Origin of the sequence: Pseudoduganella dura (genome assembly GCF_009727155.1) — a bacterium.
Classification (GTDB): domain Bacteria; phylum Pseudomonadota; class Gammaproteobacteria; order Burkholderiales; family Burkholderiaceae_D; genus Rugamonas; species Rugamonas dura.
In genome coordinates, this window is sequence record NZ_WNWM01000002.1 from 3,388,295 (window position 1) to 3,618,980 (window position 230,686).

A 230,686-nucleotide genomic window follows, 5' to 3' on the forward strand; every position below is an offset into this window, starting at 1 on the left:
CGCCCAGGTGGCTTCGCTGACCGCGGCCCAGATCAAGGCGCTGAAGTTCGCGTCCCCGGTGATCCTGGACCTGGACGGCAACGGCGTCGATACGCTGGCGCAGTCGGCGGGCGTGAAGTTCGACCTGCTGGCCAACGGCGAGCAGCTCAACACCGGCTGGGTGGGCGGCAACGACGGCCTGCTGGTCCTGGACCGCAACGGCGACGGCACCATCAACGATGGTTCGGAACTGTTCGGTGAAGGCACCACGCTGGCGAACGGCCAGAAAGCGGCCAACGGCTACCAGGCGATGGCCGAGCTGGATACGGATGGCGACGGTGCCCTGACGGCCGGCGACGCCGCCTTCAGCCAGCTGAAGGTGTGGGTGGACGGCGACGCCGACGGTGTCAGCGCTGCGAGCGAACTGAAATCGCTGGCCGAGCTGAGCATCACCAAGCTGAGCCTGGACTCGAAGGCTGCCGGCACGCTCAACAACGGCAACATCGTTGGCCTGACGTCCAGCTACGAGACGGCCGACGGCCAGACGCACGCAGCGGCCGACGTCTGGTTCGCGACGGGCAGCGCGGCCACCGGCACGAGCAGCCTGTCGGCGGCGATCGCTTCCTACGGCAACGCGGCAGCGGCTCCGGCCAGCGCGACGCCGAAACTGGAAGTGTCGGCAGCAACGAACCTGTCGGCCAGCGTGGCCAGCATGGCCGCGTCGCTGAAGTCCTTCGACGAAGCGACCAAGCTGCGCACCGGTGCCGAGTCGATGGCCTCGTCGGACGACACGCAGCGCCTGAAGGCCTTGCAGAACACCGCGAGCCACGGCTTCCTGGCCAGCCCGTCGAAATAAAAACCAACCCTGGCCGGCAACCCCGGCCAACGGCAACCGAAACGGCAAGACAGCAGTCTTGCCGTTTTTTTATCAATGGGTTTTACCCCGCTGTTCCGCGCTTTGAGTGGCGCCTGCTACAGCCGTGCGTGGGGTAGAATCCATTGGCGAAAACTTGCGTCCCAGCACATGCCCGATAACTTTGCCCATACCGCCATCCAGTGCCTGACCGCCGTCGCGCAACATCACGGGCTGCAGATCAATCCACAGCGCCTGATCGACGAGAATGCACTCGGTGCGGAGGAGCCCAATGACGGCGCATTGCTGCGTATCGCCGGCGATATCGGCCTGAAGGCAAAGGCCGACAAGCTCACCTGGCAACGCCTGCTGCACCAGCAGGGCGTGTATCCCCTGCTCGCCCGCCTCGACGAAGGCAACATGGTCATCATCGTCGGCGGCGAAGGCGAGGGCGCGGACGGCAAGGTGGCCGTGCTCAATCCCGTGGCCAACAACGGCCAGGTCGTGCTGGTGGGGCACGACGACTTCATGCGCCACTGGTCCGGCCAGGTGCTGTTCTTCAAGCGGCAGCACAAGCTCACCGACCCGTCGCAGCCGTTCGGGCTGAAATGGTTCATCCCCGAACTGATGAAGCAGAAAACGGCGTTCCGCGACATCCTGCTCGCCGCCATCGTCATGCAGCTGCTGGCATTGGCCTCGCCGATCTTCTTCCAGCTCGTGATCGACAAGGTGCTCACGCACCAGAGCTACAGCACGCTGTGGGTGCTGACCGCCGGCATCACGCTGGCCCTCGTCTTCGATGCGCTGTTCGGCTACCTGCGGCAGGTGCTGATCCTGGCCGCCTCGAACAAGATCGACATGCGGCTCACGCGCCGCACCTTCGCCCATCTGCTGTCGCTGCCAATCGATTATTTCGAGACCACCACGGCCGGCATCATCACGCAGCACATGCAGCAGCTCGAAAAGATCCGCAGCTTCCTGACGGGACGGCTGTTCTTCACGGGGCTCGACCTGCTGTCGCTGCTCGTGTTCCTGCCGATCCTGTTCTCCTATTCGTTCAAGCTGACGATGATCGTGCTGCTGTTCGCGGTACTGATCGCCGGCGTGGTCATGGCCATGATCCCCACGTTCCAGCGCCGGCTCAAGGCGCTGTACACGGCCGAGGGCATGCGCCAGGCGATGCTGGTGGAAACCATCCACGGCATGCGTACCGTGAAGGCGCTGGCGATCGAGCCTTCGCAGCGCCGCGACTGGGACCAGCGCTCGGCCGAGGCGATCACGATGCACTTCCGCGTGGGCCAGATCTCGATCACCGGCAACGCCGTGACGGATTTCCTCGGCAAGCTGCTGCCGGTGGTGCTGATCGTGATGGGCGCCCAGGGCGTGTTCGACGGCACGCTGACGATCGGCGCGCTGATCGCGTTCCAGATGCTGTCGCAGCGCGTCACGCAGCCGCTGATCTCGATCGTGGGCCTGGTCAACGAGTACCAGGAAACCGCGCTGTCCGTCAAGATGCTGGGCGAGGTGATGAACCGCGCGCCCGAAGGCCGCGCCGGCGCCGGTGGACTGCGCCCTGTGCTGCAGGGCGAGATCAAGTTCGAAGACGTGACGTTCCGTTACCCGGGCAGCCAGATCAACGCGCTGGACCACACCACCTTCACGATCACGCCCGGCACCGTGGTGGGCATCGTCGGCCGCAGCGGCTCCGGCAAGACCACGCTCACCAAGGTGATCCAGGGCCTGTACGCGGTGCAGGAAGGCATCGTGCGCTTCGACGGCTTCGATGCGCGCGAGATCGAACTGGCGCACCTGCGCCGGCAGATCGGCGTCGTGCTGCAGGAGAATTTCCTGTTCCGCGGGACGATCCGCGAAAACCTGCTGATCACCAAGCCCGATGCCACGTTCGAGGAAATCAGCGAAGCCGCGGCAGCGGCCGGCGCCGACGAATTCATCGAACGCATGCCGATGGGCTACGACACGATGCTGGAAGAGAATGCCTCGAACCTCTCCGGCGGCCAGAAGCAGCGGCTGTCGATCGCCCGCTCGCTGCTGGCCAAGCCGCGCATCCTTATCCTGGACGAAGCCGCTTCCGCACTCGATCCGGAAAGCGAGGCGATCTTCATCCGCAACCTGTCGAAGATCGCGGTCGGCCGCACGGTCGTGATGATCTCGCACCGCCTGTCCACGCTCGTCAACGCGGACTCCATTCTCGTCATGCAGCGCGGCCGCCTGGTCGACGCCGGCCGCCATGAAGAGCTGCTGACGCGCAGCGACACTTACCAGCATCTATGGAACCAGCAAACAAGCCACCTGTGATGGGCGAACGCCGCTCCGCCAAGCGCCGCATGGGCGAGGATACCGAAGTCGAATTCCTGCCCGATGCGGATGCGATCGAACGCACGCCGCTGCCGCGCTATGTGCGCATGACGCTGCACCTGCTCGTGCTGGCGTTCGTGCTGTTCGTGCTGTGGGCCAGCTTCTCGAAAATGGAAACCGTGGTCACCGCCCATGGCCGGCTGGTCAACCCCACGTCGAACATCGTCGTGCAGCCGCTGGAAACGTCGATCGTGCAGCGCGTTCACGTGCGGGCGGGGCAGGTGGTCAAGGCCGGCGAGCTGCTCGCCGAACTGGACCCCACGTTTACGCAGGCCGACGAACAGCAGTTGCGCAACCGGCTGGCCAGCCTGGATACCCAGGTGGCCAGCCTGCAGGCCGAACTGGCCGGCACGCGGCCGCCGGCCAGTTCCGGCGGCAGTGCCGCCGCGGGGGCCGACAATGCGCTGCAGGCGCAGCTGTCCGGCGAACGCCAGGCCAATTTCGAGGCACAGAAACGCAAGCTCGATGAAAACGTGCAAAGGCTGCGCGCTTCCATGGAAACGAACAAGCGCGACCAGGCGGTGCTGGCCGAGCGCCTGAAATCCCTGGCGCAGATCGAGGCGATGCAGCAGCAGCTGGTGGCGGAAAACTTTGGCGCCAAGCTGCAGCTGCTGGAAGCGCGCGACCGCCGGCTCGAAGTCGAGCGCAGCCTGATCAACGGCCGCAGCCGCGATCTCGAGCTGGCCAAGGAACTGGCCTCCGCCGAGGCCGAACGCGCCGCGCTGAACCGCGGCTGGCGGCAAAAGTCGCTGGAAGACCTGCTGGGCGTGACGCGCGAGCGCGACAGCATCAACGAGCAGCTGACCAAGGCCGACAAGCGGCGCCAGATGGTGCGCGTGGCGGCACCCGTAGACGCGGTCGTGCTGGAAGTGGGCAAGCTGTCGCAAGGCTCCATCGTGCGCGAGGCGGAGGCGATGTTCACGCTGGTGCCGCTGGGCGCCAAGCTGGAAGCGGAAGTGGAGATCGATTCGGCCGACATCGGCTATATCCAGCCGAATGCGCACGTGCACCTGAAGCTCGATGCCTTCCCGTTCCAGAAACACGGCGCGCTCGATGGCAAGCTGCGCACCGTGAGCTCGGACTCGTTCAAGCGCGAGCAGGTCGCGGCCGGCCAGGGCACGGATGCGTACTATCTTGCCCGGGTCGACTACGGCAATACGCAACTGCGCCGGATGGAACCCGGGGCGCGGCTGTTGCCGGGCATGACGGTCACCGCGGAAGTCGTCACCGGCGAGCGTACGATCATGTCGTACCTGCTATGGCCGTTGACGAAGGCAATGGATGAGTCGATCCGGGAACCTTGAGCCATCGCCCGGCCGACGCGGCGCCATCGGCGCGCGCCGGTCCGGCTGCCGGGCATCCCTGCCGCGGCACCCCTGCCGCGGCACCCCTGCTCAGGTATTGCGGAAATAATACTGGGTATCGTCGACGAAGTTCAGCAGGCGCTGGCGGTAGCTCATCTGCGCCGCGCGCGCCCGTTCCATCAGCTCGCCGCGCGAGCGCAGCGCACGTTCGAGCTCGGCCGGCGTTTCATCGAAGGCGAAGCCCCCGGCGCCCAGCTCGAACGCTTCGAGATCCGCCCGGCCCCAGGGCCTGCCGTTGTAGCTCATGTGCTTGACGATGACCGCCGCGCCGCACAGCACCGCTTCCACGTTGGTCAGGCTGACCGCATCGTACGAGTACAGGTAGCGGGTGCGCCGCAGCTGTTCGGCCAGTTCGTGGCGGGCGGCCGGCCACTGGTACGTGATATGCACCGCGCCCGGCGGCGGCTCGGTGCAGTACTGCGCGCACTTGCCCAGCCATAGCATGTCCTGCGTGCGTTCTTCGGCGCGGTTGTCGTTGAACAGCGCCAGGTCCGCGGCCAGGTAGAACAGCGTGTGCGCCGAGCCCGTGCGGTTGGTGATGAAGCTGCGCGAAAAATACACCTTGAACTCTTCGGGAGCGCTCGGCGCGCCTTCCAGCCCGAGGATGTAGCGCACGATGCGCTTGGCCCCGAACGGATTGCCAAGGATGCCATCGGCGCTGATGACGATCGATTCCTCGTTGATCCGCGGCCAGTCGTCGATCGATTCGTTGATGGTCGGCGTATGCCAGTGCGGATTGACCAGCGGGCCATCGCCCGACAGGTTCGAGGTCAGCAGCAGCCGGGCATCGAAGCCCAGCATGTTGAGCTCGTGGCACAGCGCATGCATGACGCGCACGCCGCCGCTGACGCAATAACTCGGCGTAAGGATGATATAGGGACGAGGTTTCATCGCGGTCTCCCGGCAGGCAAAAGGTTGGACGGGGCCGGCATCGTCATGCGGGCCGCGTCAACAGGATGTCGAGCGCGCTGCGCACGGCGGTCTGCACGCGCTCGGCCTCGATGGCGCCGCCCTTGATCTCGTCGTGCACCGACGTGAGGAACCACATGGCCGTCATCAGCTTGCCGGTCAACATGTCGTGCAGCGCCGCGCGGTCGGTCAGGAACTTGCCGTGCAGGTGGGCATCGCACAGCAGCTGCAGCCATTCCACGTTGGCCTCGATGCGCACGCGGTTGTTGCGCTGGTCCTGCCCGCCGTGCAGGCGGAAGTAGCTCAGCGGCTCCGGCAGGTAGACGGCATCGGCCTGGGTCATCACCTGCAGCCAGGTGGCCACGTCGGACAGCGTGGTGTACTGGCGGCCGAGGAAGACCCCGAACCGCCGGTCCAGCAGGCTGCGGCGGAACATGGCGGTGGTGGGCTCGCCCACCAGGTTGCTGCCGTTGCGCAGGATCAGTTCGGCAAACGAGGTGCCGCCGATGGCGGTCGGCTGCTCGAACAGGCGCTCGGTGCCCTTGATGGATGGCAGCGGATTGCCATCGGCATCGATCAGCATGCGGAACGACGTCACCAGGCCCACCTTCGGGCCGCTGGCCATCGCCGCCATCATCCGGGCGATCTTCTCCGGATGAAACAGGTCGTCATCCATCAGGTAGTTGACGAACTCGCCGTGCGAACTGTCATAGCAGTTGATGAAGTTTTCGAGCGCGCTGCAGCCGGGCGCGCGCAGGTAGCGGATACGCGGGTCGTTCGCTATCAGCGGAGCCAGCCGCTGCGCGGTGGCGTCGTCCTCGCTGTTGTCGCTGATGACGATTTCCAGGTTGGCATACGTTTGCGCCACCACCGACTGCACGGCCAGCTCGCAATAGTCGGGCCGGTTGTGCGTGGGGATCAGTACGGAAACCAGCGGCACCGGGGGGGCGCCGGCGGCGCCATCGGGCGCGGCGGCGGGGTGCCCGGCCGGGGTATCGGAAAACGGTGTGGACATGGGCAGGTTCAGGAGGTTGGCAACCCCGGCGCGCCGTGCTGCGCCGGGCCGGGTGATTCGATCGAAGGCACGGCCGCCCTACAGCGTGCGCGGCGTGGCCAGCCAGCGGTAGGTCTTGTCGACCGCCTCGTGCAGCGGGCAGGTGGCATGCACGCCCAGTTTCTGCATCGTGGCCGACAGGTCCGGATACAGGTCATCCTGCGTCTGGCGCTTGCCGGGCAGCGTGTTGGTCACCACGCGGCTGTGCGGCGACACGCGGCTGACGATCAGGCGCGCCAGGTCGGCATGGCTGACCGGTTCCGGGCTGCCCAGGTTGTACACCTCGCCATCGCCGCCCAGCGCCAGCGCCGCCAGCGTCCACCATGCGGCATCGCTGCCGTACAGGTAGCTGCGGCGCGCGCTGCCGTCGCCGTGGATGCGGATCTCGCTGCCCGTCAGCACGTCGCGCAGGAAGGTGTTGATGGCCCATGGGCGATCCAGTTCCTGGCCGGCGCCGGTCAGCGTGAAAGGGCGCACCGTGGTGACGGGCAGCCGGTACTGGCTCCGGTAGACGGCGGCGAGCATTTCGGCGGCCCGCTTGGCGTCGGCATACACGGTGTGCAGCTGGCCCGGCGCCACCGGGAAGCAGTCCTGCTCGGTCAGGGGGCCGGGGCGCTGCGGCGTGCCGGCCACCAGGCAGGAGCTCACATTGACGAAACGGCGCAGGCCGTCCAGCTGGGTGGCCGCTTCCAGCGCGTTGGCGATGCCGCCGACGGTGGTCTGGTGCACGCGCAGCGGATCGGAAGAGTGCACCCGGTTGTTCGGGATGCCGGCCGCGTGCACCACCAGCGTGGTGCCCTTGGCGAATTCGAACGAGGAGCGCACATCCTGCGAGTGCAGGCGGATATCGAGGCGCTTGGCCAGGTGCGGATAGCGCTGCGCCCAGTCGCCGGTATGGCGGGCATACAGGTCGAGCACGATGCCCGCGCCATACTCGTCGTTCAGCGCCGCCACCATGTTGGCGATCCAGCTGCCGAGGAAGCCGGTGCCGCCGGTAACGGCGATGTGCTGGCGCGCCAGCAACGCCCGCACGTCGGGCTGGTAGGCGCTGGCGGCCAGGCAGTCCTGGCGCATGTCGGCAAAACGTTGATCGCTCATGGTCAGCCTTTCTGCGCGGCGAGATCGCGCGCCACTTCGATGATCAGGCTCTCCTGGCCGGCCACCGCATTGCGTTTGCCCAGGGCGAAGAAGATGTCGCGGGGATCGACCTGGTATTCTTCGGCGGCGCGCGCCACCGGCTTGGCGAAGCCGGAAAACACCCCGGCCAGCCCGGACACGATGGACAGCGGCGAGATCGTCGGCGCCACCGGATTGAACGCCTTCTCGGCGATATCGGCGGCGTCGAGGATCTTGTACAGGTCGATGCCGGTCTCGACGCCCATTCGCTGGAATACGGCGACCAGCACTTCGAGCTGGGTATTGCCGGCGCCCGCGCCGAAGCCGCGGATGGTGCCGTCGATGATGCTGGCGCCTTCCTCCACCGCGGCCACCGAATTGATCACCGACATGCCCAGATTGTTATGGCCGTGGAAGCCGACCGGGATCGACAGGCCGTTCACCAGCGTGGCGATGCGCTCGCGCACGTCGTCGGGGAAGTAGGCGCCGGCCGAATCCATGATGACGATCGCTTCGGCGCCATACGATTCCATCTTCTTTGCTTCTTCCAGCAGCACGGCCGGCGAGGCCATGTGGCTCATCATCAGCACTCCCCACGCCTCCTTGCCCTGTGCGCGGGCGTAGGCGATATGGCGGTCGGTGATGTCGGCTTCGGTGCAGTGCGAGGCGACGCGGAACAGGTCGACTCCCAGTTCGACGGCGCGGCTCAGGTCTTTCTTGATGGTGCAGAAGCCGGGAATCACGTGGATCGCCAGGCGGGTCGTGCGCAGGTGCTCGCGGGCCACGGCCAGGATTTCCTCGTCCGTCAGGCTGGCTTCGCCCACCAGCAGCGACGAGGCGCCCAGGCCGTTGCCATGGCCCACCTCGACGATCGGCACGCCGGCGGCCTCGGCCGCCTTGCAATAGGCGGCGAACGCTTCGCGGCCGAGCTGGTGGCGCACGGCGTGGTTGCCGTCGCGCAGGGTAGGGTCGCTGATCAGTACTTGCTTAGCCATGCTTGGCCTCCTTCGGATCCTTGCTGATGGCCAGCATTTCGGCCACCGCGATTGCGGCGCAGTTGATGATGTCGAGATTGCCCGCGTACTGGGGCAGGTAGTCGCCGTTGCCCAGCACCTTGACGGTGGTGACCACGCGGCCGCCTTCCATGGTCGGCGGCACGATCAGCTGGAAGCCCGGCACGTAGGTCTTGAGCTGGGCCACCATCGCCTCCACGGCCGCGCGGATGGCCGGCAGGTCGGGATCGGTGATCTTGGCATAGATCGTGGTCTGCATGTCGATCGGCGGATTGGCCGGGTTCAGGATCAGGATCGCCTTGGCGCGCTTGGCGCCCGAGAAGCGCAGCAGCGCATCCTCGGTGGTCTCGATGTATTCGTCCAGGTTGGCGCGCGTGGCCGGGCCGGCGCTGCGCGAGGCGATGCTCGACGCCACCTCGATGTATTCGATGCTCTGGTGGATGCCGCCGATGGCGCTGGCGATCGGGATCGACGACTGGCCGCCGCAGGTGATCATGTTGATGTTGCGGGCACCCGAATCGAGACATTCGCGCGCATTGATGGCGGGAATGCAGAACTCGCCCAGCTTGGCCGGCGTCATGTCGACCACGGTCTTGCCCAGCTTTTCCAGGATGGCCCAGTGCTCGATGTGGGCATGGGCCGACGTGCAGTCGAACACCACGTCGCAGATCGACGGGTCGGCCACGATCGCTTCGATGCCCCGGTCCGAGATCGGCACGCCGAGCTGGCTGGCGCGTTTCATGCCCGCCGAGTTGAAGTTGCGGCCTGCGAACAGCGTGCAGGTCAGGTTCGGCGACCGCATGATCTTGACCAGCAGGTCGGTGCCGATATTGCCGGAACCGATGATGCCGATCCGGGTCTTGTTGGCCTGACTCATTCCAGATTCTCCTGAGGGGGTGCCGGGTGCCGGGCGGGGCGGCCAAGGATGGCGGCCGCTTCGCCCAGCACGGTGTCCAGCGAGGTGTATGCGGGCTGGTAGCCAAGGCTGGCCGCCAGGCGCTGGCGCGAATAATAGTGGGGTTTGGCGCCGGTCGCATTGAGCGGCGCGGCGGGCCCGGTTTCGTAACGCAGGCCGAACCGTTCGGCCATGGCCGCCAGCAGGGTGGCCTTGTCCACCGGCGCGGCGCTGTAGCAATCGAGCGCCCGGTTGCCCGCCGGGCCGCGCAGCACGCGGTCGACCAGCTGGAAGAAATCGTCCGGGTGCAGGAAATCGCGCACCATCGGATCCGGCGAGGTGCGCAGCACGCCGCCGTCGCGCACGGCGCGCAACAGGTCGGTGATGAAAAAGCGCGCGGCCAGGTCCTGGCTGCGGCTGAAGTAATTGAACACGCGCAGGTCCGTGATGGCGTGCTGCGGCAGCGCCCGGTGCCGGCACTCGGCGTGCAGCTTGGCCGCGCCATACCAGTCCTGCGGCGCCAGCGCGTTGAGCGGCACGACGGCCAGCGTGTGTTCGTCCACCGGCTGATGAAAGACGTGACCGTACGCGGCGCCGCTGGAAAGGAAGATATAGCGTCGCTCCGGCTGGCGCTCCAGCCCGCGCAGCGCCAGTTCGTCGTATTCGGCGGTGATGCCGAAGATGCCGTTGCCCAGCGCGGCGGCGCGCGCCGGATCGCCGACACCGACGAAGTTGATCACCGCGGCATGGTCCTGCTCGCCGTAGGCGCCGTAGGGCAGTACCTCGTGGCGGCCGGCCAGGCCGGCGCCGGCCAGCCAGCGCTGCACGGCCGCCGTATCGCGGGCATACAGCAGCGGCGTGTAGCCGCCGTGCCGCGCCATCGACTGCACCAGATCGCGCGCCAGCTGGCTGCTGGCGCCGAGAATGGCTACGGTGATCGGCGTCGGCTCGCGCATGGGTACCATTACAGCGATTTCGACTTCTCGTGCATGCCCTGCAACATGGCCCCCTCCAGGGTTTCGCGCGGCAGCAGCGGCGACAGGTCTTCCAGCGGCGGGGAAACCAGGCTGCCATCCGCGCGCGCGACCAGCGACAGCTTCGGCGAGAACAGCTGCTCCGGGTGCATGAACACTTCGCAGATCACCGGGCCGGTGGCGGCCTGCACCTGGGCCAGGGTACCGTCCACTTCATCCCAATGGCGGATCTGGAAGGCGGGAATGTCGAAGGCCTTGGCCAGCTTCGAAAAATCGGGGCACGAGATGCCGGACTTGCGGTCGGTGCCCACGTAGCCGCCCTTGAACAGCGCGTTCTGCGTGTGCTTGATCATCAGGTAGCCGTCGTTGTTGAAGATGAACAGCTTGATCGGCAGCTGGTGGTGCACCACGGTCTGCAGTTCCTGCAGGTTCATCATCATGCCGCCGTCGCAGTTCAGGCACATCACCTCGCCGCGTTCGTTGGCGAAGGAGACGCCCAGCGCCGCCGGCAGGCCGTAGCCCATCTCGCCCAGGCCGGTGGAGGTCATCAGGCGCTGGCCCGGCTTCAGGCGCAGCACCTGGTGGCCGCACAGCAGCGCCGTGCCCATGTCGGTGACCACCACCTGGTCATCCTTGAAGAAGCCGTTCAGGCGCTCCATGAAGCGGTAGGAGTTCATGAAGCCGCCCTTGTCGGCGTGTTCTTCGCCCACCCACGGGAACTGCTCGCGGTAGGCGTGGCAGCGCTCGATCCACGCCGCCTTGCGCGGCGCCGGCGCCGGCTGGCGCGCCAGCAGGCCGTCGATGAAGACGCCGGCGTCGCACACGATCTGCTGCTCGGTGCGGGTACCGAGCTTGCGCGCTTCGGCCGGGTCGATGTCGACCACGTCGATGCGCGCCATCCGCGCCAGTTCCGTCAGGTCGTAGCCGACCTGCGGGATCGCCAGCCGGGTGCCGATGGCCAGCACGTAGTCGCTGTTCTGCAGGATGAAGTTGGCGGCGCGCTGGCCATACACGCCGGCGCGGCCCATCACCAGCTCATGGTCGGAATCGAGCATGTCGATGCCGGCCCACGAGACCAGCACGGGCACGCCGAGGCGTTCCAGCAGCGGCAGCAGCTTTTCTTCCGCGTGCGCCAGGCGAATGCCGTTGCCGAGCCACAGCAGCGGGCGCTCGGCGGCCAGCAGCGCGGCCAGCGCGCTGTCGATCTGGCCGTCGATATCCGGCGTGGCCTGCTGCGGCTGCGCCGGCGGCGCGAACTGCGCCATCGCTTCGCGCTCGACGCGGCTGGACTGGATGTCCATGGGGATCTCGACCCACGTCGGGCCCGGGCGGCCTTCCAGCGCCACGTGCGTGGCCTGCTGCAGCGCGCGCAGCGTCTGGTGCGGCTGCGTCACGCGTTCGGTGTACTTGACGATGCGCTCCACCATCTGGCAGGAGTCGTAGCCCTGCACGCCCCACATGCGCAGCGGGTTGTCCGGGAAGCAGTACTTCGAATTCTCGTTGCCGGCGATGACCAGGCAGGGAATCGAATCGGCCCATGCCGAGGCCACGCCCGTCACGCCGTTGGTGGAGCCGGCGCCGGTGGTCAGCAGCACGGCGGCCAGGCGGCCGTTGGTGCGGTAATAGGTTTGCACCGCCATGCACGCGGCCTGCTCGTGGTGCACGCACACGATCTCGGTGTAGCCATGGTGCGCGATGGCTTCGAACAGGTGCACGTTGCCCGCGCCGATGATGCCGAACGCATGGCGGATGCCGAGCGCCTCGAGCTGCTCGGCCACCAGTTGCGCGACCTTGATTTTCTCTTGCGATGCCATCAGAAATTCACGCCGAAGAAGGTTTCCAGCTTGTCGACCACGTAGTCGAGCATCTCGCGCGACAGGCCGGGATAGACGCCGACCCAGAAGGTGTCGTTCATCACGCGGTCGGTATTGGTCAGGTCGCCGGAGACGCGGTAGTTACGGCCGATCATGTAGGGCTGGCGCGTCAGGTTGCCGGCGAACAGCAGGCGGGTACCGATCTTGTGCTGGTCCAGGTAGGTCAGCAGGTCGACCCGCGACGCGTTCGCTTCGGGCTTGAGCGTCATCGGGAAGCCGAACCAGGACGGATCGGACCCTTCGGTCGCTTCCGGCAGGATCAGGAATTCGGCGCACGTCTGCAGCCGTTCCTTCAGGTAGGCGAAGTTGTCCTTGCGGGCCTGGATGAAGCCGGCCGCGCGATCGATCTGGGCCAGGCCGCAGGCCGCCTGCATATCGGTGATCTTCAGGTTGTAGCCCAGGTGGCTGTACGTGTACTTGTGATCGTAGCCTTCCGGCAGCGTGCCCAGTTTCCAGCAGAAGCGCTTGCCGCAGGTGTTGTCCTTGCCGGGCGGGCAATAGCAGTCGCGGCCCCAGTCGCGGAACGATTCGGCGATCATCTTGAGCTCGGCGTTGTTGGTGAACACGGCGCCGCCTTCGCCCATCGTGATGTGGTGCGCCGGGTAGAACGACATGGTGCCGATGTCGCCGAACGTGCCCACCATCTTGCCGCGGTAGGTCGATCCCAGCGCGTCGCAGCAATCCTCGATCAGCCACAGCCGGTACTTCTTGCACAGCGCCGTGATCACGTCCAGGTTATAGGGATTGCCCAGCGTGTGCGCCAGCATGATGGCCTTGGTCTTCGGGCCGATCGCCGCTTCCAGCTTGGTGACGTCGATGTTGTAGGTGCCCAGTTCCACATCCACGAATACCGGTATCGCCCCGAACTGGATGATCGGGTTGACGGTCGTGGGGAAGCCGGCGGCGACACCGATCACTTCGTCTCCCGGAACGATGGCGCGCGGGCCCAGCTTCGGCGAGGTCAGCGTATTGAAGGCCACCAGGTTGGCCGAGGAGCCCGAGTTCACGGTGATCAGGTGCTGAACGCCGATCAGCTTGGCCAATTTGGCTTCGAACTGGTCGTTGAACCGCCCCGTGGTCAGCCACGCATCGAGCGAGGCTTCCACCATCAGCTCCATTTCCGGCGCGCCGACGACCTTGCCAGCCGGCGGAATGACCGTGACGCCCGGTTCGAAAGCGCGCGGCTGGCTGGCCAGCTCACCGTATTGGCGGACCAGCGCCGCGATCTGCTCGCGCAGTTGTTCTTTGCTTTGTTGTTCGCTCATGGTCAGCCTTCTTTGTATCCGGTATGTTGATAGATGTTGATCTGTTCCTGCGTGACGGCGCGCATGTCCTGGCCGGCGGCGTGCGCCCGGTGCCAGGCCACGATGTGATCGAGGGTTTCGCCGAGCGACCAGCGCGGCTGCCAGTCCAGTCGGCTGCGGGCCTTCGAACAGTCGAGTTTCAGGTAGGTTGCCTCATGCGGCTGCGGCGCGCCGTCCAGCTCCCAGGCGGCGCCGTCTCCCCAGCGCTGGCACAGGCGTTCGACGATCCATTGCACCGGGCGCGCATCGGTGTCGTGCGGGCCGAAATTGAAGCCTTCGGCGTACTGCGCGCCATCGCTCACCAGGTGTTCGGCCAGGGTCAGGTAGCCCGACAGTGGTTCCAGTACGTGCTGCCAGGGCCGGATCGCATGCGGGCTGCGGATCCGCACCGGCGTGCCGCGGCCGATGGCGCGGATCATGTCGGGGATCAGGCGGTCTTCCGCCCAGTCGCCGCCGCCGATCACATTGCCGGCGCGGCCGGAACCCAGCGCCACGCCATGCTCGGCATGGCTGGCCGGATTGAAGAACGACGAGCGGTAGGCGCCCGTTACCAGTTCGGCGCAGCCCTTGCTGTTGCTGTACGGGTCGTAGCCGCCCATTGCCTCGTTTTCGCGGTAGCCCCAAGGCCATTCGCGGTTCTCGTAGCACTTGTCGCTCGTGACATTGACGACCGCGGCCACGCCGGGGGTGGCGCGCACCGCTTCGAACAGGTGCACCAGCCCCATGACATTGGTCGAGTAGGTACCCACCGGGTCGACGTAGGAATGGCGGACCAGGGCCTGGGCCGCCATGTGGATGACGATCTCGGGTTGCGCATCCTGCATTGTGCGGCGCAGCGCTTCGGCATCGCGGATATCGCCGGTCAGCGACACCATGCCTTCGGCCACGCGGGCTGCGGCGAACAGGCTGGGCTCACTGGGGGCGGGCAGGGCAAAGCCGGTAACGTGCGCGCCGAGCGACTGCAACCACAGGCTGAGCCAGCTGCCCTTGAAGCCGGTATGGCCGGTCAAGAATACGCGCTTGCCGCGCCAGAACGCCGGGTTCATGGCCAGCGCTTCCAGGGCGCCTTGCCGGTTTGCCACAGCTCTTCGAGCAGGACCTTGTCGCGCAGCGTGTCCATCGGCTGCCAGAACCTGTCATGGAAGAACGCATCGATCTGCCCGTTCTGGGCCAGGCGTTCCATCGGTTCCTTTTCCCAGGTCGTAGCGTCGCCGTCGATCAGGTCGATCACCTTGGGCGACAGCACGAAGTAGCCGCCGTTGACCCAGTTGCCGTCGCCCTGCGGCTTTTCCTTGAAGCTCAGGATGCTGTTGCCATCGAGTTCGATGGCGCCGAAGCGGCCCGGCGGCTGCACGGCCGTCATCGTGGCCAGCTTGCCGTGCTGCTTGTGGAAGGCCACCGCCGCGCCGATATCCACGTCGGACAGGCCGTCGCCATAGGTGAAGCAGAAATCCTCGTCCGGGTTCAGGTACTTGCGCACGCGCTTGAGCCGGCCGCCCGTCATCGTGTTGTCGCCGGTATCGACGACGCTCACTTTCCACGGTTCCGCATTGCGCGCATGGACTTCCATCGTGTTGTACTGGATGTCGAAGGTCACATCCGACATGTGCAGGAAGTAGTTCGCGAAGAATTCCTTGATCACATAGCCCTTGTAGCCGCAGCAGATCACGAATTCGTTGATGCCGTGCGCGGAATAGCTCTTGAGGATATGCCACAGGATGGGCTTGCCTCCGATCTCGACCATTGGCTTGGGACGCGTGGAGGTTTCTTCGCTGATTCTCGTTCCCAGTCCGCCAGCGAGTATGACTGCTTTCATCTCGGTTCCTCGAGTGATGATTGTTATGCTCTCCGCGCCGCGAGAGATCGCTCTTATTGTGGAGCATTTGGCGGCATTCTAAACCGAAAATAAGAGGCGTAGCGCCCGCTAATTCAGGGTCTTTTCATCGGACGAATTGAAGGTTGTTGCACTGCCAATGACCGAATAACAAGACAGATGTCGATAAGATCATTCCAGTGCGACGCGCGGTCGCCGGTGCGCCGCGGCATGCGGTTTATCTTATCGTTACGGAGATATCGGCGCTGTCCTAGACGCGTCGGCGCAGCCGGTAGTGCAGCGACGCCATTGCAGCGCCGCTGCCCGGTGGGCAGCGATTGCGCCGGGCAGCCGTCTTGTGCGGCCACTTGGGCGCCGGCTTGCACCGTGGCGTGCGTGCCGGCTTATTTGCCGGTTTATGTGGTTTATTTGCCGGCTTATGTGGTGGAAGTCATGTCGCGATCGCCCGCAACAGGTACTGGTAAGGCAGCGCATCCTGTTCGGCCAGCGCCGGATCGGCGCCGGTACTGGCGGCGAGCTGGTGAATGGCCGCCAGTACCGCGGGCGGCGGCGGATTCGCATTCACCGCCGTCATCTCGGCGATGATGAAGCCGCATTCCTGCAGCAGCGCGGCCAGCGAGGTACGGGTGAACAGGTGCAGGCTGCGGCGGTCCGGCACGCCGCCCGGCTGGTAATGCAGCGCGCCCGACGCGAGCTGCGACTGGACCACCCAGTTCTGGGCATTGTTGACACAGATGACCAGTTCCACGCGGCCGATCGCATGGTGGCGCAGCTTGCGCAGGAACGCCCACGGATCGCGCAGCCGTTCCAGCGTTTCCGGGAACACCCAGCACTGGGTGGCCGACAGCAGCTGCCAGGTCCGTTCGCTCAACGCTTCGGGATCGGCGGCAACCGCGCGCGGGTTCGCGCTGCGCGGCGGCAGCGACGGATCGATCGCGGTGAAGTGCGAATTGGGCTGGCGCTCGCGCCATGCGCGCATCAGCGATGCGCCCCCCACCTCCACCACGCTGTGCATGCCCGGCTGCATCAGCGACAGCATGCTGCTCAGCTGGATGGTCAGTTCCGCCGGTGGCGGCAGGCCCGCTTCGTCGTGTGCCGGCCCGTCGCTGAGCGGTACCCCGGCGGGGCGCTTGACCACCGTTTCCAGCAGCGCTTCGTAATCGCGCACGAAGCGCGGCGTGTCGAACAGCGCGCTGGTGCCGATGTTGGCCGCCAGGCGCTGGCGCAGCGCCGCCGTGCGCGCCCGGTCGGTGGCCAGCGCCACGGCGGCGGCCTCGTAGTCGGCCAGCGTGTGCGTCACCAGTTCCGGCAGGCCCACGGCATGCAGCAGGCTGCCGGCCATGCGCGAGGAAAATGTGCGGCCCGACCAGGTGAGCACCGGCAGGCCGGCCCACAGCGCATCGCTGGCGGTGGTGCCCGCGTTGAACGGCGCCGTGTCGAGGAACAGGTCGGCCAGCTGGAAGCGGGCCAGGTAATCGGCCGGCATCACGCGGCCGGCGAACACGATCCGTTCCGGGCCGATGCCGTGCGCCTGCGCTTCGCGCTGCAGGTTCGCCACCGTTTCCTCCACATCGGCCACCAGCCACAGCACGCTGTCGGGCACCTGTTGCAGGATGCGCATCCAGGCCGCGAAGACCTCCGGCAGGATCTTGAAATTGCTGTTGAAGCAGCAGAAGACGAACGTATCCTCCGGCAGCCGGTTGTCGGCGCGCCGCGGCGGCGGCGCGATCTCGCGCTGCCGGTCGTTGATCTGGAACGTCTGCGGCATGCGCAGCGGCTTCTCCGTAAAGAACGGTTCCAGCTCGGGCGGCAGTACGAAATCGTCGGCGATCACGTAATCGACGCCGGGAATGGCGGTGGGGCCGGGGAAGCCCAGCCAGGTCAGCTGCACCGGCGCCGGGCGGTACGACAGGATGCCGACCCGCGCACCGGACGTGAGGCCATGCAGGTCGACCAGGATGTCGATCTCGTGCTCGCGGATGTGCTGCGCGGCCTGTTCGTCGCTCATGTGATCGATGCGGATGTAGTGGTCCATCGCGCCCACCACCCTGGCCCGCAGCGGCGAATTGTCTTCCCGGCTCCAGCTGAACGCATACACCTCGACCCGTTCGCGGTCGTGCAGCTCGTACAGTTCGGCCGTGAGGATCGACACCGCGTGCGAACACAGGTCCGATGACAGGTAGCCGACCCGCATGCGCTTGTGCGGATAGCCCTCCGGCGGGTGCAGCGGCGTCGGCTGCACGCCGCCGGGCACTTTTTCCTCGATATAGCGCTGCGACGCGGCAAGCTGCGCCGCCGGGTCGTGCGACGCGGCGAGCGTGGCCAGCGACGACGTGCACGCGAGCATCTGCTCCAGCGTGACGTTGCCGAACGGCTGGTAGACCGGCCAGCGGCACAGTTTCTGGCGCAGGTGGATCCAGTGCGTCAGCACCTTCGGCTGGTCCGGATCGCGTTCCAGGCTGCGGGACAGCCAGCTTTCCGCCTCGGTCAGCCGTTTCAGGTTTTCCAGCAGGCGGCCGATGTTGTTGATCGCCTGCAGCTTGAGCGCGGCGTTGTCGGGCGCATCGGGAATGTCGTCGAGGATCATGCGCCAGGTGTCGATCGCATCGTCCACCCGGCCGCGGCGTTCGCACAGCGTGCCCAGGTTCATGCGCGGCTCGATGAACGCCGGGTTCTGCAGGATCGCCTTCCGGTAGCTCAGCTCCGCCGCCGTATCGTCGCCGACATCGCCCTGCAGCACGCCGAGGTTGAACCAGGCGGCGAAGGCAAGCGGTGAGGGGGTATGTTCCAGCCAGATCTTGTACAGGGCAATCGCCTGCTGTGTCGCATTGGCTGCGCTCAGGGCTTGCGCAGCTTCGAACAGGGCGCCCAGCGGCATCACTCCCCGTTCGGCCTGGCGGATCACTTCAGGGCCGATGCCGGGAAGATTGGCGGTAACATTCATCGGATTGTCTGTGGCAGTCGGAGGAGTCCCGATCATACTCCGATGCCTCGACGCACTCCTAATTTTCGCCGCTCTGCGGGGCGCGCCGAAAGCCGGTACGATGGCAGGCAACCACGCTCCAGGCCGCCATGCTCAAGACTCCCGCCTCCTTCACGCCCTTGATTGATCCGTTGCTGGATTGCAACAATTCGCTCACGTTCATTTTTCACAATGGCAAGCTGCTGTTGCGCGGCCGGGAATTGACCGCACCCGAGACGGCGCTGCCGGACGATCCGGCCGCATTCGGCATCCCGACCGACCGGCTGCACCCGGTCGGCCTATGGAATGGCCGTTACTGCCAGGCCGCCTGGGCCGACAGCGATGCGTTGCCCGATGACGTTTACGCCTGGCAGAACCTGCGCGGCCTGTTCGGTATCACCGACGACGGTTTCCTGGGCCTGGCCGGCCGCGCCAGCCAGATCGCGGAATGGGCGCGCACGCACCGCCATTGCGGCGCCTGCGCGGCGCCCATGCGGCGCGCCACCGGCGAACGCGCCTACCGATGCCCGGAGTGCGGGCACACGGCCTATCCGCGGATCTGCCCGGCGATGATGGTGCTGATCCGCAAAGGCGACCAGGTGCTGCTGGCGCTGCACACCAATTCGCCGGTGCGCCGCTACACGGCATTGGCCGGGTTCCTCGAAGCGGGCGAATCGATCGAGGAAGCGGTGCACCGCGAGGTGTACGAGGAAGTGGGGCTGCGCGTCCACAGGCTGCAATACTTCGACAGCCAGTCGTGGCCGTTCCCGAACTCGCTGATGATCGCGTTTACCGCCGAGTACCTGGACGGCGAGATTCGCGTCGATCCGGCGGAAATCGAGGATGCCCGCTGGTTCGGGCCGGGCGACCCCTGGCCCGAGACGCCGCACGGCGTGTCGATCGCCAGCGCGCTGCTGGCGGCCAACCGCCCCGGCGATGGCCGGTGAAAGGAGACTATTTTGGGTATACTGAGCGATACCCTTTCATTTGAGCAGCATTCATCATGTCCAAAGACTCTTTTTCCGATCAAGACTGGCGCCGTTTCCTGACCTCGCTGGGCGAGGATCCGGACCGGCCAGGACTGGCGGAAACCCCGCACCGTGTGGCCAAGGCCTGGAAGCACTGGACGTCCGGCTATGACCAGGACCCGGTCGAGCTGCTGAAGGCGTTCGAGGATGGCGCGGAGGAATACAACGAGCTGATCGTCGTGCGCAACATTCCCGTCTACAGCCATTGCGAACACCACCTGGCGCCGTTCTTCGGCAAGGCCACCGTCGGTTATGTGCCGAATGGCAAGATTGTCGGGCTGTCGAAGCTGACCCGCCTGGTCGACTGCTTCTCCAAGCGGCTGCAGGTACAGGAGCGCATGACGGTGCAGATCGCCAACACGCTGATGGAAGTGCTGGAGCCCAAGGCCGTGGGCGTGGTGGTGAAATGCCGCCACATGTGCATGGAAAGCCGCGGCATCCGCACGCCGGGCGAAGAAACGATCACCTCGGCCATGCTGGGCGAGCTGCAACCGAACCTCGCGCTGCGCACCGAATTCCTGGCACTCGCCCGCGACTGATTCTCCCGCGGCGTGTAACCGAACAAAATCAGGGACAGACCTGTTTTAGAGGAAAAATCAGGGACGGACCCTGTTTTACAGGAAATTTCTTGTAAAACAGGGTCCGTCCCTATTTTTCGCCGGCCTCGGTGAAGGTGATCTTGTCGATTTCCGCCCGGAAATCGCCCACCTTCGTGCCGCCCACCGGTCCGCCCTCGGCAACGAGCGAGCAGGATTGCGTCTCCACGTGCCATACGTGGCTGCCGGCGCGCAGGCTCCAGCGGTTGTCGCCCTCGCTGAACAGTTCCACGGTGGTGTCTTCCAGCGGCAGCTCGGCCAGGTCGATGCGCCGCTGGCAGTCCGGCTGCCGCGTGGCCATCAGCACGAAGCGGCCTTCCTCGCTCCAGAAGTGATCCTGCTGGCGCCGCACGGTCAGCGTGTGTTCCCGAGTGCTGTCCGCATAGTAGGTGGCGGAGTCGTTGTAGCAGCCTGCCAGCAAGAGTGGCAGCAGCAGGGACGGCAGTATCGGCTTGCGCATGGAGAGTCCTGGCGGTGTTCGTCTGGACGATTATAGCCATGACCGCACGATTGCCCTAATGGACATCATTCGTTGCAATTAGGATAAACTTTACCTTTTACCGTCCAGTTAGCGCATATGCCTCAGTCCCGCATCGACGACCAGAGTTTTCGCCGTATTCTCTTCCGCAACATCACGCTGCCGCTGGCCGCGGGTGTCGTCAGCGCCGCCGTTTTCATTGCCGTGTTTGCCTACCTGCTCAATGCGTTGACGCTGGTCGAGCACTCCGAGCGGGTAATCGGCAATGCGCAGGAATTGCGCAAGCTGGCGGTGGACATGGAAACGGGCATGCGCGGCTACCTGCTGACGGGCGAGGAATCGTTCCTGGCGCCGTACAAGCTGGCCAGGCCGAAGATCGACACCGCGCTCAATACGCTGGGCGAACTGGTGGCGGACAACTCCACGCAGATCGACCGGCTGCGCAATATCCGCGCACAGCAGAAGCAGTGGGAGCGTGCCGCGGAAGAAATGATGCAATTGCGGAAAACCGGCGGCGACTACCTGTCGACGGTGCGGGCGCAGCGCGGCAAGATCGAGTTCGACGAGCTGCGTGCGCTGTTCCAGTCGTTCATCTCCACCGAGGAACGGCTGCGCATGGACCGCAACCGCGATGCCCGCAGCGTTACCTATGTCACCGTGGTGGGCTTCCTCACTATCAGCCTGATGCTGAGCGGCTTCCTGGCCTGGTTCGGCCGCAAGGAACTGATGCGCCTGTCCGAGGCCTACAACGCCGCGCTGAAGGAACAGGGCACGCACGCCGAGCGCGTGCAGCGGCAGTCGTGGATGCGTTCGGGCCAGAGCCAGATGGCCGAGCAGGGCATCGGCCAGCTGTCGACGGCGGCATTGTCGACCACGCTGCTGCATTTCCTGGCGCGCTACCTCGATGTGGTGGTGGGCGCGATGTACGTGCGCGAGCCGGACGGGCTGCTGCGCCGCACCGCCGCCTTCGGCTTCTCGGCCGACGACGAGGAGCGCGGCCGCGTCATCGGGCCGGACGAAGGCGTGGTCGGCCAGGCCGCGCAGATGCGCCGCCTGATCCACCTGGAAAACCTGCCGCCCGACTACCTGAAACTGTCGTCCGCGCTGGGCACCGCCACCCCGACGCAGGTGGTGGTGCTGCCGGTGGCCAGCGATGGCCGCGTCAACGGCGTGATCGAACTGGGCTTCCTGCATCCGGTGGGCGAGAAGGAAACCGAATTCCTGAACCTGGTGGCGGACAATATCGGCACCGCGATCGAGGCCACGCTGGCGCGCCAGCGCATGCAGGAACTGCTGGTGGAAACGCAGCAGCTGAACGAGGAACTGCAGGTGCAGCAGGAAGAACTGCGCACGGCGAACGAGGAACTGGAAGAACAGTCGCGCGTGCTGGAGGAATCGCAGGCCAGCCTGGAAAACCAGAAGGCGGAACTGGAACAGACCAACGAGCAGCTGGCCGAGCAGGCCCTGGCGCTGGACCAGAAGAACACCGCGCTGAACGACGCCCAGTTCCAGCTGGAGGAGCGCGCGCGCGACCTGGAGCGCGCCAGCCAGTACAAGTCGCAGTTCCTGGCGAACATGTCGCACGAGCTGCGCACGCCGCTGAACAGCTCGCTGATCCTGGCCAAGCTGCTGTCCGACAATTCGCAGGGCAACCTGAACGAGGAGCAGGTGCGCTTCGCGCAAACGATCTACTCGGCCGGCAACGACCTGCTCAACCTGATCAACGACATCCTCGACATCTCGAAGGTCGAGGCGGGCAAGCTGGAGCTGAACCCGGAAGAGCTGCGCCTGCAGCAGGTGATGGAAGGCCTGCGCCGCACGTTCGAACCGCTGGCGCAGCAGAAGAACCTGGCATTCTCCCTGGACATGGCGCCGGGCCTGCCGGACACGATCTTTACCGATTGCCAACGCCTGGAACAGATCCTCAAGAACCTGCTGTCGAACGCCCTGAAGTTCACCGACCAGGGCTCGGTCACGCTGCGCGTGGAACCCGGCGCGAACGGGCAACTCCGTTTCGCGGTGACCGATACCGGCATCGGCATCCGCGCCGACCAGCACGCCGCGATCTTCGGCGCGTTCCAGCAGGCCGACGGCACCACCAGCCGCAAGTACGGCGGCACGGGCCTGGGCCTGTCGATCTCGCGCGACCTGGCCGTGCTGCTGGGCGGCGCGATCACGCTGGACAGCACCGTGGGCCAGGGCAGCACGTTCGCGCTGACGCTGCCGGTGCAATGGTCGGCGCCGCCGCATCGCGGCGACACCACGCTGTCGTCCGTGCCGGTGCCGGTGCCGGCGGCCGCGTCGCCGTTCGCCCCGGCCCCCGTACCGTCCATCCCGCCCGCGGCGGCCCTGCGCGCGCCCGCGCCCGCGCCGGCATCGGCGCAAGTGCAGCGGGCCTTCGAGGACGACCGCGAGCAGCCAGCGCCGCCGGAACGCAGGCTCCTCGTCATCGAGGATGAGCCCGCGTTCGCCCGCATCCTGTACGACCTGGCGCATGAAATGGATTACCGTTGCCTGGTCGCGTTCGCGGCGGACGAAGGCCTGCAGATGGCCGAGCAATACCAGCCCACCGCGATCCTGCTCGATATCCGCCTGCCGGACCGTTCCGGCCTGTCGGTACTGCAGCTGCTGAAGGACAATCCACGCACCCGCCACATTCCGGTGCACGTGGTATCGGCCTCGGATGCGGGCGAGGCGGCGCTGCACATGGGCGCGATCGGCTTCGCGCTGAAACCCACCACGCGCGACGAACTGCAGGAAGTGTTCGCCCGCCTGGAACAGAAATTCACGCAGAAGATCAAGCGCATCCTGCTGGTCGAGGACGATGCCCGCCAGCGCGACAGCGTGGTGCAGCTGATCTCGGACGAGGATATCGAGATCAAGGCCGTGGCGTCCGGCGAGGAGGCGCTGGCGCTGCTGAAGGATACGATCTTCGACTGCATGATCATCGACCTGAAGCTGCCGGACATGCAGGGCAACGAGCTGCTGCAGCGCATGTCGCGCGAGGAGATCGCCTCGTTCCCGCCGGTGATCGTGTACACCGGCCGCAACCTCACGCGCGCCGAGGAAGCGGACCTGCACAAGTATTCGCGCTCGATCATCATCAAGGGCGCCCGCTCGCCGGAACGCCTGCTCGACGAGGTGACGCTGTTCCTGCACAAAGTGGAGTCGGAACTTTCCTCCGAGCGGCAGACAATGCTGAAAACGGTGCGCTCGCGCGACCGCGTGTTCGAAGGCCGCCGCATCCTGCTGGTGGACGACGACGTGCGCAACATCTTCGCGCTCACTTCCGCGCTGGAGCAGAAGGGCGCGATCGTGGAAATCGGCCGCAACGGTTTCGAGGCCCTGGAAAAACTGGACAAGGTGCAGGAGATCGACCTGGTGCTGATGGACGTGATGATGCCCGGCATGGACGGGCTGGAAGCCACGCGCCGCATCCGCGCGGACGGCCGCTGGAACCGCCTGCCGATCATCGCGATCACCGCCAAGGCGATGAAGGATGACCAGGAACAGTGCCTGGCCGCGGGCGCCAACGATTACCTGGCCAAGCCGATCGACCTGTCGCGCCTGTACTCGCTGCTGCGGGTGTGGATGCCTGCCCTGGACCGCATCTGATGGCACCGATCCGGCAAGTGCACAGCGATACCGACATCGAGCTGAAAATGCTGATGGAGGCGATCTACCTGAAGTACAGTTACGACTTCCGCGACTATACTGGTGCGTCGCAGAAGCGGCGCGTGATGCATTCCATGCGCGAGATGGGTTGCGAGACGATTTCACAGTTGCAGTCGCGCGTGCTGCACGAGCCCGCCGCGTTTTCCGAGCTGCTGCAGTACCTGACGATTCCGGTCACCGAGATGTTCCGCGACCCCACGTATTACGCCGCGCTGCGCGAGCACGTGATGCCCGTGCTGTCCACGTATCCGTCGCTGAAGATCTGGGTGGCGGGCTGCAGCACCGGCGAGGAGGTGTATTCGATGGCGATCCTGCTGAAGGAAGAAGGGCTGCTGGAACGCAGCATCATCTACGCTACCGACATCAATCCGCAGTCGCTGGAAAAGGCCAAGAAAGGCGTGTTCCCGCTGGAGAACATGCGGGCCTACACGGAAAACTACCAGGCATCGGGCGGGCGGCAGGCCTTCTCGGACTATTACACGGCAGCGTACAATGCCGCGTTGTTCGACCGCTCGCTGGCCGAGAACGTGACGTTCGCGGACCATAGCCTGGCCACCGACGCCGTGTTTGCGGAAACGCAGTTCATCAGCTGCCGCAACGTGATGATTTACTTTAACAAGAAACTGCAGGAGCGCGCGCTGGGGTTGTTCCACGAGTCGCTGTGCCACCGTGGTTTCCTGGGCCTGGGCAGCAAGGAGAGCATCGACTTCTCCCCCTATGGCCCGCTGTTCGAGCCGATCGTCAAGCGCGAACGGCTGTTCAGGAAGCTGTAATGGACGATGCTTCGCTCGCACTGGCCCTGGCGGGGCGCCGCATCTCCGCGGTCGTGATCGGCGCCTCCGCCGGCGGCGTGAACGCGCTGATCGAAATCCTGCCCGGGCTGCCGCGCGAGTTTCCGTACCCGGTCGTGACGGTGCTGCACGTGATGCGCAGCCGCCAGAACCAGCTGGTGGAAGTATTCCAGCAACGGGTGGCGCTGCGCGTCGAAGAAGCGGTGGACAAGGTGGAACCCAGGCCCGGCACGCTGTATTTCGCGCCGGCGGATTACCACCTGTCGATCGAGGAAGAAGGCGTTTTTTCGCTGAGCCTGGAACCGCCGGTGCACTTCGCCCGGCCGGCGATCGACATCACGATGGAAACGGCGGCCAATGTGTATGGTCCGGAGCTGGTGGGCATCCTGCTTACCGGCGCCAATCACGACGGGGCGGCGGGCATGGCCGCGATCGGTGCGGCGGGCGGCCTGACCGTGGTGCAGGACCCGGCCGAAGCGCAGGTGGGCGTCATGCCGAAAGAAGCGATCCGGCTGCGTGCGCCGGACCTGGTGCTGCCGCTGCGCGATATCCGCAGGCTGCTGCAACTGTCGATGGAGAACTTGCAATGAACAATGTGCCCAACAAGGAATGCGTCAAAGGATTGATCAGCGGTCCGGCGGGCAATGTGACGAAGCTGTTGATCGTCGACGACCTGCCGGAAAACCTGCGCGCGCTCAATGCCATCATCCGGGCCGAGGACCGGGCCGTGTACCAGGCGATGTCCGGCGAGGAGGCCCTGACGCTGCTGCTCGAACACGATTTCGCGCTGGCGATCCTGGACGTGCAGATGCCGGGCATGGACGGTTTCGAACTGGCCGAACTGATGCGCGGCACCGACAAGACACGCCATATTCCCATCGTGTTCGTCAGCGCGGCCGGCAAGGAACTCAATTACGCGTTCAAGGGCTATGAAACGGGCGCCGTCGATTTCCTCTACAAGCCGCTTGATCCCGATGCCGTGCGCAGCAAGGTCAGCGTGTTCGTCGACCTGCATTGCCAGCGCATGGAAATCCGCCGCCGCGTGGAGGAACAGCATGCGATGATGAACGAGCTGCGCGGCGCGCAGGAAGAACTGCACTACGCGCTGCGCATGCGCGACGAGTTCATGTCGATGGTGGCGCACGAGCTGCGCACGCCGCTGAACACGCTGTTCCTCGGCACCCAGATGCGCCGGATGCAGCTCGAACGGGGCAACCTGGAGGCGTTCGGCAAGGCCGCGCTGGAAAAGATGGTCGAAGGCGACGGCCGCCAGATCCAGTCGATGATCCGGCTGATCGACGACATGCTCGACGTGTCGCGCATCCGCAGCGGCGTGCTGTCGATCCGCCCGGGCTCGACCGAGCTGCAGGCCATGCTGCGCCGCCTCACGGACGATCTCGGGCGCCAGGCGCAGGATGCCGGCGTCACCTTCGAACTCGAGGCAACGGAGGCCGTGAGCGGCTGGTGGGACGAGTTCCGCATCGAACAGGTGATCGTCAACCTGCTGACCAACGCGCTGCGCTACGGCGGCGGCAAGCCGGTGCGGATCCGCCTGTCGGGCAGCGAAGCCGAAGCGCGCGTGGACGTGATCGACCAGGGCGCCGGGATCGACGACGCGATGCAGGCCCGCATCTTCCTGCCCTATGAACGTGGTGCCGGCAATGGCGTGCCTTCCGGGCTGGGCCTGGGGCTGTACATCTCGCGCCAGCTGGCCGAGGCGCACCGCGGCACGCTGTCGGTGGCCAGCAGGCCGGGGGAGGGATCGGTGTTCACGCTAGTACTGCCGCGGGAAGCCCCGCCGGCCTGACCCCGCATTCAATATAAAACGTCGTGCTTGCCGCCCGCGCCGCCTTTCGTACAATGGACAGGGGGAGGACGCACGGTGAAACGCGATTGGCCAACGGAAAACGGCAGGCGGGAATGGGTGGTGCAGCGCAACTGTTCGCTGACGCCGCGGCAGACCGTGCTCGTGTGGGCCGCATTGCTGGTGCTCTCGCTGGCGGTCGGGCTGTTTTTCACATGGCAGGGCGCCTGGTACGTGCTGGTGTTTTCCGTGCTGGAAATGGCGGCCATCACCGCCGCATTCGTCATCTACAGCCGCCATGCCACCGACTGCGACCGCATCGTCTACGAGGATGGCCTGCTGTGCGTGGAAAAAGTGCGCGGCGGCCGCACGCAGCTCACGCAGCTCGACCCGTACTGGCTGCGCATCGTGTCCCCGCGGCGGCGGCGCGACCCGATCCGGCTCGAAGCGCGCGGCGTCACCGTCGACGTCGGCCTCTGGCTGCCGGATGAACGGCGGCGCGCGCTGGCGCGCGAACTGCGCAAGGAACTGATCCGCTAGGCGAACTGGTGCCCTGGCAAGCCACCGGTTTTCGTCTCCGGCAGCCACGAAAAAAAACCTGCCGCCGGCGAACCGGGGGCAGGCAAAGGGCTTGGAGTTACCCAGGTTGAAACGCTGTGCCCGCTTCCTCAAAAACGGTAGCCCACGCCGATGCCGAACAACACCGGGTCGACCTCGACCTTGCTGGCCTTCACGCCGCCGATCAGTACATCGCTGCGGATCCGCACCTTCTTCACGTCCACGTTCAGCGACCAGTTCCGGTCCAGCCTGAAGTCGATGCCGGCCTGCGCGGCGAGGCCGAAGCTGTCGTGCTCCAGGCTGCCCTGGCCATTCAACAACTTGTTCTTCGAAAACGTGGTCCAGTTCAGGCCCAGGCCCACGTACGGGCTCACGGTCCGGTCCGGCATGAAGTGGTACTGCGCCAACAGGCTCGGCGGCAGGTGCCTGAAGGTGCCGATGGCCTGGCCGTCGAGATACACTTCGTGCTTCTGCGGGTACGTGAGCACGAGTTCGGCGGCGAAGTTCGGCGTGAAGAAATACGAGATGTCGACTTCGGGAATGGTTCTGTTCTCGACGCCGATGCGGTCCGATGCACCGCTGCCGCCGACCGGAGCGGATTTGTCGGCCGGGTCGATGTGCACCGCGCGGGCGCGCACCAGCCAGTTGCCGCCCTGATCGTGCGATTGTGCGGGAACCTGGCCGGCCAGCATGCCGGCGGTGATCGCGATGACTGCCAATACTGCTCGTTTCATGATGCTTCCTCTTCTCTGTTCACTGTGCAAGCGGGGCCAGTGTAGGGAAGCTCATCCGTAAAAACTTTGATACAAGTCAAAATTGCCGAAACGAATACAGATAGGTGAAAAACAAGTAAGATATTTGCGCTACGCACCCAAACTCTTCCGGAGACAGGCATGAAGCTGAACGTGAACGGACAGGTCCGCGAATTCCAGGCGGAAGACGATACCCCGCTGCTGTGGGTGCTGCGCGAGCAGCTGGGCCTGACCGGCACCAAGTACGGCTGCGGCATCGCGCAGTGCGGCGCCTGTACCGTGCACATCGACGGCGAAGCATCGCGCAGCTGCGTGCGACCCGTTTCCACGGTGACGGAGCAGATGAAGATCGTGACGATCGAAGGCCTGTCGCCCGATGGCTCGCACCCGGTGCAAAAGGCATGGACGGCGCTGGACGTGCCGCAGTGCGGCTTTTGCCAGTCCGGCATGATCATGGCCGCCACTGCGCTGCTGAAGGAAAAACCGAAACCCACCGACGCCGACATCGATGCGGCGATGACCAACATCTGCCGCTGTGGCACCTATAACCGGGTGCGCAAGGCGATCCACCTGGTGGCGCGCGGCGGCGATCCGAAGAGCGCCGGGCTGGCCATCGAACATCGTGACGGAGGCAAGGCATGAGCAACGTCATATCTCCCGCCCGCCGCCGCTTCCTCGGCCAGTCCGCCGGCCTGGTGGTTGCCTTTCACATTCCCTTCGCGGCGCAGGCACAGGGCACGCCGGCTCCCGAAATCAACGCCTGGGTGGTCGTGAAGCCGGACGACACGATCGTCATCCGCATCGCGCGTTCCGAGATGGGGCAGGGCACGCTGACGGGCCTGGCGCAGCTGGTGGCCGAAGAACTCGATGCCGACTGGAGCCGGGTCACCACCGAGTATCCGACGCCCGGCACGAACCTGGCGCGCAAGCGCGTATGGGGCAGCTACTCCACAGGCGGCAGCAATGGCGTGCGCGGCTCGCATGAATACGTGCGCAAGGGCGGTGCCGCCGCGCGCATGATGCTGGTGCAGGCCGCGGCAACGCAATGGGGCGTGCCGGTCACGGAATGCACTGCTGCCAACAGCGTGATCACGCACGTGCCCAGCGGCCGCACCGTCACCTATGGCAAGGTGGCCGATGCGGCGGGCAAGCTGGAAGCGCCCAAGGATGTAACGGTAAAAGACCCGAAGGCGTGGAAGATCGCCGGCAAGCGCCTGGCGCGACTCGACACCGTCGACAAGACCACCGGCAAGCAGGTCTACGGCATGGACCTGGCGATGCCCGGCATGCTGAACGCGGCGATCAAGGATTGCCCCGTCTTCGGCGGGAAGGTGAAAAGCTTCAACGCCGAGGCGATCAAGGACAAGCCGGGCGTAAAGAAGGTGCTGCAGGTGGGTGACTCGGCCGTGGCCGTTGTCGCCGATACGTGGTGGCGCGCCAAGACCGCGCTCGACGCGCTGCCGATCGAGTGGGACAAGGGCCCGAACGCCGGCCTTTCCAGCGCCGGCGTGGCGGCCATGCTGAAGGCCGGGCTGGACGCGCCGGAAGCGGCCGTGGGCAACGCGAACGGCGATGCGAAAGCGGCGCTGGCCGGTGCTGCGCGCCGCATCGAAGCCGTGTATTCCTACCCGCACCAGAACCACGCGACGATGGAAACGATGAACGCCACCGCGCGCTGGACGCCGGAGCGCTGCGAGGTATGGACGCCCACGCAGAACGGTGAAGCCGCGCTGGCCGCCGCATCGGAAGCGGCCGGCCTGCCGCAGGAAAAGTGCGACGTCTACAAGATCCACCTGGGCGGCGGCTTCGGCCGGCGCGGCGCCGTGCACGACTGGGTGCGCCAGACCGTGCAGATCGCGAAGGAAATGCCGGGCACGCCGGTAAAACTGATCTGGACCCGCGAAGAGGACATGCTGCACGGCCGCTACCACCCGGTCACGCAGTGCAAGCTCACGGCGGGGCTGGACAAGGCCGGCAACCTGACGGCGCTGCACATGCGCATCTCGGGCCAGTCGATCGTGGCGGCCCTGTTCCCCGGCAATATCAAGAACGGCAAGGATGGCGCCGTGTTCCAGGGCCTGAACGCGCCGGGTACGGATGCCTCGATCGGCTACACGGTGCCCAATCTGCTGGTCGACCACGCGATGCGCAACCCGCCGGTGCCGCCGGGCTTCTGGCGCGGCGTGAACCTGAACCAGAATGCCGTGTACCTCGAATGCTTCATCGACGAGATCGCGCATGCCACGAAGCAGGACCCGCTGGCGCTGCGCCGCAAGCTGATGAAGGACAGCCCGAAGCACCTGGCCGTGCTGGATGCGGTGGCCGAACGGGTGGGCTGGAACAGGAAGCCGAAGAAAGGCGTCTATCGCGGGCTGGCGCAGACGATGGGCTTCGGCAGCTACGTGGCCGCCTGCGCCGAAGTCTCGGTATCGAAGGATGGCAAGCTGAAGATCCACCGCATCGTGGCCGCCACCGATCCGGGCCACGCGGTGAACCCGCAGCAGATCGATGCGCAGGTGGAGGGCTCGTTCGTCTACGGCCTCTCTGCCGCGCTGTACGGCGAATGCACGGTGAAGGACGGTCAGATGGAACAGTCCAACTTCGACACTTACCAGGTGATGAAGATCGACGAAATGCCCGCCGTGGAGACGATCATCATTCCTTCCGGCGGCTTCTGGGGCGGCGTGGGCGAACCGACGATCGCCGTGGCGGCGCCCGCCGTGCTGAACGCGATCTTCGCCGCCACCGGCAAGCGCATCCGCGACCTGCCGCTGAAGAACCACAGCCTCAAGAAGGCGTAACGGCGATGCATCAGGGGACTGACCCCGTCGCCATTGGCCCGTCCCCCTGGCCGCTGACGTTGGCAAGGGGTCTGTCCCCGATATTGTTGGCCGCCGCGTCTTCTTTCGCCCAGGCCGACGGCATCGCCTCGCCGCTTCCCGGCGCCACGCCTGGCGACCCGCAACGCGGCCGCGCCATCGTCGCCGACCGCCACGTGGGCCTGTGCCGGCTGTGCCACACGGCGCCGATTCCGGAAGAACGTTTCCAGGGCGACCTGGCCCCGAACCTCGCCGGTGCCGGCGCGCGCTGGACAGTCCCGCAACTGCGCCTGCGCATCGCCGATTCCGCCCGCCTGAACCCAGCCACGATCATGCCGTCCTACTACCGCACTGCAGGCCTGCAGCGCGTGGCGCCGGCCCATGCAGGCAAGACGATCCTGAGCGCCCAGCAGATCGAGGATGTCGTGGCATACCTGGCGACATTGAAGGATGCGCCATGACCGTGCCGAACCGCCGCCGCCGGTTGCTGGCTGCCGGCACGCTGCTGGCGCTGGTGCGCCCGGCCACCGCCGCGCCGCAGGAAATGGCTGCCGCGATCGCCGCCTACACGGGTGGCAAGCCGCCGCAAACGGGCCGCGTGACATTCGACATCGCCCAGCTGATCGACAACGGCAACGCGGTGCCGGTCACGATCCGCGTCGACAGCCCCATGACGCCGCAGGACCACGTGCCCGGCATCGCGATCTTCAACGAGCGCAATCCGGAAACCGACGTGGTGAAATTCACGCTGGGCCCGCGCGCCGGCAAGGCGCAAGTGTCCACGCGCATCCGCCTGGCCACGTCGCAGAAGCTGGTGGCCGTGGCGAGGATGAGCGACGGCAGCTGCTGGCAGCAGGCCGTGGACGTGATCGTCACCCTTGCCGCCTGCATCGAAGGCGAGGCGATGTGATGGCACGCGCGCTGGTCCACATGCCCAAGACGGCGAAGCAGGGAGAGGTGATCGAAATCCGCGCATTGATCGCGCATCCGATGGAATCCGGCTACCGCCCCGGCGCGGACGGCAAGCCGCTGCCGCAGGACATCATCCGCCGCTTCGCCTGCCGGTACGATGGCGAGCAGGTGTTCGCCGCCGAGCTGCACCCGGCGATCTCCGCTAATCCGTACATCGCCTTCTTCACCGTCGCGACGAAGACGGGCATGCTGGAATTCAGCTGGGCCGGCGACAACGGTTTCTCGCAGACCGAGCGCATCGCGCTCACAGTCACGCCATGAACGCGGCGCCTTTCGCGCTGATGTTCGTGGCGCTGGCCGCAGTGGCGCAGGACGCGCGCAGGTCCGGGTCCGACTTCATGGGTGAATCCACCCGCGCGATGCAGCGCGACGATACCCAGAATCCCGCGATGCTATGGGTTGCGAACGGGGAGGCTGCCTGGAGCGCGGGGGGGGACAGGAGTTGCGCCGCGTGCCACGGCGATGCGAAAACCGGCATGCGCGGCGTGGCGGCGCGTTTTCCCGCGTTCGACAAGGGCAGCGGGCGCGTGATCACGCTGGGCCGGCGCATTGAGCAGTGCCGCGTCGGCAAGCAGGGAGCGCCGGCATCCCGGCCGGATTCGGATGAAGTGCTGGCGCTGCAGTCGTACATCGCATTGCAGTCGCGCGGCATGCCGGTCGCTCCACCGCGCGACGCCGGCACGCGGGCCGCGGCGGAGCGCGGCAGGCAACTGTTCAACCAGCGTATCGGCCAGCTGAACATGTCGTGCGCCCAGTGCCACGACGACAACTGGGGCCGCAAGCTGGCCGGCGCCACGATCCCGCAAGGGCACGCGAACGCGTACCCGATCTACCGGCTCGAATGGCAGGGCATGGGCAGCCTGCAGCGGCGGCTGCGCAACTGCATGACCGGCGTGCGCGCCGCGGTACCGCCGCCGGATGCCCAGGACCTGGTCGACCTGGAAGCCTGGCTGGCCGTGCGGTCTGAAGGCATGAAGATGGAATCCCCGGGAGTACGGCCATGAGGACGATGACGATGGCGATGACATTGCTGCTGCTGGCGTTGGCGTGTGCCCCGGCATTCGCGGCCCAACCGGTATCGGCCGGCGAGCGGCTGGCGGCCACCTGCACCGCCTGCCACGGCGCGCGTGTGAACGCGACGGAAAATGCCGTGCTGCCGCCGCTGGCCGGCCAGCCGAAGGAGACGCTGCTGGCGAGCCTGAAGGCGTTCAAGGAAGGCAGCCGGCCCGCCACGATCATGACCCAGCTGGCGAAGGGTTATACGGACGAACAGCTCGAACAGGTCGCCGCGTGGTTCGCCGCGCAGAAGGGAGACCGGCCATGAAGCGCCGCGAACTGCTGCAGGCCGCCGGCGCGGCGGTGGTGCTGTCCGGTTGCGCCGCCGTGGCGCCCCGCGCGAAGCCGCACGTGGTCGTCATCGGCGGCGGCTACGGCGGCGCGACGGCCGCGCGCTACGTGCGCATGTGGAGTGGTGGCGAAGTCGACGTCACGCTGGTGGAACCGAATGCGGCATTCGTTTCGTGCCCGTTGTCGAACCTGGTGCTGGGCGGTTCGCGCCGGATCGGCGACCTGACATACGGCTACGACGCGCTCGCGGCCCGTCATGGGGTGCGCATCGTGCGGGACAGCGTCACGAGTATCGATATCGACAAGCGCACGGTGGCGCTGGCGAGCGGCGGCCGGCTGGCCTACGACCGCCTGATCGTCTCGCCAGGCATCGAATTCCTGTTCGCTGAACTGCCGGGCATGGCAGCCGATGGCCCGATCCTCCATGCATGGAAAGCCGGCGCGCAGACGGTCGCGCTGCGCGCGCAGCTCGAAGCCATGCCCGATGGCGGCGTGTATGCGCTGACGGTGCCGCCGGCGCCGTACCGCTGCCCGCCCGGTCCGTACGAGCGAGCTTGCCAGGTGGCGCATTACTTCAGCCGCCACAAGCCGCGCTCGAAGGTGCTGCTGCTCGATGCGAACGAGGATGTGGTTTCGAAAGGGCCGCTGTTCAAGAAGATCTGGAAAGAACGCTATGGCGGCATCGTCGAATATCGGCCGGGCTTTCGTGCGGTGGAGATCGATGCGGCCGGCCGCACCGCCGTTTCCGAGCTGGGCGAAAAGGTGAAGGCGGACGTACTCAATGCGATACCGCCGCACCGCGCCGGCGCGATCGCTTCCGGTGCCGGGCTCGCGAACGTGAACGGGCGCTGGTGCGAAGTCGATTTCCTCACGTTCGCATCGGCGCGGGTACCGAACGTGCACGTGATCGGCGACGCGATCCAGACTGCGCCGCTGATGCCCAAGTCCGCCCACATGGCGAACCAGCATGCCAAGATATGCGCCGCGGCGGTCGTCGACCTGCTCGCCGGCCGTGCGCCGAACCCCGCGCCGGTGCTGACCAACACCTGCTACAGCTTCGTGTCCGACCAGGATGTGATCCACGTCGCTTCCGTGCACGCCTGGGATGCGGCCAGGAAAACGCTGCTCGTGGTGGCGGGGTCCGGCGGCGTGTCGAAGGAGGCGAACTCGCTGGAAGGGGCGTATGCGATGAACTGGGCCGCCAATATCCGGGCCGATACGCTGGGGTGAGCTGCGGCCCGCCCGGAGGCTTCGCCCGGTGACTCCGCTATAATCGCCGGCCGCTTTCCACCCTTTCCGTTTCATGCCCATCGACTGGTTCTCGCCGGCGCAATGCGTCGGCTACGTTGCGTTCGTGCTCGGCGTCGGCTCCTTCCTGCAGACCGACGACCGCCGCTTCAAATTGTTCATGGCCGGCGAATGCCTGGCGTACGTCGTGCACTTCGCGCTGCTCGGCAACCCGACGGCCGTGGCAAGTTCCACGATGTCGCTGCTGCGTTCGCTGCTGGCGCTGCGCACCCGCTCGGTCTGGGTGGCGCTGGCGGTCGTGGCGATCAACATCGCCCTCGGACTTTACCTGGCAAGGCAGCCCAGCGACTGGCTGCCGCTGACCGCATCGTGCCTGGGCACGCTGGCGCTGTTCCTGTTGCAGGGTATTCCGATGCGGCTGGTGATGCTGGTGGGGACGTTCTGCTGGATCGCCAACAACGTGATCGCCGGTTCGGTCGGCGGCACGGCGCTGGAAGTGGTGGTTGCCTTGGTCAATATCGTGACTATTGGGCGGATGGCGCGGCAACGGGCGGCGCTGGTCGCCTGATTGCCGGAGATGGAAAGTCTCTTGGTATTGTTTCCCGAAACAGCGAGTAAACAAGCTCCATGGCAATACAAACTCGAACTCAGGTTGGCGAATTTTCCCAATGACGGTTAAGACTGGTCAGTCCGGTTCCGCCCCAAGGAGACGTTTACCCATCAGTCCTGGAGTACACCCCAGGAGTCAGGTTTGCATTTTGAAGTGATGGCTGGCCGGAATGGGCCAATCATCGAGAGGCCATCGCCGCCGTGCGGGGTTTGGTGAACAGATTTTTTGCTGAGAAGATTAATTCAAGAACTAAGCTTGGTGACCCAATATCAGGTTCCGGTACCGGATTTTCCGAATATTGTGAGACTGGGCCAATTTGGTTATGTGCTAAATAGTAAGTAGATATATGACTATTTTATTGAAAATTAAACAATATCTTGCCACAAGACATTAAGTAAAAAATAAATCTGCTACGTTGCATTATTATCTTTAAAAGAAGATAATGAGCTGACTATGGTTTGGCAAGTATTCCTGCGGAGGATCGTAATGGTGGGCGGTGATAACACAAGTAACACCACCGGGAGGTGGGGTTACTGTGTAACGGCTACTTACTCAGAGATTTGTACTTTTTCGCGGTCGAAATGTAGTGCTTTGCCGTTGAACTGCAGAGTATATTTTAATCCCTCGATGTATTTGACCGGTACATCGTCAGCATCATTGCAATCCTCTGTAATAACTGTAACTCCGCTGTATATGGAAGAAAGGTTATCCGTGGTGTACGTTGTATGGAATTGAGTGGTTTCAGGAATCAGTATCCCGTCTTTGTCTGTTGGTTCGGGATAGTATTTTCCCATGGATTCCGTTGTCCATTTTCCATTATATCCATGATATACGACGCAAACATCGCTGCCGTCCTTCCGTCGCACCCTGATCATTCGATCACTCGTGGAGCTGGGGAGAGATACTGGTTTCAAAGTCTGGAAATTTGCTTCCCATCGACGTGGAATCGGGCTTTCAGCATAATCATAAATAACAGCGATGCCGGCTTTTCGATTGTAAGCAACCGTGCGTATCGCCTTGTTAAGAAGTGGCTGCCATTGGGGTGTTGCTTTATCGGTAAACTGACGATATGCATTGGTGGCATCACCCGTAGCGATTGACCAGGGTTTATCATCGTCATCTTTATGGTAATAATTAATCAACTTCCCACTCGCTTGCATTGAAAAAACGGGCAAATTTGGTTTGTCAGTATTGTAAGCCTGGCCGAGGCCATCATCGAATGTAATGGCATTTTTAAACCTTGTCGCACGTCGCGTTGCCTGATATACCTCGCCTCCATAGGAGGGATAAATCCCGCCAGAAATGAAGATATCTTCGCCTCTTGAGACAAATGTAAATGCATTATTGTCAGCATGATTATGGCTGAACGATCCGAGCTTGCTTGACCGGAAGTAAAGGCTCGATCGGAGAGGGTCGGAAGATATGGAATGCATTGCTACCGTTCCAGCGTCTTCGAATAGATAGGAAGCCGGCAGGATTGGCGTATTTCCCGGAGCTGAAATCTGCGAATCTATTCCATACATCAAGAAGGAGTAGATTGACTTAACTACAGTTGGCACTGTCTCAGTAGTCTCGGTGGCATACCATTGATCAATCTCGCGACGTGAAAGATGAGCAAACAGGCGATAAGTTGAGTGTGCATATGATAGATATGTTCCACGTTTTTCTGTTGCATCGCCAAACGCCCCCATCACTGAATCGAAAATCCGGTGACGTGGAGTGAATGCGATGAAATTATTCACTATGTTAGCGAACGGCGGCGTTTCATGCAGATTCGCACCTGCTATGATCCGATATGTTGCGAGCATGGGGGCATAAATTTCCATGGCCATCCAGCCATAGAAAGTGCCGTCGCCAAGGGCGCTGTCGGCACTGCCTCCCCAAGCGCCCATTGTAGTAACCATGCGCTCCCATGATTTTGCAAGTTGCTGGTAGTTTGCATCGATCTCGTAATTTTTTGTTTGTATTCCGGATGCATACATCAGTGTTTGGGTAACGTAATGTACTGCCGCGAGATTATGGGAGTCGAGAGGTTTTCTGGATAGGTTGGAGTAATAGCTGTCGCCATTTAGATTACCGTCGAGTTTGGTTGTGGTAATCTGTAATCGTTCGTTAATCGCAACAATCACTGTGTTAATTTGCGCTTCGGACATTTGGTTCTGCAACAGATCCAGGCCTAACGCCAGCGTGCTCATGATGACACGATTTGCTTGGTCATCAATATATTCGCTGGTAACACCGTCTAGCCCAGTTTTCCATGTTGCAGTGGCAACCATGCGGTCAATAGCCTTGGTGCGGTAACGGGCAATTGCCGTGGCGTCAAGGCTGGTATCCAAGTGCGATGCAAATGCTAGCCATTCCACTGCATTCATCTGTGCTTTTGCTACATTGAATGCTTGCTCTTTTGTTGCCGGCTCGGGTAAAACAACAGAGTTAGTGTAATCTTTATTGCCGATATCAACCTGTTTTGCTTGATAAAAATATTTGTCGAAAGCAGGCTTCTCCAGGCCCGCCGCGATTTTCTGCTGCAATATAGCGGCGGATATTGGCTGCTTGTTGGCATCGCGTGGTAAAACCCGCGGATGCGGACGTGCCATGACTGCTGCAATTACGGCACTTGCTGCAGGCATGTTCGCATATTTCATTTCGTTAAAAATGAAACGGCGTTCATTGCTTGTCTTTGCCTGGTTGTTTCTGTTGATGTATGATACCTTCCAAATATAAGAGCCGGGCGTCATAATATTTGACGGCAGGATAATACGTGGAGTGGTCGTGTTCGTCGTATAAACAACTTGTCTTGTGTTGTCGGAGTTTACGCGGCTCAGGGTGAAAGTCATATTAACCCCCGTTGCCATATCTGGTACTTGTGGCCAAACAAATATGGGCTGGGTTACTTTTACTTCTGTGCAATCGCGAGGTTCAATGCGTGGAACGAAATGATTCGTAAAAAAGTCCGCTGTGGTGAATGTGCAGCCGGGAACGTAAGCCTCTGTAATCCTTTCTCCATTAAGCATTTTCCCTGGTTGTGGCGTTATGGTTTTGGAGACGATGTTCCCGGCAATATCACTGACATCGAGCTTGTAACTCACTGCGCTGCTAGCTGCTGCCGATGGTATGACGACATTGGTCGAATTGCCAGTCACTGCAAGTCCGTTCAATATAATCCTAGTGGCACCCTCGACTTTCCAATACAAATTGATACTTTGCCCTGGGACGACATGGTTTGAATCGGAATAAAAATATTCGATTGTCGGAGCAGCCTGTGCTACTCCCATAAGAGAAATAGATAATGCAAGAAATTTGATCACGATGGACTCCGTTCAGGTCAGTATGAATACTCTTTGGCTTTACAGTCGAGAACGAGCAGAATGGAACTACCAAGTTACTAGTCTCTGAAAAATTTTTTGTAAAACCCATAAAATTATACGTGATAATTGCCTTATTTATAATAAAAACCGAATTATTTTCTAGACTTTGCTGATTTGATACAAAAATCTGTGAGAAGAGATAGCACGCGCTTGAAGCTGGGAGACTTGGTGCACTATCACGCATTGGGATTGCCGGAGCCGAGCAAGGCAGATGTGCGTCTCACCCGTACGTTAGTCCAGGCACTGAACTTTGTTGATATCCGTGTGGCGGACCACATTATTGTGGCCGAGACTCGACACACTCGTTCGCCGAACACCGTCAGGTATAAATTTTGAAGTGCTGACCGGCCGGATTGGGCCGATCATCGAGAGGCTATTACCGCGAGTCAGCTGCTGCTAATGCTGAACAAACTGTCCCTAAGTCTGTCGCCCCGGGCAATCAGGATGCGCAGACTGGAAATGGCAGCACGGCTGCTACCGCAGCACAGGACGCACAAGTTCAGGTGAACTGGCGCTCCATCGAGCGCGGCAATGCTCAGTGATCGGCAGCTTTAAGCCGTCACGACGGTAGTAGCCCTCACGGCTGCTTCGTTTGGACATGCCACTCAGCAGGTTGCAACTGCAACAGGGAAATGCAGTGTCGCGGTAGCTGCGTCCGTTCAGGCGAAAGTCGTCGTTAATAACTACTGTGACGAGACGACGGCTGCTACCGTAAGCAAACTAGGACCATAGCCGAGAAAACTGCAACGCGCATGCATCAGTTGGAAGCGGGTGAATTCCACCGTCGACCCATACGCCGATATCGCCAATAGCCATTTCGAAGATTTCTATTTTTTTTATCATCAGACACAATGTTGCTCGTTTTCAGTGCGCAATTATTGGTGCAAGCCAAGTGCTTCAATGACCGCTCCTGGCCGAAACCGGAAGTCAGCCGAAGCCTACTTTACCTTAGCTTGGCAGTGACGGCCAGCCAGCAGTGAGGCAGCGCGGCTCGTCTTCACAGCAACCTTATTAGTTCTTCTCGACTGTTGTTTTTCCTTTAATTCGCTACCGACTAGACTTTCGGGGGACTGCCAAACCGTCCAGCCGGTGTTATTTTTTTCACACCCAACGCAGCACCTAACTTCGAAAGGGCAATAAGTGAAAAACCTGAAACCGGTACGTAGTGTGATGTTCGCCGCCATCGCGGCATGCGCCATCGGCGGGGCCGCCAACGCGGCGGACCTGACCAAGACGATCACGCTGGCCGACGTGGCAAGCAATACGTATCTCAGCTGGGAAGGCAATACCATCGTGGAGGTGGACCTCGGTGCGCGCTCGCACCTGAACACATTCACCTGGGATGTCACGCTGACCGCCAACCAGGGCAGCATGATCAACGAGGCATATGTGCAGCTCAGCGACAGCCTGCAATGGAACCAGCTTTACTTCCTGCCCAGCTTCCTGGCCGATCCGAACGGAGGTTATCACGCAGGTACCGACCACTACACTGGCAGCGTGGATTTCCGCAACCTCGATACCGGTGCGGAGCACGGCGACTATAGCTTCAGCGTCGGCCAGGACGGCATCCTGCGCCTGGAGTTCGCGGAAAACATGGACGACCTGCCGGGTGCCGACGCCATCTGGAATTCGGCTACCTTCACGTTCGGCTATACCGTCGCCGCTGTGCCGGAACCGTCCACGTACGGCATGATGCTGTTGGGCCTGGGCGCAGTGGGCGTCGCGGCGCGTCGCCGCAAGAAGGCCAGTTAAAAGAAAAGGGGCCGCGAGGCCCCTTTTGAACGGCTAGCATAAAAACATCAAACGTCGATATTCCCCGCCCTCAGCGCATTCGTCTCGATAAAGTTCCTGCGCGGCTCCACATCGTCCCCCATCAGCGTCGTGAAGATCTGGTCGGCTGCGATGGCATCCTCGATCTGCACCTTCAGCAGGCGGCGCACGGTCGGGTCCATCGTGGTTTCCCACAGCTGTTCCGGATTCATCTCGCCCAGACCTTTATAGCGCTGCTTCGAAACGGTACGTTCCGCTTCGTCGCGCAGCCACTGCATCGCTTCGTGGAAGTCCCGCACGGTCGATTCCTTGGTGCGCTCGCCTTCACCGCGCCGGATGATGGCACCCTCGCCGATCAAACCGGTGAAGGTTGCGGCCGCATTCGACAGAACGCCATAATCGGCGCCGCTGACGAAGTCGGCGTCGATCGTCGACACGCGCACGTTACCGTGATGCATGCGTGCGATGCGCAGCATGTGCTTGTCGGACAGTTCATCCGAGCGCACCGACACGGTCACCGCCGGATCGTTGATGTTGTCGGCCAGCGCCTGGGCGGATGCCTGCGCCGCGTCGGTGGTCGACAGGTCGAGCTGTACGCCGGTCATGATGGCGGTCAGCGCGGCGCGGTCGATCACGCGGGTCAGGCGCAGCATCACGGCGTTGGCCAGGTTGTACTGGCGAGCCAGTTCGGTCAGCGGTTCGCCGGTGATCGGGTCGGCGCCGTCGCGCGGGGTCAGCACGGCGGTGTTCAGCGCCACCGTCATCATGTAGCTGGCTTCTTCCACGTCGTCCTTCAGGTAGCGCTCGTCGCGGCCGGCCTTCACCTTGTACAGCGGCGGCTGGGCGATGTAGATGTGGCCGCGTTCCACCAGCTGCGGCATCTGGCGGTAGAACAGCGTGAGCAGCAGCGTGCGGATGTGGGCGCCGTCGACGTCCGCGTCGGTCATGATGATGATGCGGTGGTAGCGCAGCTTCTCGACGTTGAACTCGTCCGGGCCGATCGACGTGCCCAGCGTGGCGATCAGCGTGGTGATCTGCTCGGAAGACAGCATCTTCTCGAAGCGCGCCTTTTCCACGTTCAGCACCTTGCCGCGCAGCGGCAGGATCGCCTGGAACTTGCGGTCGCGGCCCTGCTTGGCGGAGCCGCCTGCGGAATCACCCTCGACGATGTACAGTTCGGCCAGCGCCGGGTCGCGTTCCTGGCAGTCGGCCAGTTTCGACGACAGGCCCAGGCCATCCATCACGCCCTTGCGGCGCGTCAGGTCGCGGGCCTTGCGGGCCGCTTCGCGGGCGCGCGCCGCTTCGACGATCTTGCCGCAGATGATCTTGGCGTCGTGCGGTTTCTCCATCAGGAAGTCCGTCAGCGTCTTCGCCACGATCTCCTCGACCGGGCCGCGCACTTCGGAGGACACCAGCTTGTCTTTCGTCTGCGACGAGAACTTCGGCTCCGGCACCTTTACGGACAACACGCAGGTCAGGCCTTCGCGCATGTCGTCGCCGGAGATTTCCACTTTCGCCTTCTTGGCGAAGTCGTGCTCGTCGATGTACTTGTTGATCACGCGCGTCATCGCCGCGCGCAGGCCTGTCAGGTGGGTACCGCCGTCGCGCTGCGGGATGTTGTTCGTGAAGCAGAGTACCTGTTCATTGAAGGCATCGTTCCATTGCATCGACACATCCACGGAGATGTTCGTGTTCTGGTCCGACATGCGGTCGCCCGTGGCCTGGAACACGGTCGGATGCAGCACCGTCTTGGCCTTGTTGATGTACTCGACGAAGCCGCGGGTGCCGCCTTCGAACGCGAAGGTTTCATCCTTGCCGGTGCGCTGGTCGGACAGCTTGATGTTCACGCCGTTGTTCAGGAACGAGAGTTCGCGAATGCGCTTGGCCAGGATCTCGTAGTGGAATTCCACGTGGCTGAAGATTTCTTCGTCGGCCCAGAAGTGCACGTCGGTGCCGCGCTTATCGGTTTCGCCGATCACCTTGATCGGCGAAACGGCCACGCCGTCGCGGATCTCGATCTCGCGGTTCTGCGGCACGCCGCGCACGAATTCCATCTGGTGCACCTTGCCGTCGCGGCGCACGGTCACGCGCAGCAGCTTCGACAGCGCGTTGACGCACGAAACACCCACGCCGTGCAGGCCGCCGGACACCTTGTACGAGTTCTGGTCGAACTTGCCGCCCGCGTGCAGCTCGGTCAGCACGATCTCGGCGGCGGAGCGCTTCGGTTCGTGCTTGTCGTCCATCTTCAAACCGACCGGGATGCCGCGGCCGTTGTCGGTGATCGAGATCGAGTTGTCCGAATGGATCGTCACGTGGATCTCGGTGCAGTAGCCGGCCAGCGATTCGTCGATCGAGTTGTCCAGCACTTCGAATACCAGGTGGTGCAGACCGGTGCCGTCCGAGGTGTCACCGATATACATGCCGGGGCGCTTGCGAACTGCTTCCAGGCCTTCCAGGATCTGGATCGAGGAGGCGCCGTAATCTTCGGAGTTGACCTGCACTGGTACTAGGTTTGGGCGTTCGGACATGGACTACTTTCTCAATAAATTTCTGTTGATTCCAACTGTGCGAATGATCAGATCCGCATCGGCATCACGACATACTTGAAGTCGGGATTGTCCGGGATCGAGATCAGCGCGGACGAATTGCTGTCGCCCAGCGCCACGTTGACCTGGTCGCACTTCAGGTTGTTCAGCACGTCCAGCAGGTACGTGACGTTGAAACCGATGTCGAGGCTGTCGCCGCCGTAGTCGATTTCCAGTTCCTCGACCGCTTCTTCCTGGTCCGCGTTGGTGGACGAGATCTTCAGCGAACCCGGGCTGATGATGCAGCGCACGCCCTTGAACTTGTCGCTGGTCATGATGGCGGCGCGCTGCAGCGAGCGCAGCAGCTCATCGCGGCCGATCGTGAAGTCGTTCTTGTAGCCCTTCGGGATCACGCGCGTATAGTCGGGAAACTTGCCCTCGACCAGCTTGGAGATCAGTTCGATATCCGTGAAGCCCAGTTTCACCTGGTTGCCGGCGATATCCAGCTGTACGGGGTCGTCGTTTTCTTCCAGCAGGCGCTGCAGCTCGATGATCGTCTTGCGCGGAATGATCACTTCCTGGCGCGCGAACGCCTGTTCCGTCTTCACCTGGCAGAAGGCGAGGCGGTGGCCGTCGGTGGCGACCGCGATCACGTTCTCGCCGTCCAGCACCAGCAGCAGGCCGTTCAGGTAATAGCGGATGTCTTGCTGGGCCATCGAGAAATGCACCATGTTGAACAGGTGCTTCAGCGTTTTTTGCGGCAGCGTGAACGAGGCGTTGAAGGTTTCCGCCTGCTGTACGGTCGGAAATTCCTCGGCGGCCAGCGTCTGCAGCGCGAAACGCGATTTGCCGCTCTGCACCGTCAGGCGCTTGTTCACCAGCGTCAGCGACACGTCGCCCGATTCCGGCAGTGCGCGCAGGATGTCCAGCAGCTTGCGGGCGGCAACCGTGGTGCCGGCCACTTCCTCACCGGAGCCGATGCTGGCGTTGGTGGTGATCTGCACTTCCGTATCGGTGGACAGGAACGAGACCGCTTCGCCGTCCTTGCGGATGAGGATATTGGCCAGAATCGGCATCGTGTGCCGACGCTCGACAATACCGCTCACGATCTGCAGTGGCCGAAGAAGCGTATCTCGGGTGGTTTTGACCAGTTGCATAGATATCCTCGAAAAAAATTAATAACTCGATAAGTTGTAATGCTAATTGTTGCTGAGCTGGATGGCAAAGTGTTGAAGGAACGTCATTAACCCCAGAAGCAAACTTCCGGGGTCTGACCCGTCGGGGTCAGACCCCGGCAGCCGCTGTTGGGGTTAATGCAGCCATCAGCCTTTCAGCGTCTGCTCCAGCACGTGCAATTCATGGTTGCACTCCGGGTTCTTGGTGCGGTCCTGGGCGATCTTGCGCACGGCGTGCAGCACCGTGGTGTGATCGCGGCCGCCGAACAGCTCGCCGATTTCCGGCAGGCTCTTCTGCGTCAGCTCCTTGGCCAGGTACATCGCGATCTGGCGTGGCCGCGCGATGTTGGCAGGGCGGCGCTTGGAATACATGTCCGCGACCTTGATGTTGAAGAAGTCCGCCACCGTCTTCTGGATGTTTTCCACGCTGATCTGGCGGTTCTGCACGGAGAGCAGGTCTTTCAGCGCTTCCTTGACGATATCGATCGAAATGTCCTTGCCGTGGAAGCGCGAGTAAGCCAGGATCTTGCGCAGTGCGCCTTCCAGCTCGCGCACGTTCGAGCGCAGGTGCTTGGCCACGAAGAACGCCACGTCGTCGGACAGCGTCACGCCTTCCGACTTGGCTTTCTTCAGCAGGATCGCCACGCGCATTTCCAGCTCCGGCGGCTCGATCGCCACCGTGAGGCCGGAGTCAAAGCGCGAGATCAGGCGGTCGTCCATGCCCGTGATCTCTTTCGGATACGTGTCCGACGTGATGATGATCTGCTTCTTCGCGGCGATCAGCGCCTCGAACGCATAGAAGAACTCTTCCTGCGTGCGGCTCTTGCCGCCGAAGAACTGGATATCATCGATCAGCAGCATGTCCAGCGAGTGGTAGTAATGCTTGAAGTCGTCGAAGCCCTTGCGCTGATAGGCGGTGACCACGTCGCGCACATACTGCTCGGCGTGGATGTAGCGGATGCGCGCGCCCGGCTGGTCGGCCATCACCTGGTTGCCGATCGCATGGATCAGGTGGGTTTTACCCAGGCCCACGCCGCCGTAGAAGAACAGCGGGTTGTACGAAACGCCCGGGTTGTTGGCCACCTGGATCGCGGCGGCGCGCGCCAGCTGGTTGGCTTTACCCGTCACGAAACTGTCGAACGTGAGATCGGTGTTGATTTTGCTTTGCTCGCGGCCGCGCTGGTTCGCATACTCGTTGCCCGCCGGTGGCGTGACCGGATCGCCGGTGCGCACGTCCGCCGGATACATGGAGGGCGCGCCACCGCCGTTCGGCATGCCGCCGTTGTCGGTGTTCGTGCTGGCGCTCTCGGTCGGCTTGGGACGTGGCGGGTTCAGCGTTGGGTTCAACACGAACTGCACCTCGGTCGGCGCCTCCCAGTATTGCGATGCAAGGGCGGTGATGCGGCTGGCGAACTGGGATTTCACCCAGTCGAGCTTGAAGCGGTTGGGTGCCGCGATGCGCAGCTTGCCATTCTCATAATCGAGGGGCACCAGTGGCTTGATCCACGCGCTGAATTGTTGCGGAGTCAGCTCCAGTTCCAGTTGGGCGGAACAGGTCTGCCAGAAATTTTCCATGAATCGTCTATCTGCAAAAGCTTTGGGAGGGCAGCATGGGCCGGCTGCCAGATTGTTCAGGGGCGGCCCATATGCGCCACACGTAACACGCTATTCTACTCCCGAACCCCACAAGTTATCCACAGGGTTGTACCAGATTTTATCGAAAAATGGGGGCCAAAGGCCCGTCGCAGGCCGGTTCTGCTGTTGACAAGGCATGTCCGAATGCCGATAATTCAGGGTTCCCCGCCCGTACTCCGTGTTTTTTCAGTTTACGATCAGCGCGGATCCTTGCGGGCGATGAGATTGGCCAGCTTGTGCCGGACGTTGTGGGCATAAGTGCGCGAAATGTCATTGGCACCAATAACTGAAGGGATAACCTGGCGCCCGGCCTGACTCGTCAGCGGTGCGGCAGCCCGATTTTGCATTTTTTTGCTTCTTTAGCGAGACCAACATGAAACGTACTTACCAACCTTCCGTCGTGCGCCGCAAGCGCACCCACGGCTTCCGTGCACGTATGGCTACCCGTGGCGGCCGTCAGGTCCTGAACGCACGCCGTGCCAAGGGCCGCAAGCGCCTGGCTGTATAAGCCATCGCTTGTTCGCTGAGCGTGGACAGCAGTTCCAACGGCTCGACAGGCGAAGGTTCCCACGACTTCGCGCGCGCTCGGCGCATCGTTAAAACGGATGAATTTTCATCCGTTTTTCGTTTGCGCCCAGCCCAGAAAAGCGCGCACTTCGTGCTCTATACCCGCCCCAATCAGCTGCCAAATGCGCGGCTGGGCGTTGTCGTTGCCAAACGCCTGGCACCCCGCGCGGTCACGCGCAACACCATCAAGCGCGTAACGCGCGAGCTGTTTCGCACCACGGCCCTGCCGGCCATCGACTGTGTCGTGCGCCTGTCCAAGGCGGTCAACACCAAGGCCGGTCCGGCCACCAATGCGAAGCTGAAGGTCATGCTGCGCCTCGAACTGGTGCGCCTGTTCGAGGCCCAGGCGAAGGCGCGGCGATGAAATTGCTCGCGCTGCTGCTGCGTGGCTACCAGATCGCCATCAGTCCGCTGATGCCGCCCAGCTGCCGCTTCTTCCCAAGCTGCTCGAACTATGCGCTCGAAGCGCTGCGCGAGCACGGCGCGGCGAAGGGCGGCTGGCTGGCCGTGCGCCGCGTCTGCCGCTGCCATCCGTGGAACGCGGGCGGGTTTGATCCCGTACCGCCGAAGCATTCCCCAACCGCTTGCGGTTGCAACCACTCCTGATTTGACCCAATGGATCTCAATAAACGCACAATCCTGTGGATCGTCTTCGCTGTTTCACTGGTCGCCCTGTGGAATGAGTGGATGATCTCCACCGGCAGGCCATCCATGTTCGCGGCGCCGCCGCCGAAAACCGCACAGGCCGATGCCGGCAAAACCACGCCGGCCGGCACGCCAGCCGCCGTGGGCACCACGGCCGGCGCGGCCGCCGTGCCCGGCACCGCGGCACCGTTCCAGAGCCAGATCGTGACCATCACGACCGACGTGTTCAAGGTGGATATCGACACGCTGGGCGGCCAGATCAAGCGCCTCGAACTGCTCAAGTTCAAGGACAGCTTCGACAAGACCCGGAACCAGCAGCTGTTCCAGCAGACCGGCGATCGCGTGTACCTGGCTCAGACGGGCCTCGTGGGCGCGGCGAACCTGCCGAACCACAACACCGGCTTCACCGTTCGCCCGGGCCCGCGCGCGCTCGACAACGGCAACCAGGTGCAACTGGTGATGGATGCGGAACAGGGCGGCGTGCGCCTGACCAAGACGTTCACGTTCAAGCGTGGCGACTATGCGATCGACGTGCGTCACGATGTGACCAACACCGGCACGGCGCCGGTCAATCCTGAGCTGTACCTGCAGCTGGTCCACGACGGCAACAAGCCTGAAGGCTCTTCCTGGTTCAACCCGAGCTTCACCGGCCCGACGCTGTACACCGAAGCGGACCACTACAAGAAGCTGTCGTTCGAGAAGGTGGAGAAGGAAGACGCTTCGCGCCGCGAGAACGCGAACTTCGTGCCGGATCACCCGACCAAGGCCGACAACGGCTGGGTGGCGATCTCGCAGCACTTCTTCGTTTCCGCGCTGGTGCCGCAGGCCAAGCAGATGCACGACATCTTCACGCGTAAAGTCGGCCACAACACCTATTCGATCGGCGTGGTGCAGCCGCTGGGTACGCTGGCGCCGGGCGCCACCGTGTCGAACAACGCCAAGCTGTATTCCGGCCCGCAGGAAGAAACGGCGCTGGAACGCGTGTCGCCGGGCCTGGAACTGGTGAAGGACTACGGCATGCTGACGATCATCGCCAAGCCGATGTACTGGGTGATGGAAAAGATCCACAGTGCGCTGGGCAACTGGGGCTGGACGATCATCGCCTTCACGATCCTCATCAAGCTGATCTTCTTCCCGCTGTCCGCCGCCAGCTACCGCAGCATGGCGAAGATGAAGCTGGTCACGCCGAAGATGACGTCGATCCGCGAGCGCTTCAAGGGCGACCCGCAGAAGATGAACCAGGCGATGATGGAGCTGTACAAGACCGAGAAGATCAATCCGCTGGGCGGCTGCCTGCCGATCGTGGTGCAGATGCCGGTGTTCATCGCGCTGTACTGGGTGCTGAACTCGTCCGTCGAAATGCGCGGCGCGCCGTGGCTGGGCTGGATCACCGACCTGACCAAGCCGGATCCGTTCTTCATCCTGCCGGTGCTGTATGCGATCTCGATGTACGTAACGATGAAGCTGAACCCGCAGCCGGCCGATCCGATGCAGGCGAAGATGATGCTGTTCATGCCGCTGGCGTTCTCGGTGATGTTCCTGTTCTTCCCGTCCGGCCTCGTGCTGTACTGGGTCGTCAACAACCTGTTCTCGATCGCGCAGCAGTGGGTGATCACCAAGAAGATGATGCCGGACGCGGCGAAGTAACAGCTAACAGCCGAGCTTGTGTCAAGGGGCCTGACCCCATGACACGAACCCGGCAGTACCAGACAAAAACCCGTGCGCGACACGGGTTTTTTTTCGATCCATTAGAATTCCCTCATGAATCTCGATACTTTCCCCATCGCCGCCATCGCCACCGCTCCCGGCCGCGGCGGCATCGGCGTCGTCCGCGCATCCGGCAAGAACCTCGGCGGGCTGGCGCAGGCGCTGTTCAACGGCGCGGCCCTCAAGCCGCGCCACGCCACCTACCTGCCATTCACGCAGGCTGACGGCACCCTGATCGACCAGGGCATCGCGATCTGGTTCAAGGGCCCGCATTCGTACACGGGCGAGGACGTGCTGGAGCTGCAGGGCCACGGCGGCCCCGTGGTGCTGCAGATGCTGCTGCAGCGCGTGCTGGAAGCAGGCCACGATTTCGGCGTGCGCCTGGCCGAGCCGGGAGAATTCACGCGCCGCGCCTACATGAACGACAAGCTCGACCTGGCCCAGGCCGAGGCGGTGGCCGACCTGATCGACGCTTCCACCGAAGCGGCCGCGAAATCGGCCTCGCAATCGCTGTCCGGCGCGTTTTCCCAGGCGATCCACGCACTGGTCGGGCGCGTGACGCACCTGCGCATGCTGGTCGAGGCCACGCTGGATTTTCCGGAAGAAGAGATCGATTTCCTGGAAAAATCCGATGCGCGCGGCCAGCTGCGCGGCATCGTCGAAGCGCTGGACACGGTATTCCGCCAGGCTTCCCAAGGCGCGCTGCTGCGCGAGGGGCTGAACGTGGTGCTGGTGGGGCAGCCCAATGTGGGCAAGTCCTCGCTGCTGAACGCGCTGGCGGGGGCCGATGTGGCCATTGTTACCCCGATCGCGGGCACCACGCGCGACAAGGTCAGCGAAACGATCCAGATCGAAGGCATTCCGCTCAACATCATCGACACGGCCGGCATCCGCAGCCAGGACGAGGCGGTGGACCTCGTCGAGCGCATCGGCATCGAGCGCACCTGGGGCGAAGTGGGCAAGGCGGACGTGATCCTGCACATGCTCGACGCGAACCATGGCCCCACCCGCGCCGATGAATCGATCCTGGCCGGCTTCCCGGCGGGCGTGCCGGTGCTGCGCATCTGGAACAAGATCGACCTTTCCGGCCACAAGCCTTCGATCGACGCCAGCGACGATGCCACCCACATCTACCTGTCCGCCCACGATCATACCGGCATCGACCTGCTGCGAAAGGAGCTGCTGCGCATCGCCGGCTGGCAGCAGACCGGCGAATCGCTATACCTGGCCCGCGAGCGGCACCTGATCGCGCTGAAATCGGCCGCGCGCCACATGGACCTGGCCGGCCAGCATGCCGCGCAAAGCGACCAGTCGCTCGACCTGTTCGCCGAGGAGCTGCGGCTGGCGCAGGTGCAGCTGGCCACGATCACCGGGGCGTTCTCGTCGGACGACCTGCTGGGAGTGATCTTCAGCCGCTTCTGTATCGGCAAGTAAAACCGCGCGAAACATGGGAACGTACCGCATCGTTTGCGGACGCATCCCATGTTCGGGGTCACCGTAGCGAGGCAGCTGCAGCCGGCTCCCGGCCGGCACCCCGTTTCATCGAGTCGTCCAGGACGGGCAAGGCTGCCGGGCAGCTCGCAGAATCGCGTTGCGACCGTCGGCATGGCGTCGGCCATGCCCTGGCGTCGGACGATGAACTATCGCCACCGTCATTTCCATTAAAAAATTTTCTCTGACTATTCACATCGTAGCAACCACCGGATCATTGGCCCCATTGCGTGCGGTGGCGCACGAATCGGCCGCTGTTGACCTGATTTAATGCTGCTATGATTGATTTGAGCAACACAGTCTGTAGCGGCGAGCGGCAAGCTTTAGGGTGTTGATATTGGTCACGTTCGCATACTTCCACTGACGTAATCTTGCTAGCAGTTGATGTGTCTGGAGAGGGGAAGATCATGGAAGCGACCCAGGAACAGGCGGTGCCCGATGGTGTGGCGACGTTGATGCCGGTGATGGAAGCACCGCCGCGGCCACGGCACACATTGCCGCCGAAGGGATCGTGCTGGTATTGCGAGAAACCGCTCGACAGCGTCAAGCGGTTTTGCGGCAGGGACTGTGCGGCATCGTTCGACGAGGAATCCGAATATACCCGCTGATGTACGCGAGCGTTACCGGCGCCGCCGCATCCCTTCAGCGCGACGTCGTCAAGCGGGCGCGCTGCAGCGCCGTGAGCGCAGGTTCGAAGTCGTAATCCCGCGCCGCCGCCATGATGGCCTGCCAGGCGGCGGCACCCAGTGCTTTTTCGAGCACCGTCGCGTATTTTTCCAGCATGTCGATCGCCGTGGCGTTGCCTTCGTCGAGCAGCGTGCATACCTGGTCGAGCAATTCGGGAATGTTTCGTATCGCCGCCGGCATCGCGGCTGCGGCCGTTGAGGAGACGCCGGTATTTTCCGGCACCGGCACGGGCATGGCGGCATCGATGCGGGCCTGCACGCGCTGCAGGGCGCCTTCGAGATCGTCCAGCAACGCCTGCACCGGGTCGCCGCGCGACAGCGCCGTTTCCACCTCGGAGGCAATGGCCGCCACTTCGCCGGCGCCCAGCAGGCCGGCCGCGCCTTTCAGCGTGTGAATGGCAAGGTATGCGCCCGCCTCGTCGCCAGCGGCCAACTGCGCCGCCACCGTGCGCGGCGCCTGGAATTGCGCACTGAAGCGCTTCAATGCCTTGAAATAGATGCCGCTGTTGCCCATCAACCGCGCGATACCGCCATCGACATCGAGCACGGCTGGTTCGGTTGCCGCCCCGTCCGTCATTATTGCGTGGTGAATGACCAGTTGCGGGTGACGGCAACGCTGTCCACGGTACCGCGGAAAGAAACCTCGTAAGTGGTGCCGGCACTGAGCCGGGCGAGCGGCACGATGGCGGCCGCGGCTTCCGGCGTGTGCGAGTCCACCGCGGTTGCCAGCAGCCGCACGGGCAGCTCCGAACCGCCGCGCGGCTTGATCGTGAAGCTGGTCACGGTGAGCGTGGAGGAGATGTTCGCATGCACGCTGACCGGATAGCCCACCTCGTTCTGGTTCGGTACCGGGTCCGGCGATTCGCTGTCGCTCATGAAGTTGGCAGGCACCGCGGCCTGGCCATCGACCGGATACACCGCCACGCTGCCGCGTGCCAGGCCGGTTGCGTAACCGTTGCTGGCGGCAAAATTGGTGGTGAAGTAGGTGTAATTGGTGGCGCTGGACGCCCCCACGCCCATTTCGCGGAACACCGGTTCGAATACGAGAAAGCGGTGGTAGATCGCCGCGATGAGCTCTTCGGCATGGAAGAAGCCCGAGCGGTCGTTGGCGGCGGAGATCACTTCGCCATATGCCGATGGATTGACGATCCGGTAGCCGGCAGCGGTCAGGCGGTCGCCCGTCGTGACGCCGGTAAAGCCGGAATTGCCGCGCACCTGGTCGTGCGATACGGTATTGTTGAGCCGCAGGTAGTTCGAATGGCCCACGGCGGCGGTATCGATCAGCGTGTTGCGCGTCAGTGTCCCCAGGCCGACCTGGCTGCGGCGGTAATTGAACCATGCAAAACCATCGGCCGCCGTGTCGCCGGTGGCGATGGGGGCACCCGATTGCCCCGCAGGCGCAGCGGGTGTGGCAACGGGAGTGGCGGCCGTGGAAGGGGTGTCGTCACCACCGCCACCGCCGCAAGCGGCGAGCATCGCCGCCAGCAGCATGGCCGGCAACCCTGATTTCCATCGCAAATTACGCCCGTCCTTCAAATGCATGATCAGCTCCTGCTTTTTTCAAGGCCAACCCGGCCATTGCGCGATTCTATGCCAAATCGGCCGCTGCCGGGATACGGTTACCATTGTTACCATTGCACCAATCGGAACAGCGGACACGGGGCCGGCGTTACAATAAGGTTCATTCATTACGGGCCTGTCCATTGAAGAACACGCGCACAGGGCGCATGCAGCGCGCCAAATTCGCTTTGCCCAGCTTCGTCACGTTGCTGTCGATCGCCTGCGGTTTCGGCAGCATTGTGATTTCCGTGGACAATGCGCACGCCGGTTTTCCCGCCGATTACCGGCTCGCCGCGGCACTGCTGGTGTTGGCCGGCATCTTCGATGCGCTCGATGGCTTCGTGGCGCGTGCCACCGGCACCAGTTCAGAGTTCGGCGTGCAGCTCGATTCGATCGCGGACGTGATGAATTTCGGCGTCGGTCCCGCGATACTGCTGTATTGCTATGCGTTCGTGCAGATGGGGCCTGCCGATCCCGTCCTGCTGCGGGCCGGCGGACTGGCGGCCTTCTTCTTCGTGGCCTGCGGCGCGTTGCGGCTGGCCCGCTTCAACGTGAGCGTGGGGCGCACCGATCCGAAATATTTTGTCGGCATGCCGATCACCGCGGGCGCGGCGTGCGTGGCAGCGGTGGTGGTGGCATGGCCGTTTCCGCCGGAGACGAGCCTGCATGGCTGGCTGGTGGTGGTGCTGCTGTTCGCCGTGGGCAGCCTGATGGTTTCCACGATCCGCTTCCCCAGTTCGAAGCAGAAGAAGAGCGTGGCCGCACTGGTGCTGCTGCTGGTGAACGTGGGCCTGCTCGTCTGGCTGCGGTTCTATTACTTCGTGCTGTTCTTCGCGCTGTACATCGCCGCCACGCTGGCATTGAACCTGGCCTGGCGGAGCGGCTGGAAGGGCATTGCGCCGCCGCTCGTCTACGAGGAAGATTGACCGGGGCGATGAAACGGCAGTCGTCGGAGCGCGGCGGCCAGCTTGCCGCAACAGGCGACGGGGCACGGGGTGCCCCGTGCCATCAGGGTACTTCGTGCCCTTGCGCCGCGCGCAGGATCTCGAACCACTGGGTACGGCTCAGCGTGAAGTGCGTGGCGCGCACCGCTTCGGCAATCGCCTCGACGCGCCCGCTGCCCGTCAGCGGGATCGGCCTGGATGGCAATTGCATGATCCACGCGAACACCACGCTGCCGAACGATTGTTCCGTTTCACCGGCGATCCGGGCGATGGTGGCACGCAGCGGCCCGGTGGCGGCGTCGTCGCGGAACAGGCGGCCGCCGGCCAGCGGCGACCAGATCATCGGCGCCACGCGCCGATCCTGCAAGCCATCGAAGGTTTCATCGTACAGCGGCGCCGTATGCAGCGGCGAGAACTCCACCTGGTTCGTGGCGAGCGCAATGCGGCGGTGCAGGCTGTCGAACTGGTGGCGGGTGAAGTTCGATACGCCGAAATGCTTCACCTTGCCCGCCGCGCGCAGGTGTTCGAAGGTTTCGGCAATCTCGTCGAAATCCATCAGCGGATCGGGGCGATGGATCAGCAGCAGATCGAGGAAATCGGTGCGCAGCGCCCTGAGCGAGTTGTCGACCGACGCCGTGATATGGGCCGCCGACGTGTCGTACTGCTTGACCGTATGCTCGGAGCGCGCCGGCGACACCAGCTTGATGCCGCACTTGCTCACCAGCTGGATGCGTTCGCGCAGCGCCGGCCGCAAGGCGAGCGCTTCGCCGAACAGCGCCTCGACACCGTAATTGCCGTAGATGTCCGCATGGTCGAAGCTGGTGACGCCCAGTTCGATGCAGCCCTCGATCAACGCCAGGCGCTCCTGCGGCGACATCTTCCATTCCCCCATGCGCCACATGCCGGCAACGATGCGCGACAGCGCGAGACCATCTTCGGAAGTGCGGACGGCGGGGCAGGAAGAATGCTTCGTCATGGCGGGTAACTTTCTGATTGAGGGGAGCTCAAATTATAGAGCGCACAGGGAGCGCACGCGCACAAAAAAGCCCGCCGGCGGCGGGCTTTTTAATAGCTTGCTTCAGCAGCCTGCGCGGCTTATTTCAGCCACAGGCGCATCGAATCCCACGCGCGGCCGAAGATCGAAGCCTGTTCCACCGTTTCCAGCGCAACGACCGGCAGTTCGAGCAGCGGTTTGCCATCGACCATCATCTTCAGCTTGCCCACGTTGGCGCCTTCCGCCAGCGGAGCCACCAGCGGATCTTTCCGCTCCAGCACCGGCTTCATCTTGGCAGCGACACCCTTCGGCACGGTGACCATCACATCCTGGCGGAAGCCGATCTTCATGGTGCCCTTGGCGCCTTTCCAGATCTGCGGCGTGTCCACGGCCTGGCCCTTCGAATACAGCTTCACGGTGTCGAAGTTCTGGAAGCCCCAGTTCAGCAGCTTCTGGCTTTCGGCCGTGCGGGTAGCGTCGGAATTGGTGCCCATCACCACCGAGATCAGGCGGCGTTCCAGGTTGCCGTTCGGGCGCTTGGCCGAGGCCACCATGCAGTAGCCGGCCGATTCCGTGTGGCCGGTCTTCATGCCGTCCACGGTCGGGTCGAGCCACAGCAGGCGGTTGCGGTTCGGCTGCGTGATCTTGTTGTAGGTGAAGCTCTTGACCGAGTCGATCTTGTAATACTGGGGGAACTCCAAAATCACGTGCTTGGCCAGCACGGAAAGATCGCGCGCCGTGGTGTAGTTGTCCGGGCTGGGCAGGCCGTGCGGATTGGCGAAGCGCGTGTTGGTCATGCCCAGGCGTTGTGCCTCGCGGTTCATCAATGTGACGAAGGTGGCTTCGTCGCCGGCCACCGCTTCGGCCAGCGCCACGGCGGCATCGTTGCCCGACTGGACCATCAGGCCGTGCAGCAGGTCGTTGATCGACACGGGAACGGCCGGGTCGATGAACATCTTCGAGCTGGAAGAGTCCACTTTCCATGCGCGCACGGAGACGTTGACCTTCTGGTTGATATCGAGCTTCTTGTCGCGCAGCGCTTCGAAGGTAATGAACGCCGTCATGATCTTCGTCAGCGACGCCGGCTCGACACGCATGTTCGGGTCCTGCGCGGCGATCAGCTGGCCACTGGTGGCATCGAGCAGCAGCCAGGACTTGGCGGCAATCGTCGGGGCAGGGAGGGTTTGTGCTACGGCGGAGGAAAGTAACAGGACACTGGAAGCCAGTGCCGCGAGCAGTTTTTTCATGGATCTGGAATCTCTATGTGGAGCGCCTAAGAAAGCTTGAAGCGGGGACCATTTCATTCAACGAAAAAATGGCCCGGACATTATAGGCGCTCACGCGTCCTCGGTGTCGTCCCGTTGTTGCGCCCGGCCCAGCCACAATGCGGTCACCCAGCTCTTGATGTGATTGAGCTTGCGATGGAAGAAATGGTCCGCGCCGGGAATCACCAGCACCGGCACATCCTGGGGACGGGCCCAGTCGAACACCGCCTGCAGCGGGATCGTGTCGTCGTTCTCGCCATGGATCAGGATCGTGTTCGGCGCGATGTCGGCCATCTGCCACTTGCCGGCCGCAGCGCCCACCAGCACAAGGCCTTCGACCGGGGTGCCGGCGGCGGCAAGGCGCTGCGCCAGCTGCGACTGCACGTAGGTGCCGAACGAGAAGCCCGACAGCGCCACCGGCAGGTCGGGAAATTGCTCGACCATGTGGCGGTACAGCAGTTCCATGTCGTCCGTCTCGCCATGACCGCGGTCATGTTCGCCTTCGGACTGGCCCACGCCGCGGAAATTGATGCGCGCCACCGCATAGTCGAGCGCCACGAAGGCGCGCGCCAGCGTTTGCGCGACCTTGTTTTCCATCGTGCCGCCATACAGCGGGTGCGGGTGCGCCACCAGGGCGATGCCGCGCGGCTTCCTGCCGTCCAGCGGCAGGTCGATCAGGCCCTCCATCAGGCCGGCATTGCCCTGCATCGTGAAATGCTTGGTGTTCTTGTTCATCATTACTTGATCTTGAGCCTTTCCACCGGTTGGCCACCGACCAGGTGGCTGTCGATGATTTCATCGATGTCGGAGTTGTCCACGTAGGTGTACCACGTGCCTTCGGGATAAACGACGAGCACGGGGCCGTGTTCGCAGCGGTCCAGGCAGCCGGCCTGGTTGATCCGCACGCCGCCGGCGCCATTGATGTCCAGTTGCTTGCAGCGCTTCTTCGCGTGTTTCTGTGCCTGCTCGGCGCCGCGCGGGCCGCAGCTTTCGCGGCCGTCGTCCCGCGTGTTCATGCAGAAGAACACATGGTGTTTGAAGTAGGGAGTCTCGCTCATGCTTGCCTCGTTTTGCGTCAAGCCGTAATGATACCCGCGATCAGGGCTTATTGAGTTTATGGGATGGCAGCCACAGGAACCACAGCGCGCAGAAGGGCCACAGTAGCGACAGGAACTGCGCCGCGCCATTGAAATTCAGGAACTTCCCTTGCACCCATGCCTGCATGGTGGCGCTGAAATACGGGTTCACCGGCGTGCTGTTGACCACCACGATGCCCAGCAGGATGGTGGCGATCGCCAGCCGCCGCTGCGCCGCCAGCGGTGCGAATGCCAGGCCGGCGACCATGATGCCGCCGATCAGGAAGCCGCCTTGCGCACCGGGCGTGACCCAGGCATACGCATTGTCGGGCGTGAACAGCAGGGCCGAAGCCAGCGTCTTCGTCACCACGGCCGCTGCCAGCAGCGCCGCCGCCAGCAGCAGGCGCGGCGCTGGCCGGCGCATGAGGCACAGCAGTGTCAGCGCCGCGCCGACCATGCCGCAGGCGGTGATCATGGTTTCGGACAGCCAGTATTGTTCCACCGTCAGTTCCGGATCGGGGCGCACCCAGGCCAGCAGGTCGATGTCCATTTCCAGCAGGTCGCTGGCCCAGCCGGACAGCGTGGGCAGCACCTGCCCCTGGCCGAACAGGAACGAGGTGGGATAGATCTGCGCCAGCGGCCACAGCGCCACCAGTACCAGCCCCTGGCTGGCGTGCAGCGCGAACCAGCGCTGCCGCAGGCGGTACAGGTGGCTGGTATCGAGCAGCTTGCGCGCGGTGAGCACGCCGATCAGGCCGCCCAGCGCGCAGCCCGCCGCGTTGGTATAGAAGTCGAGGTTCGACGATACGCGGCTGGGCAGGTAGGTCTGCACCGCTTCCATCAGGCCCGACACGAAGGCGCCCAGGATGGCGGCGGCGATGAAGGCCAGGATGCCGCGCAGGGCGGGGTGCAGCGCATACGCGATCAGCATGCCGAACGGAACATAGCCGATCACGTTGATGATCGCATCGAACTTGGTCCAGTAGCGCGGCATCGCCGTATGCTCGAGGAAAATCGTCGGCGACAGCCCCTGGTTGTGCCAGCCGGTGAACGGGTACCAGCTGGCATAGATGATCAGCAGCAGGTAGGCGAGCAGGCTGGCACGGGCCACGGGCGAACCGCGCTGCGGCCTGGTCTCCGGCACCGGGCCAGGCGGCGCGGCAGGCGGCGGCGGGGCCGCCGCGGCGCCGGCGTGTTCGTCCCCGGTCATGTTCAGCGCGGCGGCTGCGTGGCCAGCCAGGCGAGAAGATCGGCCGCGATCGCATCCGACGTGGCGGCCAGCGCGCTGGCGCCGCCGGCCGCATCCGCGCTGGGCGCATCGGCCGAGCGGGTGAACGTGCGCTGGTCCACCAGCAGGTGGCCGCGGAACAGCGAAGCGCGCAACGAAATATTGGCGGTGCTTTGTGTGGCGCTGGCGAAGTTCTGCGAGAACTCGTCCATGTCCAGGCGCAATAGCGGTAGCCCGCCGGTGGCGTCGGTGGTGGACAGCACTTTCACGCCGCCCTGGGCGATGCGGGCCTTGAGCCGTTGCGACAGCAGCTGCAGCGGCGTGGCGGCCCAGCGGTTGTATGCATAGGGCAGCGCCTGCTGCGCATTGGCATACATCAGGCGGTAGAACATGCGGTCGGTGTCGAGCGTGGCGGGGCCGTTCACGTCCGCCACCACCAGCGCCGGAAAGCTGGCCGCGGCGGGCATTGCCGTCACCGGCGCGGCCACCGGGCCGAAATCGAAGCTGGTGGGCGCCGGGGCCTTGGTCGAGGCGCAGCCGGTCAGCAAGGCGGCACAGGCCACGGCGATCGTCGCGATCGTGGCGCCGGGCCGGGTGGGGGAGCGGAGCGGGGAGTGGGGCATGGTGTCGTTCATCGCGTGGTTTTCACTCCATTATTGCCTGGCCGGCGCAGCGAAGCCGGGTTCGCCCGGGCCGGGCGTGATATCGGGTGCGCCGAACAGGATGCTTTGCGGGCGGTCGTTCAGGGTGTTCATCGTGCGCCGCACGGCGCGCATCGACGAGCGGGTTTCGTCGGTCAGCGCCGTGATGCCCGGCAGCGTTTCCAGCTGCGCGCCGGTCGTCACCGCTTCCACGCCGTTGACGGCACGGTCGACGGAATCGCCGATGCGTGTCAGGGTGCCGTCCGGGCCATGCAGGCTTTGCGACAGCGCCGTCACGTCCCGCGCGAGCGTGTTGACCGAATCGATCGCCGTTTCCGCCTTCGTGGCCAGCGCCGGCAGCTTCTCGATGGTGGGCCCCAGCTGGTCCGGCAGCGCCTTGTAGCGGTTGACGGTTTCGCTCACGTCCGAGAATGCTGCCAGGATGGTCTTGCGGTTGTCGTCGCTCAGCAGGTCGTTCAGCTTTTCCGTCACCTTTTCCGCCTGCGACAGGATCGCGGTACCGCGCTTTTCCAGCTGGTCCAGCAGGCCGGGACGCAGCGGAATGCGGGCCGGATCGTCGGCATTCGTGGCCAGACGCGGCGAGCCCACCGATTCGTCGTCGAGCTGGATGTAGGCGATGCCGGTCACGCCCTGGTAGCCTAGCGTGGCATAGGTGGTTTTCGTGATCGGCGTGGCCGGATCGATCGCCAGGTGGACCAGGATCTGGCCTGCCCGCTGCGGATCGAAGTCGATGCCGTCGACCTTGCCCACCTCGAGGCCGCGGTAGCGCACGGCCGCCTGCGGGTTCAGGCCCGGCACGGCCAGCGTGGTGGCCAGCAGGTAGGGATCGTATTCCACGCGGTCGCGGTTGAACCAGATGCCGAACAGGACGGCGGCCACGAGCAGCGTCAGCGTGAAGATGCCGGTCATGAAGGCGTGCGATCGGTTTTCCATATGTGCTCCTTAATTGGTACAGGCCCGGTGCAGGCGCCTACTCAAGGGCTTCCAGGGCGCGCTTGCCGCGGTCGCCCAGGAAGAATTCCTTGATGAACGGGTGATCGAAGCGGATCACGTCGTGCGTCGGCCCCACCGCGATCACGTGTTTTTCAGCCAGCACCGCGATCCTCGTCGACAGTGCGAACAGCGTATCCAGGTCGTGCGTCACCATCACCACGGTCAGGCCCAGTTCGCGGTGCAGCGACTTGATCAGCGAAACAAAGCTTTCCGAGCGATCCGGGTCGAGGCCGGCAGTGGGCTCGTCCAGGAACAGCAGCTTCGGCTCCAGCGCCAGGGCACGGGCCAGGGCCACGCGCTTGACCATGCCGCCGGAAAGGTCGGAGGGCATCTTGTTCGCATGCTCCGGACCAAGGCCTACCATGTTCATCTTCAGCAGCACGGCGTCGCGCACCAGCGCGTCGGGCAGCACGCGCAATTCGCGCATCGGCTGGGCGACGTTCTCGAACACCGTGAGCGCCGAATACAGCGCGCCTTCCTGGAACAGCATGCCCCAGTGGTTGCGCAGCAGTTGCAGCTGGGCGGGCTTGGCTTGCGTGATGTCCTCGCCGAACACGCGCACGCAGCCTTGCGACGGGCGTTCGAGACCCAGCATCTGGCGCAGCAGCACGGTCTTGCCGGTGCCGGACCCGCCGACGATCGACATGATCTCGCCCGGCTCGATCGTCAGGTTCAGGTCGTTGTGAATGACGGTCTTGCCGAACTTCGTCTGCAAATGGGTGATCTCGACGACGGGCACGCTGCCGTCGAGCGTCAGTTCGCTCGGCTCTTCGGAGCAGCTGCGGCCGGCGTCGTCGATCTCGTCCATCAGAACCCCACCCCGTTGAAGACGATCGCGAACACGGCATCGGCCAGGATCACCACGGTGATCGCCGTGACGACGGACGTGGTGGTGCCGCGGCCGAGGCTCTCGGTATTGGGCTGGATGCGCAGGCCGAAGTGGCACGACACGAGCGCGATCAGCATGCCGAATACCGCGCCCTTGCCCAGGCCGATCATGTAGTTCGCCAGCGGCACGGCGTCCGGCAGCTTCTGGATGAAGTAGCGGGCCGAGAGATTCAGTTCCAGCTTGGCCGAGACCATGCCGCCGATCAGGGCCGCCGTGTCGGTCCAGATCACCAGCAGCGGCATCGAGATCGCGAGCGCTACCACTTTCGGCATCACCAGGCGGAAGCCGTGCGAGATGCCCATGACGAGCATCGCATCAAGTTCCTCGGTAACCCGCATCACGCCCAGCTGCGCCGTGATCGACGAGCCGGAGCGCCCCGCGACCAGGATCGCGGCCAGCAGCGGGCCCAGTTCGCGGATGATGCTCATGCCGAGCAGGTTGACCAGGTAGATATCGCCGCCGAAATTGCGCAGCTGCTGCGCGGACAGGTAAGACAGCACCACGCCGATCAGGAAGCCGACCAGCGCGGTGATGCCCAGGGCCTGGAAGCCGGCATGGAAGATGTTCGCGGAGATCTCCTTCCACGGCCCGCGTTGCGGCGCGGCGATGAAGCGCCACAGGTCCTGCACCACCTGCCCGATCAGCCGCACGAAGCCTTGCAGGTGCTCGGCGAAGTGCAGCACGCCGCCGCCCAGCGTGGCGATCCAGTTCATGCGGTGGGTGCGGTGGCGCGGCAGCTCGAGCTTGCCCGTGGCCTCCAGTCGCTTGAAGAATTCCTCCTGGCCGGGCGCGAGCTTCAAGGCGGCGGGCCGCTTGTAGTCCCAGGCCTGCCAGAACAGCTGCGCGCCGATGTGGTCCATGCTGTCGATCGCGGAGAGATCCCATTGCGCATCCGCGCTGGCTTTTGCCAGTTGCGCCGTGATGACCTTGATGGTCTTGCGGTGGGCCAGCGCGTGGACCTGCCATGTGCCATCGGCGGCCACCGTCGCTCCCGACGCGCCGCCGGGCTCAAAAGTTAGGGTTGGCTCTTGTGCAATGGGCATGTCGCCAGTGTAAGTGAGATTCGTTTCGTTCGCTACCGGGCCTGTCGGAAGAGTGTGTTCGAACGCACTTAGGCGGCCCTATGCCGCCAGGTGCCTGGCCTGGCGCTGCGGTGCCGCCATTCCTGGTACCGGTGCCGTCTTCTGTTTCACGCCATGGCCGTCGTTTGCCAGCAGGCCCGCCACGTCGGGCACGCCCCGCTGCTGCAGGTACTTGCCCACCAGGGAGGCCAGGCGGTCCAGTGCGATCCGGTGGGTGGCGTCCGTGTTCGCATACAGCCAATCGGAGAAAGCCATGAAATTCGCGAACGGTTGTGCGCCCAGCAGCACTGGCGTCATATGCGTGAAGCGGCCCGAATTGGCCACCAGGTCCCAGTAGCGGGCGAAGCGCACCAGGCGCTGCATGGTGGAGAAGTCGATATCCCTGTTCGCCAGGATCGTGTAAGGCGGGTACGGGTCGAATACCAGCCCGAACGCTTCCGTGTGACGGATGATCGGCGTGCCGCGCAGACGCTTCAGGATGCCGAACTGGATCTCGTGCGGGCCGAGGGCCCATAATTTGTCGAAGCCCTCGGCAAAGCTGTCGACTGTTTCGCCGGGCAGGCCGGCGATCAGGTCCACGTGCATGTGCACGTTCGAGTGCTCGCACAGCCAGCGGATGTTGGCTGCCGCCTTGTCGTTGTCCTGCTTGCGGGAGATATTGCCCTGTACCGCCGGATTGAAGCTCTGGATGCCGATCTCGAACTGCAGCGCACCAGGCGGGAATTTGGCGATGCCTTCCTTCAGGGCGTCCGGCAGGTGGTCGGGTACCAGTTCGAAGTGGGCGTATACCGGATCGTCCGGGGCGGCGGCCAGCTTGTCGAGAAAGAACTGCATGATCTTCAGGCTGGTCTTGATGTTCAGGTTGAACGTTCGGTCGACGAACTTGAAAACGCGCGCGCCGCGCGCGTGCAGTGCTTCCATCTCGGCCAGGAAAGTATCGATGTTGAACGGCCAGGCCGTCTTGTCGAGCGCTGAAAGGCAGAACTCGCACTTGAACGGGCAGCCGCGCGAGGCTTCCACGTACAGCGTGCGGTGGGCGATGTCGGCGTCGCTATACAAGGCATAGGGAAGGGCGATGTCGGCCATCGGCGGCTGCACGCCCGTATGGACTCTCATCAGCGGCTTCGGCCCCTGCAGGATATCGCGGCACAGCTTGGGAAAAGTGACATCGCCCCAGCCGGTGACCACGTAGTCCGCCAGCTGGACGATCGGCTGTTCGTTTGTTTCGTGCGAAACCTCCGGCCCGCCCAGCACGATCACGATATGCGGCGCCACGCGCTTGAGGGTGGCGACCAGCTTCGTGGTCTCCTCCACGTTCCATATATAGATACCGAAGCCGACGATCTTCGGATCGTGCGCAAGGATGCGCTCCACCATCTCGGTGGTCTTGGCGCCGATGACGAATTCCTGGATGGCGGTTTCATCGCGCAGGTCGCCCATGTTGGCAAGCAGGTAGCGCAGGCCCAGTGACGCATGGGTATAACGGGCGTTGAGGGTGCAAAGCAGGATCGTCATGGCAAGGCGGCAGTGAATCGCGAAACCACGCATTTTACTCTTGCGCGATAGTCGGCGTTTCGTTATAGTTCTGTCCCTCGCAGCGAACAACGACGCAGCGGGATGCTGAAGGCGCCCAGGCGCTGACAGCGAAGCGCCGCAGTGCGGTGCTGAACGAGGGGTTGACGAGCTGCACGAAACACCGCATAATCTCATCTCTCTGCTGCTGACAAACACAACGCTTTGTCGCCGGGTCTGAAAGATCCGCAGCAAGCCTTCAAGGGCAGAATTCTTTAACAATCAACAGTCGATAAGTGTGGGCGTTTGATGATGTGCCCGGGGCTTCGGTCCCGACAGCTCAAAATATAGCATCAAACGCTCATAAGAAATAAACGTAACTCTCGCAAGAGGGTTCGTCAGTATTTTGAATGGGCGACCAAGTCAGCAATGACTTTAAACAGAGATTAAACTGAAGAGTTTGATCCTGGCTCAGATTGAACGCTGGCGGCATGCTTTACACATGCAAGTCGAACGGTAACAGGGAGCTTGCTCCGCTGACGAGTGGCGAACGGGTGAGTAATATATCGGAACGTGCCCAAGAGTGGGGGATAACGTAGCGAAAGTTACGCTAATACCGCATACGATCTAAGGATGAAAGCAGGGGACCGCAAGGCCTTGTGCTCCTGGAGCGGCCGATATCTGATTAGCTAGTTGGTGAGGTAAAGGCTCACCAAGGCGACGATCAGTAGCTGGTCTGAGAGGACGACCAGCCACACTGGAACTGAGACACGGTCCAGACTCCTACGGGAGGCAGCAGTGGGGAATTTTGGACAATGGGGGCAACCCTGATCCAGCAATGCCGCGTGAGTGAAGAAGGCCTTCGGGTTGTAAAGCTCTTTTGTCAGGGAAGAAAAGGGTACGGCTAATATCCGTGCCTCATGACGGTACCTGAAGAATAAGCACCGGCTAACTACGTGCCAGCAGCCGCGGTAATACGTAGGGTGCAAGCGTTAATCGGAATTACTGGGCGTAAAGCGTGCGCAGGCGGTTTTGTAAGTCTGTTGTGAAATCCCCGGGCTTAACCTGGGAATGGCAATGGAGACTGCAAGGCTAGAGTTTGGCAGAGGGGGGTAGAATTCCACGTGTAGCAGTGAAATGCGTAGAGATGTGGAGGAACACCGATGGCGAAGGCAGCCCCCTGGGTCAAGACTGACGCTCATGCACGAAAGCGTGGGGAGCAAACAGGATTAGATACCCTGGTAGTCCACGCCCTAAACGATGTCTACTAGTTGTTGGGTCTTAATTGACTTAGTAACGCAGCTAACGCGTGAAGTAGACCGCCTGGGGAGTACGGTCGCAAGATTAAAACTCAAAGGAATTGACGGGGACCCGCACAAGCGGTGGATGATGTGGATTAATTCGATGCAACGCGAAAAACCTTACCTACCCTTGACATGTACGGAATCCCCAAGAGATTGGGGAGTGCTCGAAAGAGAACCGTAACACAGGTGCTGCATGGCTGTCGTCAGCTCGTGTCGTGAGATGTTGGGTTAAGTCCCGCAACGAGCGCAACCCTTGTCATTAGTTGCTACGAAAGAGCACTCTAATGAGACTGCCGGTGACAAACCGGAGGAAGGTGGGGATGACGTCAAGTCCTCATGGCCCTTATGGGTAGGGCTTCACACGTCATACAATGGTACATACAGAGGGCCGCCAACCCGCGAGGGGGAGCTAATCCCAGAAAGTGTATCGTAGTCCGGATTGTAGTCTGCAACTCGACTGCATGAAGTTGGAATCGCTAGTAATCGCGGATCAGCATGTCGCGGTGAATACGTTCCCGGGTCTTGTACACACCGCCCGTCACACCATGGGAGCGGGTTTTACCAGAAGTAGGTAGCTTAACCGCAAGGAGGGCGCTTACCACGGTAGGATTCGTGACTGGGGTGAAGTCGTAACAAGGTAGCCGTATCGGAAGGTGCGGCTGGATCACCTCCTTTCTAGAGTAGGCACGGTTCCTCGGGACCCTTGCTCACCAAACGTCCACACTTATCGACTGTCGAATGAAGAAGAAACAGTAGCACCGCTGGAAGTGTTGTCACTAAGCGCGGGTCTGTAGCTCAGCTGGTTAGAGCACCGTGTTGATAACGCGGGGGTCGTTGGTTCGAGCCCAACCAGACCCACCACGTAGTACCCCAGGGGGATTAGCTCAGCTGGGAGAGCACCTGCTTTGCAAGCAGGGGGTCGTCGGTTCGATCCCGTCATCCTCCACCACGTTTTCGAGATGTCAAATCTAAGTCCCGAGATTTAGATTTGATCTTTTAGAGATCACTGCTGTTTCGTTCTTTAACAATCTGGAAGAAGTAAAGTTTTATTGAATGTGCGAGACATCGCATGTTCAGGGTAGTAATAAAGCTCATCAGAAACACAGTAGTAAATGCTTGATACCGATAGCCGTCAAGGTTATAGGGACAAGTGAATAAGTGCACATGGTGGATGCCTTGGCGATTACAGGCGATGAAGGACGTAGAAGTCTGCGATAAGCTTCGGGGAGCTGACAAACGAGCATTGATCCGAAGATTTCCGAATGGGGAAACCCACCCTTTTAGGGTATCACTCACTGAATACATAGGTGTGTGAGGCGAACGCGGCGAACTGAAACATCTAAGTAGCTGCAGGAAAAGAAATCAACCGAGATTCCCAAAGTAGTGGCGAGCGAAATGGGATGAGCCTGCATATGATAGTCGGACTGGTAGTGGAAGCCTCTGGAAATAGGCGCCATAGTGGGTGATAGCCCCGTACGCGAAACCAGACCGGTGGTACTAAGTATGCGACAAGTAGGGCGGGACACGAGAAATCCTGTCTGAACATGGGGGGACCATCCTCCAAGGCTAAATACTCGTAATCGACCGATAGTGAACCAGTACCGTGAGGGAAAGGCGAAAAGAACCCCGGGAGGGGAGTGAAATAGATCCTGAAACCGTGTGCATACAAACAGTCGGAGCGGACTTGTTCCGTGACGGCGTACCTTTTGTATAATGGGTCAGCGACTTACATTCAGTAGCGAGGTTAACCGAATAGGGGAGCCGCAGAGAAATCGAGTCCGAACAGGGCGCTAGTTGCTGGGTGTAGACCCGAAACCAAGTGATCTATCCATGGCCAGGTTGAAGGTGCGGTAACACGCACTGGAGGACCGAACCCACTAATGTTGAAAAATTAGGGGATGAGCTGTGGATAGGGGTGAAAGGCTAAACAAACTTGGAAATAGCTGGTTCTCTCCGAAAACTATTTAGGTAGTGCCTCAAGTATCACCATCGGGGGTAGAGCACTGTTATGGCTAGGGGGTCATCGCGACTTACCAAACCATTGCAAACTCCGAATACCGATGAGTGCGAGCTTGGGAGACAGACATCGGGTGCTAACGTCCGGTGTCAAGAGGGAAACAACCCAGACCGCCAGCTAAGGTCCCAAAGATTGGCTAAGTGGAAAACGAAGTGGGAAGGCTAAAACAGTCAGGATGTTGGCTTAGAAGCAGCCATCATTTAAAGAAAGCGTAATAGCTCACTGATCGAGTCGTCCTGCGCGGAAGATGTAACGGGGCTAAGCCAGTCACCGAAGCTGCGGATATTTTTCTTGGTATTCATACCTTGATCGATATGGTAGGAGAGCGTTCTGTAAGCCTGCGAAGGTGTCTTGTAAAGGATGCTGGAGGTATCAGAAGTGCGAATGCTGACATGAGTAGCGATAATGCGGGTGAAAAGCCCGCACGCCGTAAGCCCAAGGTTTCCTGTTCAACGTTCATCGGAGCAGGGTGAGTCGGCCCCTAAGGCGAGGCAGAGATGCGTAGCTGATGGGAAGCAGGTTAATATTCCTGCACCGTCGTATGATGCGATGGGGGGACGGATCGCGGAAGGTTGTCTGACTGTTGGAATAGTCAGTTTCTGTTTCATAGAAGGTGCTTAGGCAAATCCGGGCACGTAATTCAAGGGAACGGGACGAGCGGCCAAGTGCTGCGAAGCAATCGGAAGTGGTTCCAAGAAAAGCCTCTAAGCTTCAGTCATACGAGACCGTACCGCAAACCGACACAGGTGGGCGAGATGAGTATTCTAAGGCGCTTGAGAGAACTCGGGAGAAGGAACTCGGCAAATTGGTACCGTAACTTCGGGAAAAGGTACGCCCCGGTAGCTTGAATGGTTTACTCCATGAGGGCGAAAGGGTTGCAATAAAATGGTGGCTGCGACTGTTTAATAAAAACACAGCACTCTGCAAACACGAAAGTGGACGTATAGGGTGTGACGCCTGCCCGGTGCTGGAAGATTAAATGATGGGGTGCAAGCTCTTGATTGAAGTCCCAGTAAACGGCGGCCGTAACTATAACGGTCCTAAGGTAGCGAAATTCCTTGTCGGGTAAGTTCCGACCTGCACGAATGGCGTAACGATGGCCACACTGTCTCCTCCCGAGACTCAGCGAAGTTGAAATGTTTGTGATGATGCAATCTACCCGCGGCTAGACGGAAAGACCCCATGAACCTTTACTGTAGCTTTGCATTGGACTTTGAATCAATCTGTGTAGGATAGGTGGGAGGCTTTGAAGCGGGGACGCCAGTTCTCGTGGAGCCAACCTTGAAATACCACCCTGGTTCATTTGAGGTTCTAACCTTGGTCCGTCATCCGGATCGGGGACAGTGCATGGTAGGCAGTTTGACTGGGGCGGTCTCCTCCTAAAGTGTAACGGAGGAGTTCGAAGGTACGCTAGGTACGGTCGGACATCGTGCTAATAGTGCAATGGCATAAGCGTGCTTAACTGCGAGACCGACAAGTCGAGCAGGTACGAAAGTAGGACATAGTGATCCGGTGGTTCTGTATGGAAGGGCCATCGCTCAACGGATAAAAGGTACTCTGGGGATAACAGGCTGATTCCTCCCAAGAGTTCATATCGACGGGGGAGTTTGGCACCTCGATGTCGGCTCATCACATCCTGGGGCTGTAGCCGGTCCCAAGGGTATGGCTGTTCGCCATTTAAAGTGGTACGTGAGCTGGGTTTAAAACGTCGTGAGACAGTTTGGTCCCTATCTGCCGTGGGCGTTGGAAATTTGAAGGGGGCTGCTCCTAGTACGAGAGGACCGGAGTGGACGAACCTCTGGTGTACCGGTTGTCACGCCAGTGGCATTGCCGGGTAGCTAAGTTCGGAAGAGATAACCGCTGAAAGCATCTAAGCGGGAAACTTGCCTTGAGATGAGATTTCCCAGAGCCTTGAGCTCTTTGAAGGGTCGTTCGAGACCAGGACGTTGATAGGTCAGGTGTGGAAGTGCAGTAATGCATTAAGCTAACTGATACTAATTGCCCGTAAGGCTTGTCCCTATAACCTTGACGGTTATGGAGCATTTGCCTGTGTTTGACGATGCAGCTTGAACTACCCTGACTTTACTTCTTCCAGATTAGTAGCTGCGCTGCCCGACAGGGAGCGACGCTACGTACAAGTCATGCCTGATGACCATAGCAAGTCGGTCCCACCCCTTCCCATCCCGAACAGGACCGTGAAACGACTTTGCGCCGATGATAGTGCTGCAACCAGTGTGAAAGTAGGTTATCGTCAGGCTGTTATATAGAAAAACCCCCGTCCAGTGATCTGGTCGGGGGTTTTTTGCTTTGGATGGTCGAAGCTTGGATGGTCGAAACGCATGGGAAAACCGGTCTCAGACACCTTTTTCTTTTAGAAAAAAGTGTCTGACACCGGCACTCAGGCACCGAGAAATGGCAAACCAGTAGACTCAACACGGCTGAAATACATACAAAAACCAGTGGCAGGCTCCGGTTTTTCGGATGTATTGCAAGTCAATCGCAGCCGCCCGCGATGTTGCAGTAACTTTCTGTCATCGCCACGTCACGCGGGCTCCGTAAACTGCGGCTCTTTCCATTCGAAGAGGTCCGCATGAAGCTCCCACGTTTATCCATGTTGTCGCTTGCCGTTGCATTGTCTGCTTGCGGCGGTGGCGACGATACGCCCGCTGTTACCGCCCCGGCCAAAACCCAGGTCAGTGGTGTGTTCCTGGATGGTGCAGTGGAAGGAATGGAATACGTGGCCGGCGCCGCGGCACGTGCGACGACGGGTAGCAAGGGCGAGTTCAGTTGCGCCGAAGGCGATATGGTCAGCTTTGCGATGGGCGGCATTTCGCTCGGTAGTGCGGCATGTGCAGCGACGGTCACGCCACTGCAGCTGGCGGGCACCACGGACGTAAAGGACCTAAAGGTCGTCAACCGCCTGCTCGCGCTGCAGCTGCTCGATGACGATAGCGACCCATCGAACGGCATCCGCATCACGGCAGGCACCCGCGCCGCCCTGGCCGGCAAGGCCCTCGACTTCAATGCTGCCACGAGCAATTTCAATCCGGCCTTGGCATCCGCGTTGGCTGTCGCCGGCAGCAGCTATGGCGCGCGAACGGTGGACGACACGCGCCGCATGCTGGTCCGCGAGCATTTTGAAAATACGCTGGCGTCCAGGCTCAACACGCCAGCCGTCGAAAAATTCACGCAGGGTGTAGTCGACGTCAGTGCCACCCGCTACCAGATCCAGGCGGACAGCAAGTTCTACATTCCCTACGAAGGCAGCAATGCCAAGGTCAGGGAAGACTTCCCGCTGGGCTTTTTGCCTTCGTATGGTTCCGGGCTGGCGTTCAAGGGCGTCAACGCCAGCGGCGACCTGGAGTTCTACGGCCTGACCGACCGCGGCCCGAACGGCGATGGCCCCAACGTGCCTTCGCTCAGCGGTTCCGGCACAACCGGCAGCAAGATTTTTCCGTCACCGGGTTTCACGCCGTCGATCGGCCTGATCACCGTCGGCAAGGCAGGAGCGGTGTTGAACGCCATCGTGCCGATCAAGGCTTCGGCCACCGCCAGCAGCACCGGCTTGCCAATTCCCGAAGGTTCGCTCGGCAACTCCGCCGAGGTACCGGTCATGGATGCGATGCGATACGACGCGGCCGGCAAGGCAGTCTTCAGCGCGAATGGGCTGGACAGCGAAGCGATCGTTTTCGACAGGAAGCGTAACGCGTTGTGGATCTCGGACGAATACGGCCCGTTCATCGTGAAGGTCGACGCGGCCACCGGCATCATCCAGAACAGATATGCGGCCGGCACCGGCCTGCCGAAGATTTTTGCCAAGCGCCGCGCGAACCGCGGCATGGAAGGCCTCACGCTGGATACCGCCGCGGACAAGCTGCACGGTTTCCTGCAAAGTCCGCTGGCGGATGGCAGCGCGTTCTATTCGACGACCGGCAAGAGCGAGCAGGTCGAACGCTTTGCCCGCTTCACGCGATGGATCGAGTTCGATCCCGCCAGCGGCGCCACGACGAAAATGTATGCCTATCCCATCAGCGCGGCTGATTACCAGGATGGCCGCACCGGCAATGCGAAGCTGGGCGACGTGGTCGCGCTGGGCAATGGCAAGTTCATCGTCATCGAGCAGGGCGCCGACCCGGCGGGGAAGGTGTTCAACAAGCTGATGCTGGTTGAAATCGGCGGTGCCACCGATATTTCCGCCGTGGCGTTCAACGCCGACACGGCCGATCTCGAAAAGAGCTCGATGGCTGGCGCGGCCGTCAACGGGGCGGACTGGTCGAAGGTGGTACCGCTGAAGAAGACACTGCTGCTCGACCTGAACGCCATCGGCTGGCTGGCAGAGAAGGCGGAAGGGCTGACGCTCGTCGACGCCAATACGCTCGCGATCGCCAATGACAACGACTTCGGCCTGAAGACCAAGGTATTCGCGCCTTCCGGCGAGGCGGTGGCGGATGCCGACGTTACCAAGTGCAATGCCGATGCCGCCGGCACGATCGTCACCGGTAGCGCGCCTGGTTGCAATGCAGTCAATACGATCCGCGTTGCGCGCGGCACGGATGCGGAACGGCCGAGCCGCCTGTGGCTCCTGAAGTTCGGCAAGGCGCTCAGCAGTTACTGAGGCTTCGCCGGTCATTGACCAAGGCAGTTGCTGATCGTGTGCGCCCCTCCTGCCGGATCGAAGATAATCCCGGCTGGATTGACGATCATCCGGCAGGAGGCCAGCATGGGGGCGGAGTACGACACGATGGAGGTGAAGGGCGGCCGTTCCGTCAAGATGTGGACGCGCGGCGTACCGGTGGAGCCGGAGGCGAAGGATCAGCTGGCGAACACGGCGAAGATGCCCTTCATTTACAGGCACATCGCCGTGATGCCCGACGTCCACCTGGGCAAGGGCTCGACGATCGGCAGCGTGATCCCCACGCTCGGTGCGGTGATCCCCGCAGCCGTGGGTGTGGACATCGGCTGCGGCATGATGGCCGCCAAGACGACATTGTCCGCCAACGACCTGCCCGATAACCTCGGTCCGCTGCGCAGCGCGATCGAAAAAGCCATCCCGCACGGCCTGTCGCCGAGGACGCGCGGCTTCAAGGGGCGTGATGCCGGTTCGTGGCAGGACCCGCCTTCCGCCGTCGACGCGGCCTGGTCGCAGCTGAAGAGCGAGTTCGATGTCATCTGCCTCAAGACGCCGAAACTGCGGCACACCAACAACTACAAGCACCTGGGCACGCTCGGTACCGGCAATCACTTCATCGAAGTCTGCCTCGACGAGGAAAAAGCCGTCTGGCTGATGCTCCACTCCGGCTCGCGCGGCGTGGGCAATGCGATCGGCACATACTTCATCGAACTGGCGCAGCAGGACATGCGCACGCACCTGGCCAACCTGCCGGATCGCGACCTGGCATACCTGAAGGAAGGCACGCAGCATTACGACGATTACATGGAAGCGGTGGGCTGGGCACAGAAGTTTGCCCGCATGAACCGCGAAGTGATGATGCAAAACCTGGTCAAGGCTGTCCGCACCGTCATCAGGAAGCCGTTCGAGACGCACGTGGAAGCCGTGAACTGCCATCACAACTACGTGCAGAAGGAGCGTCATTTCGGCCGGGATGTGCTGGTCACGCGCAAAGGCGCCGTGTCGGCAAAGGCAGGAGAGCTTGGCATCATTCCCGGCTCGATGGGCGCGCGCAGCTACATCGTGCGTGGCAAAGGCAACGAGGAAAGCTTCACCAGCTGCAGCCACGGCGCCGGCCGTGCGATGAGCCGCAGCGAGGCCAGGCGCCGTTTCACACGCGAAGACCAGGTGCGCGCCACGCAGGGCGTGGAATGCCGCAAGGACGACGGCGTGGTCGATGAAATCCCGATGGCCTACAAGGACATCGACGCCGTGATGCATGCACAGCGCGAGCTGGTCGAAGTAGTGCATACATTGAAGCAGGTCGTCTGTGTCAAAGGTTAACCTCGGGTGGCCGCGAGGCTGGCCGCGGAATCGAGAAAAGGGCTGATGCGATGATCGAGCTCGATGGCTCAACTGGAGAAGGCGGCGGGCAGATCCTGCGCTCGTCGCTGACGCTGTCGATGATCACGGGGCAGCCGTTCCGGATCCGGAACATCCGCGCCAACCGTGCGAAGCCAGGCTTGATGCGGCAGCACCTGATGGCCGTGCGGGCCGCGGCCGCGGTATGCGGCGCGGATGTTACCCACGCCGAGCTGGGCTCGACCGGGCTGACCTTCAACCCGCGCTGCATCAAGGGCGGCGTGTACGAATTCGACATCGGAACCGCCGGCAGCGCGACGCTCGTGCTGCAGACATTGATACCGGCGCTGCTCCATGCAGATGTGCCATCGGTGGTGAAGGTTGGCGGCGGTACGCACAACCCCAAGGCGCCACCCGCGCACTTCATCGAACATGCCTACGTGCGCATGTTAGAGGCGATGGGCGCGCAGGTCGACTTCGAGTTGAAGCGCTTCGGTTTTCATCCGAATGGCGGCGGGGAAGTATGCGCCGCCATCTGGCCGTGTGCCCGCCTGCGGCAGTTGCACCTGCCCGAACGGGGCGTGCTGCGCGAGGCGCGTGCCGAAGCCTTCGTGGCCGCGATTCCGCTGTCGGTTGCCCAGCGCGAGCTGGCGTGCATCGGCAAGGCGCTGCACTGGCGCGACGACCAGCTGTCTTCGCATCCGCTGTCGAACGACCAGGGGCCCGGCAACGCGGTGCTGATCGTGCTGGAGAGCGAACACGCGACGGAGGTATTTTCGTCGGTGGGCGAGAAGCGCCGGCGCGCCGAAGACGTGGCCGGCGACGCGGTGCTGGAGGCAAGGCGTTACCTGGTATCCGGTGCCGCGGTGGGCGAACACCTTGGCGACCAGCTGATGCTGCCGCTCGCACTGGCTGGCGGCGGCAGCTATACGGTCGATCACGTTTCGCAGCATGCGATCACGAATGCCCAGGTAATCGCGCAATTCCTGCCGGTGCACGTGACGTTCGAGGCGGGGGGGCGGTACAGCCTGTGCACGATTGCCGCCCGTGCCCGATGACGGCGTCGCCGCGCGGGCATTCATGATCGCCCGCGAATATCGTCCCAGGTCAGGTCATGGCGGGCCAGGTATTTCCTGAGCCGGTCCGCATCGTTCGGTTTCGCCTTCTCCGCGCGGGACACGGCAAAGAGCTTGCGTCCTGCGTCGGACAGGCTGTCGCATCCGGAACATGCCTGCACCACTGCCTGCAGTTGCACCTTGTCGAACAGGTCCAGCTGCGCGGCCCGCTCCGTGCCGAGCAGCGCATCGAGATCGACCGGAGCGCGATCCGGGGTGCCCGGCTCGCGCCAGAGATGACGCAGCCGGCCGATCTCGGCATCGGCCACCGGCGTGGTGATGCGGCCGGCTTCGGCCAGCGTGGCCATGCGCGTTATCGATGCATGGAGATCGCGGAAATTGCCTTTCCAGCGGGCGCCGGCCGATGTGGCGAAGCGCAGGAATGCTGCGCGCGACTCCTTGTTGAAGCGGGCCACGTAGCCGATTTCGCCACTGGCCTGCTCCAGCAGGTAATCGAGGTTCGGTTCGATGTCCTCCGGCCGTTCGGCCAGGCTGGGCAGGAAATAGGTCCACAGGTTGATGCGGGCGAACAGGTCTTCGCGGAAGCGCCCGGCCGTTACTTCGCGCGCCAGGTCGCGGTTGGTGCCGGCAATGAGCTGGAAATCGCTTTGCACTTCGAGATCGCCGCCCATCGGCAGGAAGCGTTTTTCCTCGACCGCCTTCAGCAGCATGGCCTGTTCGTCCAGCCCAAGCTCGCCTATTTCGTCGAGAAAGAGCAGACCCTTGTGCGCGGTGCGCAGCAATCCCGGCCGCTCGGCTGCCGCGCCGGTAAAGGCACCCTTCACGTGGCCGAACAGTGTCGACGCGGCGCCATCGCCGTGCAGGGTGGCACAGTTGATTTCCACGAAGCGGCCGTTCAACTGGTGGCGGGTCTTTTTCAGCTCGAAGATCCGCCGCGCCAGGAACGATTTGCCGGCGCCGGTCGGCCCCATCAACAGCATCGGCGCACGGGAACGCGCCGCCACATGTTCGATCTCTTCGATCATCAAATTGAAGCGCGCGTTGCGGGTGGCGATGCCGGACTTCAGCAGGGCCACGCCTTCGGTGCGGGCATGCGAGAAGCGCTGGGCGATCAGGTCGTAGCGCGACAGGTCAAGGTCGATCAGCGTGTAATTGCCCGGGCTGCCGTGACCCTGCCGGCGTGGCGGTGAGGACTGCAGCAGGCAACCGGGGAAGTAACGCGCCTCGGTCATCAGGAACAGGCAGATCTGGACCACGTGCGTGCCGGTGGTGATATGGATCCAGTAATCCTCGTTGTCCGTATCGAACGGGTACTCCCGGGCGAAATCGAACAGGCAGCCATACACATCCTCGAAATCCCATGCATCGCGCAGGGGCAGCTCATGCACGCGCACGGTGGTGTCCGGCGACACGGCGGCAATGTCTTCCTTCAACTGGCGTGCCAGCGCCTGCGCCGGTGAGCTGTACAGCAAATCGAACCGGTCGACGACCAGGTCTTCATGCTGGGCAAGCGCGACGCTGGGCCGCCACTTTTCCCAGCGCGCGCTGCCATGGCCGCCATCGAGTTGCGTTCCCAGGAAGCCGATGATGACGCGTTTTTTCATTTGGATAAATTTTTATATCAAAAGATAAATAGTAGCAATTTCGGTTCGGAGCGAAAATAAAAATCCGTATGAAAATCAGTTATTTGCTTGTTTTCTTGGTTCTGGCATGCCGATTGCTCAATAAGATCTGGAAGGCAGGCCGCCGTGGCTTGCCGCCAAGGGGAAATATCATGAGTTGGGTGATCAGTGTGACCAGCAGCAAGCTGGATCGGCAATCGCCCTGGCTGTCGTTAAACGGCCGGGGCATGAACGGCGGCGCATGGCGCTTCCATGCGCACGACCCGCGCCGGCAAGGGCAGGTGCTTGCCGAACTCTGTGCACCGAACGACCCCGCAAAACCACAGGACAAACAATGAAAAGCCAACAGTACGAACAGATGGATGTGGCGGGCGGCAGCCCGGTCAAGATGTGGACGCAAGGCGTGCCGGTGGAACAGGCGGCGCGCGAGCAGCTCGCCAACACCGCGAAAATGCCGTTCATCTACAAGCACATTGCCGTCATGCCGGACGTCCACCTGGGCAAGGGTTCGACGATCGGCAGCGTGGTGCCAACGCTCGGCGCGATCATTCCGGCCGCGGTCGGCGTCGACATCGGCTGCGGCATGATGGCGGCGAAGACCACGCTGAACGCCCGCGATCTGCCGGACAATCTGGGACCGCTGCGCAGCGCGATCGAGAAGGCCATCCCGCACGGCATGTCGCCAAAAACGCGCGGCTACCGCGGACGCGATGCCGGTTCCTGGCATGACGCGCCCTCGGCGGTCGATACGGCCTGGTTGCAGCTGAAGGATGAATTCGACGTGATCTGCCAGAAAACGCCAAGGCTGAAGAACACGAACAATCACCGCCACCTGGGAACGCTGGGCAGCGGCAATCACTTCATCGAGGTGTGCCTGGATGAAGAAGGCGCCGTCTGGTTCATGCTGCATTCCGGTTCGCGCGGCGTGGGAAATGCGATCGGCACGCACTTCATCGAACTGGCGCAGCAGGACATGCGCACGCACATGTCGAACCTGCCCGACAGCGATCTTGCCTACCTGCGCGAAGGTACCAGCCACTATGACGATTACGTGGAAGCGGTAGGCTGGGCGCAGAAGTTCGCCCGGATGAACCGCGAGGTGATGATGCATAACCTGATCGCCGCGGTACGCACGGTGATCGCGAAGCCGTTCGAAACGCACGTGGAAGCGGTCAACTGCCACCACAATTACGTGCAGAAGGAAACCCACTTCGGCAAGGAGGTGCTGGTAACGCGCAAAGGCGCCGTATCCGCGCGGGCGGGCGAACTCGGTATCATTCCGGGCTCGATGGGAGCGCGCAGCTTTATCGTAAGGGGCAAAGGCAACGAGGAGAGCTTCCACAGCTGCAGCCATGGTGCCGGCCGCACGATGAGCCGCAACGAAGCGAAGCGGCGCTTCACGCTGGCGGACCAGGAACAGGCCACCAAAGGCGTGGAATGCCGGAAGGACAGCGGCGTGATCGACGAGATCCCGATGGCATACAAGGATATCGATGCGGTGATGCGGGCGCAGAGCGAGCTCGTGGACGTGGTGCACACGCTGAAACAGGTTGTCTGTGTCAAAGGCTGACAGATCAAGGGATGGAGCGATGATTGAAATCGATGGTTCGCTGGGCGAAGGTGGCGGCCAGATCGTGCGCAGCGCACTGACGCTGTCCATGGTGACCGGGCAGCCGTTCCGGATCCGGAACATTCGTGCGGGCCGCCCGAAGCCCGGGTTGATGCGCCAGCATCTGGCGGCGGTCATTGCCGCCGCCGCGGTGTCCGGTGCCGAAACCGGCCCGGTCGCGGCAGGCGACAGCGAGCTGCAGTTCGTGCCCCGGCAGCTGCGCGGCGGCGATTATGAATTCGCGATCGGCAGCGCGGGAAGCAGCTCGCTCGTGCTGCAGACGCTGGTGCCGGCGCTGCTGCATGCAAACGCTCCGTCGAGCATCACGATCACCGGCGGTACCCACAATCCAATGGCGCCGCCGGTGGAATTCCTGCAGCGCGCCTATCGGCCGGTGCTGGAAAAGATGGGCGCGCGGTTCGATATCGAGTTGCGGCGGCACGGTTTCTATCCGGCCGGTGGCGGCGTGGTCGCTGCCCGGATACAGCCGGTTGGCACGTGGCAGGTGCTGGATCTGTTGAGCCGCGGCGATCGCACGGCCGGGTATGCGGAGAGCGTGATCGCCGGTGTCCACCGAAGCGTGCTGACGCGCGAGCTGGACTGTGTGCGCACCGCGATGGGATGGGCCGACGAACAGATGAAGGCCGTGTCCCTGCCGGACAGCCATGGCCCGGGCAATGTACTGCTGCTGACCGTCGAGCATGAACACGTCAGCGAAGTATTCATGGCCGTCGGCGAAAAAATGGTCCGCGCCGAGGCGGTGGCGAAGCGCGTCGTGCAGGATACGCGCCGCTATCTTGCTTCCGGCGCCGCGGTCGGCGAATACCTGGGCGACCAGCTGATGTTGCCGATGGCGCTTGCCGGCGGCGGCAGTTTCAGTGTCGAGCGGGTGTCGCAGCATGCCCGCACCAACGCGCAGGTCATCAGCCTGTTCCTGCCGGTCGCGTTCCGCTTCGAACAGCGCGACCGCCACGCCATCTGCATGGTGGAGCGGCGCACATGACGTGGCGCTGGTATCAGAACAGATACTGCGCGCTGAACCCCGCCTGCCAGTTGCGCCCGGGCGCGGCTTCATAGTAACGCTTGTTCGTGTCGCCAACGATCACCGAACCCACGTACGTCTTGTCGAGCAGGTTGTTCAGGCGAACGAACTCCTTCAGCCGCCAGCCGCCGATCGGCTGCATCGCGGTGAACCGCAGGTTGAGCAGGCCATATCCCGGCGCCGCCTTTTCCCGGTTCGTGTCTTCCGCATAGACCTTGCCGTTGGCGAGCGCCTCCAGCGCGGCGCCGTATCGGCCGCCGTCATCTTTCCACGCCACTTCGCCGTAAGCGGTGGCGCGTGCCACGCCGGGCAGCCGGCTGCCCTCGGCGACATTGCCGAAGGCCTGGTCATAAACGGCGCGCAAGCCGGTCAGCGCGGCGCGGGTCGTGACGCCACCCTTCCACGAGGAGTCGACCGATACCTCGATTCCCTGGCGCAGGGTCTTGCTGGCGTTGCGGTAGCTTGTGCGGCCGCCGCTGGACGCGTCGACCACCACTTCATCGCGCGTGCGCACTTCGAACAGCGCGGCATCCACGCGCGTGTTGCCGGCCAGCCGGATCTTCGTGCCCGCTTCCAGGTGGGTGCTGCGCGCGGGGCGCAGGTTGTAGTTGAAGCCGCCCGCCGTGCCGGAGTAGAACAATTCGTTCAGCGTCGGCGTTTCGAAGCCGCGTGCCGCGCTGACATAGATGTTCAGGTCGGGCGTCAGCTTGTACAGCGCGCCCAGCACCGGCGTGGTACGGGTGAAAGTCAGGTCGCCGCTGTCGTTGCCGTTAATGAGGAAGCGGTCGTCGACCTCGACCTTTATACGGCTGTGCCGCACGCCCGCGGTGAGACGCCAGGCACCGCTCTGCCATTCCGTCTGCACATAGGGATCGACGCTGGAAACCACATCTTCCTCGTCGCGCCGCAGCGCGCCTTTTACACCGAGCTGGGTACCGGCGAAGTTCTCGTAGCCTTTGCGATCATCTGTCGAGCTGTCGGCATCCAGGCCGACCGTGGTGCGCAGCACGCCGCCATCGAAGCGGCGCACATCCGTCCAGTTGATCGCCGCGCCGTAGAAGTCGCGGTCGAAGTCGATCACGCCGCCGGAATGCGTCGCAGGGGCCTGGAAGCCCCGCGAGAACGCCTGGTACTGCACCACTTCGCGATTGCCGCCGTAAGCCATCAGGTGCAGGCGGTTTTCGCCGAAATAAATATCGTAGCTGGCGCCGGCCTGCTGATGGTCGATGCTCTTGCGCGTGTTGTAGCGGTCCGCGTAGGTGCGCTTTGCCGCCTCCGTATCGGTGGGATCGGTCTCGCCGGCGCGCGGGTCGCGCTCGTAGGTGGCCCACTGTACGCCGAGCGGATCCTGCGTGTCCTTCTGGCGCAGGCTGCTGGCCACCAGGGTCAGCTTGCTGCGGGAGTCAGGGGCGACGGTCAATTTCGCAAACTGCTGGTCGCGGCGCGCTGCGCTGTGGTCGCGGTACCCATCGGTGTCGAAGCGTGAGATATCGACGACATAGCCGATCTTGCCGTCGCGGCCCTGCGTGCTCAGGTCCACCTTGCGCTGGCCATCGCTGCCTGCCATCACCGATGCCTCAACCGATGCCGGCTCCCGGCCTTCTTCGGTAAACAGCTGTACCACGCCACCGGAGTGGTTGCCGTATAGCGCGGAGAACGGGCCGCGCAGCACCTCGATGCGCTGGGCGCGGTCCAGGTTGAACGTGGCCGCCTGGCCCTGGCCATCCGGCATCGTTGCCGGAATGCCGTCGGCAATCAGGCGAACGCCGCGCACGCCGAAGGCGGAGCGGGCACCGAAACCTCGCGATGAAATCTGCAGGTCTTGCGCATAGTTCTGGCGGTTCTGCACCACCAGGCCCGGGACTGCAACAAGAGACTCGGACGCATTGACGCGCAGTTGCCCGTCGCGGATGCGGTCGGCATCGATCACGTCGATCGCAGCCGGCAATTCGAAACTGGCATGCTCGATACGGCTGGCGGTGATGACAACCACATCGGTCAACGGCTGGGCCGCAGTGGCGGTGGAATAGGCCGCGCAGAGAGCGGCGGCAATCTTCAATAAAGTGGGAGGGCGCATGGATGAGTTCGCAAAGGTTGGCAAATAATATACCTTGCCGATGAAAAATGCGTCGCTGGGCTTGTGGCGCGGTTCGCCGTTTGCTATAGTCTTGTCCCTGCCGCAACGCAGACGTGAAAACGAAACGATGCGACAGGCAAGTTTGGATCGCTGATGCAACATTGCGATACAAACCCAGGGGTTGACGAGCTGCACGAAACACCGCATAATCTCATCTCTCTGCTGCTGACAAACACAACGATTTGTCGCCGGGTCTGCAAGATCCGCAGCAAGCCTTCAAGGGCAGAATTCTTTAACAATCAACAGTCGATAAGTGTGGGCGTTTGATGATGTGCCCGGGACTTCGGTCCCGACAGCTCAAAATATAGCATCAAACGCTCATAAGAAATAAACGTAACCTTCGCAAGAGGGTTCGTCAGTATTTTGAATGGGCGACCAAGTCAGCAATGACTTTAAACAGAGATTAAACTGAAGAGTTTGATCCTGGCTCAGATTGAACGCTGGCGGCATGCTTTACACATGCAAGTCGAACGGTAACAGGGAGCTTGCTCCGCTGACGAGTGGCGAACGGGTGAGTAATATATCGGAACGTGCCCAAGAGTGGGGGATAACGTAGCGAAAGTTACGCTAATACCGCATACGATCTATGGATGAAAGCAGGGGACCGCAAGGCCTTGTGCTCCTGGAGCGGCCGATATCTGATTAGCTAGTTGGTGAGGTAAAGGCTCACCAAGGCGACGATCAGTAGCTGGTCTGAGAGGACGACCAGCCACACTGGAACTGAGACACGGTCCAGACTCCTACGGGAGGCAGCAGTGGGGAATTTTGGACAATGGGGGCAACCCTGATCCAGCAATGCCGCGTGAGTGAAGAAGGCCTTCGGGTTGTAAAGCTCTTTTGTCAGGGAAGAAAAGGGTACGGCTAATATCCGTGCCTCATGACGGTACCTGAAGAATAAGCACCGGCTAACTACGTGCCAGCAGCCGCGGTAATACGTAGGGTGCAAGCGTTAATCGGAATTACTGGGCGTAAAGCGTGCGCAGGCGGTTTTGTAAGTCTGTTGTGAAATCCCCGGGCTTAACCTGGGAATGGCAATGGAGACTGCAAGGCTAGAGTTTGGCAGAGGGGGGTAGAATTCCACGTGTAGCAGTGAAATGCGTAGAGATGTGGAGGAACACCGATGGCGAAGGCAGCCCCCTGGGTCAAGACTGACGCTCATGCACGAAAGCGTGGGGAGCAAACAGGATTAGATACCCTGGTAGTCCACGCCCTAAACGATGTCTACTAGTTGTTGGGTCTTAATTGACTTAGTAACGCAGCTAACGCGTGAAGTAGACCGCCTGGGGAGTACGGTCGCAAGATTAAAACTCAAAGGAATTGACGGGGACCCGCACAAGCGGTGGATGATGTGGATTAATTCGATGCAACGCGAAAAACCTTACCTACCCTTGACATGTACGGAATCCCGGAGAGATTTGGGAGTGCTCGAAAGAGAACCGTAACACAGGTGCTGCATGGCTGTCGTCAGCTCGTGTCGTGAGATGTTGGGTTAAGTCCCGCAACGAGCGCAACCCTTGTCATTAGTTGCTACGAAAGAGCACTCTAATGAGACTGCCGGTGACAAACCGGAGGAAGGTGGGGATGACGTCAAGTCCTCATGGCCCTTATGGGTAGGGCTTCACACGTCATACAATGGTACATACAGAGGGCCGCCAACCCGCGAGGGGGAGCTAATCCCAGAAAGTGTATCGTAGTCCGGATTGTAGTCTGCAACTCGACTGCATGAAGTTGGAATCGCTAGTAATCGCGGATCAGCATGTCGCGGTGAATACGTTCCCGGGTCTTGTACACACCGCCCGTCACACCATGGGAGCGGGTTTTACCAGAAGTAGGTAGCTTAACCGCAAGGAGGGCGCTTACCACGGTAGGATTCGTGACTGGGGTGAAGTCGTAACAAGGTAGCCGTATCGGAAGGTGCGGCTGGATCACCTCCTTTCTAGAGTAGGCACGGTTCTTCGGAATCCTTGCTCACCAAACGTCCACACTTATCGACTGTCGAATGAAGAAGAAACAGTAGTACCGCAATCGTGTTGTAGCGCGGGTCTGTAGCTCAGCTGGTTAGAGCACCGTGTTGATAACGCGGGGGTCGTTGGTTCGAGCCCAACCAGACCCACCACGTAGTACCCCCAGGGGGATTAGCTCAGCTGGGAGAGCACCTGCTTTGCAAGCAGGGGGTCGTCGGTTCGATCCCGTCATCCTCCACCAAAAGTTTAAACGTAAGTGCGTGTATATCGCCTTTAGGTTTAGTCTTTTAGAGACTACTGCTGTTTCGTTCTTTAACAATCTGGAAGAAGTAAAGTTTTATTGAACGTGCGAGACATCGCATGTTCAGGGTAGTAATAAAGCTCATCAAAAACACAGTAGTAAATGCTTGATACCGATAGCCGTCAAGGTTATAGGGACAAGTGAATAAGTGCACATGGTGGATGCCTTGGCGATTACAGGCGATGAAGGACGTAGAAGTCTGCGATAAGCTTCGGGGAGCTGACAAACGAGCATTGATCCGAAGATTTCCGAATGGGGAAACCCACCCTTTCAGGGTATCACTCACTGAATACATAGGTGTGTGAGGCGAACGCGGCGAACTGAAACATCTAAGTAGCTGCAGGAAAAGAAATCAACCGAGATTCCCAAAGTAGTGGCGAGCGAAATGGGATGAGCCTGCATATGATAGTCGGACTGGTAGTGGAAGCCTCTGGAAATAGGCGCCATAGTGGGTGATAGCCCCGTACGCGAAATCAGACCGGTGGTACTAAGTATGCGACAAGTAGGGCGGGACACGAGAAATCCTGTCTGAACATGGGGGGACCATCCTCCAAGGCTAAATACTCGTAATCGACCGATAGTGAACCAGTACCGTGAGGGAAAGGCGAAAAGAACCCCGGGAGGGGAGTGAAATAGATCCTGAAACCGTGTGCATACAAACAGTCGGAGCGGACTTGTTCCGTGACGGCGTACCTTTTGTATAATGGGTCAGCGACTTACATTCAGTAGCGAGGTTAACCGAATAGGGGAGCCGCAGAGAAATCGAGTCCGAACAGGGCGTTAGTTGCTGGGTGTAGACCCGAAACCAAGTGATCTATCCATGGCCAGGTTGAAGGTGCGGTAACACGCACTGGAGGACCGAACCCACTAATGTTGAAAAATTAGGGGATGAGCTGTGGATAGGGGTGAAAGGCTAAACAAACTTGGAAATAGCTGGTTCTCTCCGAAAACTATTTAGGTAGTGCCTCAAGTATCACCATCGGGGGTAGAGCACTGTTATGGCTAGGGGGTCATCGCGACTTACCAAACCATTGCAAACTCCGAATACCGATGAGTGCGAGCTTGGGAGACAGACATCGGGTGCTAACGTCCGGTGTCAAGAGGGAAACAACCCAGACCGCCAGCTAAGGTCCCAAAGATTGGCTAAGTGGAAAACGAAGTGGGAAGGCTAAAACAGTCAGGATGTTGGCTTAGAAGCAGCCATCATTTAAAGAAAGCGTAATAGCTCACTGATCGAGTCGTCCTGCGCGGAAGATGTAACGGGGCTAAGCCAGTCACCGAAGCTGCGGATATCCGCAAGGATATGGTAGGAGAGCGTTCTGTAAGCCTGCGAAGGTGTCTTGTAAAGGATGCTGGAGGTATCAGAAGTGCGAATGCTGACATGAGTAGCGATAATGCGGGTGAAAAGCCCGCACGCCGTAAGCCCAAGGTTTCCTGTTCAACGTTCATCGGAGCAGGGTGAGTCGGCCCCTAAGGCGAGGCAGAGATGCGTAGCTGATGGGAAGCAGGTTAATATTCCTGCACCGTCGTATGATGCGATGGGGGACGGATCGCGGAAGGTTGTCTGACTGTTGGAATAGTCAGTTTCTGTTTCATAGAAGGTGCTTAGGCAAATCCGGGCACATAATTCAAGGGAATGGGACGAGCGGCCATGTGCTGCGAAGCAATCGGAAGTGGTTCCAAGAAAAGCCTCTAAGCTTCAGTCATACGAGACCGTACCGCAAACCGACACAGGTGGGCGAGATGAGTATTCTAAGGCGCTTGAGAGAACTCGGGAGAAGGAACTCGGCAAATTGGTACCGTAACTTCGGGAAAAGGTACGCCCCGGTAGCTTGAATGGTTTACTCCATGAGGGTGAAAGGGTTGCAATAAAATGGTGGCTGCGACTGTTTAATAAAAACACAGCACTCTGCAAACACGAAAGTGGACGTATAGGGTGTGACGCCTGCCCGGTGCTGGAAGATTAAATGATGGGGTGCAAGCTCTTGATTGAAGTCCCAGTAAACGGCGGCCGTAACTATAACGGTCCTAAGGTAGCGAAATTCCTTGTCGGGTAAGTTCCGACCTGCACGAATGGCGTAACGATGGCCACACTGTCTCCTCCCGAGACTCAGCGAAGTTGAAATGTTTGTGATGATGCAATCTACCCGCGGCTAGACGGAAAGACCCCATGAACCTTTACTGTAGCTTTGCATTGGACTTTGAATCAATCTGTGTAGGATAGGTGGGAGGCTTTGAAGCGGGGACGCCAGTTCTCGTGGAGCCAACCTTGAAATACCACCCTGGTTCATTTGAGGTTCTAACCTTGGTCCGTTATCCGGATCGGGGACAGTGCATGGTAGGCAGTTTGACTGGGGCGGTCTCCTCCTAAAGTGTAACGGAGGAGTTCGAAGGTACGCTAGGTACGGTCGGACATCGTGCTAATAGTGCAATGGCATAAGCGTGCTTAACTGCGAGACCGACAAGTCGAGCAGGTACGAAAGTAGGACATAGTGATCCGGTGGTTCTGTATGGAAGGGCCATCGCTCAACGGATAAAAGGTACTCTGGGGATAACAGGCTGATTCCTCCCAAGAGTTCATATCGACGGGGGAGTTTGGCACCTCGATGTCGGCTCATCACATCCTGGGGCTGTAGCCGGTCCCAAGGGTATGGCTGTTCGCCATTTAAAGTGGTACGTGAGCTGGGTTTAAAACGTCGTGAGACAGTTTGGTCCCTATCTGCCGTGGGCGTTGGAAATTTGAAGGGGGCTGCTCCTAGTACGAGAGGACCGGAGTGGACGAACCTCTGGTGTACCGGTTGTCACGCCAGTGGCATTGCCGGGTAGCTAAGTTCGGAAGAGATAACCGCTGAAAGCATCTAAGCGGGAAACTTGCCTTGAGATGAGATTTCCCAGAGCCTTGAGCTCTTTGAAGGGTCGTTCGAGACCAGGACGTTGATAGGTCAGGTGTGGAAGTGCAGTAATGCATTAAGCTAACTGATACTAATTGCCCGTAAGGCTTGTCCCTATAACCTTGACGGTTATGGAGCATTTGCCTGTGTTTGACGATGCAGCTTGAACTACCCTAACTTTACTTCTTCCAGATTAGTAGCTGCGCTGCCCAGCAGGGAGCGACGCTACGTACAAGTCATGCCTGATGACCATAGCAAGTCGGTCCCACCCCTTCCCATCCCGAACAGGACCGTGAAACGACTTTGCGCCGATGATAGTGCTGCAACCAGTGTGAAAGTAGGTTATCGTCAGGCTGTTATATAGAGAAACCCCCACCAGATGAATCTGGTGGGGGTTTTTTGCTTTGGAGCGCTGCTTCAGCAGGGCGCTGCGGACTGGGCGCCAGGTCCCGAGCCGTCGTCACGCCGGCCATTGGCCGACGTGACACTTTGCGCCGATTGCTCCGTCTGGCATTGCCAGACGTCGCTACTGCAACCAGTGTGAAAGTGGGTTCAATCAGGCTGTTATATAGAAAAACCCCCGTCCAGTGATCTGGCGGGGTTTTTTTGCTTTGCGTGGCAGAAACGCATGGGAAAACCGGTGTCAGACACCTTTTTCCTGCAGAAAAAAGTGTCTGACACCAATGCTCAGCGGCCAGTGGTCAGCTTTGTAGTCGTGCTTTTCAATATGCCAGGGCGTGGTTAGCGTGTGCTGGTGTTTTTTTACTTTGGTGCGCGGCCTCAGCCAAGTACTGCCGGAAAACAAAAGCCCGCTCAAGGCGGGCTTTCAAGCGGAGCGTCCGGGGATCAGAACCGGTAAGCCAGCTTCACCACGCCGTAATCCACGCCGCTGTTCGGCTTCTTGATGCTGCCGTTCGAGAAATGCTGCATCTTCACCGCGACTTCCCAGTTCTTGTTGAACACATAGCCGATGCCGATGTGGTCGCCGAACTGGAACGCGGTCGACAGCCGGTCGTCGTTGTTGTTATAGGTTTCGGACATCAGGTGCGCACCGATGCCGATCTCGGCATACAAGCCCAGCTTGCTCTTGTTTTCAAAGCGGAACACCGGCGTGAAGCCGATATCGCCGATGTGCTGCTTGTCGCCCGGAACGTTGTTGTACTGGCGGCCTTGCCAGTAACCGACACTGGCATCCCAGTAACCGGTCAGGTGCGTGTTGCCCGAATCGAACCAGCTCCAGTTCGGATTCCAGTCCTTGGTGACGCCAACGCGGGCCATGCGGATTTTCGACGCCGTGGCAGCTTCGCCATAAACGCCATCCACCAGTTGGCCATCGGCCGCGAATGCGACCTGCGCCGCCATCAGTGCGGCCACGGCCGCGATCAATTTTTTCATGTTCCTGTTCTCTCAAGTGACATGCTGTATACATAAACGATACGGCAATCCGGCTATTGTAGCGGGCTCGGCAGATTTAAGCTGAAGGCTGTCCAACGGTAAAATCAGTGCCATAACAACATTACGGAGCGCAAACAAAGTGGGATTCTTGACGAAAATTACTTTTCTGGGTATCGGCTTGATGGGGGAGCCGATGGTTCGACGGCTGCTCGGCGCAGGCTTGCCCGTCCATGCGTGGAATCGTACGTTCAGCAAGGCGGAGCGCCTCGCGCCGCACGGTGCCATTGCGGTAGCCAATATCGAGGATGCCGTACGCGATGCGGATATTGTCATTTCGATGCTGGAAGCCGGTCCGGTGGTCGGCGCCGTCATCGATGCGGCGTTGCCATCGCTGCGGCAGGGTACCTTGTGGATCGACATGAGCTCCACCCGCCAATCGGAAGCCCAGGCATTCCACGCCCGGCTGCAGACCGCCGGCTGCCGCTTTGTCGACGCGCCGGTATCCGGCGGCGTCGGGGGCGCGCAAGCGGGAACGCTGGCGATCATGGCTGGAGGAAGCGAGGCCGATGTCGATGATGCCCGCCCCGTGTTCGAAGCGATGGGCCGTGTCACCCGTGTCGGCCCCGCCGGTGCCGGCCAGGTTGCCAAGCTGTGCAATCAGCTGATCGTCGGCGGCACGATCAATATCGTCGCGGAGGCGTTGCTGCTGGCCCAGGCCGCCGGTGCCGATCCCGCCGCCGTGCGCGCGGCGATCCGTGGCGGTTTTGCCGAAAGCCGCATCCTCGAGGTGCATGGCCAGCGCATGCTCGACAGGAATTTCCTGCCCGGCGGCCAGGTCGCGACGCAATTGAAGGACCAGCACAATATCCTGGCCGCCGCGGCTGCGGCAGGGGTCGCTTTGCCTGTCACCAGCCTGGTGACGGAGCGTTACGAGTCGATCGGGGATGTGTATCCGCAGGCCGATCACTCGGCCGCGCTGCTCGCACTGGAACAGATGAATCCGGGCCAGCGCGTGGGCGGGGCGCCGGACCAGTTGCCATAATCCGGTTATCGCAACGGCAGCGCCGTCTCCACCAGCTTCACCCAGAAGCTGGCACCGACCGGGAGCAGGCGGTCATTGAAATCATAGCTGCCGTTGTGCAGCACGCACGGCCCCATGCCGTGGCCGCCGGCGCGGTGGTCGCCGTCGCCGTTGCCGATGAAGATGTAGCAGCCGGGCTTCTCCTGCAGGAAGAAGGCGAAGTCCTCGGCACCCATCGTCGGCTCGATGTCGGCATCCACGTTGTCCTCGCCCACCACGGCTTTCATCACTTCGACGGCGAACCGCGTTTCCTTCTCGTGATTGACGAGCGGCGGATAGCTGCGCCTGAAATCGAAGTCGATTTCGGCCTCGAATGCGGCGGCGATGCCTTCGGCCAGTGCCTGCATGCGGCGCTCGATCATGTCCAGCACGGGCGTCGTGAACGTGCGCACCGTGCCAACCAGTTGCGCCGTGTCGGGAATCACGTTGGTTGCGCTGCCGGCGTGGATCTGCGTGATCGACAGCACGGCCGTGTCCAGCGGGCTCTTGTTGCGCGTGATGATCGTCTGCCATGCCTGGGCGATCTGCACCGCGATCATCACCGGATCGATGCCCTTGTGCGGCTGGGCGGCGTGCGCGCCCTTGCCGCGCACCGTCACGTAGAACTCGTTCGCCGACGCCATCATCGGCCCCGTGCACACGTTCAGCGTGCCCGCCGCGTAGCCGGGCCAGTTGTGCATGCCATAGATGGCTTCCATCGGAAAGCGTTCGAACAGGCCGTCTTCGATCATCTTGCCGGCGCCGGCGCCGCCTTCTTCGGCGGGCTGGAACACCAGGTACACCGTGCCGTCGAAATCGCGTTGCCGCGACAGGTGCCAGGCCGCGCCCAGCAGCATCGCCGTGTGGCCGTCGTGGCCGCAGGCGTGCATCTTGCCGGGGTGGCGCGAGGCATGCGGAAAGGTGTTCACTTCCTGCATCGGCAGCGCATCCATGTCGGCGCGCAGGCCGATCGCACGGTCCGACGAGCCGTTCCGGATGATGCCCACCAGGCCCGTCAAGCCGATGCCCCGCACCACGGGAATGCCCCATTCGGCAAGCCTGGCGGCAACCGCGTCCGCGGTGCGCACTTCCTCGTAGGAGAGCTCCGGATGCGCATGCAGATCGCGGCGGATCTCCTGCAGCTCGGATTGAAACGCAATGATCGGTTCTACAAGTTTCATCAGGCTCTCCAGGTTATTCACGACGCAACCGGGTGGGGCGCGTGCTGTCCGGGCCCCACCCGGGCAAAGATGGACACCAGGCGCCGGTGAGCGCCGGCAAGTGCCAACAAGCGTTTGGAGCATTGTAGCCGTTGTCACTGTTCCGGAGCCACCCCGCGCCACTCCCGCCCATTGTGCGCCAGATCGTTTACGATAGCGGATTGCTCTCCATTGTCTTCCCGCACTCCCATGACCACCACCCAAGTGCGTGCCGCCTGCCCGCACGACTGTCCCGATACCTGCGCCATTCTCGTCACCGTTGAAAACGGCATCGCCACCGAGATCAAGGGCGATCCCGACCATCCGACGACGGCCGGCGTGCTGTGCACCAAAGTGTCCCGCTACGCCGAGCGTACCTACTCGCCGGACCGCCTGCTGTACCCGCTGCGCCGCACCGGCGCGAAGGGCGAGGGCAAGTTCGAACGCATCAGCTGGAACGAGGCGCTGGACGAGATCGCCGCCCGGCTCAAGCCCCTGGCGGACACGGCGCCGGAAGCGATCCTGCCGTACAGCTACTGCGGCACGATGGGCCTGCTGCAGGGCGAGTCGATGTCGTCGCGCTTCTTCAACCAGCTGGGCGCCTCGCTGCTGGACCGCACGATCTGCGCGATGGCCGGTGCCACCGGCTACAAGTACACGGTCGGCGGATCGATCGGCACCGACCTGGAACAGTTCCAGGATGCCAAACTGATCCTGATCTGGGGCGGCAATCCGATCGCTTCCAACCTGCACTTCTGGATGCGCGCGCAGGAAGCCAAGCGACGCGGCGCGAAACTGGTGGCGATCGATCCCTACCGCTCGCTGACGGCCGAGAAATGCCACCTGCATATCGCGCCGATGCCGGGCACCGACGCCGCGCTGGCACTGGGCATGATGCACGTGCTGATCGCCGAGAACCTGGTCGACGACGACTACATCGCCCGATACACGCTGGGCTATGAACAGTTGAAGGAACGCGCGGCCGCATGGACGCCGGCACGCACCGCCGCCACCTGTGGCATCCCGGAAGAGCAGGTGCTGGAACTGGCACGCCTGTACGGGCAAACGGCGCGGGCCGGCGAGCCGGTTGCGATCCGCGTCAACTATGGCGTGCAGCGCGTGCGCGGCGGCGGCATGGCGGTCCGGAACATCGCCTGCCTGCCGGCGCTCGTCGGCGCGTGGCGGCACGCGGCCGGCGGCATCCAGCTGTCCACGTCCGGTTCCTTCCCGACCAACAAACCCGCGCTGCAGCGCCCGGACCTGCTGAAGAAGCTGCCGCGCACGATCAACATGACGACGATCGGCGACGACCTGTTGCGCCCCGCGTCGGCGGTGTTCGGCCCGCGCGTGGATGCCGTCATCGTCTACAACTCGAACCCGGTCGCGGTGGCGCCGGATTCGTCGAAAGTACAGGCGGGCTTCGCGCGCGAAGACCTGTTCACGGTGGTGCTGGAGCAGTTCCAGACCGATACCGTCGATTACGCGGACATCGTGCTGCCGGCCACCACGCAGCTGGAGCATGCCGATGCCCACCTGGCTTACGGCCACCTGTACATGATGGCCAATAACCCCGCCATCGCGCCGCTGGGCGAGGCAAAGCCCAACACTGAAATCTTCCGGTTGATGGCCGCGCGCATGGGCTTTACAGATCCTTGCTTCGCGGAGACCGATGATGAAATGGCAGCACAGGCGTTCCGCAAGGATGACGCAAGATCCGTTCACTTCGACTGGGATTCGTTGAAGCAGAAGGGCTGGCAAAAGCTGGACATGCCGGATGCGCCATTTGCCTATGGTAAATTTCCAACACCTTCAGGAAAATGTGAGTTCTTTTCCGAATCGATGCTGGCGGATGGCTTGGACCCCCTGCCGGACTACATCGAAAACTATGAATCCGCGGCATCTACCCCTGATCTCGCGGCAAAATACCCGCTCGCGATGATATCTCCGCCGGCGCGCAACTTCCTCAATTCCACCTTTGTCAATGTGCAAAGCCTGCGCGCCACGGAGGGTGAGCCGCAGCTCGACATCCACCCTGACGATGCGACAACACGTGCCATTAATCACGGCGATATGGTGCGCATCTTTAACGATCGTGGTTCGTTCGTGTGCAAGGCGCGGGTCACTGAAAAGGCCCGCAAGGGGCTCGTGGTGGGGCTGTCGATCTGGTGGAAAAAGCTCGCGCGCGATGGCAAGAATGCCAACGAGGTGACCAGCCAGCGCCTGACCGACATGGGCCGCGCCCCGACTTTTTACGATACACTCGTACAGGTTGAACGTGCCTCATGAGTAGGAAACATGCGCAAGATTGCCCGCCTAAAAATACGTGCCCGGTACCTCGTGGCCGGGCTTTCATGCGCCGCCCTGCTTGCCGGTTGCGCGCAGGTCAAGTACTACTTCCAGGCGGCGCAGGGGCAGTATTCGCTGTGGTCCGATTCGCGCGCGATCGACGACTGGCTGGGCGATCCGAACACCGAACCGAAACTGCGCGCCCGCCTGGAGAAGGCGGTCACGATCCGCAAGTTCGCTGTGCGCGAACTGGGCCTGCCTGATAACGCCAGCTACAAGCAATACGCGGCGCTGAACCGCCCGTTCGTGCTGTGGAACGTGGTGGCCACGCCGGAACTGTCGCTGCGGCCCATCCAGTGGTGCTTCCCGATCGCCGGCTGCGTGGCCTACCGCGGCTACTACAGCAAGGAAGACGCGATGGCCTATGCGGAGGAATTGCGCGCCGAGGGCGACGACGTGCAGGTCGGCGGCGTGCCCGCGTATTCCACGCTCGGCTGGTTCAGCGATCCGCTGCTGTCCACTTTCATCAATTACTCCGATGCGGAACTGGCACGCATGGTGTTCCACGAACTGGCCCATCAGGTCGTGTACATCCCCGGCGATTCTCGCTTCAACGAAGCATTCGCCTCGGCTGTCGAGGAAGCCGGTGTCGACCGCTGGCTCGAGCTGTACGGCAACGATGCGATGCGCGAAGCGTATGCCCGCTACAGCATGCGCCGCAAGGAATTCCTCGCGCTGCTGGTCCGGCATCGCCAGATGCTCTCCGAGCTGTATGCCGGCAAGGCCAGCGTGAAAAAGAAGCGCGAGGAAAAGGCGCGCATCTTCGCATCGCTGCACCGGGAATACGCGGTGCTGAAGGCGAACTGGGGCGGTTATGCCGGCTACGACCGCTTCTTCGCCGAGCAGCTGACCAATGCACACCTGGCGGCTGTCGCCACCTATAATGATCTCCTGCCCGGCTTCAAGGCATTGCTTGCCCAGGAAAAAACGTTCCCGCGCTTTTATGCTGCGGTGCAACGCATGAGCAACCTGCCCTCCGTCGAGCGAACCGAGCGGCTGGCCGAGCTTGCCCGTTCCGCGGCGCCCGCTACCATGACTGTCGTGGCGGAGAAGCAGGCCGAAACCGCCGGCGGGCACTGAAGTTCGCGTAACGTCCGCGTATTTCCGTGCCCGATGCTGCGTCGCCGCACGCGGCTTCGCCAGAGCGCGGTGTCGGTATCCGCAAAAAGCGCTTGCGTACGGCCCTGCCTGCCGATAGCATCTTGAATTAAGGATAGTACGAGCGTTCGTTTTTTTTGGATTCGACCCCGCGACAGCCTGCCAGCCCCGTGCCGCCGGCGGCCCATGACAGCAGGGCACTCCACTACAAGCAGCCCCGGCCATAAAAGACCAACTCCGGAGACAAGAGGCACACCATGGACAAGATCTGGTTGAAGTCGTACCCATCCGGCGTTCCTGCCGAGATCGATCCGAATCAGTACCGCAGCCTGGTACACCTGCTGGAGGAATCGTTCCAGAAATACGCGGACCGCAAGGCGTTCGTGTGCATGGACAAGTTCATTACCTACGGTGAACTCGACACGCATTCGAAACGCCTCGGCGCCTGGCTGCAAAGCCGCGGCATGAAGCCGGGTGCCCGCGTGGCGCTGATGATGCCCAACGTGCTGCAGTATCCGATCGCGCTGGCCGCGGTGCTGCGTGCCGGCTACACGGTCGTCAACGTCAACCCGCTGTATACGCCGCGCGAGCTGGAGCACCAGCTGGCCGACTCCGGCGCGGAAGCGATCGTCATCCTGGAAAACTTCGCCACCACGCTCGAGCAGGTGCTGGGCCGCACGGCCGTCAAGCACGTCATCGTGGCCTCGATGGGCGAGATGCTGGGCGTGGCGAAGGGCCTGGTGGTCGACTTCGTGGTGCGCAACGTGAAGAAGCTGGTACCGGCGTATTCGCTGCCGAACGCGGTGCGCTTCAAGGAGGCGCTGTCGCATGCCTCGGGCATGAAGCTCACGCCCGTGGAAGTCGATCACGGCGACGTCGCCTTCCTGCAGTACACCGGCGGCACCACCGGCGTCTCGAAGGGCGCCACGCTCACGCACGGGAACGTGATCGCCAACCTGCTGCAGGTGGAAGCCTGGTCGCAACCCGGCCTGCAGAAGGAACCGCGGGTCGACGAGCTGTCGATCGTCTGCGCGCTGCCGCTGTATCACATCTTCGCGCTGACGGCGTGCGCGATGTGGGGCATGCGCATGGGCGCGCTGAATATCCTGATCCCCAACCCGCGCGACATCGGCGGCTTCATCAAGGAGCTGGCCAAGTACAAGTTCAATATGCTGCCCGCGGTGAACACGCTGTACAACGCGCTGGTGAACCACCCCGATTTCCAGCATCTCGATTTCTCCGGCCTGAAGATCGCCAACGGCGGCGGCATGGCCGTGCAGCAGGCCGTCAACGACAAGTGGCTGAAGGCGACGGGCGTGGCGATCATCGAAGGTTATGGCCTGTCCGAAACGGCTCCCGTGGCCACCTGCAACCGCTCCGACAGCACCGCGTTTTCCGGCACGATCGGCTTGCCGATCCCGTCGACGGAAGTTGCGATCCTGGATGACGCGGGCAACGAGGTGCCGCTGGGCCAGCCGGGCGAGATCGCGATCCGCGGCCCGCAGGTGATGGCCGGCTACTGGAACCGGCCGGAAGAAACGGCCAAGGTGATGACGCCGGACGGGTACTTCAAATCCGGCGACGTGGGCGTGATGGACGAACGAGGTTATGTGAAGATCGTCGACCGCAAGAAGGACATGATCCTGGTTTCCGGCTTCAACGTCTACCCGAACGAGCTCGAAGCGGTGGTGTCCGCCCATCCCGGCGTGCTCGAGGTGGCCTGCATCGGCGTGCCGGACGAACACTCCGGCGAAGCGGTGAAGCTGTACGTCGTGCGCAAGGATCCCGAGCTGACCGCCGAAACCCTGATGGCGTATTGCAAGGACAACCTGACCGGCTACAAGAAGCCGAAATACATCGAGTTCCGTGACGAACTCCCGAAAACGAATGTCGGCAAGATCCTGCGGCGCGTGCTGCGCGACGAAGCAACCGCCGGCGCCAAGGAAGCTGCATGAGGTGTCCTCACAAGGGACTCCCGATCAACAAAACAAAGAGGCACTGCATGGAAAAAATCTGGTTGAAATCCTATCCCGAAGGCGTACCCGCCGAGATCGACGTCTCGCAGTACACCTCGGTGACGCATCTGCTGGAGGATTCGTTCCGCAAGTATGCCGATGAAAAGGCGTATGTCTGCATGGACAAGTTCCTCACCTATGCGCAGGTCGACCAGATGTCCCGCAAGTTCGGCGCCTGGCTGCAGGGCAAGGGCCTGCAAAAAGGCGCGCGCGTGGCGATCATGCTGCCGAACGTGCTGCAGTATCCGGTGGCGATGGCCGGCATCCTGCGCGCCGGCTACACGGTGGTCAACGTCAATCCGCTGTACACGCCGCGCGAGCTGGAGCACCAGCTGAAGGATTCCGGCGCCGAGGCGATCATCGTGCTGGAAAACTTCGCCAACACGGTGCAGCAGGTGCTGCAGGATTCACCGGTACAGCACGTGATCGTGGCCACGATGGGCGACCTGCTCGGTGGCGTGAAGGGGGCGATCGTCAACCTGGTGGTGCGCCACGTGAAGAAAATGGTGCCGGCGTTCACGCTGCCGCGCGCCGTGTCGTTCAAGCAGGTGCTGGCCGAAGGTGGCCGCATGACGCTGCACCCGGCAAAGATCGGCCACGACGACATCGCCTTCCTGCAATACACGGGCGGTACCACCGGCGTGTCGAAGGGCGCCGTGCTGCTGCACCGGAACGTGGTCGCCAACGTGCTGCAGAACGAAGCCTGGCTGCACATGGCGCCGCAGCAGGAGCAGGTGGTGTTCGTCTGCGCGCTGCCGCTGTACCACATCTATTCGCTGACGATTTCCGCATTCATGGGCATGCGCCTGGGCGGCCTGAACGTGCTGGTGCCGAACCCGCGCGACATTCCCGGCTTCGTCAAGGAACTGGCCAAATACCGCGTCACCGTGTTCCCGGCCGTGAACACGCTGTACAACGCGCTGCTGAACAATCCCGATTTTTCCAGGCTGGATTTCTCCAGCTACAAGGTATGCAACGGTGGTGGCATGGCCGTGCAGCAGGCCGTGGCGGACAAGTGGCTGAAGCTGACCGGCACGCCGATCATCGAAGGCTACGGCCTGTCCGAAACGTCGCCGGTGGCCACCGCGAACCGGGTCGACATCAAGGAATTCACCGGCACGATCGGCTTGCCGATCCCGTCCACCGACGTGGCCATCCTCGATGACGACGGCAACCCTGTGCCGCTGGGTACCGCCGGCGAGATCGCCATCCGCGGCCCGCAGGTGATGGCCGGTTACTGGCAGCGGCCCGACGAAACGGCCAAGTCGATGACGGTGGACGGATTCTTCAAGACCGGCGACGTGGGCATCATGGACGAGCGGGGCTACACGAAGATCGTCGACCGCAAGAAGGACATGATCATCGTCTCCGGCTTCAACGTGTACCCGAACGAGGTCGAAGGCGTGGTGGCCGCGCACCCGGGCGTGCTCGAATGCGCGTGCATCGGCGTGCCGGACAAGAACTCGGGCGAGGCCGTGAAACTGTTCGTGGTGCGCAAGGACCCGAACCTGACGGCCGAAACATTGATGGAATTCTGCAAGCACGAGCTGACTGCCTACAAGAAGCCGAAGTACATCGAGTTCCGCGACGATTTGCCGAAGACGAACGTGGGCAAGATTTTGAGAAGGCAGTTGCGGGACGAGAAACGCGCGGCTTGATCGCCTGCCGGGGCCTTTTTGGTCCCGGGGTGGCAGTCTTGAAAACTGCTGTCCAGTCACCTTGCTTTACGCGTTGGCCAGCCCCGCCTTGCCATCCTCCACCGCGAACCGGGCCAGTGTCTGAATGCCGCTGGCCTTGTCCCGCACGTCATCGAGCCCCTGGAACAGCACGGCAGTGCGCTCCGGCGAGATGTCGAACAGCATGTAGCCGCGCCGGTCGCTTCTCCCGTATTTGATGTGCGAATTCATCGCCACGTACTGCGCGGTGCGCTCCTGCGGCCGTGAACTGGACGTGATCGACGTGCCGCAGAATTCCGTCGCCACGACCGGGTTGCCGGCAGCGCGCGGGCGGGTCGGATCGCGGCGCAGTTCGGCCGCATAGAACGTGTGCACGTCGCCGGACAGGACCAGCGGATTGGCGGCGCCGCTGGTGCGCACCGTGTCCAGCAGCCGCTGGCGCGCGGCCGGATAGCCGTCCCAGCCGTCCGTCCAGAACCGGCCGTCGCCGACGCGGTGGATCTCCACCTGCGACGACTGCGCCATCAGCGTCTGCTGCGCCAGCACGTTCCAGCGCGCCCTGGAGCTTTTCAGTCCCTCCTGCAGCCAGGTCTCCTGCGCGGCACCCAGCATCGTGCGCCTGCCGTCCGCCAGCATGGCGCAGGCATTGCGATAGACGGAGTTCGAGCCGCCCCGGTTCGGCCGCGCGCAGGCCTGCGGAGAGCGGTACTGGCGGTTGTCCAGCACGTGGAAGCGCGCCAGCGATCCCCAGTCGTAGCGCTGGTACATGCGCACGCCGGCAAAGCCGCTGGCCGCGAAGCGCAACGGCTGGTGCTCGCAATAGGCCTGGTAGGCGGCCGCGCGGCGAGCCGCGAAGCCGGGCGTGAGCAGTTCGTCGCGCAGCGCGCCGTAGTCGTTCGCCACTTCGTGGTCGTCCCACGTCATGATCCACGGCGCCGCGTGATGCGCGGCCTGCAGGTCGCGGTCGCTCTTGTACTGCGCATAGCGGGCGCGGTACTCGTCCAGCGTGAAGCTCTCGTCGCGGCGCACGGCGCGCGTCGGATGCTCCAGCCGATACTGGCCCCATTCGTAGATGTAGTCGCCGAGGAAGGCGACCAGGTCCGGCGCCGCCCGTGCAAGGTGGCGCTGCGCCGCATAGTGGCCGAACTCCCAGTGCTGGCACGAGGCCACGGCCAGCTTCAGCGAGCGGGGCAGGGTGCCGGGCGCCGGCGCGGTGCGGGTGCGCGCAACGGGGCTGGCGGCATCGCCCAGCATGAACCGGTACCAGTACCAGCGGTCGGGCCGCAAGCCTTTCACGTCCACGTGCACGCTGTGCGCGAGGGCGGGATTGGCGGTGGCGGTGCCGCTGGCGGCAATGCGCCGGAAACCCTCGTCTTCCGCCACCTCCCAGCGTACCGCGAAGGCGACCGGCGGCGTGGAGCGCGCATCGAGCGGATCGAACAGGATGCGCGTCCACAGCACCACGCTGTCGGGCAGCGGCGAGCCCGAGGCGACGCCCAGCGTAAACGGATACGGCGCGTTGCGCGGCGCCGCCGCACACGTGAGCGCAGGGCCGAGCGCGGCCAGGCGCGCACCCGTCAGCAGCAACAGCCGGCGGCCGTGCTCCATCCGCTTATTTATGCATCAGCGATTCGATCGGCGGCACCGGGCGCGGCTTGCGATCCGACCCGGTGGCCACGTAGGTCAGCGTGGCTTCCGTCACCTTGACGATATCGGCCTGCAGGCGGTTGCGTTCCGCATACACCTCGACGTTGACGGTGATCGACGTGGTGCCAACCCGGACGATATCGGCATAGAACGACAGCAGGTCGCCGACGAACACGGGGTTCTTGAAGACAAAGGAATTGACTGCGATCGTGGCCACGCGGCCGTTGGCGCGCCGGGTGGCCGGCAGCGACCCGGCGATGTCGACCTGGGCCATGATCCAGCCGCCGAACACGTCGCCATACACGTTGGCATCGGCCGGAGCAGGCATTACCCGTAATTCCGGCATTTTTCCGGGAGGCAAGCGATTGGCGGCGGGTGCGGGAGCGGCGGAAGCGGGTGTAAGGTCGGGCGTGGTCATCATGAAAACTCGTTGGGGGCTACAATGGGTTCCGATTGTAAACCAGCCAGCAAGCCAGTCATGCGTCGCTCCGCCTATTCCTCCGAACTTCCGCCGCCAGCCCGCCCCGGCCGCAGCGATCTTGCCACCCTGAAAACACTGCTGCCTTACCTGTGGGTCTACAAGTGGCGCGTGCTGCTGGCCTTGCTGGCGCTGGTGGGCGCCAAGCTGGCCAATGTGGGCGTGCCGGTCGTACTGAAGCACCTAGTGGACGCGATGACGCTGAAACCCGGCGACCCGCGCGCGCTGCTGATCCTGCCGGTCGGGCTGCTGCTCGCCTATGGCGCGTTGCGGCTGTCCACCACCCTGTTCACCGAGTTGCGCGAATTCCTGTTTGCCCGCGTCACGCAGCGCGCCGTGCGCACCATCGCGCTGCAGGTGTTCCGGCACCTGCACGCGCTGTCGCTGCGCTTTCACCTGAACCGGCAAACCGGCGGCATGACGCGCGACATCGAACGCGGCACGCGCGGCGTCGGTTCGCTGATCTCGTACACGCTGTTCAATATCCTGCCCACGCTGGTCGAGATCACGCTGGTGCTGGGCTACCTGGTCATGCACTACGACGTCTGGTTCTCCGTGATCACGTTCAGCGCGCTGGTGCTGTATATCGCATTTACCGTGATCGTCACCAACTGGCGCACGCATTTCCGGCGCACGATGAACGACCTCGATTCGAAAGCCAACACGAAGGCGATCGACTCGCTGCTGAACTATGAAACCGTCAAGTATTTCGGCAACGAGGAATACGAGGCGAAGCGCTACGACGAAGGCCTGAAGCATTATGAATCGGCCGCGGTGCGCTCGCAAACGTCGCTGTCGCTGCTCAATACCGGCCAGTCGGCCATCATCGCCACCGCCGTCACGCTGATCCTGTGGCGCGCCACGGTCGGCGTGGTGGACGGCACGATGACGCTGGGCGACCTGGTGCTGGTGAACGCGTTCATGATCCAGCTGTATATCCCGCTGAACTTCCTGGGCGTGATCTACCGCGAGATCAAGCAAAGCCTGGCGGACATGGAGCGCCTGTTCTCGCTGCTCGATGAAAACCGCGAAGTGGCCGACGCGCCGGATGCGAAGCCGCTGGTCGCGCGCGGTGCGCAGGTCAGGTTCTCGCACGTGGAGTTCAGCTACGAGGCCAAGCGGCAGATCCTGTTCGACGTCGATTTCACGATCCCCGCCGGCACCACCACGGCGGTCGTCGGCCACAGCGGTTCCGGCAAGTCCACGCTGTCGCGGCTGCTGTTCCGCTTCTATGAAGTGAACGGCGGCGCGATCACGATCGACGGCCAGGACCTGCGGGCGGTCACCCAGGATTCGCTGCGCCACGCGATCGGCATCGTGCCGCAGGATACGGTGCTGTTCAACGACACGATCGAATACAACATCGCCTACGGCAAGCCGGGTGCCACGCACGACGAGATCGTGGCCGCCGCCCGGGCGGCATCGATCCACGACTTCATCGACAGCCTGCCGGACGGCTACCGCACGATGGTGGGCGAACGGGGGCTGAAACTCTCCGGCGGCGAGAAACAGCGCGTGGCCATCGCGCGCACGCTGCTGAAAGACCCGGCGATCCTGATCTTCGACGAAGCCACGTCCGCGCTCGATTCGAAAGCCGAACAGGCGATCCAGGCGCAGCTGAAGGATATCGCACGGAACCGCACGACGATGGTGATCGCCCACCGCCTTTCCACGGTGGCCGATGCGCACCAGATCCTGGTGCTCGATCACGGCCGGATCGTCGAGCGCGGCAATCATCCCGCGCTGCTGGCCGCTGGCGGCCTGTATGCACAGATGTGGGCGCGCCAGCAGGCCCGGGCGGATGCGCCCGATGAAGCGGCGGCATGACCGTCGGTACGGTTGACATCCTCGCTGTGTTCGTCAACGACTGAGCAGTAAGCGGTTGATTTAGAAGAAATTTATTTTCCTGGCCCGCAACTTGCCTCATGGGGAACACGGCCGCGATACCGCGCGGCCGGTACCGGGGAGGCGCCGTGCGATCCACACCTGTTGTTGCCCTTGCAGCGCTGCTGGCCTGCCTGCCGGCGCGGGCGGTGGACGTGATCGACCTGCACGATCTGCACCATGCCCGGGGACACGCCGCGCTGATGCGCGACTACATGCCCAGGCATATGCCCGGCCCTATCTCTGGTCATATTGCCGGCCACACTCCGGCCATCCTGTCCGGCTACCGTATCGACCGCGGTACCGGCAACCGCACCGACATCGGTATCGGCTACGGCATCGACAACGGTCCCGGTGACGATCCGGCCGGCTTTCCTGCCGAACTCGCCCCTGGTGTGCCGCTGCCCCCCGGCAGCTGGCCGGCCGGCCTGCATGCCGCCCCGGCACCGGTGCCGGAGCCGATGTCCGTGCTGATGCTGGCCTGCGGGCTGTTGCTGATCATGCCCGGTGCCTGGGCTGCGCGCTGGTCCCGCCTGGGCGATGACGAATCCCTGTTGCAACGGAGGCTTCCATGAGCGGATTGACTGCTGCCGCGCGCGCCGCGCTGGGCGCGCCTGGTATCGAGAATGTGGACGGGCAGCTCCACCTGCTGGTGCCCGTGGTGAACATGGGCGAGGCGGCGCTGTCCGGGCTCGAGGTGCACGCGGTCAAGCTGGGCGGCGCCGCGCGCCTCAGTCCTGCCGCGTTTCCCGTCGTGCTCGGCATGCTCGAAGCACGAAGCGCGGCCAGCTTCGCGGTGCGCTTCGCCGGCAAGGGGCTGGTGGCGGGCAAGCGCTACCTGCTGTCGCTGGTGGTCAACTACACGTTCGGCAACGTGGTGCACTGCCTGCAGCTGAACCGCCATGTGCGCATCCCCGCGCCGTCGCCGGTGGTGGTCGCGCCGCTGCATGCACGGGTCACGACCGTGCTGGCGCAAAATACCTGGCGCTACACGCTGCACAACGATGAAGCGCCCGATTCCGGGTTGTATGTTTCGTCGCTGGCGCTGATGATCTCCGCGCCCGTCATGATCACCGGCACACCGCCGGGCTGGCGCGGCGAGACCGATGGCATCAGCTATGTGTTCTGGCGTGCCGCCGACTATCTCCATCCGTACCCGAACCATGTGATGCCCGGCCAGGCGCTGGCGGGCTTCCGCCTCAACAGCCCGCATGCCGCATCACAGGCGTCGGCGGCGGCAATGTCGAGCTGGAACCACACCCTCGATGCGGCCGGCCCCGTGCTGACCGCGGATGCGCATGCCTGCTACGTGCTGACACCATACCGGTCATAACGCCTGCCACGCTGCGCGGCCATGGTTCCCCGGCCCCGCTCGCGCGGCCGCGGCGGCAAAAAAAAGGCCGGGCTGCGATGCCCGGCCTTGTCTCGTGGATCGGCTGCCGATCAGGTCAGCGGCTGCAGCGCCGGGTCCTGGTCCTTGTCGGCCGGGTGCGTCAGTTCGCCTTCCCACTTGGCCACCACGGCAGTGGCGATGCTGTTGCCGATCACGTTCGTGGCGGAACGCGCCATGTCCAGGAAGTGATCGATGGACAGCAGCAGTACCAGGCCCGCTTCCGGAATGTTGAACTGCGACAGCGTCGCGGCGATCACCACCAGCGAAGCGCGCGGCACGCCGGCCATGCCTTTCGAGGTCAGCATCAGCACGGCCATCATCGTCATCTGCGTGCCGAGCGACAGTTCGATGCCGTAGGCCTGGGCGATGAACACCGCGGCGAACGTGCAATACATCATCGAGCCATCGAGGTTGAACGAATACCCGATCGGCAGCACGAAGGCGGCGATGCGGTTGCGCACGCCGAAGCGTTCCAGGCCTTCCAGCGTTTTCGGGAACGCCGCTTCGGAAGAGGCGGTCGAGAATGCCAGGATCGTCGGGCCGCGCACTTCCACCAGCAGATCGAAGATGCGCTTGCCGAGGAATACGAAGCCGGCGGCGATCAGCAGGCCCCACAGCACGGCGATGCCGAAGTAGAACTCGGCCATGAATACGCCGTAGGTCTTCAGCACGATCAGGCCTTCCTTGGCGATGATGCCGGAAACGGCGGCGAACACGGCCAGCGGCGCGAACTGCATCACGTAGCCCGTCACCTTCAGCATCACGTGGGCAACGCCGTCGATCGCATCGATCATGGGTTCGGCCTTCTTGCCCACGGCGGCGGCGCCCAGGCCGAAGAACAGCGAGAACACCACGATCTGCAGGATCTCGTTCTTTGCCATGCCGTCCACGATCGAGGATGGGATCAGGTGGGTGACGAAGTCCTTCAGCGTCAGGCTGCTGGTGGCGAGATTGACCGCGGGACCGGCGGTGTTGGCCAGCGTGCCGGCCAGCGCGTCGCCGGGGCGGAACAGGTTGACCAGCACGAGGCCCAGCGCCAGCGACATCACCGAGGCGATGAAAAACCAGGCCAGCGTCTTGACGCCCACGCGCCCGACTTCGCCCGCATCGCCCATGCGCGCGATACCCACCACGAGCGTGGAGAACACCAGCGGCGCGATGATCATCTTGATCAGGCGCAGGAACATCGTCGTAATCAGCGTCATCGCCTCGGAATACGGCGCCGTCGATGTCATCGTCGTATTCAGGATGTAGCCGACCACGATCCCCAGTGCCAGTGCCACCAGGATCCAGGTAGTCAGGCGGTTCTTTTTCTCCATGAGCTGTGTCTCTCCAAGATGGGCCGCGCGGCGGCAGGTCGCGCACCGGAGCCCGGGTTTGCCGTAAAATGATTAATTATCAGGCAGTTAATTGACAAGTTCCGCGCAGTATCCGTGCGGCATACAACACTGTCAAGCAGGCCGTGAGCGCACCAATGACCATGATCGACATAAAAAACATCAACAAGTGGTATGGGCAGTTCCAGGTGCTCGCCGATTGCACCACACAAGTGGCGCGGGGCGATGTCATGGTGATCTGCGGGCCCTCCGGTTCGGGCAAATCCACGCTGATCAAGACCGTAAACGGGCTCGAACCGATCCAGGGCGGCGAGATCGTCGTCGATGGCACGCCGGTCCATGCGCCCGCCACGAACCTGCCGCAGCTGCGGGCCCGCATCGGCATGGTGTTCCAGAACTTCGAACTGTTTCCGCACCTGTCGGTGCGCGAAAACCTGGCGCTCGGGCAGGTCAAGGTGCTGAAACGGGGGCGCGACGAAGCCAACGAGCGGGGGCTCAAGTACCTCGATCGCGTGGGCCTGCTGGCGCAGCAGGACAAATACCCGGGCCAGCTGTCCGGCGGCCAGCAGCAGCGCGTGGCGATCGCCCGTGCGCTGTCGATGGACCCGATCGCCATGCTGTTCGACGAACCCACGTCCGCCCTCGATCCGGAAATGATCAACGAGGTGCTGGACGTGATGGTGGGCCTGGCGCAGGAAGGCATGACGATGATGGTCGTCACCCATGAAATGGGTTTTGCGCGCAAGGTGGCCAATCGCGTGGTGTTCATGGACAAGGGGCGCATCGTCGAGGATTGCGGCAAGGATGAATTCTTCGGCGCGCCGCGTTCCGAGCGGGCGCGCGACTTCCTGGCCAGGATCATCCACTGAGCATGTGCCGGCGCGTGCCGGGCATGCAACGGCGGGGAAAACAGCACCTTTTGACGCAACCTTTGGTGTAACCTCCGGTCTAACCGTCTGGCGTGTTTTCTCGAGGAGGAAATCATGGCATCGATCCGGCTGCTCGTCTTCACCGTCTTTTTCATGGCCCTGGCATTGCCGGGAACGCCGCATGCGCAGGCGCTGTCCGGCACGCTGGCCAAGGTCGGACGCGACGGCTACATCACGCTGGGCGTGCGCGAAGGCTCGGTACCGTTCTCGTACCTGGACGACAACGGGCGCTTCATCGGCTATTCGGTCGACCTGTGCATGAAGATCGTCGACGAGGTGCGCAAGCGCCTGAACCGGCAGGTGGAGGTCAGGATGACCCCCGTCTCCGCCAGCAACCGCATTCCGCTGATGGCGAACGGTACCATCGACCTCGAATGCGGCTCCACCACCAACAATGCGGAGCGGGCGCGCCAGGTGGCATTTTCTCCCACGATCTTCGTGATCGCCAACCGGCTGCTCACGCGCAAGGCGGCCAATATCCGCACACTGGCCGACATGAAGGGCAAGACGCTGGTCGCCACCGCCGGCACCACCACGCTCAAGCAGATGACGGCGCTGAACCGCGAACGCAATCTGGGCATGCGGATCGTGATCGGCAAGGACCACCCCGAGTCGTTCCTGATGCTGGAAACGAACCGGGCGAACGCCGCTGCCAACGACGACATCCTGCTGGCGGCCCAGGTGGCGGGCTCGAAGCAGCCGGCCGATTATGCGATCGGCGCCGAAGCCCTGTCGCTGGAGCCGTACGGCATCATGCTGCGCCGCGGCGACGCGCCGTTCAAGGCGGCGGTGGATGCGGCCATCCGCGCCGCGTTTGCATCGCCCGATTTCCCTCGGCTGTACGCGAAGTGGTTCACCAGCCCGATCCCGCCCAAGGGCATCAACCTGAACGTGCCGATGTCGCCGCAACTGAAGAAGGTGGTGGCCAGTCCCACCGATTCGCCCGATCCCGCCGCCTATCGCTGACTCGCCGGTTTCGCCGATTCGCCGGAGGCCGCGATGGACTACCACTGGAACTGGGCCGTGTTCGGCGAGCAGTCGCCGGATGGCGTGAACACGTATTGGCAAATGCTGGTGTCCGGCCTCGGCTGGACGTTGGCCGCGGCATTGGCCGGCTGGCTGATGGCGCTGGTGCTGGGCGCCCTGGCCGGCGTGGCGCGCACGCTGCCGCAGCGGCCGTTGCGCATGGCCGCCGGCGCCTACGTGGAACTGTTCCGCAACGTGCCGCTGCTGGTGCAGATGTTTTTATGGTTCTTCGTCGTGCCCGAGCTGCTGCCGCGCGCGGCGGGCGACTGGCTCAAGGCCTTGCCGCAGGCGCCGTTCGTCACCGCCGTGGTCTGCCTCGGCTTTTTCACGTCCGCCCGCGTGGCGGTGCAGGTCGCCGCCGGCATCGAAGCGCTGGCGGGCGGGCAGCTGCAGGCCGCGCTGGCGCTGGGCCTCGACCGGCCGCAGGCCTACCGGCACGTGCTGCTGCCGCTGGCGCTGCGCATCGTGCTGCCGCCGCTGACGAGCGAATTCCTGAACATCATCAAGAACAGCTCGGTGGCACTGACGATCGGGCTGATGGAGCTCACCGCCAGCGCCCGCGCGATCCAGGAGTTTTCGTTCCAGGTGTTCGAGGCCTATACCGCCGCCACCATGCTGTACGTGCTGGTCAATCTCGCCGTCACCGCCGGCATGCAGGCCGTCGAACGCAGGCTGGCGTTGCCGGGTACGCTGGGCACGCCGGGAGCGCGCTGATGGACTTCGACTTCGACGTGATCGCCCGCTCGTGGCGCACCGTGCTGCTGACCGGCATGGCGTTCACCTTGCAGCTGACGGTGCTGGCGATGGCGGGCGGGGTGGTGCTGGGCACGCTGCTGGCGCTGGCCCGGCTGTCCGGCTGGCGGCCGCTGGCATTGCTGGCCGCCGCCTACGTCAACCTGGTCCGCGCGGTGCCGCTGGTGCTGGTGATCTTCTGGTTTTATTTCCTGGTGCCGTACCTGGCCGCGTGGGCGATCGGTGCCGAGGAGCCGGTGCGCGTGGGGGCCTTCTGGTCGGCCCTCATCACCTTCACGCTGTTCCAGGCGGCGTACTACTGCGAGATCATGCGCGGCGGCATACAGTCGATCCCGCGCGGGCAGCTGCATGCGGCGCAGGCGCTGGGGTTGCGGTACTGGCAATGCATGGGCCACGTGGTGCTGCCGCAGGCATTGCGCAACATGCTGCCCGTGCTGCTGACGCAGACGATCGTGCTGTTCCAGGATGTCTCGCTGGTGTACGTGCTGTCGGTACCCGATTTCGTCGGCGCCGCGGCCCGCGTCGCCCAGCGCGACGGGCGCCTGGTGGAAATGTACAGCTTCGTGGCCGTGGTCTACTTCGCGATGTGCTGCGCACTCTCGATGCTGGTGCGGCGCCTGCGGCGTGCCCGGGGCCAGGGGTGAAAGAGTAAAATGGCGCATCCGTTTTCCGAGAGCGCTTCCGAGACTTGCCAATGTCCACCACCTTCGACACCCCATCTTCGCTGACCATCATCCGCCCGGACGACTGGCACCTGCACCTGCGCGACGGCGCCACCATGGCCAGCGTGCTGCCGCACAGCGCGCGCCAGTTCGGCCGCGCCATCGTGATGCCGAACCTGAAACCGCCCGTGACCACGGTCGCGCAGGCGGCCGCCTACCGCGACCGCATCCTGGCCGCGCTGCCGGCCGGCCTGGCGTTCGAGCCGCTGATGACGCTGTACCTGACCAACAACACGTCGCCGGACGAGATCCGCCGCGCGGCCGAGTCGGACTTCGTGCACGCCGTCAAGCTGTACCCGGCCGGCGCCACCACCAATTCCGATGCGGGCGTGACCGACCTGGTCAACTGCTTCCCCGTACTGGAAGTGATGCAGGAAACCGGGCTGCCGTTCCTCGTGCACGGCGAAGTGACCGATCCGGATGTGGACCTGTTCGACCGCGAAGCCGTGTTCATCGAACGCGTGATGCGCCCGCTGCGCAAGAATTTCCCGGCCCTGAACGTGGTGTTCGAGCACATCACCACCAAGGATGCGGCGCAGTACGTGGCCGAGGCCGAAGGCCCGATCGCCGCCACCATCACCGCGCACCACCTGCTGTACAACCGCAACGAGATCTTCAAGGGCGGCATCCGCCCCCATTACTACTGCCTGCCGGTGCTCAAGCGCGAGGAACACCGCCTGGCGCTGGTCACGGCGGCCACCAGCGGCGACGAGCGCTTCTTCCTCGGCACCGACTCGGCGCCGCACGCGCAGGGCGCGAAGGAAGCGGCCTGCGGCTGCGCCGGCTGCTATACCGCGCTGCACGCGATGGAACTGTATGCCGAGGCGTTCGAGCGCGCCGGCGCACTCGACAAGCTGGAAGCCTTCGCCAGCCTGAACGGCCCGGCGTTCTATGGCCTGCCGCCCAACGAAGGCACGATCACGCTGAACCGCCGGCAGTGGACGCTGCCGGAAACGCTGCCATTGGGCGAGCAGCAGGTCGTGCCGCTGAACGCCGGCGAAACCATCAACTGGCAGATGGCGTAAGCCGATGCTGCCCGCGGTGGACTGGGCCCGGCCCTGGTATGACGCCGTGCGCCCGGCGGCCGATGCCGCGCATGTGAGCGCCGATGCCGCGGCCGACGTCATCGCCAGGTTCAGCGCCCATGCCGCGGCGCTGAACCTGGTCAACCACGCGGGCCTGCCCATCCGCTTCGTGCCGCAGGCCGCGCTGCCCGACGGCACGGCCTACGAGGAGCATATCGGCGCGACCGGCTGCGTGCCCACGCGCGACAACCTGCACGATTTCTTCAACGGCCTCGTGTGGCTCAGTTTTCCCCTGGTCAAACGGGAACTGAACGCGTTGCAGGCGGCCCAGATCGCGCGCGACGGCATCCGCCCCGAGCGCGGCCCGGCCCGCGATGCCGCCACGCTGTTCGACGAGAACGCCGCACTGCTCGTCGTCACCGATGATGCGCAGGGCGGCGCATTGGCCGACGCGCTGCGCCAGCACCGCTGGCGTGAGGCGTTCGTCGATCGGGCCGATGCGTTCGGCAGGGTGGCCCAGGTCTGGCTGTTCGGCCACGCGCTGATGGAAAAACTGATGGCGCCGTACAAGGCCATCACCGCGCACACGCTGGTCGTGGCCGCGCCGGCCGGGTATTTCGCCTTGCCGCGTGCGGGGCAGGGCACGTGGCTCGACGCGCATGTGGCGGAAAGGTTGCGCGCCACGGGCTTGAGCAAGGCCGATTTCACCCCGCTGCCCGTGCTGGGCATTCCCGGCTGGTGCGAGCAGCAGGATGACGCTTTTTATGACGACACCACCGTGTTCCGCCCGCGGCGGAACGCACCCATCAAGGAGAACGCATGAACCAGCCAGTAAAAACGATTCGTTGGGGCATCCTCGGTACCGGCAAGATCGCCAAGGCCTTTGCCACCGCGCTGAAGGAGACCCCCGATGCCGTGCTCGCGGCCGTCGCGTCGAGGGGTGTTGATAGCGCTACCGCCTTCGCGTCCGAATATGGCGCGCATGAATTGACCAAGAGCCATGGCAGCTACCAGGCGTTGGCGGACGACCCGGATGTCGACGCGATTTACATCGCCACCCCGCATCCGATGCATCGCGAGAATGCGCTGATGTGCCTGAACGGGGGCAAGCATGTGCTGGTCGAGAAGGCATTCGCCGTCAACCGGCGCGAGGCGGAAGACATCGTGGCGCTGGCGCGCGCGAAAAAGCTGTTCGTGATGGAGGCGATGTGGACGCGTTTTCATCCGTCCGTGCTGGAAGCGAAGCGCATCGTGGCGAGCGGCGAAATAGGGCAGGTAGCGACAGTCCAGGGCGACCTGGGCTTTTATTCGGACGCCGGCCCGGAACATCGGCTGTTCAATCCGGCACTGGGCGGCGGCGCGCTGCTGGACCTGGGCATCTACCCGCTGTCGATCGCGGCCTATTTTCTTGGCCCGGTGGCATCGGTCAAGGCCGTCGGCCAACTGGGGCCGACAGGTGTGGACTTGCAGTGCACTTTCGTGCTGCAGCATGAGAACGGCGGCCTGGCTGCCTGCACGGCCAGCCTGGCCGCGCGCACGCCGGTCGAATTCACGGTCTGCGGCAGCAAGGGTTTTGTGCGCCTGCACAACCGTTTCCACAATACCGAAGAATTGACGGTGGAACTGAACGACGGCAGCCGCCGCACCCAGCGCGTGCCGCGCATCGGCAACGGCTATGCGCACGAGATCATCGAAGTGAATCGCTGCCTGCGCGAGGGATTGCTGGAAAGCCCGGTGATGCCGGCCGACGAAACGCTGGCGCTGATGGGCGTGCTGGACGAGATGCGACGGCAGATCGGCGTCGTCTACGACGCCGACCGCTGATCAGCGTACGACGTTATCGACGCGGCGCTTGCGGGGCAGCAACAGCACGCCGGCGCCGAACAGCAGCATCGACCAGTCCGACGCGCCGGATGCCGGCTCGGCCGGTGCGGCAGCCGGCCGCGGAGCGGGATGGGAACCGCTAGCAGAATCGGCAACAGCGGCTGGCGCCAGCGCATGCCGGTCGGCAGCCGGCGCCTGTTCGAGGAACGGCCGGGTCAGGGCGGCGCTGGAAGTGGCCACCAGCGTTGGTTGCGACAGGGCGGCGCTGGCGATCTCGATCACCTGGGTCGCCGCGGCGTTGGCAAAAGGCGTGGCCAACAAAATTGCTGTTGTAGCAAAGAGGGAATATTTTTTGATTTTATGCATCTAATTAAATTAAAGTCAATGAGCTGGACGCAATTCTAATGTTGCACTGCAGTGAAGACAACGATTTTATGCGGTAAAGCTTATGCGTTGGCTGCACTACACCATTTGTTACACTAGCGGTTTTGCCCGGGGTACCCCATGTCCGACGGCCAGCGCCTCCTCGACCTGAAAACGATCCTGCTCGCCACCGGCGTCGTGCTGACGCTGGCGATGGGCGTGCGCCATGGTTTCGGCTTCTGGATGCAGCCGATTTCGCAGGCCAACGGCTGGAGCCGCGAGACCTATTCGCTGGCGATGGCGATGCAGAACCTGCTGTGGGGCGCCTTCGGGCCGTTCGCCGGCATGGTGGCGGACCGCTGGGGCACGATGCGCGTGGTGCTGGCCGGCGCCTTCGCCTACATGGCGGGCCTGGTCTGGATGGCCACCGTCACCGAACCCACGCTGTTCATCGTCGGCTCCGGCGTGCTGATCGGCCTGGGCCTGGCCTGCACGGCGTTCGGCGCCGTCAGCGGCATCATCGGCCGCGCCGCGCCGCCGGAAAAGCGCTCGTGGGCGTTCGGCATCTCGGGCGCGGCCAGCTCGTTCGGCCAGTTCCTGCTGATGCCGGTCGAGCAGACGCTGATCTCCGGCGTGGGCTGGCAGAATGCGCTGTACCTGCTGGCCGCCATCGTCGTGTTCCTGATGGTGCCGATGGCGTTCCGGCTGCGCGAACCGGCGGCGCAGCAAGCTGCCGGCCACAGGCAGGGCATCGGCGAGGCGTTCAGGGAAGCGGCGGGCAACCGTTCGTTCCTGCTGCTGGTGGCGGGCTACTTCGTGTGCGGCTTCCAGCTGGTGTTCATCGGCGTGCACATGCCGTCCTACCTGAAGGACAAGGGCATCGCCGATCCGAAGGTGGCCGTCACGGCGCTGGCGCTGATCGGCCTGTTCAATATCTTCGGCTCGTACTGGGCAGGCAAGCTGGGCGGCCGGATGCCGAAGCGCTACCTGCTGTCGCTCATCTATTTCTCCCGCGCGGCCGTGATCGCGGTGTTCCTCGTGCTGCCGCTGTCGCCGCTGTCGGTGTACCTGTTCGCCGCCGCGATGGGCGTGCTGTGGCTGTCCACGGTGCCGCTGACGAACGGCATCATCGCCGGCGTGTTCGGGCTGTCGCACATGTCGATGCTCGCCGGCATGGTGTTCTTCTCGCACCAGATCGGCAGCTTCCTCGGCGTGTGGCTGGGCGGCTACCTGTTCGACCTGCGCGGCAGCTACGATCTCGTGTGGGGCATCTCGATCGGCCTCGGCGTGCTGGCCGGCCTGGCCAACCTGCCGATCGACGAGCGGGCGCTGGCGCGGCCGGCGCTGAAGGTGGCGTGAGATGAATGCCCGCTGGCGCCGGCTGCTCGGATGGTGCCTGGTCGCCATCGTGCTGGCGCTGTGCTTCGCTGCCTATTTCCGGCCCGGCTTCATGTTCGACATGGCGACGCGAGTTGCCATGTGCTTCTGATTCCGGTTTCCAGTTACACCTTCAGGAATTCCTCGCGCCCGCCCAGCCAGCGCTCCAGGTGTGCCTCCACCACCGGCTCGCTGGCCGGGTCGTGCAGCAGCGCATGGGCCACATCGCGCGCCTGGTCGACCAGCCAGCCGTCCGTTTCCAGGTCGGCAAAGCGCAGCATCGCCTGGCCGGACTGCCGGGCTCCCAGGAATTCGCCCGGCCCGCGGATTTCCAGGTCGCGCCGGGCGATTTCGAAGCCGTCGGTGGTTTCGCGCATCGTCGCCAGCCGCTGTTTGGCCACCTGGCCCAGCGGGGCCTGGTACAGCAGCAGGCACACGCTGGCGGCCGAACCCCGGCCCACGCGGCCGCGCAGCTGGTGCAGCTGCGACAGGCCGAAGCGTTCCGCATGCTCGATCACCATCAGCGACGCATTCGGCACGTCCACGCCCACCTCGATCACGGTGGTGGCCACCAGCACATGCACCTGGCCGGCGGTGAAGGCATCCATCACTTCCTGCTTTTCGGCCGGTTTCATGCGGCCGTGCACCAGGCCCACCTGCAGGTCGGGCAGCGCCCCGGCCAGCGTTTCGTAGGTTTCGGTGGCGGTCTGCAGCTGCAGCGCCTCCGATTCTTCAATGAGCGGGCAGACCCAGTAGACCTGGCGGCCGTCCAGCGCGGCCGCGTGCACGCGCTCGATGACTTCGTCGCGCCGGGCCTGGTCGATCACGCGCGTGACGATCGGCGTGCGGCCGGGCGGCAGCTCGTCGATCACGGAAACTTCCAGGTCGGCGTAATACGTCATCGCCAGCGTGCGCGGAATCGGCGTGGCCGACATCATCAGCTGGTGCGGCACCAGCCCGTCCGCCCCCTTGTTGCGCAGGGTGAGGCGCTGGCCTACGCCGAAGCGGTGCTGCTCGTCGACGATCACCAGGCCCAATTTTGCGAACTGCACCGTGTCCTGGATCAGCGCATGGGTGCCGATCACCAGCTGCGCCTCGCCGGACCCGGCCAGCGCCGAAGCGGTTTCCTTTTCCTTCTTTTTCAGGCTGCCCGTCAGCCACGCCACCTTCACGCCCAGCGGTTCCATCCACGCGGCGATCTTGCGGAAGTGCTGCTCGGCCAGGATCTCGGTGGGCGCCATCAGCGCGGCCTGGAAGCCGCTGTCGATCGCCTGCGTGGCGGCCAGCGCGGCGACCACGGTCTTGCCGCTGCCCACGTCGCCCTGCAGCAACCGCTGCATCGGGTAAGGCTGGCGCAGGTCGGCGCGCACTTCTTCCAGCACGCGCGCCTGCGCCTTCGTCAACTGGAACGGCAGGGCGGCCTGGAACGCGGCCGACAGCGTGCCGGTCGCCGCCAGCGGCGCGGCGCCTTTCTCGCGGCGGGCATTCTGCGCGCGCTTCAGCGACAGCTGCTGGGCCAGCAGCTCGTCGAACTTCATGCGGGTCCAGGCCGGGTGCGAGCGCTCGGCCAGCGCATGCTCGTCGATTTCATGCGGCGGATTGTGCAGCAGCCTGATCGCCGGCTCGAACGCGTGCAGCTGCATCCGCTGCACCAGTTGCAGCGGCAGCGTGTCGGTCCAGTCCACGCGCCCCATCGCGTCGGTGATCGCGCGGCGCAGCACGTATTGCGACAGGCCTTCGCCGGACGGATACACCGGTGTGAGCGAAGTCGGCAGGGGCGCGCCTTCGTTGATCACCTTGTAGGCGGGATGCACCATCTCCGCGCCGAAGAACCCGTGTTTCAGTTCGCCGCGCACCCGTACCCGCTTGCCTTCGGCGAGCAGCTGGGCCTGGCTGCCATAGAAATTCATGAAGCGCAGCATCAGCTCGCCCGTATCGTCGGCGATGTGGACGATCATCTGCTTGCGCGGCTTGTACGTGATCTCGTTCTTCGTGACGATGCCCTCGACCTGCGACGTGTGGCCGCCGCGCAGGCAGGCCTCGCGGATATCGATCACCTCGGTTTCGTCCTCGTAGCGCATCGGCAGGTGCAGCACCAGGTCCATGTCGGTGCGCAGCCCGAGCTTGGCCAGCTTGCTCGCGGCCGCGGCGGCCTTCGACACGGGGGCTTTCTTGACGGGGGGCTTGCTTTGCTTCGTTTCGGCCATGGTTGCGTGATGCTTTACTTGCTTGTTTCTTTACTGGACTGTAAAGCAGTAGCGTACAATATAAGGTTGCCCAACGGATTTTCAGCGGAATTGTGCACAGATCGTATGCATGACGTGGATGCATTGCATGTGCGCTACCGCATTTATACACAATGTATTCGCTTTCCGACTTCGATTTTAACTTGCCTCCCGAGCGCATTGCTCAGTTTCCGCTGCCGGATCGCAGCGCCTCGCGCCTGCTGCACGTGGACGGGAAGGCCCTGGTCGACCGCAAGTTCACCGATATCCTCGACCTGCTCCAGCCCGGCGACCTGCTGGTGATGAACGATACCCGCGTGCTGAAGGCGCGCTTCTTCGGCATCAAGGACAGCGGCGGCAAGGTCGAGGTGCTGGTCGAACGCGTGCTCGACACGCGCACGGTGCTGGCCCAGGTGCGCGCCTCCAAGTCGCCCGGCCCCGGCGTGAAGATCCGCCTGGCCGAGGCGTTCGACGTGACCGTCGGCGAGCGCGCCGGCGAATTCTTCACGCTCCGTTTCGAGGCCGACGTGTTCGACCTGATCGAACAGTACGGCCGCCTGCCGCTGCCGCCCTACATCGAGCACGCGCCGGGCGAAGTGGACGAAACCCGCTACCAGACGGTATTCAGCAAGGTGCCCGGCGCCGTGGCCGCGCCCACCGCCGGCCTGCACTTCGACGAAGCGCTGCTGCAAAAACTCAAGGACAAGGGCGTGGACTTCGCCTATGTCACCCTGCATGTGGGCGCCGGCACGTTCCAGCCGGTGCGCACCGAGAACCTGGCCGAGCACAAGATGCACACCGAGTGGTACACGATGCCGCAAGCCACCGTGGACGCCGTGAAGGCCGCGCGTGCCGCGGGCCGCGACGTGATCGCCGTCGGCACCACCAGCCTGCGCGCGCTGGAATCGGCGTCGCAGTCGGGTACGATCGAGGCGGGCAGCGCCGACACGGCGCTGTTCATCACGCCGGGCTACCGCTTCAAGTCCGTCACGCGCCTGATCACCAACTTCCACCTGCCGAAATCCACGCTGCTGATGCTGGTCTCGGCCTTCGCCGGTTTCGACGAGATCCGCGCCGCCTACGCGCATGCGATCGCCAACGAATACCGTTTCTTCAGCTATGGCGATGCCATGTTGCTGACCACGCCGAATCGGGCCTGACGCGGGCTGGCCCGCCGTTTTTACGGAAAAAACAACAATGCTGGAATTCAAACTGATCAAGACCGATACGACCGGTCAAACGAAAGCGCGCCGCGGTACCGTCAAGCTGAACCATGGCGAAGTGCAGACGCCGATCTTCATGCCCGTGGGCACCTATGGCTCGGTCAAGGCGATGTCGCCCGTCGAGCTCAAGGAGATCGGTGCCCAAATCATCCTGGGCAACACGTTCCACCTGTGGCTGCGCCCGGGCAATACCGTGATGGGCAAGTTCGGCGGCCTGCACAAGTTCATGGGCTGGGACAAGCCGATCCTCACGGATTCCGGCGGCTTCCAGGTGTTCTCGCTGGGCGAGATGCGCAAGATCACGGAAGAGGGCGTGCACTTCAACTCGCCGATCAACGGCGACAAGCTGTTCCTGTCGCCGGAGATCTCGATGCAGATCCAGCGCGTGCTCAATTCCGATATCGTGATGCAGTTCGACGAATGCACGCCGTATGAAATCGACGGCCGCCCCGCCACCGTGGAAGAAGCGGCCAAGTCGATGCGCATGTCGCTGCGCTGGGCGCAGCGCTCGATGAACGAGTTCAAGGCGGGCGAGAACCCGAACGCGCTGTTCGGCATCGTCCAGGGCGGCATGTTCGAATCGCTGCGCGACGAGTCGCTGGCGGGGCTGGAGGAGATCGATTTCCCCGGCCTGGCGATCGGCGGCCTTTCCGTCGGCGAGCCGAAGGAAGACATGATGCGCGTGCTCGAACACATCGGACCGCGCCTGCCGGCCAACAAGCCGCACTACCTGATGGGCGTGGGCACGCCGGAAGACCTGGTGGCCGGCGTGAGCAACGGCGTGGACATGTTCGACTGCGTGATGCCGACCCGGAACGCGCGCAACGGCTGGATCTTCACCCGCTTCGGCGACGTCAAGATCAAGAACGCCCGCTACAAGGAAGATGTCGAGCCGCTCGATGCCACCTGCTCGTGCTACGCCTGCCGCAATTTCAGCCGCGCCTACCTGCACCACCTGCACCGCGCGCAGGAAATCCTGGGCGCCCGGCTGAACACGATCCACAACCTGCACTACTACCTGGACATCATGCAGCAGATGCGCGATGCGCTGGACGAGGATCGTTTCCCGGAATGGGTCAGGCAGTTCCACGCGGATCGCGCCCGCGGCGTGTAACGTTGCTAACGTCGCGGCAGGATACTGAAATTAGTCTTGCAATAATGTAAAAGAGGCCCGATCTAACGGCCTTTGGCCAGTGCTAGAATACAGCGCTGTTTTTTTCAATCATACTGGAGTCACCCGTGTTCATTTCCAACGCATATGCTCAAACCGCCGGCGCTGCCGACGCGGGCCTGATGGGCAACCTGTCTACGTTCGTGCCGCTGATCTTGATGTTCGTGGTCATGTATTTCCTGATGATCCGTCCACAGCAGAAGCGTGCCAAGGAACAGAAGGCCATGATGGACGCGCTTGCCAAGGGCGACGAAGTCGTGACCGTCGGCGGCATCCTGGGCCGTGTATCCCGGGTGACCGATGCCTACGTCACGGTGGAAGTGGCGCCGAACACGGAGATCGTGGTGCAGAAAGCCTCGGTCACGACCTTGCTGCCGAAAGGCACGCTGAAGGGTCTGTAAGACCCCATGAAAGCGGGCGGCCATGACCGCCCGCTTCGTGCATTGGCCCAACCATTATTGATCCCGTTACTGGGTCAGGCAATGGTCCAACCATCGGTCCAACCAAGCTGAAGATTATGAACCGCTATCCTGTCTGGAAATACATCGTCATTGTCGTCGTCGTGCTGTTGGGGGCACTGTACTCGGCACCCAATTACTTCGGCGAATCGCCCGCACTGCAGATCACCAGCGGCAAGTCGACCGTGAAGGTGGACAGTGCCATCGCCGGCCGCGTCGAGCAGCTGCTGAGCGAGGCGAAGCTGCCCCATACCGGCGTCGAGTTCGACACCGGCGCGAGTCACTCGGTACGCGCCCGCTTCGGCGATACCGATACCCAGTTCAAGGCCAAGCTCGCCCTCGAGCGCGCCCTGAACGCGGATCCGGAAGACCCTACCTATATCGTCACCAACAACCTGCAGGCGAACACGCCGCAGTGGATGCAGAAGCTGGGCGCCAATCCGATGTTCCGGGGCCTCGACCTGCGCGGCGGCGTGCACTTCCTGATGCAGGTGGACACGAAGGCCGCGCTGAACAAGCGCATCCAGGGCTTCCAGGCGGCGATCCGCGGCGAACTGCGCGACAAGAACGTGCGCCACGCCGGCATCGATCGTTCGGGCGACACCATCGTCGTGACGTTCCGCGACGACGCCACCCGCCAGGCCGCGCGCAAGGCGCTGGGCGAGATGAACGAACTGCAGTTCGCCGACGGCACCAGCGGCGCCGACCTGACGCTGACCGCGTCGATGAAGCCGGCCGCGCTGAAGGCCACGCTCGATAACGGCGTCAAGCAGAACATCGCCACGCTGTCCAAGCGCGTCAACGAGCTGGGCGTGAGCGAACCGATCATCCAGCAGCAGGGCGCCGACCGCATCATCGTGCAGCTGCCGGGCGTGCAGGACGTGGCCCGTGCCAAGTCGATCATCGGCCGTACCGCCACGCTGGAAGTGCGCCTGGTTGACCAGACAGTTACCCGCGGTACCGAACTCTCCGCCGCGATCCCGTTCAATTCCGAGCTGTTCACCGTGGGCAAGAACGTGCCGGTCGTGCTGAAAAAGGATGTCATCATCTCGGGCGACTACATCTCGTCTGCCACGGCCAGCTTCGATGAAAACCAGCAGCCGGCCGTGTCGATCGACCTGAACGGCGACGGCGGCCGCCGCATGCGCGAAGCCACCCGCGACAACGTGGGCAAGGGCATGGCCATCGTGCTGTTCGAGAAGGGCAAGCCGGAAGTGCTGTCGGTCGCCACCATCCAGGACGAACTGGGCAGCCGCTTCCGCATTACCGGCATGGGCAGCATCGAGAACTCCACCGAACTGGCGCTGCTGCTGCGCGCCGGCGCGCTGTACGCGCCGATGCAGGTCATCGAGGAGCGCCTGATCGGCCCGCAGCTGGGTGCCGAAAACATCACGAAGGGCTTCAACTCCACGCTGTACGGCTTTGCCGCGATCGCCGTGTTCATGATCATCTACTACATGGTGTTCGGCTTCTTCTCCGTGCTGGCGCTGGCCATCAACCTGCTGCTGCTGGTGGCGATCCTGTCGGTCATGCAGATCACGCTGACCTTGCCGGGTATCGCCGCGATCGCGCTGGCGCTGGGCATGGCGATCGACGCGAACGTGCTGATCAACGAACGGGTACGCGAGGAACTGCGCTCCGGTGCGTCGCCGCAGGCCGCGATCTCGGCCGGCTTCGACCGCGCCTGGGCCACCATCTTCGACTCGAACGTGACCACGCTGATCGTGGCGCTGGCGCTGCTGGTGTTCGGTTCCGGCGCCATCCGCGGCTTCGCGATCGTGCACGCACTGGGTATCCTGACCTCGATGTTCTCCGCCGTCTTCGTGTCGCGCGGCGTGGTCAACCTGTGGTACGGCCGCAAGAAGAAACTGCAATCGCTGTCGATCGGTACCGTCTGGGTACCGGGCCAGGCCAAGTAACCGCCGAAGTAGCCATTCATATCAGAGGATTCCATGGAATTTTTCCGCATTCACAGAGACATCCCGTTCATGCGCTACGCGACGATCTTCAACGTCGTGTCGGCGTTGACGTTCGTGGCCGCCGTGTACTTCCTGGCCACCAAGGGCCTGCACCTGTCGATCGAGTTCAAGGGCGGCACCGTGGTCGAGGTGAAGTACCCGCACGCGGCCGACCTGGAACGGCTGCGCGGCACGCTGCGCGGCGCCGGCTTCGAGCATCCAGAGGCCAGCACGTTCGGCACCGCGAGCGACGTGATGATCCGCCTGCCGATCACGCCGGGCGCCAGCTCGGATGCCACGTCGGCCCGCGCCTTCGAGGCGCTGTGCCGCGCCGAGCAGGGCACGGCCCGCGTCCTTGACCAAGCAACCGCGCAGGCAACCCCGGCGCAGGCGTCGCAGCAGGGCGATCACCACGCCCGCACCGCCTGCATCGACAAGGCCGGCAAGGAAGTGATCTCGCTGCAGCGCGTCGAATTCGTCGGCCCGCAGGTGGGCGAGGAACTGGCGCAGAACGGCCTGAACGCGCTGATCATGGTGGTGGTCGGCGTGATGTTCTACCTGGCCGTACGCTTCGAGTGGAAGTACGCGGTGGCGGCGATCATCGCCAACCTGCACGACGTGGTCATCATCATGGGCTTCTTCGCGTTCTTCCAGTGGGAATTCTCGCTGACGGTGCTGGCGGCGATCCTGGCGGTGCTGGGTTACTCGGTCAACGAATCGGTGGTCATCTTCGACCGGATCCGCGAGAATTTCCGCAAGCAGCGCAAGATGACCGTGCACGAAGTGATCGACAACGCGATCACCAGCACGATGTCGCGCACGATCATCACCCACGGCTGCACGGAGATGATGGTGCTGTCGATGCTGTTCTTCGGCGGCCCCACGCTGCACTACTTCGCCGTCGCGCTGACGATCGGCATCCTGTTCGGCATCTACTCGTCGGTGTTCGTCGCCGCCGCCGTCGCCATGAAGCTGGGCGTGAAGCGCGAAGACCTGATCAAGCCGGTCAAGGAAAAGGACGAGACCGACGGCGCCGTCGTCTGAGCCGCTCCGCTCCCCGAAATGCCGCCTCTCCAGGCGGCATTTTTTTCGCCCCACAGCAATGTGTTGTAAAAAATCGGAAACTGTCCCCGATTTTTTACAACGGATTTTGTGGTGATTTTGCTACGTCAGGCGGGAAGCAGGATGGTGGCGCGCAGGCCGCCGGTGGGACGGTTGGCGAGGGTGATGTTGCCGCCGTGGGCCTCGATGCACGAGCGGGCGATGGCGAGGCCGAGGCCCACGCCACCCAGTTCCGGCTGCCGCGACTGGTCGAGCCGGTAGAACGGCTTGAACACGTCGTCCAGCCGGGCGGCGGGAATGCCCGGGCCTTCGTCGTCGATCGTGATGCGGATGGCGTTGCGCGTGCCGTCCATCCGGGCGGGTGAGATGTCGATGCGCGCGCGGTGGCCGTAGCGCACGGCGTTGTCGATCAGGTTGGTCAGCGCGCGCCGGATCGCCAGCGGGCGGCAGCGGCAGGGCAGGGCGGGCGGCGTGCCGGCGGCGGCGAGCGCCACGCTCAATGCCACATCATGCCCCTGCGCCGCCAGGTCGGCCGCGATCTCGCCGGCCATCGCGCCCACGTCGATGCCGATCGTCGGTTCATCGCTGGCGTCGTCCTTCGAGAAGCGCAGCGTTTCCTCGATCATCGAGGCCATGTCGCGCAGCGTGCGCTGCATGCCGGTGCGCACTTCGTCGTCGTCGACGAGTTCGGCGCGCAGCCGCAGCGACGTCACCATCGAGCGCAAATCGTGGCTGATCGAGGCCAGCATCCGCTTGTGGTCTTCCAGGTAGCGCGTCAGCCGCGCCTGCATGATGTTGAACGACGCCGTCACCTCGCGCGCCTCGCGCGGGCCGGACAGCGGCAGCGGGGCGCCATACTCGCCACGGCTTACCCGCTCGGCGCCTTGCGACAGCGCCTTGATGGGGCGCACGATGCGCCGCACGAACACGATGCCGATCACCAGCACCGGCAACGTGCTGACCGGGATCGAGAAGCGCAGCGGCTTCCACCACCACTGGTTGTTGGCGAGCGGCCGCTGCGTGCTGTTGAACCAGCCGGCTTGCGGCAACCGCAACGAAACGGCCAGCTCGGGATCCGCGTCCTCGCCGGCGCGCGGCGCCAGCGATACACGCACCGCCTGCGCCGGCAGATGCAGCGCGCGTTGCAGCTGGGCCTGGAGCGAGCGCTCTTCGGCACCCATCGCGGCATCGGCGGCGCCGAGCGGCCCGATGCGGTGCCGCGACGTTTCGGTATCCAGCGCCGCCAGCATCGCGTTGCCGGACGTCGCATCGCGCTGTACCAGCGCCAGCCGGTAAGCCGAGGTGACGTTCTCGATCACGTAGCGGCGCGACATCCGGTGCAGCGTATCGCCGCCGCCGCTGCCCGCGGTGGCCAGCAGCGCGATCAGGTGCGCCGCCAGCAGCCCGCCGAACAGCAGGCCGACCAGCTGGCCCGCCATCGTTCGCGGCAGCAGCCGCGCCAGCATCGGTCTCACGAAGCGGCCAGATGCGATGCCGCCAGCTGCGGCGTGGCCGGGCACGGCGTAACCGTTGCGGCGAACAGATAACCGTTGCCCCACACCGTCTTCAGCAGGCTGGGGCGGCGCGGATCGGTTTCCAGTTTCTTGCGCAGCCGGCTCACCTGGCTGTCGATGCTGCGGTCGAACGCCAGCGCGTCGCCGCCGCCGGTCAGGTCCATCAGCCGGTCGCGCGAGAGCACCGTGCCGGGATGGTCGACCAGCACGCGCAGCAGCCGATACTCGGCGCTGGACAGCGCTGCCGGCCGGCCGTCCGGATCGAACAGTTCATGCTTGCCGGTGTCGAGGAACCAGCCGTCGAATGCATAGCCGCCAGCGGGATTGACAGCTTTCGCGGCAGGCGCGGCAGGGCGGCGCCAGCGCCGCAGCACGGTGCGGATCCGCGCCACCAGTTCCGGCGGGTCGAAGGGTTTCACCACGTAATCGTCGGCGCCGCTGTTCAGGCCCGCCACCTTGTCGGCGGAGGTGTGCATCGCGGTCAGCAGGATCACCGGCGTGTCGAGCGTGCGCGCCACTCGCCGGCACAGCGACAGGCCGTCTTCACCCGGCATCATCACGTCCAGCACGATCAGGTCGAAGCGCTCCTTCAGCAGCAAGGCACTGGCCTGTGCGGCATCGACCGCGGTGGTCACTGCCAGTCCCTGCCGCCGCAGGTAGGCGGCCAGGGAACTGCGGATGTCGGGGTGGTCGTCGACGACGAGGATATGGTCGGCTGCTGTCATCGGGCTTTCTAGGAGATGCGGATGATTCTCATTTACAATCCATGATTGTAGCAGCGCCTCGCCACCGCCTGTGGGATCAGGCCAGCATCCAGGCCATGGCGCCCAGCAGCGCCACCGTCGGCGCCGTCCACCGCACCGGCCGGGGCGCATAGGTCATCTGCAGGCCGGTGGCGAGCGCAGCGAACGTAAGGAAGCCCAGCCAGGCCAGGATACCGACCGACGTGCCCCAGGCCGCGATCGCCGGTGCCAGCGACACCGCGAGCAGCACCCAGCCGCCCAGCCGCAGCGCCATGCCGGCGAACGGCCTGCCGGCCACCTGTTGCTGGTGCCGTTCCATCGACAGCGACACGGCCGCCATCGCCGCATAGCTCAGCGCAAACACGATCAATGCGTTCATGGCGTCACCTCCGTCAGTTCGGCCGGCGCGGCGCCCGGTGCTGCCTTGGCCAGGGGCCTGTCCTTGCGGATCAGGTGCCGCGCGATCCAGCCGAACAGCGCGGCGATCGCCAGCATCGCGAAGTCGAAGCCCACGATGCCCGCCTGGCCCAGCGCGATGCTCCTGTCGAGGCCATGGCCGCCGGTCAGCGGGTTGAGCACCGGCAGCAGCACGAACATCACGGCCACCGCGATGCACTGTTCCAGCCACGCGGCACGCGCCGGGCGCAGCGCCGCATGCACGAGCGCGGCCAGCCAGGCGAGGAAGAAGCCGTTGATTTCCCACGCGGCCCGTTCCGCCAGCTCCACCGGCAGCAGGCGGTTCAGCCAGAAGTAGGCGCCGGTCGCCAGCGCCAGGCCGGTGATGACGCCGGTATTGGTGACTTCCACCAGCCGGTGGCCGAACGGCGTGCGGCCCAGCTTCCTGCGCTCCGGCGCCCGCTTGACGACCCACAGCACGAGTCCCGTCGCCACCATTGCGGTGCCGACCACGCCGGACAGGAACAGCAGCCAGCGCACCGTCGGTCCGGCGAAGCGGCCCATGTGGGCGCTGGCGAACACGTTGCCGAACGCGCTGGCGGCCGATGGCGTCGGCAGCGGCGGGCGTTCCTTGATCTTGCCGGTGGCGGCATCGAAGACCAGCCGCGCGGAAGCGCCCCGCGTTGTCAGGCTGTCGCTGCCGTGCGCGCGCAGTTCGACCGTGGCGCCGGGCTTGTTCGGGCGGTTGACGGTGATGCGGCCCACTTCGTGGTTCGACCCGCCGTTTTTCCATTCGGTGCGCGCCTGCGCCAGCATCGGCCCGATCGCCGCCGCCAGGTCGACGGCTTCGCCGCCGCCATCGCGCGAACGGCCGCCACGGCCTTCGCGGCCGCCTTCACGGCCTTCCCGTCCGCCGGCGTTGCGCTGCTCGCCCTGGCCTTGCCCCTGTCCTTGGCCGCCGGGCGCCATGCCGCGCCGCTCCATGTTGTAGGCCTGCGCATTGCCGTCATAGGCCGCGTCGGCACCCCACGGCATCAGCGTCGCCATCAGCAGCAGCAGGCCGGAGAACGTGATCATGATGTGGAACGGCAGCGCCAGCACGGCCGTTGCATTGTGTGCGTCCAGCCACGAGCGCTGGCCTTTCTTCGGCCGGAACGTGAAGAATTCCGCGAAGATCTTCTTGTGCGTGATGACGCCGCTGATGATCGCCACGAACATGAACATCGTGGCGATGCCCACGATCCAGCGCCCGGTGGTGCGGTCCATCGCATGCAGTTCGAAGTGGAAGCGGTACAGGAAACTGCCGCCCCGCGTCTCGCGCGTGTCGATTTTCTCGCCCGTGGCGGCATCGAGTTCGGCGCGCTTGGTGCCGGCACGGCCGGCCGGCGCATTCCTGTCGCGCCAGGTGGCGGAAACGGTGGTCTGCCGTTCGTTCGGCAGTTCCAGCGTCCAGCTGTTCGCATCCGGCGCGAGTTTGCCCATGCCGGCCAGCGCCACCGCCGCGATCCGAGCGGCATCCGCGGCGGGTACCGAAGCATGCAGCTCCGGCTTCATCCACAGGTTCACTTCGTCGAGGAAGTAGCTGAGCGTGCCGGTGAAGAACACGGCGTACAACAGCCAGCCCGGCACGATGCCGGTCCACGTGTGCAGCCATGACATCGACTGGCGGATGCCTTCCGGCTTGCTGTCGGGCCTCATGCCGCACCCCCTGCGCCGGCCCCGGCCAGCCAGGTGCCCGCCGCCAGCAGGGCGGCAGGCAGCACGATGCCGATCCACGCACGTTGCGTGGTGCCCGCCGCGAACACCCAGATCGCGGCGCACAGGTGCACCACGAACGACGACATGGTGGCGGTGGTCACGGCATCGACACGGGCCATGCCGGTCTTCTGCAGCCACAGGCTCATGCAGGCGGCCCAGGCGGCGGCCAGCAGGTAGCCGCCGAAGATCGCCGCCACGCTGCGCGATGCCACCAGCCAGCGGTAGGCGGCGGGCAGCGAAGTTTTCTTGCTCACGATAGTTTCCTCTCGACGAAACCGCCCGCGCACGGTCGGTACGCGGGCGGGCAGGGGCGATATGTTTTTAGAACGAGGAAGTCAGGCTGACGAACAGCGAACGGCCCGCTTCGTTGTACGTGGCGGCGCCGGCACCGGAGCCGGTGCTTTCGCGGAACAGGCGTTCGTCGAACAGGTTGTTGATGCCGGCGCGCAGGCGCAGGTTCTTCGTGAACGCATAGCCGGCGCTCACGCCCCAGACGCTGTACGGGTCCAGCGTGTTCAATGCTTCGCCGGTGGCTTGCGCTCCCTGTGTGGTCAGATGGCGCGGCTCCTGCTTGCCGTACCAGGTGCCGGTGAACAGCAGCGAGACCTTGTCGTTCACCTGCCAGTCGAGCGACGTGTTCAGCGTGAACTCGGGAATCACGGACAGCGGCTCGCCGGTGGTCTTGTTCTCGTTCTCGATCATGTACGTGAGGTTGTTGATGAACTTCACGCCAGTTCCGAACGGCACCGTCACGTTGCCCTCGATCCCCTGCACGACCGCCTTCGGCGCGTTTTCCCACTGGAACAGGCGGCCGTTCGCCGACGTGTTGCCCAGCAGGCTGTCCATGCCGCCGACGATCTTGTTGCGGTAATCGTTATGGAAATAGGTCACGCTGGCGGAATGGCCGGCGTCGTTCCAGCCGATGCCGATTTCCTTGTTGACGCTGGTCTCGGCGTCGAGGTCGGCGTTGCCGCGCAGGTAGCAGCCGCCGCCCAGGTTCGGGTTGTTGACGGGGCAGCCGTTGCCGCGCGTGTAGTACAGGTAGTTCGGGTTCGACTGGTACAGGTTGGGCGCCTTGAAGGCGCGCGCCACGCCACCCTTGAGCGTGACCGTCGGCGTCAGCGCATACGAGGCGTTCAGGCTCGGGCTCCAGTTGGTGCCGAACTGGCTGTGCCTGTCGAACCGCACGCCGGGCGTCAGCACCAGGTTCGCGGACAGGCCGATATTGTCTTCCACGTACACCGCATAGGTTTCCGCATCGGCCTTGCCGTCGCGGCCGGTCGTGGCCAGGCCGGGGATCGCGGTGGCCGTCTGCGTCATCGAATACGGGTCGTTCAGCTTTTCCTGCCGCACGTCGAAGCCCACCGTCATCATCTGCGACAGCCCGAACAGCTTGCCCGGCAGGTTCACCTCGCCGTTCAGGATATGGTTTTCCAGCTCCGACGTCGACCACGAGGTGGCGTTCGAGATGCTGCCTTCCGGGCCGCCGGCCAGGCCTTCGTTCAGCCGCGTGTTGTCGGTGTTTTCCCATTGCAGCGACAGTTTCGACGTGCCGAAGCCCCATGTGCCGCAGTGCGTCAGCGAAGCGGTGCGGCGGATCATCACGTTGGTTTCGGCGCCGGCATTGGCCAGCTCGCCCAGCAGCGCGGTGCCGGTGGAATTTACCGCGCGGTCGCCGGCATAGATGTTGCCCTGGCGCGAGAATCCCGATTCCAGTTCCAGCACCTGGCCGGGCGCCAGGTCCCAGCGCAGCAGGCCGCCCACGTCGCGGTTGCGCACGCCTTCACGGCCGGCCGGCGGGATCGCGCCATCGGCCGTGTTTTCCGGCGTGGCGTTGATCGACAGGTCGTCGGCATCGGTCTTGTTGACGTTGCCGAACACGCGGAACGAGAACTTGCCGGCCAGCGGGCCGGACAGGTTGAAGCCCAGGCGCTTCGTCGAGCTTTCTTCGCCGTGTTCCGGCGCCAGCGCGTACGCGGTAACGGAACCGGACAGCCTGTCGCCCGGCGCCCTGGTGATGATGTTGACGACACCGCCGGCCGCGCCGGACCCGTAGCGCGCCGCGGCCGGGCCGCGCAGCACTTCGATGCGTTCGACCAGTTCGGCCGGCACCCAGTTGGTGTCGCCGCGCGAGTTGCGTTCGCCGCTGCGGCCCATCCGCACCGAGTTGCGCGAGGTGACCGGCTTGCCGTCGACCAGGATCAGCGTATTTTCCGGGCCCATGCCGCGCAGGTCGATCTGGCGGTTGTTGCCGTACTGGCCGGTGGAGCTGTTGCCGGTGAGGTTCACGCCAGGCATCGTGCGGATGATTTCCGAAAGGTCGTTGGCCGGCGGGCGCGCCTCGATGTCGGCGGCGGTAATCGTCGATACGCCCGGTGCCTGTTTCAGCGCCTCTTCGGCGGTACTGGTCACCTGCACTTCGGACATCTGCTGTTCGGTGGCGACTTGCGCGAAGGCGGGAGCGGCAATGGGGGTGGCCAATGCAGCCATGCAGAGGACGGCGGCGAGCGGGGTGCGTTGCAGAGTTTGATTCATCTTCCTGGTCCTGTTATCGAGACTTTTCCACGACCGCGACTGCCACCGAACAGGGCAGACCGGCCGCGCGTAACTGAGAATGATACTCATTTAATATTCAGAAAGTTTGTCAAAGTGTGGCAACCCATCGGTAAGAGGCGTGCACGAACTTGTTGACTTCGCAAAACAGCGTGATTACACTAAATGCACTTGTTAGCGCTATCAGCAGGGTGCGGTAAAAAATGAAAATCCCACCTGTACTGAGCAGTACAAAAAAAATGTTAGCGCTGCCACCGATATCAATGGGCTTGCCGGACAAGGCTTGATCCCGCGATACGACCCCGGCAGCACGATGCAGGAGGAGACGACCATGCTGCACACCATGCCACCCGACACGACAGGCGCCGCGCCGTCGCGCCGCGCGCCGCAGGGACAGCATGCCTGAAGGTCCGATGGGCGGACCGGGTTACACTTTCCCGGTTCGTTTTTTCTGTGCGGGGGGACAATCGGTCCACCCGCGCAGTTTTTTTTCATGCAGGCCTTCCGAATGAACACCGGTTCCACCAATCCTTCCGACCAGCGCATTGCCTTGCACAAGCGCCTGTCCTGGCGTGAAAAGATCAGCTACGGCATCGCCGACATGGGGTTCAATTTCTACTGGACCAATATCGCCACGTTCCTGCTGATCTTCTACACCGACGTCTTCGGCATCTCGGCGGCCGCGGCAGCGTCGATGATGTTCGCGGTCAAACTGGTCAACGCATTCACCGATCCGATGATCGGCGCGCTGGCCGACCGCACCACCACCCGCTACGGCAAATTCCGCCCGTACCTGGTATGGATGGCCGTGCCGCTCGGCTGCGCCGCCGTGCTCACCTACACGACGCCCGACCTGGATGGCGACGGCCGCCTGCTATGGGCCTATGGCACCTACCTGCTGATGATGGTCTGCTACACCGGCATCAACATTCCCTACAACGCGTTGTCCGGCGTGATGTCGGCCGATCCGCAGGAACGCTCCACGATCAACGGCCTGCGCTTCATCTGCGCATTCGGCGGCAGCATGCTGGTCACCGCGGCCACGCCGGCCATGGTGAAGGCGTTCGGCAACGGCAACGACAAGCTGGGCTGGCAACTGACGATGGCGGCATGGGCGGTGGCCGCGTCGGTGATGTTCGTGCTCACCTTTGCCAACACGCGCGAGCGCATCGCCCCGTCGCCGCAGCAGAAGAGCAACGTGATGGAAGACGTGCGCGACCTGTCGCGCAACGGCCCGTGGCTGGTGCTGTTCTTCCTGGCGCTGATCATCATGGTGACGATCACGCTGCGCACCACCACCGCCGCCTATTACTTCAAGTACGTGGTCGGCAGGCCGGAACTGATGGGCGCCTTCGTTTCCGTCTACATGTTCGCCGCCGCCGTCGGCGCCGCCGCATCGCCGCTGATGACGCGCTTCGTCGACAAGAAGAAGCTGATGATCATCCTGATGAGCGCCACGGCTGTGCTGTCCACCGCGTATTTCTTCGTGCCGCAGGACCAGGTGTGGCTGATGTTCGCGCTCCAGGCCGGCATGGGCCTGGTGCTGGGGCCGAAGTCGCCGCTGGCGTTCTCGATGTATGCCGACACGGCCGACTACAACGAGTGGCGTACCGGCCGCCGCGCCACGGCGATGACGTTCGCCGCTGCCACGTTCTCGCAGAAGCTGGGCACGGCGCTGGCGGTGGCCGTGATCGGCGCGCTGTTCACCACGCTGGGCTATGTGCCGAACGCCACGCAAAGCCCCGATTCCACGGCCGGCATCGTGTGGCTGATGTCGCTGATCCCCGCCGCCTTCGCGCTGCTCGCCGTCGGCGTGATGTGCTGTTACCGCCTGGATGCCGCCATGCTGCGCGGCATCCAGGCCGACCTCGCCGTTCGCAAACCCGCACCAGATGTTCGCAATACCGGAGAAGAACCAGATGACAGCCCGCATGCACTTCCCCCCGCTGCACCCATCCGCTGACGGCCACCGCTACGAGCTGCTGTCGCCCACGGCCATGCCGCGGGCGGCCGGGTTCCTGTGGAACCGCAAGATGATGATCCAGGTGAACTGCCGCGGCTACGCGGTGGCCCAGTTCATGCAACCGGAACCGGCCAAGTATGCGTATGCGCCGAACCTGGAAGCGCGCACGTTCATGCAGCCGGAGCAGGGGTACTACGCGCACCACCCGGGCCGCTTCTTCTACGTGAAGGACGAGGAAACGGGCGAGCTGTTCTCCGCGCCGTACGAACCGGTGCGCGCCGCGCCGGACCGTTTCGTGTTCTCGGCCGGGAAGAGCGACATGGCCTGGACCGTGGAAAACCTCGGCATCCGCATCGAACTGGCCATCGGCTTGCCGGTGGACGACGTGGCCGAGCTGTGGTCGCTGAAGGTGACGAACCTGTCGGGAAGGCCGCGCCGGCTGTCGGTGTACCCGTACTTCACGATCGGCTACATGAGCTGGATGAACCAGTCGGCCGAGTATCGCGCCGACCTGGGCGGGATCGTTGCCTCGTCCGTCACGCCGTACCAGAAGGTGGCGGACTACTTCAAGCAGAAGAACTTCAAGGACAGGACGTTCTTCCTGTGCGAGCGCACTCCCGATGCGTGGGAAGCCGCGCAGGAGGCGTTCGAAGGCGAGGGCGGCCTGCACGCGCCTTCTGCGCTGCGGGAGCCATCGCTTGCCGGCGGCGACGCGCGTTATGAAACGCCGGTGGGCGCCGTGCAATACCGCCTGGCGCTGGCCGCCGGCGGCAGCGAGCAATACCGCTTCCTGTTCGGCCCCGCGTTCGACGATGCCGAAATCGCCGCGCTGCGCGAACGTTACCTTTCCGCCGCCGGTTTCGCGGCGGCCCGCGAACAGTACGCCGCGTACATCGGTGCCGGCGCCGGTTGCGTCATGGTGGAGACGCCGGACGCGGAGTTCGACAACTTCGTCAACCACTGGCTGCCGCGCCAGGTGTATTACCACGGCGGCTCCAACCGCCTGACCACCGATCCGCAGACCCGCAACTACCTGCAGGACAACATGGGCATGAGCTTCGTGCACCCGCCCACCGCGCGCGGCGCGTTCCTGCACGCGCTGTCGCAGCAGGAAGCGACCGGCGCGATGCCGGACGGGATCCTGCTGGTCGAGGGCGCCGAACTGAAATACATCAACCAGGTGCCGCACACCGATCACTGCGTGTGGCTGCCCGTGTGCCTGAAGGCCTACCTGGACGAGACGGCCGACTGGGCGCTGCTTGACGAACCGGTGGCCGACAGCGAAGGGCGCAGCCAGACGGTGGCGCAGCGCATCGGCCGCGCGATGGACTGGCTGCTGGAGGAACGCGACGAGCGCGGCCTGTCGTACATCGCGCAGGGCGACTGGTGCGACCCGATGAACATGGTGGGCTACAAGGGCAAGGGCGTGTCCGGCTGGCTGACGGTGGCCGCCGCGTATGCACTGAACCTGTGGGCCGGCATGTGCGCGCAGCACGGGGATGAAGAAGGTGCGCGCCACTTCCGCGCCGGCGCGCAGGCGCTGAACGATGCCGCCAACGAGCACCTGTGGGACGGCCGCTGGTTCGCGCGCGGCATCACGGACGACGGCGTGGTGTTCGGCGTGGCCGACGACCCGGAGGGCCGCATCTGGCTCAACCCGCAGGCCTGGTCGATGCTGTCCGGCGCTGCCGGCGCGGAGCAGCGTGCGTCGATGGTCAGGGAAGTCGAACAGCAACTGCACACGCCTTACGGGGTGCAGATGTTCGCGCCGCCGTTTTCGAAGATGCGCGAGGATGTGGGGCGGGTCACGCAGAAGCATCCCGGCTCGGCGGAAAACGGCGCCGTCTATAACCATGCCGCCGCGTTCTACATCTTCAGCCTGTACGACGGGGCCGATGGCGAGCGCGCATGGGACCTGATGCGCAAGATGATTCCCGGGCCGGATGAGGCGGATTACCTGCGGCGTGGCCAGCTGCCCGTGTTCATCCCGAATTACTACCGCGGCGCCTGGCGCGAGTATCCGCGCACGGCGGGCCGTTCGAGCCACCTGTTCAATACGGGCACCGTATCGTGGATCTACCGCTGCGTCATCGAGGGCCTGTGCGGCCTGGTCGGCGATGCCGGGGGGCTGCGCATCGCGCCGCAGTTGCCGGCGGCGTGGAACGGCATGAAGGCGGTGCGCACGTTCCGCGGCGCGACCTTCGAGGTAGCGGTGCGGCGCGGCGACGTGGCGGAAGCGACGGTGCGTTGCGACGGCACGCTGCTGCCGGAAGCGCGCGTGACCGGCATCGAAGCCGGCCGCACGTACCGGCTGGAAGTGACGGTGCCGGCAGCGTGACGGGGCCGGTGCGATCGGGCAGCCTTGGGATCAGGCCGCTGGTTTGATCAGGCGGGCGGCGCGATGCGGCCGACCAGCTGCGGCACTTCCTCGCCGATGTCGAGCACGATGCCCGGTTCGTCCGGCTGCAGCGCTTCCAGCGCGGCGAACTGGCTGTCCAGCAGCGACAGCGGCATGTAGTGGCCGACACGGGCATCCATCCGCGCGGCGATCAGCTCGCGCGTGCCGTCCAGGTGGGCGAACCGCAGGCCCGGCGCGCCTTCGCGCAGCAGGTCGCGATAGCGGCGCTTGAGTGCCGAGCACGCGACCACGATGCCTTCGCCACGCTGCACCGAATCGCGGATCTCGCCCTGCAGGCTGGCCAGCCAGTGCAGCCGGTCGCCATCGGTCAGCGGCACGCCGGCGCTCATCTTCGCCACGTTTTCCGGCGAGTGATAGCGGTCGCCCTCGACGAACCGCACGCCCAGCTGTTCGGCCAGGGCGGTGCCTACCGAACTCTTGCCGCACCCGGCCACACCCATCACCACCCAGCGCGGGGCATCCAATTTACTCATCTTTACTTTCTGATAGCGCTAACAATGGTGTAGTTTACTGCACGCGGTGGCTTTGTTCAATACAGAAAAAACGGGTACCTGATACCCGCCCTCCTGAAACATGCCGGGAGACGGCCACCGTTCATTCAAGCCAGCCTCTGCCAGGGAACCGCTTGCGCAAGCGATGCATGGCATGTCTCAAGTGAACGGTATCAGGGTCTGACACCGTTTTCAGCGGTTTCCGTTCAGGCGCTTTCGCGCGCCATCAGCGTAAAACCGAGGTCGAGGTGCGCCTGCGCCGGCCGTTCGCCGCGGATCGTGGCGCGCAGCATCGTGGCGGCCTCGAAGCCGATCTTGTAGCGGGGCGTGCCGACCGTGGTCAGCGCCGGCTTCATCCAGGCCGATGCCGGCAGGTCGTTGAAGCCGCAGATCGCCAGCTGCTCCGGCACGGAAATGCCGCGCCGCTGGCACTGGTAGATGGCGCCGTGGGCCAGGTCGTCGTTGCAGCAGAAGATCGCGTCGCAGTCCGGCACCTGGGCCAGCATGCGGCCCAGCAGCTCGGCGCCCAGCGCGATGGTGGAAGGATCGGGCACCATCAGTTCGAGGCGCGCATCGGCCAGGCCCGCATCGGCCATCGCCTTGCGATAGCCTTCGGCGCGGCGCAGCGTGCGTTCGTCGAGCTGGGCGCCGATGAAGCCGATGCGCTTCTTGCCCTTGCCGAGCAGGTAGCGCGTCATTGCCTGGCCCGCTTCGACCTGCGAGAAGCCCACGCACAGCAGGTCCGGGTCGGACGACAGGTCCATCATCGATACCACCGGCACGCGCGATGTTTCCAGCATCTGCCGCACGCGCGCGCTGTGCGTGAGGCCGGACAGCAGGATACCGTCCGGATTCGACTGCATGTACACGTTCAGCAGCTTTTCCTCTTCGGCGTCGGAATAGCGGGTGTTGCCGATCAGGAGCTGGTAGTTGTCGGAGTCGAGCGCGTCCTGGATCCCCTGCAGGACGGCGGTAAACACGGTATTGGACAACGAGGGCACCAGCACCACGATGACGTTCGATTGCGCGGAAGCCAGCGCGCGCGCGGCACGGTTCGGCACGTAGCCGAGCTCCTGCACGGCCTGTTCCACGCGCTGGCGCAGCAGCGACGACACCAGGTCGGGTTGATTGATCGCGCGCGAGGCCGTCATCGGGGCCACGCCGGCACGGGCCGCCACGTCGCTCAGCGTGACACGTCCGCTGGCGCGGCTGCGGGAAGAAGGGGATTTGCTCATATTCTTGAAGGGGATTTGCAGCCCCTTGCTTTTGTACTTTGTTTATGGTGTTGTTGGGCTGGATTTATTCATACATCGCCGGCACTGTCAATCGCGGCTGCGCTGTCGATACCTGGGCAGTATGAGCAAAAGCGGAACAAAAGCGAGGTCGATCACGGCATTTGTAATGCCTTGCGACACATTGCCACCCGCTGCGCCTGCCATGGCCGCCATGCCGTAGAAACGTCTTTTGATGAATGTGCAAGTTGTGTGAACTGGCGCACAGAGTATGGCGGGGGCTTGCTAGTACTATGGAATCGTCTCTTTCAGGACATCCCTAGTTTTGGACTTGGCCCGCTTTCGAGCGGGCATTTTTTTGTCCATGCTTCCTTGTTCCACGCGCGATCGCGCCGGCCGTCCTTACTGCTCGCTGCCGGGCAGCGCCCAGCGCAGGCCCCGCGTGATGACCGCGGGGGCGACGGTCAGGTGATCTTCCTCGGGGATCACATCGGAAACGATTTTCAGGCTCGGGTAGTTGCGCGACTTCAGCGCGGCCTTGAAGGCGCGCATGTCGCGCACCATGTCCTCGCGCTTGTTATAGCGGGCGCCAGGCCGGATCGTTTCGTATTCCCCCACGGCCAGCAGCACGTTGGCACGGATATCCTTGCGGCTGGCGGCGATGCTCTTCTCGCGTTCGAACATCATGCGCCGGCCGAACCACAGCGAAGGGCTGCCCAGCACGTAATTCTCGAACATAGGGCGCTCGCCGAACAGCATCTCCAGGCCCAGCAGCGAACCGAACGAATGGCCGATGAAGGTCTTGCGGTTCATGTCGGCGCGGTAGTGCTTCGCCACGAACGGGAAAACGTCGCTGGCGATGAAGCGGGAAAACGCCGCCGCCTCGCCGAACTTCGGCTCGCGGCCGGGCATGTCGGACTGGATGCCGGACGCGGCATCGGCATCGTCCGGCGCTCCGGGCGTGTAATCGCGGCGGCGGCTGTATTCCGGCGTGTCGCCGTTGGCGTACGCCAGGCCCACGAGAATGAATTCGGCAATGTCGCGGCCCTTGCGGCCGGCGCGGCCGGCGATCGCGCGCGTGACCGGGAACGCATACGGCGCGTCGGTGACGAAGACCACGGGATAGCTGCGGCCGGACTTCGCATACAATGCCGGCAGGCTCACATAGATCTGGTAATCGCGTTGCAGTTCGCGGGCGCGCACGGTGCGCACCTCGGTTCCTTCCAGCACATACGGCGCACCTTCGAGCGCGATCGAGGCACCCTGGGCCAGCGCGCCGCCGGCCACGAAGCAGCACGCGGCGGCAAAGGCGCGGAGATGATTCTTCATGTTGTCGGCGAGGCAAAAGAAACGATTATCGCCGAAATGACGGATGGGGGTGGGTCGGCCGCCGCGGCGGCCGATGGAGGGCGGTGGGGCCGACGCGTCAGCAGAGCATGAGCGCCGCACGCAGCGACTGCACTTCGTGGCGCGACTCGTCGAGGATCGCCTGCAGCGTGCCGTCGCCGACCGCGAAATCGATCGTGCGGGCCGCCTGCGGCGTAGTGGCGCCGGGCCGCGCATGCATCGGCGATGCCACCTGTGCCAGGTCGTCCGCCAGCAGCAGCGTGTCGCCCAGCGTTTCCGGCGGCAGCGCGCGCATGCCGGTCCACATCGCCTCGATGGCGCGCACCACATGCTCCGGCACCATCAGCGCACCGAACACGCTCCTGCCGACCACGGTTTCGCCATGCTCCAGCCATTCGTCCCCCCGCCATCGAGCAGGCCGGGGAACTCGCCCGCGCGCGACAGCACATAGAACGCGCCAACCTCGTGCACGATGCCGGCAAACAGCGCGGTATCCGGATCCACGTGCGTGACGCGGCGCGCGATCACCTGGGCCAGCGCGGCCGTGTGAGCCGTGTGCTCCCACAGCTGTGCCACACTGGCACGCAGGCCGGCATCGGCCAGCGTGCTGCCCAGCTGGCGCACGATGAGCGCGGCCACCAGCGATTGCAGCGTGCGCACGCCGAGGCGCTGCACGGCCGCGCGCACGCTGGAGATGGGCGTGCCGGAACGGTTGAATGCAATGGAATTGGCGATGGCCACGGTACGCGCGGCCAGCAGCGGATCGGCGCCGATCAGGCGCGCGGCGAGGTCCACGTGGCACTCGGGATCGACGAGGGCCTGCTGGAGCTTGACGGAAGCTTCCACGCTGGCGGGAAATGCAAGCTCGCCGCGGCCGGCCTGGGCCGCGATCATGTTGAAGGCTTCGATTCTGTCCATCATGAAATTATACCCACGATATTGCCTTGTGGAAATAAAAAATCGACAGCAAATCGGCAGCGAAGCGTGATGGCGATGCGCGCGACGTTGCGCGGATGCCTCCGCGGCGCGGCTCACTCCTGCCGGAAGATGGCGTCGCAGCCTTCATGCGTGGTGCCGTCCATGTCCGCCAGCTCGTCCGTCAGTTCCAGGTCTTCCAGCTCCTCGACGGCGTTGGTGAAGCTGTTATGCTTGGTGGCGCCGATCAGGCGGTAGATGTCGCCATCCTCGTTGCGCACGCCGATCAGGAATTTCTGCGCGCGCACTTCATCCTCGGTGGCGGTTTCCAGCAGCAGGTTGGTGGCGATCTCTTTGTCGAAGGGGGCCGGCAAGAAGCCGTCGATCAGGGTAGTTTTCAGCATCGTTTGGGTCAGGATAGGGTTGATTCGGGAGAAGCGTCGATCACGGACTTCAGGCGCGACAGCACCCGTTCCAGTTCCTCGTAATCGGCCTCCGTGTAGTGGGTGAATACCGCGCCGCCGCGCGAGGTCACGCGTGGAAACACGTCATGGAACACCTGCTCGCCGCGGGGCGTGAGCCGGATGAACCAGCTGCGCGCGTCGAGCGTGCTGCGTTCGCGCGTTACCAGGCTTTTCTGCTCCAGGCGTTCGATCACGCCCGTCAGCGTGCCTTTCGTGATCAGCGTCCGCTCGCCGAGCTCCTTGTAGGACATGCCCGGCGTATTGCCCAGCGTGGCGATGATGTCGAACTGGGCATGTGTCAGGCCATTCTCGCGCACATGGCGGCCGGACAGGCGTTCGAATGCCTGCATGCATTCCGCCAGCAGCCGGATACTCTTCAGATAGCGTTCACCCATGGCGCGATTATAACGGGCGGCCGCCGCGGCGGGTGCCACCCCTGCCGCCGCGAGTGCGCACGTAGCTGGTACCATAACCGCACTTGTCAGCTTCGAATGGCCCTTTGCATGTCCGATGTCCTTCGCTAACCTCGCGCGGCCAGGCCGCGAACAGCCGCTGCGCATGCTGCTGGTGAACGCCGGCGATGCCGAGAGCCTCACCTGGTCCGGCCTCGCCCAGCCATTGCGGCTGGCGCAGCGCATGCTGGGCGCGGCGTTCGTGCTCGACGTGCGCACGCCGGCCGCCGTTGCCGTCGAGAGGACCGAAGACTGGCACGTGGCGCTGCTGGTGGCGGACGAGCAGCAGCGCCCGCCACCGCCCGCGCTGCTGCAGGCGGTGCTCGACCGCTGCCGCGGCGCGGCGTGCTGGGGCGGCGTCGGCGCGGCCGTGCTGTGGCTGGCCGGCGCCGGGCATGCCGCCGGCATCCGCATCGCGCTGCCGTGGGCCCTGTATGCCGATACCGAAGAGATCACCGAGCGCACGATCATGACGCCGCACCTGTTCGAGATCGATGGCCGCTACCTCACCTGCTGCGGCGGCGCGGCCAGCATCGACTTCGCGCTGACGCTGATCGAACACCTGTTCGGCAGCGCCATCGGCGCCGCCGTCAAGGAAGCGCTGTGCATCGACCGCGTGCGCGGCGCGGACGAACGCCAGCGGGTCGCCCTGCAGGCCCGCTTCGGCGCGCTGCAGCCGAAACTCTCCGAAGCGGTGACGTTAATGGAGGCCAACATCGAGGAACCGCTGTCGACCGACGACATTGCCAACCTCGTGGGCCTGTCGCGCCGCCAGCTCGAACGCCTGTTCAAGCAATACCTGGGCAGCCTGCCGTCGCGCTACTACCTCGAACTGCGGCTGCAGCGCGCACGCCAGCTGCTGCTGGAAACCAACCATTCGATCGTGCAGGTGGGGCTGATGTGCGGCTTTTCCTCCGGATCGCACTTTTCCACGGCGTTCGGGGCGTTGTTCGGGAATACGCCGCGGGAAGAGCGGCAGAGGAAGCTGGCCGCGGCTTAAAAACAGGGACGTACCCTGTTTTCTGAAAGTCTTTCCTGTAAAACAGGGTCTGTCCCTGAGCCTACCCCTCGAATTCCCAAGTGCGGACCATCGAAACGAGTTCGATAAATGCATATTTGATGGCCGATGGGGAGAGTCTGGGTCGACGATAGTCGTCGACCCAGTGCATTGCCAACGAGAAGATTGAAAGGCAGCTGCCTGCCTTGGGATGGCTGCCGTAGTGGACTTCATAGCCAGCCGCTCGTGCCGCTAAGCCGATCAGCCATAAGGCATAAGTGAGCAATGCACCGATTAGTAAAAGTGCCGCCAGACGAAGCAGGCTTGTAGTCTGGCTATGTCGCAGTGCCATTCCCCATTTGGCATTCTTCAGGTCGCGGAAAGTCTGCTCGATTTGCATGCGCCCAGAGTAAATTTTGATGATGTCGTCTGCACGAAGCTGTGCCAGTGCTGGCGAAACGGCGAGTAGCCAAGGCTCACATTGGGCAGCGCTGTTTTTCTTGCTGTGGTGCGCGCGCGCAGGTTGACCGGATTTCGTCAAGCAATGCCGTCCTTTCGATTTGGACTTGTACAGCACTAATCGGCAGTCGACAGGGTTGGAGCGGACATGAAAAAAATAGCCCAAATCGCGCGCTTTTGCGGTAGCTCTTGAGTACAAGCTTTTGCAGCCGAACCAGTCGTTGCCGTTCTGTTGGCACACCAAATCACGGTTGCGTATCCGTCCGACCCAGCCAAAGCCGAGCTGATTGAGCGTTTTAAACCACGTAGCACGAAATCCTGCATCGGTGATGATGATGGCGCGACAGTGCGCTGGCAGGATGGTTTTCAGGGTCTTCATGAAGCACTTATGGACCAAAGATGCCGCGAGCCTCTCCTGAGGGTGGACCTCCTCGTAGAGCGTAAAGGCGCGTCCTTCGATGATGGCTGCTGCACGCAGCAATTGAGCACTGCCATCTGCGCGAATTTCTGACCAATCTACTGCTACCTGCACGTATTGCCTGGATTGAAGAAGGCGTTGGCTCATTGCTCGGTATATCTGCACCCGCTCTTTGGCCAGATGGGGATTGCTCAGCAAACGGTCACAGCACTTGATGCGATGCCGAAGACTTGTTTGTGACCTGAGCTGCTTACCGATGCGTACAACGCCCAGCCCGGCACGAGCTGCAGCTTGCACAATTTGAGCTAGGCAAGCTCGGCGTTTAGCGTGAATTGATGGGCACTCCTGCCCCAACAATCGTTGTATGATTTGGCGTGCATGCATGGTCCGTGCCTTTCATTTGCAGTTTGGTCGCTACGAATGAAAGGGCTAACACGGCCATGCATGTGCCGTTTTTGGGATTGAAGTTAACAGCTTCCCATATGGTTTACAACAAAAATTTGAGGGGTAGGCTCAGGGTCTGTCCCTATTTTTTGCGGTGATGACTGGCACCGGTTTTAGGAAAATTCTTGTCGCTTCTTCAAAAGAGTTTTAGCATCCCCGCTTTTAAAATGCGTACGCACCGTGGATTTGACGCGGCCGTACCTCCGCAGCAATTTTCAACCCGATGAGGAATCCAATGAACGCCAAGCTTGATTCGACTGTTACCACTCGCCCTGTCACCAGGCAGACTTATGACGAAGTGCTCGTGCCGACTTACGCGCCGGCAGCGATGGTACCGGTGCGAGCAGCTGGCCTGGACCTGTGGGACCAGGAAGGCAAGCGTTACCTGGACTTCACTTCCGGCATCGCCGTCGCGGCGCTCGGTCATTGCAACCCGGTGGTGGTCGAGGCGCTGACCCGCCAGGCCAATACGGTATGGCACCTGGGCAACGGCTACACCAACGAGCCGGTGCTGCGCCTGGGCCTGGCCATCACGGAAGCCACGTTCGCCGACCGCGCGTTCTTCTGCAACTCCGGCGCCGAAGCCAACGAAGCGGCACTGAAGCTGGCGCGCAAGCATGCGCACACGAAATTCGGCCCGCACAAGTCGCGCATCGTGTCGTGCCTGAATTCGTTCCACGGCCGCACGCTGTTCACCGTGTCGGTCGGCGGCCAGCCGAAGTACACCGAAGGCTTCGAACCGCTGCCGCCGTCGCTCGACCATATTCCGTACAATGACATCGAAGCCGCGCGCGCCGCGATCGGCGACGATGTCTGCGCGGTGATCGTCGAGCCGGTGCAGGGCGAGGGCGGCGTGATGCCGGGCAACCCGGAATACCTGCAGGAGCTGCGCGCGCTGTGCGACAAGACCGGCGCGCTGCTGATCTTCGACGAAGTGCAGTGCGGCATGGGCCGTACCGGTTCGCTGTTCGCCTACATGGGCTACGGCGTGACGCCGGACGTGCTGACGTCCGCGAAGGCGCTGGGCAACGGCTACCCGGTCGCCGCGATGCTGACCACCGAAGAGCTGGCGCAGAGCCTGTCCGTCGGCACGCACGGCACCACCTACGGCGGCAACCCGCTGGCCGCCACCGTGGCGCTGACCGTGCTGGAAACCATCAACCAGCCGGCCTTCCTGGCGCGCGTGAAGGAAGCCAGCCTGTACCTGATCGACAAGCTCGAAGAGCTGACCCGCGACTACCCGCAGGTGTTCACCACCGTGCGCGGCGCCGGCCTGCTGCTGGGCATTGTCGTCAGCGACGAGTTCAAGGGCCGTTCGAAGGACATCCAGCGCGCTGTCGAAGCCGAAGGCCTGATGGTGCTGATCGCCGGCCCCGACGTGGTGCGCCTGGCCCCGGCGCTGATCGTGACCGATGCGCAGATCGACGAAGCCGTCGCACTGATGCGCAAGGGCCTGGACAAGCTGCTGGCAGCCAAATAAGCCGGGCGGGCGCGAGCCCGCCCCACACTGGCCACGCCCTCCATGCCGTTCCGCGCGGCGCCGTCTCCATGACGGCCCGCGCGGGCGTTCTCATTCAATACAGGAGTGCCTATGTACGTCGTCCGCCCGGTGGAAACCGCGGATATTCCCGCGCTCGAATCCTTGGCCGCGGTGACGATGCCCGGTGTGCATACGCTGCCGCGCAGCCGCGACAAGATCGTGATGGCCGTCGAGCGTTCGCTGGCGTCTGCCGCGGCCCAGGTCGACATTCCCAGCGAGGAGTCGTACCTGTTCGTGCTCGAATCGGTGGCCGACCGCCGCATCTGCGGCACCGCAGCCATCTTCGCCACCGCCGGCTCCAACGGCACCTATTTTTCATTCCGCAACGATGTGATCCAGCAGGTCTCGCGCGACCTGAACATCTGCCATTCGGTGCACGCGCTGACCCTGTGCTCGGAATTGACGGCCTATTCGCAGCTGTCGTCGTTCTACGTGGCGCCCGAGGCCCAGGATGGCCCCGAGGCGGCGCTGTTGTCCCGTTCCCGGCTGATGTACGCGGCGGCACATCCGCAGCGCTTCGGCGACCGCTTCTTCGTGCCGCTGGCCGGCATGACGGACGAGGAGGGCCAGTCGCCGTTCTGGAACGCCGTGGGCCGCAAGTTCTTCAAGATGGATTTCCTCGACGCCGAACGCGTCATCGGCGGCGCCCGCAACCGCACGCTGATCGTCGAGCTGATGCCGCATTACCCGGTGTATGTGCCCTTGTTGCCGGGCGATGCGCAGGCGGTGATGGGCCAGATCCATCCGTCCGGCGAGGTGGCCTTCGACCTGCTCACGGCCGAAGGCTTCGAGGCCGACGAATACATCGACATCTTCGATGGCGGCCCGATCCTGCAGGCGCACAAGCATGCGCTGCGCACGTTCACCAGTGCGCAGACGCTGCGCGTGCGCACCGGCGCCGCCACGACCCGGGGCGGGCCGCTGTTCAACTACGCGATCTCGAACGGCGCCAGCGCGGCATTCCGCGCCGTGACGATCCCGTGCCCCGACCTGGAAGGCTGCGAAGCCGTGGCGCTGCCGGCCGATATCCAGGAAATCCTGCGCGTCGCCGAAGGCGACAGCGTGACCTGCGTACGCATCTGAGGAGAAACCCATGCTTGTTGTACGCGCCATCAACGACAAGGACCTGGACGGCCTGTTCAACCTGGCCAGCCAGGTCGGCACCGGCATGACCACGCTCAAGCCCGACATGCAGATGCTGGGCGACCGCCTGGCCACCGCGTGCGCGTCGTTCGCCGAAACGATCCCGCCGGAAGAGCGGGACTACATGTTCGTCATGGAAGACACGGCCACGCAGCGGCTGGCCGGCGTCTGCGCGATCAAGGGCGCGGTCGGCCTCACGGAACCGTTCTACAACTACCGGATCGGCACGCTGGTGCATTCGAGCCGCGAGCTGAACGTGTTCACCAGGATGGAAACGCTGTACCTGTCGAACGACCTCACCGGGTCGTCCGAGCTGTGCTCGCTGTTCCTGCACCCGGACTACCGCAAGGGCCATAACGGCAAGCTGCTGTCGAAGAGCCGCTTCCTGTTCATCGCCCAATTCCCGCACCTGTTCACGGAGAAGATCATCGCCGAGATGCGCGGCTACCAGGCGGAGGACGGCAGCTCGCCGTTCTACGAGGGCCTGGGCCGGCATTTCTTCAAGATGGATTTCCACCACGTGGACGACCTGACCGCGCTGGGCAAGAAATCGTTCATCGCCGAGCTGATGCCCCGCCAGCCGCTATACATCGCCTACCTGCCGCAGGATGCCCAGGACGTGGTCGGTGCCGTGCACAAGTCCACCGCGCCGGCCCGCCGCCTGCTCGAGCAGGAGGGCATGCACTACGAAGGCTACGTGGACATCTTCGATGCCGGCCCCGTGCTGCAGGCCCGGGTGTCCGAGCTGCGGGCGATCCGCGACAGCGAACTGGCCACCATCGCGCCGGACCACGACATGGTCCACGCCTGCGCGCCGGCCACCACGGAACCCACGCTGGTGTCGAACACCACGCTGCGGGATTTCCGCATGATCATCAGCGAGGCCGGCAACGTGAACGGCAGCATCGATCTGTCGTCCGCCGAACAACAGCTGCTCCGTTGCGGCACCGGTGCCGCCGTGCGCACGCTGCCGCTGAACGTCAGGAAAAACCAGTGACGGCCAGTCAGTGAAGATCCATCCGTGAACAGCAACCAGCAAGGAAAAACCATGCCTGAAACCGTCCTGTCCAACTTCATCGCCGGCCAGTGGCAAGCCGGCAGCGGCGCCGAACTGGTGACCATCGACCCGGCCACGGGCAACGAGACGTGGCGCAGCAATGCCGCCGCGCCGGCCGATGTCGCCGCGGCCTGCGGCGCCGCCCGCGCAGCGTTCGAGCCGTGGGCCGGGCTGGCGCTGGACGAGCGCATCGCCATCGTCGCGAAATTCCGCGACCTGCTGAAGGAAAACAACGAGGCGCTGGCCGAGCTGATCGCGCAGGAAGTGGGCAAGCCGATGTGGGAAGCCCGCACCGAAGTGACGACGATGGCGAACAAGGTCGATATCTCGGTGCAGTCGTACAACGCCCGCACAGGGGAAGTGCGCAGCAAGGTGGCGGACGGCGCAGCCGTGCTGCGCCACCGTCCGCACGGCGTGTTCGCCGTGTTCGGGCCGTATAACTTTCCCGGCCACCTGCCGAACGGGCATATCGTACCGGCGCTGATCGCCGGGAACACGGTGGTGTTCAAGCCCAGCGAATACGCGCCGCGCACCGCGGTGAAGACCGTGCAGCTGTGGGAGCAGGCCGGCGTGCCGGCCGGCGTGATCAACCTGGTCAACGGCGGCCGCGACACCGGCGTGGCGCTCGGGCAGAATCCAGACATCGACGGCGTGCTGTTCACCGGCAGCAGCCAGACCGGCGCCGCGTTGCACCGCCAGTTCGCCGGGCAGCCGGGCAAGCTGCTGGCACTGGAAATGGGCGGCAACAACCCGCTCGTGGTGTGGGATGTGCGGGATATCGACGCCGCAGTGTTCATGGCGATCCAGTCGGCATTCATCTCGGCCGGCCAGCGCTGCACCTGCGCGCGCCGCCTGGTCGTGCAGAAGGGCGACAAGGGCGACGCGTTCATCCGCCGCCTGGTGGAGGTGGCGGCGAAGATCCAGGTGGGCGCATCGCATGCCGAACCGCAGCCGTTCATGGGCCCCGTGGTCTCCGCCGCCGTCGCCGAAAAGCTCGTGCAGGCGCAGCGCGACATGGTGGCGAAAGGCGGCAGGCTGCTGCTTGAAATGAAGCAGCTGCAGCCCGGCACCGGCTTTGTCTCGGCCGGCATCGTCGACGTGACCGATGCGCAAGGCATTCCGGACGAGGAATGGTTCGGCCCCCTGCTGCAGGTGGTTCGCACCGACGATTTCGACGCGGCGCTGCGCATCGCCAACGATACGGCGTTCGGCCTGGCCGCCGGCCTGCTATCGAACGAGGCAGGCCTGTGGCAGAAATTCCAGCTGCGCGCCCGTGCCGGCATCGTCAACTGGAACCGCCCGACCACGGGCGCCGCCAGCACGGCGCCGTTCGGCGGCGTCGGCCAGTCCGGCAATCACCGGCCGAGCGCGTATTACGCCGCCGATTATTGCGCCTACCCCGTTGCGTCGATCGAGAACGATGCACTGGAAATGCCGGCGAAAATGTCGCCCGGCCTGACGTTCTGAGGCAAGCAACATGACCACGCGTGAATTCAACTTCGACGGCCTGGTGGGCCCGTCGCACAACTATGCCGGCCTGTCCTTCGGGAACGTGGCCTCGTTCAACAACGTCAAGAGCGCGTCGAATCCAAGGCAGGCGGCGCTGCAGGGCCTGGCCAAGATGCGCGCGCTGGCCGAGCGCGGGTTTGCGCAGGGCGTGCTGCCGCCGCAGGCGCGACCCAACTTCCGCCTGCTGCGCAGCCTGGGCTTCACGGGCAGCGACGCCGACGTGCTGGCGCGGGCTTGCAAGGAGTCGCCGGTGATCCTGGCCAGCGCGTACTCGGCATCGTCGATGTGGACCGCCAACGCCGCCACGGTCAGCCCGTCGCGCGACACGCTGGACGGCCGGGTGCACTTCACGCCGGCCAACCTGAACAACAAGCTGCACCGCTCGCACGAACACGTGCAGTCGGGCCGCGCGTTGCGTGCGATCTTCCGCGACGAGCGCCATTTCGCCGTGCACGACGCGTTGCCGGCCACGCCGGCGTTCGGCGACGAGGGCGCCGCCAACCACACGCGCCTGGCGCGCGAGCACGGTGCCGATGCCGTCGAGCTGTTCGTGTATGGCCGCGTGGAATTCGACCCGGCCGCGCCGGCGCCGAAACGCTACCCGGCGCGCCAGACGCTGGAAGCTTCCGAAGCCATCGCCCGGCTGCATGGGCTGCAGGAAGCCCGTACCGTGTTCGTCCAGCAGAACCCGGAGGTGATCGACCAGGGCGTGTTCCACAACGACGTGATCGCGGTCGGCAATGCCGACGTGCTGTTCTACCACGAACTGGCGTTCGCGGACGAGCAGGGTGCGTTGTTCAGCATCCGCCAGGCGCTCGATGGCGTCGGGGCGGAGCTGCGCCCGATCCGGGTCGATGCCGGGCAGGTATCGCTGGCCGATGCGGTGCAGAGCTACCTGTTCAACAGCCAGCTGCTGACCAAGGCCGACGGGAAGATGGCCCTGGTGATCCCGCGCGAATGCGAGGAAAACGCCGCCGTGGCGGCATACCTGCAAGGCCTGGTCGCCGGCGGCGGCCCGGTGGACGAACTGATCCATTTCGACCTGCGCCAGAGCATGCGCAACGGCGGCGGGCCCGCCTGCCTGCGGCTGCGCGTCGCGTTGACGGACGAGGAGGCGGCCGCCATGCACGGCGGCGTGGTCATGACCGACGAGCTGTATCGCACGCTGGTGGCCTGGGTGGAAAAGCACTACCGCGACCGGCTGGCGCCGCAGGACCTGGCCGACCCCGCGCTGGCCATCGAGATCGCCGCCGCACTGGAGGAACTGGAGCGCCTGCTCGGGCTGCCGGGGTTGTATGATCTGGCTTGACGTCTGACCGACATTTGCCGCCGTCAGGCCATTTGGCAGATTGAAGTATCGGTGGGGCTGAGCGATCCTCGGCCCCATTGCACATGCGCCCGTCACAAGCAGGCGCGCAGTACCCATCACGCATACTGGAAAAACTGGAGAAGCAGATGACAAAGATGCCGCAGCAACTGCGTAACGAAACGCTGAAGTTCGCCCTCGAACTCGCCAACGTGGCGAACACCCCGGTGGGGGCGCTGATCGCGCTCTGGCTGAAATCCCTGGATGACGAAGACCTTGCCGACACGCTGCCCGAGAGCCTTGCGCCCGTGCTGGTCGACGGCTTCGCCCAGGCGGCCCACCGCACGGGCCCGGGGGCGCAGATCGCCACCCTGCGTTACGCGGATGGCCGCGGCGGCAATGCCACCGCACTGCTGGTGCTGAACGACGACATGCCCTACCTGGTCGATTCGATCGTGATGGTGCTGCGCCGCCAGAAGGTGCAGGTGGCCGGCGTGCTCAATGCCGTGCTGCCGGTCACGCGCGATGCCGCGGGCAATGTCGCCGCGGTCGGCGAACCGGGTGCGAAACTGGAATCCTACGTGCTTTGCCTGCTGACCGAGGAGCCGGAAGAAGCCGCGCTGCGCGAGCTGGCCGCCGGCATTGAAATGGTGGCGCGCGACGCGGCCGTCGTGAAACGCGACCTGCAGACGATGAAGGACCGCTTCAGCACCGTCGCCGGTTCCGTGCAGGGGCAGGGCGAGGAAGGGGCCGAGGCGGCCGCCTTCCTGCAGTGGGCGCGCGACGAGGGCTTCGAAGTGCACGGCTATGCGTACTACCACGTGAAACCGGGCACGCACGAGCTGGAACGCGACCTGCCGAGCCGTATCGGCGTGCTGCAGGACACCGCGCACCCCGTGTACGGCACGTGCCTGGCAAATATCCCCGGCGACCTCGATACCCTGAACCGCCGCGGCCACATCCTGTCCATCGTGAAGGCCGACGTGAGCGGGACGCTGCACCGCGACCAGCAGCTGGACTTCATCGGCGTGCGCGCCGCTGACGCGGGCGGCAACGTGCTGGGCGAGCACTGCTTCATCGGCCTGTTCACCCGCGCCGCGATGCTCACGCCGCTGGCGCGCCTGCCGTTCGCGCGCGGCCGCATCGCCCAGGTGCTGAAGATCGCCAACCTGCGCCAGGAAGGCTTCCGTGCCGAGAAATTCATCGAGATCCTGGAATCGCTGCCGCGCACCGAAGCGCTGGAAGCGGAGCCGGAATGGCTCGCGGAAGTGTGCAGCGCGGTCGTATCCCTTTACAAGCAGCCGCGCACGAAGGTGTTCGCGCGACGCGATGTGTATGCGCGGCACCTGAACGTGCTGGTCTACCTGCCGCGCGAGCGCTACAGCGCCAGCGTGGCGCAGGCTCTGTCCCGCGCGCTGCAGGAAAGCTCGGGCGCCACCCATGTCAGTTCGCATACGCTGGTGGCCGATGGCCCGCTGGCCCGCCTGTACCTGATCGCGCATGCGGCGCGCTACCCGCTCGACCTGGAAAACGATGTGCAGCATCCGCTGCTGTCGATCCTCGACGGGTGGCACGAAGGCTTCTCCGAGCTGGCCGACGCTGTGCCGGACGAGCACCTGCGCAACGACCTGCGCCGCCTGTGCGCCACGCTGCCGGTCGACTACGTGGCGGCCACGTCGCCCGCCGTGGCGTTCCACGACCTGGAAAAAATCCTGCGCAACGGCGTGTCGGACCGTGCCGCGGTGCGCATCGAGCTCGCATCGGCGCACAATCCCGCCACCATCCGCATCTACACCCTGGACAAGACGCCCACGCTGTCGTCGATCCTGCCCGCGCTGCACAACGCCGGCGTGCTGATCGACCGCGAACGCGCGCACACGATCCGCACCAGCGACAACCAGCGCCACTACGTGACGAGCCTGGCGGTGGATGCCACCTCGGCCGAGAAGCTGGCGCGGCCCGGCGTGGCCCAGGTGGCGGAAGACCTGTTCGCCGCGCTGTTCAACGACGACATCGAGGACGGCCGCCTGAACGGCCTGGTGGTCGAAGGCGGCCTCAATCCACGGCAGGTGCAGCTGGTGCGTGCCTACATGAGCTACTGGCGCCAGACCGGCACCCAGTTCTCGGTGCGCTACATCGCCGAAAGCCTGCGCCGCCAGCCGGACCTGGTGAAGGAGATCGTCGACGCGTTCGAGCAGCGCTTCGACCCGGCGCGGAGCGAACAGGAGCGCGAGGCGGCGCGTGAAAAACTGGTGGCGCTCAAAGCCCGCGTGCCGCAGGTGAACCACGCCGACCTGGAAGTGATCCTGGCTGCGCTGCTCGACCTGATCCTGGCCACCGTGCGCACCAATTACTTCCAGCCGAGCCCCGATTTGCACAATCCGGGCGTACTGGACGCGCGGGACAAGGTCATCTTCAAGTTCGATACCGGCAAGCTCGCCTTCCTGCCGGAGCCGAAGCCGTACCGCGAAATCTATGTGTTCTCGCGCCGCTTCGAGGGCGTGCACCTGCGCGGCGGCCCGGTCGCCCGCGGCGGCCTGCGCTGGTCCGACCGCATGGAGGACTACCGCACCGAGGTGCTTGGCCTGGTGAAGGCGCAGATGGTCAAGAACGCCGTCATCGTGCCGGCCGGCGCCAAGGGCGGCTTCGTATGCAAGCAGATGCCGGCCGGCGCGCCGCGCGACGTGATCGCGGCCGAAGGCGAAGCCGTGTACCGCATGTTCATCGCCAGCCTGCTGGAAGTGACGGACAACCGCGTGCTGGGCAAGATCGTGCCGCCGGCCGATACCGTGCGCTACGACGACGACGACCCGTACCTGGTGGTGGCGGCCGACAAGGGCACCGCCTCGTTCTCCGACATCGCCAACGGCATCGCCGTGCAGCGCGGCTTCTGGCTGGGCGACGCGTTCGCCTCCGGCGGCTCGAACGGCTACGACCACAAGAAGCTGGGGATCACCGCGAAGGGCGCGTTCGAAGCGGTAAAACGCCACTTCTATGAAATGGGCCACGACATGGCCACCACGCCGTTTACCGTGGCCGGCGTGGGCGACATGTCGGGCGACGTGTTCGGCAACGGCATGCTCCTGTCGGACAAGATCCGGCTGCTGGCCGCGTTCGACCACCGCCACATCTTCCTCGACCCGAGCCCGGATACCGACCGCTCGTTCGCCGAACGCCAGCGGCTGTTCGCATTGCCCCGTTCCTCCTGGGAGGATTACGACAAGAGCCTGATCTCGGAAGGCGGCGGCGTGTATCCGCGCAATGCGCGCACGATCGAACTGTCGCCGCAGATCCGCGCGGCGCTGGACATCGCCGAAACATCGCTGAGCCCCGACGAGCTGATGCACCGCATCCTGCTGGCGCCGGTGGACCTGTTCTACAACGGCGGCATCGGCACGTACATCAAGGCTTCCACCGAAACGAACGCCCAGGTGAAGGACCGTGCCAACGACCATATCCGCGTCAATGGCGGCGAACTGCGCTGCAAGGTGGTCGGCGAAGGCGGCAACCTGGGCGCCACCCAGGCCGGCCGCATCGAGTTCGCGCTGGCGGGCGGTCGCATCTTCACCGACGCGATCGACAACTCGGCCGGCGTGGACTGCTCGGACCATGAAGTGAATGCGAAGATCTGGCTGGACGTGGAAGTGAACGCCGGCCTGCTGACGGAAGAGCAGCGCAACCGCACGCTGAACGACATGACGGACGATATCGTGCGCCTCGTCCTGCGCGACAACACGCAGCAGACACGCCTGCTGGTGCGCGAGCTGCAGGCGCAGTCGGACGTCGCCGTGCAGAAGGGGTACGCGGCGCTGATCGCCAGCCTGGAAGAAGAAGGCGCGCTGTCGCGCGAGCTGGAGATGCTGCCTTCGGTGGCCGAACTGGCACGGCGCAAGGGCGATAACCGCGGCCTGACCACGCCGGAACTGGCGGTGGTCATCGCCAACGTGAAGAACCGCTACAAGCGCATTCTCGGCGCGCTGCCCCTGATCGAGGAAAGCTGGGCCGAATCCGTGCTGCGGCCATACTTCCCCGACCTGCTGGTCGTCACGCGTTCGCCGCTGGCGCACCCGCTGGCCAACGCGATCCTGGCCACGGTGCTGGCGAATGAAGTGGTCAACCGCTGCGGCCCGCTGATGCTGCGCAACCTGGCGGCGGAACACGGGGTTGCCGAGGCGGACGTGATCCTGGCATGGGGCCAGGCCTGGTCGGCGCTGAACCTGGCGCCGGTGTTCGACACGCTGGACGCCGATGCGCTGAACGTGCCGCGCGAAGTGTCGATCGCCGTCGATGCGCGCAGCCGCTCCGTGCTCCGCGCGGTGATGGAGGGCGTGCTGGCGGTGCCGAAGGAGCAGCTGCGTGGCAGCGGCGGCATCGCCGAACTGGCCAGCCTGTTCGACCAGCCGGGCATGGCCGGCCGCCTTGCTCCCGCCGGGGCGACGTTCGAAGCGGATGCGGTGGTGGCCTTGCAACCCGAATTCGCGGCATCGTGGAAGGCACTGGAAGGCATCGAGGGCGTGGCCGCCTTCCTGTTCGCGGCACTGTCCGTGCAGCGGCCGGCCGGCATGGACCTGCCCGGCTTCCTCGAGCTGGGCACCAGGCTGCGTGCGCAAGCCGGCATCGATGCGCTGGAACGGGGCCTGAACCTGCCGGCCACGAGCCGCTCGCAGGAACAGCTGCGCAGCTATGCGCAGCAGGCGTTGCGGCGCACGCAGCAGCGCCTGCTCGCGCAAGTGCTGGCGGGCGCTTCGGGTCACGGCGAAGAGGCGGTGGAAGTCGTGCTCGCGGCGCTGAACCTGCCCGTGTTCGCCACGCCGGCCGATCTCGAGCAGGCGATGCTGGATGTGTGGACGCTGTCCGAAACGGTCAACAGCGGCGGCTACGCCAAGGCGGCCTGAGATGGCGGAGTCGTTGAAAGACGCACTGCCTGCGCCAGGAGGTAAAGAACATGCACTGCCTGCCCCAGTGCGGGCCCTGGCGGAGGCCGATTTCTCGGCCGTCGCCAGGGCCTTCGGCGCCGTCGGCTTCGCGGTGGCCGAGCCGGCGGACGGCATCCTGACGCTCCGCCGGCCCGGGGAACAACGGCCGGCCGTGCTGCTGTCGGTCGGCGTGCACGGCGACGAGACGGGACCGATCGAGCTGACCGCCTACCTGCTCGACGCCCTGGCGAAGGAGCCCGGCGCGCTGGCCGTGGACCTGATGGTGTGCGTCGGCAGCATCGGCGCGATCCGCGCCGGCAAGCGCTTCATCGATGCCGACCTGAACCGGATGTTCCGCGCCGAGCGGGGCAGCCTGGCCGGCACCGCCGAAGCGGCACGGGCGGACGAGATGATCGCCGCCACCGTGGCCTTCTTCGCGGAGGCGGGCCCCGAGCGCTGGCACCTCGACCTGCACACGGCGATCCGCGCGTCGTACTACCCCACGTTCGCGATCGTGCCGGAACTGATCGAGGCATCCGCGCAGGCACGGCTGATCGGCTGGCTGGGCGAAGCGGGGATCGGCGCCGTCATCATGAACCAGGCCTCGGCCGGCACGTACAGTTACTACAGCGCCGAGCACCACGGCGCCGCCGGCAGCACGGTGGAGCTGGGCCGGATCGGCACGCTGGGGCGCAACGACCTCGCGCAATTCGCCGCCGCGTCGAACGCGCTCGACCGGCTGCTGCGCGGGCTGCCGCCGCAGCCGGCGGCCAGCGCGCCGCACGTATTCCGCGTGGCGCAAAACATCATCAAGCTGTCCGACGGTTTGACGATGGCCTTCGGCAAGGAGACGCAGAACTTCACGCCGTTAAAGCAGGGCGATGAAATCGCCCGCGACGGCGATACCGTCTACACCGTGCGGCATGCCGAGGAATTCGTCGTGTTTCCCAACCCCGACGTGCGTATCGGCCTGCGCGCCGGGATGATGGTGGTGCGCATCGGCTAGCCATAAAAAAAGCCACCGCGAGGGTGGCTTGTGAGGGCAGGGAAGCGGGTCAGACGGAGGCGAACTGGGTAGCCTGCGCCCTGGAATTCTGCTCGCGCGCCGTGCGTGCGGCGGGCGTGGCCGGCAGGGCGGCCGAGGATGCGGACGATGCCTGCGCGGCCGTGGCCGGGACGGGCGGCGTCACCGTTGGTTCGTCCTGGCGGCCCGCGTCCGGCAGCCAGCGGACGATCGCCGCGGTGGCCACGAAGGAGAGCAGCACGATGCCGGCGGCAGCCACCAGCGTCAGGGGATCGATGCGCGTCGAAGTGGTCGGGATCTTCTGGTACAGCGTCATCTCATCCTCCTGTCTCGTTTGCTATTGGCGTAGTACAAGATTAGCCATATACCAACAGCCGATCTACCCTTTCCCTGTATCAAAAGTAAGCACATGTAACCGCGCCCGATCCGGACTCGCCCGGCAAGTCCTGCCGATCCCGGCTACACTCGCCGTGACTTCGTGAAAGGAATCCCCATGAGCCAGCTTTTCTCGCCGACCACCCTCGGCCAGTTGCAACTGAAGAACCGCATCGCGATCGCGCCGATGTGCCAGTACTCCGCCGTCGATGGCCTTGCCACCGACTGGCACATGATCCATCTCGGCAACCTGGCACTGTCCGGCGCCGCGCTGCTGATGCTGGAAGCCACCGCCGTGTCGCCCGAAGGCCGCATTTCGGCATACGACCTGGGCCTGTGGTCCGACGAACACGTGCAGGCGCTGCAGCCGGTCGTGGCGGCGATCCGCAGGCATTCGCCGATCCGCCTCGCGGTTCAGATCGCGCATGCCGGCCGCAAGGCATCGTCCGCCGTGCCGTGGGAAGGCGGCGCCAATATCGCGCCGGAACATGGCGGCTGGCAAACCGTTGCCCCCTCCGCGGTGCCGCATGCCGATGGCGAAACGGTGCCGCTGGCGCTCGACGAGGCCGGCCTTGCCAAGGTCAAGGCAGACTTCGTTGCGACCGCGCGTCGCGTGCATGCGCTCGGCATCGAAGCGATCGAACTGCATGGCGCGCACGGCTACCTGCTGCACCAATTCCTGTCGCCGCTGTCCAACCAGCGTACGGACCGATACGGCGGTTCGCTGGAAAACCGGATGCGTTTCCCGCTTGAAGTATTTGCCGCGGTGCGCGAGGCAGTGCCCCGCGAGGTTGCCGTGGGCGTGCGCATCTCGGCTTCCGACTGGGTCGAGGGCGGCTGGGACGTGGCGCAGAGCGTGGTGTTCGCCAACGCATTGAAGGCGCTGGGCACCGACTTCATGCACGTTTCCAGCGGCGGTGTGTCGCCGCGGCAGAAGATCCCGGTCGGCCCCGGCTACCAGATCGGCTTTGCCGAACGCATCCGTCGCGAAACGGGCTTGCCGACGATCGGCGTGGGCCTGATCACGGAACCCGAACAGGCCGAGTCGATCGTGCTGCAGGGCCAGGCGGACATGGTGGCGCTGGCCCGCGGCATCCTGTACGATCCGCGCTGGCCGTGGCATGCCGCCGCCAAGCTGGGCGCGCAGGTGGACGCGCCGCCGCAATACTGGCGCAGCCAGCCGCACAACCTGAAACAGCTGTTCGGAGAAACGCGTTTGGGACAGCGCTGAATGGCACACAGCAAATAAAGGGAAACGATGCGCCGCTACGACCTGCTGATCTTCGATTTCGACGGCACGCTGGCCGACAGCTTCCCCTTTTTCCTCGAAGTGTTCGACACGGTGGCCGACGCCCACCATTTCAGGCGCCTGGACCGCTCCCGCCTCGATGAACTGCGCGGCGCCGACCTGCCGCAGATCATGCGCCAGGTGGGCATGCCGCGCTGGAAGCTGTTGCCGGTGGCAATGCACTTCCGCACGCTGATGGCGCAAAGCATCGGCCGCATCCAGCTGTTCGGCGGCGTGCCCGACGTGCTGCGCACCGCGGCGGCAGGCGGCGTGCGGCTGGCGATCGTCAGCTCGAATTCCGAGGCCAACGTGCGCGCCGTGCTCGGCGACGATGCGGGCCTGTTCGCGCATTTCGAATGCGGCGCCGCGCTGTTCGGCAAGCGCCGCCGGCTGCGCCGCGTGGTGCAGGGCAGCGGCGTGCCCGACGACCGCGTCCTGTGCGTGGGCGACGAAGTGCGCGACATCGATGCGGCGCATGCCGAAGGCCTGGATTTCGGTGCCGTCGGCTGGGGCTATGCCAAGCCGGAAGCACTGCGCGCCCGCGCGCCGGAGCTGATGTTCGGCAGCGTCCCCGACATGGCGGCGCAACTCGCGGCAAAGTGCGTCGATCGCAGGCAGGCCGCGGGCCGGCGCTGAGCGTCGTTAGTTGAAGTATCTTTATTACCACTTGCTATTTTGCGCACAAAATTCCTTTAGGGAAGTCGCGAAAGTTGGCCCTATAATCGCGACTTTGCCCGGCGTCACGAGCGCTGCGGCGCCGATCACCCTGAACAAGGAATCCCCGTGAGCCAGACGCTGGTCCAGAAACTGACCCGTACCAAGCCGGTCGAAGCCACTGCCGGCTCGAGCCTGGAAACAACGCCGGGCATCGGCATGGAAGTAACGCAGGAAGCGCACCATGCGCCTGGCGGCCTGGCCCGCTCGATGGGCCTGTTCTCGCTGACGATGATCGGCGTCGGCGCTACGATCGGTACCGGCATCTTCTTCACGATGGTCGAAGCGGTGCCGAAGGCCGGCCCCGCGGTGATCCTGTCGTTCCTGCTCGCCGCGCTGACGGCGGGGCTGACGGCGCTGTGCTACGCCGAACTGTCGTTCCGCATTCCGGCTTCCGGTTCCTCGTATTCGTTCGCGTATGCGACCGTGGGCGAGTTCCTGGCGTTCATCATGGCCGCCTGCCTGCTGCTCGAATACGGGCTGGCCGCCAGCGCCACGGCGATCGGCTGGTCCGATTACCTGAACAACTTCCTTGCCAACGCATTCGGCTGGCACATCCCCACGCTGCTGCGCACGCCGATGATCGTCTCCACGCACGAAGGCGTGCTGTTCAACTGGGGGCACGTCAACCTGCCGCCGATCATCCTGGTGATGCTGTGCTGCTTCCTGCTGTCGCGCGGCGCCAAGGAATCGGCGCGCACCAACGCGATCATGGTGATCATCAAGCTGGTGATCCTGCTGTTCTTCGTGGCCGTGGCGCTGACCGGTTTCGACGCCGACAACTTCACGCCGTTCTTCAAGGGCGAAGGCGAGAAAGGGCTGCTGGGCATGGCCGGCGTGACCGCCGCCGCCGGCACCGTGTTCTTCTCGTTCATCGGCCTCGATACCGTGGCCACCGCCGGCGAGGAAGTGCATAACCCGAAGCGCAATGTCCCCCTGGGCATCCTGATGGCACTGGGCATCGTCACCGTGTTCTACCTGCTGGTGGCCGTGGCCGCGATGGGCGCGCAGCCGGCCCGCATGTTCGAAGGGCAGGAAGCCGGCCTGGCCGTGATCCTGCAGAACGTGACGGGCCAGGCGTGGCCGGCACTGGTGTTGTCCGCCGGCGCCGTGATCTCCGTGTTTTCCGTCACGCTGGTCACGATCTACGGCCAGACCCGGATCCTTTATGCGATCTCGCGCGACGGCCTGATTTCCAAGCGTTTCCACAAGGTGCACCAGCGTACCGCCACGCCGGTGTGGAACACGATCGTCGTCAGCATCGTGGTGGGCTGCGTGGCCGGTTTCGTCGACGCCACCTTCCTGTGGGACATGGTCAGCATGGGCACGCTGACGGCGTTCATGGTGGTGTCCGTTGCGGTGCCGGTCATGCGCATGAAGGAACGCCGTGCCGGCACGTATGTCAAGGGCGCGAAGGGCGGCTTCCGCATACCGTTCGGCCCCTACCTGGTGCCGGGCCTGTCGATCGCGGCCTGCGCCTACCTGATGGTCGGGCTGTCGCACACCACGCGCGTGATCTTCTCGATCTGGATGGCCGCCGCCATCTTCACCTACTTCGCCTACGGCATCCGCAATTCCCGTCTCAACAAGGCCTGACATGCAACTCAAAGCAATCGCCCTCGCAAGCTTCGTGGCCGCGGCCGCATCGTCCGGGGCGGCTGCCCTGGCCGCGGACGCGACGATTCGCGACTACAAGGCGGTGGCCCTGTCGCCGGCCGGCGACCGCATCGCGGCGCTGGAATCGGTGGATGCCGGCGTGCCGGGCAAGCGGGCGCATGCGGTCGTCGTCGTGCGCGACGCGGCCACCGGCAAGGTCGTCCATGAATACGACCCGTGCAAGGCCTGTACCTACGACCGCCCCAGCTGGTCGCCGGACGGCAAGAGCGTGGCATTCATCGGCAGCACCGGCGGCAGCACCGGGGGCAAGGCCACGCTGTACGCAAACACCAGGACACTCGCCGCCGTGGACGGCAATGCCAACTCGGCGCGCTGGTCGCCGGACGGCGCATCGCTGGCGCTGCTGGCCACCGTCGGCGCGCGCAAGGACACCGGCGCCACCGCGGCCGGGGCGCGCCTCGTCGGCGAAATCGGCAGCAACGACGATGCGCAGCGCATCGCCACGGTGCCGGCCGCCGGCGGCCCGGTAAAACTGCTGTCGCCCGGCGACACCTTCATCTACGAGTACGACTGGACGCCGGACGGCAAGGGTTTTGTCGCCACCGGCGCCAAGGGCAATGGCGACAACAACTGGTGGGTGGCCAAGCTGGCTTATGTGGATGCCGCCAGCGGCGCGCTGCGCGTGATCGCTTCGCCCGCCACGCAGCTGAACCTGCCGCGCGTATCGCCGGACGGCACGACCGTCGCCTACGTGGGCGGCCTGATGAGCGACTTCGGTTCGATCGGCGGCGATATCTATACCGTGCCGCTGGCCGGCGGCGAACCGAGGAACATCACGCCCGGCTTCAAGGGCACGTTCAATTCGCTGGCATGGAAGCGGAACGGCCTGGTCGGTTCGGCATTGATGGGCGAACTGCTGACCGTACTGACCATCGACCCGGCGAGCGGGGCGACGAAAAAGCACTGGTCGGGCGCCGTGACGGCGGCCGGCGGCACGGATGGCAGGTGGTCCTTCAGTGCCGATGGCACGCTGGCGGCCGGGGCCATCGAACAATTCACCAGTCCGCCCCGCCTCGTGGCCGGCAGGCTGGCGGACCTGGCGCAGGTCACGCACGATAATGACCGGGTGTACACGCAGGTTTCGATGACGAGCCTCTCCTGGGAGAGCGAAGGCAGGACGATGCAAGCCTGGATGGTTGGGCCGATGAGCCTTGATCCCGGCAAGAAATACCCGACGATCGTGCAGGTGCACGGCGGACCGGCTTCGGCGGCTACGCCGCGCTTCATTTCCGAAGCGACCAATCCGAACGTGCTCGCCCTGGTCAAGGCCGGCTATCTGGTGATGATGCCGAATCCTCGCGGCAGCTTCGGCCAGGGCCAGGAGTTCGTGCGTGCCAACCGGCGCGATTTCGGCGGCGGCGATTTTAACGACATCCTGGCGCTCGTCGATGCCATGGCGCTGTCGGCGCCGATCGACCTGCAGCGCCTGGGACTGATGGGCCACTCGTATGGCGGCTTCATGACGATGTGGGGCGTGACGCACAGTAACCGCTTCAAGGCCGCGGTGGCCGGCGCCGGTGTCGCGAACTGGATCAGCTATTACGGCCAGAACGGCATCGACCAGTGGATGGTGCCGTTCTTCGGCGCCGCGATGTACGACGACCCGGCCATCTATCGCAAGCTGTCGCCGATCGAGTATGTCAAGGATGCGAAAACGCCGACCCTGATCTACGTGGGCGAGCGCGACGTGGAAACCCCGGCGGCCCAGTCGATGGAATTCTGGCACGCGCTGAAGGCGCTGGATGTGCCCACCACGTTCGTAGTCTATGAGGACGAGGGGCACGCGATCCGCAAGCCGGAGCATCAGCAGGACCTGCGCAGGCGGATCGTGGCGTGGTTCGACAAGTATCTGAAATGAGGTGAAGCAGGAATGCGTGGAGCACCGCTGCGCGCCTGCGGAACGATGGACACTCCCAAAAGCAAAAAGCCGGCAATGCCGGCTTTTTTTCACAACGCGCTTCGTATGCTCAGACGGCGGCGGCCTGCTTGCGCAGTTCGGCGGCCTCGTGCGGCGACACGGTGTCCAGCTCGTCGGCGCGGCGCAGCAGTGCCATGCGCACGCCGACCTTGTAGTACGAAGCCACTTCCTGGCGCTGCGACTTGCTGCCCTGCGAGATGGCCAGGGCCGATGGCGTGGTGCTCAGCAGCGCGCGCAGCCAGTTCATCACGGTGCGGCCGGCATTGTCCAGGGAACCTGCGGTGGCGGTGGTGGTGATGATGGCGGTCGACATGGCTGAACTCCTGAGTGATTGAACGTTGATGCAATGCAGTATAGAGCGCGAACAGAAATAACAAAACTTTTCATTTGTGATGTGTGCCATACACAAAACGTATAGTTATTATTTCCATATCGCAACTAATTATCACGGGGCGAAATAACTCTCCCGCAGCGAACGATATAAGGCAGACTGGGCTGTACATGAAAAAAGCCGGCAAGGCCGGCTTTTGTTGTCACAGGTTTCGATCCCGCCGCTGTCAGTCGAGCTGCCAGGCGTAATCGACACGGGTCCAGGTATCGGCCGGCGCGCCATCCTTGGTGCCCGGCGTGAACTTGCACGCGGTCAGACGCTTGACTGCGGCCTTGTCCAGCGACTTGTAGCCGCTCGATTTGTTGATCTTCGCATCCTTCACTTCGCCGCCCGACGAAACCAGGAACGACATCGATACCGTGCCTTCTTCATCGTTCTGCAGCGCGGCGCGCGGGTAATCGGCCTTGCAATTGCGGGCATCGGGCGTGGCCGGCACTTCGACGGCGGATGCGGCACCGGTTGCCAGCAGTGCGGCGGCCAGGACCAGGCGATATTTGTTGAAAGACATTTTGTTAGACATTTGAGTTCCCCTGAAGTTAATGACAGTTAGCCGCACGCCCGCTTTGAGTTTTCAGCCGGTGCGGCGGCGCCACGGTTCGCCGTGGTTGTCTCCTGAATTAACGTTGTTGCAATCGAGTATAGGGAGGCTCGGGCCATAACAAAACTTTTCATTTGTGATGTGTTTTATTCTTTCGATGAATAATCGACAAGGCAAATAAAGCGGTTTCATCAATCTATGGAATGACCATTGCCGGCTTCGCTGATAAGGGAGTACTGCGGGTGCGTCGGGGCGTTCCGGAAATAAAAAAGCCGGCAGTGCCGGCTTTTTTTAGCGAGAAGCGAAAACCGGTCAGTCGCGGCCAACCAGGTTGCGCAGCTCGGCTGCCTGGGCGGGCGAGGTGGCGTCGAACGTCCTTGCCAGGCGCAGGATGGCCTGGCGGTCGCTGAGCGTGGATACGTGCGAGGCGCTGCCGTGCGACGCGGCTGCGGCGAATGGGGCAAAGGCAAGCATCTTGCGCACGAAGCTCATGGCGGCACGGCCCACGCTATCCAGGTAACCGTGGGTGGCTGGCGTAGTGACGATGGCGGTGGACATGGAAAACTCCTGAAATGAATGTTGTTGCAGTGCAGTATAGGAGCACAACAGACATAAGAAAACTTTTCATTCGTGATGATGTCCATACGCAAAACGTATAATTATCGAAGAGAAAAGGAACACTGTCCACAAGCGGACAGGTAAATTGTCCGTATGTGAACGCAACCCGTGGAATATCCGCCCGCAGCGCAATGGCACGTTGTTTGCAACGTCGACAAGATTCCAAACAAGGAGACGAACCATGCACATGCGCGATTTTCGTATCGGCTGGCGGGTGCTGGCACGCCAGCCGCTGCACACGGCCGCGATGCTGCTGGGGCTGGCGGTGGGACTGGCCGCCGCCTTCCTGCTGCTGGCATTCGTTCACTATTCGTTCAGCTATGACAGCGACGTGCCGGACAACCGCAACGTCTACGTGTTCAAGCACAGGCTGGGCCTGCTGGCGCAGCCGGAGTGGATCGAACAGATGCCACTGCCCGCCCACGATGTGCTGGCGGGCAGCGGCCTGCCGCTCATCCTGTGCATGGTGATGCCGCACCGGGAAACCCTCACGGTGGATGGCAAGCCGCGCGAACTGGAATTTACCGAGGTGAGCGCCACGTTCCCCGCGATGTTCGGCGTGCGCGCATCGAGCGGCGACCTGGCCGCCACGCTGGCCCGGCCGGACGGGCTCGCGCTGACGCCGCGCGGTGTCCAGGAACTGCTTGGCACTGCATTGTCCAGCCCCGCGGCCGTGCTGGGCCGCACGGTCGAGGTCAATGGCCGCGTGCTGCGCGTGCTGGCGCTGCTACCCGAGCCGCCCTCCAACACCACGATGCCGTACCTGGCCCTGGTGGGAGAAGGCACGGTGCTGTGGAAACCGGGCGAGCGCGAACGCCAGCGTCACAACTGGCTGGCACTGGCGGGCAAGCTGTATGCACGGGCGCCCGGCGTGCGACCCGAGGCGATGGCTGCGCCGGTGCAGCAGACGGCGAACCGCGTGGTGGCGGCCCACGTCGGGGCGGATGCGATGCGCCGCGTTGGCGGCACCATGGTGGAAGTGGCCGTCACGCCGGTGGCGGAGGCTTACTTCGACACCGATGTGGCGGTGTTCCATGGCGGTGTCCGTGCATCGAAGGCGCGCGTGCTGGCACTGGCCGCGCTGGCGCTGCTGATCCTCGCGCTGGCCGCCACCAATTACGTGAACCTGGCCACGGTGCGCGTGCTGGCCCGCGGGCGCGAGATCGCGGTGCGCAAGACCCTGGGCGCGGGCGCCGGCCGGCTGGCCACGCAGTTCGTGGCCGAATCCGTCGCCGTCGCGCTGGCCGCCACGGGCCTCGGCCTGTTGCTCGCCTGGCTGCTGCTGCCGGTGTTCTCCGACCTGATGGACCGGCCGCTGGCCGCGTTCCTGTCGCCCGCATCGCTGCTGGCAGCGCTCGCGCTGGGCATGGCCACCGGCGCGGTCTGCGGCATCTGGCCGGCCCGGATCGCGCTGCGGGTCTTGCCGGCACGCGCCCTGGCCGGCCGGGCGGCGGGCGAGCCGCCGGGCAGCGCCTGGCTGCGCCGCGCCCTGACCGTGTTCCAGTTCGCCGCCGCGATCAGCCTGTGCGCGCTGGCGCTGGCCATCGGGGCGCAAGCCCGTTTCGCGGCCCGGGCCGATCCCGGCTTTGCGCTGGACGAGTTCGTGCTGCTGCACATCCGGCAGGAGGCCGCCGGTGCGACGCGGCAGGCGTTTCAGGCGGCGCTGGAACGCGTGCCGGGAATCGGGGGCGTGACCGCGATCGACCTGCCGTTCGGGCACCCGATGGTGCGCAGCAGTACCGCCTTCCGCGGCCCTTCCGGTGTCGAACAGCGCCTCGAGATAACGACCGTCGGTCCGAATTTTTTTGCCGTCACGGGAATCGCCCCGCTGGCAGGTACCGGTTTCGATGCCGGCCGCCGCGTCCCGGATCACGTGCCGGAGCAGCGCGATGTGATCCTGAACGAGGCGGCCGCGCGGGCGCTGGGCTTTGCCTCCGCATCCGCGGCGGTAGGCGGGGCCGTCGCGCTGGGCGCGGGCGTTTCGCTGCGCGTGGCCGGCATCGCGCCGCCGCTGCAGCACAAGGGCTTGCGCCAACCGTCCAGGGCGATGGTGTACATGGTGGAGCAGGGCAATGCGAATGTCTTCATGGTGCGCACCGGCATCGCAGCCGACATGCTGGAGAAAGAGCTGGGGCCACTGCTGCAACGTTATTTCCCCGGTCCGCCGGTCCGGGTGCAGCCGGCCCGCGCCGTGTTCGAGGAGGGCTCCGCGGATGACTGGCGCATCGCCCGCCTGCTGACGCTGGGCGCGGCCGTGGCCACGGGCATCGCCGCGTTCGGCATCTACGTGCTGGCGGCGGGCAGCGTGCAGCGGCGTGGCCGCGAAATCGCGCTGCGCAAGCTGCACGGCGCCGGCGGCAGGGCGATCGGGCTGCTGGTCGGCACGGAGTTCGCGCTGCTGCTGCTCGCGGCGGCAGCGCTGGCTTTGCCGCCCGCGGGCATGGCCATCGCCCGTTACCTCGACGGCTTCACGGCGATCACGGCCCATGCATGGTGGGCATTGCCCGGTGCGCTGCTGCTGGGCGCGTTGACGGCACTCGGCGCAACGCTGCGGCATGCGCTCGCCGCGATGCGGGTGGCTCCTGCCACCGCGTTGCGGCAGGGAGACTAGATCAGGAGCTTTTCGGCGTCTCGATTGAAAATGAGAAGTGTTATCATTTTCATTTGGTCAATATTTCCGAGATGCCGATGCCTGCCCAGCCCTTCCGCCTGTCCCTCTGTGCCGCCGCCATCTGCGCCGCGTTTGCCGTTGTTCCCTCCACCGCCGTCGCCCAGCAGGCAAACGAGCCGCTGGAAACCGTGACGGTGACGGGCAACTGGCTCGGCTCCGGCCTGCAGAACAGCGTCAAGAATTTTGCCGGTGCGCGCACGGTGGTGCAGAAGGACGACATCGAGGCGACGGGCGCGGCCAGCATCGGCGACGTGCTGCGCCGCATCCCGGGTGTGCAGAGCACGGACAATTCGGGCACCGCCGGCAGCGCGATCTCGCTGAACATCGGCGTGCGCGGCCTGACCGGCCGTTATTCGCCGCGTTCGACGATACTGCTCGATGGCGTGCCGCTGGCGGTGGCGCCGTATGGCCAGCCCCAGCTGTCGTTCGCGCCGGTCAGCCTGAACAACATCGAGTCGATCGACGTGGTGCGCGGCGGTGGCGCGGTGCGCTACGGTCCGCAGAACGTGGGCGGCATCGTCAACTTCGCGACACGCTCGATTCCCGAAGCGCCCGGCCAGGCCGGCGATGCGTCGGTCCGCTACAACCGCTTCGGCGAAGGCGGCCACAGCACGCAGTACAGCGCGTTCGTCGCCAGCCAGCTGGACAACGGCCTCGGCATCGCGTTGCTGTACTCCGGCATCGACGGCACCGGCTGGCGCGCCGGCAGCGACGAGAAGGTGAACGACGTCGCGCTGAAGTTCCGCTACCTGCTGGGGGCCGGCGCAAGCGTCTACGGCAAGCTGTCGTACTACGACGTGAAGTCGATGACGCCCGGCGGGCTGACGGTGGCGCAGTACAACGCCGACCCGTTCCGGAACACGCGTCCCACCGATTACTGGGACGGCGACCGCAAGGGCATCGACCTGGGTTACCTGAACACGATCTCGGCCACGCAGGAGGCGGAGGTCAAGGTCTACTACAACGAGAGCGCGCGCAGCAGCGCGCTGATCAATGCCGGCCGCACCGCCATCACGTACCAGCCCCGCAACTACGAGGTGCTGGGCGTGGAACCGCGCTACACGCAGCGCGTGAAGTGGGGCGCCACCACGCATGACGTGACGGCCGGCTACCGCTACCTGCGCGAACGGGGCGACGACAACAGCTACACGGTCGCTGTCGCCACCGGCGTGCAGGGCGCCATCGCCACGTTCGACAACGAGACCGACGCCCACGCGTTCTATGTCGACGACCGCATCGCATACGGCGCATGGCGCGTCACGCCCGGCGTGCGCTTAGAGAAGATCGATTCGCGGCGCACCGACCGCAGCGGCAACCGCACGTTCGATACCTCGAACGACAAGGCGCTGCCGTCGCTGAACGTGGCATACCTGGCCGCGCCGGCGCTGACCGTGTTCACGAACTACGGCACGTCGTTCGGCCCGGTGCAGAACACCCAGCTCAATTCCCAGACCGCCGCCAACCCGCTGCGGCCGGAACTGGCCAAGACCGTCGAGCTGGGCGCGCGCTGGAAAGCGCGGGGCCTGGCGGCCGAGGCCACGCTGTACCGCCTGCGCTTCGACAACCAGATCCTGCAGGTGCCGGGCACCACGCCGGCCACGTTCCGCAACATCGGCGCGACAAAGCACGAAGGCATCGAAACCGCCGTCGACTACCGTTTCGCGGGCGCGCTGGAAGGGCTGGCAGCCTACGCCAACTGGAACTACACGAAGGCCATCCAGGAGTCGGGCGCCACCGCCGGGCTGGACGTGCCGTTCTACTCGCGCCGTACGGCCACCCTCGGTGCCCGCTACGAAGCGGGCGCGTTCTCGGCCGATCTCTCGGCCACCGCGCAGAGCCGGCAGTTCTCGGATGCCGAAAACACGATTGCGGAAAGCGCGAATGGCGGCGTTGGCCGCATCCCGGGCTTTGGCACCGTCAACGCGCAGGCGGGCTGGAAGATGCCCGGCAAGCCGGGCGTGCAGTTGCTGGCCGGCGTGAACAACCTGGCCGACAGGCGCTACTACACGCGCAACGTGGACGGCAACCTGGGCCGCATGGTGGGCGCGCCCCGCACCGCCTACGTGCAGGCGCGGATGACGTTCTAGGGCGACAGCGCCGGCTCGGCCAGCGGCGCGAGTCCGTACGCGCCGCGCGCCTTGTCGCACTCGGGTGTGTACGCGGCGAATTCGCGGCAGGTGCTCGAGCGCAGCGGATAGATCGTGCAGCCGACATGGCGGCCCACTTCCCCTTCGAGCGCAATGCAGCGCGCCAGCGACTTTTCAGTGCCGCGCATGGCGATGCGGTGCGGCGTGACGGGAATGGTCATGCGACGGGGCACGGTGCCGCCGGGATGGGCATCGCTTTCGCCCCAGTAGAAGGACACGCGGTAATGCGCGCAGCAGGCACCGCAGTCCTGGCAAACGTCGGAAGTGGTATCGGACATCGCTCTCGGGTTGAATGATCGCTCGACCTGGAATGATAGCATTATGACCACGGCCGGGGGCGCCGGGAGCCCACGGGTACTGGATGCGAAAACCGGTGTCCGACCCCGAGATGCCGGTGCCCGACACCAGAGGTAATAAGGCGGCACCGGCGGCACCGGCCGGCTTCAGCCAGCCGTTACGACGTTCCGCTCGATCGCCTCGCTGTGCACCAGGATCTTTTCGGCGTCGGCATGCAGCAGGCGTACCCGTCGCTGCACCACGGGCCAGCCGGGCCAGTCGGTGGAGCCGGCCGGCGCGATCGTTTCCGACCATGCCAGGTCCTCCGCCAGGCTGGGCAGGGGCGTCTTCACGCCGTGCTTCGCCAGCGCATTGGCCAGCGTGCGGCCCACCTGCACGTGGCTGCCCGCCAGCATCCGGTTGACCTCGCGCGCCGGGATGTCCTTCACGTGGCGGCGCAGGATCGCGCGCAGCGCCGCCACGTGCGCCACCAGCAGGTAGTTCTGCACGATGAACAGGTTGATGTCTTCCACCGCGCGGCGCTTGCTGGCCGGTTCGTCGAGCATGCGCACCATCGCGGCGCTCAGCATCGCCAGCGCATCCATCAGCCCCTTGCGCTGGATGCGGTACGGGAAGTCGTTGCGGCTCTTGCCCTGCAACAGTTCGTAGGCCGCCTCCATGTAGCGGCCGTTCGCGGCCAGCACCTGCCGGATCAGCTTCGGCACGCTCTGGTACTCCCAGCTCGCCAGCACGAAGCTGAACACGGTGGCCACCGCCGCGCCGATGAACGTATCCACCAGGCGCTCCGTGATCGCCTGGAAGCTGCCGCCGGCAGCGAGGTTCATCTGCAGCAGGATCATGATCGAGACCGCGATCGCCGTGTACCGGTAGCGCAGGTAGACGAACGTGGGCGTGGCGATCGTGGCCAGGATCAGGGCCGTCAGGATCACGGCCGGGTGGTTGAAGAACAGCAGGATCACGGCCGCGATCAGGCAGCCGATCACGGTGCCCACGATGCGGTCGCCGCGCCGCTGCTTCGTCATCGAGAAGCTGGGCCGCAGGATGATCACGATGGTGAGGATGATCCAGTAGCTGTGCGCCGAGTAGGGCAGCAGCGTGCCGATGGCCAGGCCCACGGCGATCGCCATCGCCACCCGCAGCGAGAAGCGGAATATCGGCGAATCCATCCGGAAGTGCGACAGCAGCACCTGCAGCTCGTACTTCTGCTGCGACAGAAAAGGCTGCATGTCGGCATCGAGCCAGAACGGCGTGCTGTCGTAGGCCTTCTGGCTGGCCCCGTGCAGTTCGCCGACCATGTTGACGATGGCGCGCACCTTGTTGCGCTGCGCGCGCAGCACGGCCAGCGCTTCCTGCGCCGGCTTGCCGGCCGCCACGCGGCGCTGCAGCTCGGCCAGCTCGGCATCGATCGCCGCCAGCTCCGGCTCGTAGCCGATGGCCTGGAACGACGCCCGCTTGCGCGTGACGGCGTAAGCCACCGATTCGATGTCCCGCGCGCACTTGAACGCCAGGGCGCGCAGCGCTTCCAGCGCCGGCGAATCGGCCAGGTGCACGCGCAGCGCGCCGTAGTCGGTGTGCGTCGACAGGATCTGCTCGTACAGGTCCAGCATGCAGACGTGGATCTGCACCACGATCGCGTCCTTGCGGTTCTGGTGCGCGCGCAGGATCAGGTCGCGCGAGGCCTGCTGCTTGTCCGCCAGCAGCGCCTGGTGGCGCACCAGCTTGTTGAACTGTTCCGTCAGGTTGTAGCGCGTGTCGTAGAAGTCGGCCTTGATGTCGATGTAGGCCGCCAGCTCGAACAGGGCCTCGGCCAGCACCTGCTGCTTGATGCGGTGGCGCAGCAGCCATGAAATGCCCATCGCATAGGCGAGATAGGCGATGCCGCCCAGCGTGAACAGGCCGGCGTGCGCCAGCGCCTGCAGCGGCGTCAGGTGGTGCTCCATCGACATCGTCATGATGAACAGCGTGGCGAGCTGCAGCGGCATCGACTTCTTGCCGTACACGATCATCATGCTGGCGCAGAACGACAGCAGCACCAGTACCAGGATCAGCAGCCAGAAGTACGGCACGCACAGGCTAACCACCAGCGTCACCAGGCTGCACAGCAGCACCGATGCCAGCATCTCGTTGAACTTGTGGCGCAACGGGCTGGGCATGTCCATCAGCGCCGTGCACAGCGCGCCGATGCCGACCGACATCGCGGTCGTCATGTCGGCGAAAGCGAGGGTCAGCCAGATGATGCCGATCAGGCCCGCGCCGAAGCGCAGGCCGAGGTGGAAGTAGTGGCTGTAGAAGAAGGTGCGCGGGTTCAGTGCATAGTGCAGAGGTTGGGACGTGGAGGCTTGGGACGTGGGGGCTTGGGAGATGGGAGCCTGGGACATGGGACCCGTCCCCTTACAGCAGGCCCAGTATCGGATAGCGGCGCCATTCCGGCTCCGCATGGCGCGCGCAGTTGTGCAGGATGAAGTGCAGCACCGCTTCCTGGTCGGACAGCTTTTCCGGGTTGGCCGCCTTCCATGCGTCGAACTGTTCACGCAACTGCGGCTCTTCCTCGAGCAGTTGCACGGCCAGGTCTTCGAACACGTAGTCGGAGATCGCTTCCTTCTTTTCCAGCACCGAGTTGAAGAATCCCCAGCGGAAGAAGCTGTCGTGCGCCTGCGGCTCGAGCGTTTCGACGGCGTAGCGGGCGTTGTCCTGGTCCAGCGATACGATCCAGTCGCCGGGGTTCAGGGTGAAGGTGCCGGTGCGCTCCTCGACGTCGACGGTGTCGTGGAACATGTGGCCTTCGTAGGCCGTGGCGCGGGTCGCCAGTTCGCCGATGCGATAATAGCGGGCCTCGACCTGCCGCTGCGTTTCCACGCGCGTCATCTCCATGCCGTTCCATTGCAGGCGCTCGACGACTTCGCGCCAGGCCTGCGGGATCACGTAGGCTTTCGGCACGCGCACCACGGCGTCGGGCAGGAAGCGGTTGTAGTACGGGATGTCCTTTTCGTACGGCCTGGTGCGGTCGTACGACAGCCGCGTGTAGTTGCCCAGCACGCTGGCGTGGCGCGCGCCTCGTAGCCCCTGAAGCGGAACGTGGACGGTGTGTCGGACATTTTCCACGTCACGGTCCATTCGCGCTGCCGGCGCTGCGCCGCCTTCGCTTCGCGGCGCAGGCGCTGGATTTCCCCGGCATGCCGCACGGTGAATTCGCGCGTCACGTCCAGCAGGGCGCGCATCGATTCATAGCGGTCCCTGAAGGGTTTCAGCATGTGCGTTTCCGGCATGAAGCCGATGACGTTGTGCAGCGCCGTGAAGCCGGTCGAGAAGCGGGGCACTTCGAGGAATTCGGCGATGCCGTCGTCCGGCGTCTCCCGCACCGGGTTCACGTACGGGCAGGTGGGCCAGCCGCGCGCTTCCATCCCGCTGAAGATGTGCGGCAGCATCGTGTCGCGCAGGAACGGACCCAGGCCCGAACCCAGCTTGTCGGCCTGGGTGTGGATCAGCGTCATCGTATACGCGTAGTCGGCACCGTTCGAGGTGTGGGTGTCCACCATCACGTCCGGGTCCCATGCGGCGATCAGCTCGTTGAAGAAGCGCGCGTTCAGCGTGTCGCACTTGATGAAGTCGCGGTTCAGGTCCAGGTGGCGGCTGTTGCCGCGGAAACCGAACAGCTCGGGCCCTTCCTGGTTCGGGCGCGACGTGCCGGCGCGGTTCAGGGCACCATCCACGTTATAGACCGGCACGAACAGCAGTACGGTATTGCCCAGCGTGGCCAGCCTGGCGGGGTCGAAGCAGAAATCGCGCACGATCGCCATGCAGGCGTCGATGCCTTCCGGTTCGCCCGGGTGGATGCCGTTGTTGTTGAAGAAGACCGGCCGGCCGGCGCGCCGGATTTCCTCGCGGTCGAACACGCCGTCCGCGCTCACCACGCCCACATGCAGCGGGATGCCGCCATCGGACACGCCGGCCTGCCCGAAGCGCAGTACGTTGGGGAAGCGGCGCGCGAGTTCTTCGTAGAACGCGATGCATTCGGTCCACAGCGTGGTCTGGTTCTGGTTGCCTTTTTCGTAAGGCGTGAGCATAGGGGCAAGCAATTCGGGGGACATGATCTGGATCTCAGGAACATTGACGGGAACGGTGGCACCGGGTAGGCGGCCGAGCCGCGATTGTAGCATCGCAGCATTTGTGGCAAGGGCAATACAACGGCCGGGAAACGTGCGGACGGCGAGCCGGGAACCGTGCTATCAAGGCCGTATCGAGGAGGGAAGGCCATGAAACGATGGATGATTTTCGCCGCCAAAATACTGTTCACCCTGGCGATTGCCAGCGCTGCCGCCGCGCAACAGCCGGTCACGGCGCCACGTTTTACATTGAATATCCCGGCAGGCACGCCGACGGCGCAGGCCGAGCACTCGGTGCAGTTCATCGGCACCGCCACGGTACTGCTGCGCTACGGCGGCCTGACCATCCTGACCGACCCGAACTTCCTGCACAAGGGCGAGCACGTGCACCTGGGTTACGGCCTGACTTCCGAGCGGCAGACCGATCCGGCAATCGAATTCGATGCCCTGCCGCCCGTGGACTTCGTGCTGCTGTCGCACCTGCACGACGATCACTTCGACAAGCTGGTGCGCGAGAAGCTGAAGCGGTCGACGCCGATCATCACGACCGGGCCGGCGGCGGCCGAACTGCGCGAGCTGGGCTTCACGGCCGTGATCGGGCTCGGCACCTGGCAGGACGTGGAGGTAACGAAGGGCGACACCACGCTGCGCCTGACGGCCATGCCGGGCCGCCACGGGCCGGTGGCGGTGGCGGCCCTGCTGCCCCCGGTCATGGGGACCATGCTCGATTTCTCTTCCACACCGGGCCGGTACCGCATCTACATCAGTGGCGACACGATGGTCTATGGCGACATCGAGGAAATCCCGCGTCGCTTCCCCGGTACCGACCTGGCACTGCTGCACCTGGGCGGTACCCGTATCCTCGGCATCGTGACGGTGACCATGGATGCGGCGGAGGGTGTCAGGATGCTCAAGCTGATCGCGCCGCGGCGCGCGATCCCGATCCATTACAACGATTACGACGTGTTCAAGTCGCCATTGCCGGATTTCGAGAAAGCGGTGCGGGAAGCCGGACTGGCGGAGAAAGTCACTTACCTGAAGCACGGCGAAACCTACCGGTTCGCGCCGGTGGCGCCGGCGCGCTGACGGCGCGGGCAATGTTGCCCGCTCTCGATCTTTGCGGCAGTTCATCTTCGCTTGCCGCTGCGCATGGTATCTGTGGAGCTTTCCAGGAGGCTCCGATGAAGATGCCGTTCGCGTTCATTTCGCTGCTCATGCCGCTATCGTTGTCCGCCACGCTGGCGCCGGCATGCGCCAGTGCCGCCGACGTGCCCCGCTACCGGATCACGATTCCATCCGGCGCGGCACGCCAGGATCCCGGCGGCATGGTGCAGTTTTTCGGCACGGCCACCGCGCTGCTGCGCGTGCGCGGGCTGTCCATCCTGATCGATCCGGGCGCCGACGGCGGCCCGCTGCCGCCGGACATCGCCGGGGCGGACCTGGTGCTGCTGTCGAATCCCGACTGGGGCGGCGTGGCGGGAGCGGGGTGGGGCGGCCGGCCCGTGGTGACGATGAGCGGCAACGCGGAACGCCTGCGCGGCCAGGGCATCCATAGCGTCTATCCGCTCGATACATGGGATGGCATGACGATCCGCAAAGGCGATACGCGGCTGCGCGTCACGTCGATGCCCGATCCGCGCGGCATGCGCCCGGCGATGCTGGCGGCCATGCTGGATTTCGGGCCGGCGTGCCGGGTGCTCGTCAACCACGGCGAGCTGTCGGCATTCGAGATCGGGTTGATTCCGGAGCGCTTTCCCGGCGCCCGGCTGGCATTGCTGCGCCAGGGCGGCGCGCCGCTGCTGCTGGCGATGGCGAAGGACGGCCGCGGGCCGGTGCCGGCTCACCCTGTCGCGCGCGGCGAGCCGTACCGCTTCGGCTCGCCGTCCTGCCAGTAAGGCTTATTTTTTCGCGTTCGCTTCGACCCACTTCTCGAATGCGGCAACGAACTTGCCGATCAGTTCCTTCGTCTGTTCGTTGTTGATGCTGCCATCCTCGGCCAGGTAGTTGGGCGAACCGCCGATATAGAGTTCCGGCGCCGGCATCACCGGCACGTTCAGGAATACCACGGCCTGGCGGGTGTTGTGGTTGGCGCCGAAGCCGCCTTGGGCGCCCGGCGATTGCGACACCACGGCGGCCGGCTTGCCGTCCCACACGCTCTGGCCCCAGGGGCGCGAACCGACGTCGATCGCGTTCTTCAGCGCGCCGGAAATCGTGCGGTTGTACTCCGGCGTGAAGAACAGCACGGCGTCGGCGCCTTTGAGCTTGTCGCGGAACGCGGTCCACGCCTGCGGCGGCGCGTTGGCATCGTCCAGGTCCTGGTTGTACAGCGGCAGGTCCAGCTCCACCAGTTCCGCTTCCAGCGACGGCGGCAGCAATCTGGCGACCGCCTGGGCGTATTTGCGGGTCAACGATTCCTTGCGCAGGCTGCCGACGAGGACAGCGACTTTCTTTGCCATGCTTTTCTCCTGAGAGTTGCGTGTAAAAAATACAATGTACCTCAAGCCGGCAGTGCATGCACGAATGCGCGGCCCGATCGGCTTGTCCGGCGCCCCATGGCAGGCGCGCGGTTCTGCCGGAAGAGGGAGTGCGCCATAAAAAAAGCCACGCCCTTGCGGTGCGTGGCTTCGGTGAAGGCGCGATCGCTTACAGGGCGTCCATCTCCTTGAGCAGGTTGTCGGCCTTGTCCACATGCTTCATGTTCCACAGCATGTAGCGCAGGTCGACCTGGATGTCGCGCGTGTTGGCCTTGTTGAAATCCCAGTCCGAGATGATCGAATCCAGCGTACCGTCAAATGCCAGGCCGACCAGCTCGCCCTTCGCATTCAGCGCGGCGGAGCCGGAGTTACCGCCCGTGATGTCCAGCGTGGCCAGGAAGTTCACCGGCACCGTCTTCAGCTTCGGATCGACGTACTTGCCGAAGTCCTTGGCCTTGATCGCGTCCAGCTGCGCTTTCGGCGCGTCGAATTCGCCCGTGCCGGTGTGCTTCGCCAGCACGCCCTTGACGGTGGTGAACGCGGTCCACGTGGTGCCGTCGGCGCCGTGGGCGCGGCCGGCGATGTTGCCGTAGGTAACACGCAGCGTGCTGTTCGCATCCGGGTAGACGGCCTGGCCTTTCGACTTCATGTAGGCGATCTTGGCCTTCATGTAGCTGCCGTAAGCCTGCTGCAGCTTGCCGGCCAGTTCTTCGTCGGCGGCTTCTTCCTTCATGTCGGTATCGTACAGCGCCACGGCGGCCTTGATGAAGGCATCGTTGCTGGCCTGGAAGTCGGCCGGCTTCTTGCCGAGCCAGGTGTCGCGCTCGGCGGCATCGTTCAGCTTCGTGCCGGCGTACAGCTTGTCGAGCGCCGCGGACAGTTCCGCGTCGCTCATGCCGGCACGGATGCCCAGTGCCGCGTTGAACGCCGGCTTCTGCTCGGCGGCCGGTTGTGCCAGGTAGTTCTTCAGGTGGTGCAGGGCGATCGCCTTGTCCACCTTCGGATCGAACGTGCGCACCAGCGACGTCACGCCGGACTTGATGCGCGGCACGTCGCGCACCTGGTAGCCGGACTTGCGGCCGGCATCGGCCTTTTGCGTTTCATTGGCCAGGCGATACATCGTGCGCGCCGTCGTCAGCAGGCGCGGCTGCGAATAGCTGTAGTTGAAGTCGCGCTTGGCACCGGCATCGCGCTCGGCGATCAGGTGCTCGACCTTGGCGATGTCGTCGGCATATTCGGCCTTGCGCTTCGCATCGGCATTGATCCAGGTTTTCAGCTGTTCATGCTCGGCCGTCTTGCGCTGCAGGAAGTCGCTGTTGGCATAGGAATCGATCATGCCCTGGCGGTTCTTGTAGTAGTTGTTGATGCCCGCGACCTGGCCCGCGTATTTCAGCGACAGGTCCTTGTTGTCCTTGGTCTCGCGATCGATGATCGCCAGCGTTTCGGCGGAGGCCTTGACGAACGACGGGTAGGAATGATCGAACGTGAATTGCACTTCCGATGGCAGGCGGTGGCGGTTGGTGCGGCCCGGGTAGCCCATCACCATCACGAAATCGCCTTCCTTCACGCCTTCCGTGGCCAGCTTGAGCACGTGCTTCGGCACGTAAGGCACGTTGTCCTTGCTGTAGTCGGCGGCCTTGCCATCCTTGCTGACATAGGCGCGGTAGAAGCCGTAGTCGCCGGTGTGGCGCGGCCACATCCAGTTGTCGGTATCGCCGCCGAACTTGCCCACGCCGGCCGGCGGCGCGTGCACCAGGCGCACGTCGCGGATTTCCAGCTGCTTGATCTGGTAGAACTCCAGGCCGCCGTAGAACGACGACACGGTGCAGCGATGGCCGGGATCCTGCTCGCAGGCCGCCACCAGCGTTTTCTGGTTTTGCTCGATCGCGTCGCTGCGGGCCTTGCCGGACAGCTTGGCCACTTCCGGCGTGACGATCCGGTCGGTCACGTTCAGCACTTCCTTGGTCACGAACACGCGCGTGCCGGGCGCTGCCGGCAGTTCCTCGGCCAGCGAATGGGCCACGAAGCCGTTGGCGAGCAGGTCGCGTTCCGGCGTGGAGTTCTGCGCCACACTGTTGTACACGCAATGGTGGTTGGTCACCACCAGGCCCTGCGGCGACACGAACGACGCGGAGCAGCCGCCCAGGCTGACGATGGCGCCGCCGGGGAATTCGGTCAGGCGCGTCAGGCTGTTCGGGTCGAGCTTCAGGCCGGCGGCCTTCAACTGCTTGGCGATCTGCGGCAATTGCTGTGGCATCCACATGCCCTCATCCGCCCAGGCGGAGGTGGCGCTCATGATGGCGAGCGCGAGAAGTGTTTTTTTCATGCGTGTTTTTCGTATGGGTTGATACGTCCTGGATCGCTGCCGGTCTGCAGCAGCGTGCAAGTATCCGGAACGCACCCATATTCGTCAATCGGGAAATTGCGTGCAAAAACCACACGAAATTTGGTGAACGGGCAATAAAAAAGCCGGCCCGCAGGCCGGCTTCATGCTGCGCATGCCTGGTTAGCGTGCTCGTCCGCGGAAGACGAGGTTCACGATTGCCAGCAGGATGACGGCGCCCAGGAACGACACCAACAGCGAGAGTGGACTGAAATCGTCGGCATTGATGGTGCCCGTGCCGAACAGGGGCGAGAGCAGCCAGCCGCCGAGCAGTGCGCCGACGATACCAACCACAATATTGAGGAACAGCCCTTGCTGGGCGTCCGTTTTCATTACAAGGCTGGCGAGCCAGCCGATGATGCCACCGATAACGATCCAGATGATGAAGTTCATGCTCGTTCCCCTATTTATAACGTTGAGAAAAGAGACGGGGCCGTTTCAGCCCTGCCGTTAGAAAAGTGTAGGGGTGCACACGTGCGCGGTCCGTGCGCCAGCGAACGCTCCGATCCCGATTGCTTCCATGCGCGTTCTTGGTGCGGAAACGTACAGATGGCGCACCTTTGTGGGCTTATTGTGGCTGTGTCGATTCGACCTAATTGAAAGGATTACAGCCATGAGCCAAACCAATCAGAATTCCCGCCTGGTCACCGGCCTGTTCAACGACCGAGACAGCGCCGAGCGTGCATACCAGCACGCCACCTCGCGTGGTTACAGCAAGGACGACATCAATGTCCTGATGTCCGATGAAACCCGCAAACGCTACTTCAGCGGCGGCGAAGAGATTGAAACTGAACTGGGCAGCAAGGCTGCCGAAGGCGCCGGCATCGGTGCCGGTGTCGGTGGCGCGATCGGTGCCGCACTGGCGGCAGTGGCCGCCGTGGGCACCTCGCTGGTGCTGCCGGGACTGGGCCTCGTCATTGCCGGCCCCGTGGCGGCCGCGCTGGCCGGTGCCGGTGCCGGTGGCCTGACCGGCGGCCTGCTGGGCGCGCTGATCGGTGCCGGCATCCCTGAAGAACGGGTGCAGCACTACGAAGAAGGCCTGAAAAGCGGCGGCATCGTGATGGGCGTGAACGCGCGCTCCGATGAAGATGCGGCGCACATCGAATCGAGCTGGAAAGAAAGTGCCGGCCAGCACGTGATCGGCACCGGTCTCGGTGCTGCGGGTGGCGCGGCGGCTGGCCTGGCGGCCGGTACGGTCGGCGGCCCGATCGGCATGGCGGCCGGCGCCGTTGTCGGCGGTATCGCGGGCGGCCTGGCCGGCAAGGGCGCGGCAGAAGTCGTGAATCCGAAATCCGGCGATGACCTGAGCGACCATCACCTGGCCACCGGCGTCGGTGCTGGCGGCGGCGCGATGGCCGGCATGGCACTGGGTGCGGCGGCCGGCCCGATCGGCATGGCCGCAGGCGGCGCGATCGGTGCACTGGCGGGCGGCGCGACCGGCAAGGGTGTCGGCGGCCTGGTCAACCCGGCCGAGGAAAAATCGTACTGGGAAACCCAGCACCGCAACGAGTCGTATTTCAACCCGGCATACGAGTACAACGACTACGATCCGGCCTACTCGCTGGGTTATAACAGCCGCGCCAACTATCGCGGCGACTGGAACGCCAACGAGACCAGCCTGCAGAGCGATTGGGAACGCTCGAAAGGCCAGTCGCGCCTGTCGTGGCCAGAAGCGAAAAGCGCCACCCGCGCCGCGTGGGACCGCGTCGAACGCAAGCTGCCGGGCGACTGGGATAAAGACGGGAAGTAACGGCAAGTAAGCGTTTCAACACGCTTCATCGATAAGAACGGCCGGAACCTGAAAGGGTTCCGGCCGTTTTTCCGTTGTAAAACCCACCGTCGTAAAACCCACCGTCGTAAAATCCACCTTCGTGAACTGCCTTCGCAGACGGTCGCAGGACGGTTGTCCAGCCTCGCGCTAAAGGCTCGCGCCGGCGGTGACGGCACGCCGCCTCGCGTTCTTCAGCTTCAGCATCGGCTGTTCCACGAGATAACAGCTCAATATGCTGACAGGCAGCACGACCAGGCAGGCGAGGCCGAGCATCGCCCAGGGCGACAGCGGCGGCAGGTAGGCCAGTAACAGCGTTTGTACCGGCCAGCCATACAGGTAGACGCCATACGAAATATCCGGCATCTTGTTGAACGTTTCTGTCAGCCACATCGGGCGGAATGCAAAATAGAACAGCAGGTAGCCGCCGAATGTGGCCAACCCCAGCTCCGCGTAGCGGCGCGAGAACATCAGCGTCAGCAGCAGCGCGGCCGATACGAGCGCGCCGCGGCGTGTGAAGCGATAGCAGTCGCGGAACAGGTAGAAGCAACCGCCGGCAAAGAACAGGGAGGCCAGCCGCACGATCGGGTCGTTCAGCAACAGGCCGAGCGGCGCCCACGGCAGCGGCAGGTTGAACGATGCATACAGGTAAGCCGCAAAGCCGGCCACCGTCAGTGCCAGCCACACACCGCGGTGCCGGATACCACCCGATACACCCAGCAGCAGGACCGCCAGGTAGCAGGCGAACTCCCGCATGATCGTCCACATCGAGCCATTCACCTGTGGTTCGGGCAGGCTTTCGAACACGGGGGGCGTGATCGGACCGTGCAGCACGGCCAGGCAAAGCGCGACGGTACTTGTCGACAGGTCGCGGAAGTAGCGCCCGGCATCGGCACCGAGCGGCGCCACGATGTAGATGCAGACGAGGCTGGCCACGATGAAGCCGGGATAGATGCGCAGCATCCGCTTGCGCAGGAATTGTGCGGGCATGGGGTCGAGATCCCAGCTTTGCACGATCAGGTAACCGCTCAGCAGGAAGAAGCCATCCACGGCCAGTTCGCCGAACGACAGGGTATGGAACAGCTGCGTCAGCAGCTCGCGGTGGCGGTCGCCATCCTGCAGTTCCGGCGCGTGCGACAGCAGCACGAGCAGTGCCAGCAGCAAGCGCAACAGGTTGAAGTTGTTCTGGTGCCGCGCCATCCCCATGACGTTCCCCGTTTAGTTTGGTTATAAAATAGTTTTGTCATTTTTATAACCAAATGTACGACGGTATCAGCCGCCAATCAAGTACTCGGCAGTGGAAACACGCGCTGGAACAACAGTGCGGCAGGAAGCGGGGCGCGGCTACGCGACGCGGCGCGCTGCCTCGTCGATTTCGGCGCGGGCGGCGGCGGCAAGCGCCGGGCCATCGATACCCAGTAACGTCAGTGCACGCGCGGCCGTGCCGTGCGAACCGGAGGCGACCATGGCCGCCACGTGCGCGCCCGTCAGCGGCTCGCCGGCTGCGCGCGGCCATTCGGCAAGCGCGCGCATCACGGCTTCCATCGAACCTTTCGCCCGGTACACGCCGCTCCCGGGCGGCACCGGCGCATCGCCGGCAAGCAGGCCTGGATCGATCCCGGCGGCCGCTAGCGCGGTGCCATGCGCGGCCGTGATGCCGCCCTGCAGCCGGGATGGATCGGCACCGGCGCGGGCAAAGGCGCGCCGCGCCAGGCCGTCCGGCAGATCGAGCGCCGCCAGCAGGAAATGCTCGGGGCCGGGTTCGCCTTCGCCCATTGCATTGGCGTGCCGTTCGGCGCTCTCGCAAAGGTTTTTGATCGTGCGCATGTCGGCGATGCGCTGTTTCAGACGCTGCAGCATGGTTGTTCCTTTCAGGATTGGATCAATGGGGCCAGGCGCTTGTGGGCCGCCTGTTTCGAGACGCCCAGCGCATCGGCCACCTGGCTCCAGGACCAGCCCTGGGCAATGGCCTGGGCAACGGCCTTGCGTTCGAGCTGGTCCGCGGCCAGGCGCAGCGCAACGACCGCCGCCAGCGCTTCGGCGGGGTCGTCGGGACGGGGAAGAGAGTGGGTATCGATCATTCGTCAATCTTAGTTGACGATGTTGGTGCCGTCAACAAAAGATGACGGCGTGGTTTTTAGAAACAAAAAGCCCCGCACGGGGCGGGGCTTGCGAGGGGCCGGAACAGCTTATTCCGCGGCGATCGCCTCGACCTGGATCGCCAGCTTCACTTCCGGCGCGAAGTTCGGGATGCCGAAGTTGATGCCGAAATCGGTGCGCTTGAACTCGGCGGTGGCGTTGGCGCCGCACACTTCGCGCTTCAGGCGGGCATCCTGCACGCACTTGAAGCGGTCCACCTTCAGTTCCACCGGCTTGGTCACGCCGTTCAGCGTCAGCTCGCCGTCGACCGATACCAGCTGGTCGCCGTTGAACTTGAACGACTTGCCCTTGTACGTGACGGTCGGGAATTTCTCGACGTTGAAGATGTCCGGCGACTTCGCATGGGTGTTCATCTTCTCGTGGCCGAAATCGATCGACGTCGTGTCGATCGTGATGTCCAGGCTGCCGGTTTTGGCGGCACGGTCCATCGTGATCGTGCCCTTTGTGCTGTTGAACTTGCCGCGCCACAGCGACAGGCCTTTGTGATCCGCCTCGAAACTCGGGTAAGTGTGGCTCGGATCGATATTGTAGGTGGCGGCGCTTGCCAGGCCGGTAACAGCGAACAGTGCAGCGATCAGCGTGAATTTCATGCGGTCTCCTTCGGGTGAATGGGCTCGTTGCTCGACAACGCGGCGCAGCCGGCGCTGCGCGGTTAATAAAGTATTACTGCAAGGTATTACTGCAGGGTATTACTGCGAAAGGTATTACTGTGAAACGACGTGGAACTTGATCGTCACTTCATCGGCCACCATGCCGGTGTCCTTCCATTCGCCTTCGCCGATGTTGTAGGCCAGGCGCCTGATCGGTACCGCGCCGTCGAATACCTGCTTGCCGCCCTCGGTCTTCACGGTGACGGGGAAGGTGACGTCGGCGGCCTTGCCCTTGATCGTCAGCTTGCCGGTAACGTTCAGCTTGCCGGCGCCGGCAGGCTTGATCGACGACGAAACGAAGGTGGCCTTCGGATACTGGGCCGAGTTGAACCATTCCTTCTTCGCCACTTCCGCGTTGTATTCCGGGTCGCCCATGTCCAGGCTGGCCGTTTCGACTTCCACCGTGGCCTTCGACGCGTCCGGCTTCGCGGCATCGTAGTCGATGACCACGTGGTGCTTCTTGAACTTCGATTCGACCGGCACGTTCATCTGCTTGAACGTGGCCGAGACGGTGGTCTTCGCGGGATCGGTCTTCAGTACGGCGGCGCCGGCCGTCAATGACAGGCCGACCAGGGATGCGAGCAGGATTTTCTTCATGAATGGGGCTCCGGTAGGTTAGGGAAGCATGCGTTTCAGGACATCGTCCCGATCGACGAAATGGTGTTTCAGCGCGGCGGCCACGTGCATCGCCACGGATGCGGCCAGCGCCATGTTGAGCCAGTAGTGAACCGGCTTCAGGGTGGCCTTCAGCGCGGTATCCGCCTCGAACAGGGAAGGAATCTGCCACAGCCCGAGGTAGACGACCGGCACGCCGGCCGCCGTGGTGTACAGGTAGCCGGACAGCGGCACGGCGAACATCAGTATATACAGCAGCACGTGCGTGCCGTCGGCCGCCCTGGTCTGCCAGGCTGCCATGCCGGGAGCATGCCGCGGCGGCCGGTTCCCGAGGCGCCACAGCAGGCGCAGCGCGGCCAGCGCCAGCACCGTCACGCCCAGCCACTTGTGCCAGGAAAAGTATTTCAGCTTGGTCGGCGTGAAGCCGGGTATGTCGACCATCACCAGCCCCAGCGTGAAGGCGGCAACGATCAGCAGCGCGATCAGCCAGTGCAGCGCCATGGCGGTTCTCGTGTAGCGTTCCATCGGACATCCTCTTATTTAGTACGCGTTAGAACTAACGCAGCGTCACTGTAGCAAAGAAACCGAAATTTTGCTGGCAGCATGCAAAAACGGCAGCCCTTACCCTACAGGATAAGGAGCTGCCGTCATAGGGGCCGATGGTGAGAGCGGCCTTAGATCGCCTTGGCCAGTTGCGCCGCGATACCGGTGTAGCTGGCCGGCGTCATCGCCAGCAGCAGGTCCTTTGCTTCCTGCGGAATGGCCAGCTTGCCGACGAATTCCTGCAGCGCTTCCCTGGTGATGCCCTTGCCGCGCGTGAGTTCCTTCAGCTGTTCGTACGGGTTCTCGATGCCGTAGCGGCGCATCACCGTCTGCACCGGCTCGGCCAGCACTTCCCAGCTGGCGTCCAGGTCGGCCGCCAGCCGCGCAGGGTTCACTTCCAGCTTGTTCAGGCCGCGCAGGCAGCTGTCATACGCCAGCAGCGTGTAGCCCAGGCCCACGCCGATATTGCGCAGCACGGTGGAATCGGTCAGGTCGCGCTGCATGCGCGAGACCGGCAGCTTTTCGGACAGGTGCTTGAGCACGGCGTTGGCCAGGCCCAGGTTGCCTTCGGAGTTCTCGAAATCGATCGGGTTGACCTTGTGCGGCATGGTCGACGAACCGATCTCGCCGGCCTTCAGCTTCTGCTTGAAGTAGCCCAGCGACACGTAGGTCCAGATATCGCGGTTCAGGTCCAGCAGGATCGTGTTGGCGCGGGCGAAGGCGTCGAACAGTTCGGCCATGTAGTCGTGCGGCTCGATCTGGATCGTGTACGGGTTGAACGTCAGGCCCAGGCGCTGTTCGATCACGTTCTTCGAGAATGCCGGCCAGTCGAACGACGGGTAGGCGGACAGGTGCGCGTTGTAGTTGCCGACGGCGCCGTTCATCTTGCCCAGGATTTCCACGCCGGCGATGCGCTCGATCGCGCGCTGCAGGCGGGCGATCACGTTGGCGAACTCCTTGCCCAGCGTGGTCGGGCTGGCCGTCTGGCCGTGCGTGCGCGACAGCATCGGCAGCTCGGCATTGACGTGTGCGATCTCCTTCAGCCGGGCCACCAGGCCGTTCAGGGCCGGCACCATGACGCCGTCGCGCGCGGCCTTCAGCATCATGCCGTGCGACGTGTTGTTGATGTCTTCGGACGTGCAGGCGAAGTGGATGAATTCGGAGGCTGCCACCAGTTCCGGCACGTCCTTCACCTGTTCCTTCAGCCAGTATTCGACAGCCTTCACGTCGTGGTTCGTGACGGCTTCGATTTCCTTGATGCGCGCGGCATCGGCTTCCGAGAAGTCGGCGGCCAGCTTGTCGAGCAGCGCGGCGCCATCGGCCGAGAACGGCTTGATCTCGGCGAAGCCTGCCAGCGACAGCGCCTGCAGCCATGCGATTTCAACCTTCACGCGGTGGTGCATGAAGCCTGCTTCGGACAGGATGGGGCGCAGTTTGTCGGTCTTGGCGGCATAGCGGCCGTCCAGCGGGGACAGGGCCGACAACGTGGAATATGGAGTGGTCATGGAGAAGAGAGAGGCAGGGAAAAGTGCGATTTTACCATTCAAGTGCCTTGTTTTTGACCACCGCCGTCACGGCCCCCGTGGCCACGGTGCCGCCGGGCGCGATGCTATACTGGACTTTACTTCTCACGGGTGCTCCCATGAAACTGATCGGTTCGCTTGCCAGTCCCTATGTGCGCAAGGTGCGCGTCGTGCTGGCGGAAAAAAAGCTCGATTACCAGATCCAGCTGGAAAACGTGTGGAGCGCCGACACCAGCATCCACCTGGTCAACCCGCTCGGCAAGGTGCCCTGCCTGGTCATGGAGGACGGCTGCGTGATGTACGACTCGCGCGTGATCGTCGAATATCTCGATACGCTCACGCCTGTCTGCAAACTGCTGCCGCAGAACGGCCGCGAGCGGGCGGACGTGAAGAACTGGGAGGCGCTGGCCGATGGCGTAGTCGATGCCGCCGCCGCCGTGCGCGCCGAACGCACGCAGCGCCCGGCCGGGCTGCAGAGCGAGCCTGCGATCGAGCGCCAGCTGGCGAAGGTGACACGCGGCCTGGCATCCCTGTCCGAACGGCTGTCCGACGCGCCTTGGTGCGCCGGCAATCATTACTCGCTGGCCGATGTGGCAGCAGGTTGCACGCTCGGCTGGCTGAGCTTCCGCTTTCCCGAGATCGACTGGCGTACGCCGCATCCGAACCTGGCACGGCTGTACGACAGGCTGCATGAGCGGCCGTCGTTCCGCGATACGGTTCCGCAGGCTTAAGTATTCCAACGGGAACCGCGGCGGTTCGCAACGGCGCCCGGCCGCGCGCGCGTCGGGACGCAAACCATTGCGTTACACTGTGGCGTCACGATAGAGCGGGGCGGCCATGGAACAATCTGTAGCGGTTTTCGGCGAAGCACTGGTGGATGATTTCAGCAGCCTGCGGGTGGCCGGCGGTGCGCCGTTCAATCTCGCCCGGCACCTGGCCGGCTTCGGCCTTCCCGTCACGATGGTCACCCGCATCGGCCTTGACGCCAACGGCGCCCTGATCCGCGACGAATTCAGGCGCTATCGCATGTCCGACAGCGGACTGCAGACCGGCGCCGGCGAACCCACCGGCAGCGTGCACGTGGAAGTGGGAGCGAACGGCAGCCACCGCTTCACGATCGTGCCCGACCAGGCCTACGACCATATCGACGGCGAGGCCGCGCTGGCCGCGGTGCAGGCCGCCCGCCCCGGCATTTTCTGCTTCGGTACGCTGGCGCAGCGCGATGCCGTCTCGCGCGCCGCGCTGCATGGCCTGCTGGAGCAGACCGATGCGGTGCGTTTCCTCGACCTGAACCTGCGTGCCGGCCACGTGGACGAGGCCATCGTGTTCGATTCGCTGCAGCAGGCGGACATCGTAAAGGTCAACGAAGAGGAATTGCAGCAGCTGTTCAAGTGGTACTGCCACACCTGCCCGGATACGGTGAACATGGAGTGCATCTCGGTCGATACCGAGTGCCGCGCGATGATGCACAACTTCTCGCTATCGGCGCTGGTGGTCACGATGGGCGCGCGCGGCGCCCTGTACCTGTCGGCCGATGGCGCGCACCTGGCCGATCACGGCACGGGCAGCAGCGAGTGCTTCGTCGATTCGGTGGGGGCGGGGGATGCGTTCAACGCGGTGTTCCTGCTGGGCCGGCTGCGCGGCTGGACGATGGAACGGACGCTGGCGCGCGCGAATGCGTTCGCGGCGGCTTCCTGCGGCTACGCGGGCGCGGTGCCGCAGGATTTGTCGTGCTATGCCCGCTGGCAGGACCAGTGGGCGCGCGAGCCGAACCAGGCAGCTGCCTCCGGCAGCGGCCCGGCCTGATCAGGCTGAATCAGCCCTGTTCGTCGGCAGGCGCCATCTGCGTCTGCAGGTAGTTCTGGATGCCGACCTTGCCGATCAGGTCCAGCTGCGTTTCCAGGAAGTCGATGTGCTCCTCGGTATCCTGCAGGATTTCCAGCAGCAGGTCGCGCGACACGTAGTCGCCCACCTTTTCCGCCTGGGCGATGCCTTCCACGACCGTCACGTGCGCGCCGCGTTCCAGCTTCAGGTCCGCTTCCAGCATTTCCTGGGTGTTTTCACCGATCAGCAGCTTGTGCAGCGCCTGCAGGTTCGGCAGGCCGTCCAGCATCAGGATGCGGTCGATCAGCTTGTCGGCATGCTTCATTTCGCCGATCGATTCCTCGTATTCCTTCTTGGCCAGCTTGGCCAGGCCCCAGTGCTTGTACATCCGCGCGTGCAGGAAATACTGGTTGATCGCGGTGAGCTCGTTCGTCAGCTGTGCGTTCAGCAGACGAATGACGTCTTTATCGCCCTTCATGGGGAAGCCTTTTCTTGATGTTTGTCGATCGTGGCATTTTGCCACAGATGGCACCTGGAAGCGAGGCTAAGTGCTTGCTTTTGTGGACAAATTGGTGTAAATGGCGTTGCGAAAGCAAATGAAAACCATTATCATTCGCGTCTTACCTCAACACAACAATAAGGACGACATGTCGTACATCAAGAGCCGCAAGCACTCGCCAGCCACGCTCGCCGTCTTCGCCACGCTGGCGATGCCGCTTGCCCTGCATGCCGAAGTCAATACCGCAGCCGAACCGGTCGCCCAGCAAGGCGACGCCAGGATCCCGGAAGTGACCGTCAGCGGCCGCGTCGCGAACAACGAATTCCAGATTCCACAGCGTTCCGCATCCGACAAGTTCACGGCGCCGCTGCTCGATACGCCGAAATCGGTCACCGTGGTACCGAGCGAAGTGATCGCACAGACCGGCGCCACATCGCTGGCCGATGCGCTGCGCACGGTCCCCGGCATCACGATGGGCGCGGCCGAAGGCGGCAATCCTGTGGGCGACAACCTGTTCATCCGCGGCTATAACGCCCAGACCGATACGTACATCGACGGCATCCGCGACAGCGGCTCGCAATCGCGCGAAGTGTTCGCGATCGAGCAGATCGAAGTCGTCAAGGGCCCGAACTCCGCATACGGCGGCCGGTCGTCGGCCGGCGGCGGCGTCAACATCGTCTCCAAGACCGCGAAGCTGGACAATTTCTATAACGGCAGCGTGGGCTTCGGTACCGACAACTACAAGCGCGTGACGGCCGACATCAACCGCACCATCGGCACCGATTCGGCGTTCCGCGTCGCCATCATGGGTCACGAAGCCGACGTGGCCGGCCGCGGCCCGGTGGGCGGCGACCGCTGGGGCATCGCGCCGACGATCGGCTTCGGCCTGTCGGGCCCGACCCAGGTCAACCTGTCGTACTACCACATGGAGTCGAGCGAGCTGCCCGACACCGGCATCCCGTTCAACAACCCGATCACCAGCGGCGCCAACATGTCGAAGAATGGCGACGGCGCCCCGATCAGCGTGCCGCGCGACACCTTCTACGGCTTGACCAATCGCGACTTCCGCGACACGGAAACCGATATCGGCACCGTCGACGTCAAGCATGACTTCGGCAACGGCCTGACCCTGCGCAACGTGACGCGCTACGGCAAGACCAGCCAGGACTACGTGTGGACCCAGCCTGACGATTCGAAGGGCAACGTGGTGCTGTATGGCACCGTGTGGCGCCGCGCCAATACCCGCGTGACGGAAACGGAAACGCTGGCCAACACGACCGCGCTGTCCGGCGAGGCGCGCACCGGCATGCTCAAGCACAATTTCAGCACCGGCATCGAATTCTCGCGCGAGCAGACCGACCGCAGCTCGTACATCTTCACGCCGGGCACCAACAACCTGCTGACGAAAAACACCACCTGCGCCACCTCCGGCGCCGCAACGGGATACAACTGCGCACCGCTGGTGGGCGCGAACCCGGACGATCCATGGGCCTACAGCCGCTCGGTGTCGCCGGCCCAGACGAGCGTGCGTACCAACACCCGCGCCGTGTACGCGATCGATACCATCGAGTTCACGCCGCAGTGGCTGCTGAACGTGGGCGTGCGCTGGGACGATTTCACGTCCACGCTGAACGTGCCGCAATACACGCTGAACAACGTCACCACGGCCGCCCAGAACGCCCAGGTCAATTCCACGTTCGCCAACTACCAGGCGGGCGTGGTCTACAAGCCGGCTGCCAACAGCAGCGTGTACTTGTCGTACGGTACGTCGTCCACGCCGCCGGGCAATGACGGCGGCGACGGCCTCGATGCGCTGACGACCGTGATCCAGAACCTGAAGCCGCAGGAAAGCAAGAACTTCGAACTGGGCACCAAGTGGGAAGTGCTATCGCGCCGCCTGTCGCTGTCCGCCGCGATCTTCAAGAGCGAGATGGACAATGCCCGCGTGACGGCGCCGGACGGCACCACCCAGAACGTGGGCAGGAAGAGCGTGCGCGGCGTCGAATTCGGCGCCACCGGCAGCATCACCAATGCCTGGCAGGTGTTCGGCGGCTACACGTGGCTCGATGGCCGCATCGACGACAACGGCTTCGTGAACACGGCCGCCACCGGCGCGCCGGCGGTATGGCAAGCGTCGCCCTACAACGGCAACGTGTTCCCCACCACGCCGAAGCACAGCGCCACGCTGTGGACCACCTACAAGGTGCTGCCGAACCTGACGGTCGGCGGCGGCCTGAACTCGATGTCGAAGGTGTATGCCAACGTCAACAACAACAAGTGGGCGCCCGGCTATACCCGCTTCGATGCGATGGCCAACTACATCGTCAACGGCCACGTCAGCCTGCAGCTGAACGTGCAGAACCTGTCGGACAAGCTGTACTTCGACAAGGTCTCGTCGCCGCACTACGCCGGCGTGGCGGCGGGCCGCAGCGCCTCGCTGACGGCCAGCTTCAAGTACTGAAGGAACCTGTCGTGATACTGCATATCCCCGGGGTGCTGACACGCGAGCAAGTCCTGCAATTCCGTGACCGCCTGCTTCATGCGGACTGGATCGACGGACGCGCCAGCGTGGGCTCGCAGGGGGCTGCGGTCAAGCGCAACCGCCAGCTGGCGGAAGGTTCCCCGCTGGCCGTCGAGCTGGGCGGCATCGTCGCCCGCGCGCTGACGGCCAACCCGCTGTTCTTCGCCGCGGCGCTGCCGTTGCGGATATTGCCGCCGTACTTCAACGGCTACGCCGGCGGAGAAACGTATGGCGACCACATCGACGGCGCCATCCGCGTGGCCTCGCCCGGCGCCGCGCCGCTGCGGGCGGATGTCTCCACCACGGTGTTCCTGTCGGACCCGGACGAGTACGACGGCGGCGAGCTGATCGTCACCGACGCCTACGGTACCCATGAAGTGAAACTGCCGGCCGGCGACGCGATCATCTACCCGTCGACGACGGTGCACCGCGTGGAGCCGGTCACGCGCGGCGAACGCCTGGCGTCGTTCCTGTGGGCGCAAAGCATGGTCCGCGATGACTGGAAACGCACGATGCTGTTCGAGCTGGACCAGAACATCCAGTCCGTGCGCGCCGCCCACGGCGACAGCCCGGCCACCGTCGGGCTGACCGGGCATTATCACAACCTGCTGCGGATGTGGGCGGAGACGTAAGGCAGAGAGCCGCGACAACCGGTGTCAGGCACTTTTTCTGGATGATTCACCCAGAAAACGTGTCTGACACAGGTTTTTTTTGATGCGTGGAGAGGCAACCGAACACCGGTGTCCGACACATTTTCTGATAAGGCCCAGAAAATATGTCCGACACCAGCTCCGGAAGCAAAAGGGGACAGGCCGCAGGCCTGTCCCCTTTTGCTTTGCCGTCATCTGTTGCTTGCTTAAGACAACTTGAAGTTGATCGGCACCAGCACGTACACCGGCACGGGCTTGCCATCCTCCATGTAGGGCTTGAACAGGCTGCGCAGCGCGGCCTGGCGGCCGGCTTCGTCCAGGTTCGTGGAACCGGAGGTTTTCTGCACCGTCGCCTGTTCCGGCGTGCCTTTTTCGCTGACCAGCACGCGCAGCGTGACCACGCCGGTTTCGCCCAGCCGCCGCGAGATCGACGGGTACACCGGTTGCGGCTGCCGCACGTATTCCACGCCCGTCACCAGCTTCGGTGCGGACGGAGCCGGCGGCGCGGCGACCGGCGGGGCCGGTGGCGAGGGCGCCGCAACCACGGCAGGCACGGCTTCGGCCGGCTTCACCGGTGCCGGCGGCACGGTGATCGTGTTCTCGATGACGATCGGCAGTTGCGGCACCGGCATAATCATCGGCGGCGGCTTGATGGCCACTTCGACGATTTTCGGCGGCGCCGGCGGGGCCGGCGGCGCGGGCGGCGTCACGAACGTCACATCGACGACCTGCGGCAGCTTCTTCACCGCGTCGCTGACCATGCCGTTCTGCATGGCCCAGAAGGCCACCAGATGGATGCCGACGATGACGGCGATCTTGCCGCTCTTGTTGCGGCTGCTGCCGAGAGTGAAATCAGGCGCCGCCGCGGCAGGCGCGACAGGCGTCTTGGACGTGAGCCGGGGCAGGCGCAGGAAATTCAGGCCGAGCCGCGACACGCCTGGCCGGGAAAGGCCGGGCAGGGTTTGCATGGGAATCCTCAGGTAGTGAGGGTGGGGCGCTTCAGAACCGTTTCCTGGATCGGCGCAGCCACGTGTTCGCTCAGTACTTCAACGGCATAGTCCAGGCAGTTGCCGCAGCACGTGGAAACACCCAGTGCTTCGCGCAGCCCGTCCATGGTACTGATACCAAGGTCGATGGCTTGACGGATTTCCCGATCGGAGATGTTGTTGCAAACGCAAACGATCATTGAAACACCTTCTGGCTAGTCAGACGGACACCGCCCTGGGGGCGGCCTCATCAAGAAAACGCGCAAGCGCCGCGTTCAGGTATCAGGGGAAGCTGCATGGCAACTCTGCCAACCTTAACACCTTCTTAATGAGAATCATTATCATTACGGTTCCTATTCTGCCGCAACAAAGCGTACAATGCAAGCGATACCTGCAAATACAAACCATTCGCATTAGCCTCTATAATGCACAGATTGATTCCCGCCAGAGAACCGCCATGACACCTGCCTCCACCACCATCAATCTCGACGCCCTGGCGGTCGGGAAAAGCGGCACTGTGGTGCGTGTTACAGCCGCTCATGCAGCCGGCCAGCCGGGCAGTGGTGCCGAATCGGACGATGGCGCGGACCTCGCGCGCCGCCTGATGGAGCTGGGTTTCGTACCCGGAGAAAAGATCCGCATGCTCAAGCGTGGCATGCCCGGCGGCGAGCCGCTGGCGATCCGGGTCGGCAATTCGACCTTTGCCCTGCGCCGCTTCGAGGCGGCGCTGATTGCGGTCCAGCCAGAATAAAACGAGGTCCTTGAATAGCATGGGTGTAACCGAAAAAGTGGTGCAGGTCGTGAGCCGCGCACCGATGATTGCCCTGCTGGGCAATCCGAACTGCGGCAAGACGGCGCTGTTCAACCGCCTCACGGGCGCGCGACAGAAGGTGGCGAACTACGCCGGCGTGACGATCGACCGCAAGGAAGGCCATTTCACGTCGCCCGCCGGGCATCCCTACAAAGTGCTGGATTTGCCGGGTGCCTACAGCCTGAAGGCGCACACGCCGGACGAGGAAATCACGCGCGACGTGGTGGCCGGCCTGCGCGCCGGGGAAACCGCGCCGGACCTGGTGGTGTGCGTGGTCGATGCCACCAACCTGCGCCTGAACCTGCGCCTGGTGCTGGAAGTGCAGCGCCTCGGCCTGCCGATGATCCTGTGCCTGAACATGGTCGACGTGGCCAAGCGCCGCGGCATCGAGATCGATGCCGACCGGCTGGCGCGCGAACTGGGCATGACCGTCGTCGAAACGGTGGCGGTGCAGGGCGGCGGCGAGAAATCGCTGCTGCGCGCGCTCGACGAACTGTGGCCGCTGGCGCCCGCGAAGTCGCAGCCGCTGGCCGCCATCGACACCGTCTCCGTCGAGGATACGCAGCGCGAAGTGCGCCGCATCCTCACGGTGGCCACCAATAACATGCAGGGCAGCGAAACGGGAACGGACCGGATCGACAACGTGGTGCTGCACCCGGTCGCCGGCCCGTTGATCCTGGCCGTGCTGATGTTCATGATCTTCCAGGCCGTGTTCAGCTGGGCCGCGGCGCCGATGGATTTCATTACCGGCACCGTCGAAGGCTTCGGCGCGCTGGTCGGCGAGCACATGGCCGATGGCATCCTGCGCAGCCTGCTGGTGGACGGCATCATCGCCGGTGTCGGCGGCGTGCTCGTGTTCCTGCCGCAGATCCTGATCCTGTTCTTCTTCATCCTCGTGCTCGAGGATTGCGGCTACCTGCCGCGCGCGGCCTTCCTGCTCGATCGCCTGATGGGCGGCGTGGGACTGTCCGGCCGCGCGTTCATCCCGCTGCTGTCGTCGTTCGCGTGCGCGATTCCCGGCGTGATGGCGGCGCGCACGATCCAGAACCCGCGCGACCGGCTGGTGACGATCATGATCGCGCCGTTGATGACGTGCTCGGCGCGCCTGCCCGTGTATGCGCTGCTGATCGCCGCCTTCATCCCCGATCGCGAAGTGGCCCACCTGTTCAACCTGCAGGGCCTGGTGCTGTTCGTGCTGTACTTCGCCGGCATCGTCTCGGCGATGGCGGTGGCCTGGTTCATGAAGCGCACGATGGGTTCGAAGCGCAAGCATGCGCTGATGCTGGAACTGCCGAATTACCACCTGCCGAACCTGCGCAACCTGGCCATCGGCCTGTGGGAACGCGCCAAGATCTTCGTGATGCGCGTGGGTACGCTGATCCTGTCGCTGACGATCCTGCTGTGGGCGCTGTCCAGCTTCCCCGGCGCGCCGGAAGGCGCCACCCAGCCGCCGATCTACTACAGCCTGGCCGGCATGATCGGCCGCGCGCTGGAGTTCGTGTTCGCGCCGATCGGCTTCAACTGGCAGATCTGCATTGCGCTGGTGCCGGGCATGGCGGCGCGAGAAGTGGCCGTGGGCGCGCTGGGCACCGTGTATGCGCTGTCCCAGAGCGGCGACGAGGTGGCCACCGCGCTGGCCCCGGTGATCGCCAGCACGTGGTCGATGGCCACCGCGCTGTCGCTGCTGGCGTGGTACGTGTATGCGCCGCAGTGCCTGGCCACGCTGTCCGTCGTCAAGCGCGAAACCGGCCATACCCGTTACGCGCTGCTGATGGCCGGCTACATGTTCACGCTGGCCTACGCCGCTTCGTTCATCGTTTACCAGGGTGCCCGCTTGCTGGGGGCCTGAGGAGATCGCCATGTTGCAGGAACTGATCGTATTGCTGGTTGTCGTCGCCGCCCTGGTGCAGGTGTGCAGGAAGTTCCTGCCCGCCGCGCTGCGGCAGCGGATGGTATATGCGCTGTCGAAAAAAGGCTTCGACCAGGACAAGCTGGCGAAGCTGTTCAAGGTGCAGGCGGACTGCGGCAGTGGCTGCGGCTCGTGCGGTTCGTGCGACACCACGCCGGCGCCCATCGACACCTCGGACGATGGCGGTGCCAAGCGGCGCGTGATCATGCTGAACGTGCAGCGCTGATGTACCGGCACTGAATACCGCACCCTCCGAACCCGGGCCTGTCCCGGGTTTTTTCATGGCCGGCCGAACCCTGCGCAGATGCGCGCGGATGCCATTGGCCGGTACGCCGGCAGCGGCGGCAGCCCCATCCGTGACCGCCGCGCATCGACATGGTCCGCATCCCGGATCGGCAGCGCTCCCGTTGCAGCCGCGCCACGCAGCGTCCCTCCGTGCCGTACAGCCGCGCGCCGCGGGTGCCGGCTTCCACCCGGTCCGCCCTGCAGGTGGAAATTCCCCAGGCCATCTCGCTGCCCAAAAAAAACGCCACCCGAAGGTGGCGCAAGCTCTGAAGGTAAAACAATGAAACTCTTTACTGCATCAAGCGGTCAGAAGCGGAAGTTCGCGGTCAGGCTGGCCGAGCGCGGGGTGCCCGGCGTGTAGCGGTAGCCGCTCTTGTTGATCGCGGCGACGTACTGTTCGTCCGTCACGTTGTACACGTTCAGGCGCAGGTCGATGTTCTTCGTCAGCGCATACGATGCCATCAGGTCGCCCACCCAGTAGCTCTCGGCATAGGTCGGGGTGCCCACGGCGCCATCGGTGCCGCGCGACAGCTCGCCCGTGTAGCGCACGCCGCCGCCGACCTGCAGGCCGAACGGGAAGCTGTACGTGGTCCAGCTGGTGAACGCGTCCTTCGGCGTGTAGGTCAGGTTGCTCTCGCCGCTGGCGGTGATCGCGCGGCCCGATTCGACGCTGGTCTTCATGTGCGTGTAGCCGGCGCTGACCATCCAGTTCGGCGTGATCTGGCCCTGCACGCCCAGCTCGATGCCTTCGACGCGCTTCTTGCCGGTCTGGTAGTACACGCTGGCGTTGGTGGCATCCTGCTCGACCTCGTTCTTCACGTCGGTGCGGTATAGCGCCGCGGTGAAGCCCAGCTTCTGGTCCAGGAAGTCCCACTTGGTGCCGATTTCCTTGGTCGTCGTTTCCTGCGGGTCCAGGTTCGGATTGGACGCGCTGCTGGCCGCCGAGGACAGGCTGAAGTTGGCGCCGCCCGGCGGCTGCTTCGAGTTCGCCACGGTGGCGTACACGCTGCTGTTCGCGGTCGGCTTGTACAGCACCGAGAACTTGCCGGTCGTCAGCGTGTCGTTGGCGGCCAGGATCGTCGGCACCAGCGCGCCGTTGGTCAGCGTGGTGGAAACATAGTCGGTGTTGTAATGGTCGACACGAACGCCGCCGCTGACCATCCACTGCTCGCCGATCTTGATGTTGTCGAACACATACAGGGCCTGCGTATCCGTGGTGCCCTGCGTGCCGGCGCCCGTGCGCACGGTATTGAGGTTGTTCAGGGCACCGTTCGGGTTCGGCGAATACAGCGGCGTCGGCGCCAGCGTGCCGCCGCCGGCGCGGCCATACGTGATCTGTTTCTCGTTGATGAATTCCAGGCCGCCCACCACGGTGTGCTGCAGCGCGCCGGTGGTCACGTCCCACGTCACCACGGTCTGGTTGGCCAGGATGCGGTTCTCGGCATCCTTGAACGTGCGGCTCGTGCGGTTCAGCAGCCAGGTCGACGGATCGGCCGGGTTCGGCGTGATCAGGTTCGACGGCGTCACCACGCCGGTGGTGGCATTCGTGCTGGTGGCGTTCGCCATGAACGAAGTCAGCAGGTAGTCCTGCTTCGTCTTGCCATAGCGCGAGGTGTTCTGCAGGCGCAGGGTCGGCGAGAAGTCGTGGTCGATGCGCACGGTGGCCATGTCGGCCGTCACGTCGTCGTGGTCGGACACGTGGCCGTAGAAGCCTTGCGGGTCCACCATCGGCGCGCTGTTCAGGAACGTGCGGCGCAGCGCCGGGTTGGCGTTGTTGCTGTCCGGGCTGGTGTAGCCGGGCAGGCCGATCGTCGGCACGCCGCCGTCGGGAATGTTGTCCTGCTTGATGTGCAGGTACGACAGGTGCGCGCGGGTCTTGCCGCCCAGGCCGAAGGCCACCGTCGGCGCCACGCCCCAGCGCTTGTTCTTCACCACGTCGCGCGTGGCGCTGTCCGAATCCTGCGCCATCACGTTCAGGCGGAAGGCGATGCCGCTTTCCGCGTCCAGCACGCGGTTGATGTCGGCGGTGGCGCGTTTCTGGCTGCCGCTGCCGCCGGTGACCGAACCGCTGATCGCGTTTTCCAGGTTGGCCTGCTTGGAATTCATGTTGATCGAGCCGGTCGGCGCGCCGCGGCCGCTGTCGGTGCCGGCCGGGCCTTTCAGCACGTCGATCTGTTCGATGTTGAAGACGTCGCGCGAGATCGAGCCGATGTCGCGCACGCCGTCGACGAAGATGCTGGAAGACGTGTCGAAACCGCGCAGGAACACCGCGTCGCCCGTGTTCGTGTTGCCGTTTTCACCCAGGAAGAACGTGCCCACGCCCGGCGAATTGCGCAGCGCCTCGGTCAGCGTGGTGGCGTTTTGCTGCTGGAACAGTTCCTTCTTGATCACGGTGATCGTTTGCGGCGTATCGACCAGTTTCTCCGTGTATTTCGGCGACGAAGCGCGTTCCGCCTTGAAGTCGTTCTCCTTCGCCGCATCGACGACAACTTCGGTCATCTGCTTCGCTTCCTGCGCATCGGCCGCGTGCGCGGCAACGGCCGGCAACAGCAGCGAGGCGAGCACGGTGCTCATCTGCAGACGGGTGGGGTGTTTACGACTCTTGATCTTGGTCATTTCTAAACGCTTCCGGGTAAGTTTTTGTAAAGATCAGCGAGTTTAGCAATTGTGACAAAGTATGTAAACGAGAATTGTTATCATTCGCATTCTTCGCAACACGCCGGGCTACCGCCGTTACCCGCAGGGAAATGCTAAGCTGGCGTCTTTCCGGCAACTTATTGACCCATGATCACTGTCCACCACCTGAACAATTCCCGCTCGCAGCGCGTGCTGTGGCTGCTGGAAGAACTGGGCCTGCCGTACCAGGTCGTGCGCTACCAGCGCGATGCGCGCACGATGCTGGCGCCGCCGGAGCTCAAGAGCGTGCACCCGCTGGGCAAGTCGCCCGTGATCGTGGATGGCGAATGCACGGTGGCCGAATCGGGCGCGATCATCGAATACCTGGTCGATCACTATGACCAGGGCGCCCTGCGGCCGCCGGCACGCACGCCGGAAAAGCTGCGCTGGACCTACTTCCTGCATTACGCCGAAGGGTCGATGATGCCGCCGCTGCTGATGAAGCTGATCTTCGACCGGGTGGAAACGGCGCCGGCGCCGTTCTTCGTCAAGCCGATCGCGCGCGGCATCGCGAAGAAGGTCAAAGACACCTACATCCTGCCGCAGATCCGCCAGCACCTCGCCTACCTGGAAGCGGAACTGGGCCGCCGCGAGTGGTTCGCCGGCGACACCTTCAGCGCGGCCGATATCCAGCTGAGCTTCCCGCTCGAGGCCGCGGCATCCCGCGGCGGCCTCGATGCCGCCACGTATCCGAAGCTGGCGGCCTTCCTCGCGCGCATCCACGCGCGGCCCGCCTACCAGCGCGCGCTGGAACAGGGCGGCCCCTACGAGCTGCTGCGCTGAGCGCATGCGGTAGAATGGCGGCCACGATTTTTCCACGCTTATCCGCCATACCAACATGGGACGCCTGCTTGCCATCGACGGCCTGAACATCGTGCGGCGCGTGTACGAGGCCAGCCCCGAGCCCGACTCGGACCTGAAGGCCGAGATCGCGCTGCGCCATGCGCTCAATTCCTTCCGCACGCTGATCAACGGCCACGAGCCTTCGCACGTGCTGCCGGCGTTCGACTATGGCGGCAGCACCTGGCGGCATGCGCTGTATGGCGGCTACCGCGAGTCGCGCGCGCCGATGCCCGCGCCGCTGCGCGCCGCGCTGCCCGGTTTTTATGCGAAGCTCGCGACATTCGGGCTGCGCCCCGTGTCGCTGCCGGACGTGGAGGCCGACGACGTGATCGGCACCGTGGTGGTGCGCTGGCTGGCCCAGAATCGCGGCGAGGCCGTGGTGGCAACCACCGACAAGGACCTGCACTGCCTGATCGCCCACGGCGCCCGCGTGTGGGACCACTTCAAGAGCGAATGGCACGATCACGCGTGGGTCGAGAACAAGTGGGGCGTGCCGCCGGACCAGCTGCCCGACCTGCTGGCGCTGATGGGCGACGCCACCGACAGCATTCCCGGCGTCTCGAAAGTGGGGCTGAAGACGGCGGCGAAGCTGCTGCGCACCTACGGCACGCTGGACGGCATCATGGCCGGCGCCGGCATCCTGAAGGATTCGGTCGGCGAGGCGCTGCGCAAGGAGCGGGAGATGCTGTATCTTTCCCGTCGGCTCGTGCAGCTGAAGATGGACGTGACGGTGGGCGTCAGCTGGAATATGCTGGCCTGGAACCGCGAACAATAACGAAACGGGAATGCGACGATGCTGAAAGCAGTGATCATCGACGGCAGCGCGGTGGCGCGCGGCCTGCTCAACACGGTACTGACCGATGGCGGCTACGACGTGGTCGGCCAGGCGCATACCTGCGCGGCCGGCACCGCGCTGCTGATCAAGTTCAATCCGCAGATCGTCTGCATCAACCGCGAACAGCTGGAACAGGATGTTGCCGGCGCGGAGGCGATGCGCAGGCAATGGCCGAAGGCGCTGATCTTCATGGTGTCCAGCGAGTTCGATGCCGCCACGGTGCAGAAGGCGCATGCGATGGGCATCAACGGCTTCATCGTCAAGCCGTTCAATGCCGGTACCGTTCTGAAGACGATCCGCAATACTGTCATCGCGATGGTGAAGCGGCAGCAGAAGGCGCTGGAGGATGCCGGCGGGCAGGAGCCGCCGGCGGAGTAGACCCGGCAGCGCGGGCCGGAAATCAGCCCCGCGGCCCGGCGATGATCCCGCCTCCCAGGCACACATCGCCGTCGTACAGCACGGCCGATTGCCCCGGTGTCACGGCCCATTGCGGATCCATGAACGACAGCGCGAAGTCGGAAGCCCCCTGCGGCGCCAGGTCGCAGGCCACGTCGGCCTGCCGGTAGCGCGTCTTGGCGGCGATCCGGCCGGCCTCCGGCGGCACGCCGGCGATCCAGCTGGCCTGGTCGGCCGCCAGGTCCGGCGACAGCAGCCACGGGTGATCGTGGCCCTGCACCACCCACAGCGTGTTCGTCGCCACATCCTTGCGCGCCACGTACCACGCGTCGCTGCTGCCATCGGCCTTCTGGTAGCTCTTCACGCCGCCGATGCCAATGCCCTTGCGCTGGCCCAGCGTGTAGAACGACAGCCCGACGTGCTCGCCGACCGTCTGGCCGTCGGCCGTCTTCATCGGCCCCGGCTTGTAGGACAGGTAACGGTGCAGGAACTCGCGGAACGGCCGCTCGCCGATGAAGCAGATGCCGGTTGAATCCTTTTTCGCGGCATTCGGCAGTTTCAGCTTTTCGGCGATCTGGCGCACTTCCGTCTTCGGGATTTCGCCCAGCGGGAACAGCGTCTTCGACAGCTGCGCCTGGTTCAGCCGGTGCAGGAAGTAGCTCTGGTCCTTCGTGTGGTCGACGGCCTTGAGCAGCTCGTGCGTGCCCGTGGCCGTGTTGTGGCGCACGCGCGCATAGTGGCCGGTGGCGATCAGGTCGGCGCCCAGCAGCATCGCGTGGTCGAGAAAGGCCTTGAACTTGATCTCGGCGTTGCACAGCACATCCGGGTTCGGCGTGCGGCCGGCCTGGTATTCGCGCAGGAATTCGGCGAACACGCGGTCCTTGTATTCGGCGGCGAAGTTGACGGCTTCGATGTCCACGCCCACCACGTCGGCCACGCTGGCCGCGTCGATCCAGTCCTGGCGGGTGGAGCAGTATTCGGAATCGTCGTCGTCTTCCCAGTTCTTCATGAACAGGCCCACCACCTCGTAGCCCTGTTCCTTCAGCAGCCATGCCGACACCGAGGAATCCACACCGCCGGACATGCCGATCACGACTTTCTTCTTGCTCATTTCATTCACATCCAGTTAGTCACACTTCCTCGTAGACCGAGACGTGCGTATGCAGCAGTTCGAGCGGGGCGCGTTTTCCCGCCAGGTATTCGTCCACGCATGTCATCAGCAGCGGGCTGCGGTGACGATCGCGGCAGGCCGCGATTTCGTCGCGTGTCAGCCACATGATGCGCAGGATGCCGTCATCCAGCGGACGGTCCGGGTAGTACTGGCCCACGTCGCCGCAAAAGGCGAAGCGCAGGTAGGTGACCAGCTCGCCGGTGCGGGCCGAGCGGTAGCGCGACATGTACATGCCCACCAGCGCCGTGGGCGTGAAATCATGGCCGGTTTCTTCCAGCGTTTCGCGCACCACGGCCTCTTCCAGCGATTCGAGCGGGTCCAGGTGGCCGGCCGGCTGGTTCAGGCGGATGCCGTCGCTGGTCTCTTCTTCGATCAGCAGGAATTTGCCGTCGCGCTCGATGACGGCGGCAACGGTCACATTGGGTTTCCAGGTACGCGGCATGAAGGTCATCCTTGAAAGAGCCGGTATTTTAGCCTGTTCCGCCTGGACCCATGTGACTGCCGCGTGACACGTCGCCGCACTTGTTGTCAACAAGTCGAAGTTGTCTTATGAAAAAGATTATTCGGCAAGATTTCCGTGCTAGTGTTGAGTCAGTCTTATTCAGTCTATCAGCCAGGCGCGCAGTCACGTTGTCAACAACATCGGAGGCGGTTTATGAGGATAGGAATACCGGCCGAAACGCGGCCGGGCGAAACCCGGGTCGCCGCGACCCCCGAGACGGTCAAGAAACTCGCGGGCAAGCATCAATTGATCGTTCAATCCGGGGCCGGCACGGCCGCCTCCATTCCCGACGACGCCTATGCCGCGGCCGGCGCCACCGTCGTGCCCGATGCCGCCGCCGCGTTCGGCGCCGACATCGTGCTGAAGGTGCGAGCGCCGGATGACGGGGAGCGGGCGCTGATCAGGCCCGGCACGGTCCTGGTCGGAATGCTCAACCCGTTCGATGCCGACAACATCGCCGCGATGGCCGCCGGCGGGCTGTCCGCCTTCGCGCTGGAAGCCGCGCCCCGCATCACCCGTGCACAGTCGATGGACGTGCTTTCCTCGCAGGCCAACATCGCCGGCTACAAGGCCGTGATGGTGGCCGCCAATACCTACGGGCGCTTCATGCCGATGCTGATGACGGCCGCCGGCACGGTCAAGGCGGCCCGGGTGCTGATCATGGGCGTGGGCGTGGCGGGCCTGCAGGCGATCGCCACCGCCAAGCGGCTGGGCGCCGTGATCGAGGCGTCCGACGTGCGGCCGCCCGTCAAGGAGCAGGTCGAATCGCTGGGCGCGAAATTCATCGACGTGCCGTTCCTCACCGACGAGGAAAAGGAAATCGCCCAGGGCGCCGGCGGCTACGCGCGGCCGATGCCGGCTGACTGGATGCGCAGGCAGGCCGAGCTGGTGCACGAACGCGCGAAACAGGCTGACATCGTCATCACCACCGCGCTGATCCCGGGCCGCAAGGCGCCCGTGCTGATTTCCGAAGACACGGTAAGGGCGATGAAGCCCGGCTCCGTGATCGTCGACCTGGCGGTGGAGCAGGGCGGCAACTGCCCGCTGTCCGAACTGGGCAAGACCGTGATCAGGCACGGGGTGCACATCGTCGGCGAGCCGAACCTGGCCTGCCTGGTGGCGGCCGACGCATCGGCGCTGTATGCCCGCAACGTGCTCGATTTCCTGAAACTGATCATCGACAAGGACGACAGGCTGTCGATCGACCGGGAAGACGAGATCATCAAGGCCACGCTGGTGGCGCACGGCGGGGACATACTCAGAAAATAAGGGAGCTTCATGAAAGCGGGCCACACCATCATCGAAACAGGGAGAGCGTCGTGGAAGTGAGTCACACCATCATCAACTTGATCATCTTCGTGCTGGCCATCTATGTGGGCTACCACGTCGTCTGGAACGTGACGCCGGCGCTGCATACGCCGCTGATGGCCGTCACCAATGCGATCTCCGCGATCGTCATCGTCGGCGCCATGCTGGCCGCCGCGCTGACCGAAGGCGTGATCGGGCAGGTGGCCGGCACGGTCGCCGTGGCGCTGGCCGCCGTCAACGTGTTCGGCGGCTTCCTCGTCACGCGCCGCATGCTGGAGATGTTCCGCAAGAAGGATAAAAAAGAAGGAGGCAAATGATGGCCTTCATCTCGCTGAACCTGGTGACGATGCTGTACCTCGTTGCCTCCGTGTGCTTCATCCAGGCCTTGAAGGGCCTGTCGTCGCCGGCCAGCGCGCGGCGCGGCAATGCGTTCGGCATGGCGGGCATGGCGATCGCCGTGCTGACGACGCTCGCGCTGATCGCCAGGCTGCAGGCCGAAAGCGCCGCGGGCGGCGGCGCCGGTTTCGGCCCGGGTTTCATCCGCCTGGCGCTGGGCGTCATCGTCGGCGGCGCGATCGGCGCCTGGCTCGCGAAGACCGTCGAGATGACGAAGATGCCGGAACTCGTCGCCGCCATGCACTCGCTGATCGGCCTCGCCGCCGTCTGCATCGCCGTGGCAGCCGTCTCGGAGCCGCAGGCGTTCGGCATCGCCGCGCCGGGCCAGCCGCTGCCGCTGGGTAACCGCATCGAGCTGTTCATCGGCACGTTCGTGGGCGCGATCACGTTCTCCGGGTCCGTCATCGCGTTCGGCAAGCTCGCCGGCAAATACAAGTTCCGGCTGTTCCAGGGCGCGCCGGTGGTGTTCGCCGGCCAGCACGTGCTGAATTTGGTGCTGGCGCTGGTGATGATCGGGCTGGGCCTGGCGTTCGTGTTCGCCGACGGGGTGGCGCCGGCCTGGCTGCCGTTCGTTGTGATGACGGCGATCGCGTTCGTGCTGGGCGTGCTGATCATCATTCCGATCGGCGGGGCGGACATGCCGGTGGTGGTCTCGATGCTGAACAGCTACTCGGGCTGGGCGGCGGCCGGCATCGGTTTTTCGCTGAACAACTCGATGCTGATCATCGCCGGTTCGCTGGTGGGTTCCTCGGGCGCGATCCTGTCGTACATCATGTGCAAGGCGATGAACCGCTCGTTCTTCAACGTGATCCTGGGCGGTTTTGGAGGAGACGCGGCGGCGGCGAGTACGGGCGGGGCCCAGGTGGCACGCCCGGTCAAATCCGGCTCGGCCGACGATGCCGCGTTCCTGATGAGTAACGCGGAAACCGTCATCATCGTGCCCGGCTACGGCCTCGCGGTGGCACGCGCCCAGCACGCGCTGAAAGAGCTGGTGGAAAAACTGACCGAGCACGGCGTTACCGTCAAATACGCGATCCACCCCGTGGCCGGCCGCATGCCGGGCCACATGAACGTGCTGCTGGCCGAAGCCGAGGTGCCGTACGACCAGGTGTTCGAGATGGAAGACGTCAACGGCGAATTCGCCCAGGCCGACGTGGCGCTGATCCTGGGCGCGAACGACGTCGTCAATCCCGCCGCCAAGGACCCGAAATCGCCGATCGCCGGCATGCCGATCCTCGAGGCCTACAAAGCCAAGACGGTCATCGTCAACAAGCGCTCGATGGCCTCCGGCTACGCCGGCCTCGACAACGAGCTGTTCTACATGGACAAGACGATGATGGTGTTCGGCGACGCCAAGAAGATCATCGAGGAAATGGTGAAGGCGGTCGACTGATCGTCCCCGGGTCCGTGTCCGCCAGGAGGACACGGACCCATTCGTTTCTCTCCTTCCGCTGCCAGAAATTCCTCGTGGCGCCTGCCGGATTCCTGTATCATTCCATGAATTGGTAACGTTTCCATAATCGCGATGCGCCGGCGCGCAACATGGCGCCGCCCCCTGCGAATGACGGCAGCCGCACCCATACAGTATGCTTGCGTGATTACATGCACGATAGGAAGACGTAGTGGCAACCATCAAGGACGTGGCCCGGCTGGCGGGCGTGGGACTCGGCACCGCATCGCGTGTGGTCAGCGGCAAGGGCGCGGTGTCGCCGGCCACCCAGGCCAAGGTGCGCAAGGCGATCGAGGAGCTCGATTTCCGGCCGTCGCATGCGGCCAGGGCCCTGCTGTCCGGTTATTCGAGGATGATCGGGGTCTATATCCCGGTCCTGAAGGGCACGTTCTATACGCCGATCCTGCAGATGATCGATGTCGAGCTGCGCGCCAACGGCCTGCACATGGTGGTGGCATTCGGCGCGGGGCAGGGCGATGCGCTGCGCCAGGCTGTCGAGGGCATCGAGTTCCTGCTGGAGCGGGGCTGCGACGGCATCATTTCGATGAGCAACATCCTCGGCGACGAAGACATCGCGGCGCTGGGTGCGCGTGGCGCCAACATCGTTGTCGTCAACAACGCCACCAGCGGCCTGGGCGAGCAGGCATTCCAGGTCGATCACCGCAAGGGCGGCGCATTGGCCGCGGACACGCTGCTGGAGCATGGCCATCGCCGGATCGCCGTCATCGCCGGCCCGTCGGACGCGCCGGACAACGTGGAGCGGATCGACGGCTTCATGAAGGCGCTGAAGAAGGGCGGCATCGATACCGGCAGCCTGTGGACCGCGGAAAGCGACTTCTCGCCGGACGGCGGCTTCGCCTGCGCGAAGGAACTGCTCGCATCGGGATACGCCTTCACCGCGCTGTTCTGCGCCAACGACGAGATGGCCGTCGGCGCGTTGTCGCACTTCCAGGAAGCCGGCATCGCCGTGCCGCGCGACGTGTCCGTGCTCGGCTACGACGACACGCCCAGCGCCGAGTTCTCCGCGCCGCGCCTCACGTCCGTCCACATCCCGTGGCGCGACGTGGTGAAGGCGGGCCTGAATGCGCTGCTGAACCGCTGCTATGCCGGCGAGCGTCCGGTCGCGCGGCGTTTCCCGCTCAGCATCACGCACCGGGCTTCGCTCGGGCCCGTGCCTGCCGTCAAGGCACGAACGCACAAACAGTAACAACGAGGGCGGCGCGCCCGGCCGGCGCGCCATTTTTTCGCGGCACGATGGAAAGCTTTCCATATCATCGAAGGGGGCGGGAAATGCGGGAGCCGATGGATGCGTGCACGACCGATGGCGCAGGCGATGCGGGCAGCGCCCGCGCCGCCCGGACATCGCTCCCTTCGAACCGCACCAGCCGTCGCGCCGCCTTGCTACCACCAACCCCGCAATATCCGGGAGATGCATGACCGACATCGAACATATCGACCCCGAGCGCGGCGACTTCCCCGTCGCCTTTACCTGGGGCACTTCCACGTCGTCGTACCAGATCGAAGGCGCACGCCATGAAGACGGCCGCGTCGATTCGATCTGGGACACGTTCAGCGCCCGCCCCGGCCGCATCCGCGACGGTTCCAGTGGCGCGGTCGCCTGCGACCACTACCATCGCTGGCCGGAAGACCTCGACATCGCGCGCAGCCTCGGCACCAACGCCTACCGCTTCTCGATCGCCTGGCCGCGTATCTTCGGCGATGGCGGCACGCCGAACGGCCGGGGGCTCGATTTCTACGACCGCCTGGTCGACGGCATGCTCGAGCGCGGCCTGCAGCCATGGCCCACGCTGTACCACTGGGATTTGCCGCAGGCGCTGCAGGACCGCGGCGGCTGGATGGCACGCGAGACCGTGCACCTGTTCGCCGACTATGCGGATGCCGTCACGCGCCGCCTGGGCGACCGCGTGGCGCAATGGATCACGCACAACGAACCATGGTGCACGGCGATGCACGGCCACATGGACGGCATGCATGCGCCGGGCATCCGCGACGTGGCATCGGCCCTGCAGGCCAGCCACCACGTGCTGCTGTCGCATGGCCTCGCCGTGCCGGTCATCCGTGCCAACGTGCCCGGCGCGCGCGTCGGCGCGGCGCTCAGCCTGCACCCGGTCCGCCCCGCATCGGCCAGCCGGGAAGACGCCGCCGCCGCGCACCGGCACGACGGCCTGCGCAACCGCTGGTTCCTCGACCCGCTGTTCGGCAAGGGCTACCCGCGCGACGTGCTGGAAGCGTTGCGCGATGCCGCGCCGCGCATCGAAGCCGGCGACTTCGACGCCATCGCCGCGCAGACCGATTTCACGGGCCTGAACTACTACTTCCCCGAGACCATCGCCGCTGCGCCGGGGGAAGGGCCGTTGCATGCGCGGGTCGTGCACCGCGAAGGCGTGGAACGCACCGCGTTCGGCTGGGAGGTCGCGCCCGACGGCATGGCGCAGCTGCTCCGGCGCATCCACGCGGAATACGGCCCGCGGGCGATCTACGTGACGGAGAACGGCTCGTGCTACGACGATGCGATGGAGAACGGCCAGGTGCACGATGCGCAGCGCACGTCGTACCTGGCGCGCCATCTGGCCGCCTTGCGCGACACCATTGCGCAAGGCGTGCCGGTGGCCGGCTATTTCGCCTGGAGCCTGCTGGACAACTTCGAATGGGCCGAAGGCTACACGCGCCGCTTCGGCCTCACGCATGTCGATTTCGCCACGCAGCGGCGCATCCTGAAAGACAGCGGCAAGTGGTACCGGGCTTTCCTGCACGGTAGCGCCGCCGTGTCGAATCCCCCACAGCCTTGAAGAGGACAACCATGACGATGAAGCGACGTTTGACCATCCTTGCCGCTGCCGTGCAGCTGCTGGCCGCCGATGCCGGCGCTGCGCAGCTGACCGACTGGCCGCGGCTCAAGAGCGCCGTTGCCGCCGACGCGCGCCTGGAAGCACGGGTAAGGGAGATCGTGGCTGGCATGACGCTGGAGCAGAAGGTCGGGCAGATGACGCAGTCCGAGATCAAGACCACGAAACCGGAAGACGTGCGCCGCTACTACCTGGGCTCGGTGCTGAACGGCGGCGGCAGCTGGCCGGGCGGCAGCAAGTACGCCACGCCGGCCGACTGGGTGAAGCTGGCCGATGCGTTCTACGATGCGTCGATGTCGACCGACATGCGGCACAAGGTGCCCGTCATCTGGGGCATCGATGCGATGCACGGCAACAGCAACGTGCTGGGCGCCACGCTGTTCCCGCACAACATCGGCCTGGGCGCGGCGCGCGACGCGAAGCGGGTCGGCGAGATGGCGGCGGCGGTCGGCAAGGCCGTGCGTGCGACCGGCATCAACTGGGTATTCGCGCCCACGCTGGCCGTGGTGCGCGACGACCGCTGGGGCCGCACGTACGAAAGCTTTTCGGAAGATCCGGCGATCGTTGCCGAATATGCGGGCGCCTACGTGAAAGGCCTGCAGGGATCGCTGCAGGACGACGCCAGCGTGATCGCCACCGCCAAGCACTACGTGGGCGACGGCGGCACCGCCGAAGGCAAGGACCGAGGCGTGAACCGGTCGACCAAGCTGGAGATGATGAACATCCACATGGCCGGATATTACCCGGCGCTGGAAGCGGGCGCGCAGACGGTGATGGCGTCGTATAACAGCTGGAACGATGCGGCTTCCGCCAAGGACTACGGCAAGATGCACGGCAACAGGGAGCTGCTGACGGACGTGCTGAAGCGGAAGATGGGCTTCGACGGGTTTGTCGTCACCGACTGGAACGGCATCGCCGAAGTGCCGGGCTGCCGCAACGACAGCTGTCCGCAGGCGATCAATGCCGGCATCGACATGGTGATGGTGCCGGACGACTGGAAGAGCTTCATCGCCAATACGGTGCGGCAGGTGAAGGATGGCACGATTCCGATGGCACGCATCGACGATGCGGTGTCCCGCATCCTGCGCGTGAAGCTGCGCGCCAACCTGCGAAAGCCTTCCTCTTCCGTCCATGCGGGCAGGATGGCATCGATGCAGGCGCGCGAACTGGCGCGCAAGCTGGTGCAGGAATCGCTGGTGCTGCTGAAGAACGACGGCGACGTGCTCCCGCTCGCGCGGAACAAAAAGATCCTCGTGGTGGGCAAGAGCGCCGACAGCATGGCGAACCAGAGCGGCGGCTGGACGCTGACGTGGCAGGGCACCGAGAACAAAAACAGCGACTTCCCGAACGGCGACACGATCCTTGCCGGCCTGAAGGAAGCCGCATCGAGCGTGACCTACAGCGCCGATGGCAGCGGCGTCGACGTCGCCGACCACGACGTGGTGGTGGCGGTGATCGGCGAGGGCCCGTATGCCGAAGGCGATGGCGACATCGGACCGGCCGGCAACCTGCGCCACAGCAGCCGCTATCCGGAGGACCTGGCCGTGCTGAAGGCCGTGGCGGGCAAGGGCAAGCCGGTGGTGACGGTGTTCGTCACGGGCCGGCCGCTGTATGCGAACGACCTGCTGAACCTGTCCGACGGCTTCGTGGCCGCCTGGCTGCCCGGCTCCGAAGGCAAGGGCGTGGCGGACGTGCTGCTGCGCGGCGCGGACGGCAAGGTGAATGCGCCGTTCACCGGCAAGCTGTCGTTCTCGTGGCCGAAGGGCGCGTGCCAGGCGCCGCTCAACGTGGGCGACAGGAACTATGCGCCGCTGTTCGCCTACGGCTACGGGCTGGAATACGGCAAGGCGCACAAGCTCGGCAAGCTTGCCGAGGATGCCGGCACGGCCGGCTGCGGCAACACCAACGCGTTCCCGGTGTTCAACCAGTCCGACCGCGCCACCTTCCCGCTGCATGCGCACAGCGGTGGCGAGCGCAAGCCGCTGGGGGCCGACCTGAACGCGACGCACACGCTGCCCACGATGACGGTGGAGACTGCGCAGGTGAACACGCAGCAGGATGCGAAGAAGGTCACGTGGACGGGGCCGGGCGCCATCGAGGCCCGGGCCGCCACGCCGCGTGCGCTGCCGGCTTATGCCACGAAGGATGGCGCGCTGACATTCGACACGATCGTCACCGGTGCGCCGCGCGGGCCAGTGCAGGTGTCGATCGGGGATGCCGCCGTGGACATGACCGGTGAATTCGCGCGGCTGGAAGGCAAGGGCAGGAAAACCGTCACGATCCCGCTGTCGTGCTTCAAGGGGGCCGACCTGGGCAAGGTCGACACGCCGTTCCGCGTGACGGCGCAGGGCGGCCTGGTCGCGGCATTCGCCAACATCCAGGTCGTCGGCGGGGCCGGTACAGGAACGGATGCGGTGCGCTGCGCACGATAAGTGCTTAAAATACACGTCCGTTTCATACAGGAGTACTCATGCAACATCATTCCCAGCCGGCGCTCGCGCCCGATACCGGCGTCGCGCAAGCGTCGCGCAACAATACGGGCCCGCTCGTCATCGTCACGATCCTGTTCTTCATGTGGGGCCTGCTGACGTCGATGAACGACGTGCTGATCCCGCACCTGAAGGCGGTCTACACGCTGACCTATGTGCAGGCGATGCTGGTGCAGTTCTGCTTCTTCGGCGCCTACCTGCTCGTGTCGGTGCCGGCGGGGATGCTGATCCGGCGGCTGGGCTACCAGCGCGGCGCGGTGGCCGGGCTGGTCATCGCGGCGGCCGGATGCGCGCTGTTCTACCCGGCGGCCACGTCCGGTTATGGCGTGTTCCTGTTCGCGTTCTTCGTGCTGGCCGGCGGCATCACGGTGCTGCAGGTGGCGGCGAATCCGTACGTGACGGTGCTGGGCGATCCGCGCACCGCGTCGAGCCGGCTGACGCTGACGCAGGCATTCAACGCGCTGGGCACCACGGTGGCGCCCGTGCTGGGCGGCATGCTGATCCTGTCGGGCGGCATGCTGGACACGGCGCAGGTTGCCGCGTTGCCGGCCGCCGAACAACTGGCGTACCGCGCGCAGGAAGCGGCCAGCGTGCAGGGGCCGTACCTGGTGCTGGCCGGTGCGCTGCTGCTGCTGGCGGTGCTGTTCGCGCTGGCGCGGCTGCCGAAGATCGTCGATGGTACCGATGGCGAATCCCCCGGCCGCTTCCGCGACCTGTTCGCCCACCGGCACCTGGTGCTGGGCATGCTGGGCATCTTCCTGTACGTGGGCGGCGAAGTGTCGATCGGCAGCTTCCTGATCAGCTTCATGGAAGACCCGGACATCGGCGGCATGACGGCGGCGCAGGCCGCCCACTACGTGAGCCTGTACTGGGGCGGCGCGATGGTGGGCCGCTTCATCGGCTTCGCCGTGATGCGCTCGGTCAGCCCGGGCAAGGCGCTGGCCTTCAACGCGGCCGCGAGCATCGTGCTGATCCTCGTCGCCACGTTCGGCGGCGGCAAGGTGGCGATGTATGCGATCCTCGCCGTGGGGCTGTGCAATTCGATCATGTTCCCGACGATCTTCAGCATGGCGCTGCACGGGCTCGGCAAGCAGGCCGGCCAGGCTTCGGGCCTGCTGTGCATGGCGATCGTCGGCGGCGCGCTCGTGCCGTTCGCGCAGGGCGCGCTGGCCGATGCGATGGGCGTGCAGCTGTCGTTCGTGGTGCCGGCTGCGTGCTATGCGTTCGTGCTGTACTTCGGGTTGAAGTACGCGAATCTGCACAAGCAGTAACAAGCCAAAAATCCGGGACGGACCGGAACGCCGGACCGCCTGTTTTTCAGGAAATTTCCTGAAAAACAGGGTCCGTCCCTGAGCCTACCCCTCGAATTCCCAAGTGCGGACCATCGAAACGAGTTCGATAAATGCATATTTGATGGCCGATGGGGAGAGTCTGGGTCGACGATAGTCGTCGACCCAGTGCATTGCCAACGAGAAGATTGAAAGGCAGCTGCCTGCCTTGGGATGGCTGCCGTAGTGGACTTCATAGCCAGCCGCTCGTGCCGCTAAGCCGATCAGCCATAAGGCATAAGTGAGCAATGCACCGATTAGTAAAAGTGCCGCCAGACGAAGCAGGCTTGTAGTCTGGCTATGTCGCAGTGCCATTCCCCATTTGGCATTCTTCAGGTCGCGGAAAGTCTGCTCGATTTGCATGCGCCCAGAGTAAATTTTGATGATGTCGTCTGCACGAAGCTGTGCCAGTGCTGGCGAAACGGCGAGTAGCCAAGGCTCACATTGGGCAGCGCTGTTTTTCTTGCTGTGGTGCGCGCGCGCAGGTTGACCGGATTTCGTCAAGCAATGCCGTCCTTTCGATTTGGACTTGTACAGCACTAATCGGCAGTCGACAGGGTTGGAGCGGACATGAAAAAAATAGCCCAAATCGCGCGCTTTTGCGGTAGCTCTTGAGTACAAGCTTTTGCAGCCGAACCAGTCGTTGCCGTTCTGTTGGCACACCAAATCACGGTTGCGTATCCGTCCGACCCAGCCAAAGCCGAGCTGATTGAGCGTTTTAAACCACGTAGCACGAAATCCTGCATCGGTGATGATGATGGCGCGACAGTGCGCTGGCAGGATGGTTTTCAGGGTCTTCATGAAGCACTTATGGACCAAAGATGCCGCGAGCCTCTCCTGAGGGTGGACCTCCTCGTAGAGCGTAAAGGCGCGTCCTTCGATGATGGCTGCTGCACGCAGCAATTGAGCACTGCCATCTGCGCGAATTTCTGACCAATCTACTGCTACCTGCACGTATTGCCTGGATTGAAGAAGGCGTTGGCTCATTGCTCGGTATATCTGCACCCGCTCTTTGGCCAGATGGGGATTGCTCAGCAAACGGTCACAGCACTTGATGCGATGCCGAAGACTTGTTTGTGACCTGAGCTGCTTACCGATGCGTACAACGCCCAGCCCGGCACGAGCTGCAGCTTGCACAATTTGAGCTAGGCAAGCTCGGCGTTTAGCGTGAATTGATGGGCACTCCTGCCCCAACAATCGTTGTATGATTTGGCGTGCATGCATGGTCCGTGCCTTTCATTTGCAGTTTGGTCACTACGAATGAAAGGGCTAACACGGCCATGCATGTGCCGTTTTTGGGATTGAAGTTAACAGCTTCCCATATGGTTTACAACAAAAATTTGAGGGGTAGGCTCAGGGTCCGTCCCTATTTTTAGAACCCGCACCTAGCGCCGGCCGTACATCATCATCTCGGCAAGCATCGAGCGGGCCGGCGTGAACAGGTCGATGGCGGCCAGCGACAGGCCGAGTACCGGCTGCAGCGGCGAGGTATTGGCGAACACGCGTGCCATCGTGTCGGTCAGCCGCACGGTGAGGTCGCGGTCCTGGCGGCGCAAGGCCGCGAAATCGGCCAGGTTGTCGGGCGTGGCGCCGCGGGCCAGCAGCCGGGCCAGCACGGTGGCATCGCGCAGGCCCAGGTTCAGGCCCTGGCCGGCCACCGGGTGCAGCGTCTGCGCCGCGTTGCCGATCGCGGTGGTGCGCGCGGTGCCGGCCACGCCGGCGTTCAGGCCGAGCGGGAAGGCGAGGCGCCGCGTGGCGCCTGTGAAACGGCCGAGCCGTTCGCCGAACGTGGCATCGAGCCGCGCCAGGAAGGCGGCGTCGTCCAGCGACAGCAGTTCCTGCGCGCTGTCCGGCCGCACGCACCACACCATCGAATAGCCATCGCCCTGGGGCAGCATCGCCAGCGGGCCTTCGTCGGTAAACCGTTCATAGGCGCGGTGCGCGACGGGGGCGCTGGCCTCCACGTGCGCGATGATCGCCGACTGCCCGTAATCGCGCATGGCCTGCTTGCCGGCCTGCGCGCCGAACAGGCCGCCCTCGGCCTGCACCGCGATCGCGGCGGTGACGGTGCGGCCGTCCTCCAGCGCCAGTCGTACGTGCCCGGGCGTTTCTTCCAGCCCGGTGACCCGCGCGGGACGCAGCGCGACGATGCCGAGCCGTTCGACAACCCCCGCCAGCACGGAAACGAGGTCGCCGTAGCGCGTCACGTACCCCAGCGCCGGCACGCGATGTTCGTCGCGCGAGATCATGCTGCGGCCGAACGCGCCCTTGCGCGAGACGTGGATTTCATGGATGTCCGTGGCCGGCACGGGCCAGGCCCCGATCTGGCCGAGGATCTGCCGGCTGCCCCACGACAGCGCCAGCGTGCGCGGATCGTCGCACGCGGCATCGAGCGGCCTGGCGTCCACCAGCGCGATGCGCGCGGGCGCAACGCCGCGCCGCACGAGCAGGGCCGCCAGCGCCATGCCGGCCGGGCCGGCGCCGCAGATCGCCACGCTGTAGTGCGCCACGTCGTCATTCTCCAGGCCATGGGGCCCGCCCGCGTTATGGGTATGTACGTCTGCGATATGAACGTCGGCGGTATGTACGCCGGCGGTATGTACATCGGCGCTGCTCATGTTCGCTCCTTCATCAGCCGTTCGATATCGGCCACGGCAGTCGGCACCTCGTCCGTCAGGAGGCGTGGCACACCGTCGGCGACCACCACGTCGTCCTCGATCCGGATGCCGATGTTCCAGTACTGCTCCGGCACGCCCGGCGCAGGCCGCACGTAGATACCCGGCTCCACCGTCAGTACCATGCCTTCGGCCAGCGGCCGGGATGGCTTGTCCGGGTGCTCGCTCACCCGATAGGCACCGGTGTCGTGTACGTCCATCCCGAGCCAGTGGCTGGTGCCGTGCATGTAGAACGCCGTATAGGCCTTGGCGGCGATGACGTCATCCACGCCGCCCGCCTTGCCGGCATCGAGCAGGCCCGTATCGAGCATGCCTTGCGCCAGCACGCGCACGGCGGCATCGTGCGCCGCATGGAACGTGTTGCCCGGCCGGATCGCATCGAACGCCGCGGCCTGCGCGGCCAGCACGATCTCGTACAGCGCCTGCTGCGGCGCGGTGAAGCGGCCGTTGACGGGGAAGGTGCGCGTGATGTCGGAAGCATAGCCATCAAGCTCGCAGCCGGCGTCGATCAGCACCAGGTCGCCGTCCCGCGTCTGGCGGTCGTTGACGTTGTAGTGGAGGATGCAGCTGTTGGCGCCGGATGCGACGATCGGCGTGTAGGCCGGGAACTGCGCGCCGCTGCGGCGGAATTCGTACAGCAGTTCCGCCTCCAGTTCGTATTCGAACACGCCGACGTGCGCCGCCCGCATCGCGCGCCGGTGCGCGGCTGCCGAGATGCGGCCAGCGCGCAGCATCAGTTCCTGCTCGCCGGTGTCCTTGACGACGCGCATCTCGTCCACCAGCGGCACCAGGTCGCGCAGTGCCGGCGGCGCGACGATGCCGGTGCGGCCCCTGGCGCGCACCGCGTCGAACCAGCGGCGCAGCTGGCCGTCGAGCCGTTCGTCGCGCGCCAGGCGGCAGTACAGCATCGGCGCGCCGGCCAGCAGCTCCGGCATTTTTTCGTCGAGCATGCCGATCGGCCACGCGGCATCGACGCCGAATTGCGCCTGCGCCGCTTCCGGGCCATGGCGCAGGCCGTCCCAGATTTCACGCTCGGGATTTTTTTCGCGGCAGAACAGGATCGCGCGGGCGGGCTGGTCGCCGGCGGCGGCCACCAGCACCAGCGCGCTTTCCGGTTCCGTGAAGCCGCTCAGGTAGTAAAAATTGCTGTCGTGGCGATACGGGTATTCGCTGTCGCCGTTGCGCACCGCCTCTGGGGCGGTGGCAAGAAATGCCACGCTGCCCGGCTCCATCCGCGCGAGCAGGCTGGCGCGCCGTTCAGCGTGGTTCGTCATGCCCGCCTCGCTCCGAATGCCGCGTTCAGCTGTTCGAGCTGCTGCGGGGTACCCACGTTGTCCCAGTCGCCTTCGTAGACCTCGCCGCCGAGCTGGCCCTTGTCCGCGAATTCGCGCAGCAGCTTGCCCAGGCCCGCGTGCTGGCCCGGCGCGATGCCGTCGAACATTTCCATGCGGTAGACGCCGATGTTGGCGAACGTCCATGCCGGCTCGCCGCTGTCCGGCACCGGATTCGAGATCGTGTACATCTTCAGGCCGAAGTCGCCCTTCGGGTGGAATGGCGGGTTCTTCACCAGCCAGATCCAGGCGATGTCGCGCTTCCCGACCGGATGCGGATTGCCCCACATGTCGTTGTCGTGCAGGACATCCTTCACTTCGGCGAAATCGAAGTGCGGGCAATAGATGTCGCCCGAGATCGCCAGGAACGGTTCCTCGCCCAGCAGGTGCCGCGCGTTGGCGATGCCGCCGGCGGTCTCCAGCGCCTCCCGCTCGGCCGAATACCGGATCGTGGCGCCGAAGCGGCCGCCGTCGCCCAGGTGCTCCTCGATCATGTGGCCGAGGTGGGCGTGGTTGATGACGATCTCGGTGATGCCGGCGCGCACCAGGTTCACCACGTGCCACTCGACCAGCGGCCGGCCGCGCACTTTCAGCAGCGGTTTCGGGCAGGTGTCCGTCAGCGGACGCATACGCTCGCCGCGGCCGGCGGCGAAGATCATGGCTTTCATGGCGTCCTCAGAACGTGTACCCGACGGCGGGCCGGGTGTCTTCCAGCACGTCGAGCAGCCGGACCAGCGGCTTGAGCTCGCGGTAGCGGTTGGCCGTGTGGCGCACGTATTCCATCACCGTGGGCAGGTCGCCCAGGTACAGCGGCTTGCCGTCGCGATAGTTCAGGCGGCAGAACAGGCCGAGGATCTTCAGGTGGCGCTGCAGGGCCATGTATTCGAAATCCCTGTAGAACGCGTCGAAGTCCTTGTTGACGGGCAGGCCCGCGGACCGGGCGTGCTGCCAGTAGCGGATCACCCAGTCCAGCACCAGTTCCTCGTCCCAGGACACGTAGGCGTCGCGCAGCAGCGAGGCGGCGTCGTACGTGATCGGGCCGTAGACGGCGTCCTGGAAATCGAGGATGCCGGGATTGTCCTCGTCCATCCACATCAGGTTGCGCGAATGGTAGTCGCGGTGCATGAACACCTGCGGCTGCGCCAGGCAGTTGGCCACGATATGGTCGAACACCTTCTGCAGTTCGGCCGATTGCGCCTCCGTCAGCGTGGCATTGAGGTGCTTGCCGATGTACCACTCGGGGAAGATGTCCAGCTCGCGCAGCATGAATGCGCGGTCGAATTCCGGCAGCACGCCGGGCTGGCTGTGCTGCTGGATCTTCACCAGCGCCGACAGCGCCTGCGCATACAGCGCGGAGGCATTGTCCGGGTTCAGCGCCTGCAGGTAGGTGGTGGTGCCCAGGTCCGACAGCAGCAGGAAGCCCTGTTCCAGGTCTTGCGCGTGGATGACGGGAACGGCCACGCCGGCTTCGGCCAGCAGTGTGTCCACCTTGACGAAGGCTGCGGTATTCTCCCGCTCCGGCGGGGCATCCATCGCCACCAGCGTGGCGCCGAAGTTCGTGCCGGCGCGCGCCTGCGCGGCCGGCAGCACGTCGAACCGGAAGTAGCGGCGGAAGCTGGCATCGGCCGACGCGGGACGTGCCGAAGCCACATCCACGATGTCCAGCCCCTGCAGCCAGGTTTTCAGTTGTTGCAGGCGCGCGTCGCCGGCGGCGGATGCGTTGTGGGATGCGCCGTTGGATGATAAGTTGAGCAAAGAAGACATGGAATACAGCCAGAGCAAACCGGATGTTGACAAAGGAATCCCATATAATAAGGGATTCAATTCAAAAAATCGCCTATATGGTGTCTTTATAGTGCATCGCCTATCAATCTGTTCATGAGCCTGGCCCCACCCTTCAAGAAGCGCTGGGCGTACGCCATTTCCGCCCTGATCGCCGCCTGCGCGGCACAAGCCCATGCCCAGACCCAGCCGGGTGGCGGCACGGTCACGCCACGCGCGGAGGATCCGGATGCGCCGGTCACGATCCGCGCAGAGGAAATCAGCGGCCGGCCGGACCGGGAACTGATCCTGACCCGCGATGTGGAAGTGGTACAGGACAAGATGCGCGTGACGGCCGATTCGGCCTGCTACCGCCAGGTCGAATCCGAGCTCGAAGCGAAAAGCAATGTGCGGCTGTGGCGCTTCGGCGACTATTACACGGCCGACGAATTCCGCCTCAACACGGAAACCGGCGTGGGTTACATGCTGCAGCCCACGTACAAGCTCGAAATGAACAACGCGCAGGGCAAGGCGCAGCGCATCGACTTCCTCAGCCAGGACCGGGCCAATGTCGTCAACGGCACCTACAGCACCTGCGAAGGGCCCAATCCGGACTGGTACGTGCGATCGAGCACGCTGTCCCTCGACCAGGGCCGCGACGTGGGCGTGGGCGGCGCCACCGTGGTGTACTTCAAGGATGTGCCGCTGATCGGCACGCCGGGCATCTCGTTCTCGCTGTCCGGCGCGCGCCGTTCCGGCTGGCTGCCTGCCGTGCCGGGCTTCAGCTCGCGCGGCGGCGCCGAACTCACGGTGCCGTATTACTTCAACATCGCACCGAACCGCGACCTGACGGTGTCGCCGCATTACATCGGCCGGCGCGGCCTGCAGCTGGGCGCCGTCGGCCGCTACATCGGCGAAACGGATGCCGGCAGCTACGAAGGCCGCACCTGGATCGAGTACCTGCCGAACGATAAAGAGAAGGGCATCGACCGCTGGCAGATCCAGTCGTCGCACACGCAGGCGCTGGCCAAGGACTGGTCGTATGGCTGGAACGTGCGCGCCGCGTCGGACGAAGACTACCCGACCGACTTCTCGAAGACGGTGGCGGGCAGCGCCGAGCGCCAGTTGCTGAAGGAGCTGCGCACCGATTACCGCGGCGAGATCTGGAGCCTGACGGCGCGCGTGCAGAAATACCAGGTGCTGCAGGACCCGGATACCAACACGATCACGCCGCGCCCGTACGACCGCCTGCCGGCGGTGAATTTCCACGCCGGCCAGTACGACATCGGCGGCTTCGACTGGTCGGTGGATGCCGAGGCGACGCGTTTCCGCTATGCCGGCCAGGATATCTGCCCGGGCGCGAACATCGGCGGTACGACGTGCACGTACGATTCGAAGGTCAACGGCGACCGCATCGTGGTGCAGCCGCAGATCAGCTTCCCGATCATCAGCCCCAGCTACTTCATCACGCCGAAGCTGATGCTGAACGCCAGCGCCTACAAGCTGGACAAGTTCCTCGAAGAGGAAAGCCGTACGGTCACGAAGGCGATCCCCACGTTCTCGCTCGATTCGGGCCTGGAATTCGAACGCAGCACCAGGCTGTTCGGCCGCGCCGTCACGCAGACGCTGGAGCCGCGGCTGTTCTACGTCTACACGCCATACCGCGACCAGACCGACGTGCCGGTGTTCGACACGGCCGACGCCACGTTCAACTTCACCCAGCTGTTCTCCGAGAACCGCTTCGTGGGCTCGGACCGGGTGGGCGACGCCAACCAGGTGACGGCGGCGATCGTATCGCGCTTCCTCGAGGAATCCGGCGCGGAGCGCCTGCGCCTGGCGTTCGGCCAGCGCTTCTACTTCAACGACCAGCGTGTGCAGCTGACGAGCACGGAGCCGGTCAGCACCGGCCGTTCCGACCTGCTGCTGGCCGGCGCCGGCCGCATTTCCGACACCTGGGGCGTCGACAGCGCGGTGCAGTACAACCAGGGCGACAAGCGGGTGGTCAGTTCGAACTTCAACGTGCAGTTCCAGCCCGGCCAGAAAAAGGTGTTCAACGCCGGCTACCGCTTCCTGCGCGACAGCTTCAAGAACGTGGATTTCTCGACGCAGTGGCCGATCTCGCAGCGCTGGTTCGGCGTGGGCCGCATGAGCTATTCGCTGCAGGATCACCGCATCCTGGAGAGCCTGATCGGGCTCGAATACAACTGCGACTGCTGGGTCTTCCGCATGGGCGCGCAGCGTTTCGTGACGACCACCAACAAGACGTCGACCCAGGTGTTCTTCCAGCTCGAGCTGAACGGCCTGTCCAAGTTCGGCATCGGCAACCCGCTCGAAGTGCTGAAGAACAGCATCCCGGGCTACCAGCAACTGAACCCGGGGTACCGCCGCTGACCGCTGTCGACACCGGTTCCAGAGTTCGCCGTGGCACAAGCTGTTACACTTTTCGCGGCGAGCACCTGCTATCCTTCACCATTTTCCACCTGACCTGAAAAGCGTTTGCAATATGTTCAGTAAGCACCCGATCACCATCGCAGCACTGCTGCTGTGCGCCATGACAGCCGGCGGCGTGGCCGTGGCGCAGGACGCCAAGCCGAGCGCTGCGGCCAATGCGCCGGCCGCTGCAGCGTCTGCACCAGCCGCCGCGCCTGCCGCTGCCGCACCGGCGCAGCCGAAGGGCTTCACGCCGCCGGGTCAGTCGAAGAATCCCGAGATCGATTCGATCGCCGTGGTCGTGAACGACGACGTGATCACGCGCCGCGAGCTCACCGAGCGCGTGGCCGTCATCATGCAGCGGATGAAGCAGCAGAACGTGCAGCTGCCGGATGCCGCCGCGCTGCAGCGGCAGATCCTCGAACGCATGATCGTCGAGCGCGCCCAGCTGCAGATGGCCAAGGAAATGGGCGTGCGGGTGGACGACACGATGCTCGACCGCGCCATTGCCCGTATCGCCGAACAGCAGAAGCTGAACGTGCAGCAGTTGCGCGACCAGATCGAGAAGGATGGCACGTCGTTCGCCAGTTTCCGCGAAGAGATCCGCGAGGAGATCATCACCACCCGCCTGCGCGAGCACGAGGTGGATGCCAAGATCCAGATCTCGGAAGCGGAAGTGGACAGCTTCCTGGCCGCGCAGCAGGCGGCGGCCGCCGAGCAGCATGAACTGAACATTTCGCAGATCCTGGTGCGCATTCCCGAAAACGCCACGCCGGACGTGATCGCCCAGCGCCAGCAGCGCGCCGAGGACGTGATGCGCCAGCTGCGCACCGGCGGCGATTTCGCCAAGGTGGCGGCCACGTATTCCGATGCGACCGATGCGCTGCAGGGCGGCGCCGTCGGCTGGCGCCCGAGCGACCGCATTCCGCCGGTGTTCGCCGAGGCGCTGGAAAAAATCCAGCCGGGCCAGGTCACGCCGATCATCAAGAGCGTTTCCGGCTTCCACATCCTGAAGCTGATCGACAAGCGCTCGCTGGCCCAGGCGCAGGCCGAGGCCGCCGTGGAACAGACGCACGCGCGGCACATCCTGCTGAAGGTCACGCCGGCCACCAGCGCCGAAGATGCCAAGCGCAAGCTGGCCGAGATGAAGGCGAAGCTGGACAGCAAGTCCGCCACCTTCGAGGAACTGGCGCGCATCTATTCCACCGACGAATCGGGCAAGAAGGGCGGCGACCTGGGCTGGCTGTACCCGGGCGACACGCTGCCGGAATTCGAAAAGGCGATGAACGAACTGAAGCCGGGCGAAACGAGCGGCCCGGTCGAGACGGCGTTCGGCTACCACCTGATCCAGGTGGTGGAGCGCAAGTCGGAAGACATGTCGAAGGAAAAGAAGCGCAACGAAGCACGGATGGCCTTGCGCGAACGGAAGATGGTGGAAGCGGCGGAAGACTTCCAGCGCGAGGTGCGCGACCGCGCCTACGTGGAATACCGCAGCGAAGACCTGAAGTAAGGAAATCCATGAGCGTTAGCGTGCCAGCGCGCCGGCCGGGCGTGCGACCTGCCATTGCCATCACCGTCGGCGAGCCGGCCGGCATCGGCCCCGAGATCTCGATCCGCGCGGCCTGGGCGATGAGAGAGCGCGTCAACTGCGTGCTGCTGGGCGATGCGGCCTTTCTCGCGATGACGGCGCATGCGATCGATCCGGCTATCCGCATCAGCGCGCTGTCGCTGATGGCGGTGCGCAACGGCGGCCTGCCGCACTTCGGGCCGGACCGCCTGTCCGTGATCGACGTTCCGCTGGCCGCGCACGTGGTGCCCGGCACGCTCGACAGCGCCAACGGCCGCGCCGTGCTGGCCACGCTCGATGCCGCGATCGAAGGCGTCAAGGCGGGCTGGTTCGAGGCGGTGGCCACGGCGCCGCTGCAGAAAAGCACGATCAACGATGCCGGCGTGGCGTTCTCCGGCCATACCGAATATTTCGCCGACCGCACCGGCACCGCGCAGGTGGTGATGATGCTGGCCGGCGAGCCGGCGGGCGTGGACGGCGTGGCACAGCTTCGCGTCGCGCTGGCCACCACCCACCTGGCGCTGAAGGACGTGCCGGCGGCGCTGACGATCGGCGGCCTGGGCACGACGCTGGACATCATCGACCGCGACCTGCGCACCAAATTCGGCATCGCCGCGCCGCGCATCCTCGTCACCGGCCTGAACCCGCACGCGGGCGAGAACGGCTACCTGGGCCGCGAGGAAATCGACGTCATCACGCCCGCGCTGGAAGCCGCGCGGGCCCGCGGCATCGACGCGCGCGGCCCGTACCCGGCCGACACGCTGTTCCAGCCGAAGTACCTGCAGGATGCGGACTGCGTGCTGGCGATGTACCACGACCAGGGCCTGCCGGTGCTGAAATACGCCACCTTCGGGCGCGGCATCAATGTCACGCTCGGCCTGCCGCTGATCCGCACCTCGGTCGACCACGGCACCGCCCTGGACCTTGCCGCCCGCGGCCTCGGCCACGCCGACTGCGGCAGCATGGAACAAGCCATCGCCGCCGCGCTGGGCATGGCCAACGCCAGCCGCGGCAACTAATTCCTGAAACCGGGGTCAGACCCCAGTTTCAGGAAATATTTCTCGAATCGGGGCGAATCTATTCTGGAATAACCCTCGTCTGGACAGCGGCTGATGATATTGATTCCATTGGTCTGATCTGTCTTTCTTGCAACTAATTTCCAAAAACTGGGGTCTGACCCCAGTTTTGAGAAATATTGCCCGAACTTGGGGTCTGACCCCGGTTTTTGGAAACTTACACAAGCATATGAAACATATTGCACGCAAGCGCTTCGGCCAGAATTTTTTGCACGATGACAGCGTCCTCGGCGACATCATCACGGCGATCGCGCCCGCCGATGGCGATACGATGGTCGAGATCGGGCCCGGCCTGGCGGCGATGACGGATCTGCTGCTCAAGTCGCTGCCGCACATGCACGTGGTGGAGCTGGACCGCGACCTCGTGGCGCGCCTCGAGAAGCGCTTCCCGCGCGAGAAGCTGACGATCCACTCGGGCGATGCGCTGAAGTTCGACTTCGCTTCGATCCCGGTGCCGGCGGGCCGCAAGCTGCGCGTGGTCGGCAACCTGCCGTACAACATCTCCAGCCCGCTGCTGTTCCACCTCACGGAATTCACGGCGCAGATCGAGGACCAGCATTTCATGCTGCAGAAGGAAGTCGTCGAGCGCATGGTGGCCGAGCCGGGCACCAAGGCCTATGGCCGCCTGTCGGTGATGCTGCAATGGCGCTACCGGATGGCGCTGATGTTCATCGTGCCGCCGGAAGCGTTCGATCCGCCGCCGAAGGTGGAGTCGGCCATCGTGCGCATGATCCCCATCGCCGATCCGCTGCCTTGCGATACCGCCACGCTGGAAGCGGTGGTGGCGAAGGCGTTCTCGCAGCGCCGCAAGGTGATCCGCAATTGCCTGGCCGGGATGTTTACCGAGCAGCAGATCGTCGACGCCGGCATCGATCCGGGCACCCGCCCCGAGACCGTGCCGGTGGAAGCCTACGTGGCCCTGGCCAACAGCCTGAAGCGCGCACCGGAACCGCAAGCGCAGTAGTGCGGGCCCGCTGCCTGCAGTTACGTTGATAGCCTCGATCGTTACAAGCGCACAACATTGCAGGCGTGGCCGCATGCCACGCCATCACGTTTGCCAACTGCTATTTTCCATGTAGATACAAGGGCTTGGCGCGATCACGTACCGATGTATATCAATTTCATATAGTTTCTCCGTGATATTTCATTGGCTGACCACCTTTTCAGCCACATAAGATTCGCTCAGGAAGTTGATCGATTGGCATGCTCCATGCTGCCAACGCCATTTCTGATAATAACGACACGGAGACCCCATGAAGCCCACCCCCATCAGCGTGCTGGTACGCGCGCTGTTTTTCGTCCCTGCCGCCGCCCTGGCCCAGCAAGCCCCGCAACCGGAAGCCCCGGCAAGCGGCGATACCGCCGTGCAGCAAGTCACCGTGACCGGCATCCGTGCGTCGGTACGCAGTGCCTTGTCCGTCAAGGAAAATTCCAACAGCATCGTCGAGGTGGTGTCATCGGAAGACATCGGCAAGCTGCCCGATACGACGATCGCGGAATCGCTGGCGCGCCTGCCGGGCCTGGCTGCCGGCCTGGACCGCGGCAACGCCAGCCAGATCGTGGCGCGCGGCATGGGCGAGCGCTTCATCGGGGCCACGCTGAACGGCCGCGAACTGGCGTCGTCCGAGCCGAACCGCGCGGTGCGCTTCGAGCAGTTCCCCTCCGAGTCGCTGTCCGGCGCGGTGGTCTACAAGACGCAGAACGCCGACCTGATTGAGGGCGGCGTCGCCACGTCGATCGACCTGCAGACGGTGCAGCCGCTGAAGTACAAGGGCCGCCAGGTCTCGGTCAAGGCCGATGCGCTCTACTATCCACTGGCCAGCGACGTGGACGCGAAAACCGTCCGCCCGCGCCTGGGCGGCATCTACATCGACCAGCTGGCCAGCGGCAGCGTGGGCGTGGCGCTGGCCGCCAGCTACCAGAAGCAGCCCTCGATCGAAAAGCGCAAGAACCACTGGGGCTTCAACGAGAACAACTCGGTGGACATGAACGGCGACGGGAAGGTCGACAAGACCCCGTGGGGCTTCGAGGACGAGATCAAGCGCGGCACCAACGAGCGTGCCAGCGTGCTCGGCAAGGTCGAATGGAAGGTCAGCCCGGATGCGCACATCACGGCGGACGTCTACTACGCCAAGAACAAGATCTACGAGCCGAGCGTGCAGCACTGGACGGGCGACATCGGCAACTGGGATGGCTGGCAGACGCCGAACTACTCGAACCTGGACATCCGCGACGGCTACGTGGTCGGCGCCACGGTCCGCGACGTCACCGTCTCCACCCACAGCACGCGCTGGTTCCAGAACATGAGCAATTTCGCCGGCGGCCTGAACGGCAAGTTCAACGCGGGCGACTGGAAGATCGATGCCGACCTGGCCGTCTCCCGCGCCGACCGCGACAGCCAGTGGGCCGACGTGCGCCAGACCAGCGGCAACGGCACGCTGGCCTGGGCCTTCACCGGCAACGAAAACCAGTCGTATTCGTTCTCGCAGGACACCGGCAACACCGCGATCTACGGCGCGCCGTCGCTGTACATCGATGCCGACGGCCACGTCGACGACAAGCTGAACTCGGCCCAGCTCTCCGCCTGGCGCCCGGTCGAACTGGGCCCGCTCAGCCGCGTCAAGTTCGGCGCGCGCTTCTCCGACCGCGAGAAATCGTTCAGCCAGACCACGTGGAACCTGGCCACGACGGCCACCTCGCTGCCGGCTTCGGCATTCGAGACGATCCGCGCGGACGGCTATTTCCCGGCGCTGATGCTGAACGACTTCGAAGGCACCGCCACCACGCTGTTCGGCGCCGGCGCGCTGTCGCCGGATGGCCGCGCACAGACCACGACCGACCTGCTGGCCGGCTGGCGGGTCAAGGAACGCACCAGCGCGGTGTATGCGCAGGGCGACCTGGAAGGTGAAATGCTTGGCCTCAAATACCGCGGCAACCTGGGCCTGCGCGTGGTGCACACGAAGCAGACCGGCTATGGCATTGAGTCGCGCAACGGCGCCGCGCCGACGGCGGTAGAGGGCGGGGCGTCGTACACCAGGGCGCTGCCCAGCGCCAACCTGATCTTCAGCCTGGACGAGGCGCAGGAACACCAGTTGCGCGTTTCGCTGGCGCGCGCCATGTCGCGGGCGCCGATGGACGAGATGCGCGCCTCGCGCCAGCTCTCGGTGGACACCACGCCCGGTTCGAGCCAGCCGTTGACGGGCAGTACCGGCAACCCGGGCCTGCTGCCGATGATGGCGAACCAGGCCGACCTGTCGTACCAGTGGTATTTCGAGAAGGGCTCGCTGCTGTCGGCCAGCGTGTTCTATAAAAAGGTGGGCAGCTACATCGGCATCACCACCGATACCACCACGATCGACGGCCGCCAGGCCACGATCACGCGTTCGATCAACGGCGAAGGCGGCTACGTGCGCGGCCTGGAGCTTGCCTACCAGCAGGCGTTCACGATGCTGCCGGCGCCGTTCGACGGCCTGGGCATGGCGGCCAACTTCTCGTACAACGAAAGCAGCATCCGCGAATTCACCAGCAACTTCCCGATGGTGGGCCTGATGCGCCGTAACGGCGGCGTCACGCTGTGGTACGAGAAAGACGGTTTCGAGGCGCGCCTGCAGGCCAACTACCACAGCCCGTTCACGCGCATGCCGCGCTGGACGGCCGGCTACCTGGTCGAGAACGACGAAGAGACCTATGTCTCCGCCAACATCTCGAAATACCTGACGCCGCAACTGCAGCTGCACGTGGGCCTGGACAACATCACCAACCAGAAGGTGGTGCACACGCAGGCCGGCAACCAGTACATCCAGAACGTGATGGAATACGGCCGGCGCTACAACATCGGGCTGGCATACAAGTTCTGACCGCACACCGCCCCACCAGCCGCCGGCAACCCCGGCGGTTTTTTTATGGGCAACGCGAATTCAGGCTGTTGTAAAAATCGGGGGCGAAGCAGGGATTTCGGGAAGCCCTGCTTCCCGCCTGCGCAGCGGAGATGGCCTGCAGGCCATCTCTCCTTCTGTCCCCGTTATTGAATTTCCACGAGCCAGGGTGCCAAAGTTTCAGGCAAAAAAAAGCCGGCTCTGGGAGCCGGCTAAATCCAATTCTTAGAAAGAAGTGGAGGAGACAGGTGCAATTATGATGCGGTGCCGCATATTGATCCACTTTATTTTCATAATGCCTATCATTCCACTTGTGAATATCACGTGCTGGCGACGCACGTCACCACGGCATCGACCCGGTGCGCATCGCCCATGATGCCGGAACCATTGACGATCGAGCAGGTCTGGCCCTTCGGCTGCGCGAAGATCGTGATGCCATAGGCCGTGCCGACCGGAATGCTGGAGAATTCCGCCACCGGCGAGGCCACCGTCGGCGCCGCCAGGGACGAGCCGTTGATCAGCTGCAGGCCTTCGCCGGTCAGGCCCTTCACGGTCACCACCACGCTGTAGACATTCTGCGCGCAGGTGATCGGGATGGTGACCGCCTCGGTGCGGCCGGCGGTGCCCGACGTGTTCGGCGGCGTGCAGGTCATGTGCGCCGGCTGCTTGGTGATGACCACGTTGTAGGTGTCGCCGTAGTCGATGGTGCTCGGGAAGCTGAACGAGGTCGCGCCGACCGGGATCGTGATCGTGTCGTTGCCGTTCGTCAGTTCCATGCCCGCATTCGGCACGCCGGTCACATAACCGCCCGAGTTATAGAAATTGCCGCCGATCGTGAATTCCGTCTTGCCGCCGCAGCCCGCCAGTGCGAGTGCCGCTGCCAGCACCGCCGTGCCGAGGTATTTTGCTTTCATTGCATTCTCCAGATAGGTGGCGGTGTTCAGGAAGCGCGCGGAACGCACGAAACCGCGAGGTTCATCACGTCGCCCGACGGCATCGTGCCGGTGGGGTTGGCCACGCTGCAAGTGAGCCCTTCGGGTTGCTGCAGCACGGTCACGCCGTAAATGAAGCCGTCATACACTTTGCTGGGGAACGTGAAGGTGGTCGCATTGGCGGGAATCGTGGCGGTCACGCTGCCATTGGTCAGCACCAGCTGATCCTGCGTCAGGCCCGTCACGGAACCGCCCAGCTGGTAGGCGTTCGTGGTGCAGTAGACTTTCGGCTGCAGCGCGCTGTAATAGTTGGCCTTGATATTGGTGCTGCTGGCCTTTTCCACTTCGCACTTGGTGGCGGTGGCATCCTGCACGATCTCGATATTGATCGTGGAATCCTCGGCGATCAGGTTGGGGAAATAGGCGGTGGAGGCACCGGTGATGCTCGATCCCTGTGTCACTGTCACGGTCTGGTCGCCGTTCTTCAGGATCAGGCCCGGCTTGACAAGGCCATACACGGTAACCATCAGCGACAGGTTGCCGTTATCGTCGCCGCCGCAGCCGGCCAGCATCGCGGCGCACAGCGCGCCCGCAGTCGCGCGCGCATACATACTCTTCATAGCAATAACAATCTCCAAAACATGTAATCGGAAGCCGGGCGGCGGCTGAGCCGGAATCGGCGCTTATTTTAGTTCATTTGGCAAGGGGTGGCTCGCTAATCGTTGTAACAACGCGTTGGAACGGCGTGTGTCATTGCCGCGTTCACTCGACGCGCGCAATGGCGCATGACGCCAGGCGCCCCTGCAGGTGGCAGCGGTTTCGCACGGTGCCGTGGCGGTCGTGGACCGCCACGTTCCAGGCATCGGGTCCGGCGCGTTCCATCGTCATGAAACCGAAGCCGCCCTGCCACGCGCTGAAGGCGCCGATCGCGGCGCCGGGCGCCGGCTGCACCGCCGCCACATTTTCAGGCAGCGGCACCACGTCTTCCAGCGTGCCGGAAAAGCCGGCCACGAACTGGGTCGGATGATCCGTCCTGAAGCTGACGTGTTGCCACATATGCAAGTGGCCGGACAGCAGCGCCTGCACGCGCGGCGGCAGCAGCAGCGGATTGACGGCACCGAAGCTTTGCTGCAATCCGGCATCGCCCAGTTTCAGGTATGCCTGGCCGGCCTTGTCGACATCCGTGCCGATACCGAAGATCGGGTGGTGGTTCGCCAGCAGGTTCCAGGCGGCGCGCTGCGACAGCGCCTCGGTCTTCTGGTAGGCATCGCGGTAGCGCGCAAAGCCGGTATCGCCCGGTTTCAGGCCGCGCCACGACGTGGCGGCCGTATCCAGCACCAGCAGTTGCGCGTCGCCGCCCAGCGGCACCGCATACGGGTCGCTGTAGTCGCCGGTGGCATCGTCCTGCTGCGCGTTGCAGTCGCGGCCGGGCTGGGGCGCGCGCGGATCGAGGAAGCGCCACCACCCCTGGCCGGCCCTGGCGCAGCTCTCGTGGTTGCCGCGCACCATTACCCAGGGCGCGACGCGCAGCAGCGCTTCGGCGGGACGGAAGAAATCCTCGCGCCAGGCATCCCAGCCATAGCCCCACGGGCTGCCGGCACATCCCGCATTACCTTCCGGACAAGGATTTTCACGGTAGTGATAGTCGCCCACGTGGATCACCAGGTCCGGCTTCCAGCGCGCCGCGGCCGCCGTCACGGCGGCAAACGGGAATTGTTCGGGGTCGTTGCAGGGTTGCCAGGCGTGATCGGCCTTCTTCAGCCGGCAGCCGGTATCGCCGATCACGACGATGCGGCGCGCCTCGGGCGCGGGCACGGGGAGGGCGGCGCCGCCGACCGCGGCCGCGTTCGTGCCCGCCGGCAGCGGTGCTTCGCACGTCAGCACCGGAAAGGCCGATGGCTTCGAATCCTCCGGGCCGGACGCGGTCGGGCGCTGCGCGACCGTGGCCGGAGCCGCACGCACGGTCATCGGCACCGGCCGGCCATCGACGGCAAGCGTGGGACAGGCGGCAGCGGCCGTGATGACGCGCGCCGTGGCCGCACCCTGTTCGCCCAGCACCACGTAAGCCGACAGCACGTCCGGCGGCAGCGGCGCGGTCGAGGCGCAGCCGGCCAGGATGGCCGCCGCAAGCGATGCGGGCAGCAGGCGCCGCCGTGGATGCGGCGGCGGACGCAGTATGGAACGTAACAATGCGCGCAACAATGCACGCCACGATGTACGCATGTTCGGCCTCTCCGATAGTGACAGTTCGTTAATTTAGCACCGATGGCGGCGCCTCAGGCGGTAGCAAGGCGCCAGCGTGCCGGGCCTTAGCGGCCGGGCCGTGCGACAATGGGGCCATGAACGATATCGCACGACCCAAAGCCATTTTGTTCGACCTGGACGACACGCTGTGGCCGATCGGCCCCGTGATCGCCGAAGCGGAACTTGCGCTGCACGCATGGCTCGCCGAGCATGCGCCGAAAGTGGCGCAGACCTTCACCATCGAGGAGTTGCGGGCCCGCCGGATGGCGCTGCTGGCCGAGAAGCCGGAGCATCACCTGGACCTGATCGGCCTGCGCCGCGCCGCCCTGGAAGCGGCGTTTGCCCACGTGGGCGAAGACCTGGCCCGGCTCGACGGGGCGATCAGGCATTTTTCCGCCGCCCGCAATGCGGTCCAGCCCTACCAGGATGTCCTGCCGGGGCTGCAGCGCCTGGCGCAGAAAGTCACGCTCGGTTCGGTTTCGAACGGCAATGCCGACCTTGAAGTCATCGGCCTCGCCCACCATTTCAAGGTGTCGCTGGCCGCCAGCCGTTTCGGCAAGGCAAAACCCGATCCCGCCATTTTCCTGGCGGCGTGCAAGGCACTCGGCGTCGCGCCGCATGAAACCGTGTACGTGGGCGACGACCTGTTTCTCGATGTGCAGGGCGCGCAAAAAGCCGGCCTGAAAGCCGTGTGGATGAACCGCACCGGCAGCATGGCGCACCTGGAAGCAGGGATCGAGCCCGACGCGATCTGCCGGGATGTCGACGAGTTGATTGCGTGGCTGGAACAACAGTTGGTCGATTGAATTCCCGGTGCGCAACTTCCTGTGCATAATGAACGCTTAGCCTGTGAATTGATCATGCAACTCGATATTCGTGCCCAAACCCTGCTCAAAGCCCTCGTGGAGCGCTATATTGCCGACGGCCAGCCCGTGGGCTCGCGCGCGCTGTCGAAGATTTCCGGCCTTGACCTGTCGCCGGCCACGATCCGCAACATCATGGCCGACCTGGAAGAGCTCGGCTATGTCGCCAGCCCGCACACGTCCGCCGGCCGCGTGCCCACGCCGCGCGGCTACCGGATCTTCGTCGACACGCTGCTGACGGTGCAGCCGATCGACGAGAGCGCCGTCGAATCGCGGCTGCGGCCCCAGGCGCACCCGCCGCAAAAGCTGATCGCGAACGCGGCGCAGATGCTGTCGTCGCTGTCGCAGTTCGCCGGCGTGGTGCTGAGCCCGCGCCGCGAATCCGCGTTCCGGCAGATCGAATTCCTGCGACTGGGCGAAAAACGCATCCTGCTCGTGATCGTCGCGCCCGGCGGCGACGTACAGAACCGCCTGCTGCTGACGGATGTCGACTACACCCCGTCCGAGCTGGTGCAATCGGCCAATTTCATCAACCAGCACTACAGCGGCCTCGCGTTCGACGAGGTGCGCACCCGCATGCAGGGCGAACTGCGCCAGCTGCGCGACGACATGGGCCGCCTGATGCAGGCGGCGGTGGAGGCGGGCAGCGAAGCGATGGCCGACAGCAGCGACGACATGGTGATTTCCGGCGAACGCAACCTGCTGTCGGTCAGCGACCTGTCGTCGAACATGTCGTCGCTGCGGCAGATGTTCGACATGTTCGAGCAAAAGACGGGCCTGATGCAGCTGCTGGACGTTTCGTCGAAGGCTGCCGGCGTGCAGATCTTCATCGGCGGCGAATCGAACCTGATCCCGCTCGACGACATGAGCGTGGTGACCGCGCCTTATGAAGTCAACGGCCGAATCGTCGGCACGCTGGGCGTGATCGGGCCGACCAGGATGGCCTATGAGCGGGTGATCCCGATCGTGGATATCACGTCGCGGCTACTGTCGAACGCCCTGAGCCACGGCTGAGAGCCGCCAGCACAATAGCCCCATGTTCCAAAAACAGAAACGGCCCGCAAGGGCCGTTTCTGTTGGTGCCGGGTGTGCCTCAATGCCGGTGCGGGCAGTTCTCCTTCGTGCAACTGCCATAAATCGCCAGCGCGTGCTCGGCGATCCTGAAGCCGCGCTCGGCCGCGATGCGCTGCTGGCGGGCTTCGATTTCGTCGTCGATGAATTCCTCCACGCGGCCGCAGTCGAGGCACACGAGGTGGTCGTGGTGGGAACCCTGGTTCAGTTCGAAGATCGCCTTGCCGCTTTCGAAGTGATTGCGGTTCAACAGGCCGGCCTGTTCGAACTGCGTGAGCACGCGGTAAACGGTGGCAAGACCGACGTCCATGTTCTCGGACAGAAGAATCTTGTAGACGTCTTCGGCCGTCAGGTGACGCACGGCGCTGTTCTGGAAGATGTCGAGAATCTTCAGGCGCGGCAGGGTTGCCTTCAGGCCGCTGGCCTTCAAGTCGGTGGGGCTGTTACTCATGTTCGATGGTCGGTTTGGGCTGGAGTGCTTTATGATATAGCGTTTCGACACTTCTGCTCAATCGGATTTGAGGTTACTTATGCGCGTTACCCTGGCGTCACCGTTGTCTGTCTTGCACGTTTTTAAATCGCGCCTGCCCCTCGCGGCCGCGGGCGCCTGCGTGGCGCTCGCCCTCGGCGGCTGCGCCGGCAAGACCGTGCTCGGCCCGAAGGAAGGCGCCCAGGCGACCCAGCAAACCGGCACCGTCGTCGAGCCGTCGCAAGGCGCGGTAACGTCGCAGGCATCGCGGATCCAGAAATTCATGTGGTTCTTCTCGCCGTATCGCCCGGATATCCAGCAGGGTAACTTTGTGTCGAAGGAAATGCTGGCACAGCTGAAAACAGGCATGACGCGCGACCAGGTGCGTTTCATCATGGGTTCGCCGCTGCTGAACGACATCTTCCATGAGAACCGCTGGGATTACCCGTTCCGCCTCGAACGCGGCAATGGCGAGCTGACCACCAGCACGGTGGTCGTCCATTTCGACAAGGAAGGCAAGGTCGAGCGCTTCGAAGGCGGCGAGCTGCCGTCGGAACGCGAATACATCGCCCGCATCGCCGGCCCGATCAAGCAGTTCCAGAAAGACGAGAAGCGCAACAGCGAAAACCAGCCGGCCGCCGCGCGCGCGCCGCTGCCGAGCGGCCAGGATTCCGGCAACCGCAACCCGGTCGAAGTCACCACGCAGCCAGCCGGCCAATAAAAACAACAAGGAACCACATGACGACTCTGAACATTGCCATCGCCGGTGCCGGCGGCCGCATGGGCCGCATGCTCGTTGAAGCCGTGCTGAACGCCGATGACCTGCGCCTGTCCGGCGCGCTCGGCATCGCCGGCAGCGACGGCCTGGGCCAGGATGCCGGCGCATTCCTCGGCAAGGCCACCGGCGCGATCGTTACCGCCGACCTGGCCGAAGGCCTGCAAGGCGCGGACGTGCTGATCGACTTCACGCGCCCCGAAGGCACGCTGAAGCATGCCGAGTATTGCGCCGCGCACGGCATCAAGCTGGTGATCGGCACCACCGGGTTCGACGACGCCGGCAAGGCCGCCCTGAAGGCCGCCGCCGAAAAGACGGCGATCGTGTTCGCGCCGAACATGAGCGTGGGCGTCAACGTCACGCTCAAGCTGCTGGAACTGGCCGCGAAAAGCCTGTCCACCGGCTACGACATCGAAATCATCGAGGCGCACCACCGCCACAAGGTCGATGCGCCGTCCGGCACCGCCCTGAAGATGGGCGAAGTGATCGCCGACGCGCTGGGCCGCGACCTGAAGGAGTGCGCCGTCTACGGCCGCGAAGGCGTCACCGGCGAACGCGATCCGTCGACGATCGGCTTTGCCACGATCCGCGGCGGCGACATCATCGGCGACCACACCGTGCTGTTCGCCGGCACCGGCGAACGCATCGAGATCAGCCACAAGTCCAGCAGCCGCGCCGGTTACGCGCAAGGCTCGCTGCGCGCATCGCGCTTCCTGGCGGACAAGGCGACCGGCCTGTTCGACATGTACGACGTGCTGGGCCTGAACGGCTAAGTCCGGATACATGGATCACTTCACGTTCGCGGGTTACTGGGAACGGGGCGACGCGATCAGCCACGCGGTCGCCTACCTGCTGCTGGCGATGTCGCTGACGAGCTGGTTCTTCATCCTGTCGAAGGGCTGGATGGCATGGCGCGTGCGCCGCAGCGCGCACGTGGTGCGGCGCTTCTGGGATGCGCCCACGCTGCGCGATGGCGTGGCGGTCGTCGCCGCGGGCGATCCGGAAGGCATCTATGCCGCGCTGGCCGAACAGGGCACGGCGCTGGCCCCCGGGGCCGCCGGCGCCTCGCTCGGCATCGCGCCCGGCACGTCGCTCGGTACGTCGGTAGCGCATGCCGAGCGGGTCACGCGCCTGCTGCGCGATGCGATCCACCGTTCCACCGTTCGCCTGGAGTCGGGCCTGACCCTGCTGGCGTCGATCGCCTCCACCGCGCCGTTCGTCGGCCTGCTGGGCACCGTGTGGGGCATCTATCACGCGCTGGCGGCCGTGTCGTCGTCCGGCACCGTGGAAATCGACAAGGTGGCCGGCCCGGTCGGCGAAGCGCTGATCATGACCGGCGTGGGCCTGATGGTGGCCATTCCCGCCGTGCTGGCCTATAACGGCTTCAACCGCGTCAACCGGCTCACGCTCTCCGAGCTCGACGCGTTCGCCTACGACCTGCAGGCTTACCTGAACCAGGATTCGCGGTAACCGGAGGAGCGATGGCATTCGGCGCATTCAACCACCACCGGCAGAAGGAATCGATGGCCGACATCAACGTGACGCCGATGGTCGACGTGATGCTGGTGCTGCTGGTGATCTTCATCCTGTCCGCGCCGATGTTTACACACGCGGTGAAGCTCGACCTGCCGAAGGCGCAGGCGGCAAGCGCGCCGCAGCCGGCCGATGCGGTCAGGATCTCGATCGATGCCGAGGGCACCGTCTACTGGAACGATGAAGCGGTGCAACCGGCCCAATTGCAGCCGCGCCTGGCCACGGCCGCGCGGCGCGCACCGCAACCCGAACTGCAATTGCGCGCCGACCGCGCCACCCGCTACGAAGCGGTGGCGCAGCTGATGGCGGCGGCGCAGGAGGAAGGCTTGACGAAGCTGGTCTTCGTCACCGACCCCAAGGAAAAGACAAAAGGAACAAGATAATGGCCAGCACGACCCTGGACGGCGCGGCGATCCGCGACGAAGCAAGTTTTCATGCCGCCAGCCGCGCGGCATTCGGTTTCAACGACCACGTGGCCGCCTCGATGGATTCGTGGATCGACGCGCTGTCGTACCTGCGCGACGACGAGGGCATGACGAAATTCAGGCTGAAGGCGAACGAGGTGCTCGAAGTCGTCATCACGAACTCCGCTGCGCTGAAGGCCGCGGCGCCCGACCTGCTGGAAGAGATCGCGTTCTGCATCGGCGGCATCAACGAGCGCTACGAGGACTACGGCGAGAAGCCGGCGCTCAAGCTCGTGCTGAAGTAACACCGGCAAGACGCCGGCGGGAGACCCGGGACAGACCCCTGTATCCAGGAAATTCCCTGGAAACAGGGGCGATGGAAGCAGGGCGGTGCCGCGATGCGGCGGTCGCGCGTTTTGTCCCGGTATGCGGGGCTGGAATCAGGCCGGCTTCTCGCCCGGCGCCAGGGTCAGCACATCGAACCCGGTCGCCGTGACCGTCACCATGTGCTCCCACTGCGCCGACAGCGAGCGGTCCGCGGTGACCACGGTCCAGCCATCGGGCAGCGCGCGGGTACCGTGCTTGCCGGCGTTGATCATCGGTTCGATCGTGAACACCATGCCCGGCTCCAGCTTCAGGCCCATGCCGGGCCGGCCGTAGTGCAGCACCTGCGGTTCTTCGTGGTAGACCATGCCGATGCCGTGGCCGCAGTAATCGCGCACCACGGAGAACCCGGCGTTCTCGGCCACCATCTGGATCGCGTGGCCCACGTCGCCCAGCGTGGCGCCCGGCTTCACGGCACGGATGCCGGCCCACATCGCGTCATACGTCACTTCGCACAGCTTGCGCGCGGCCTTGCCGACATTGCCCACGTAGTACATGCGGCTCGTATCGCCGAACCAGCCGTCCTTGATCACGGCCACGTCGATGTTGATGATGTCGCCGTCCTTGAGGATCTTCTTCGGCGTGGGGATGCCATGGCAGACCACCTCGTTGACCGACGTGCACACGGTCTTCGTGAAGCCGGCATAGCCCACGTTCGCCGGAATCACCTGCAGCACGTTGACGATGTATTCGTTGCACAGCTTGTCCAGGTACTCGGTGGAGACGCCGGGCTGAACGTGCGGGCCGATCATCGTCAGCACGTCCGCCGCCAGCTGGCCGGCGATGCGCGACATTTCCACCTGTTCGGGCGACTTGATCAGGATGGCGTCGTTGTTCTTCTTACGCATCGTGCAGCGCCTCTCCCTTTACCGGGGTCAGGCGCAGCGGGCCCTGGCCCGTTTCGCCGCGCAGCAGCAGCTGGCACAACTCGCTGTAGTTCAGATCGGGATTGGTTTCGGCCAGCAGGCCGATGCGGAGCCAGTGCTCGGCCTGCGCATTGATCGAGCGGCTCAGTGCGCCGCTGGCGATGCGTAGGTTTTCATGCATCTGGTCGGAAATTTTTACGATGCCCATGATATCCTAAATATACGGTCTATATACGAACCGTATATTAACATATCGTCGGGTACGGCGTCAGCGCACGGCTTTCGGGTCGAAGTGGGGATTGTAGATGAGGCCCAGCACGTTGCCGAACGGATCGGCCAGTTCTACGACCTTGATACCGTCGCCAACATCCTGCAGCGGCCAGTGAGTGCTTGCTCCCAGTCCGACGATCCGCGCCGCTTCCGCTTCGATATCGTCGACGCCCCAGTACACCTTGCTGCCGGCCTTGCCCGGCTCGTCCTTCGGCGTCAGGCCCAGTTCGAAGCCGCCGATCGCGTAGCCCACGTAGAACGGCTCGTCGAAATAGGGCGCGGTACAGAATACTTCGGTGTACCACGCCTTGGCGGCGGACAGGTCCCTGACGGGATAGATGGCGGTGCGCAGTCCGTTGATCATGATGGTCTCCTTTGGTTGTCAAAGGAGCATGATGCCATCGCTGCGCGGCACCGGATTGTAAAAATGGAAGGTGCAAAACGAAGGTTCGCCGGCGGAGGGCTACAGGCCACCCGGCGTGCCGTCGGCGAAATCGCGAAAATCCCGGATCAGGTGCGACTGGTCGAAGTAGCCGCAATCGGTGGCCAGGGCGGCCAGGTTGCCGTCGCGGGAAGGTTCGCGCAGTAGCGCCAGTGCGCGGCGGAACCGGCAGATACGCGCGAACAGCTTGGGGGTGAGACCCACCTGCTGCCGGAACTGCAGGGCCAGGTGCTGGCGCGAGACCCGCAGCGTGCCCGCCAGCGCTTCGACCGGCATGGCGCCGTGGGCGGCTTCGATCGCGGCCACGGCGTGCAAGCCCAGCGATCCGGGTGACGAAAGCGGCGCGTCCGCCAGCCGCCGCAGCAGTTCCCGTTCGACCAGGGCGATCCGCTGCCGGTCGGTCAGCTCGTGCGTCCACAATGCATCGTCGAGCCGGTCGGCCGTGGCGCGCCCCCACAGTCCGGCGATCTCGGCGCGGGCATCCGTCAGCGGGTGCAGCGGCATGCCAAGGAACAGGCCCGCGGCACCGGGCTTGAAGCGCACCGCGACCGTCCGCACCGGCCGGGCAGCCGGCACCAGGAACGAGGCGCTCATCATGCCGACCGCGAAGGCTTGCCGGCCGTCCTGCCACAGGATGTCGATGCAATTGTCGGGCAGCACGCGGTGCACGTGCGGTGCCGCCGCGGAGACGGGCGCGGTCACGCGTGCCGTCCACATGCATGCCACGTGCGCCCGCAGCGCGGGATGCGGTGGATACTCTCGATAGGTCATGTTGAACGCAACGTGGATGAATGTGACGGGCGCTCCCGTGGCCGGCGCGCCCGAACCGGCCAGTCCGAAGCCGGCGGGACTTATACAAGTATAATGTCCGGTTCATATCCATTCACCGTTTCCACTTTCTGCATCCATCATGCAAGACAAATATAGTCCCGCCGACGTTGAAAAAGCCGCCCAATCGCACTGGAAGGCGATCGATGCCTATAAAGCCGTCGAAAACGACCCGCGTTTCCCGAAGGGCAAGTACTACGCCTGCTCGATGCTGCCTTACCCGTCCGGCAAGCTGCACATGGGTCACGTGCGCAACTATACGATCAACGATGTGATGTACCGCTACCTGCGGATGAACGGCTACAACGTGCTGATGCCGATGGGCTGGGATGCGTTCGGCATGCCGGCGGAAAACGCGGCGATGGCGAACAACGTGCCGCCGGCGCAATGGACGTACTCGAACATCGCCCACATGCGCGCGCAGATGGAAATGATGGGCCTGGCCATCGACTGGTCGCGCGAGATGACGGCCTGCAAGCCCGAATACTACAAGTGGAACCAGTGGATGTTCCTGAAGATGCTCGAGAAGGGCATCATCTACAAGAAGACCGGCACCGTGAACTGGGACCCGGTGGACCAGACCGTGCTGGCCAACGAGCAGGTGGTCGACGGCCGCGGCTGGCGTTCCGGCGCGCTGATCGAAAAGCGCGAGATCCCGATGTACTATGCGCGCATCACCGATTACGCCGAAGAG

Annotated in this window: 192 protein-coding genes, 4 tRNA genes, 6 rRNA genes and 2 pseudogenes (2 of these 204 cut by a window edge); 116 read left to right on the forward strand and 88 right to left on the reverse strand. The window is 64.2% G+C overall.

Annotation, left to right across the window (positions count from 1 at the left end):
* The 3 genes from GJV26_RS14825 to GJV26_RS14835 all read left to right on the forward strand — a co-directional run.
* Positions 1 to 835, forward strand: partial view of a beta strand repeat-containing protein gene (locus tag GJV26_RS14825; protein WP_155709483.1) — the end only. Its footprint begins 4,751 nt before the window's first position; 835 of the gene's 5,586 nt are visible here — the last part of the coding sequence; its start codon lies off the left edge, out of view; its stop codon occupies positions 833 to 835.
* Positions 836 to 1,003: 168 nt separating this feature from the next.
* The gene (locus GJV26_RS14830; protein ID WP_155709484.1) at positions 1,004 to 3,148 is read left to right on the forward strand and encodes a peptidase domain-containing ABC transporter; all 2,145 of its coding nucleotides are present in this window, start codon (positions 1,004 to 1,006) and stop codon (positions 3,146 to 3,148) included.
* Complete coding sequence (locus GJV26_RS14835; RefSeq protein ID WP_155709485.1) at positions 3,121 to 4,512, forward strand: HlyD family type I secretion periplasmic adaptor subunit; 1,392 nt, start codon at positions 3,121 to 3,123, stop codon at positions 4,510 to 4,512. The genes GJV26_RS14830 and GJV26_RS14835 overlap by 28 nt, the downstream gene beginning before the upstream one ends.
* Positions 4,513 to 4,602: 90 nt before the next feature.
* Here the strand turns inward: GJV26_RS14835 and GJV26_RS14840 are convergent, their stop codons facing one another.
* From GJV26_RS14840 to GJV26_RS14890, 11 genes are all read right to left on the reverse strand, one after another.
* Complete coding sequence (locus tag GJV26_RS14840; RefSeq protein WP_155709486.1) at positions 4,603 to 5,463, reverse strand: hypothetical protein; 861 nt, start codon at positions 5,461 to 5,463, stop codon at positions 4,603 to 4,605.
* Between the two features lie 43 nt (positions 5,464 to 5,506).
* Positions 5,507 to 6,496 carry a glycosyltransferase family 2 protein gene (locus GJV26_RS14845; RefSeq protein ID WP_155709487.1) on the reverse strand — a complete coding sequence of 330 codons (990 nt, stop codon included), beginning with the start codon at positions 6,494 to 6,496 and terminating at the stop codon, positions 5,507 to 5,509.
* A 78-nt stretch (positions 6,497 to 6,574) separates the two neighbouring features.
* On the reverse strand, positions 6,575 to 7,633 hold the full coding sequence (locus GJV26_RS14850; RefSeq protein ID WP_155709488.1) for an NAD-dependent epimerase/dehydratase family protein: 1,059 nt from the start codon (positions 7,631 to 7,633) through the stop codon (positions 6,575 to 6,577).
* Positions 7,634 to 7,635: 2 nt separating this feature from the next.
* Positions 7,636 to 8,646 (reverse strand): 4-hydroxy-2-oxovalerate aldolase, encoded by a 1,011-nt coding sequence (dmpG, locus tag GJV26_RS14855; RefSeq protein ID WP_155709489.1) that lies wholly within the window; start codon positions 8,644 to 8,646, stop codon positions 7,636 to 7,638.
* Positions 8,639 to 9,541, reverse strand: coding sequence for an acetaldehyde dehydrogenase (acetylating) (locus GJV26_RS14860; protein WP_155709490.1), 903 nt, complete (start codon positions 9,539 to 9,541; stop codon positions 8,639 to 8,641). The genes dmpG and GJV26_RS14860 overlap by 8 nt, the downstream gene beginning before the upstream one ends.
* Entirely contained in the window at positions 9,538 to 10,524 is a 987-nt protein-coding gene (locus GJV26_RS14865; protein WP_229419305.1) for an NAD-dependent epimerase/dehydratase family protein, read from the reverse strand. The genes GJV26_RS14860 and GJV26_RS14865 overlap by 4 nt, the downstream gene beginning before the upstream one ends.
* Positions 10,524 to 12,347, reverse strand: a complete 1,824-nt coding sequence (locus tag GJV26_RS14870; RefSeq protein WP_155709491.1) for a thiamine pyrophosphate-binding protein — start codon at positions 12,345 to 12,347, stop codon at positions 10,524 to 10,526. The genes GJV26_RS14865 and GJV26_RS14870 overlap by 1 nt, the downstream gene beginning before the upstream one ends.
* On the reverse strand, positions 12,347 to 13,672 hold the full coding sequence (rfbH, locus tag GJV26_RS14875; protein ID WP_155709493.1) for a lipopolysaccharide biosynthesis protein RfbH: 1,326 nt from the start codon (positions 13,670 to 13,672) through the stop codon (positions 12,347 to 12,349). The genes GJV26_RS14870 and rfbH overlap by 1 nt, the downstream gene beginning before the upstream one ends.
* Before the next feature lie 2 nt (positions 13,673 to 13,674).
* The gene (gene rfbG / locus GJV26_RS14880) at positions 13,675 to 14,757 is read right to left on the reverse strand and encodes a CDP-glucose 4,6-dehydratase (RefSeq protein ID WP_173346336.1); all 1,083 of its coding nucleotides are present in this window, start codon (positions 14,755 to 14,757) and stop codon (positions 13,675 to 13,677) included.
* Positions 14,754 to 15,527 (reverse strand): glucose-1-phosphate cytidylyltransferase, encoded by a 774-nt coding sequence (gene rfbF / locus GJV26_RS14885; RefSeq protein WP_155709495.1) that lies wholly within the window; start codon positions 15,525 to 15,527, stop codon positions 14,754 to 14,756. The genes rfbG and rfbF overlap by 4 nt, the downstream gene beginning before the upstream one ends.
* Before the next feature lie 448 nt (positions 15,528 to 15,975).
* Positions 15,976 to 18,489, reverse strand: coding sequence for an O-linked N-acetylglucosamine transferase family protein (locus tag GJV26_RS14890; protein WP_155709497.1), 2,514 nt, complete (start codon positions 18,487 to 18,489; stop codon positions 15,976 to 15,978).
* Between the two features lie 128 nt (positions 18,490 to 18,617).
* Between GJV26_RS14890 and nudC the strand changes: the two genes are divergently transcribed.
* Positions 18,618 to 19,454, forward strand: a complete 837-nt coding sequence (gene nudC, locus GJV26_RS14895; protein ID WP_155709498.1) for an NAD(+) diphosphatase — start codon at positions 18,618 to 18,620, stop codon at positions 19,452 to 19,454.
* A gap of 56 nt (positions 19,455 to 19,510) precedes the next feature.
* Positions 19,511 to 20,074, forward strand: coding sequence for a GTP cyclohydrolase I FolE (gene folE / locus GJV26_RS14900; protein ID WP_155709500.1), 564 nt, complete (start codon positions 19,511 to 19,513; stop codon positions 20,072 to 20,074).
* Positions 20,075 to 20,183: 109 nt separating this feature from the next.
* On the opposite strand, the gene GJV26_RS14905 is transcribed toward folE, so the two are convergent.
* The gene (locus GJV26_RS14905) at positions 20,184 to 20,591 is read right to left on the reverse strand and encodes a hypothetical protein (protein ID WP_155709502.1); all 408 of its coding nucleotides are present in this window, start codon (positions 20,589 to 20,591) and stop codon (positions 20,184 to 20,186) included.
* Between the two features lie 117 nt (positions 20,592 to 20,708).
* Between GJV26_RS14905 and GJV26_RS14910 the strand changes: the two genes are divergently transcribed.
* The 5 genes from GJV26_RS14910 to GJV26_RS14930 all read left to right on the forward strand — a co-directional run bounded on the left by GJV26_RS14910 (position 20,709) and on the right by GJV26_RS14930 (position 27,419).
* Positions 20,709 to 24,224, forward strand: coding sequence for a response regulator (locus GJV26_RS14910; RefSeq protein WP_155709504.1), 3,516 nt, complete (start codon positions 20,709 to 20,711; stop codon positions 24,222 to 24,224).
* Positions 24,224 to 25,057, forward strand: coding sequence for a CheR family methyltransferase (locus GJV26_RS14915; RefSeq protein ID WP_155709506.1), 834 nt, complete (start codon positions 24,224 to 24,226; stop codon positions 25,055 to 25,057). Before GJV26_RS14910 ends, GJV26_RS14915 begins: the two co-directional genes overlap by 1 nt.
* On the forward strand, positions 25,057 to 25,665 hold the full coding sequence (locus GJV26_RS14920) for a chemotaxis protein CheB (protein WP_155709507.1): 609 nt from the start codon (positions 25,057 to 25,059) through the stop codon (positions 25,663 to 25,665). The genes GJV26_RS14915 and GJV26_RS14920 overlap by 1 nt, the downstream gene beginning before the upstream one ends.
* Positions 25,662 to 26,882 carry a hybrid sensor histidine kinase/response regulator gene (locus tag GJV26_RS14925; protein ID WP_155709509.1) on the forward strand — a complete coding sequence of 407 codons (1,221 nt, stop codon included), beginning with the start codon at positions 25,662 to 25,664 and terminating at the stop codon, positions 26,880 to 26,882. The genes GJV26_RS14920 and GJV26_RS14925 overlap by 4 nt, the downstream gene beginning before the upstream one ends.
* A gap of 75 nt (positions 26,883 to 26,957) precedes the next feature.
* Positions 26,958 to 27,419: a DUF2244 domain-containing protein gene (locus GJV26_RS14930; RefSeq protein ID WP_173346211.1), complete on the forward strand. Its 462-nt coding sequence runs from the start codon at positions 26,958 to 26,960 to the stop codon at positions 27,417 to 27,419.
* Between the two features lie 128 nt (positions 27,420 to 27,547).
* Here the strand turns inward: GJV26_RS14930 and GJV26_RS14935 are convergent, their stop codons facing one another.
* Complete coding sequence (locus tag GJV26_RS14935; RefSeq protein ID WP_155709511.1) at positions 27,548 to 28,171, reverse strand: OmpW/AlkL family protein; 624 nt, start codon at positions 28,169 to 28,171, stop codon at positions 27,548 to 27,550.
* A 159-nt stretch (positions 28,172 to 28,330) separates the two neighbouring features.
* Here GJV26_RS14935 and GJV26_RS14940 point away from each other — a divergent pair, with 159 nt between their 5' ends.
* The 9 genes from GJV26_RS14940 (at position 28,331) to GJV26_RS14980 (ending at position 35,143) form a co-directional block, all read left to right on the forward strand.
* Positions 28,331 to 28,831 carry a (2Fe-2S)-binding protein gene (locus GJV26_RS14940; RefSeq protein WP_155709513.1) on the forward strand — a complete coding sequence of 167 codons (501 nt, stop codon included), beginning with the start codon at positions 28,331 to 28,333 and terminating at the stop codon, positions 28,829 to 28,831.
* Positions 28,828 to 30,990 carry a xanthine dehydrogenase family protein molybdopterin-binding subunit gene (locus GJV26_RS14945; RefSeq protein WP_155709514.1) on the forward strand — a complete coding sequence of 721 codons (2,163 nt, stop codon included), beginning with the start codon at positions 28,828 to 28,830 and terminating at the stop codon, positions 30,988 to 30,990. Before GJV26_RS14940 ends, GJV26_RS14945 begins: the two co-directional genes overlap by 4 nt.
* A gap of 86 nt (positions 30,991 to 31,076) precedes the next feature.
* The gene (soxX, locus tag GJV26_RS14950; RefSeq protein WP_229419306.1) at positions 31,077 to 31,469 is read left to right on the forward strand and encodes a sulfur oxidation c-type cytochrome SoxX; all 393 of its coding nucleotides are present in this window, start codon (positions 31,077 to 31,079) and stop codon (positions 31,467 to 31,469) included.
* The gene (locus GJV26_RS14955) at positions 31,466 to 31,918 is read left to right on the forward strand and encodes a SoxY-related AACIE arm protein (protein ID WP_155709517.1); all 453 of its coding nucleotides are present in this window, start codon (positions 31,466 to 31,468) and stop codon (positions 31,916 to 31,918) included. The genes soxX and GJV26_RS14955 overlap by 4 nt, the downstream gene beginning before the upstream one ends.
* Entirely contained in the window at positions 31,918 to 32,241 is a 324-nt protein-coding gene (gene soxZ / locus GJV26_RS14960; RefSeq protein WP_155709519.1) for a thiosulfate oxidation carrier complex protein SoxZ, read from the forward strand. Before GJV26_RS14955 ends, soxZ begins: the two co-directional genes overlap by 1 nt.
* Complete coding sequence (soxA, locus tag GJV26_RS14965; RefSeq protein ID WP_155709520.1) at positions 32,238 to 32,984, forward strand: sulfur oxidation c-type cytochrome SoxA; 747 nt, start codon at positions 32,238 to 32,240, stop codon at positions 32,982 to 32,984. The genes soxZ and soxA overlap by 4 nt, the downstream gene beginning before the upstream one ends.
* Positions 32,981 to 33,304 carry a c-type cytochrome gene (locus tag GJV26_RS14970; RefSeq protein ID WP_155709521.1) on the forward strand — a complete coding sequence of 108 codons (324 nt, stop codon included), beginning with the start codon at positions 32,981 to 32,983 and terminating at the stop codon, positions 33,302 to 33,304. The genes soxA and GJV26_RS14970 overlap by 4 nt, the downstream gene beginning before the upstream one ends.
* Entirely contained in the window at positions 33,301 to 34,557 is a 1,257-nt protein-coding gene (locus tag GJV26_RS14975) for an NAD(P)/FAD-dependent oxidoreductase (protein ID WP_155709522.1), read from the forward strand. Before GJV26_RS14970 ends, GJV26_RS14975 begins: the two co-directional genes overlap by 4 nt.
* A gap of 73 nt (positions 34,558 to 34,630) precedes the next feature.
* A complete protein-coding gene (locus tag GJV26_RS14980; protein WP_155709523.1) occupies positions 34,631 to 35,143 on the forward strand; it encodes a YgjV family protein in 513 nt (170 codons plus the stop codon).
* A 590-nt stretch (positions 35,144 to 35,733) separates the two neighbouring features.
* Here GJV26_RS14980 and GJV26_RS30630 read toward each other — a convergent pair.
* Positions 35,734 to 38,493, reverse strand: a complete 2,760-nt coding sequence (locus tag GJV26_RS30630) for a heparinase II/III domain-containing protein (RefSeq protein WP_155709525.1) — start codon at positions 38,491 to 38,493, stop codon at positions 35,734 to 35,736.
* A gap of 228 nt (positions 38,494 to 38,721) precedes the next feature.
* Between GJV26_RS30630 and GJV26_RS14990 the strand changes: the two genes are divergently transcribed.
* The gene (locus GJV26_RS14990; RefSeq protein ID WP_260117439.1) at positions 38,722 to 38,889 is read left to right on the forward strand and encodes a JAB domain-containing protein; all 168 of its coding nucleotides are present in this window, start codon (positions 38,722 to 38,724) and stop codon (positions 38,887 to 38,889) included.
* A gap of 804 nt (positions 38,890 to 39,693) precedes the next feature.
* On the forward strand, positions 39,694 to 40,305 hold the full coding sequence (locus GJV26_RS29940) for an FxDxF family PEP-CTERM protein (protein WP_189441617.1): 612 nt from the start codon (positions 39,694 to 39,696) through the stop codon (positions 40,303 to 40,305).
* Positions 40,306 to 40,352: 47 nt separating this feature from the next.
* On the opposite strand, the gene gyrB is transcribed toward GJV26_RS29940, so the two are convergent.
* The 4 genes from gyrB to GJV26_RS15015 all read right to left on the reverse strand — a co-directional run bounded on the left by gyrB (position 40,353) and on the right by GJV26_RS15015 (position 46,005).
* Complete coding sequence (gyrB, locus tag GJV26_RS15000) at positions 40,353 to 42,851, reverse strand: DNA topoisomerase (ATP-hydrolyzing) subunit B (protein ID WP_155709529.1); 2,499 nt, start codon at positions 42,849 to 42,851, stop codon at positions 40,353 to 40,355.
* A 47-nt stretch (positions 42,852 to 42,898) separates the two neighbouring features.
* Positions 42,899 to 44,005, reverse strand: coding sequence for a DNA polymerase III subunit beta (dnaN, locus tag GJV26_RS15005; RefSeq protein ID WP_155709530.1), 1,107 nt, complete (start codon positions 44,003 to 44,005; stop codon positions 42,899 to 42,901).
* Between the two features lie 165 nt (positions 44,006 to 44,170).
* The gene (gene dnaA, locus GJV26_RS15010; RefSeq protein WP_155709532.1) at positions 44,171 to 45,598 is read right to left on the reverse strand and encodes a chromosomal replication initiator protein DnaA; all 1,428 of its coding nucleotides are present in this window, start codon (positions 45,596 to 45,598) and stop codon (positions 44,171 to 44,173) included.
* 257 nt (positions 45,599 to 45,855) lie between these two features.
* Positions 45,856 to 46,005 (reverse strand): hypothetical protein, encoded by a 150-nt coding sequence (locus GJV26_RS15015; RefSeq protein ID WP_155709534.1) that lies wholly within the window; start codon positions 46,003 to 46,005, stop codon positions 45,856 to 45,858.
* A 26-nt stretch (positions 46,006 to 46,031) separates the two neighbouring features.
* Between GJV26_RS15015 and rpmH the strand changes: the two genes are divergently transcribed.
* The 6 genes from rpmH (at position 46,032) to GJV26_RS15045 (ending at position 50,676) form a co-directional block, all read left to right on the forward strand.
* The gene (rpmH, locus tag GJV26_RS15020; protein ID WP_040378179.1) at positions 46,032 to 46,166 is read left to right on the forward strand and encodes a 50S ribosomal protein L34; all 135 of its coding nucleotides are present in this window, start codon (positions 46,032 to 46,034) and stop codon (positions 46,164 to 46,166) included.
* Between the two features lie 21 nt (positions 46,167 to 46,187).
* The gene (gene rnpA, locus GJV26_RS15025; RefSeq protein ID WP_189441619.1) at positions 46,188 to 46,589 is read left to right on the forward strand and encodes a ribonuclease P protein component; all 402 of its coding nucleotides are present in this window, start codon (positions 46,188 to 46,190) and stop codon (positions 46,587 to 46,589) included.
* The gene (gene yidD / locus GJV26_RS15030) at positions 46,586 to 46,831 is read left to right on the forward strand and encodes a membrane protein insertion efficiency factor YidD (protein WP_155709538.1); all 246 of its coding nucleotides are present in this window, start codon (positions 46,586 to 46,588) and stop codon (positions 46,829 to 46,831) included. Before rnpA ends, yidD begins: the two co-directional genes overlap by 4 nt.
* Before the next feature lie 9 nt (positions 46,832 to 46,840).
* Positions 46,841 to 48,517: a membrane protein insertase YidC gene (yidC, locus tag GJV26_RS15035; RefSeq protein WP_155709540.1), complete on the forward strand. Its 1,677-nt coding sequence runs from the start codon at positions 46,841 to 46,843 to the stop codon at positions 48,515 to 48,517.
* 114 nt (positions 48,518 to 48,631) lie between these two features.
* The gene (gene mnmE / locus GJV26_RS15040; protein WP_155709542.1) at positions 48,632 to 50,011 is read left to right on the forward strand and encodes a tRNA uridine-5-carboxymethylaminomethyl(34) synthesis GTPase MnmE; all 1,380 of its coding nucleotides are present in this window, start codon (positions 48,632 to 48,634) and stop codon (positions 50,009 to 50,011) included.
* Between the two features lie 464 nt (positions 50,012 to 50,475).
* On the forward strand, positions 50,476 to 50,676 hold the full coding sequence (locus GJV26_RS15045) for a hypothetical protein (RefSeq protein WP_155709543.1): 201 nt from the start codon (positions 50,476 to 50,478) through the stop codon (positions 50,674 to 50,676).
* Positions 50,677 to 50,710: 34 nt separating this feature from the next.
* Here GJV26_RS15045 and GJV26_RS15050 read toward each other — a convergent pair whose 3' ends face one another.
* Together GJV26_RS15050 and GJV26_RS15055 are read right to left on the reverse strand one after the other, a co-directional pair.
* Positions 50,711 to 51,301, reverse strand: a complete 591-nt coding sequence (locus tag GJV26_RS15050) for an Hpt domain-containing protein (RefSeq protein WP_173346212.1) — start codon at positions 51,299 to 51,301, stop codon at positions 50,711 to 50,713.
* Between the two features lie 29 nt (positions 51,302 to 51,330).
* The gene (locus GJV26_RS15055; protein WP_155709546.1) at positions 51,331 to 52,296 is read right to left on the reverse strand and encodes a CAP domain-containing protein; all 966 of its coding nucleotides are present in this window, start codon (positions 52,294 to 52,296) and stop codon (positions 51,331 to 51,333) included.
* Between the two features lie 185 nt (positions 52,297 to 52,481).
* Here GJV26_RS15055 and pssA point away from each other — a divergent pair, with 185 nt between their 5' ends.
* The gene (gene pssA / locus GJV26_RS15060) at positions 52,482 to 53,240 is read left to right on the forward strand and encodes a CDP-diacylglycerol--serine O-phosphatidyltransferase (protein ID WP_155709548.1); all 759 of its coding nucleotides are present in this window, start codon (positions 52,482 to 52,484) and stop codon (positions 53,238 to 53,240) included.
* A gap of 82 nt (positions 53,241 to 53,322) precedes the next feature.
* On the opposite strand, the gene GJV26_RS15065 is transcribed toward pssA, so the two are convergent.
* The 10 genes from GJV26_RS15065 to GJV26_RS15110 all read right to left on the reverse strand — a co-directional run bounded on the left by GJV26_RS15065 (position 53,323) and on the right by GJV26_RS15110 (position 62,962).
* On the reverse strand, positions 53,323 to 54,234 hold the full coding sequence (locus tag GJV26_RS15065) for an aldo/keto reductase (protein ID WP_229419307.1): 912 nt from the start codon (positions 54,232 to 54,234) through the stop codon (positions 53,323 to 53,325).
* A gap of 119 nt (positions 54,235 to 54,353) precedes the next feature.
* Positions 54,354 to 55,499 carry a D-alanyl-D-alanine carboxypeptidase family protein gene (locus tag GJV26_RS15070; RefSeq protein ID WP_155709549.1) on the reverse strand — a complete coding sequence of 382 codons (1,146 nt, stop codon included), beginning with the start codon at positions 55,497 to 55,499 and terminating at the stop codon, positions 54,354 to 54,356.
* Between the two features lie 90 nt (positions 55,500 to 55,589).
* Positions 55,590 to 56,252 (reverse strand): alpha/beta hydrolase, encoded by a 663-nt coding sequence (locus GJV26_RS15075; RefSeq protein ID WP_155712498.1) that lies wholly within the window; start codon positions 56,250 to 56,252, stop codon positions 55,590 to 55,592.
* 2 nt (positions 56,253 to 56,254) lie between these two features.
* A complete protein-coding gene (locus tag GJV26_RS15080; RefSeq protein WP_155709550.1) occupies positions 56,255 to 56,575 on the reverse strand; it encodes a (2Fe-2S) ferredoxin domain-containing protein in 321 nt (106 codons plus the stop codon).
* Positions 56,576 to 56,615: 40 nt separating this feature from the next.
* Complete coding sequence (locus GJV26_RS15085) at positions 56,616 to 57,803, reverse strand: VanZ family protein (protein WP_155709551.1); 1,188 nt, start codon at positions 57,801 to 57,803, stop codon at positions 56,616 to 56,618.
* 2 nt (positions 57,804 to 57,805) lie between these two features.
* Positions 57,806 to 58,456: an ABC-type transport auxiliary lipoprotein family protein gene (locus tag GJV26_RS15090; protein WP_229419308.1), complete on the reverse strand. Its 651-nt coding sequence runs from the start codon at positions 58,454 to 58,456 to the stop codon at positions 57,806 to 57,808.
* Positions 58,457 to 58,474: 18 nt separating this feature from the next.
* Positions 58,475 to 59,416: an MlaD family protein gene (locus GJV26_RS15095; RefSeq protein ID WP_155709552.1), complete on the reverse strand. Its 942-nt coding sequence runs from the start codon at positions 59,414 to 59,416 to the stop codon at positions 58,475 to 58,477.
* Between the two features lie 37 nt (positions 59,417 to 59,453).
* Positions 59,454 to 60,284: an ABC transporter ATP-binding protein gene (locus GJV26_RS15100; RefSeq protein WP_155709553.1), complete on the reverse strand. Its 831-nt coding sequence runs from the start codon at positions 60,282 to 60,284 to the stop codon at positions 59,454 to 59,456.
* Entirely contained in the window at positions 60,284 to 61,408 is a 1,125-nt protein-coding gene (locus GJV26_RS15105) for an MlaE family ABC transporter permease (protein ID WP_155709554.1), read from the reverse strand. Before GJV26_RS15105 ends, GJV26_RS15100 begins: the two co-directional genes overlap by 1 nt.
* Positions 61,409 to 61,486: 78 nt before the next feature.
* On the reverse strand, positions 61,487 to 62,962 hold the full coding sequence (locus tag GJV26_RS15110) for a B12-binding domain-containing radical SAM protein (protein WP_155709555.1): 1,476 nt from the start codon (positions 62,960 to 62,962) through the stop codon (positions 61,487 to 61,489).
* Between the two features lie 445 nt (positions 62,963 to 63,407).
* Here GJV26_RS15110 and GJV26_RS15115 point away from each other — a divergent pair.
* The 8 genes from GJV26_RS15115 to rtcA (GJV26_RS15150) all read left to right on the forward strand — a co-directional run bounded on the left by GJV26_RS15115 (position 63,408) and on the right by rtcA (GJV26_RS15150) (position 73,309).
* Positions 63,408 to 64,938 (forward strand): 16S ribosomal RNA (locus GJV26_RS15115).
* A 109-nt stretch (positions 64,939 to 65,047) separates the two neighbouring features.
* A tRNA-Ile gene (locus tag GJV26_RS15120) sits at positions 65,048 to 65,124 on the forward strand.
* Positions 65,125 to 65,136: 12 nt separating this feature from the next.
* Positions 65,137 to 65,212 (forward strand) — tRNA-Ala (locus GJV26_RS15125).
* Positions 65,213 to 65,407: 195 nt separating this feature from the next.
* A 23S ribosomal RNA gene (locus GJV26_RS15130) occupies positions 65,408 to 68,299 on the forward strand.
* A 125-nt stretch (positions 68,300 to 68,424) separates the two neighbouring features.
* Positions 68,425 to 68,537: ribosomal RNA gene (gene rrf, locus GJV26_RS15135) — 5S ribosomal RNA — on the forward strand.
* The 16S, 23S and 5S rRNA genes sit together here with 2 tRNA genes alongside, the layout of an rRNA operon.
* 471 nt (positions 68,538 to 69,008) lie before the next feature.
* A complete protein-coding gene (locus GJV26_RS15140; RefSeq protein ID WP_308807655.1) occupies positions 69,009 to 70,895 on the forward strand; it encodes an esterase-like activity of phytase family protein in 1,887 nt (628 codons plus the stop codon).
* A 105-nt stretch (positions 70,896 to 71,000) separates the two neighbouring features.
* The gene (locus tag GJV26_RS15145; protein ID WP_155709557.1) at positions 71,001 to 72,233 is read left to right on the forward strand and encodes an RtcB family protein; all 1,233 of its coding nucleotides are present in this window, start codon (positions 71,001 to 71,003) and stop codon (positions 72,231 to 72,233) included.
* A 50-nt stretch (positions 72,234 to 72,283) separates the two neighbouring features.
* Positions 72,284 to 73,309, forward strand: coding sequence for an RNA 3'-terminal phosphate cyclase (gene rtcA, locus GJV26_RS15150; protein ID WP_155709558.1), 1,026 nt, complete (start codon positions 72,284 to 72,286; stop codon positions 73,307 to 73,309).
* A gap of 20 nt (positions 73,310 to 73,329) precedes the next feature.
* On the opposite strand, the gene rtcR is transcribed toward rtcA (GJV26_RS15150), so the two are convergent.
* Positions 73,330 to 74,931, reverse strand: a complete 1,602-nt coding sequence (gene rtcR, locus GJV26_RS15155) for an RNA repair transcriptional activator RtcR (RefSeq protein WP_155709559.1) — start codon at positions 74,929 to 74,931, stop codon at positions 73,330 to 73,332.
* A 68-nt stretch (positions 74,932 to 74,999) separates the two neighbouring features.
* Here rtcR and GJV26_RS15160 point away from each other — a divergent pair, with 68 nt between their 5' ends.
* From GJV26_RS15160 to rtcA (GJV26_RS15170), 3 genes are read left to right on the forward strand one after another with little or no spacing between them, the layout of a single operon-like run.
* A complete protein-coding gene (locus tag GJV26_RS15160) occupies positions 75,000 to 75,287 on the forward strand; it encodes a hypothetical protein (RefSeq protein ID WP_155709560.1) in 288 nt (95 codons plus the stop codon).
* Entirely contained in the window at positions 75,284 to 76,519 is a 1,236-nt protein-coding gene (locus tag GJV26_RS15165; protein ID WP_155709561.1) for an RtcB family protein, read from the forward strand. The genes GJV26_RS15160 and GJV26_RS15165 overlap by 4 nt, the downstream gene beginning before the upstream one ends.
* A gap of 19 nt (positions 76,520 to 76,538) precedes the next feature.
* A complete protein-coding gene (gene rtcA, locus GJV26_RS15170) occupies positions 76,539 to 77,561 on the forward strand; it encodes an RNA 3'-terminal phosphate cyclase (protein ID WP_155709562.1) in 1,023 nt (340 codons plus the stop codon).
* 13 nt (positions 77,562 to 77,574) lie between these two features.
* On the opposite strand, the gene GJV26_RS15175 is transcribed toward rtcA (GJV26_RS15170), so the two are convergent.
* Complete coding sequence (locus tag GJV26_RS15175; RefSeq protein ID WP_155709563.1) at positions 77,575 to 79,677, reverse strand: TonB-dependent receptor family protein; 2,103 nt, start codon at positions 79,675 to 79,677, stop codon at positions 77,575 to 77,577.
* Positions 79,678 to 80,142: 465 nt separating this feature from the next.
* Here GJV26_RS15175 and GJV26_RS15180 point away from each other — a divergent pair.
* From GJV26_RS15180 to rrf (GJV26_RS15200), 5 genes are all read left to right on the forward strand, one after another.
* A 16S ribosomal RNA gene (locus tag GJV26_RS15180) occupies positions 80,143 to 81,673 on the forward strand.
* A gap of 103 nt (positions 81,674 to 81,776) precedes the next feature.
* A tRNA-Ile gene (locus tag GJV26_RS15185) sits at positions 81,777 to 81,853 on the forward strand.
* A gap of 13 nt (positions 81,854 to 81,866) precedes the next feature.
* A tRNA-Ala gene (locus GJV26_RS15190) sits at positions 81,867 to 81,942 on the forward strand.
* 194 nt (positions 81,943 to 82,136) lie between these two features.
* Positions 82,137 to 85,009 (forward strand): 23S ribosomal RNA (locus tag GJV26_RS15195).
* 125 nt (positions 85,010 to 85,134) lie between these two features.
* Positions 85,135 to 85,247 (forward strand): 5S ribosomal RNA (gene rrf / locus GJV26_RS15200).
* Positions 85,248 to 85,739: 492 nt separating this feature from the next.
* Here rrf (GJV26_RS15200) and GJV26_RS15205 read toward each other — a convergent pair.
* Positions 85,740 to 86,288, reverse strand: a complete 549-nt coding sequence (locus GJV26_RS15205; protein ID WP_155709564.1) for an acyloxyacyl hydrolase — start codon at positions 86,286 to 86,288, stop codon at positions 85,740 to 85,742.
* A 148-nt stretch (positions 86,289 to 86,436) separates the two neighbouring features.
* On the opposite strand from GJV26_RS15205, the gene GJV26_RS15210 reads away from it, so the two are divergent.
* Complete coding sequence (locus GJV26_RS15210) at positions 86,437 to 87,330, forward strand: NAD(P)-dependent oxidoreductase (RefSeq protein ID WP_260114802.1); 894 nt, start codon at positions 86,437 to 86,439, stop codon at positions 87,328 to 87,330.
* Between the two features lie 5 nt (positions 87,331 to 87,335).
* Here GJV26_RS15210 and GJV26_RS15215 read toward each other — a convergent pair whose 3' ends face one another.
* On the reverse strand, positions 87,336 to 88,529 hold the full coding sequence (locus GJV26_RS15215) for a M20 aminoacylase family protein (RefSeq protein WP_155709565.1): 1,194 nt from the start codon (positions 88,527 to 88,529) through the stop codon (positions 87,336 to 87,338).
* A gap of 228 nt (positions 88,530 to 88,757) precedes the next feature.
* Here GJV26_RS15215 and GJV26_RS15220 point away from each other — a divergent pair, with 228 nt between their 5' ends.
* The 4 genes from GJV26_RS15220 (at position 88,758) to GJV26_RS15235 (ending at position 95,664) form a co-directional block, all read left to right on the forward strand.
* Positions 88,758 to 90,833: a molybdopterin-containing oxidoreductase family protein gene (locus GJV26_RS15220; RefSeq protein WP_155709566.1), complete on the forward strand. Its 2,076-nt coding sequence runs from the start codon at positions 88,758 to 88,760 to the stop codon at positions 90,831 to 90,833.
* A 9-nt stretch (positions 90,834 to 90,842) separates the two neighbouring features.
* Positions 90,843 to 91,973 (forward strand): aminopeptidase, encoded by a 1,131-nt coding sequence (locus tag GJV26_RS15225; RefSeq protein WP_155709567.1) that lies wholly within the window; start codon positions 90,843 to 90,845, stop codon positions 91,971 to 91,973.
* A 275-nt stretch (positions 91,974 to 92,248) separates the two neighbouring features.
* Positions 92,249 to 93,946: a long-chain fatty acid--CoA ligase gene (locus GJV26_RS15230; protein ID WP_155709568.1), complete on the forward strand. Its 1,698-nt coding sequence runs from the start codon at positions 92,249 to 92,251 to the stop codon at positions 93,944 to 93,946.
* A 47-nt stretch (positions 93,947 to 93,993) separates the two neighbouring features.
* On the forward strand, positions 93,994 to 95,664 hold the full coding sequence (locus GJV26_RS15235) for a long-chain-fatty-acid--CoA ligase (protein WP_155709569.1): 1,671 nt from the start codon (positions 93,994 to 93,996) through the stop codon (positions 95,662 to 95,664).
* 66 nt (positions 95,665 to 95,730) lie between these two features.
* Here GJV26_RS15235 and GJV26_RS15240 read toward each other — a convergent pair whose 3' ends face one another.
* Together GJV26_RS15240 and GJV26_RS15245 are read right to left on the reverse strand one after the other, a co-directional pair.
* Positions 95,731 to 97,290: an alkaline phosphatase D family protein gene (locus tag GJV26_RS15240; RefSeq protein ID WP_155709570.1), complete on the reverse strand. Its 1,560-nt coding sequence runs from the start codon at positions 97,288 to 97,290 to the stop codon at positions 95,731 to 95,733.
* A 4-nt stretch (positions 97,291 to 97,294) separates the two neighbouring features.
* Positions 97,295 to 97,747, reverse strand: coding sequence for an acyl-CoA thioesterase (locus GJV26_RS15245; protein ID WP_155712501.1), 453 nt, complete (start codon positions 97,745 to 97,747; stop codon positions 97,295 to 97,297).
* A 60-nt stretch (positions 97,748 to 97,807) separates the two neighbouring features.
* On the opposite strand from GJV26_RS15245, the gene GJV26_RS15250 reads away from it, so the two are divergent.
* The 3 genes from GJV26_RS15250 to GJV26_RS15260 all read left to right on the forward strand — a co-directional run bounded on the left by GJV26_RS15250 (position 97,808) and on the right by GJV26_RS15260 (position 101,024).
* On the forward strand, positions 97,808 to 99,634 hold the full coding sequence (locus tag GJV26_RS15250) for an ABCB family ABC transporter ATP-binding protein/permease (protein WP_155709571.1): 1,827 nt from the start codon (positions 97,808 to 97,810) through the stop codon (positions 99,632 to 99,634).
* 146 nt (positions 99,635 to 99,780) lie between these two features.
* Positions 99,781 to 100,266 (forward strand): hypothetical protein, encoded by a 486-nt coding sequence (locus GJV26_RS15255; protein WP_155709572.1) that lies wholly within the window; start codon positions 99,781 to 99,783, stop codon positions 100,264 to 100,266.
* Positions 100,263 to 101,024 carry a hypothetical protein gene (locus tag GJV26_RS15260; protein WP_155709573.1) on the forward strand — a complete coding sequence of 254 codons (762 nt, stop codon included), beginning with the start codon at positions 100,263 to 100,265 and terminating at the stop codon, positions 101,022 to 101,024. The genes GJV26_RS15255 and GJV26_RS15260 overlap by 4 nt, the downstream gene beginning before the upstream one ends.
* A gap of 110 nt (positions 101,025 to 101,134) precedes the next feature.
* Here GJV26_RS15260 and GJV26_RS15265 read toward each other — a convergent pair whose 3' ends face one another.
* On the reverse strand, positions 101,135 to 102,403 hold the full coding sequence (locus GJV26_RS15265) for a dicarboxylate/amino acid:cation symporter (RefSeq protein WP_155709574.1): 1,269 nt from the start codon (positions 102,401 to 102,403) through the stop codon (positions 101,135 to 101,137).
* Positions 102,404 to 102,564: 161 nt separating this feature from the next.
* Between GJV26_RS15265 and GJV26_RS15270 the strand changes: the two genes are divergently transcribed.
* The 7 genes from GJV26_RS15270 to GJV26_RS15300 all read left to right on the forward strand — a co-directional run bounded on the left by GJV26_RS15270 (position 102,565) and on the right by GJV26_RS15300 (position 108,700).
* Positions 102,565 to 103,290, forward strand: a complete 726-nt coding sequence (locus GJV26_RS15270; RefSeq protein ID WP_155709575.1) for an amino acid ABC transporter ATP-binding protein — start codon at positions 102,565 to 102,567, stop codon at positions 103,288 to 103,290.
* 114 nt (positions 103,291 to 103,404) lie between these two features.
* A complete protein-coding gene (locus GJV26_RS15275; RefSeq protein ID WP_155709576.1) occupies positions 103,405 to 104,316 on the forward strand; it encodes an amino acid ABC transporter substrate-binding protein in 912 nt (303 codons plus the stop codon).
* Between the two features lie 33 nt (positions 104,317 to 104,349).
* Positions 104,350 to 105,090, forward strand: coding sequence for an amino acid ABC transporter permease (locus GJV26_RS15280; RefSeq protein WP_155709577.1), 741 nt, complete (start codon positions 104,350 to 104,352; stop codon positions 105,088 to 105,090).
* Complete coding sequence (locus tag GJV26_RS15285; RefSeq protein ID WP_155709578.1) at positions 105,090 to 105,773, forward strand: amino acid ABC transporter permease; 684 nt, start codon at positions 105,090 to 105,092, stop codon at positions 105,771 to 105,773. Before GJV26_RS15280 ends, GJV26_RS15285 begins: the two co-directional genes overlap by 1 nt.
* A gap of 50 nt (positions 105,774 to 105,823) precedes the next feature.
* On the forward strand, positions 105,824 to 106,876 hold the full coding sequence (pyrC, locus tag GJV26_RS15290; protein ID WP_155709579.1) for a dihydroorotase: 1,053 nt from the start codon (positions 105,824 to 105,826) through the stop codon (positions 106,874 to 106,876).
* Positions 106,877 to 106,880: 4 nt separating this feature from the next.
* The gene (locus tag GJV26_RS15295; RefSeq protein ID WP_155709580.1) at positions 106,881 to 107,699 is read left to right on the forward strand and encodes a DUF3025 domain-containing protein; all 819 of its coding nucleotides are present in this window, start codon (positions 106,881 to 106,883) and stop codon (positions 107,697 to 107,699) included.
* Positions 107,696 to 108,700: a Gfo/Idh/MocA family protein gene (locus GJV26_RS15300; protein ID WP_155709581.1), complete on the forward strand. Its 1,005-nt coding sequence runs from the start codon at positions 107,696 to 107,698 to the stop codon at positions 108,698 to 108,700. Before GJV26_RS15295 ends, GJV26_RS15300 begins: the two co-directional genes overlap by 4 nt.
* Here the strand turns inward: GJV26_RS15300 and GJV26_RS15305 are convergent, their stop codons facing one another.
* Entirely contained in the window at positions 108,701 to 109,018 is a 318-nt protein-coding gene (locus GJV26_RS15305; protein WP_155709582.1) for a hypothetical protein, read from the reverse strand. It abuts the gene before it with no gap.
* A gap of 186 nt (positions 109,019 to 109,204) precedes the next feature.
* Here GJV26_RS15305 and GJV26_RS15310 point away from each other — a divergent pair, with 186 nt between their 5' ends.
* Together GJV26_RS15310 and GJV26_RS30455 are read left to right on the forward strand one after the other, a co-directional pair.
* A complete protein-coding gene (locus tag GJV26_RS15310) occupies positions 109,205 to 110,422 on the forward strand; it encodes an MFS transporter (RefSeq protein WP_155709583.1) in 1,218 nt (405 codons plus the stop codon).
* Position 110,423: 1 nt separating this feature from the next.
* Positions 110,424 to 110,552 carry a hypothetical protein gene (locus GJV26_RS30455; RefSeq protein ID WP_260114803.1) on the forward strand — a complete coding sequence of 43 codons (129 nt, stop codon included), beginning with the start codon at positions 110,424 to 110,426 and terminating at the stop codon, positions 110,550 to 110,552.
* A 13-nt stretch (positions 110,553 to 110,565) separates the two neighbouring features.
* Here the strand turns inward: GJV26_RS30455 and recG are convergent, their stop codons facing one another.
* On the reverse strand, positions 110,566 to 112,647 hold the full coding sequence (gene recG / locus GJV26_RS15315; protein ID WP_155709584.1) for an ATP-dependent DNA helicase RecG: 2,082 nt from the start codon (positions 112,645 to 112,647) through the stop codon (positions 110,566 to 110,568).
* 152 nt (positions 112,648 to 112,799) lie between these two features.
* On the opposite strand from recG, the gene queA reads away from it, so the two are divergent.
* The 5 genes from queA (at position 112,800) to secF (ending at position 118,519) form a co-directional block, all read left to right on the forward strand.
* Positions 112,800 to 113,825: a tRNA preQ1(34) S-adenosylmethionine ribosyltransferase-isomerase QueA gene (gene queA / locus GJV26_RS15320; protein ID WP_155709585.1), complete on the forward strand. Its 1,026-nt coding sequence runs from the start codon at positions 112,800 to 112,802 to the stop codon at positions 113,823 to 113,825.
* Positions 113,826 to 113,862: 37 nt separating this feature from the next.
* Positions 113,863 to 115,002 carry a tRNA guanosine(34) transglycosylase Tgt gene (gene tgt / locus GJV26_RS15325; RefSeq protein WP_155709586.1) on the forward strand — a complete coding sequence of 380 codons (1,140 nt, stop codon included), beginning with the start codon at positions 113,863 to 113,865 and terminating at the stop codon, positions 115,000 to 115,002.
* A 125-nt stretch (positions 115,003 to 115,127) separates the two neighbouring features.
* On the forward strand, positions 115,128 to 115,460 hold the full coding sequence (yajC, locus tag GJV26_RS15330) for a preprotein translocase subunit YajC (RefSeq protein WP_189442169.1): 333 nt from the start codon (positions 115,128 to 115,130) through the stop codon (positions 115,458 to 115,460).
* Positions 115,461 to 115,576: 116 nt separating this feature from the next.
* Positions 115,577 to 117,436 (forward strand): protein translocase subunit SecD, encoded by a 1,860-nt coding sequence (secD, locus tag GJV26_RS15335; RefSeq protein WP_155709588.1) that lies wholly within the window; start codon positions 115,577 to 115,579, stop codon positions 117,434 to 117,436.
* Positions 117,437 to 117,469: 33 nt separating this feature from the next.
* Complete coding sequence (gene secF / locus GJV26_RS15340; RefSeq protein ID WP_155709589.1) at positions 117,470 to 118,519, forward strand: protein translocase subunit SecF; 1,050 nt, start codon at positions 117,470 to 117,472, stop codon at positions 118,517 to 118,519.
* Between the two features lie 125 nt (positions 118,520 to 118,644).
* Here secF and GJV26_RS15345 read toward each other — a convergent pair whose 3' ends face one another.
* The 6 genes from GJV26_RS15345 to GJV26_RS15370 all read right to left on the reverse strand — a co-directional run bounded on the left by GJV26_RS15345 (position 118,645) and on the right by GJV26_RS15370 (position 125,483).
* The gene (locus GJV26_RS15345; RefSeq protein ID WP_229419607.1) at positions 118,645 to 120,003 is read right to left on the reverse strand and encodes an ATP-binding protein; all 1,359 of its coding nucleotides are present in this window, start codon (positions 120,001 to 120,003) and stop codon (positions 118,645 to 118,647) included.
* Between the two features lie 5 nt (positions 120,004 to 120,008).
* A complete protein-coding gene (locus tag GJV26_RS15350) occupies positions 120,009 to 120,776 on the reverse strand; it encodes a response regulator (protein WP_155709590.1) in 768 nt (255 codons plus the stop codon).
* Positions 120,777 to 120,852: 76 nt separating this feature from the next.
* Positions 120,853 to 121,173, reverse strand: a complete 321-nt coding sequence (locus GJV26_RS15355; protein ID WP_155709591.1) for a DUF3325 domain-containing protein — start codon at positions 121,171 to 121,173, stop codon at positions 120,853 to 120,855.
* Positions 121,170 to 122,888, reverse strand: coding sequence for a PepSY-associated TM helix domain-containing protein (locus GJV26_RS15360; RefSeq protein WP_155709592.1), 1,719 nt, complete (start codon positions 122,886 to 122,888; stop codon positions 121,170 to 121,172). Before GJV26_RS15360 ends, GJV26_RS15355 begins: the two co-directional genes overlap by 4 nt.
* Complete coding sequence (locus tag GJV26_RS15365) at positions 122,885 to 123,202, reverse strand: DUF3649 domain-containing protein (protein ID WP_189442167.1); 318 nt, start codon at positions 123,200 to 123,202, stop codon at positions 122,885 to 122,887. The genes GJV26_RS15360 and GJV26_RS15365 overlap by 4 nt, the downstream gene beginning before the upstream one ends.
* A gap of 67 nt (positions 123,203 to 123,269) precedes the next feature.
* Positions 123,270 to 125,483 (reverse strand): TonB-dependent siderophore receptor, encoded by a 2,214-nt coding sequence (locus GJV26_RS15370; protein WP_155709594.1) that lies wholly within the window; start codon positions 125,481 to 125,483, stop codon positions 123,270 to 123,272.
* Positions 125,484 to 125,784: 301 nt separating this feature from the next.
* Between GJV26_RS15370 and GJV26_RS30460 the strand changes: the two genes are divergently transcribed.
* The 3 genes from GJV26_RS30460 to GJV26_RS15380 all read left to right on the forward strand — a co-directional run bounded on the left by GJV26_RS30460 (position 125,785) and on the right by GJV26_RS15380 (position 129,802).
* Positions 125,785 to 125,907, forward strand: a complete 123-nt coding sequence (locus GJV26_RS30460; RefSeq protein WP_260114804.1) for a hypothetical protein — start codon at positions 125,785 to 125,787, stop codon at positions 125,905 to 125,907.
* A 102-nt stretch (positions 125,908 to 126,009) separates the two neighbouring features.
* Complete coding sequence (locus tag GJV26_RS15375; RefSeq protein ID WP_155709595.1) at positions 126,010 to 127,464, forward strand: MFS transporter; 1,455 nt, start codon at positions 126,010 to 126,012, stop codon at positions 127,462 to 127,464.
* Positions 127,421 to 129,802, forward strand: coding sequence for a GH36-type glycosyl hydrolase domain-containing protein (locus GJV26_RS15380; protein WP_229419310.1), 2,382 nt, complete (start codon positions 127,421 to 127,423; stop codon positions 129,800 to 129,802). The genes GJV26_RS15375 and GJV26_RS15380 overlap by 44 nt, the downstream gene beginning before the upstream one ends.
* Before the next feature lie 47 nt (positions 129,803 to 129,849).
* On the opposite strand, the gene GJV26_RS15385 is transcribed toward GJV26_RS15380, so the two are convergent.
* From GJV26_RS15385 to GJV26_RS15410, 6 genes and pseudogenes are all read right to left on the reverse strand, one after another.
* Positions 129,850 to 130,356, reverse strand: a complete 507-nt coding sequence (locus tag GJV26_RS15385; protein ID WP_229419311.1) for a gluconokinase — start codon at positions 130,354 to 130,356, stop codon at positions 129,850 to 129,852.
* A gap of 224 nt (positions 130,357 to 130,580) precedes the next feature.
* Positions 130,581 to 131,609, reverse strand: coding sequence for an HTH-type transcriptional regulator GntR (gene gntR, locus GJV26_RS15390; protein WP_155709596.1), 1,029 nt, complete (start codon positions 131,607 to 131,609; stop codon positions 130,581 to 130,583).
* Between the two features lie 399 nt (positions 131,610 to 132,008).
* Positions 132,009 to 132,935, reverse strand: coding sequence for an alpha/beta hydrolase (locus GJV26_RS15395; protein ID WP_155709597.1), 927 nt, complete (start codon positions 132,933 to 132,935; stop codon positions 132,009 to 132,011).
* A 97-nt stretch (positions 132,936 to 133,032) separates the two neighbouring features.
* A pseudogene (locus tag GJV26_RS15400) lies at positions 133,033 to 133,871 on the reverse strand (HDOD domain-containing protein).
* Between the two features lie 113 nt (positions 133,872 to 133,984).
* Positions 133,985 to 134,272, reverse strand: a complete 288-nt coding sequence (locus tag GJV26_RS15405) for a hypothetical protein (RefSeq protein ID WP_308807631.1) — start codon at positions 134,270 to 134,272, stop codon at positions 133,985 to 133,987.
* 8 nt (positions 134,273 to 134,280) lie between these two features.
* A complete protein-coding gene (locus GJV26_RS15410) occupies positions 134,281 to 134,727 on the reverse strand; it encodes a MarR family winged helix-turn-helix transcriptional regulator (protein WP_155709598.1) in 447 nt (148 codons plus the stop codon).
* Positions 134,728 to 134,842: 115 nt separating this feature from the next.
* Here GJV26_RS15410 and GJV26_RS15415 point away from each other — a divergent pair, with 115 nt between their 5' ends.
* Positions 134,843 to 135,784 carry a GlxA family transcriptional regulator gene (locus GJV26_RS15415; protein ID WP_155709599.1) on the forward strand — a complete coding sequence of 314 codons (942 nt, stop codon included), beginning with the start codon at positions 134,843 to 134,845 and terminating at the stop codon, positions 135,782 to 135,784.
* Between the two features lie 61 nt (positions 135,785 to 135,845).
* On the opposite strand, the gene GJV26_RS15420 is transcribed toward GJV26_RS15415, so the two are convergent.
* Positions 135,846 to 137,042, reverse strand: coding sequence for an IS4 family transposase (locus GJV26_RS15420; RefSeq protein ID WP_155709600.1), 1,197 nt, complete (start codon positions 137,040 to 137,042; stop codon positions 135,846 to 135,848).
* A gap of 295 nt (positions 137,043 to 137,337) precedes the next feature.
* Between GJV26_RS15420 and astC the strand changes: the two genes are divergently transcribed.
* From astC to GJV26_RS15455, 7 genes are all read left to right on the forward strand, one after another.
* Entirely contained in the window at positions 137,338 to 138,582 is a 1,245-nt protein-coding gene (astC, locus tag GJV26_RS15425) for an acetylornithine/succinylornithine family transaminase (protein ID WP_155709601.1), read from the forward strand.
* 111 nt (positions 138,583 to 138,693) lie between these two features.
* Positions 138,694 to 139,725, forward strand: a complete 1,032-nt coding sequence (locus GJV26_RS15430; protein WP_155709602.1) for an arginine N-succinyltransferase — start codon at positions 138,694 to 138,696, stop codon at positions 139,723 to 139,725.
* Positions 139,726 to 139,735: 10 nt separating this feature from the next.
* Complete coding sequence (gene astA / locus GJV26_RS15435; protein ID WP_155709603.1) at positions 139,736 to 140,782, forward strand: arginine N-succinyltransferase; 1,047 nt, start codon at positions 139,736 to 139,738, stop codon at positions 140,780 to 140,782.
* Between the two features lie 51 nt (positions 140,783 to 140,833).
* Entirely contained in the window at positions 140,834 to 142,309 is a 1,476-nt protein-coding gene (gene astD, locus GJV26_RS15440) for a succinylglutamate-semialdehyde dehydrogenase (RefSeq protein WP_155709604.1), read from the forward strand.
* 10 nt (positions 142,310 to 142,319) lie between these two features.
* Entirely contained in the window at positions 142,320 to 143,660 is a 1,341-nt protein-coding gene (astB, locus tag GJV26_RS15445; RefSeq protein WP_155709605.1) for an N-succinylarginine dihydrolase, read from the forward strand.
* Positions 143,661 to 143,806: 146 nt separating this feature from the next.
* A complete protein-coding gene (locus GJV26_RS15450; protein WP_155709606.1) occupies positions 143,807 to 148,552 on the forward strand; it encodes an NAD-glutamate dehydrogenase domain-containing protein in 4,746 nt (1,581 codons plus the stop codon).
* A 1-nt stretch (position 148,553) separates the two neighbouring features.
* Positions 148,554 to 149,579: a succinylglutamate desuccinylase gene (locus GJV26_RS15455; protein WP_155709607.1), complete on the forward strand. Its 1,026-nt coding sequence runs from the start codon at positions 148,554 to 148,556 to the stop codon at positions 149,577 to 149,579.
* Between the two features lie 49 nt (positions 149,580 to 149,628).
* Here the strand turns inward: GJV26_RS15455 and GJV26_RS15460 are convergent, their stop codons facing one another.
* Positions 149,629 to 149,913 (reverse strand): hypothetical protein, encoded by a 285-nt coding sequence (locus GJV26_RS15460; protein WP_155709608.1) that lies wholly within the window; start codon positions 149,911 to 149,913, stop codon positions 149,629 to 149,631.
* Positions 149,914 to 150,090: 177 nt separating this feature from the next.
* On the opposite strand from GJV26_RS15460, the gene GJV26_RS15465 reads away from it, so the two are divergent.
* The 4 genes from GJV26_RS15465 (at position 150,091) to GJV26_RS15480 (ending at position 155,509) form a co-directional block, all read left to right on the forward strand.
* Positions 150,091 to 151,203, forward strand: a complete 1,113-nt coding sequence (locus GJV26_RS15465) for an NADH:flavin oxidoreductase/NADH oxidase (RefSeq protein ID WP_155709609.1) — start codon at positions 150,091 to 150,093, stop codon at positions 151,201 to 151,203.
* 27 nt (positions 151,204 to 151,230) lie between these two features.
* A complete protein-coding gene (locus tag GJV26_RS15470) occupies positions 151,231 to 151,896 on the forward strand; it encodes an HAD hydrolase-like protein (protein ID WP_155709610.1) in 666 nt (221 codons plus the stop codon).
* A gap of 237 nt (positions 151,897 to 152,133) precedes the next feature.
* Positions 152,134 to 153,570, forward strand: a complete 1,437-nt coding sequence (locus GJV26_RS15475; RefSeq protein ID WP_155712506.1) for an APC family permease — start codon at positions 152,134 to 152,136, stop codon at positions 153,568 to 153,570.
* A gap of 1 nt (position 153,571) precedes the next feature.
* A complete protein-coding gene (locus GJV26_RS15480; RefSeq protein ID WP_155709611.1) occupies positions 153,572 to 155,509 on the forward strand; it encodes a S9 family peptidase in 1,938 nt (645 codons plus the stop codon).
* 109 nt (positions 155,510 to 155,618) lie between these two features.
* On the opposite strand, the gene GJV26_RS15485 is transcribed toward GJV26_RS15480, so the two are convergent.
* The 3 genes from GJV26_RS15485 to GJV26_RS15495 all read right to left on the reverse strand — a co-directional run bounded on the left by GJV26_RS15485 (position 155,619) and on the right by GJV26_RS15495 (position 157,056).
* Positions 155,619 to 155,882 carry a hypothetical protein gene (locus GJV26_RS15485; protein WP_155709612.1) on the reverse strand — a complete coding sequence of 88 codons (264 nt, stop codon included), beginning with the start codon at positions 155,880 to 155,882 and terminating at the stop codon, positions 155,619 to 155,621.
* A gap of 244 nt (positions 155,883 to 156,126) precedes the next feature.
* Positions 156,127 to 156,480, reverse strand: coding sequence for an energy transducer TonB (locus GJV26_RS15490; protein WP_229419312.1), 354 nt, complete (start codon positions 156,478 to 156,480; stop codon positions 156,127 to 156,129).
* 330 nt (positions 156,481 to 156,810) lie between these two features.
* Entirely contained in the window at positions 156,811 to 157,056 is a 246-nt protein-coding gene (locus GJV26_RS15495) for a hypothetical protein (RefSeq protein WP_155709614.1), read from the reverse strand.
* A 241-nt stretch (positions 157,057 to 157,297) separates the two neighbouring features.
* On the opposite strand from GJV26_RS15495, the gene GJV26_RS15500 reads away from it, so the two are divergent.
* Entirely contained in the window at positions 157,298 to 159,727 is a 2,430-nt protein-coding gene (locus GJV26_RS15500) for an ABC transporter permease (protein ID WP_155709615.1), read from the forward strand.
* Positions 159,728 to 159,798: 71 nt separating this feature from the next.
* Positions 159,799 to 161,874: a TonB-dependent receptor family protein gene (locus tag GJV26_RS15505; RefSeq protein WP_155712507.1), complete on the forward strand. Its 2,076-nt coding sequence runs from the start codon at positions 159,799 to 159,801 to the stop codon at positions 161,872 to 161,874.
* Here the strand turns inward: GJV26_RS15505 and GJV26_RS15510 are convergent.
* The 3 genes and pseudogenes from GJV26_RS15510 to GJV26_RS15520 all read right to left on the reverse strand — a co-directional run bounded on the left by GJV26_RS15510 (position 161,871) and on the right by GJV26_RS15520 (position 166,319).
* Positions 161,871 to 162,212, reverse strand: coding sequence for a YkgJ family cysteine cluster protein (locus GJV26_RS15510; protein WP_155709616.1), 342 nt, complete (start codon positions 162,210 to 162,212; stop codon positions 161,871 to 161,873). The genes GJV26_RS15505 and GJV26_RS15510 overlap by 4 nt on opposite strands.
* 165 nt (positions 162,213 to 162,377) lie before the next feature.
* Complete coding sequence (locus tag GJV26_RS15515; protein WP_155712508.1) at positions 162,378 to 164,552, reverse strand: FUSC family protein; 2,175 nt, start codon at positions 164,550 to 164,552, stop codon at positions 162,378 to 162,380.
* A 70-nt stretch (positions 164,553 to 164,622) separates the two neighbouring features.
* Positions 164,623 to 166,319, reverse strand: a pseudogene (locus GJV26_RS15520) (M14 family zinc carboxypeptidase).
* Positions 166,320 to 166,484: 165 nt separating this feature from the next.
* Here GJV26_RS15520 and GJV26_RS15525 point away from each other — a divergent pair.
* Positions 166,485 to 167,420, forward strand: coding sequence for an MBL fold metallo-hydrolase (locus GJV26_RS15525; protein ID WP_216643134.1), 936 nt, complete (start codon positions 166,485 to 166,487; stop codon positions 167,418 to 167,420).
* Between the two features lie 95 nt (positions 167,421 to 167,515).
* Positions 167,516 to 168,229 carry an MBL fold metallo-hydrolase gene (locus GJV26_RS15530; RefSeq protein WP_155709617.1) on the forward strand — a complete coding sequence of 238 codons (714 nt, stop codon included), beginning with the start codon at positions 167,516 to 167,518 and terminating at the stop codon, positions 168,227 to 168,229.
* Positions 168,230 to 168,232: 3 nt separating this feature from the next.
* Here GJV26_RS15530 and GJV26_RS15535 read toward each other — a convergent pair whose 3' ends face one another.
* The 3 genes from GJV26_RS15535 to GJV26_RS15545 all read right to left on the reverse strand — a co-directional run bounded on the left by GJV26_RS15535 (position 168,233) and on the right by GJV26_RS15545 (position 171,584).
* Positions 168,233 to 168,790, reverse strand: coding sequence for an NADPH-dependent FMN reductase (locus GJV26_RS15535; protein WP_155709618.1), 558 nt, complete (start codon positions 168,788 to 168,790; stop codon positions 168,233 to 168,235).
* Between the two features lie 187 nt (positions 168,791 to 168,977).
* Entirely contained in the window at positions 168,978 to 171,134 is a 2,157-nt protein-coding gene (locus GJV26_RS15540; protein ID WP_155709619.1) for a S46 family peptidase, read from the reverse strand.
* Positions 171,135 to 171,314: 180 nt separating this feature from the next.
* Positions 171,315 to 171,584 (reverse strand): GlsB/YeaQ/YmgE family stress response membrane protein, encoded by a 270-nt coding sequence (locus tag GJV26_RS15545; RefSeq protein WP_155709620.1) that lies wholly within the window; start codon positions 171,582 to 171,584, stop codon positions 171,315 to 171,317.
* A 220-nt stretch (positions 171,585 to 171,804) separates the two neighbouring features.
* Here GJV26_RS15545 and GJV26_RS15550 point away from each other — a divergent pair, with 220 nt between their 5' ends.
* Complete coding sequence (locus tag GJV26_RS15550; protein WP_155709621.1) at positions 171,805 to 172,941, forward strand: hypothetical protein; 1,137 nt, start codon at positions 171,805 to 171,807, stop codon at positions 172,939 to 172,941.
* 168 nt (positions 172,942 to 173,109) lie between these two features.
* Here GJV26_RS15550 and GJV26_RS15555 read toward each other — a convergent pair whose 3' ends face one another.
* The 7 genes from GJV26_RS15555 to purB all read right to left on the reverse strand — a co-directional run bounded on the left by GJV26_RS15555 (position 173,110) and on the right by purB (position 178,432).
* The gene (locus GJV26_RS15555; protein ID WP_155709622.1) at positions 173,110 to 174,165 is read right to left on the reverse strand and encodes an acyltransferase family protein; all 1,056 of its coding nucleotides are present in this window, start codon (positions 174,163 to 174,165) and stop codon (positions 173,110 to 173,112) included.
* 138 nt (positions 174,166 to 174,303) lie between these two features.
* Positions 174,304 to 174,819: a Clp protease N-terminal domain-containing protein gene (locus GJV26_RS15560; protein ID WP_155709623.1), complete on the reverse strand. Its 516-nt coding sequence runs from the start codon at positions 174,817 to 174,819 to the stop codon at positions 174,304 to 174,306.
* 11 nt (positions 174,820 to 174,830) lie between these two features.
* Positions 174,831 to 175,040 (reverse strand): helix-turn-helix domain-containing protein, encoded by a 210-nt coding sequence (locus GJV26_RS15565; protein WP_155709624.1) that lies wholly within the window; start codon positions 175,038 to 175,040, stop codon positions 174,831 to 174,833.
* Between the two features lie 108 nt (positions 175,041 to 175,148).
* A complete protein-coding gene (locus GJV26_RS15570) occupies positions 175,149 to 175,709 on the reverse strand; it encodes a YceI family protein (RefSeq protein WP_155709625.1) in 561 nt (186 codons plus the stop codon).
* A gap of 114 nt (positions 175,710 to 175,823) precedes the next feature.
* Entirely contained in the window at positions 175,824 to 176,366 is a 543-nt protein-coding gene (locus tag GJV26_RS15575) for a YceI family protein (RefSeq protein ID WP_155709626.1), read from the reverse strand.
* Positions 176,367 to 176,384: 18 nt separating this feature from the next.
* Entirely contained in the window at positions 176,385 to 176,909 is a 525-nt protein-coding gene (locus GJV26_RS15580; RefSeq protein ID WP_155709627.1) for a cytochrome b, read from the reverse strand.
* A 149-nt stretch (positions 176,910 to 177,058) separates the two neighbouring features.
* Entirely contained in the window at positions 177,059 to 178,432 is a 1,374-nt protein-coding gene (gene purB / locus GJV26_RS15585) for an adenylosuccinate lyase (protein WP_155709628.1), read from the reverse strand.
* 137 nt (positions 178,433 to 178,569) lie between these two features.
* On the opposite strand from purB, the gene GJV26_RS15590 reads away from it, so the two are divergent.
* A complete protein-coding gene (locus GJV26_RS15590; protein ID WP_155709629.1) occupies positions 178,570 to 179,181 on the forward strand; it encodes a glutathione S-transferase family protein in 612 nt (203 codons plus the stop codon).
* Between the two features lie 106 nt (positions 179,182 to 179,287).
* A complete protein-coding gene (locus tag GJV26_RS15595) occupies positions 179,288 to 180,256 on the forward strand; it encodes a PfkB family carbohydrate kinase (RefSeq protein WP_155709630.1) in 969 nt (322 codons plus the stop codon).
* Between the two features lie 10 nt (positions 180,257 to 180,266).
* Here the strand turns inward: GJV26_RS15595 and bfr are convergent, their stop codons facing one another.
* Positions 180,267 to 180,752 carry a bacterioferritin gene (bfr, locus tag GJV26_RS15600; protein ID WP_155709631.1) on the reverse strand — a complete coding sequence of 162 codons (486 nt, stop codon included), beginning with the start codon at positions 180,750 to 180,752 and terminating at the stop codon, positions 180,267 to 180,269.
* A gap of 169 nt (positions 180,753 to 180,921) precedes the next feature.
* On the opposite strand from bfr, the gene GJV26_RS15605 reads away from it, so the two are divergent.
* Positions 180,922 to 183,234: a TonB-dependent receptor gene (locus GJV26_RS15605; RefSeq protein ID WP_155709632.1), complete on the forward strand. Its 2,313-nt coding sequence runs from the start codon at positions 180,922 to 180,924 to the stop codon at positions 183,232 to 183,234.
* An 11-nt stretch (positions 183,235 to 183,245) separates the two neighbouring features.
* Complete coding sequence (locus GJV26_RS15610) at positions 183,246 to 183,926, forward strand: Fe2+-dependent dioxygenase (protein WP_189442177.1); 681 nt, start codon at positions 183,246 to 183,248, stop codon at positions 183,924 to 183,926.
* A 224-nt stretch (positions 183,927 to 184,150) separates the two neighbouring features.
* Here GJV26_RS15610 and GJV26_RS15615 read toward each other — a convergent pair whose 3' ends face one another.
* Positions 184,151 to 184,912 carry an energy transducer TonB gene (locus GJV26_RS15615; protein ID WP_155709633.1) on the reverse strand — a complete coding sequence of 254 codons (762 nt, stop codon included), beginning with the start codon at positions 184,910 to 184,912 and terminating at the stop codon, positions 184,151 to 184,153.
* Between the two features lie 8 nt (positions 184,913 to 184,920).
* Positions 184,921 to 185,130: a (2Fe-2S)-binding protein gene (locus GJV26_RS15620; RefSeq protein ID WP_155709634.1), complete on the reverse strand. Its 210-nt coding sequence runs from the start codon at positions 185,128 to 185,130 to the stop codon at positions 184,921 to 184,923.
* On the opposite strand from GJV26_RS15620, the gene GJV26_RS30695 reads away from it, so the two are divergent.
* Genes GJV26_RS30695 through GJV26_RS15635 form a run of 3 tightly spaced genes read left to right on the forward strand, consistent with a single transcriptional unit; the run spans position 185,130 to position 187,876 of the window.
* Complete coding sequence (locus GJV26_RS30695; protein ID WP_371866479.1) at positions 185,130 to 185,681, forward strand: FeoA family protein; 552 nt, start codon at positions 185,130 to 185,132, stop codon at positions 185,679 to 185,681. The genes GJV26_RS15620 and GJV26_RS30695 overlap by 1 nt on opposite strands.
* Positions 185,682 to 185,700: 19 nt before the next feature.
* The gene (feoB, locus tag GJV26_RS15630) at positions 185,701 to 187,590 is read left to right on the forward strand and encodes a ferrous iron transporter B (protein ID WP_155709635.1); all 1,890 of its coding nucleotides are present in this window, start codon (positions 185,701 to 185,703) and stop codon (positions 187,588 to 187,590) included.
* Between the two features lie 10 nt (positions 187,591 to 187,600).
* Positions 187,601 to 187,876, forward strand: a complete 276-nt coding sequence (locus GJV26_RS15635) for a DUF6587 family protein (RefSeq protein ID WP_155709636.1) — start codon at positions 187,601 to 187,603, stop codon at positions 187,874 to 187,876.
* Positions 187,877 to 188,241: 365 nt separating this feature from the next.
* Here GJV26_RS15635 and GJV26_RS15640 read toward each other — a convergent pair whose 3' ends face one another.
* The gene (locus GJV26_RS15640; RefSeq protein WP_155709637.1) at positions 188,242 to 190,551 is read right to left on the reverse strand and encodes a catecholate siderophore receptor Fiu; all 2,310 of its coding nucleotides are present in this window, start codon (positions 190,549 to 190,551) and stop codon (positions 188,242 to 188,244) included.
* Positions 190,552 to 190,719: 168 nt separating this feature from the next.
* On the opposite strand from GJV26_RS15640, the gene GJV26_RS15645 reads away from it, so the two are divergent.
* From GJV26_RS15645 to GJV26_RS15655, 3 genes are read left to right on the forward strand one after another with little or no spacing between them, the layout of a single operon-like run.
* Complete coding sequence (locus tag GJV26_RS15645; RefSeq protein WP_155709638.1) at positions 190,720 to 191,394, forward strand: glutathione S-transferase family protein; 675 nt, start codon at positions 190,720 to 190,722, stop codon at positions 191,392 to 191,394.
* Positions 191,395 to 191,449: 55 nt separating this feature from the next.
* A complete protein-coding gene (locus tag GJV26_RS15650; RefSeq protein WP_155709639.1) occupies positions 191,450 to 192,229 on the forward strand; it encodes a 5'-3' exonuclease in 780 nt (259 codons plus the stop codon).
* 18 nt (positions 192,230 to 192,247) lie between these two features.
* Positions 192,248 to 192,667 (forward strand): response regulator, encoded by a 420-nt coding sequence (locus GJV26_RS15655; RefSeq protein WP_155709640.1) that lies wholly within the window; start codon positions 192,248 to 192,250, stop codon positions 192,665 to 192,667.
* Positions 192,668 to 192,689: 22 nt separating this feature from the next.
* On the opposite strand, the gene mnmA is transcribed toward GJV26_RS15655, so the two are convergent.
* Entirely contained in the window at positions 192,690 to 193,796 is a 1,107-nt protein-coding gene (mnmA, locus tag GJV26_RS15660; protein WP_155709641.1) for a tRNA 2-thiouridine(34) synthase MnmA, read from the reverse strand.
* Positions 193,797 to 193,815: 19 nt separating this feature from the next.
* Positions 193,816 to 194,298, reverse strand: a complete 483-nt coding sequence (locus tag GJV26_RS15665) for an NUDIX hydrolase (RefSeq protein ID WP_155709642.1) — start codon at positions 194,296 to 194,298, stop codon at positions 193,816 to 193,818.
* Between the two features lie 213 nt (positions 194,299 to 194,511).
* On the opposite strand from GJV26_RS15665, the gene GJV26_RS15670 reads away from it, so the two are divergent.
* From GJV26_RS15670 to GJV26_RS15700, 7 genes are all read left to right on the forward strand, one after another.
* Positions 194,512 to 195,627 (forward strand): Re/Si-specific NAD(P)(+) transhydrogenase subunit alpha, encoded by a 1,116-nt coding sequence (locus tag GJV26_RS15670; protein WP_155709643.1) that lies wholly within the window; start codon positions 194,512 to 194,514, stop codon positions 195,625 to 195,627.
* 50 nt (positions 195,628 to 195,677) lie between these two features.
* On the forward strand, positions 195,678 to 195,983 hold the full coding sequence (locus tag GJV26_RS15675) for a proton-translocating transhydrogenase family protein (protein WP_189442341.1): 306 nt from the start codon (positions 195,678 to 195,680) through the stop codon (positions 195,981 to 195,983).
* Complete coding sequence (locus tag GJV26_RS15680; RefSeq protein WP_155712513.1) at positions 195,983 to 197,455, forward strand: NAD(P)(+) transhydrogenase (Re/Si-specific) subunit beta; 1,473 nt, start codon at positions 195,983 to 195,985, stop codon at positions 197,453 to 197,455. The genes GJV26_RS15675 and GJV26_RS15680 overlap by 1 nt, the downstream gene beginning before the upstream one ends.
* A 229-nt stretch (positions 197,456 to 197,684) precedes the next feature.
* Positions 197,685 to 198,719, forward strand: coding sequence for a LacI family DNA-binding transcriptional regulator (locus GJV26_RS15685; RefSeq protein ID WP_189442339.1), 1,035 nt, complete (start codon positions 197,685 to 197,687; stop codon positions 198,717 to 198,719).
* 226 nt (positions 198,720 to 198,945) lie between these two features.
* Positions 198,946 to 200,322 carry a GH1 family beta-glucosidase gene (locus tag GJV26_RS15690; RefSeq protein ID WP_155709644.1) on the forward strand — a complete coding sequence of 459 codons (1,377 nt, stop codon included), beginning with the start codon at positions 198,946 to 198,948 and terminating at the stop codon, positions 200,320 to 200,322.
* Positions 200,323 to 200,339: 17 nt separating this feature from the next.
* Positions 200,340 to 202,811, forward strand: a complete 2,472-nt coding sequence (locus tag GJV26_RS15695; RefSeq protein WP_229419313.1) for a glycoside hydrolase family 3 protein — start codon at positions 200,340 to 200,342, stop codon at positions 202,809 to 202,811.
* 38 nt (positions 202,812 to 202,849) lie between these two features.
* The gene (locus GJV26_RS15700; RefSeq protein WP_155709646.1) at positions 202,850 to 204,139 is read left to right on the forward strand and encodes a sugar MFS transporter; all 1,290 of its coding nucleotides are present in this window, start codon (positions 202,850 to 202,852) and stop codon (positions 204,137 to 204,139) included.
* Between the two features lie 84 nt (positions 204,140 to 204,223).
* Here the strand turns inward: GJV26_RS15700 and GJV26_RS15705 are convergent, their stop codons facing one another.
* From GJV26_RS15705 to GJV26_RS15725, 5 genes are all read right to left on the reverse strand, one after another.
* Entirely contained in the window at positions 204,224 to 205,420 is a 1,197-nt protein-coding gene (locus GJV26_RS15705; protein WP_155709600.1) for an IS4 family transposase, read from the reverse strand.
* A 161-nt stretch (positions 205,421 to 205,581) separates the two neighbouring features.
* Positions 205,582 to 206,661 (reverse strand): FAD-dependent monooxygenase, encoded by a 1,080-nt coding sequence (locus GJV26_RS15710; RefSeq protein WP_229419609.1) that lies wholly within the window; start codon positions 206,659 to 206,661, stop codon positions 205,582 to 205,584.
* A 149-nt stretch (positions 206,662 to 206,810) separates the two neighbouring features.
* A complete protein-coding gene (locus GJV26_RS15715; protein ID WP_155709648.1) occupies positions 206,811 to 208,145 on the reverse strand; it encodes an aminopeptidase P N-terminal domain-containing protein in 1,335 nt (444 codons plus the stop codon).
* A complete protein-coding gene (gene murU, locus GJV26_RS15720; protein ID WP_155709649.1) occupies positions 208,142 to 208,870 on the reverse strand; it encodes an N-acetylmuramate alpha-1-phosphate uridylyltransferase MurU in 729 nt (242 codons plus the stop codon). The genes GJV26_RS15715 and murU overlap by 4 nt, the downstream gene beginning before the upstream one ends.
* A 7-nt stretch (positions 208,871 to 208,877) precedes the next feature.
* On the reverse strand, positions 208,878 to 209,966 hold the full coding sequence (locus GJV26_RS15725; RefSeq protein ID WP_155709650.1) for an aminoglycoside phosphotransferase family protein: 1,089 nt from the start codon (positions 209,964 to 209,966) through the stop codon (positions 208,878 to 208,880).
* Positions 209,967 to 210,080: 114 nt separating this feature from the next.
* Here GJV26_RS15725 and GJV26_RS15730 point away from each other — a divergent pair, with 114 nt between their 5' ends.
* From GJV26_RS15730 to GJV26_RS15750, 5 genes are all read left to right on the forward strand, one after another.
* Positions 210,081 to 212,354, forward strand: a complete 2,274-nt coding sequence (locus GJV26_RS15730; RefSeq protein WP_155709651.1) for an LPS-assembly protein LptD — start codon at positions 210,081 to 210,083, stop codon at positions 212,352 to 212,354.
* A gap of 112 nt (positions 212,355 to 212,466) precedes the next feature.
* Positions 212,467 to 213,903, forward strand: a complete 1,437-nt coding sequence (locus tag GJV26_RS15735; RefSeq protein WP_155709652.1) for a peptidylprolyl isomerase — start codon at positions 212,467 to 212,469, stop codon at positions 213,901 to 213,903.
* 8 nt (positions 213,904 to 213,911) lie between these two features.
* Entirely contained in the window at positions 213,912 to 214,979 is a 1,068-nt protein-coding gene (pdxA, locus tag GJV26_RS15740; protein ID WP_155709653.1) for a 4-hydroxythreonine-4-phosphate dehydrogenase PdxA, read from the forward strand.
* Positions 214,980 to 215,205: 226 nt separating this feature from the next.
* On the forward strand, positions 215,206 to 216,000 hold the full coding sequence (rsmA, locus tag GJV26_RS15745) for a 16S rRNA (adenine(1518)-N(6)/adenine(1519)-N(6))-dimethyltransferase RsmA (protein ID WP_155709654.1): 795 nt from the start codon (positions 215,206 to 215,208) through the stop codon (positions 215,998 to 216,000).
* 289 nt (positions 216,001 to 216,289) lie between these two features.
* Positions 216,290 to 218,893 carry a TonB-dependent receptor gene (locus tag GJV26_RS15750; protein WP_155709655.1) on the forward strand — a complete coding sequence of 868 codons (2,604 nt, stop codon included), beginning with the start codon at positions 216,290 to 216,292 and terminating at the stop codon, positions 218,891 to 218,893.
* Positions 218,894 to 219,231: 338 nt separating this feature from the next.
* Here the strand turns inward: GJV26_RS15750 and GJV26_RS15755 are convergent, their stop codons facing one another.
* The 3 genes from GJV26_RS15755 to GJV26_RS15765 form a co-directional block, all read right to left on the reverse strand.
* Positions 219,232 to 219,825, reverse strand: a complete 594-nt coding sequence (locus tag GJV26_RS15755) for a fimbrial protein (protein ID WP_155709656.1) — start codon at positions 219,823 to 219,825, stop codon at positions 219,232 to 219,234.
* 26 nt (positions 219,826 to 219,851) lie between these two features.
* Positions 219,852 to 220,463: a hypothetical protein gene (locus GJV26_RS15760; protein WP_155709657.1), complete on the reverse strand. Its 612-nt coding sequence runs from the start codon at positions 220,461 to 220,463 to the stop codon at positions 219,852 to 219,854.
* A gap of 142 nt (positions 220,464 to 220,605) precedes the next feature.
* Positions 220,606 to 222,066 (reverse strand): metallophosphoesterase family protein, encoded by a 1,461-nt coding sequence (locus GJV26_RS15765; RefSeq protein ID WP_155709658.1) that lies wholly within the window; start codon positions 222,064 to 222,066, stop codon positions 220,606 to 220,608.
* A 116-nt stretch (positions 222,067 to 222,182) separates the two neighbouring features.
* Here GJV26_RS15765 and GJV26_RS15770 point away from each other — a divergent pair, with 116 nt between their 5' ends.
* Together GJV26_RS15770 and hrcA are read left to right on the forward strand one after the other, a co-directional pair.
* Positions 222,183 to 222,893, forward strand: coding sequence for an HAD family hydrolase (locus GJV26_RS15770; protein WP_155709659.1), 711 nt, complete (start codon positions 222,183 to 222,185; stop codon positions 222,891 to 222,893).
* A gap of 54 nt (positions 222,894 to 222,947) precedes the next feature.
* Positions 222,948 to 223,964: a heat-inducible transcriptional repressor HrcA gene (gene hrcA, locus GJV26_RS15775; protein ID WP_173346213.1), complete on the forward strand. Its 1,017-nt coding sequence runs from the start codon at positions 222,948 to 222,950 to the stop codon at positions 223,962 to 223,964.
* Between the two features lie 79 nt (positions 223,965 to 224,043).
* On the opposite strand, the gene fur is transcribed toward hrcA, so the two are convergent.
* Positions 224,044 to 224,472 (reverse strand): ferric iron uptake transcriptional regulator, encoded by a 429-nt coding sequence (gene fur / locus GJV26_RS15780; RefSeq protein ID WP_155709661.1) that lies wholly within the window; start codon positions 224,470 to 224,472, stop codon positions 224,044 to 224,046.
* Positions 224,473 to 224,584: 112 nt separating this feature from the next.
* Between fur and GJV26_RS15785 the strand changes: the two genes are divergently transcribed.
* Genes GJV26_RS15785 through GJV26_RS15805 form a run of 5 tightly spaced genes read left to right on the forward strand, consistent with a single transcriptional unit; the run spans position 224,585 to position 227,507 of the window.
* Positions 224,585 to 225,211 carry an outer membrane protein assembly factor BamE gene (locus GJV26_RS15785; protein ID WP_229419314.1) on the forward strand — a complete coding sequence of 209 codons (627 nt, stop codon included), beginning with the start codon at positions 224,585 to 224,587 and terminating at the stop codon, positions 225,209 to 225,211.
* A 17-nt stretch (positions 225,212 to 225,228) separates the two neighbouring features.
* A complete protein-coding gene (gene dapB, locus GJV26_RS15790; protein WP_155709663.1) occupies positions 225,229 to 226,038 on the forward strand; it encodes a 4-hydroxy-tetrahydrodipicolinate reductase in 810 nt (269 codons plus the stop codon).
* 10 nt (positions 226,039 to 226,048) lie between these two features.
* The gene (locus tag GJV26_RS15795) at positions 226,049 to 226,735 is read left to right on the forward strand and encodes a MotA/TolQ/ExbB proton channel family protein (RefSeq protein WP_155709664.1); all 687 of its coding nucleotides are present in this window, start codon (positions 226,049 to 226,051) and stop codon (positions 226,733 to 226,735) included.
* Positions 226,736 to 226,746: 11 nt separating this feature from the next.
* Positions 226,747 to 227,181 carry an ExbD/TolR family protein gene (locus GJV26_RS15800; protein ID WP_155709665.1) on the forward strand — a complete coding sequence of 145 codons (435 nt, stop codon included), beginning with the start codon at positions 226,747 to 226,749 and terminating at the stop codon, positions 227,179 to 227,181.
* Complete coding sequence (locus tag GJV26_RS15805) at positions 227,181 to 227,507, forward strand: barstar family protein (RefSeq protein WP_155709666.1); 327 nt, start codon at positions 227,181 to 227,183, stop codon at positions 227,505 to 227,507. The genes GJV26_RS15800 and GJV26_RS15805 overlap by 1 nt, the downstream gene beginning before the upstream one ends.
* Positions 227,508 to 227,642: 135 nt before the next feature.
* On the opposite strand, the gene map is transcribed toward GJV26_RS15805, so the two are convergent.
* From map to GJV26_RS15825, 4 genes are all read right to left on the reverse strand, one after another.
* Positions 227,643 to 228,434, reverse strand: coding sequence for a type I methionyl aminopeptidase (gene map, locus GJV26_RS15810; protein WP_155709667.1), 792 nt, complete (start codon positions 228,432 to 228,434; stop codon positions 227,643 to 227,645).
* Positions 228,427 to 228,660, reverse strand: a complete 234-nt coding sequence (locus tag GJV26_RS15815) for a ParD-like family protein (RefSeq protein ID WP_130187302.1) — start codon at positions 228,658 to 228,660, stop codon at positions 228,427 to 228,429. Before GJV26_RS15815 ends, map begins: the two co-directional genes overlap by 8 nt.
* Positions 228,661 to 228,720: 60 nt before the next feature.
* Positions 228,721 to 229,086: a VOC family protein gene (locus tag GJV26_RS15820; protein WP_155709668.1), complete on the reverse strand. Its 366-nt coding sequence runs from the start codon at positions 229,084 to 229,086 to the stop codon at positions 228,721 to 228,723.
* Between the two features lie 99 nt (positions 229,087 to 229,185).
* Positions 229,186 to 229,935 (reverse strand): helix-turn-helix transcriptional regulator, encoded by a 750-nt coding sequence (locus GJV26_RS15825; protein WP_155709669.1) that lies wholly within the window; start codon positions 229,933 to 229,935, stop codon positions 229,186 to 229,188.
* A 139-nt stretch (positions 229,936 to 230,074) separates the two neighbouring features.
* Here GJV26_RS15825 and leuS point away from each other — a divergent pair, with 139 nt between their 5' ends.
* Positions 230,075 to 230,686, forward strand: the 5' portion of a protein-coding gene (gene leuS, locus GJV26_RS15830; protein WP_155709670.1) for a leucine--tRNA ligase. The gene runs 2,043 nt beyond the window's last position; the window shows 612 of its 2,655 coding nt (coding positions 1-612); it begins with the start codon at positions 230,075 to 230,077; the stop codon falls past the right edge of the window.

Coding starts and splice junctions, on each gene's coding strand:
- GJV26_RS14830 (WP_155709484.1), top strand. CDS start 1,004: ATGCCCGATAACTTTGCCCATACCGCCATCCAGTGCCTGACCGCCGTC.
- GJV26_RS14835 (WP_155709485.1), top strand. CDS start 3,121: ATGGAACCAGCAAACAAGCCACCTGTGATGGGCGAACGCCGCTCCGCC.
- GJV26_RS14840 (WP_155709486.1), bottom strand. CDS start 5,463: ATGAAACCTCGTCCCTATATCATCCTTACGCCGAGTTATTGCGTCAGC.
- GJV26_RS14845 (WP_155709487.1), bottom strand. CDS start 6,496: ATGTCCACACCGTTTTCCGATACCCCGGCCGGGCACCCCGCCGCCGCG.
- GJV26_RS14850 (WP_155709488.1), bottom strand. CDS start 7,633: ATGAGCGATCAACGTTTTGCCGACATGCGCCAGGACTGCCTGGCCGCC.
- dmpG (WP_155709489.1), bottom strand. CDS start 8,646: ATGGCTAAGCAAGTACTGATCAGCGACCCTACCCTGCGCGACGGCAAC.
- GJV26_RS14860 (WP_155709490.1), bottom strand. CDS start 9,541: ATGAGTCAGGCCAACAAGACCCGGATCGGCATCATCGGTTCCGGCAAT.
- GJV26_RS14865 (WP_229419305.1), bottom strand. CDS start 10,524: ATGGTACCCATGCGCGAGCCGACGCCGATCACCGTAGCCATTCTCGGC.
- GJV26_RS14870 (WP_155709491.1), bottom strand. CDS start 12,347: ATGGCATCGCAAGAGAAAATCAAGGTCGCGCAACTGGTGGCCGAGCAG.
- rfbH (WP_155709493.1), bottom strand. CDS start 13,672: ATGAGCGAACAACAAAGCAAAGAACAACTGCGCGAGCAGATCGCGGCG.
- rfbG (WP_173346336.1), bottom strand. CDS start 14,757: ATGAACCCGGCGTTCTGGCGCGGCAAGCGCGTATTCTTGACCGGCCAT.
- rfbF (WP_155709495.1), bottom strand. CDS start 15,527: ATGAAAGCAGTCATACTCGCTGGCGGACTGGGAACGAGAATCAGCGAA.
- GJV26_RS14890 (WP_155709497.1), bottom strand. CDS start 18,489: ATGAATGTTACCGCCAATCTTCCCGGCATCGGCCCTGAAGTGATCCGC.
- nudC (WP_155709498.1), top strand. CDS start 18,618: ATGCTCAAGACTCCCGCCTCCTTCACGCCCTTGATTGATCCGTTGCTG.
- folE (WP_155709500.1), top strand. CDS start 19,511: ATGTCCAAAGACTCTTTTTCCGATCAAGACTGGCGCCGTTTCCTGACC.
- GJV26_RS14905 (WP_155709502.1), bottom strand. CDS start 20,591: ATGCGCAAGCCGATACTGCCGTCCCTGCTGCTGCCACTCTTGCTGGCA.
- GJV26_RS14910 (WP_155709504.1), top strand. CDS start 20,709: ATGCCTCAGTCCCGCATCGACGACCAGAGTTTTCGCCGTATTCTCTTC.
- GJV26_RS14915 (WP_155709506.1), top strand. CDS start 24,224: ATGGCACCGATCCGGCAAGTGCACAGCGATACCGACATCGAGCTGAAA.
- GJV26_RS14920 (WP_155709507.1), top strand. CDS start 25,057: ATGGACGATGCTTCGCTCGCACTGGCCCTGGCGGGGCGCCGCATCTCC.
- GJV26_RS14925 (WP_155709509.1), top strand. CDS start 25,662: ATGAACAATGTGCCCAACAAGGAATGCGTCAAAGGATTGATCAGCGGT.
- GJV26_RS14935 (WP_155709511.1), bottom strand. CDS start 28,171: ATGAAACGAGCAGTATTGGCAGTCATCGCGATCACCGCCGGCATGCTG.
- GJV26_RS14940 (WP_155709513.1), top strand. CDS start 28,331: ATGAAGCTGAACGTGAACGGACAGGTCCGCGAATTCCAGGCGGAAGAC.
- GJV26_RS14945 (WP_155709514.1), top strand. CDS start 28,828: ATGAGCAACGTCATATCTCCCGCCCGCCGCCGCTTCCTCGGCCAGTCC.
- GJV26_RS14955 (WP_155709517.1), top strand. CDS start 31,466: ATGACCGTGCCGAACCGCCGCCGCCGGTTGCTGGCTGCCGGCACGCTG.
- soxZ (WP_155709519.1), top strand. CDS start 31,918: ATGGCACGCGCGCTGGTCCACATGCCCAAGACGGCGAAGCAGGGAGAG.
- soxA (WP_155709520.1), top strand. CDS start 32,238: ATGAACGCGGCGCCTTTCGCGCTGATGTTCGTGGCGCTGGCCGCAGTG.
- GJV26_RS14970 (WP_155709521.1), top strand. CDS start 32,981: ATGAGGACGATGACGATGGCGATGACATTGCTGCTGCTGGCGTTGGCG.
- GJV26_RS14975 (WP_155709522.1), top strand. CDS start 33,301: ATGAAGCGCCGCGAACTGCTGCAGGCCGCCGGCGCGGCGGTGGTGCTG.
- GJV26_RS14980 (WP_155709523.1), top strand. CDS start 34,631: ATGCCCATCGACTGGTTCTCGCCGGCGCAATGCGTCGGCTACGTTGCG.
- gyrB (WP_155709529.1), bottom strand. CDS start 42,851: ATGTCCGAACGCCCAAACCTAGTACCAGTGCAGGTCAACTCCGAAGAT.
- dnaN (WP_155709530.1), bottom strand. CDS start 44,005: ATGCAACTGGTCAAAACCACCCGAGATACGCTTCTTCGGCCACTGCAG.
- dnaA (WP_155709532.1), bottom strand. CDS start 45,598: ATGGAAAATTTCTGGCAGACCTGTTCCGCCCAACTGGAACTGGAGCTG.
- GJV26_RS15015 (WP_155709534.1), bottom strand. CDS start 46,005: ATGCAAAATCGGGCTGCCGCACCGCTGACGAGTCAGGCCGGGCGCCAG.
- rpmH (WP_040378179.1), top strand. CDS start 46,032: ATGAAACGTACTTACCAACCTTCCGTCGTGCGCCGCAAGCGCACCCAC.
- yidD (WP_155709538.1), top strand. CDS start 46,586: ATGAAATTGCTCGCGCTGCTGCTGCGTGGCTACCAGATCGCCATCAGT.
- yidC (WP_155709540.1), top strand. CDS start 46,841: ATGGATCTCAATAAACGCACAATCCTGTGGATCGTCTTCGCTGTTTCA.
- mnmE (WP_155709542.1), top strand. CDS start 48,632: ATGAATCTCGATACTTTCCCCATCGCCGCCATCGCCACCGCTCCCGGC.
- GJV26_RS15045 (WP_155709543.1), top strand. CDS start 50,476: ATGGAAGCGACCCAGGAACAGGCGGTGCCCGATGGTGTGGCGACGTTG.
- GJV26_RS15055 (WP_155709546.1), bottom strand. CDS start 52,296: ATGCATTTGAAGGACGGGCGTAATTTGCGATGGAAATCAGGGTTGCCG.
- pssA (WP_155709548.1), top strand. CDS start 52,482: ATGCAGCGCGCCAAATTCGCTTTGCCCAGCTTCGTCACGTTGCTGTCG.
- GJV26_RS15065 (WP_229419307.1), bottom strand. CDS start 54,234: ATGACGAAGCATTCTTCCTGCCCCGCCGTCCGCACTTCCGAAGATGGT.
- GJV26_RS15070 (WP_155709549.1), bottom strand. CDS start 55,499: ATGAAAAAACTGCTCGCGGCACTGGCTTCCAGTGTCCTGTTACTTTCC.
- GJV26_RS15075 (WP_155712498.1), bottom strand. CDS start 56,252: ATGAACAAGAACACCAAGCATTTCACGATGCAGGGCAATGCCGGCCTG.
- GJV26_RS15080 (WP_155709550.1), bottom strand. CDS start 56,575: ATGAGCGAGACTCCCTACTTCAAACACCATGTGTTCTTCTGCATGAAC.
- GJV26_RS15085 (WP_155709551.1), bottom strand. CDS start 57,803: ATGACCGGGGACGAACACGCCGGCGCCGCGGCGGCCCCGCCGCCGCCT.
- GJV26_RS15090 (WP_229419308.1), bottom strand. CDS start 58,456: ATGAACGACACCATGCCCCACTCCCCGCTCCGCTCCCCCACCCGGCCC.
- GJV26_RS15095 (WP_155709552.1), bottom strand. CDS start 59,416: ATGGAAAACCGATCGCACGCCTTCATGACCGGCATCTTCACGCTGACG.
- GJV26_RS15100 (WP_155709553.1), bottom strand. CDS start 60,284: ATGGACGAGATCGACGACGCCGGCCGCAGCTGCTCCGAAGAGCCGAGC.
- GJV26_RS15105 (WP_155709554.1), bottom strand. CDS start 61,408: ATGCCCATTGCACAAGAGCCAACCCTAACTTTTGAGCCCGGCGGCGCG.
- GJV26_RS15110 (WP_155709555.1), bottom strand. CDS start 62,962: ATGACGATCCTGCTTTGCACCCTCAACGCCCGTTATACCCATGCGTCA.
- GJV26_RS15140 (WP_308807655.1), top strand. CDS start 69,009: ATGGAATACGTGGCCGGCGCCGCGGCACGTGCGACGACGGGTAGCAAG.
- GJV26_RS15145 (WP_155709557.1), top strand. CDS start 71,001: ATGGGGGCGGAGTACGACACGATGGAGGTGAAGGGCGGCCGTTCCGTC.
- rtcA (WP_155709558.1), top strand. CDS start 72,284: ATGATCGAGCTCGATGGCTCAACTGGAGAAGGCGGCGGGCAGATCCTG.
- rtcR (WP_155709559.1), bottom strand. CDS start 74,931: ATGAAAAAACGCGTCATCATCGGCTTCCTGGGAACGCAACTCGATGGC.
- GJV26_RS15160 (WP_155709560.1), top strand. CDS start 75,000: ATGAAAATCAGTTATTTGCTTGTTTTCTTGGTTCTGGCATGCCGATTG.
- GJV26_RS15165 (WP_155709561.1), top strand. CDS start 75,284: ATGAAAAGCCAACAGTACGAACAGATGGATGTGGCGGGCGGCAGCCCG.
- rtcA (WP_155709562.1), top strand. CDS start 76,539: ATGATTGAAATCGATGGTTCGCTGGGCGAAGGTGGCGGCCAGATCGTG.
- GJV26_RS15175 (WP_155709563.1), bottom strand. CDS start 79,677: ATGCGCCCTCCCACTTTATTGAAGATTGCCGCCGCTCTCTGCGCGGCC.
- GJV26_RS15205 (WP_155709564.1), bottom strand. CDS start 86,288: ATGAAAAAATTGATCGCGGCCGTGGCCGCACTGATGGCGGCGCAGGTC.
- GJV26_RS15215 (WP_155709565.1), bottom strand. CDS start 88,529: ATGAAACTTGTAGAACCGATCATTGCGTTTCAATCCGAGCTGCAGGAG.
- GJV26_RS15220 (WP_155709566.1), top strand. CDS start 88,758: ATGACCACCACCCAAGTGCGTGCCGCCTGCCCGCACGACTGTCCCGAT.
- GJV26_RS15225 (WP_155709567.1), top strand. CDS start 90,843: ATGCGCAAGATTGCCCGCCTAAAAATACGTGCCCGGTACCTCGTGGCC.
- GJV26_RS15230 (WP_155709568.1), top strand. CDS start 92,249: ATGGACAAGATCTGGTTGAAGTCGTACCCATCCGGCGTTCCTGCCGAG.
- GJV26_RS15235 (WP_155709569.1), top strand. CDS start 93,994: ATGGAAAAAATCTGGTTGAAATCCTATCCCGAAGGCGTACCCGCCGAG.
- GJV26_RS15240 (WP_155709570.1), bottom strand. CDS start 97,290: ATGGAGCACGGCCGCCGGCTGTTGCTGCTGACGGGTGCGCGCCTGGCC.
- GJV26_RS15245 (WP_155712501.1), bottom strand. CDS start 97,747: ATGACCACGCCCGACCTTACACCCGCTTCCGCCGCTCCCGCACCCGCC.
- GJV26_RS15250 (WP_155709571.1), top strand. CDS start 97,808: ATGCGTCGCTCCGCCTATTCCTCCGAACTTCCGCCGCCAGCCCGCCCC.
- GJV26_RS15260 (WP_155709573.1), top strand. CDS start 100,263: ATGAGCGGATTGACTGCTGCCGCGCGCGCCGCGCTGGGCGCGCCTGGT.
- GJV26_RS15265 (WP_155709574.1), bottom strand. CDS start 102,403: ATGGAGAAAAAGAACCGCCTGACTACCTGGATCCTGGTGGCACTGGCA.
- GJV26_RS15270 (WP_155709575.1), top strand. CDS start 102,565: ATGATCGACATAAAAAACATCAACAAGTGGTATGGGCAGTTCCAGGTG.
- GJV26_RS15275 (WP_155709576.1), top strand. CDS start 103,405: ATGGCATCGATCCGGCTGCTCGTCTTCACCGTCTTTTTCATGGCCCTG.
- GJV26_RS15280 (WP_155709577.1), top strand. CDS start 104,350: ATGGACTACCACTGGAACTGGGCCGTGTTCGGCGAGCAGTCGCCGGAT.
- GJV26_RS15285 (WP_155709578.1), top strand. CDS start 105,090: ATGGACTTCGACTTCGACGTGATCGCCCGCTCGTGGCGCACCGTGCTG.
- pyrC (WP_155709579.1), top strand. CDS start 105,824: ATGTCCACCACCTTCGACACCCCATCTTCGCTGACCATCATCCGCCCG.
- GJV26_RS15295 (WP_155709580.1), top strand. CDS start 106,881: ATGCTGCCCGCGGTGGACTGGGCCCGGCCCTGGTATGACGCCGTGCGC.
- GJV26_RS15300 (WP_155709581.1), top strand. CDS start 107,696: ATGAACCAGCCAGTAAAAACGATTCGTTGGGGCATCCTCGGTACCGGC.
- GJV26_RS15310 (WP_155709583.1), top strand. CDS start 109,205: ATGTCCGACGGCCAGCGCCTCCTCGACCTGAAAACGATCCTGCTCGCC.
- GJV26_RS30455 (WP_260114803.1), top strand. CDS start 110,424: ATGAATGCCCGCTGGCGCCGGCTGCTCGGATGGTGCCTGGTCGCCATC.
- recG (WP_155709584.1), bottom strand. CDS start 112,647: ATGGCCGAAACGAAGCAAAGCAAGCCCCCCGTCAAGAAAGCCCCCGTG.
- queA (WP_155709585.1), top strand. CDS start 112,800: ATGTATTCGCTTTCCGACTTCGATTTTAACTTGCCTCCCGAGCGCATT.
- tgt (WP_155709586.1), top strand. CDS start 113,863: ATGCTGGAATTCAAACTGATCAAGACCGATACGACCGGTCAAACGAAA.
- secD (WP_155709588.1), top strand. CDS start 115,577: ATGAACCGCTATCCTGTCTGGAAATACATCGTCATTGTCGTCGTCGTG.
- secF (WP_155709589.1), top strand. CDS start 117,470: ATGGAATTTTTCCGCATTCACAGAGACATCCCGTTCATGCGCTACGCG.
- GJV26_RS15345 (WP_229419607.1), bottom strand. CDS start 120,003: ATGCTGGCGCGGCTGCTGCCGCGAACGATGGCGGGCCAGCTGGTCGGC.
- GJV26_RS15350 (WP_155709590.1), bottom strand. CDS start 120,776: ATGACAGCAGCCGACCATATCCTCGTCGTCGACGACCACCCCGACATC.
- GJV26_RS15355 (WP_155709591.1), bottom strand. CDS start 121,173: ATGAACGCATTGATCGTGTTTGCGCTGAGCTATGCGGCGATGGCGGCC.
- GJV26_RS15360 (WP_155709592.1), bottom strand. CDS start 122,888: ATGAGGCCCGACAGCAAGCCGGAAGGCATCCGCCAGTCGATGTCATGG.
- GJV26_RS15370 (WP_155709594.1), bottom strand. CDS start 125,483: ATGAATCAAACTCTGCAACGCACCCCGCTCGCCGCCGTCCTCTGCATG.
- GJV26_RS15375 (WP_155709595.1), top strand. CDS start 126,010: ATGAACACCGGTTCCACCAATCCTTCCGACCAGCGCATTGCCTTGCAC.
- GJV26_RS15380 (WP_229419310.1), top strand. CDS start 127,421: ATGACAGCCCGCATGCACTTCCCCCCGCTGCACCCATCCGCTGACGGC.
- GJV26_RS15385 (WP_229419311.1), bottom strand. CDS start 130,356: ATGAGTAAATTGGATGCCCCGCGCTGGGTGGTGATGGGTGTGGCCGGG.
- gntR (WP_155709596.1), bottom strand. CDS start 131,609: ATGAGCAAATCCCCTTCTTCCCGCAGCCGCGCCAGCGGACGTGTCACG.
- GJV26_RS15395 (WP_155709597.1), bottom strand. CDS start 132,935: ATGAAGAATCATCTCCGCGCCTTTGCCGCCGCGTGCTGCTTCGTGGCC.
- GJV26_RS15405 (WP_308807631.1), bottom strand. CDS start 134,272: ATGCTGAAAACTACCCTGATCGACGGCTTCTTGCCGGCCCCCTTCGAC.
- GJV26_RS15410 (WP_155709598.1), bottom strand. CDS start 134,727: ATGGGTGAACGCTATCTGAAGAGTATCCGGCTGCTGGCGGAATGCATG.
- GJV26_RS15415 (WP_155709599.1), top strand. CDS start 134,843: ATGTCCTTCGCTAACCTCGCGCGGCCAGGCCGCGAACAGCCGCTGCGC.
- GJV26_RS15420 (WP_155709600.1), bottom strand. CDS start 137,042: ATGCATGCACGCCAAATCATACAACGATTGTTGGGGCAGGAGTGCCCA.
- astC (WP_155709601.1), top strand. CDS start 137,338: ATGAACGCCAAGCTTGATTCGACTGTTACCACTCGCCCTGTCACCAGG.
- GJV26_RS15430 (WP_155709602.1), top strand. CDS start 138,694: ATGTACGTCGTCCGCCCGGTGGAAACCGCGGATATTCCCGCGCTCGAA.
- astA (WP_155709603.1), top strand. CDS start 139,736: ATGCTTGTTGTACGCGCCATCAACGACAAGGACCTGGACGGCCTGTTC.
- astD (WP_155709604.1), top strand. CDS start 140,834: ATGCCTGAAACCGTCCTGTCCAACTTCATCGCCGGCCAGTGGCAAGCC.
- astB (WP_155709605.1), top strand. CDS start 142,320: ATGACCACGCGTGAATTCAACTTCGACGGCCTGGTGGGCCCGTCGCAC.
- GJV26_RS15450 (WP_155709606.1), top strand. CDS start 143,807: ATGACAAAGATGCCGCAGCAACTGCGTAACGAAACGCTGAAGTTCGCC.
- GJV26_RS15455 (WP_155709607.1), top strand. CDS start 148,554: ATGGCGGAGTCGTTGAAAGACGCACTGCCTGCGCCAGGAGGTAAAGAA.
- GJV26_RS15460 (WP_155709608.1), bottom strand. CDS start 149,913: ATGACGCTGTACCAGAAGATCCCGACCACTTCGACGCGCATCGATCCC.
- GJV26_RS15465 (WP_155709609.1), top strand. CDS start 150,091: ATGAGCCAGCTTTTCTCGCCGACCACCCTCGGCCAGTTGCAACTGAAG.
- GJV26_RS15470 (WP_155709610.1), top strand. CDS start 151,231: ATGCGCCGCTACGACCTGCTGATCTTCGATTTCGACGGCACGCTGGCC.
- GJV26_RS15475 (WP_155712506.1), top strand. CDS start 152,134: ATGGAAGTAACGCAGGAAGCGCACCATGCGCCTGGCGGCCTGGCCCGC.
- GJV26_RS15480 (WP_155709611.1), top strand. CDS start 153,572: ATGCAACTCAAAGCAATCGCCCTCGCAAGCTTCGTGGCCGCGGCCGCA.
- GJV26_RS15485 (WP_155709612.1), bottom strand. CDS start 155,882: ATGTCGACCGCCATCATCACCACCACCGCCACCGCAGGTTCCCTGGAC.
- GJV26_RS15490 (WP_229419312.1), bottom strand. CDS start 156,480: ATGTCTAACAAAATGTCTTTCAACAAATATCGCCTGGTCCTGGCCGCC.
- GJV26_RS15495 (WP_155709614.1), bottom strand. CDS start 157,056: ATGTCCACCGCCATCGTCACTACGCCAGCCACCCACGGTTACCTGGAT.
- GJV26_RS15500 (WP_155709615.1), top strand. CDS start 157,298: ATGCACATGCGCGATTTTCGTATCGGCTGGCGGGTGCTGGCACGCCAG.
- GJV26_RS15505 (WP_155712507.1), top strand. CDS start 159,799: ATGCCGATGCCTGCCCAGCCCTTCCGCCTGTCCCTCTGTGCCGCCGCC.
- GJV26_RS15510 (WP_155709616.1), bottom strand. CDS start 162,212: ATGTCCGATACCACTTCCGACGTTTGCCAGGACTGCGGTGCCTGCTGC.
- GJV26_RS15525 (WP_216643134.1), top strand. CDS start 166,485: ATGAAACGATGGATGATTTTCGCCGCCAAAATACTGTTCACCCTGGCG.
- GJV26_RS15530 (WP_155709617.1), top strand. CDS start 167,516: ATGAAGATGCCGTTCGCGTTCATTTCGCTGCTCATGCCGCTATCGTTG.
- GJV26_RS15535 (WP_155709618.1), bottom strand. CDS start 168,790: ATGGCAAAGAAAGTCGCTGTCCTCGTCGGCAGCCTGCGCAAGGAATCG.
- GJV26_RS15540 (WP_155709619.1), bottom strand. CDS start 171,134: ATGAAAAAAACACTTCTCGCGCTCGCCATCATGAGCGCCACCTCCGCC.
- GJV26_RS15545 (WP_155709620.1), bottom strand. CDS start 171,584: ATGAACTTCATCATCTGGATCGTTATCGGTGGCATCATCGGCTGGCTC.
- GJV26_RS15550 (WP_155709621.1), top strand. CDS start 171,805: ATGAGCCAAACCAATCAGAATTCCCGCCTGGTCACCGGCCTGTTCAAC.
- GJV26_RS15555 (WP_155709622.1), bottom strand. CDS start 174,165: ATGGGGATGGCGCGGCACCAGAACAACTTCAACCTGTTGCGCTTGCTG.
- GJV26_RS15560 (WP_155709623.1), bottom strand. CDS start 174,819: ATGCTGCAGCGTCTGAAACAGCGCATCGCCGACATGCGCACGATCAAA.
- GJV26_RS15565 (WP_155709624.1), bottom strand. CDS start 175,040: ATGATCGATACCCACTCTCTTCCCCGTCCCGACGACCCCGCCGAAGCG.
- GJV26_RS15570 (WP_155709625.1), bottom strand. CDS start 175,709: ATGAAATTCACGCTGATCGCTGCACTGTTCGCTGTTACCGGCCTGGCA.
- GJV26_RS15575 (WP_155709626.1), bottom strand. CDS start 176,366: ATGAAGAAAATCCTGCTCGCATCCCTGGTCGGCCTGTCATTGACGGCC.
- GJV26_RS15580 (WP_155709627.1), bottom strand. CDS start 176,909: ATGGAACGCTACACGAGAACCGCCATGGCGCTGCACTGGCTGATCGCG.
- purB (WP_155709628.1), bottom strand. CDS start 178,432: ATGACCACTCCATATTCCACGTTGTCGGCCCTGTCCCCGCTGGACGGC.
- GJV26_RS15590 (WP_155709629.1), top strand. CDS start 178,570: ATGAAACTGATCGGTTCGCTTGCCAGTCCCTATGTGCGCAAGGTGCGC.
- GJV26_RS15595 (WP_155709630.1), top strand. CDS start 179,288: ATGGAACAATCTGTAGCGGTTTTCGGCGAAGCACTGGTGGATGATTTC.
- bfr (WP_155709631.1), bottom strand. CDS start 180,752: ATGAAGGGCGATAAAGACGTCATTCGTCTGCTGAACGCACAGCTGACG.
- GJV26_RS15605 (WP_155709632.1), top strand. CDS start 180,922: ATGTCGTACATCAAGAGCCGCAAGCACTCGCCAGCCACGCTCGCCGTC.
- GJV26_RS15615 (WP_155709633.1), bottom strand. CDS start 184,912: ATGCAAACCCTGCCCGGCCTTTCCCGGCCAGGCGTGTCGCGGCTCGGC.
- GJV26_RS15620 (WP_155709634.1), bottom strand. CDS start 185,130: ATGATCGTTTGCGTTTGCAACAACATCTCCGATCGGGAAATCCGTCAA.
- feoB (WP_155709635.1), top strand. CDS start 185,701: ATGGGTGTAACCGAAAAAGTGGTGCAGGTCGTGAGCCGCGCACCGATG.
- GJV26_RS15635 (WP_155709636.1), top strand. CDS start 187,601: ATGTTGCAGGAACTGATCGTATTGCTGGTTGTCGTCGCCGCCCTGGTG.
- GJV26_RS15640 (WP_155709637.1), bottom strand. CDS start 190,551: ATGACCAAGATCAAGAGTCGTAAACACCCCACCCGTCTGCAGATGAGC.
- GJV26_RS15645 (WP_155709638.1), top strand. CDS start 190,720: ATGATCACTGTCCACCACCTGAACAATTCCCGCTCGCAGCGCGTGCTG.
- GJV26_RS15650 (WP_155709639.1), top strand. CDS start 191,450: ATGGGACGCCTGCTTGCCATCGACGGCCTGAACATCGTGCGGCGCGTG.
- GJV26_RS15655 (WP_155709640.1), top strand. CDS start 192,248: ATGCTGAAAGCAGTGATCATCGACGGCAGCGCGGTGGCGCGCGGCCTG.
- mnmA (WP_155709641.1), bottom strand. CDS start 193,796: ATGAGCAAGAAGAAAGTCGTGATCGGCATGTCCGGCGGTGTGGATTCC.
- GJV26_RS15665 (WP_155709642.1), bottom strand. CDS start 194,298: ATGCCGCGTACCTGGAAACCCAATGTGACCGTTGCCGCCGTCATCGAG.
- GJV26_RS15670 (WP_155709643.1), top strand. CDS start 194,512: ATGAGGATAGGAATACCGGCCGAAACGCGGCCGGGCGAAACCCGGGTC.
- GJV26_RS15680 (WP_155712513.1), top strand. CDS start 195,983: ATGGCCTTCATCTCGCTGAACCTGGTGACGATGCTGTACCTCGTTGCC.
- GJV26_RS15690 (WP_155709644.1), top strand. CDS start 198,946: ATGACCGACATCGAACATATCGACCCCGAGCGCGGCGACTTCCCCGTC.
- GJV26_RS15695 (WP_229419313.1), top strand. CDS start 200,340: ATGAAGCGACGTTTGACCATCCTTGCCGCTGCCGTGCAGCTGCTGGCC.
- GJV26_RS15700 (WP_155709646.1), top strand. CDS start 202,850: ATGCAACATCATTCCCAGCCGGCGCTCGCGCCCGATACCGGCGTCGCG.
- GJV26_RS15705 (WP_155709600.1), bottom strand. CDS start 205,420: ATGCATGCACGCCAAATCATACAACGATTGTTGGGGCAGGAGTGCCCA.
- GJV26_RS15710 (WP_229419609.1), bottom strand. CDS start 206,661: ATGGCGCTGGCGGCCCTGCTCGTGCGGCGCGGCGTTGCGCCCGCGCGC.
- GJV26_RS15715 (WP_155709648.1), bottom strand. CDS start 208,145: ATGACGAACCACGCTGAACGGCGCGCCAGCCTGCTCGCGCGGATGGAG.
- murU (WP_155709649.1), bottom strand. CDS start 208,870: ATGAAAGCCATGATCTTCGCCGCCGGCCGCGGCGAGCGTATGCGTCCG.
- GJV26_RS15725 (WP_155709650.1), bottom strand. CDS start 209,966: ATGTCTTCTTTGCTCAACTTATCATCCAACGGCGCATCCCACAACGCA.
- GJV26_RS15730 (WP_155709651.1), top strand. CDS start 210,081: ATGAGCCTGGCCCCACCCTTCAAGAAGCGCTGGGCGTACGCCATTTCC.
- GJV26_RS15735 (WP_155709652.1), top strand. CDS start 212,467: ATGTTCAGTAAGCACCCGATCACCATCGCAGCACTGCTGCTGTGCGCC.
- pdxA (WP_155709653.1), top strand. CDS start 213,912: ATGAGCGTTAGCGTGCCAGCGCGCCGGCCGGGCGTGCGACCTGCCATT.
- rsmA (WP_155709654.1), top strand. CDS start 215,206: ATGAAACATATTGCACGCAAGCGCTTCGGCCAGAATTTTTTGCACGAT.
- GJV26_RS15750 (WP_155709655.1), top strand. CDS start 216,290: ATGAAGCCCACCCCCATCAGCGTGCTGGTACGCGCGCTGTTTTTCGTC.
- GJV26_RS15755 (WP_155709656.1), bottom strand. CDS start 219,825: ATGAAAGCAAAATACCTCGGCACGGCGGTGCTGGCAGCGGCACTCGCA.
- GJV26_RS15760 (WP_155709657.1), bottom strand. CDS start 220,463: ATGAAGAGTATGTATGCGCGCGCGACTGCGGGCGCGCTGTGCGCCGCG.
- GJV26_RS15765 (WP_155709658.1), bottom strand. CDS start 222,066: ATGCGTACATCGTGGCGTGCATTGTTGCGCGCATTGTTACGTTCCATA.
- GJV26_RS15770 (WP_155709659.1), top strand. CDS start 222,183: ATGAACGATATCGCACGACCCAAAGCCATTTTGTTCGACCTGGACGAC.
- hrcA (WP_173346213.1), top strand. CDS start 222,948: ATGCAACTCGATATTCGTGCCCAAACCCTGCTCAAAGCCCTCGTGGAG.
- fur (WP_155709661.1), bottom strand. CDS start 224,472: ATGAGTAACAGCCCCACCGACTTGAAGGCCAGCGGCCTGAAGGCAACC.
- dapB (WP_155709663.1), top strand. CDS start 225,229: ATGACGACTCTGAACATTGCCATCGCCGGTGCCGGCGGCCGCATGGGC.
- GJV26_RS15795 (WP_155709664.1), top strand. CDS start 226,049: ATGGATCACTTCACGTTCGCGGGTTACTGGGAACGGGGCGACGCGATC.
- GJV26_RS15800 (WP_155709665.1), top strand. CDS start 226,747: ATGGCATTCGGCGCATTCAACCACCACCGGCAGAAGGAATCGATGGCC.
- GJV26_RS15805 (WP_155709666.1), top strand. CDS start 227,181: ATGGCCAGCACGACCCTGGACGGCGCGGCGATCCGCGACGAAGCAAGT.
- map (WP_155709667.1), bottom strand. CDS start 228,434: ATGCGTAAGAAGAACAACGACGCCATCCTGATCAAGTCGCCCGAACAG.
- GJV26_RS15815 (WP_130187302.1), bottom strand. CDS start 228,660: ATGGGCATCGTAAAAATTTCCGACCAGATGCATGAAAACCTACGCATC.
- GJV26_RS15820 (WP_155709668.1), bottom strand. CDS start 229,086: ATGATCAACGGACTGCGCACCGCCATCTATCCCGTCAGGGACCTGTCC.
- GJV26_RS15825 (WP_155709669.1), bottom strand. CDS start 229,935: ATGACCTATCGAGAGTATCCACCGCATCCCGCGCTGCGGGCGCACGTG.